Origin of the sequence: Mesorhizobium sp. YC-39 (assembly GCF_025753795.1) — a bacterium.
GTDB lineage: Bacteria > Pseudomonadota > Alphaproteobacteria > Rhizobiales > Rhizobiaceae > Mesorhizobium.
In genome coordinates this window covers 448,567-675,757 of sequence record NZ_JAOWPS010000004.1, presented here as the reverse complement: position 1 = coordinate 675,757, position 227,191 = coordinate 448,567, and the positions used below count along the sequence as shown (strand labels likewise).

The window sequence follows — 227,191 nt, the reverse complement described above, 5'->3', positions numbered from 1 at the left end:
CGTGTCGATGCCAACCTGGTCCACGGCCTCGACGAACGGCATGGCACTGCCGTCAAGGATCGGAACCTCGTGGCCGTCGATTTCGATGACGATGTTGTCTATGCCAAGACCGAAGACCGTGGCCATCAGATGTTCGACGGTGGCGATGTGCTCGCCTTCGGGATCACCGAGCATGGTGCACAGGTCAGTGGCGCCGACTTCGGAGACAAGCGCGCGGAATTCGCGGCCTTCGCTTCCATTTGAAAGCTGGAACACCACACCCGTGTCGGCGTCCGCCGGCAGGAAATGAACGGTAACCGGCTTGCCGCTGTGAACGCCAGTACCCGTCAGCGTCGCACGCGATTTAAGTGTCGTCTGGTAGTCCTGCAAGACAAACCCCATAGCCCATGCTGCCCAAGTCCGCTTTGTCGGCCCCAAGGGCGCGGCGCTTGATTGATCGGCAGGCAGGGCCACTTCCCCGAATCCCGGCAAACCGATGTTGGTCGCGGGAAGATAGTGATCCGGCAGGGAGACTCCAAATCACGGTTTCTTACTCTCTGTAACCGCCACCCGAAGTGAGCACGGCACCGTAACGCTCTGTTTTGCAAAGGTTTTATAAGTTAACAGGCAAACAATCTCTTGCTTGCCTGTTAACAATTGTTACAGGCTGTTAACAGGTCAGTTGGCCTGGCGCCGCAGGAATGCCGGAATCTCCAACTGATCGTCTTCCTGCATGGCCCTGGTCTGCGGCGTCAGCCGGCCCTGATCGTCCAACTGGCCGCGCCGCGGCGCGTAAAGCTGCGGATCCTGGCTGGCGAGGCGGCGCACTTCGGGTGCCGCCTGGCGCAGTTTCGGTTCACGCGGCTGCGCCGGCTGCAACCGTGCGGGCTCCTCTTCGCGACGGGTCAGGCCGCTTGTCAGGCGCTTGATCAGTCCCATCGGGCCGCTGTTCTCATGATGATCGGACGGACGGCTTTTGGCTTCCACCTCAGCCTTCACCACAGGCGGAAAATCCTCCACGCGCGGCATGCGCTGGGGTGCCGCGGCCACCGGCTGAAGCACTTCACGCTGCGGCATCGCCTGCTGGACCACTGGCTGCAGCATCGGCTGCGGCTGGGGGGGCGGCGCCTGGAAGATCTTGTTCTGCGGGCGGAAGTCATCCGCCTGGGCAACCGGCGCGGGACGCGCCATCGCTGCTGCATTCGCCTCGGCGAGCTGGATCGCCTCGGCAACAGGATCGGCCGCGCGTGGCTCATAGACGGCCTGGACGGGGGCCGGACGGCTTTCCGTGACCGGAGCCGCCGGGCGGTTGACCGGCTTTGGCGGCGCCGCGCGGATGGCGATCGGCGCTGCGGCGATTTCAGCCGCCGACTTGTCGATGCCGGTGGCGACCACCGAGACACGGATGACGCCTTCGAGATCCTCGTCGAACGTCGCGCCCAGGATGATGTTGGCGTCCTGGTCGACCTCCTCGCGAATGCGGGTTGCCGCCTCGTCGACCTCGAACAGGGTGAGGTCGCGGCCGCCGGTGATCGAGATCAGCAGGCCCTTGGCGCCCTTCATCGAGGTCTCGTCGAGCAGCGGGTTGGCGATCGCGGCTTCGGCGGCGGCCATGGCGCGCCCCTCACCGGAGGCCTCGCCCGTGCCCATCATCGCCTTGCCCATTTCGCGCATGACCGAGCGGACGTCGGCGAAGTCGAGATTGATCAGGCCTTCCTTGACCATCAGGTCGGTGATGCAGGCGACACCGGAATAGAGCACCTGGTCGGCCATGGCGAAGGCATCGGCGAAGGTCGTCTTGTCATTGGCCAGCCGAAACAGGTTCTGGTTGGGGATGACGATGAGGGTGTCGACGCATTTCTGCAATTCCTCGATGCCGAAATCCGCCGTCTTCATGCGGCGCTGGCCTTCGAAATGGAACGGCTTGGTGACGACGCCGACTGTGAGGATGCCCTTTTCGCGAGCAGCACGCGCAACCACCGGGGCCGCTCCCGTGCCGGTGCCGCCACCCATGCCGGCGGTGACGAAGCACATATGGGTGTTCGACAGATGATCGATGATCTCGTCGATGCATTCTTCCGCCGCCGCGCGCCCGACTTCCGGCTGCGATCCCGCGCCCAGCCCCTCGGTGACATGCGCGCCGAGCTGGATCAACCGCTCCGCCTTGGACATGGTCAGCGCCTGTGCGTCGGTGTTGGCCACGACGAACTCGACACCGCGCAAGCCCGCGGTGATCATGTTGTTAACGGCATTGCCGCCGCCGCCGCCGACACCGAACACGGTGATACGCGGCTTGAGCTCGGTGATGTCCGGCTTTTGCAGATTGATGGTCATTGTCTCCGTCCTTTGCCTTTCACGCCGCTTCGCCGCCGCGGCCGCCTATGGGGCTGCCCCCGTCAATTAGAAACTGTCTCTCAACCACTGACTCATTCGATGCAGTTTTCCGCCCGTTCCGGTCATTCTCAGACCGGAAATTCCTTTCGCCGGATGGCTCTCGAAACTCGCCATCTGCGGGTAGATCAAAAGCCCGACCGGCGTCGAGAAAGCCGGTCCCTTGGCCGCCTCCGGCAGGCCTGCCACGCCAAGCGGCCGGCCGATGCGCACATTGCGTCCCAGAATGCGGCGCGCCGCCTCCGGCAGCCCAGAAAGCTGGCTGGCGCCACCGGTCAACACCACGCGCTTGCCGACGGCATTGCCGTAGCCGGATTTGTTCAGCCGGTCGCGCAACAGTTCGAGCGTCTCGTCGATGCGCGCGCGGATGATGCGCGTCATCACCGAACGCGGTACCTGCAACGGCACCTCGCCTTCCTCGCCGATCGGCTGGATCGACACCAGGTCGCGGTCGTCGGCGCTGCCTGGCAGTGCCGAGCCATGCATCACCTTCAGCCTCTCGGCGGCGTCGAGCGAGGTCGACAGGCCCTTGGCCATGTCCAGCGTGACGTGGTTGCCGCCGATGGCGATGGCGTCGCCATGCACGAACTTGCCTTCCGAAAACACCGAGATCGTCGTGGTGCCGCCGCCCATGTCGATGCAGGCCGCGCCCATTTCGAGCTCGTCGTCGACCAGTGCTGCCAGCCCGCTGGCATAGGGCGTCGCAACCATGCGCTCGACCGACAGATGCGAGCGGTTGATACAGAGCTCCAGGTTGCGCAACGGGGCGGCATCGCCCGTCAGCACATGCATGTCGACGCCGAGCTGATCGCCGACCATGCCGCGCGGATCGCGCACGCCGCGCTCGGCGTCGAGCGAAAAGCCGACGGGAAGCGAATGGATCACCTCGCGCTCGGCCCGAAGCGCCTGCTTGGCGCCGGCGGCAAGCACGCGCTTGATGTCGGCCTCGTCGGCCTCATGGCCGCCAAGGTTGATGGTGGCCGAGAAGGTCTCGCTCTTCAGCCGGCCGGCCGTCATGTTGACGATCAGCGAATCCACCGTCAGGCCGGCCATGCGCTCGGCCGCGTCGACGGCAAGGCGGATGGCATGCTCGGCCCTGTCCAGATCGATGACGACGCCCGACTTGACGCCTTGCGACTTCTGATGGCCTATGCCGATCACCTGGATGCGATGCGAGCGCCCGCGCAAAAGCTTGCCGTCGTCGCGCGGCTTCAGCTTCGCCACCACGCAGCAAACCTTGCTCGAGCCGACATCCAGCACCGTCAGGGTGCCGGACCGGCGCGACGAGGCATCGCTGTTGCCGCCAAGCCAGCTCATATCTTCGTCTCCGGCTTGCGCTTCAGTATTTTGGGTTTCTCGTTGAGCGCGGCCTCGCGCTGGGTCGCTGCTTCCGGCGTCAGCTGGACGACGAGACGATCGGAAAGGCGCATGTCGACGGCGGCGATGTCGCGCGTCAAAAGCCCGTTCTCATGGTCCATCCTGACCAGATCGGCGATCGCCTGATCTTCGCCATCCTCGGGCAGCTTGACGGTGATGCCGTTTTCCAGCTTCAGGTCCCAGCGCCGTTCGCCGATCCGGATATAGCCTTTGACCCGCGCGGCAAGCTCCGGATATTCCTTGATCCTGGCCAAGAAATCCGGCGCCTTGGCGGGCGCGCCGGTACCGATGATCAGCGGCAGCAATGCCTGCTTGCCGCCGGAGAACGGCGCGATCACATTGCCGGACTTTTCGATGACGGAAAGCTCGCTGCCTTGCTGCCAGAGCGCGAAGGGCTCGCGCTCTTCGACGCGCACCTCCAGCGTGTGCGGATAGACCTTGCGCACCGCCGCAACCTCGATCCAGGGCAGCGTGGCGATGCGTTCGCGCGCGGCCTCGGCATCGAAGCCGATCAGCGAGGTCCAGCCGTCGAGCTCCAGCCTGTCCAATATATCGATCTCGGAGGTTTCGCGATTGCCGACCACCTTGACCTGGTCGACGGCAAAGCCGGTGCGGGCGGTGATGCTCTGGACGATGCTGTCGACATGTCCGCCGAGAAAAGCGCCATAGGCGCCAGCCGACGCCAGCAGCACCGCCGACAGGATTGCGGCGGAGAAAGGAGGGGCTTCGAAGTCGCCCTCGCCCAGGCGCGCCAAAACGCGCACCGGTCGGCGAAGCAGGCGCGGCAATACGAAATGGTCGAACGACAACGGCACGCCGAACAGCGTCGGCCCGGCCGCGCCCTTCTCCTTGCCCTGTCCCCACCTCAACGCAAACACGAAGCGTCCTCCACCATCCAACTCAACAAATCACCGAACGAGTGTCCCGCTTGCGCGGCGATTTCAGGCACCAAGGATGTCGGCGTCATGCCCGGCTGAGTGTTGATCTCGAGCCAGACAATTTCGCCGTTTTCGGAGTGACGATCGTCATAGCGGAAGTCCGACCGGGAAACGCCTCGGCAACCGACAGCTTGGTGAGCCTTGAGTGCCAGTGTCTGTATTTTTTGGTAAATATTCGGTGAAATTTTTGCGGGGCATTCGTGTTTTGATCCGCCCGCGACGTATTTTGAATCATAGTCGTAGAAGGAATGGCCGGTCGGGATGATCTCGCAGACGCCGAGCGCCACATCGCCCATCACCGCGCAGGTCAGCTCCCGCCCGTGAATGTAGCGCTCCACCATGACGGTATCGCCATATTTCCAGTCGGACGAACCGATGACCTGTGGCGGATGCGACTGACCCTCATGCACGATGACGACACCGAAGCTCGACCCTTCGCTGACCGGCTTGACCACATAGGGCGGCCTCATCGGATGCTTGTTCTGGATGGCGAAGCGGTTCGTCACCTTCGATTCCGCCACCGGAACGCCGGCCGCCTTGGCGATCTTCTTGGCCTGCTCCTTGTTCATGGCCAGCGCCGAGGCGAGCACGCCGGAATGGGTATAAGCAATCTCCAGATATTCGAGGATACCCTGAATGGTGCCGTCCTCGCCGAAAGGGCCATGCAGCGCATTGAAGGCAACGTCGGGCTTGAGCTCGGCCAGCACCGATCCGACATCGCGCGAGACGTCGACGCGAGTGACCCGGTAGCCTTCATTCTCGAGCGCATCGGCACACGCTTTCCCCGAAGACAGAGACACGGGCCGCTCGGACGAGAATCCCCCTAGCAGAACGGCCACATGCTTACTTTTCATTTCCCGTCATCCCCTCTCACGGCGGGCCGGCATCTCTCGATCAGAGCAGTCTTTGCTCACGATTTCCGCAACCTTGAGTCCGAGTCTCCCGGCAGGTTGCCCCCCAGACGGAAAACGCGGGAAACGCGTCGAACGACTCAAATCAGGAAACGCTTTCAGGCAGAGAATCAGAGAGTTGATTCACTGGCAAGTGCTTACGATTCCGAGAGATTCACTTTCCGTAAAAACGGCCATAAAAACTGCGTTGTGAGTCTTTGGCGCAACGGTCGCGCGGCGATTTCAGGCCGTTTGAAGTTCAAGCATCACATGAACTGCGTGAAGCGCTAGAGCAATTGCCCCAGAAACTCCTGCACCGCGTGCCCCGGTCGGAACTCGCCGATGCGCTTGATTTCCCATTGCAGCCGGATGCCTGATTTTTCGAGCACGCGCGTGCGCACCGTCTCGCCGAGATATTCGAGGTCGTAGCCGGTCGCGGTTCCGGTGTTGATCATGAAGTTGCAATGCATCGGCGACATCTGCGCGCCGCCGATCATCAGCCCCCGGCACCCCGCCTTGTCGATCTCCTTCCAGGCCGAGGTGCCTTCCGGATTCTTGAAGGTCGAGCCACCGGTCTTTTCGCGGATCGGCTGCACGGTCTCACGATGATGCTGGACGGCATCCATCGCCGCCTTGATCGTGGCCTTGTCTTCCAGGCTGCCTTCGAACACAGCCGAAGTGAAGATCAGCCCGGAAGGTGCCGCCGAATGGCGATAGGCATAGCCCATATCGACATTGCTCAGCGTATGCGCATTGCCCTTGCGATCGAGCGCCCGCACCTCGACGACGCGCTCGCGCGTCTCGACGCCATTGGCGCCGGCATTCATCCTTAGCGCGCCGCCGATAGCGCCCGGAATGCCGTGGTAGAAATGGAAGCCGCCAATACCGGCCTCGTAGGCGACGGAGGCAAGGCGCTTGTCGGGCGTGGCGGCACCCGCCTTGATCGTCGTCGGGCCGATCGCCTCGGCCTCGCCAAAACCCTTGGCCGAAAGCCGGATGACGAAGCCCGCAACGCCGCCATCGCGCACCAGGAGGTTCGAGCCGACGCCGACGATGGTCAGCGGGATCTCTTCTGGAACCGCGCTCAGGAACGCGGCGAGATCGTCCTCGTCCGCTGGCTGGAACAACGCGTCGGCCAGTCCGCCGGCGCGGAACCAGGTGATCTTGTCCATCTCGGCATTGGGCGTGATGCGGCCGCGCAGGCCGGCAAGCCGGTCGCCAAGCTTATCGATCAACGCCTGGCCGCGCATCATGACACGCTTCCGCCGAGTTCCCTGGGCAGCGCATAGGCCCATTGGGTGATGTTGCCTGCGCCGAGAAAGACGACGAAATCGCCTGGTTTGGCCAGATCGCGGATAACCGGCGCGATTGCCGCGGGGCCTTCGATGTAGCGGGCGTCGCGATGGCCGCCGGCGCGAATGCGCGACACCAGCGCATCCGATGTCACCCCCTCGATCGGCTCTTCGCCTGCCGCGTAGACCGGCGCCACCATCACAGTGTCGGCGTCGTTGAAGCAGGCGGAAAACTCGTTGAACAGATCATGCAGCCGAGTGAAGCGATGCGGCTGGGCAATGGCGATGACGCGGCCCTTGGTGGCGCTGCGCGCCGCCTTCAGCACCGCCGAGATCTCGACCGGATGGTGGCCGTAATCGTCAAACACATCGACGCCGTTCCACGAGCCCGTATGGGTGAAGCGGCGCTTGACGCCGGCGAAGGACGACAGGCCCTTCTTGATCGCCTCGGCGGACAGGCCGAGCTCATGCGCCACGGCGATCGCCGCCGTCGCGTTGGAGACGTTGTGACGACCGGGCATCGGCAGGCGCAGATCCGATATCGTCGTCTGACCTCGCCCCTTGCGGTCGCGGATCACCACGTCGAACTCCGAAGTCGTACCCGCCATGCGGTGGTTGGTGAAGCGCACATCGGCCTGCGCATTCTCGCCGTAAGTGATGACGCGCCGGTCCTCGATGCTGCCGACCAGCGCCTGCACTTCCGGATGGTCTGTACACATGACGCCGAAGCCGTAGAACGGCACGTTCTCGACGAACTGGCGGAACGCCTCGCGCACTTTGTCGAATGAGCCGTAATGATCGAGATGCTCGGGGTCGATGTTGGTGACGACGGCGATATCGGCCGGCAACTTCAGGAACGTGCCGTCGCTCTCGTCGGCCTCGACCACCATCCACTCGCCGTCGCCCATGCGGGCGTTGGTGCCATAGGCGTTGATGATGCCGCCGTTGATGACGGTCGGGTCGAGCCCGCCGGCTTCGAGCAGCGTCGCCACCATCGAGGTCGTGGTCGTCTTGCCATGCGTGCCGCCAATGGCCACCGCCTGGCGGAAGCGCATCAATTCGGCCAGCATTTCCGCGCGCCGCACGATGGGCAACAGCTTTTCGCGCGCGGCCTTGAGTTCCGGATTGGATTTCTTGATCGCGGTCGAAACGACGACCACCTCGGCGTCGCCGAGATTTTCTTGCCTGTGGCCGACGAAGCACTCGATGCCCTTGTCGCGCAGGCGCTGCACATTGGCGCTGTCGGCCTGGTCGGATCCTTGCACCTTGTAGCCGAGATTATGCAGCACCTCGGCGATGCCGCTCATGCCGATACCGCCAATGCCGATGAAATGCACAAGGCCGATCGTCTGCGGCATCTTCATCAATGCGTCTCCTTCCTGAATTCCGAAACGGTTTTCTTCGACGCAATAGCCTCTGTCAGGTCGGCGAGCAACCGCGCCGCATCCGGTTTTCCGGCCGATTTCGCGGCCGCTGCCATGGCGGCGAGCCTTTCCGGATCGTCCATCAGCCCACCGACAAGTTGCGCGACGCGTTCGGGCGAGAGCGAGGATTGCGGATGCACCTCCGCACCCCCAGCCGCGGCCAGGGCCGCCGCATTGGCCGCCTGGTCGTGGTCGAGCGCGTGCGGATAGGGCACCAGCAGCGCTGGGCGGCCGACCACGGCGATTTCCGACACGGTCGATGCGCCGGATCGCGACATCACCAGATGCGCCGCGGCCAGGCGTGCCGCCATGTCGGTGAAGAAGGGCGACACCTCGGCCTCGATGCCAAGAGCGGCATAGGCCGCCTTCACCCTCTCCACATCCTCGGCGCGCGCCTGCTGCGTGATCACGAGCCGCTTGCGTTGTGCGTCGGAAAGCAGCGCTATCGCCGCCGGCACCGCATCGGAAAAGAACTGTGCGCCCTGGCTGCCGCCGAACACCAGGAACCGGAACGGCTGCTTGCCGATCGAGGTCCCGTAGGGCGTCTTTGCCGCCTCCAGCACTTGCGGCCTGACTGGATTGCCCGTCGTCACCGTCTTGGCGCCCGCGGCACTTGCATCCTGCGGCAGGAATCCGCCGGCAATGGCATCGACGCGTCCGGCCAGCGCCCGGTTGGCGCGCCCCATCACCGCGTTCTGCTCGTGGATCAGCGTCGGCACGCTGCGCCGCGTCGCCGCATAGAGCGGCGGCAGCGTCGGATAACCACCGAAGCCGACGACTACGGCCGGCTTGATCCGGCCGATCACTGCGGAGGCCTGGCGCACCCCACCCCAGATCTTCCAGAAGGCCGCAAGCACGGCGAAAGGATTTTTCGAACCCATCGTCGCCGACTGGATCGGATGGATGCCGGCTGCCGGGAATTGGCCGGCAAAACGCTCGGCACGGTCATCGGTGGCCAGATGCACCGTCCAGCCGCGCCGGTTCAGTTCATGCGCCAGCGCCTCGGCCGGGAACAGATGCCCGCCGGTGCCTCCCGCCGCCAGAAGAATGACCCCCTTCGCCATTTCATTCCGCCGGCATGGCGCGCGCCGGCGGCGCAAAGCCCATCTGCTTGCGCCGTTCCGGCCGCTTGCGCGTCAGCGCCAGCACCATGCCCATCGAGATGGCGATGGCGATCTGCGAGGAGCCGCCATAGGAGATGAACGGCAAGGTCATGCCCTTGGCCGGCATCAGCTGCAGATTGACGGCCATGTTGATGACCGACTGCAGGCCGAAGACGGTGACGAGGCCGCCAACCGCATAGCGCGTGAAATCATCCTGCTCCTTGAGCGCCGTGTTGAGGCCGCGCAGCACGATGAAGGCGAAAATGGACATGATGAAGAAGCACATGATCAGCCCGAATTCCTCGCCGGCGACAGAGAAGACGAAGTCGGCATGGCTGTCCGGTATGACCCGCTTGACGGTGCCCTCGCCTGGCCCAACGCCGAACCATCCGCCATTGATCAACGCCTCGCGGCCCATGTCGACCTGGAACGTGTCGCCCTCGCCGGTCATGAAGCGGTCGATGCGGCCGGCGACGTGCGGGAACACCGTATAGGCGGCGAACACCCCGCCTATGCCGGCGGCGCCCAGCGCGATGATCCACAGCCATGGCAAACCGGCCATGAAGAACATCACGCCCCAGGTGCCTAGCACCAGCATGGTCTGGCCGAAATCCGGCTGCGCCACCAACAGCGAGATGACCAGGGCCAGCAGCAGCATGGCGAACAGATTGCCTGGAATGTCGGGCTGGCGCTTGTGCTCGGCAAACAGCCAGGCGCAGATGATGACAAAGGCCGGCTTCAGGAATTCCGATGGCTGGATCGACAGGCCGGCAAGCGACACCCAGCGCCGCGCGCCCTTCACCTCGACACCGATGTAGAGCACCGCCACCATCAGGAACAGCGTGATGCCGAGCATCACCAGCGCCATGCGTCTGATCTGTCGCGATTCCATGAAGGAGACGGCCAGCATCACGCCAAGTGCTGGAATGGTGAAGATGATCTGCCGTGTCGCGAAATGGAAGCTGTCGAGGCCGATGCGCTGAGCCACCGCCGGGCTGGCCGCGAAGGACAGCACGATGCCGAGCCCCATCAGCGACAGGAACGCTGCCAGGAACCAGCGATCGACCGTCCACCACCAGGTGGCGACCGGGCTTTTGTCGAGACGGCTTTGCATTATCGTGTCCCTCCGATGGGCTTCACGCCATCAATAGCGTTCGCGGCCTGCCTGAACGCGTCGCCGCGAACTTCGAAATTCTTGAACTGGTCGAAACTGGCGCAGGCCGGTGAAAGCAGCACCACGGCCTCGCCGCCGTCATCCCTGGCCGCGTCCCTTGCGGCATGCTCGACCGCCGCGGCAAGCGTGCCCGATATCTCGTAAGGCACCGCCTCGCCCAGCGTCGCCGAAAAGGCCGGCGCGGCCTCTCCGATCAGATAGGCCTTGGCGATGCGCGGGAAGAAGCCGCGCAACGGCTCGATGCCGCCTTCCTTGGGCAAACCGCCGGCAATCCAGTAGATGCGGTTGAAGCTCGACAGGGCCGGTGCTGCCGCATCGGCATTGGTCGCCTTGGAATCGTTGATGAACAGCACATGGCCCTTGCGGCCGACCTGCTCCATGCGATGCGCCAGGCCGGGAAAGCTCTCCAGGCCCGACTGGATCTCGCCGAGCTCCAGCCCAACCTTGAGGCAGGCGGCAACGGCAGCCAGCGCATTCTGCGCATTGTGCTGGCCGCGCAACGAGCCGATGCCTTCGAGAAAGGCAACGCGGCTGAAACGTCCGTGCACGGCCTCCATCAGATCGGTACCGTTGGCGAAATAGCCGTCGGTTAGCGGCAGGCGCTTGGAAATGCGGATGACGTGCCGGCCCGCACGCTCCAGCCGGTCGGCGATCTGGGCGCACCAGGAATCGTCGATGCCGACGATTGCCGTTTCGCTGCCCGCCACCAGCCGCTCCTTGATCGCGGCGTAGTGCTGCATGGTGCCGTGACGGTCGAGATGATCCGGCGTCAGATTGAGCAGGATGCCGGCGGTCGGATTGATCGAGGGCGCCAGGTCGATCTGATAGGACGAGCATTCCACGACATAATGCCGCGCGGGCTCCGGCGGATCGAGCGTCATTACCGCACGGCCGATATTGCCGCCCATCTGCGTGTCGCGTCCGGCCGATTTCAGGATATGCGCCGTCAGCGCCGTGGTCGTCGATTTGCCGTTGGTGCCGGTGATGGCGATGAAGGGCGCTGCTGGCGACAGCAAGGTCCGCTCCCGACAGAAAAGCTCGACATCGCCGATGATCTCGACACCCGAGCCGCGCGCCAGCTCCACGCTCCAGTGCGGCTTCGGATGCGTCAGCGGCACGCCGGGTGACAGCACGAAAGCCGAGAATTTCGTCCAGTCGGCACCGCGCAGGTCGCCGGTCGTAATGCCGACGGCGCCTGCCTTGGCGACGCTATCGGGATTGTCGTCCCAGCCCAGCACATCCGCCCCGCCCTCGATCAGCGCGCGCGCCGTGGCGATCCCCGAGCCGCCAAGCCCGAAGAGGCAAACGCGTTTGCCGGCGAAGGATGCTGCGGGGATCAAGCGGCCTCCTACCTGAGCTTCAGGGTCGACAGGCCGACCAATGCCAGGATGACGGCGATGATCCAGAAGCGGATCACCACCTGGCTTTCGGTCCAGCCGAGCTTTTCGAAATGATGATGGATCGGCGCCATCAGGAACACGCGCTTGCCGGTCATCTTGAAATAGCCGACCTGGATGATGACCGACAGGATCTCCACCACAAACAACCCGCCAACGATGACCAGCACGATCTCGTGCTTGGTGGCGACCGCGACCGTGCCGATCAGGCCGCCGAGCGCCAGCGAGCCGGTGTCGCCCATGAAGATCGCCGCCGGCGGTGCGTTGAACCACAGAAAGCCGAGGCCGGCGCCGATCACCGCGCCAAGAACCACCGCCAGTTCGCCGGTGCCGGGCACGAAATGGATCTGCAGATATTCGGCGAACACCGCGTTGCCGGAGAGGTAGGCAATGACGCCGAAGGACGCCGCCGCGATCATGATCGGCACGATCGCCAGCCCGTCGAGACCGTCGGTCAGGTTCACCGCATTGCCGGCGCCGACGATGACGAAGCAGGAGAACGGGATGAAGAACCAGCCGAGATTGATGAGGAATTCCTTGGCGAAGGGGAAGGTCAGTGACGATGAGAACGGCGCCTGGCCATTATGCATGATCACCCAGGCGGCGATGCCGGCAATGACGAATTCGAGCCCGAGCCGCGCCTTGCCGGAAAAGCCGAGATGCGATTGTTTCGTCACCTTGAGATAGTCATCGTAGAAGCCGATCGAGCCGAAACCCAGCGTCACCAGCAGCACGACCCAGACATAGATGCTGGAAAGGTTGGCCCACAAAAGCGACGAGCCGACGATGCCGCACAGGATCATCAATCCGCCCATGGTCGGCGTGCCGGCCTTCTTGAAATGGGTCTGCGGCCCATCGGCGCGGATCGGTTGGCCCTTGCCTTGCCGCAGCCTCAGCGAATTGATGATGGCCGGCCCGAAGATGAAGACGATCAGGGCCGCGGTGATCAGCGCCCCCCCGGTACGAAAGGTTATGTAACGGAAGACGTTGAAGACCGAGATCTTGTCCGCGAATTCGACGAGCAGTGTTAACATGCGATTCGGTCCCCCGGGACTGACCCCTAGGTCTGTTTACTGGTTGTGGCTTGCGCCGGAAATTTGCCGAGCAACGCCTCGACCAGTTTTGAAAACCCGATACCCTTCGACGATTTGATCATCACCACATCGCCGGGCCTCAATGTCGACAGCAACACCGGCTTCAGCTCCTCGGCGCCGGTGCGATATTCCGTCTCGATCTCGCCTGGCAGGATGTCGGCCAGCGCCCGCATCTCCGGGCCGCCGAGAAACACGTTTCGCGTCTCGGTGCCGACGATGAGCTCGGCGAGCGCGGCATGCAGCTTCGCCGAGTGATCGCCAAGTTCCAGCATGTCGCCAAGCACGGCGATGCGCCTGCCTTCGCCCGAAACCGGCGTCGCATTGAGCAGCGCCATTGCAGCGCCCATCGATGCCGGATTGGCGTTGTAGCTCTCATCGATCAGCGTGATCGATCCCTTGGGGTGGCGCAGCAGATGGCGCTTGCCACGTCCACGTTCGGCCGAAATATCGGCCAGCGCCAGCGCCACTCTGGTGATGTCAGCACCAACCAGATGCGCGGCGCCGAGCACCGCTAGCACATTCTGCACCATATGCCGGCCGGGCGCGCCGATACGTGCCGTGACCTCCTGCCCGCCGATCTTGGCGGTGATGACCGAATGGTCGGCATGCAGCACGCATTTGACCAGCTTGAAGGTCGCGCGGGCATTCTCTCCGAAGCCGTAGACCTGCTCGACGCCCGCGTCTTTCGCCATCTTGCCCAGGAGTTTCGAGCGCGGATCGTCGCGGTTGAGCAGCGCCGCGCCGCCCGGCTCCAGTCCTTCGAAGATCTCGGCCTTGGCCTTGGCGATCTCATCGAGGCTGCGGAAGAAGCCGAGATGCGCCGCCGCGATCAAGGTGATGATGGCGACATGCGGCCGGACCATCTTGACCAGCGGCCGGATCTCGTCCGGATGGTTCATGCCGATCTCGAAGACGGCATAGTCACAGTCTGCGGGCATCCGCGCCAGCGTCAGCGGCACACCCCAGTGGTTGTTGAACGACTGCGCCGAGGCATGCACCTTGCCGACAGCCGACAGCCCATGGCGCAGCGCCTCCTTGGTGGTGGTCTTGCCCGCCGAACCGGTCACCGCGATGATCCTGGCGCTGGAACGCGCGCGGGCGGCCAGCCCTAGCTTTTCAAGTGCGGCCAGCACGTCCTCCACGACGATCATCGGCGCCGTCAGCCGGCCGAGCGCCGGCAGCTTGCCCTCGGCGACGACCAGGACGCCGGCGCCAGCCTTGATGGCGGCGGTCGCGAAGTCATGCCCATCCATCGTTTCGCCCTTGATGGCGAAGAAGGCCTCGCCCGCCGCAAGGCTGCGACTGTCGATCGAGATGCCGGTAACACCCTCCGGCATCGGGCCGAGCGGCCGTCCGTCCATGGCGGCGACCATATCCTCGGAGGTCCACAGGAAACTCATGCGGCGCGTTCCCTGAGCGCGGCGCGGACTTCCTCATGGTCGGAAAAATGCAACGTCTCGGTGCCGATGGTCTGGCCTTCCTCATGGCCCTTGCCGGCCACGATCAGCGTGTCGCCGGCATGGAGCATGGCGACTGCCTCGTGGATCGCCTTGCGCCGGTCGCCGATCTCGATGGCGCCGGGCGCGGCCGCAAGGATAGCGGCGCGGATCGTTTCGGGCACTTCCGAGCGCGGATTGTCGTCGGTGACGATGACGACGTCGGCGAGCCGCGTCGCGATCTCGCCCATGATCGGCCGCTTGCCCCGGTCGCGGTCGCCACCACAGCCGAACACGACGATGACGCGGCCCGTCGTGAAGGGCCGTACCGAAGCCAGCACGTTTTCCAGCGCATCCGGCTTGTGCGCATAGTCGACATAGACCGGCGCGCCATTGGACGTTGTTCCAACGAGGTCGAGCCGGCCCGGCGCGCCTTTCAATTTCTCCAGCGCCATCAAGGCTTTGGCGGCAGTTGTTCCGGTGGAAATGGCGAGACCCGCCGAGACCAGCGCGTTGGCGATCTGGAAATCGCCAGCCAGCGGCAGGTCGACCTCGTGGAGAACGCCATCGACTTCCACCTCGGCGCGCTGGCGGTGGCGCTCGTGCTCGACCCGCTTCAGCCGCAGGAACTCGCCATGGCGGCCGACCGTCAGCACGTTCAGCCCCGCCGCCCGTGCCGCCTTAACCGTTGGCTCCGACCACGGATCGTCGGCAAAGATGACGGCAGGCGCGCCCTTCGGCAGCAGCGCGTCGAACAGGCGCAGCTTGGCGTGATGATAGTCCTCGACCGACGGATGGTAGTCCATATGGTCGCGGCCAAGATTGGTGAAGCCGCCGGCGGCAAGCTTCACCCCGTCGAGCCGGCGCTGGTCGAGCCCATGGCTGGAGGCTTCCATCGAGGCATGGGTGACGCCGGCATCCGCCAATTCCTTGAGAAGCCGGTGCAGAGCGACCGGGTCGGGCGTGGTCAGTGAGCCATACTCGTTGCGGCCCGGCGCCACCACGCCGGTGGTGCCGATCGAAGCGGCGGCAAAGCCCGATTGCTCCCACACCTGCCTGGTGAAGGCGGCGACCGATGTCTTGCCGCTGGTTCCGGTCACCGCGACCATGGTCTGCGGCTGCTTGCCGAAATAACGGGCAGCACTCAGCGCCAGCGCCAGGCGCGGATCGTCGACGATAAGAACCGGCACCGGCAGTCCGGCAATGGCGCTGCCCTTGCCCGCCACGATCGCGGTGGCGCCGCGCCTGGCGGCATCGGCGGCATAGGCTGCCCCGTCCGCCTTGGTGCCGGCGAGCGCGAAAAAGACGACGCCGGTTTTGACCTCGCGGGAATCCGACGAAATCCCGGTAACTTCCATATCGGGGGAAGCTCTCCCCTCGACAGGCAGAATACCGGCTAGATCTCTGAGCTTCATCGAACCCCGTTCATCTCAACAAAATAGCGCGCAGTTGCCGGCGCGCCCTAAGAATCACTGATAGGAAACCAGCGTTGCACCATTTTCATGGCTGAAATCTGGCTTCACGCCAAGCATGGAAGCCGAACGTCGGATGATGTTTGCGGCCATGACGCCCGCATTCGAGGCGGCCGTGGCACCCATGCCGGGCTTTTCGGCCTTCGGTTCGTCGGCGATCGTGAGCACGATGTATTGCGGATCGTCCATCGGGAAAGCCGCGACGAAGGCGTTGAAATTCTTGTCCTTGGAGTAACGGCCATTGACGACCTTCTCGGCCGTTCCGGTCTTGCCGCCGACGCGGTAGCCTGGAACCCTGGCATTCCTGCCCGACCCCTTCTCGGCATTGAGCGCGTAGAGATAGCGCATGCCCTCGGAAGTCTTGTCGCTGACCACCTTCTTGGCGACCGACATCGCCTGCTCCTGCGTGCGTGTCAGGAAGGTCGGCTCCATCAGATAGCCGCCATTCATCAGCGCCGCGCAACCGACCGCGGTCTGCAGCGGCGTCGTCGACACGCCGTGCCCGAAGGCGATGGTGATCGAATTGACCTGCTTCCAGACCTTGGGCTCGGTCGGGCGGGCGACTTCCGGCAATTCGGTCTGCATCTTTTCGAGAATGCCCAGGCGATGCAGGAATTCGCGGTGCCCGTCGATGCCCACCGCTTCGGCCTCCTTGGCCGAACCGATGTTGGAGGAATAGATGAACACTTCCGGCACCGACAGCACTCGGCCCTTGCCGTGGAAATCATGGATGGTCTGATGGCCGATCCTGATCGGACGCGAAGCGTCGAAACGGCTTTGCAGCGTTACCTTGCCGGAATCGAGCGCCATCGCGGTGGTGAAGCTCTTGAAGGTCGAGCCCATCTCGTAAAGACCGGCCGACATGCGGTTCAGCCGATCCTTCTCCTGCGCGTTATAGGGATTGTTCGGATCGAAATCCGGCACCGAGGCCATCGCCACCACCTCGCCGGTCTTGACGTTGAGCACGACGGCGCCGGCCGCGATCGCATGGTACTTCTCCATGCCGGTGGCGATCTCGTCGCGCACGATATGCTGGACGCGCAGGTCGATCGAGAGCTGTACCGGCTTCAGGTCCTTGGCAATCGCCAGGCCGGATGCCTGAAGGTCGCTAAGCCCCTGTTCGTCAATGTACTTCTCCATGCCGGAGATGCCTTGATTGTCGATATTGGTGAGGCCGACAATGTAGGACGAGGTTTCGCCGGCCGGATAGAAGCGGCGCTTTTCGGTGCGGAAGCCGAAGCCGGGGATGCCGAGTTGCATGATGTCGGCCTGCTGCTTGGGCGTCAGCTGCCGCTGCAGCCAGACGAAGCCGGCGCCGCTCTTCAGCTTGTGATAGGTCTGCTCATAGTCGATTTCGGGAAGCACCGTCGACAGTTTTTCGATCGCCTCGTCGGCGTCGACGATGCGGCGCGGCTCGGCAAACAGCGATGCCGTCTTGATGTCTGTCGCCAGAACCTCGCCATTGCGGTCGACGATGTCGGGCCGCGACGCCGTCACCCGGCTCTGCGGACCGCCGGACAGATCGGGATTCTGGAAACCAAGATAGACCAGCCGCCCGGCAATCGTCGCATAGATACCGAAGAACACCGCCATCGTCATGACAACGCGGGTCCTGCCCTTGCCGCCGGTTGCCTTGCGGGCGCCTTCGACAACGATCGAGCCGCCTTCGCCGGATTTCGCGCGGCGCCCCAGCAGTCTCCCGATCACCGGAAGTCTTGCGATCGCCACAGGTCTGGCGATCGTTGCCAGTCTGGAAATCATTGGCAGTCTGGCGATCATTGCACGATGCCTCCGGTGACGACGGGATCCTTGCCGTCTAATGATCCTTTGCCAGAATTATCAGCCATACCGCCCAGGCGCTGGGACGAAAGGTCCAGGATGTTGACCGGCTTTGCCGGCAGATCGTCCAGGCCGACGATCTGGCGCGCATTGACCGGCTCGAGGTCGAGCTGCGATTTGTAGATCTCGGTCAGCTTCTGCAGGCGCGACGGTTGGGTGAGCAGGCTCCAGTCCGCCTTCAGGAGGTCGATCGTGTCCTCCTCGTAGCGGATCTGCGCCTGGACCTTCTGCACCGCCGCCAATTGTTCCTCGGCCTCGCGCTTGGTCTTGTAGGTCAGGGCCGCGGCCGAGACCATGACGGCGATCAGGACTATGTCGCTGGTACGAAACACGTGCTCACCTCTCTCCCGGCCGGTTGGCGCCGGGAAGTTTTGGGCCAGGAAGTTTTGGCAGACCGAAAATCGCAAAGTCGCCGGCGCGCGCCGGCGCCTCGGTACGGATGGCAGCGCGCAGCCTTGCCGAACGCGCCCGCGGATTACCCGATATCTCGGCATCGCCAGGCGTCACGCCGCCGCCCGCCTTGCGGAAGGTGGCCAGGCGCGTCCGCGCCTCGGGCATATGCCGCGATCCGGTCATCTGATCGGCGCGGTCGGCAATGAAGCGCTTGACGATGCGATCTTCCAGCGAATGAAACGTCACCACGGCCAGCCGCCCGCCCGGCTTCAGCGCGCGCTCGGCCGCAAACAGCGCCTTGGCCAGTTCGCCGAGCTCGTCGTTGACGAAGATGCGCAGTGCCTGGAAGACGCGGGTCGCCGGATGGATCTTGTCCTTCGGGGCGCGGCCGATATGCGTTTCGATGGCGTCGGCAAGATCGAGCGTCCGCTCGAACGGCCGTTTTTCGCGGCGGCTCTCGATCATGCGGGCGATGCGGCCGGCATGGCGCTCCTCGCCGAGGAAACCGAAGATGCGGGCAAGATCGCCCGCCTTGAAGGAATTGACGACGTCGGCGGCACTCAGGCCCGCCTGCGCCATGCGCATGTCGAGTGGCCCATCGGCGCGAAACGAAAAGCCGCGCTCCGCCTGGTCGATCTGCATGGAGGAGACACCGATATCGAGCACCACGCCGTCGGCGCGTTCGACATGCTCATCCAGCGTCGAGAATGGCGCGTGGACAAGCCGGAGCTTGCCGTCCGACTGTGCCTCGAGATCTCGCCCCGCCGCGATCGCATCCGGATCGCGATCAATGGCCACAACCGAGGCGCCGCTCGCCAGAATGGCCCTGGTGTAACCGCCGGCGCCGAACGTGCCATCGACGATCACTTCGCCGGCCTTGGGCGAAAGCGCCTCCAGCACTTCGGCAAGGAGGACCGGAATGTGGCGGGCCGGTCCGCCAACGGCGTGAAGGTCATCGCCGTGGCCCGCCATCATTCCGGTCTCTCCCCGGGCTTCGTCCCCTGCCGAAGCTGCAAAAGCCGGGCGCGCGCTTCCGCCCCGTAGGTGGCAAGCCGTCCAGGCTCCCAGATCTGAAAGAAATTGCCGCGACCGACAAAGGCCACTTCCGCTGAAATGCCGGTGTGCTCGCGGATGAAATCGCTCATCGTGATGCGCCCGTCCTGATCGAGCTTCAGGAATGTCCCATCGCCATGGCAGAAGAACGACATGTCGTCCGCCGTCTGCAGGAATGGGTCTTCCTGCGCGATGCGCTGCTCGTAGCGGTCGAGCAGGTCGAGCCCGCCGACATCCATCGCCGGACGGTCCAGGCAACGCAGCGCATAGAGCTCCGAATAGCCCCGCTTCTGCACGACCGAACGGAAATGCGCCGGAACGGACACCCGCCCCTTCGCATCGATCCTGTTCACCGCGTTCGAGAGAAACCGGTCCATTACGCGTTACAGCCGCTTGCGCCGCCGCACCCCTCTGCATTTTGCCCCCCGCGCCGCCACAGCGCGGTCCCTGCCCGAAATCCATGTCGTTCCAGGGGGCGAAAACAGGCAAACGCGCAGCCGCCGCGACTGCCCGATTGGCGTACGCTTCACCCTGACGCGGAACGAAGGCTTGAATATCGATATGGGATACCATGGGGTGTTATGGGCGTCAACGGGAACAGGCTTCACAAACGCGCGCGCCACAACCGGTGAGAGCGACTTTGACGGCACACCCGTCTTTATCCTCTATTAAGCCTAACGAAGCGTTTAGAGCCGCTTGGCCCAACCGGACGCCGCTTGCTGCAGGCCGTGGCCTGACGGTAGGGTCCGCTGCAGAAACAAGGTTTGAATCGATGTCTGAAACAGCCAGGTCACGCGCTGCGGCACTTCCCCACCTGCGTCGTGGCAGGCTTGCCAAGGGCGATCCAATTCCCTTGCCCCTAACCATGGCCGCGATTTTTCATACACCGGGCGATGCTGCGGGCTCCGACGAATACGGCCGATACGACAATCCAACATGGAGGGCCGTCGAGCACATGCTGGCGCATCTGGAAGACGCCCCATGCGTCGGCTTCCCCTCCGGAATGGCTGCGATCTCGGCGGTGTTTTTCGCGCTGCTGAAATCCGGCGACCGGATCCTGCTGCCTGCGGACGGCTATCACGCCACGAGAGCGCTGGCCGATCGCTTCCTCAAGCCTTTCGGCATCACCTACGATGTCCGCCCGACTTCGAGCTTCCTCGACGGCGGCTTCGACGGCTATCGCCTCGCCTTCGTCGAGACCCCGGCCAATCCGGGGCTGGACATCTGCGACATTACGGCCGTCGCCGAAGCCGTGCACAAAGCAGGCGCGATCCTCGCCGTCGACAACACCACGATGACGCCTTTCGGCCAGCGCCCGCTCGATTTCGGCGCCGATATCGTCATTGCCGCCGACACCAAGGCGCCCAACGGCCATTCCGATGTGCTGTTCGGCCATGTCGCCAGCCGTAACGCCGACATAATCACAAAGGTGACCGACTGGCGCGAGACGGCGGGCGCCATTCCCGGCCCATTCGAGGCATGGCTGGTGCATCGCGGTTTGGAAACACTGGACGTGCGCTTCGACCGCATGTGTTCTTCCGCCGAAGTGCTGGCGCGGCGGCTGCAAGACCACCCCGTGATCTCCGGCCTGCGCTTTCCGGGGCTGGAAGGCGATCCGTCCCACAATCTTGCCCGCGCCCAGATGGAGCGCTTCGGCTTTCTCATCTCCTTCGTGCTGGATTCAGAGAACAAGGCCGAGGATTTCATCAACAATTGCAGCCTGATGCAGGCGGCGACCTCCTTCGGCGGCGTCCACACCTCCGCCGAGCGACGGGCGAAAAGAGGGGATGCGGTTCCGCCCGGCTTCGTTCGCCTGTCAGTTGGTTGTGAGCCGGTGGAAGAGCTCTGGCAGGCAATCGAAGCATCGCTCGACAATTTGGGCGCGTGAACGGGTCGATCACGATTTCAGGTCACTTTCGGGATCATGCTCCAGATGCAGGCACCAACGATGGCTTGAGGCCGCTTCGGCGCCTTTTGTTTGTCTTTCGCCATGATTTCTCCGCAAGTTGCATCGACAAGGATTCCGGTTGCCGGTCCTCGCGGCGAAAGGATTGTCCCATGGCCGCAGCGGCACGTTCTTCGCGTGAAAAGTCGTTCGACGAAATGGGCCGCTATCAGCGGCGCCGACGCGTCCTGCTGGCGCTGCTGATCGGCGCTTTTTGCGTTTTGCTGGTCTTCGGCGGCTCTCCGCACGACGAACTAACCCACGAACGCATAGAGGCGCACGGGATCGCCGTGATACTGATCGGGATCGGCGGCCGGCTCTGGTCGATCCTCTATATCGGCGATCGCAAATCGGCCGAAGTGGTCGCTACCGGCCCATATTCGGTGATGCGCAATCCGCTGTATTTTTTCTCCACTGTAGCGGCGGCCGGGATCGGCGCCCAGACCGGCAGCGTGATCGTCGCGGTGGCGTCGGCGGTTTTGTGCGCGGCCGCGTTCCACATCGTCACACTGCGCGAGGAACGGCATTTGATGACCGTGCTCGGGTCGCCGTACAAGGACTACGTCGCACGGGTGCCACGGTTTTTTCCCAATCCCCGGCTTTTTCGCGATCAGGCCGTGGTCACCTTCACACCACGCAGTTTCAATCACACGCTGCGCGACGGCTTGATGTTCTTGGTCTCCATACCGTTTTTCGAATTCATCGAATCCGGACAGGAAAATGGCGTGATTCCTGTTCTCTTCTGGCTGTACTGAGCTGCGGCGCCGCCATTCTTGAAAACGGTTGAATGAACAGGCGCGCCCGAAGGCGCAACCCGCTGATATTAGGGGGTTTCTTGCTATAGTGGGAAGAAATTGCCAGCTGGCCTGTAAGCCGGGTTCTGTATGGCCCTCGCCCCTTGCGGCACGAGAACGTGGCGGCCATTCATCTTGGGCGCATGTTGCCATGCGCCTCACGCAACCTACCCGGACGGTGAGCCGGAAACAGCCCCCGAGGGTTTCCCCTCGCACCGTCCCTATTCGGTCTTGCTCCCGGTGGGGTTTACCGTGCCGCTCCTGTTGCCAGTCGCGCGGTGGGCTCTTACCCCACCCTTTCACCCTTGCCCCGAATCCGGCAAAGCCGGATCGTGGCGGTTTGCTTTCTGTGGCACTTTCCCTGGGGTCGCCCCCGCCGGCCATTAACCGGCACCGTGTCTCCATGGAGCCCGGACTTTCCTCACCCGCAGCCTTTCGGCTTCGCGAGTGCGGCCGCCCGGCCAGCTGGCAAGCGTATAAAGGGGTTCACGCCAAAAAACGCAAACGAAAAAGCGACTTATGACCAGTTCATGCAGGCGACCCAAGCGCTGCCATCTGCACCTTGACCTTGCCGCAATAGGCCGCCGACACCGGGTTCATCCGCTTGGCCGCGTGACCTGCATTGTATTTCAGGATCGTGCCGCAGGTGGTGCCGCCACCGAGCCCGCGCGCCATGGCAAGGTATTTCATGCCGTATCTGATATTGGTGTCGGGATTGAACAGGCCCTTGACCGAGCCGGTGTAGCCCATCATCCGCGCCGTCGCCGGCTTGATCTGCATCAGGCCGATCTCGCCGGCGCCGCCGACGATGTTCGGCTGGTAGTTGCTCTCGATCTTGACGACGGCGTTGGCGAGCGACACCGGCACGCCGTAGGTGGCGGCATAACGGGCGATGATTGCCGAATACTGGCCAGTGCCGCCGGACACTGCCGTCGGCACCGCCTTGCTCTTGCGATCGATCGACGCCGTCGTCGTCCGGTCGACGTGTTTCCTGTTGCGCTTCACATGCCGCTTGGAGACTGCCTTCTTCGCCGAGGTCGCCCTTTTCGCCGAAGTCGCCTTTTTGGCCTTTACCCCAGTCGCTTTTTCCACCTTCGGGCTGGCTGTCCTTTTTGCCTTTGCGCCCTGGGCGGTTTTCGGCATGGCGGTCTTGCCGGCTGCGACAGTGAAACCCTGGTCTGCTCGCTGGCTCAGTGGCGCGCCATTCGCCGCGCTGAAGGCAAAAGTCATTACGCCGGCAGCAACAGCTGCCGTTACAACGGTCAATTTCTGCATGTGATCCTGTTCTGTCTGGACCGCGCGAAGAACTTCACGCAGATACGCTAAATCAACATCGGAAAATCTGGGGGACTAGAGATCCGACAACTTGCACGGATCGCCTTTGACGGCCGATTTGGCGCCAAACAAGGCGAGGCAAGTCACTTTGAGTGACAGGCTGTAACTTTAGGACGGTAAAAAGACTACTTGGAAGAAACTGTCCTTGCGGAAGCGAGCAACCTTTCGAGCGTACGGATCGTCGATCCGTCGGCGAGGCCGTCCACCTTGCGCTGCCGGAAATGCCGCTGGAAAGCGTCGACCACGATTTCGGTCTGCCGGTCGAAAGCCCCCGATATCTCCACGCCATAACCGTAGAGCGCCAGCATCGATTGCAACGCCTCCACCTCGGCGCCCGCATCGCCGGTCTTCAGCGCCGCGCCGCGCCTGATGGATGCAGCTTCGACGAGATGACCGACACCAGCCTCGAACAGCGCCTTCCACGGGAATTTCTCGCCCGGATCGATCTTGCGGCCCGGCGCCACGTCGGAATGGGCGAGCACCCGTTGAGCTGGAATGGAATGGCGCTGGACAATCCCCTTGCACAGGCCGATCACGGCATCGATCTGCCGTTTGGGAAAGTTGCGATAGCCCAGCGAATGCCCCGGATTGACGATCTCGATGCCGATCGAACAGGAATTTATATCGGTGCGTCCGAACCACGAACTCTTGCCGGCATGCCAGGCACGGTCGCTTTCCCTCACCATCTGGACGATGTGGCCGTCCTCATGGACGAGATAATGCGACGAGACCTCGCTGGCCGGATCGCATAGCCATGCTTCGGCACCCGCGCCGGTCTTCATGCCGGTGTAATGCAGCACGATCATGTCGGGCCTGGTCGTTTCGCGTCGCGGGCCGAAATTCGGCGATACCCTGACCTCGGCGCTCGGCTCGTCGGGCAGGAAGCCGCTCATGCGTGCCGAAGACCTCGCTCGATCATCTCATAGGCGGCGTTGATCGCCGCGATCCGGGTCGTCGCGATCTTGATGAATTCCTGCGGCAAGCCGCGTGCGATCAGCCGGTCGGGATGATTGTCCGAGACCAGCTTGCGATACCGCTTGCGAACCTCCTCGAAAGACTTCCCGCGCTCGATGCCGAGCACGACATAGGGATCTCCGGCACCGAGATTGACGTGTCGTGCCAGAATGCTCTGGTAGTGCGCCTCCTCGATCCGGAAGATCTCGGCGATGCGATGCAGGAACAAGCCTTCGCGCTCATGGACCAGACCGTCGGCCTTGGCGATGTGGAACAGCCCGTCGAGAATGTCCTCCAGCATTACGCAGTTCGAGTGGCCGGAGCCGCAAAGCTGCGCCATGCGCTCCGCATAGGTCTCGAACCCGGCAACGTCGCGCTTGGCTAGGTCGTAGAGGCGCGCCACATTGCGCGTCTGCTCTCTCGGCACATCGAATATTTCCTGGAAGGCGCGCACCTCGTCCTGGGTGACGATGCCATCGGCCTTGGCCATCTTGGCCGACAGCGCGATCATCGCCACCGAGAAGGCGACGCGCCGGCGCAGATCGGCATCGCCCGAGAAAACCGTCCGCACGGCCTCGACGACATCGGCGACACCCGACGAGGCTGAAGACGAAACGCGGGTGATGAAGTCGCCGAAGCGGTCCCAAATCGACATGAGGGCTTAATAGGGCCAACCGGCCACCGCTATCAAGCGAAGACAGTGCCGCAGGGCATGGTCCTGCCGATTTGCTGGCATGCCCAATCGGCAGGCACCAAACAGCATCTCTAATTAGAAATAGAAAAGGCCGGCGTGGGCCGGCCTTCCCTGTTTGTGGTATGAGCTACTGCGCCGGGGCAGCAGGCGCCGCCGGAGCCGGAGCTGGTTCAGCAGGCTTCGTGGCGTCAGGTGCCGGCTGCATCGGCTGTTCGGCGGCCGGCGGATTGGTGCTCTGCGTGGTGGTGGTATCGGTGCCGCTGTCGCTGCAGGCCGCAACGCCGAGCAGTGCAAGCGCCGAAACCGACGCAAGAATGAGCTTTTTCATAACTTTTTCTCCTCTGATCACGCCGCCGTTACCGGTGGCGGTCGAGGACAAAATGCATGAGGCGGATATGAGTTTCGTAACGTTGCATTTCCACCTGTAACATCTTCATATCCTTTGGCGATTGCCGGCCGGGGCATCTCGAACTAACAGATCGGACAGTGAAAATGCCGGGAGGCGTGTCGTGACCGCAAAATGGGATTTCTGGATCGACCGCGGCGGCACCTTCACCGATGTCATTGGCCGGGATCCGGAAGGTGCGCTGCATCCGCGCAAGCTGCTGTCCGAAAACCCGGAAGCCTATGCCGATGCCGCCATCCAGGGCATTCGCGATCTGCTCGGGCTGGAATCAGGCGCTGCCATCCCTTCCGGCCTGATCGGCGACATCAAGATGGGCACCACCGTTGCCACCAACGCGCTTCTGGAGCGCAAGGGCGACCGTGTGCTGTTGCTCATCACCAAGGGCTTTCACGATGCCCTGAGGATTGCCTATCAGGCACGGCCCGACATCTTCGCCAAGGAGATCATTCTTCCCGAACAACTCTATGAGCGCGTCATCGAGATCGACGAACGCGTACGCGCCGACGGCAGCGTCGAAAGACTGCTCGACATCGCCGCGTGCCGGCCGGCCATCGAGCGGGCTAAGGCCGATGGTATCGATGCGGTGGCTATCGTCTTCATGCATGCGTGGAAATATCCCGACCATGAGAAAGCAGTCGCCAAAGTCTGCCGCAAGCTCGGGTTTTCGCAGGTCTCGGTCAGCCATGAAGTGTCGCCGCTGATCAAATTGGTCGGCCGTGGCGACACCACCGTGGTCGACGCCTATCTCTCGCCGATTCTGTCGCGGTATGTGCAAAGGGTTGGCCAAGAGCTCGGCGTCCTCTCTCCCCTCGAGGGGGAGATGTCGGCGAAGCCGACAGAGGGGGGCCTCTCAGAAGGCACCGCCAGATCGTCGAACCCAGTCGATCCGACCCCACCCGGCGGCTTCGCCGCCACCCTCCCCTCGAGGGGGAGGGAATCCCCCCATCTCATGTTCATGATGTCCTCGGGCGGCCTCACCGCCGCCGACATGTTCCAAGGCAAGGACGCGCTGTTGTCCGGCCCGGCAGGCGGCGTCGTTGGCATGGTCGAGACGGCGAAGCTCGCCGGCTTTGACAAGGTCATCGGCTTCGACATGGGCGGCACCTCGACCGACGTCGCCCACTATGACGGCGACTACGAGCGCGCCTTCGACACCGAGGTCGCCGGCGTACGCATCCGCGCGCCGATGATGCGCATCCACACCGTCGCCGCCGGCGGCGGCTCGGTCCTGCATTACGAGGCAGGCCGCTTCCGCGCCGGCCCCGACTCCGCCGGCGCCAATCCCGGCCCGGCCGCCTACCGGCGCGGCGGGCCACTGGCCGTCACCGACGCCAATGTCATGTTGGGCAAGCTGCAGCCCGATTTCTTCCCGGCGATTTTCGGTCCCGGCCAGGATGAGCCGCTCGATGTGGGGGTCGTGCGTAGCAAATTCGCCGCACTTGCCGCCGAAATCGGCGATGGGCGCGCGCCCGAGGCGGTCGCGGAAGGCTTCGTCACCATCGCCGTGGAGAACATGGCCAACGCCATCAAGAAGATTTCCGTGCAGCGCGGCTACGACGTCACCGAATATCTGCTGAACTGCTTCGGCGGCGCCGGCGGCCAGCACGCTTGCCTCGTCGCCGATGCGCTCGGTATGGGGGCGGTGCTGATCCATCCGTTCTCCGGCCTGCTCTCGGCCTATGGCATCGGCCTGTCCTCCGTCTTTGCCTCGCGCCAGCAGGCGCTGCTCAAGCCTCTTGCCGAAGAATCCCGAACCGAGATCGGCAACCTTATTGCCAGCTTGAGAAAGGCCGTCGCCGCCGAGCTCGCGGCGCAAGGCATCGCTGAGGACGCGGTTGCCGCGAAGCCAGTGTTGCACATTCGCTACGACGGCACCGACACGACACTGCCGGTGAATTTCGAGGAAGACTCGATTTTCCAAGCCAGGCGCGATTTCGAAATCGCCCACAAGGCGCAGTTCGGTTTCGTTTATGACGACAAGCCGATGATCGTCGAAACGGTCGGCGTCGAAGGCACCGACACCGGCGGCGCCGGCCGCGACGAAAGTGATTCAGAAACCGAAGATCTCACGCTAACCCCCTCGCAAACCCGCGAAATCTTCACCGAAGGAGAGTGGCGCAGTGCCGGCGTCTTTCGCCGCGAGACACTCGGACCAGGGCACCAAATTGCCGGCCCTGCCCTGATCATCGAGCCGAACCAGACCATCGTCGTCGAACCGGGCTGGCAGGCCGAAATCACCGCCAAGAACCACGTTCTGCTGCGCCGCGTCGAAAAAAAGCGCCGACAGGCAGCGCTTGGCACCGCCGCCGATCCGGTCATGCTGGAGGTCTTCAACAACCTCTTCATGTCGATCGCCGAGCAGATGGGCGTGACGCTGCAAAACACCGCCTATTCCGTCAACATCAAGGAACGGCTGGATTTCTCCTGCGCGGTCTTCGACCGCCACGGCGCGCTGGTTGCCAACGCGCCGCACATGCCGGTGCATCTCGGCTCCATGGACCGATCGGTCGAGACGATCATCCGGCTGAACTCCGGCGACATCCATCCCGGCGACGTCTTTGCCCTAAACGCGCCCTACAATGGCGGCACGCACCTGCCTGACATCACGGTGGTGACACCGGTGTTTGCAAGCGCAGATCTTATCTCCCCCCTTGAGGGGGAGATGGCCGCAAAGCGGCCAGAGGGGGTCCTCGCAGGAGGCACTACAAGAACGTCGAGCACTGCCGCAACGACCCCCTCCGGCGGCTTCGCCGCCACCTCCCCCTCAAGGGGAGAGGAAATCCTCTTCTACGTCGCCTCACGCGGCCATCATGCCGATATCGGCGGCACGGCGCCCGGCTCGATGACGCCGCTCGCCACCACGGTCGACGAGGAAGGCGTGTTGTTCGACAATTTCCGCATCGTCGATCGCGGCCGCTTCCGCGAGAAGGAGCTGGAGACGCTGCTCACCGACCATCGCTATCCCGCGCGCAACCCGCACCAGAACATCGCCGACCTCAAGGCGCAGATCGCCGCCAACGAAAAGGGCGTCGCCGAGCTGCGCAAGATGGTCGCGCATTTCGGCCTCGATGTCGTCGAGGCCTATATGGGCCATGTCCAGGACAATGCGGCCGAGAGCGTACGCCGCGTGCTGGAGCGCTTGCCCGACAGTTCCGTATACGAATATCCAACCGACACCGGCCAGGTGATCAAGGTCAAGATATCGGTCGACCGGCACAAGCGCGAGGCGACGGTCGACTTCACTGGCACGTCACCGGTGATGAAGAACAATTTCAACGCGCCCGAGCCGGTCGCCCGCGCCGCCGTGCTCTATGTCTTCCGCGTCATGGTGGAGGACATGATCCCGATGAACTCCGGTTGTCTGCGCCCCATCAACATCGTCATCCCCGAAGGCTCGATGCTGAAACCCGCCTACCCCGCCGCCGTCGTCGCCGGCAATGTCGAGACCTCACAGCATGTCACCAACGCGCTGTTCGGCGCCATGGGCGCGATGGCCAATGCACAAGGCACGATGAACAACCTCACCTTCGGCAACAAGCGCTACCAGTATTACGAGACGATCTGCTCCGGCTCGCCGGCCGGCCGGATGAACTCAGGCCGCGGCTTTGCCGGCACTTCGGGTGTCCACACCCACATGACCAATTCGCGCCTCACCGACCCGGAAGTGCTGGAACTGCGTTTCCCCGTCCTGCTCGAGGATTTCCACATCCGCGAAGGTTCCGGCGGCAAAGGCAGATGGAGCGCCGGCGACGGCACCAAGCGCACCATCCGTTTCCTCGAAAAGATGGAGTGCGCGATCCTGTCCTCGCATCGCAATCGCCCGCCGCAAGGGCTGGACGGCGGTGGCGACGGCGAGGCCGGCTCGACCAAAATCCGCCGCAACGATGGTACGATTGAAGTGCTAAAAGCCTGCGACCAGACCGTGCTCGATGCCGGCGAGGCCGTCATCCTCACGACACCGACGCCGGGTGGCTTCGGCAAAGCCTGAGCTGGGCGTCAACAAGACTGTCACCGGCTTGTCATGACCCTGCGCTACCCGCTTGCGCCAACGCAAATGGGGAATCACCTTGCTATGACGGATCTTTCCGGGGAACTCGTTTTTCGTCGCGGCAAGGAAGTTGGAAAAGCCGTCTACCAGAACCGTCCCCTGTCAAAGGCCGGTGTTTCCGAACGGCTGTTTGCCTTGCTGTTTTCCGGCCTTGTCTATCCGCAGATCTGGGAAGACCCCGATGTCGACATGGAGGCGATGCAGCTTGGCCAGGGCCATCGCATCGTCACCATTGCGTCCGGCGGCTGCAACATTCTGGCCTATCTCACCCGCTCGCCCGAAAGGATCGACGCCGTCGATCTCAACGCCGCCCACATCGCGCTGAACCGCATGAAGCTGGAGGCGGTGCGCCATCTGCCCTCGCAGGGCGATCTGTTCCGCTTCTTCGGCGCCGCCGACACCAGCCACAATTCGGAAGCCTACGACCGCTTCATCGCCCCGCGTCTCGACCCGGTCAGCCGCCACTATTGGGAGCGGCGCAACTGGCGTGGCCGTCGCCGCATCGCCGTCTTCGACCGCAATTTCTACCAGACCGGCCTGCTCGGCCTGTTCATCGCCATGGGTCATCGCGTTGGCAAATTCTTCGGCGTCGATCCCGCCGGCATCATGAAAGCGAAAACCATCGCCGACCAGCGCCGCTTCTTCAACGAGGAACTGGCGCCCGTCTTCGAAAAACCCTTGCTGAAATGGGCAACGTCGCGAAAAGCCTCGCTGTTCGGTCTCGGCATTCCGCCGGCCCAGTACGATTCGCTGATCACCTCGGGCGACGGCACAATGGCCAGCGTCCTGAAGGCGCGGCTGGAAAAGCTCGCCTGCGATTTTCCGTTGCAGACCAATTATTTCGCCTGGCAGGCTTTTGCGCGCCGCTATCCCAACCCCGGCGAGGCCGCGCTGCCTGCCTATCTCGAAAAGCGCAACTACAAGACAATCCGCAACAATGTCGATCGCGTCGCCATCCACCACGCCAATCTGATCGAATTCCTCGCCGCCAAGGATGCCGGCTCGGTCGACCGCTTCGTGCTGCTCGATGCGCAGGACTGGATGACCGACGACCAGCTCAACGCTTTGTGGGCAGAGATTACCCGCACCGCATCCGCTGGCGCCCGCGTCATCTTCCGCACCGCGGCCGAACCCAGCCTCCTGCCCGGCCGGGTCTCGAACTCGCTGCTCGACCAGTGGCACTATGAGGATGACGCCTCGCGCGAATTCTCGGCCCGCGACCGTTCGGCCATCTATGGCGGCTTCCACCTCTATGTGAAGCGGGCCGCATGAGCACGAGTGAGCTGCCGGCCAGCCATGCCGAACTGATGGACGGCGTCTATCGCTGGCAGCGCCATTTCTACGACCTGACCCGCAAATACTATCTGCTTGGCCGCGACCGGCTGATCTCAGGGCTGGACGTGCCGGCTGGCGGAACCGTGCTCGAACTCGGCTGCGGCACCGGCCGCAACATCGTGCTTGCCGCCCGGCGCTATCCCGGCGCCCGTTTCTTCGGCCTCGATATTTCCGCCGAAATGCTGGAGACGGCGAGCGCCGCCATGGTCCGCGAAGGCCTGTCCAGCCGTGTTGCGCTGGCGCGCGGCGACGCCACCGATTTCGATGCGAAGGCGCTGTTCGGCCTCGAGAGTTTCGACCGCATATTCGTGTCCTATTCGCTCTCGATGATCCCCGGTTGGGAAAAGACCGTATCGGCGGCACTAGCCGCCCTTTCGCCTGATGGCTCTCTGCATGTCGTCGATTTCGGCCAGCAGGAGGCCCTGCCAGGCTGGTTCCGCACACTGCTGCGCGGCTGGCTGAGAAAATTCCATGTCGAGCCACGTGAATCCCTGCGCGATGTCCTGGAATCGGAATCTGCAAGAGTCGGCGCAAGCCTTCGATTCAGAACACTTTATCGCGGCTATGCATGGCTCGCCGTGGTCGGACAGCGTAGCTAGTCAGGGTGTGTTGGAATTCCGGTCAGGCCGAGCCGGAGTCGAAGACGGGCAACTTCGCGCGTCAGGAGCGGACATTGCCGTCCACCTCGCCGCGCTCTTCACAAGAACGAACTCTGAATCGGATTAGACTAGACCGGGCGAACGCCGCTTGCGTCTTCCGGCGCCAAAGGCCAACGCTCAACCGAGTATCCTCTTGACCCGTCTGGGCTTCGCGGTGCGGTCGCGCCGTTTGCAAACATTGGCTCTCCAACAGCGACGGGATTTTTGACGATCGCAATGCAACTCAACCAGATATTGCGACTTGCCAGACGGAACAGCTGGAAATTTATCCTGACCTCCTTCTACAAAACGCGAGAGCAAGCCATGATGGGCTGGTCGTATTCATCGCGAAGCCACTATCCTGGGAGAAGCGAAGCGGCCAAATGCGCAACTGGGTGGCAAAGTTCTGGCGCTCGCTTTCTGCTGGCGGCCTCGTCGTGGGTACGCTGTTCTTCGTAGCTTCTCTTACGCCGACCCTTGTTCCTCGAACCTACCTGACCCAGGGCGTGCTCTCCGGGGCATGTTTCGCCGCCGGATACGGCATCGGAGTCGCGTGGCGCTGGCTGTGGGCCTATATGGAGCTTCCGGAACCGCGTGAGCGGTTCCTGCTTGCTCTCAAGATCGCCGTCGCGGCCATTTGCGCGGCAATCGCCATCTTGTTTTTATGGTGGGCGGCGGAATGGCAAAACTCAATCCGTCAACTGATGCACCTCGAACCTGTGACGAGCGCGCATCCGCTTGAAGTCTGCGTCATCGCGATCGTCATGTTCCTGATGATCATCGCGTTGGTCCGGCTCTTCAAACGCATCTCCCGTTTGATTTCAGAAAGGTCGGGCCGCTTCGTCCCCCGCAGGGTTTCGAATGTGATCGGTTTCACTGTCGCGATATTGCTGTTCTGGGCGGTCGCAAATGGCGTGCTCTTCCGCTACGCGCTCTACCTCGCCGATTCGTCCTTCGCAACGTTTGATGCCCTCGTCGAACCGGATCGAGCGCAGCCGACAGCTCCGCTCAAGACCGGCAGCGCCGCTTCCCTCGTCAGTTGGAAAGAACTTGGACGGGCAGGACGGGAGTTCATCGCGACGGGACCTACCGCTAGCGAGATAAGCACGTTCACGCAAAAGGATGCGCGCGAACCCATCCGGGTCTATGTGGGGCTTCGCACGGCCGACACGGCCGAAGAGAGGGCGCAACTTGCCCTTGAGGAATCAAAGCGCGTCGGGGCCTTCGAACGCTCCGTACTGGTCGTCATCACGCCTACCGGAAGTGGCTGGATCGATCCCGCCGCGATGGATACGGTTGAATACCTCCACAATGGCGACGTGGCGAGTGTTGCCCAGCAGTACTCCTATCTGTCGAGCCCGCTATCGTTGCTGGTCGAGCCGGAATACGGCTCTGAAGCAGCAAGGGCTTTGTTTGCCGCAATCTATGAATATTGGACGACGCTTCCCCACGACAGGCGACCCAAACTCTATCTGCATGGTCTGAGCCTCGGAGCGATGAACTCCGAGAGATCCGTGCAGCTTTTCGAGATACTTGGTGACCCTGTCCAAGGGGCGCTGTGGAGCGGTCCGCCCTTTGAGAGCAGAATCTGGCGCAGCATAACGGAGCATCGCAATGCCGGTACGCCTGCTTGGTTGCCGCGGTTCCGGAACGGTTCCTTCGTCCGCTTCATGAACCAGAATGGCGAGTCCGGTCCGGCGGACGCGCCGTGGGGTCCCATGCGCATTGTCTACCTCCAATATGCCAGCGATGCGATTACGTTTTTCGATTATCGCGACTTCTATCGTCGTCCCGAGTGGATGGACGCTCCACGCGGCCCGGACGTCTCGCCGGAACTGCGGTGGTATCCGGTGGTATCGATGCTACAGTTGGCCTTTGACATGGCCGTCGCGACCAATACGCCGATGGGCTATGGTCATGTCTTTGCGCCCGAACACTACGTCGACGCGTGGCTCGGGGTGACTGATCCGCAGGGCTGGTCTGCCGACCAGATCGCGCGATTGAAGCAGTATCTTGCCGCTCGCGGCAGGATGTGATCGCTGCCTGCGACGAGCGCGTTATGCGAGCGATTTGCTTGCGAAAGTCTACACTTTTGGCATTCGACTTTGGCTTTCCACACGACATAAGGAGATCCTCATCATGTCGGACAACCCTAAAAAAGGCCTCGATCGCCGCGATCTATTAGTTGCCTCCATTGCCACGTTCGGAGCGGCGGCCGCCCTTACGGCCAACGGTGGCGCCGCGAACGCCCAGGACACAGCGGCTTCCCCTGCCGACCCGGCATCGGGTGCGCCATCAGGGACGGTCTATACCGGCGATGTGATCCAGGGGAAGAAAGTCGTCAGCGCGCTCGACGTCGAGGACCTGGAGCCCGGCAAGAAGCACCTTCTGTATTTTCAGGGCGTGCAGATGCCCACCGGTCAGCACTGGTATGTGTCCGTGACGGTCGCCAAGGGGGCAAAGCCGGGCAAGCGCGCCGTCCTGGTCAGTGGTGTGCATGGCGACGAGATGAGTTCTGTGCATACGGTCCAGACCGTGATGAGCCAGCTCGACCCGGCGCAGATGTCGGGCACGGTGATGGCGGTCACGGACGTGTCCCGCCCGGCCCTCGAAAGCATGCAGCGCCGATGGCCCAATTCGGGCAGGGGCGCCGACCTGATCGACATGAACCGGGAATGGCCCGGCAACGAGAACGGCTTCACCGCGGCAAGCCGGCATGCCGGGCTGGTGTTCAACCGGCTGCTGCGGCCCAACGCCGACTTCGCGATCGACTTCCATACCGGAACGACCGGATTCGAGGTCACCGCATTCAATATTGCCGAGATGGACGTGCCCGAGATCAAGGCGATGGCGGAGCTCTATCCCATCGGCCAGATCTTCGACAATCCTACATATCCCAATGTCCTCCATAACGCGTTTAACGCCGCGGGCATCCCGTCCTTTTGCCCGGAGATCGGGGCTGCCCGCCACCTGGACCTCGAGATGATCGGGCTATTCGTGGAAGGCACGATGAACGTGCTCAAGCATCACGGCATCGTCGCCGGGCCGATGGGACGCACAGGCAAGGACGTGACCGTCTTTGTCGGCAACAGCGCATTCCCGATCCTGGCAACCCAAGGCGGGTTGGTCGAGTATCTGGTCAAGCTCAACGACAAGGTCGAACCCGGGCAGAAGGTGGCCGTCCAGCGCAATAGCTTCGGCGACGTGGTTGCGGAATATACAAGCAGCGTGGCTGGAGAGATGACTGGCAAGCGCAGCGATGCAATGGCCGAGCCCGGCAACCCCTTGGCATTTATCCTTTTCCACAAGGCGACGACGGAGGGCGTTGAGACCTATCCCGAGTGAGTTCACAGCCTTCCGAGGCGGCTTAGGTGAACTGATGAGCGATCTTGCTTCCCACCCAACCTGCGTCGTCCCGGCTCTTGGCGTCAAATGTCCGAGAAGGGTCGTTCAGGTGATTGGGTTTTGACCCTAATGCAGCGCCTTTACCAGCGCCGTCACCATCGTCTGCGGACGGTAGCCAAGCTTGGCCGGCGTCAGGCCGAGCCTTACCACCACCAACTGCTCCGACGGAATGATAGCTACCGTCTGCCCGTCATGCCCCTCCATCCAGTACGTATCCTGAGGCAGGCCAGCAGCGACGCCGGCGCCGGGGCTCTCCTCGTCGCCCGGGCCTTCGATCCACAACTGGCCCTTGCCGTAGACTTTCGTGGCGGGCGCTGCTTCCCGCATCCAGCCGACGAAACCGGCCGGCAAGATGTCCTCGCCGTTCCAGACGCCGTCCTGCAGCAGGAACTGGCCGAAGCGCGCCCAGTCGCGCGCTGTGGCGTAGAGATAGGACGAACCGACGAAGGTGCCATGCTCGTCGGCCTCGAGCACCGCGCTCTGCATGCCGAGGGGATTGAACAGGGCGACCCTTGGCCATGCCAGCGCCTTGTCCTTGTCGCCGATCGCATCCTGCCACAGCCGGGACAGCATCACCGCCGTGCCGCTCGAATAGGAGAACACCTTGCCGACGTCGCCGGTCAGCGGCTTGGATTCGGCAAAGCCCGCCATGTCAGGCTCGAGATAGAGCATGCGCGTCACGTCGGCGACGTCGCCATAATCCTCGTTGAATTCGAGTCCGCTCGACATCGCCATCATGTCGGCCAGGCTGATGGCGGCGCGGCCATCGGCTTTCCAGGGGCCGAACAGGCCCTGGTTGGTCATCGCCAGCTTGCCGTCCTTCACCACCGTGCCGACGATCGCGGCGTTCACCGTCTTGGTCATCGACCAGCCGAGCAGCGGCGTCTTCTGCGAAAAGCCGTCGCCATAGCGCTCGGCGACGATGCGGCCGTTCTTGACCACCACCACGGCGCGCATGCCGGTGCCGGTCAGCGCCGCATCGTCGAGGATATCAGCGATTTCGGGGTTCTGCGAGGCATCGACCCTGTCGCCTTCCGGCCAGAGCGCGTCAGGCGGCGGCGCCGGTGTCAGTGCCGCGCCGGTGACGGTCTTGGCGGCAGCAATATTGCCGTCCGGAACCGCAGCGCAGCCGAGACCGTCGCGGGCCACCGCGACGCTCTTGCCAAACACGCCGAACAGCCCCGCCGAAACCGTGCCCTTCTCCTTGTCCACTGCGACCCGCATCAGCCTCAATAGCGGATGGCCTGGCGCCTGCACGTCGACGGCAAGTACGTCATTCGCATCGCGTCCGGCGATGAAGACATTCGAGCAGACGATCTTGGCCGAATAGCCCGAGCCGACGCGGATCAGTTCCGGCGGCGCGAAATAGAGCCAGGCAGCGAGTGCAACGGCCGCCAGCACGACCAGCCCCAGCAGCCACTTGACGATCTTCGCAACGATCCGCATTTTCCGCCTTCTGGGGTCCGGCACAAGACTTATGTCATCGATTTGCCGCCATTGCTTCCGCAAATCGTGCTTATTGTCGAGCGTCGTCAACCTGATATCAACCATGATCGGCGATCACGGGAAAGACCGGGCGATCCTATGGGGTGAGCGTCCGGCGGGGCCAGAACGAGGGGGTACCTGCAGCAACAACCCATCAGCGGCCGGCTGAAACCGGCTCAGGAGTAGCGATGCGCCGTTTCGCGGTCCTCATCATGCTTGCGTTGCTTGGCGCCTGCTCGACCATCGACGATCTGACGCCGTTGGCGCCGTCTGGCTCCAGTCCGACGGTTGCCGTACGCGCCCCGCGTTTCGACGACTCCAAGCCGCATGAATGGGAAAGCGGCGCGCCATGGAACTATGCGGTTCACGGCACCGACGTCTCCAAATATCAGACCTCGGTCGACTGGCCGGCGGCCAGGGCCAGCGGCATCTCCTTCGTTTTCATCAAGGCGACCGAAGGTGGCGATCGCTTCGATAACTTTTTTGACGAGCATTGGAGTCGCACGAAAGCAGCCGGAATTCCGCGCGCGGCCTATCATTTCTATTATTTTTGCACGCCCGCCGCCACGCAAGCGCGCTGGTTCATCCGAAACGTGCCCAAAGACCGGTCGGCGATGCCCCCTGTTCTCGACATGGAATGGAACCCCCAGTCGCCAACCTGCAAGCTGCGCCCGGACTCCGCAACGGTGCGCAGCGAGATGAGCGTTTTCCTGGACATCGTCGAGAAGCATTACGGCAAGAAGCCGATCATCTACACTTCGATCGATTTCTTCGACGACAACAATTTGTCGACCTTCCGCGGCTATCCCTATTGGCTGCGTTCAGTGGCTGGCCACCCGCGCGAGAGATATGGCAGCCACCCCTTCACCTTCTGGCAGTATACAGGAACCGGCATCGTGCCGGGCATCCCGGGCAAGGCCGACATCAATGTCTTCAACGGCTCGGAAGCCGCCTGGAACAAATGGCTGCGGCAGAACACCCGTTGACACCGGGCCTGCCGCCTGCTTTCGACACAGCCGGTAGCGGATTTCCGTCTTGGAAGACCGCCTTTGTCTCGAAAGGATCGCGATGCGATTGCGCTTTGAAATTCTCGCGGCGCTGTTGCTGACCGCTTCGGCCTTGCCGGCGGCGGCACAGCAATGCGGCGGCGATTTCGAGGCGTGGAAGCAAAGCGTGGCGGTGGAAGCCAGGGCGGCAGGAGTCGGCAGCGCTGGCCTCGATGCGTTGGAGAAAGCCACCATCGACGACAAGGTGCTGGCGCGCGACCGCTCCCAGGGCGTGTTCACCCAGACCTTCCTCGAATTCTCGAACCGCATGATCTCGTCCCACCGGCTGAAGCAGGGCGCGATCAATCTGAAGAAATATGCCGATGTCTTTGCCCGCGCCGACCGCGAATTCGGCGTCCAGGCGCCGGTCATCGCCGCCTTCTGGGCACTGGAGACGGATTTTGGCGCCGTGCAAGGCGATTTCCACACGCTGAATGCGCTGGTGACGCTCTCGCATGATTGCCGCCGCCCGCAACTGTTCCGGCCGCAGATCGTGCCGCTGCTGACGCTGATCGACCGCGGCGTCCTGCCGGCCGATGTCACCGGCGCCTGGGCCGGCGAGATCGGCCAGACGCAAATGCTGCCTTCCGACTATCTGACCCGCGGCGTCGATGGCGACGGCGACGAAGTGGTCGACCTGCGCGGCAGCGCACCTGATGTGATCATGACCACGGCCAGCAAGATCATGTCGCGCGGCTGGAAGCGCGACCAGCCCTGGATCCAGGAAGTGCGCGTGCCCGACGACATGCCGTGGGACCAGACGGGGCGCACCAACAAGCTGCCGCTGACGCAGTGGGCTCAGTGGGGCGTCACCAATCCCGACGGCACGCCGCTGGTCGACAATGGCCTGAGAGCGGGTCTGGCGCTGCCGATGGGCCGCAAGGGACCGGCCTTCCTCGCCTACGACAATTTCGACGTCTACCTCGAGTGGAACCAGTCCTTCACCTACGCACTGACCGCGGCCAATCTCGCCGCGAGGCTGGCGGGCGCCCCGCAAATCGATCCGCGCAATCCCGAACCCGGCCTCATTGGCGACCAGATGAAAGAACTGCAGACCAAGCTCGAGGCCAAAGGCTATGACGTGGGCACGGTCGACGGCATTCTGGGCACCAACACCCGCGAAGCGATCCGCAAGGAACAGAAGCGGCTCGGCCTTCCCGTCGATGGCTGGCCGACACCGGAGCTTTTGGCGAAGCTGTGAAGAAAGTGAGTAGTCAGTGGGAAAATCCCGGAGCTGCATTCCGCTACCTACTAACGACTACTTCCTACTCACTATTCCCTAATCCGCCATCGTCTCCAAACTCGCAAACCCTTGCGGCGCGTCGCCCTCGTCGAATGGCGTCGTCACCTCGACGAATGTGTCGGGATAGAACCCGTTGAAGCGGGTCCTCAGCGACAGCGAATAGGCGCCGATATGGCCGATTTCGATCCAGTCGCCGGTGTCGACGGTTTCCGGCAACCAGAATGGCCGCGACAGGATATCGACGGAATCGCAGGTCGCGCCGCAGACCTTGAACGGCACGATGGTCTTCTCCACGCCATTGCGCGAGCGGATCGCGGGATCGGGGATGAAGCGTGCCGGCAGCGTGATCTTGCCGGTCCATGAATCCGACAGCGACGCCCAGATGCCGTCATTGATGTAGAGCCGCTTGCCCTTGCGCAGCAGCACCCGCACGATCAGCGACAGGCAGCGTGCCACGATCACCCTGCCCGGCTCCGCCACCAGCGGCATCTGGTCGAACTGGTATTCCTTCAGGTCGCCCGCCAGCCGCGACATGATCTGGCCGAGCGACGGCATCTCGATCTGCTTGCGGTTGGGATCATGGCCGTATTCGGCCGGAAAGCCGCCGCCGACATCGAGCCCCGCCACATCGAAGGTCAGCCGGTTGCGCACCCAGTCGGCCGAGGCCAGCGCCCGCTCGTAAGTGTCGGGATCCTCGATCTGGCTGCCGACATGGAAGCACAGGCCGACCTTGTAGCCGGTCCGGTTGAGCCGCTCGGCGAGTTCCACCGCATAGGCCGGCCCGGCGCCGAATTTCTTCGACAACTCATAAGCCGCCGATCCTTTGGTCTGGATGCGCACGAAGACAGTGATGGCGCCGGGGTCGATGTCGAGCGCCCGCACCACGCGGGTCAGCTTGGTGATCTCGTCCTCATGGTCGAGCGAGATGACGCGGATGGCATATTTCTCCAACGCCAGCTTGATGTCCGACTGTGCCTTGACCGGATGCATGTAGAGCATTTCGGCATCGGGCGAGACCGCGCGCACGGCGGCGAACTCACCTGGCGAGGCGACATCGAAGGCAGTAACGCCGGCTTCGACCAGCGCCTTCAGCACGATCTGCTCGCCATTGGTCTTGACCGCATAGGCGGTCTTGCCGGGAAACATCCCCATGAATTGCCTGGCGTCGGCCTTCAGCACCTGCGGGCGAAAGCAATAGACGGGATCGTCCGGGCGAAGCGCCAGCGCCGCTTCGCGGGCATTTTCGAATCGCTGCATGGACGAATCCCTTGACTGAGGCTGCGCACAATTAATCCAAGCTATGCGCGAATGAAAACAATTCTATGTCTCGCCCCCCTGACGCTACGGCGCTACGCCAGACATAGGAGAGCTAGCCTACCGATCTGGTTTCGGGTGGCACTTGTCATCGCAACCGTTATGGCTTCCACAGGTGACTGACCGGTCCGGAGAACCGTCTGGGAGGACGATCACATGGCGATAGCTGCCAACGCCACCACGATGCGTGGACCGATGGTGCTGAAGGACTGGGGGCAGCTTCTACTGCTCGGCGCCATCTGGGGCGGCTCGTTCTTCTTTGCCCGTATTGCGGTTGCCGAGCTTCCTCCGCTGGTGCTGGTGCTGTTTCGCGTCGCCATCGCGGCAACAGCGCTTCAGCTTTATCTCGCCCTGCGCGGTCCTTCCTTCCGTCTCGCCTTGCCGCATGCCGGCCTGTTCTTCCTGCTGGCGCTTGCCAACAATGTCATCCCCTTCTCGCTGATCTTCGCCGGCCAGACCGAACTTGGCGCCGGCGTCGCCTCCGTGCTCAATTCGACGACGCCGTTCTGGACGCTGATCCTTGCCAACGCGCTGACATCGGACGAAAAACTATCCTGGAACAAGCTTGCCGGCGTCGGGCTCGGTATCGCCGGCACCGCGGTGATGATTGGCCCCGGCTTGCTTGCCGGGCTGGGCGGCCCGGTCTGGGCGAAATTCGCGCTGATCGGCGCATCGATATCCTATGCGGTCGCCCTGATGATCGCCCGCCGCTTCAAGGGCGTGCCCTCGCCGGTCATCGCCACCGGACAATTGACCGCCTCGACTATCATCATGATCCCGGTCGTGCTCATCACCTACGGCCCAACCGGCCTGTTCGCCGTCTCGCCGCCGATCTGGGCGGCGGTGCTGGCGCTAGCATTGCTGTCCACGGCCTTCGCCTATATCCTCTATTTCAATCTCGTCGCCTCGGCCGGCGCCACCAACGCCTCGCTGGTCACGCTGATCGTGCCGGCCAGCGCCATCCTGCTCGGCTTCCTGTTCCTCGGCGAACGGCTCGAATTGTTCGAACTCGGCGGCATGGCGCTGATCGCATTCGGCCTGGTCACCATCGACGGGCGCCTGTTCGCCCCGCGTCGAATTGGAGCTGCTCCAACACCTTGAATCGTCGCCCCGGCCCGAAAATCGATTCTGATTTCGGGCCGATCCAGGCCTGTCATCCTCAATATGGCCTAGTCTTCGCCACATTTTATTCACAGGTCCGAAGCGGGTTTTTGCCGAAGAGTTTCAAGGCTTAAGGGCAAAGAGCGGGTCGCAATTTCCATAATCTCGTCGCATTGCAGCACATTTTCCGCTTGCCTGTGGCACAAATGAACCTAGACTCTCGGACATAGCTCTTTAAGAGGAGGCTATGGAATGGGACTCACGAGGCCAATCAACGCACTGATGATTTGTGCTGCGTTTGCCTTCATCGGAGCCCTCATTATGGGCTTTCTTCCGTAGACCCGCCAAAGCGGGAGAGACCAGCACTTAATAGTCTAAGCCATTGAAAAGGCCGGGTTTTTACCCGGCCTTTTTGCATTCTCCTCAGAGATTGGCAGGCTTATGCCGCCGCTGAGCCCGCCGCCTCCACCTCATGCGAGCGGATGCCGATCATGTGGCAGATGGCAAAGACGAGATCGGCGCGATTCATCGTGTAGAAATGGAAATCACCCACGCCGCGCTCGACAAGGTCAAGCACCTGTTCAGCCGCCACGGCTGACGCCACCAGCGCATGCGTCTGCGGATCGTTCTGCAGCCCGTCGAAGCGTTCGGCCAGCCATGCCGGCACCAGCGCGCCGCAGCGCGACGAGAAATTGGCGACCTGGGTGAAATTGTGCACCGGCAATATGCCTGGCACGATCGGTATGTAGATGCCGGCCCGCCGCGCCTTCTCGACATAGCGCTCATAGAGATCATTGTCGAAGAAGAACTGGGTGATCGCCCGTGTCGCGCCATTGTCGGCCTTGCGCTTCAGCATGTCGAAGTCGGTGGCGAAATCCGGGCTTTCCGGATGCTTTTCCGGATAAGCGGAGACCGATATGTCGAAATCGCCGATCCCCTTCAGCGCCCCGACCAGCTCAGCGCCATTGGCATAGCCGTCCGGATGCGGCCGGTAGGCAGCGCCGACTCCCTCGGCCGGGTCGCCGCGCAGGGCGACGAAGCGCTTGACGCCCATATCGGCGAATTCCTGGACCACCGCGTCGACCTCGTGACGCGCGGCGTTGACGCAAGTCATGTGCGCGGCCGGCGTCAGCGCCGTTTCGGTGAGAATGCGCTTGACCGTGCGGGCCGTACGCTCGCGGGTCGAGCCGCCGGCGCCATAGGTGACGGAGACGAATTTCGGCCTGAGCGGCTCCAGCCGGGTGACGGTGTCCCACAGCCTTGCTTCCATCTCGTCGTTCTTCGGCGGGAAGAATTCGAACGAAACCCGGATCTTGTCGCCAATGTCGGGACGGCGGGAAAAGCGGAACTGGTTCATCAGGCGGTTTCCCCTATTGGATATGCGTTGACCGCTTGTCGGTCGTTGGAAGGATCGGCAATCAGCATGCGGCGGTCTCGGCCCAGCCACAGCTTCACCGTGAGCCTGGCCTCATTGCCGCCGCGCGGTTCGAATTCCTGGCTGTCCTCGAGGTCGATGCCGGCCTCGGAAAACCAGTCGGCGATCTGCCGGTCGGAAAAGCCAAGCCGCACGTGCGCATGCACGTCGCGCAGGAATTCCAGCGTGTGCGGCGCGAAATCGACGATCAGCAGCCGGCCGGCCGGGCGCAGCAATCGTGCCGCCTCGCGGATGGCGCGGGCGGGATCGTCGAGATAGTGCAGCACCTGGTGGATGGTGACGAGATCGAAGGCATCGCGCTCGACCGGCGGCGCAAAAATGTCGCCCTGCCGCACCTGCGCGTTCGAAATGCCAGCCTTGTCGAGATTGGCGCGCGCCACCGTCAGCATCTCGCGCGACATGTCGATGCCGACGCCACGCCGGTAAAGCGGCGAGAAGATTTCGAGCAGGCGCCCGGTGCCGGTGCCGAGATCCAGCATCGACTGGAACGGCCGCTTGCCGACGAGCTTCAGCAGGGCTGTCTCAACGGCACGGTCCGGCACATGCAGTGAGCGGATATGGTCCCAGCTTGCGGCGTTTTCGGAAAAATATTCAGCGGCGCGGTCCTGTCGCTTGCGCTTGACCGAAGCCAGCCGTTCGAGATCGCGCTCGACCTGCGGATCGGCGCCACGGATGCCGGAGACCAGCCTGAGCACGAAATCGCGCGCCGCATCCGAATCCGACAGCCGGAAGAAGGCCCACGAGCCCTCCTGATAACGGCCGATCAATCCGGCCTCCAGCAAGAGCTTCAAGTGGCGCGACACGCGTGGCTGCGACTGGCCGAGGATTTGAGTGAGATCGGAAACGGTAAGGTCGCCGCGCGACAGCAGCGCCAGGATGCGCAACCGGCTGGATTCGGCCGCCGCCTTCAACGTATCCACCATCGTGTCGAGTGCGACATGCATCGGCGTATTCTCTTTGAAAAAGATATAAACATATGTTTATGTCGATTTTCATCGCCTTGCAAGCACTATGTCGCTTTCGGACAAAAAAATGGCGCATGCGTGATCCTGCAAGCCTGGACCGGTTTCCAGGCGGGGAACCGGTTTTCGGTCACGCCAGGCGGGAAACGTGATAGAGGCGAAAACCATGTTCGAGACGCGCAGCGGTGAAAGGCTTCTGGAAACCGACCCGGCTGATATGCCGCCGGACGGTCATGTCGTCTTCATCGGCCGCATCGCCTCACCGTGGCAGACACGTGAGACCTGTCCGAAGAACATGAGGGCGGCACGGGAGGCTGGCCAGCCGGCGATCCTCACCGTCGACCAGCCCTACCGTGACGGCCTGCTCGGGCTGGAGCGCGCCAGCCACGTCGTCATCCTGTCCTGGCTGCACCACGCGCCGCGGCGACTGATTGTGCAGAAACCGCGCCATGCCGCTGAACCGAAAGGCGTTTTTTCGCTGCGCTCCCCTGCCCGGCCGAACCCTATTGGGCTGCATATCGCCAGGCTCGTCGCCGTCGATATCGACACCGGCCGCATCGATCTCGACGCCATCGATGTGCTCGACGGCACGCCGGTCATCGACATCAAGCCCTATTTCGCCTCGACCGATGCCTTTGCCGAGGCGACCATTGCCGGGCGCGAAGAGTCCCCCGGGCGAGATGTACAATGAGCGCGCCGACCGGCCGCCGCCGCGCCATCGCCAAGGCGCTGACCGCGCTTTTGCCGCTGGCGCCCTATGCCGACATGGAAAGGATCCGCGCGGATGCCGGCGCGGTGCATATGAAGACCTTGCCGCCGACGATTGCCGTGTGGCTGGCGACCATTGCCCATATCCGCCATGCCCACACCGATTACGAAAAGCTGCTCGCCGAAGGCTATGACCGCGACTCGGCGCGGTTCTTCGTCATCGAACAGACCAACATTGTACTGACCCGCTGGCGCGCCACCCGCCTGCTCGACGACGACGATGAGGGCGAGTGAGGCGCCTTGGAGGCCTGCCCCGGCCCTGCCTTACGCCCGGTAGATCCACTGTTCGGGCACCCGCACCGAAATCTCCTCGCCGACCGTGATGCGGCCTGGCTTTTCGACCCAGGCGACGAGGCCGCGCAACCGCTTCGCCGCTTTCGGAAATGCCAGCGCGCCGGCCTCCTGGTCGGCCATGTCAGCATGTTCGGCGACCGATCGTCCGGCGATGCGACAAGGCCCGTTCTGCGCGTCGACCTTGACGGTAACGCCGCCCCTAAAGAACAGCATCGTGCCCGACGGCAGCATGGAGAGATGCGGCAGGCCCTCGATCAGGAGATTGGCGCCGATCCACTCCGGCTTGATCTCCTTGAGCCCCATCCGCCCTGCCACGATCGCCAGCTCGTCGGCCGCCACGATCGACAACTGCCGCTCGTTGCGCATCTCGGTGCCGCGCGGATACCAGGGTTCGCGGCCGCCCGAGCGCCGCGTGGCGCCGGCATGGAAATCACCGTCGATGCCGTCGAAACCGAGCCGCAGTTCATCCACCGCACGCGTCTCGAAATGGTCTGATGGCGCGACATAGAGCGACGTCACCTTCGCGGCTAGTTTTCGCGCCGGGATGATTTCGACAGGCGTCTCCGCTTCGGGAAAAAGATCCGGTGTGGTTGTCATCTGTTGCATGCCTTGGCATCTAGCCGACGTCGCCGGACGGGGTCCAGTCGAAAGCGCTGATGATCCAATCAACCGGGTTGATGGGCGTCGTCGTCGATCACGATCTTCTTACCCGAAATCCGGTGTCTTTTCGCGCCACGCCGCATTGCCGCCGTGCAGCGGCGATCTGGTGACAGCACTACGAGGAGGTTCCGATGCAGCCCGCACCCGCAATCGCAGCACTCTGGCTGATATGGCTCGTGTCCTGGCTGGCGGCCGCGGCCTGGGCCGATCCGGCAGCGAAGCGCGCCGGCTTCCAGGCGGAATTTCGTTATCGCGCCCTGTGGATGGCCGGCACCATCATGCTGTTCGTGCCGGCGCATAATTATGTCGGCCGGCTGCGGCTGTGGATGCCGACCCTCGCCGAGGCGTGGATCTGTGTCGCCCTAATCGCGATCGGCCTCGTCTTCTCCTGGTGGGCGCGGCTGCATCTTGGCCGGCTGTGGTCGGGTACGGTCACCGCGAAGGCCGGGCACCATGTTGTCGATACCGGTCCTTACCGGCTGGTCCGGCACCCGATCTATACCGGGCTGCTTTTGGCGGTCCTTGCCACCATGGCGGCGAAAGGCACGGTCTGGGGCATCGTCGGCGCTGCCCTCCTCACCATTGGCATCGTCATCAAAGCAAGGCTGGAGGAAGAGTTCCTGCGCGGCGAATTGGGCGCCGCCTATGACGAATATGCCGGCCGCGTGCCGATGCTGGTGCCGTTCGCGCCGAGCTAGACTAGCTGGCTCTACCTGCCGTGCAAAATAGCTCCGCCTGGAGACCTTACTAACGGCCCAAAGAAGCCGATGATACGTGTTATGCGCTTCTGGCCTGGGTCGAGAAAGGCTATGTCCAAACCCTCGGGAAAAGATGATCCATCCGGCATCACAAACTTCCACGCGAAGCGTGCGACCCCATGATGCACATCCACGTCACTTGTCCGCAAAATGCGGGCACCTGGCTGCTTGGCCAGAAGTCTTGTGATGTGCGCGAGCAGTTCTTCCGCGCCAATGGCATGGACTGTCGGATCTGTGTATGTTGCGCCATCGCTCCAGATCGGTAACAACAACGCCCGCCGCTGCTGGGCGTTCTCCTCCGACCAAGCAGCACAATACGAATCGATGAGTTGCGTCAAAGGCATTCTATTAGCCTCCATGGATCAAGTCTGACTCGGGATCATGCTTGGACAACAAAGCCAGAGCGCACCCTTCTTCTTTTGCCGCAAACAGCTCATCGTTATGCGGCCGACGGCAAGACGATCTCTTATCCGGCCTTACCCAGAAATTGCGATAGCACTGCGAAATCATCATGCAGGTGGCCAGCTGCAATCGCCCGTTGGAAGATCGCGTCGTAACCGTCGACCACAGAGCGGTCGATCTTACGCGCTTCCATCAGTTCCAAGAGATGCTGGAATGAGCTGTAGTGCGGCGAGATTGACGAGAGCGTCTCGTCGTCGCTGGCAAAACGGCCAGCATTCGTCCGCTTGATGAGGTCGGCGACAAGTCCGTCGACAACGGATGCGCTCGCGGTCCACTGCCGCGCCAGTTCGTCAAGGTCGATTTTCTCGGCTCGACATACGGCTACCGAATGAAGTGCGCCGAACAGCGCTCCCCACATGAGAGCGAGCAATGCGCTGTCAAGCGCGTTCGCGAGACCCAGATCCTCGCCGATATGCTGGACATTACCCCCGAGCGCACCAAGCATATCCTTGCCTGAATCGAAGGCCTGCCGTGGGCCTGAGGCCAGTATCGTGCCGTGGTCGGTACCGATGAAGTCCGGAGTGGCCATGATCGCGCCATCGAGATACGTCGCGCCGTGCTCGACTGCCCATCGACCTGCTTCGCGCGCACCATGGGGCGTTCCCGAAGTCAGTTCCACGACCAGTTTGCCCCGAATCGCCGAGGCGACGTCATCGCTGTGCAGCAGCGCGGCTGTTGCCGAATAGTCAGTCACGTTCACGACGATTATCTCAGCCGCGTCAACGGCTTCCCGCGCGGATGCCGCGACGGTGGCGCCTGCGGCAGCCAACGGCCTGGTCTTTTCCGCGGACCGGTTCCAGACCGTCGTGCGGTATCCCGCCTGAAGCAGCGCGCGGGCGAGTGCCGATCCCATACGTCCGGTCCCCAAAACACTGATTGCAGGCTTCATTCCGACACTCCATATCGATTGACGCAACACTCGGCACGCTTGCCGTTGAGGGAGAGCTATGATGTGGACGGCGTGGCGCCAATACGCACGGAGGCGTAAGTGGTTACCCGCAGGTAAGGAGAATGAGATGAACACGCCTACGGACAATGGTTTTTCGACAGCGATGAAGATGGTCGCAGGCAAATGGAAGATAAATATCCTTTGCGAGCTCGGCGCAGCGCCCCGCAGGTTCGGTCGGTTGAAGCAGTCGATTCCGGCGATCAGTGAAAAGATGCTGACGCAGCAATTGCGCGACCTGGAAGCTGGCGGCCTTGTGAACCGAAAAGTCTATCCAGGATCTCCGACAAAGGTCGTCTATTCCTTGACGGAGAGCGGAGCGGCGCTCAATGCCGGAGCAGAGGGATTATGCCTTTGGGGTGAGAAATTCCCTTCCCGTGCCGATGCTCAAGAGGGCACCCGTACTAAGAAGTCGCTGCCCAACTTCCTCTAAAGTTGATAGCGTATCGAGCGCGGGAGTGAAGCGAATGCCCACAGTTCGCCCGCTAGACTAGCGTCGGGATGGATCAGGCTCTGGATCACAGCATCCGCAACAAGGCGCCGCCGATCGAATAGCCGGCACCGAAAGCGCAGAGCAGGCCGTAGTCGCCGGCCTTCATGTCGGCATGGTTCTCCGACAGAGCGACGATAGCGCCGGCGCCCGCGGTGTTGCCGAGCCGCTCCAGCACCATCGGCGCACGGTCATGGTCGACCTCATGGCCGAACGACAGCTTCAGGATCATGGCGTTCATGCGCGCATTGGCTTGATGCAGCCAGAAGCGGCGGATCCCTTCCGGGGTCAATCCGTGCTCGGCCAGGAATTCGACGATGAATTTGTGACCGGCGACGGTGACTTCCTTGAACACCTTGTTGCCGACCTGCTTGATCAGATTGCCTTCCAGGTCGATCATATAGGGATCGTCCTGCGCGGTGCGGGTGTGGTAGCCGAGATTGGTGCGGATGTTGTTGGACATCTGCGTCCAGATACGCGTGTCGAGCACCTCGAAACGTCCCGGCCGCTTCTCGCCCTTGGCCAGCCCCTCGACCACCATCGAAACTGACGCATCGCCAAAGATGAAATGCGTCTGCCGGTCGCGGAAATTGAGATGTCCGGTGATGATCTCTGGCGTCGTCACCAGGATGCGCTTGTGCGCGCCCGCCCGCACCAGATTGACCGCGATGTGTAGCGCGGCGGCGGCCGAGGAGCAGCCAAGCCCCATATCGAAACCCGCACCCTTGGTGCCCAGCGCCTGCTGCATCTCGATGGCGATCGCCGGATAGGGCCGCTGTTGGTGCGAGGCCGAGCAGATCACCAGATCGATATCAGATGGCTGCAACCCGGCATGGTCGAGCGCTTTCCTCGCCGACGCAATGCCGAATTCGGCCTGCAGCGACAGCGCATCGTCCGGACGCGCCGGAATGCGCGGCGCCATGCGGGTCGGATCGAGAATGCCTTCCCGCTCGATCACATGGCGGGTCTGCACGCCCGAGGCATGAACGATGAAGGCGCTGTCCGATTTCGCCAGCAGCGCCTCGCCCGAAGCCTCGCGACGCACATTTTCCGTATCGACCCAGGCGTTGAAGCTTGCGACCAGCTCTTCATTGGTGATCGAAGGCTCGGGGATTTCAACGCCGAGGCCGCTAATGATGACGCGATGCATTTCCAGTCCGTCCCCGTGCGCAGGCGTTGCGGCTCTCATTTGGGCGCCGCGAAGGCTCGACGCAACAGTTTTCGTATCTGGTAGGTGTACGCCGGCATAAATCGAGTGTCTGAAGCGGCCGTTACCAGGCGCAGAGCTTGGTGTTGGTCTGCGGATTGTTCCAGCACGCGCCGTCGTCGCGGCTGCGCACGAATTGACCCGGCAGCGAGATATTGCGGCGCCCGAGATTGATAAAGCCGGCGGCAAAATCCGGCCCATCGATCTCCAGGACGTAGGTCGGATATCCCGGCGCCGAAATGCGGAAGCTGCCGTCGCTGTCCAGAGCCCGGTAGTTACAGGAGAAATAGCCGTCATCGGTGGTGAAGCAGCGCGCCCGTTTGGCCTCCGCCGCTATCGAGAAGGCAAGTATGGCGGCCATGCAAACGCTGCCGCCGAAAACCATCTTTTTCAGTGTCATCAACCACCCCATGGGCCCCATTACGGCCAAAAAAGACCTCGCGCCGCTGAAATGCGCATGGTGGCGAAACCGGGTCAAGCACCGGCCGGTACGGCCTTTCGGCGTGGCTAAAAGTTTCTAAGCAGCCCGCTTGGCAACGATGAAGATCCTGGGAAAGCGCAGCAATACCTTGCCGTTCGCCGTCTTCGGATAAGCCTCCGCAATCCTTGCCGTGTAGCGCTGCAGGAAAAGCTGCCGTTCATCCTCTTCAAGCGGATCGAGGAACGGCTTCAGCCCGGTCGACTTCACCCATTCTACGATGGCCTCGGCATCGGCCAGTGGATGATTGTAGATGGTGTGCCAGATATCGAGCCGGTCGGAAAATGGCGACAGAAGATCGTAGTAGAACGAGACCGGCGGCAGCGGCGCGCGGGCCGCATCCCTGAGCTTTTCAGCAAACGGTTTCTCCGCCGCCGTCTCCCGCATCAGTCGATGCGAATCCTCGGCCATATTGTCGGGCATCTGAACGGCAAGCGCGCCGCGGGGCGCCAGCAAGCCCATCAGCCGCTGAAAGATCGCCGGGTGCTCCGGCAGCCACTGGAACACCGCATTGGCGAAGATCACGTCGACCGGCTTCTCAGGCTGCCACGCCGCCGCATCCGCCAGGGCGAAGGTGACGCCGGGCAGGCGTGCCCTCGCCTTCTCGATCATGTCAGGCGAGGTGTCGAAGCCGCTGACCTCGGCATCCGGCCAGCGCTCGACGAGAAGCTCGGTCGAATTGCCCGGCCCGCAGCCGATGTCGACGACCCGGCGCGGGAAATCCACCGGCACCTGCGCCACGAGATCACGCGCCGGGCGCGTGCGCTCGTCCTCGAACTTCAGATATTGGGCGGCGGACCAGTCAGCCATTTTTTCCTCAACCTTCTCGAGAGATCGAGTTACCCAGCTTGGCGCACCTTTGCATCTCACTTCTGGTTGAGAACCGTCTGATGAGATGTTGGTCCGCAGGAAACTACCTTGTCAGCCGCTTGTACGTCATCCTGTGCGGGTTGACTGCGTCCGGCCCGAGGCGGCGGATCTTGTCCTGCTCGTAATCCTCGAAATTGCCCTCGAACCATTCGACATGGCTGTCGCCCTCGAAGGCGAGGATGTGCGTCGCCAGACGGTCGAGGAACATGCGATCGTGCGAGATGATGACGGCGCAGCCGGCGAAGTTTTCCAGCGCGTCTTCGAGCGCCGCCAACGTTTCCGTATCAAGATCGTTGGTCGGTTCGTCGAGCAGCAGCACATTGCCGCCGGTCTTCAGCATCTTGGCCAGATGCACGCGGTTGCGCTGGCCGCCGGAGAGATTACCGACCTTCTGCTGCTGGTCCTGGCCGCGGAAGTTGAACGACGAGCAATAGGCCCGCGTGTTGGCCTCGTATTTGCCGAGCTTGACCACTTCGGCGCCGCCCGAGATTTCTTCCCACACGGTCTTTGACGGATCGAGCTGGTCGCGGCTCTGGTCGACATAGCCGAGCTTGACCGTCTCGCCAACGCGGACCGTGCCGGCATCCGGCTTTTCCTGGCCGGTGATCATGCGAAACAGCGTCGTCTTGCCGGCGCCGTTCGGGCCGATGACGCCGACGATGCCGCCGGGCGGCAGCTTGAATTCCAGCCCTTCGATCAGGAGCGTATCGCCAAAACCCTTCGACAGGCCGTCGACCTCTATCACCACATTGCCGAGCCGCTCGCCATGCGGAATGACGATCTGGGTGTCTGTCGGACGCCGCTTGTCGGCTGCATCCAGCAGATCCTGGAACGCCTGGATACGCGCTTTCGACTTGGTCTGCCGGGCCTTCGGGCTGGACTGGATCCACTCGCGCTCGCGGCCGATGGCGCGCTGGCGGGCGTCGTCCTCGCGGCCCTCCTGCTTGAGGCGCTTAGCCTTGGCTTCGAGATATTTGGTGTAGTTGCCCTCATAGGGAATGCCGCGGCCGCGGTCGAGCTCGAGAATCCAGCCGGTTACATTGTCGAGGAAGTAGCGATCGTGGGTGATGATCATCACCGCGCCGGGATAGGCGCGCAGGTGCTTTTCCAGCCAAGCCGTGGTCTCGGCGTCGAGATGGTTGGTCGGCTCGTCGAGCAGCAGAAGGTCGGGCTGGCGCAGCAGGAGCTGGCAGAGCGCGACGCGGCGGCGCTCGCCGCCCGACAGCTTGGTGACGTCGGCATCCTTGGGCGGGCAGCCCAGCGCCTCCATCGCCATCTCGACCTGCTGTTCGAGATCCCAGAGATTGAGCCGGTCCATCTCGTCCTGCAGCTTGGCCGACTCGTCCGCCGTCTCGTCGGAATAGTTCATCATCAATTCATTGTAGCGCTCGATGATGGCGGTCTTGGCGGCGACGCCTTCCATGATGTTTTCGAACACAGTCTTTTTCGGATCGAGCGCCGGCTCCTGCGCCAGGTAGCCGACGGTAGCACCCTCGGCCAGCCACGCCTCGCCGTTCCACTCCTTGTCGATGCCGGCCATGATCTTGAGGATCGTCGACTTGCCGGCGCCGTTGGGGCCGAGGATGCCGATCTTGGCGTCGGGGTAGAAGGACAGATGGATGTTCTCGAGCACCTTCTTGGTGCCATAGGCCTTGTTGAGGCCGGCCATGTGATAGATGAACTGGCGTGCCACGCGCGCTTTCCCTGAAAAGTCGACTGGAATGTCGGATTGAGTGGAAGTTGGGCGCTATGTAGGCGATGCGGCGCCGAACGGCAAACGGTTTTGGCGCATCAGTCCTGCCTTCGGCCGTCAAGCATCCACCGAAGTGGCGACGTTTTCGGTCCGTCCTACAGCCCGGCGCAAGCACTGGTTAACCATTCCGCGTCAAAACGGTGTTGGGTGGGAAATCGTCGGCGAGCCGCGATTTCCGCAGAGGGATCGGGTCGAAGGCATTGCTGAACAGTCTCCTGCTCCTTGCCGAAGCGGCGCTTTATTTCGGCGCCATGACCACGCTTTTCCGGTTCAGGCACCGCATCGGCCTCGGCGTGTTCATATGCGCGCTTGGCGTCATGCATTTTCTGGAAACCTACCTCGCCAGCGTGTTTTATGTCGCGCTGCCCTTCGGCATGGTTTCGCCGGGTTCCGCGGTGCTGTTCTCCGGCAAGCTGGTGATGCTTCTCCTGCTCTACATCAAGGAGGACGCGGCCACTGTCCGTCAGCCGATCTACGGCCTGTTGCTCGGCAACGCCCTGATGATCGGACTTGTGCTGATCCTGCGCATGCATGCGATTTCGCCGCTTCCCAGCGGCAAGCTTCCCGACATCGGCTTCATCGACCAGATGGGCTGGCTGATGGTGTGGGGTACGACACTGCTGTTCATCGACGCCATCCTGATCATCCTGCTTTATGAAAAGCTTGGGCGTTATCTGCGCAAGGCGCTGTTTACCCGTATCCTGATCTCGGTTGCTTGCGTGCTGACCTTCGACCAGGCGGGATTTTTCACCGCGCTGCATTTCGTCACCGGCGCGCCGATCGGGGTCTTCTTCGGTGGCTGGTTCGCCAAGATGGTGGCCGCCCTTGCTTACGCCACCATGCTTGTCGCCTATCTCAAATGGTTCGAGGCGCGGCAGATCCCAGCGCCGCGTGGACTTTCCGACATTTTCGACACATTGACCTATCGCGAGCGCTATGAGGCGCTGGTCGAGCATGTCGGCCGCGACGGCCTCACCGGCCTGCTGCACAGGGGCCGTTTCGACAGCGATGGCGAAGCCGGCGTTGCCGCCAGCCTGCGGACGGCAAAGCCGCTCAGTCTCCTGATCATCGATGTCGACCATTTCAAATCGATCAACGACCGTTTCGGCCACGCCGAGGGCGACAAGGTGCTGAAATCGATCGCTGCCCTGCTCGGCGAGATCGCCAGCCCCGAGGACGAGGTGTTCAGGATCGGCGGCGAGGAGTTCGCCATCCTCTGCTCGCGTCCGCATTCGCTCGCCAGGCTGCTTGGCGAAAGCATCCGCCATGCGGTCAAGGCATCCCCGGCCACCAGCCGGTTCGATATCACCGTCAGCGCCGGCATCTCCACCGTCAGCGAGTCGACCCGTTGCCTTGCCGACCTTTTCGCGCTGGCCGACCAGCGTCTCTACAAGGCCAAATCGACCGGACGCGACCGCACCATTGGCGAACCGGGCGGTCACGAGGCCGACAGCCTCAAGGCGTGGACCAGATCAGGGCGCGGCGCCGGGGCATAGCTTGCGGCCTGCCTGCTGGCTTGCCTGTTATTGGAACCCTACGGAATCGATGACGCCCTTCGGACAACCGGCTTTGCTTGTCGGCGCGGACGCCTGCATCAGGTCGCCGAGCTTGCTGTTCAGACCAATAGGACCGGTCAGGCCAAGCGTCAGCTCACCAATGAGCCGCCTGCCGTCCGACGGATCGACCAGGCAGGAGACGCGGACCCGCTCGCCTGCCCCGGCGCCAAAGGCGCTGTCGAAGGCACTTCGAATCTGATTTGACGTCAGCTGCTTGCCGACATTCTTTGCGAACAGATCGCGCACCGGCGAAGCATTCACCGCGCGCATCAGCCTCAGCGCATCGGAGAAATACTCTTGCTGGCTCTTGCCGTAGCAAGTGCCGTGCTTGATCCATTCATGCCTTTCCAGGTCGGATGCGGTGCCCGGCATCACCTGGTCGAGTTCCGACCGTGTATTCGCATCGAGCTCGACTGGCGGCAGATCCTGCCAATGGGCCGGATTGTCGTTGGCCTTGTCGGCCGCTGCCACCTGGCAATAGAAATTCCCATTCGGCTGCGGCCACAACCCATGCAAGGTGAAATGCGTCGCGTCAAAGCCGCGAGTGGTCTGGGCCTTGCACTCGGTCTTGCCGGGCTTGGTCTCGCAAAACGCCGGCTGCCAGCTCAACGCGAAGACATATTCGGGCTTTCCCGAGGCCGCGGCCTTGCTTTGATCGGCCGGCGCGGGTGCAGCCGGCGATGCGCTGCCGCCCGAAACATGGCCACAACTTACCTTCACCCAGCGGCGCTCCGGATCCGCTCCCGGCACGCGGATCAGATAGTGCGTCGGCGCATCCTTGTTGCCGGCCAGCAGCTCGTAGCTCTGTCCGGCACTGGTCGAGATATCGCCGGGGTTCTTGCCGCTCTTGACGGCCTGCGTCGCCGGACAGGCGGCGTCGGCCACGAAGGCGCCGCTCATCTTCACCTCGGCGCGCGCCGTACCCGTCAGCAACATGGCCAAAAGCGCCAATCCGAAAGCAAGACCTGACCGCATAAGAATTCCTCGATTGAAAAACTGCGGCAGCAGACTGCCGCCCTCTTCTGGATATCAGGATTTTCCTTGTCAGAATTGCGATACTGCGAAGCAAGAACGGTGCGGAAAACGCCGCCGTCGGATTGACGCAGGATAGGCGCCGGCACACAACGCTTTAAAGGCGTGGAAAACGCGTTGGGGACGAAGCGAGAAATGTCATTCAGCCAACAGCGCATACTGCGTTCGCCGACCGGGGCCGAGCTCACCCTCTATGTCAAACGCGCCGAAGGCCGCCCGCGCGCCGTGGTCCAGATCAATCACGGCCTGGCCGAGCACGCCGCGCGCTATGTCCGCTTCGCCACCTTTCTGGGTCAGCGCGGCTTCCATGTCTACGCCCATGACCATCGCGGCCATGGCGCAACCAGGGCGCCCGATGCCCCCCTCGGCAGGTTCGCTCAAACAGACGGCGGCATCAAGGTCATCGCCGATGTGGCGGCCGTGCACGATCTGATCGCCAGCGAACATCCCGGTCTTCCGGTCATCCTTTTCGGCCATTCGATGGGCGGCCTCGTTGCGCTGAATTTCATGCTTGCCCTTTCGGGCCGGCTGCACGCCGCCGCCATCTGGAACGCCAATTTTTCCACTGGGCTCGCCGGCCATGCCGCCCTGGCCATCCTGGCCTGGGAAAAATTCCGGCTGGGCTCCGACGTGCCGTCGCGCCTGCTGCCGAGGCTGACATTCCAGACCTGGGGCAAGGCTGTCCCCGGTCACCGCACGCCATTCGACTGGCTGTCGCGTGATGCGGCCGAAGTCGATAAATATGTCGCCGATCCGCTCTGCGGCTGGGATGCCTCGGTGTCGATGTGGCGCGACGTGTTCGGCTTCATCTTCCACGGCGCCGTCGATGCCAATTTTTCCGATATCCGCAAGACCCTGCCGATCTATCTGGTCGGCGGCGAAAAGGACCCGGCTACCGACGGCGGCAAGGCGGTCAGCCACCTTGCCGGGCGCATGCACAGGATGGGCTTTTCGAATCTCGTTTCAAAGGTTTACGCCGAGACCCGCCACGAAAGCCTGAACGAGGTGAACAGAGACATCATCATGAACGATTTCGCCACATGGGCTGGAGGCACGCTGAAAGCCTGATGGGTTGGCCCATCGCAAGGACCGTGACAGCGGCACGCGGGATTGATAGAGGCTGCGCTTTCGATCAATCTGTGGTGATCCATGACTGAGCCTCCACTGAAAGGCGTGCGCGTCATCGAACTCGCCCGCATCCTGGCCGGGCCTTGGGCCGGGCAGTTGCTGGCCGATCTCGGAGCCGACGTCATCAAGGTCGAGAGCCCCGACGGCGGCGACGATACCCGCAAATGGGGACCGCCCTTCGTCATGAGCCATGACGGCGAGAACCTCTCGGCCGCCTATTACCATTCCTGCAATCGCGGCAAGCGCTCCATATCAGTCGACTTCTCGACACCGGAAGGTGCCGAGACGATACGCCGGCTGGTCGCGACAGCGGATGTGCTGATCGAGAACTTCAAGCTCGGTGGCCTCAGGAAATACGGGCTCGACCATGATAGCCTGCGCAAGATCAACCCGCGCCTGATCTATTGCTCGATCACCGGCTTCGGCCAGGACGGACCCTATGCGCCTCGCGCCGGCTACGATTTCATCATCCAGGCCATGGCCGGCATGATGTCGATCACAGGTGAGGCCGGCCGCGAGCCGCAAAAGGCCGGCGTCGCCATCTCCGATATCTTCACCGGCCTCTATTCGGTCATCGCCATCCAGGCCGCCCTTCGCCATGCCGAGAAGACCGGCGAAGGCCAGCATATCGATATGGCGCTCTACGACAGCCAGATCTCGGCACTCGGCAACCAGAACCTCAATTATCTGGTGTCGGGAAAATCGCCGGTGCAGATGGGCAACGCGCATATGAACATCGCGCCCTACGAGGTGCTGCCGGTGAAGGATGGTCACATCATCCTGGCCGTCGGCAATGACGGCCAGTTCGCCAAATTCTGTGCTGCCGTCGGTCTCGACGAATTGCCTGCGAACCCCGATTTCGCTACCAATCCCGCCCGTGTCGCCAACCGGGTGAAGCTGCGCGAACGCGTGATCGAGACGCTGAAGGCTTTCGATCGCGATCCGTTGCTGACCAGGCTCGAAGCAGCTGGCGTGCCGGCGAGCCCGATCAACAATATCGGCCAGATGTTTGCCGATCCGCAGACGATTGCGCGCGGGATGCGGCTCGACCTCGACGACGGCCACGGCAATCTTCTGCCTTCGGTGCGCGCGCCGATGGTCATGTCGGGCACGCCGCTCGTCTATGAGCGGCCTTCGCCGCGTCTGGGCGAACACACCGAAGAAATCCTTGCCGAGCTGGAGAGATCAGGAAAATGAAGACCGGCGGACAATTGATTGTCGATGCGCTCGAAGCCAACGGCACCGACCGCATCTATTGCGTGCCGGGAGAATCCTATCTCGCGGTGCTCGACGCGCTGCACGATTCGCCGATCCGCACCATCGTCTGCCGCCAGGAAGGCGGTGCGGCGATGATGGCCGACTGCCATGGCCGCCTGACCGGCAGGCCCGGCATCTGCTTCGTCACCCGCGGCCCCGGCGCCACAAACGCTTCGGCCGGCATCCACATCGCCATGCAGGATTCGGTTCCCGTCATCCTGTTCATCGGCCAGGTCGCCAGCCACGCCAAGCAGCGCGAGGCCTTCCAGGAAGTGGATTACGTCAGGTTTTTCGGCGACATCGCCAAATGGGTCGTCGAAATCGATGACGCCTCGCGCATTCCCGAATTCGTCACCCGCGCCTTCGCGGTGGCGACATCCGGCCGTCCCGGCCCGGTGGTGGTCTCGCTGCCCGAAGACATGCTGACCAGCCTGGCCGAGGCACCGGAAGCGCTTCCGCACACGCCGGTGGAGACGCGTCCCGGCGAGGCTGAGCTAGACTCGCTGGAAATGCTGCTTACCGGCGCAAAGCACCCCTTCGTTATTCTCGGCGGCACGCGCTGGGACGAGCAGGCAGTGGCGCGGATGCGGACGATCGCCGAGACGTGGTCGCTGCCCGTGGGATGTTCCTTCCGCCGTCAGATGCTGTTCGACCATCTTCATCCGAGTTATGCCGGCGACGTCGGCATCGGCATCAACCCGAAGCTGGCGGCGGCGATCAAGCAGGCCGATGTCGTGCTGCTGATCGGCGGCCGCATGGGCGAGATGCCGTCATCCGACTACACGTTGCTGAAGAGCCCCTTTCCCGACCAGGCGCTGGTGCATGTCCATGCCGACGCCGGCGAATTGGGCCGCGTCTACCGGCCGACCCTGGCGATCAATGCTTCGCCTTCGGCCTTTGTTGAAGCCTTCGCGAAACGAAAGCCAACCGGCACGCCCGCCTGGGCACCGGAGACGGCGAAGCATCATGCCGCCTATCTCGACTGGTCGACACCGCCGGAAACCGGCCCGGGTCCGGTACAGATGGGGCCGATCATGAACTATCTCGAAACGGTGCTGCCCGACGATGCGATCCTTACCAATGGCGCCGGCAATTACGCGACCTGGGTGCATCGCTTCCACCGATCCCGCCGCTTTGGCACCCAGGCGGCCCCCACCTCCGGCTCGATGGGCTATGGCACGCCGGCGGCGGTCGCCGCCAAGGAATTGTTCCCGGATCGCGACGTCATCGCCTTTGCCGGCGACGGTTGCTTCCTGATGAACGGGCAGGAATTCGCCACCGCCGTGCAATACAATCTCCCGATCGTCGTCATCGTCGTCAACAACGGCATTTACGGCACCATCCGCATGCATCAGGAGCGAGAATATCCCGGCCGCGTCGTCGCCACGGACTTGAAAAATCCTGATTTCGCAGCTCTCGCCCGCGCCTATGGCGGCCATGGCGAGACGGTGGAGAAGACCGCCGATTTCGCGTCCGCCTTCGAGCGCGCGCGCAGCAGCGGCAAACCCTCGATCGTCGAGATCAGGCTCGATCCAGAGGCCATCACGCCGACCCGCACGATGACCCAGATTCGCGACAAGGCCTGATAAACAGGGCGGTTGCCCTGTTTGCTGTCGTCGTCTGCCTATTCGGCCTTCTCGATCTGCCCGCGGATCTCGCCGTCCTTGTTAGCGGCGGTGTGGATGTTGATGTAATATTTGCCGGCCATCAGGTCGGCAGCCTGCGCGTCGGTCAGGGTCGCCGAACCCTTGAACGGGCTTTTCGGGGTCCCCTTGAACGGGATGACGACCCCGGCATTTTCACCCTTTGCGGCCGGACCGTGAATATGCTCCGCCGTCGCCGGCCCGCTGAGGCCGGCATATTTTACCGCCCAGCTGAGCCGTTTGGTGGCGGTGTCGAAGACGAGCGCGGCCGTGCCCTCGCCCTTCGTGGTAACAGGCGGGTTCTGCTGCGCGCCATCGAGCGTCGCCTTCATCTTCACCATGTCGGCCAGGGCCGGTGAAGCACACAGGATGGAAGCAGACATGGCCAGCGCCGAAAGCATCGGCGAAAGGGATTGAATGCGCATGGAAATCTCCGTTGTCCGGTAGCATCCGCCGAACCGGATACTACCGCCAAAACGCCTGTGCGAAACGGATGTTTCCGTGGTAACGCCTATTTTACATGCGAAAAGGGGCGGTTGCCCGCCCCTTTCCTCGATCTGCGGCCAAGCAGGCCTGCCTGATCGCCCTATTTGATCGCCCCTATTTAATGGCCTTGTCGGTGATGGCGGTCGTGTAGGCGCCAGTCGGCTGCTTGGCGATGATCTTCTGGTCGAGCAGCGCCTTGGCGGTGCGCTCGTAGGTCTCCGGATCGAGCTTGCCGTCGGCATTGTCGATCAGCTTGGCGACTTCGCCCATCATCCGCTTCTGGTGGTTCTCGTCCTGGCCGCCATTGTCCATGACGATGCCGGCCGCCTCATCGGAATTGTCGACGGCGTATTTCCAGCCCTTCATCGAGGCGCGCACGAAGCGCACCATCTTGTCCTCGAAGGCCGGATCCTTGAGCTTGTCTTCGGAAGCATAAAGCCCGTCCTCAAGCAGGTCGTTGCCCATCGCCGAATAGTTGAACACCGTCAGCTCTTCCGGCTTGTAGCCGGCGTCGATGAGCTGCCAGTATTCATTGTAGGTCATCACCGAGATGCAATCCGCCTGCTTCTGGATCAGCGGCTGCACGTCGAAGCTCTGCTTCAGCACGGTGACACCGTCCGGGCCGCCCTCGGTCTTCAGACCAAGCTTGTTCATCCAGGCGTAGAACGGATACTCATTGCCGAAGAACCAGACGCCGAGCGTATGGCCCTTGAAATCGGCTTCGGTCTTGATCGGGCCGTCCTTCGGGCAGACCAATTCCATGCCGGCCTTCTTGAACGGCTGGGCGATGTTGACCAGCGGCACGCCCTTTTCGCGGGCAGCCAGCGCGCCGCCCATCCAGTCGACGATGACGTCGGCGCCGCCGCCGGCGATCACCTGCTCCGGCGCAATGTCGGGACCGCCCGGCTTGATGTCGACGTCGAGGCCCTCGGCTTCGTAGAAGCCCTTGGCCTTGGCGACATAGTAGCCGGCGAACTGGGCCTGCGTGACCCATTTCAGCTGCAGCGTCACCTTGTCGGCCGCCATCGCCTGGAAAGCGGCCAGCGACATCGCGCCGGCCAGTACAGGAATAACAAGTCTTTTCATGTTTTTACCCTCTGAAGTTAGTGCCCTTAAACCCACCGCCCTATCCACCACGGACAGAGGGGTGCCAAAACGTGACGGCTCTCTCGAAAAGAGCGACCACGCCATAAAAGACCGAACCCGCAAGTGCTGCAACTGCGATTTCGGCCCAGACCATGTCGATGTTCATCCGCCCGACCTCCGTCGAAATCCGGAATCCCATGCCGACGACAGGCGTGCCGAAGAACTCGGCGACGATGGCGCCGATCAGCGCCAGTGTCGAATTGATCTTCAGCGCGTTGAAGATGAAGGGCGCCGCGGCCGGCAACCGGAGCTTGAACAGCGTCTGCCAGTAGCCCGACGCATAGGTGCGCATCAGGTCGCGCTCCATATGCCCGGAAGCAGCAAGCCCGGCGACGGTATTCACCAGCATCGGGAAGAAGGTCATGATGATGACGACGGCTGCCTTGGACTGCCAGTCGAAGCCGAACCACATGACCATGATGGGCGCCACACCGATGATGGGCAGCGCCGAGACCATGTTGCCGATCGGCAGCAGGCCACGGCGCAGAAAGGGAACGCGGTCTGCCAGGATGGCGGCGACGAAGCCAGCGGCATTGCCCACGACATAGCCAAAGATCACCGCCTTGAAGATGGTCTGCCTGACATCGGCGCCGAGCACTGGCAGCGAATTGGCGATACGGGCGCCGATGGCGCTTGGCGGCGGCAGCAGGATGAAGGGAATGCCCGCGCCTCTGGTGACCGCTTCCCAGATGATCAGGATCCAGGCGCCGAAGATAGCGGGGATGATCAGGCGCAAACCCGTCCGCGCCCATTTGGCGAGAGGACGCAATGAGGACAGCACGGCCACACAGCGCCAGCCAAGCAGCCAGCCAGCCGCCAACAACAGGAAATACGGCGCCAGTGCCGTGCCTTCGAAGCCGTTTATGCCCGTGATCAACAGCCAGGCGACCAGATGGGCGCCGACAAACAACACCACGGCCTCGGTGATTGGCGGTATCCTCACCATCGAGACCAGTGCCGCCAGCATGGCCAGGCCGAACGTCAGGGCCTTGGTTCCGAGATAGGGATAGGTGAAGCTTCCCGTCGGGTCCGCCAGCGCCGTCGCTTCCGGCTTCGTCATCGCGCCGAGCGCGATGGCGATCAGGCAAAGCAGGATCGCCAACACCGCCTGCCAGGAGGGTTTCAGCCAGTTCATGCCGGCCTCCCGCCCATGGCGCGGTCGACGAGGCGCCCGGCAATGCCGACCACCATGACGAGCAGCGCGGCCACCACGGAGCCGGCGACCAGCGCCGACCAGATGTCGATGGTCTGGCTGTAATAGGCGCCGGCAAGCAGCTTGGCGCCGATGCCGGCGACGGCACCCGTCGGCAGTTCACCGACGATGGCGCCGACCAGGCTCGCCGCCACCGCCACCTTCATCGAGGTGAACAGGAACGGCACCGAAGCCGGCACGCGCAATTTCCAGAAGGTCTGTGCGCGGCTGGCATTATAGGTGTGCATCAAGTCGAGATGCGTGATTTCCGGTGAGCGCAGCCCTTTCACCATGCCGACCGCCACCGGGAAGAATGACAGATAGGTCGAAATCAGCGCCTTGGGGATCAGCCCGGTGATGCCGATCGCCGCCAGCACGACGATGATCATCGGCGCCACCGCCAGGATCGGAATGGTCTGCGAGGCGATGATCCACGGCATCAGGCTGCGGTCGAGCGTCGCCACATGCACGATGCCGACGGCAATGACGATGCCGAGCGTCGTGCCGAAGGCGAAGCCTAGCAGCGTCGACGACAGCGTCACCCAGGCATTGTAGACGAGACTGCGGCTCGAGGTGACGCTGCGCAGGAAGGTGTTTTCGAAAAAATTCACCGCCACCTGATGCGGCGCCGGCAGCGTTGGCTTGGGCTGCGCCAGCGTCTTGCCAATGAATTCGACGACGCCGGGCGTCTCATTGGCGCGCCGGTCGAGATCGCGCTGGAACGGCGTGTTAAGGATGACGGCGAAGACATACCAGACCACCACGATGCCCACGAGGATCGAGGTCACGGGGATGATCTTGTCGCGGAAGGAGTCTATCACGAGTACTCCCCTTCTTTCCCCAGCGGGAGAGAGCGGCGATACCCGTTCTTCGTCATCCTAGGGCGAAGCAAGGAGCGAAGCGACGCGGCGCAGACCCTAGGATCCATGCCGTTACCTCGCGGCTCCGCAACGGTGCGGAATATGGCTTGCCTCGCAGACATTCCAAACCGTTTGCGCCATTCGATTAGTGTCACGGCATGGATCCTAGGGTCTGCGCAGGTCGCTTCGCGCCTGCTTCGCCCTAGGATGACGAAGGCATAGTCAGCCGCTCGCTGGTGAGGGCGCTCAATCCTCATAGCTGTGCCCGGCGTGGAGGCCGTCGCGCACGCGCGCCGCGATTGCCAGGAACTCCGGCGTTTCGCGGATATGGAGCGGTCGCTCTTTCGGCAGCGTCGATTCGATGACGTCGCTGACGCGGCCCGGTCGCGGCGACATGACGACGATCCGGGTCGACAGATAAACCGCCTCGGGAATCGAGTGCGTGACGAAGCAGATGGTCTTGTTGGTGCGCTCCCACAGTTCCAGAAGCTGCTTGTTGAGATGGTCGCGCACGATCTCGTCCAGCGCGCCGAACGGCTCGTCCATCAACAGCAGATCGGCGTCGAAGGCGAGCGCCCGCGCGATCGAGGCGCGCTGCTGCATGCCGCCCGAAAGCTGCCAGGGATATTTCTTCTCGAAGCCCGAGAGGTTGACGAGGTCGAGCGTGCGCTTGATGCGTTCGACCTGCTCCGCCTTGGAGAGACCGATGATCTCCAGAGGCAGCGCCACATTGCGCTCGATCGAGCGCCAGGGAAACAGCGCGGCCGCCTGGAACACATAGCCGTAAGCACGCTTTTCGCGCGCCTGCTCCGGTGTCATGCCGTTGACGGAGATACTGCCCGATGTCGGCTTCTCCAGATCGGCGATGACCCTGAGCAAGGTCGTCTTGCCGCAGCCGGACGGGCCGATGAAGGAGACGAACTCGCCTTTGCCGATGGTCAGGTCGACATCGGTCAGCGCCTGCACGGGGCCGTCGTTGGTCTGGAAGGTAAGGCCGAGCTTGCTTGCCGAAACGACGGCTGGCGACTGTCCCGTCATCGGCTGCAGCCTGCCTTGCCGTTGCCCTGCCGTGGCGACGGAAATCCTGTTGATTTTGCGATTGTGTTGCTTTCCACTCGCCCCGTCCTGTTGACCCTTGTCCCATTCGTCAGACGCCCGGAGTGTTCCCGATGTCGCCCAAACCCACTTGTCACCTTATCCGCCCTGAAAGCACTTATGAAGGCAAGCAGGGGCTGACTTATTTCGCCGGCATTGCCACGGAGTCGGTCGGCTCCTCCGGCATATGCATGCATGTGCTCACCATGCCGCCTGGCGCGCGCGCCAAGGCGCACATGCACGAAAACCACGAAACGGCGATCTATGTGCTCTCCGGCGAAGTCCATACCTGGTACGGCGACCGGCTCGAGCATCATATCGTCGTCAAGGCTGGCGACCTGTTCTACATCCCCGCCGGCGTGCCGCATCTGCCCGCCAATCTGAGCGGGGCACCCTCTTCCGCGGTCATTGCCCGCACCGATCCTAACGAGCAGGAAAGCGTCGTCCTGCTGCCGGAACTGGATGCGCTGGTCGCCTGAGGCGAAAACCAAGCAGCTCAAACCCCGGTCGCCGGAATACCTGTGCGTTCCACCTTGCGCGGCGCGGAAATCTCCTTCCACGTCGACAGTGCCCGGTTGATCGCCGCGTTCGGCTCGCGGCCGACGAACTCGCCATGGCCAGGCTTGGCCTTGACCTCGGCCTCCTCGATCGACAATTCGCCGCGCGAGAAGACGAAGCGCGGCAGGCCGGTCACCTCAAAACCCTCGAAGACGTTGTAGTCGATCACCGATTGCTGCTTCTTGGCCGTGATCTTCTTCTTGCGCTTTGGGTCCCAGACGAGGATGTCGGCATCCGCGCCTTCGACAATGGCGCCCTTCTTCGGATACATGTTGAGGATCTTGGCGATGTTGGTCGAGGTTACCGCGACGAACTCGTTCATCGTCAGCCGGCCGGTGTTGACGCCGGTGGTCCACAGCATCGGCAAGCGGTCCTCGAGCCCGCCCGTGCCGTTCGGGATCTTGGTGAAATCGCCGACGCCGTTGCGCTTTTGGCTGGTGGTGAAGGCGCAATGGTCGGTCGCCACCACTTGCAGCGATCCGGCCTGCAGGCCGGCCCACAGCGAGTCCTGATGCAGCTTGTTGCGGAAGGGCGGGCTCATCACGCGGCGCGCCGCATGGTCCCAGTCCTTGTTGAAATACTCGCTCTCGTCGAGCGTCAGATGCTGGATCAGCGGCTCGCCGAACACGCGCATGCCTTTCTGGCGTGCGCGACGAATGGCTTCGTGGCTCTGCTCGCAGGAGACATGCACGACATAGAGCGGCACACCGGCCATGTCGGCGATCATGATGGCGCGGTTGGTCGCCTCGCCTTCCACATCCGGCGGTCGCGAATAAGCATGCCCCTCCGGGCCATTGTTGCCGGCGGCCAGCAGCTTCTGCGAGAGGGCCGCGACGACGTCACCGTTCTCGGCATGGACCAGCGGCAGCGCGCCAAGATCGGCGCAGCGCTGGAACGATGCATACATTTCGTCGTCGTCGACCATCAGCGCGCCCTTGTAGGCCATGAAATGCTTGAACGAGGTGATGCCCTTGTCGACGACGGTCGCCATCTCGTCGAACACCTGCTTGCCCCACCAGGTGATCGCCATATGGAAGGAATAGTCGCAGGCAGCCTTCGACGTCTTGTTGTCCCACATCTGCAACGCCTCGAGCAGCGACTGCTGCGGCGAAGGCAGGCAGAAATCGACCACCATCGTCGTGCCGCCCGACAAGGCCGCGCGCGTGCCGCTCTCGAAATCGTCGGCCGAATAGGTGCCCATGAACGGCATTTCGAGATGGGTGTGCGGATCGATCCCGCCCGGCATCACATAACAGCCAGTGGCGTCGAACTCATGATCGCCATGCAGGTTGGAACCAATGGCGACGATCTTGCCGTGCTGCATCAGCACGTCGGCCTTCCATGTGCGGTCGGCGGTGACGATGGTGCCGTTCCGGATGACTTTGGTCATTTTCTTGTTCCCTTGTTCTCCTCGCGCTTCTTGTGAGCGGCGTTTGAAATCCGAATTTCTAGTTCACTCCACGATAACAGCCGTCTCAACCACCGCATGGAACAGCACGTCGGCGCCGGCGGCCGCCCATTCCTTGGTGATCTCCTCGGCCTCGTTGTGGCTGAGCCCATCGACGCAAGGGCACATCACCATCGCCGTCGGCGCGACACGGTTGATCCAGCAGGCATCGTGGCCGGCGCCGGAGACGATGTTGCGATGCGTATAACCCAGGCGCTCTGCCGCATCCCGCACCGCCTTGACGCAGTTCTTGTCGAAGGTGACGGGATCGAAATGGCCAACCTGCTCGATCGCATACTTGATGTCGAGCGCATCGCAGATCGTGTCGATGCCTTCGCGGATACGCCCGTCCATCGCGTCGAGCACTTCCTTTTCCGGCGAGCGGATGTCGATGGTGAAGACGGTGCGGCCGGCAATGATGTTGCGCGAATTGGGATAGACCTCCATATGGCCGACCGCGCCGACGGCGTCGGGCTGGTAGTCCATGGCGATCTCGTGCACCAGCTCGATGACCCGCGCCATGCCGAGCCCGGCATTGCGGCGCTTGGGCATCGGCGTCGAGCCGGTATGCGCCTCCTTGCCGGTCAGCGTCACTTGCAGCCACTTCAATCCCTGGCCATGAGTAACGACGCCGATATCGATGCCTTCGTCCTCGAGGATCGGCCCCTGCTCGATATGCAGTTCGAAGAAAGCGTGGATCTTGCGCTCGCCGACCTTCTCGGTGCCCTTCCAGCCAATGCGTTCGAGCTCCTCGCCGAATTTCTTGCCGTCCTTGTCGACATGCTCGTAGACGTCAGCCTGGTCGAGCACGCCGGCGAAGACGCCTGACGCCATCATGGCCGGCGCAAAGCGCGCGCCCTCTTCGTTGGTCCAGTTGGTGACGACGATCGGATGCTTGGTCCTGATGTCGAGATCGTTGAGCGAGCGGATGATCTCCAGCCCGCCGAGCACGCCGAGCACGCCGTCATACTTGCCGCCGGTCGGCTGCGTGTCGAGATGGCTGCCGACATAGACCGGCGGCAATTCAGGGTCGGTGCCTTCGCGGCGGGCAAACATCGTACCCATCTCGTCGAGGCCCATCTCAAGCCCGGCCGCCTCGCACCAGCGCTTGAACAGGTGCCGCCCCTCGCCGTCTTCGTCGGTCACCGTCTGGCGATTGTTGCCGCCGGCAATGCCGGGGCCAATCTTCGCCATCTCCATGATCGAATCCCACAAACGGTCTGAATTCACTCGCAGATTCTCGCCGGGGGCGGCCATTTAAAACCTCTTCGATTGCGCGGCCACCCTCCCCTCGAGGGGGAGGGATATCCGCGCCCAGTTTCTCAATCGATCGACCTCAGCACATCCCGCACATGGTCGATCAATTCGTTGATCTGGCCCTTGGTGATGATCAGCGGCGGCGACAGCGCGATGATGTCGCCGGTGGTGCGGATCAGCGCGCCGCGCTCGAACGCCTTGACGAAGGCCGAGAAGGCCCGCTTGGTCGGCTGACCGGCGATCGGCGCCAACTCGATCGCGCCGATCAGGCCGATGTTCCTGATATCGATGACGTTTGGCTCGCCCTTCAGCGAATGCAGCGCGTCTTCCCAGTAAGGCGCCAGTTCCTCGCCGCGGGTCAACAGCCCCTCTTCCTTGTAGGTGTCGAGCGTGCCGAGTGCGGCAGCACACGCGATCGGATTGCCCGAATAGGTGTAGCCGTGGAAGAACTCGATCATATGCTCGGGGCCGGTCATGAAGGCGTCGTGGATCTCCTTCTTGACGAACACCGCGCCCATCGGGATGACGCCATTGGAGACGCCCTTGGCCGTCGTCATGATGTCGGGCGTGACTCCGAAATAGTCGGCGGCGAATGGCGCGCCGAGGCGGCCGAAACCGGTAATGACCTCATCGAAGATCAACAGGATGCCGTGCTTGGTGCAGATCTCGCGCAGCTTTTGCAAATAGCCCTTGGGCGGCAGGATGACGCCGGTGGAACCGGCTACCGGCTCGACGATGACGGCCGCGATGGTCGAGGCATCGTGCAGGGCAACGATGCGCTCCAGCTCGTTGGCCAGTTCCGCGCCGTGTTCGGGAACGCCCTTCGAGAAGGCGTTTTTCTCCGGCAGATGCGTGTGTGGCATGTGGTCGACGCCGCCGAGCAGCGTGCCGAACATCTTGCGGTTGGTGACGATGCCGCCGACCGAAATGCCACCGAAATTGACGCCGTGGTAGCCGCGCTCGCGGCCGATCAGGCGGGTGCGCGAACCCTCGCCTTTGGCACGGTGATAGGCGATCGCCATCTTCAGCGCGGTGTCGACCGATTCCGAACCGGAATTGGTGAAGAACACATGGTCCATGCCCTTCGGCGCGATGTCGACCAGCCGGTTCGCCAGTTCGAAGACGATCGGGTGGCCCATCTGGAAGGCCGGCGCATAGTCGAGCTCGGCCGCCTGGTGCTGGATCGCCTCGGTGATCTTCGGCCGGCAATGGCCGGCATTGACGCACCAGAGTCCAGCGGTGCCATCCAGCACCTTGCGGCCGTCGCTCGTCGTGTAATGCATGTCCTTGGCGGACACGAACATGCGCGGCGCCTGCTTGAACTGCCGGTTTGCCGTGAACGGCATCCAGAATGCGCTGAGATCGTTCGGCGTGACTTTCAGCCGGTTGGACATGACCAAGACTTCCCCTTGTAACCTGTTTCGGTGCGGCTAACGCTTGGTCTTCCCAACACTTGGTCTCAGCAGCGTTTTCGTGCTACGCAAATTTTGACCGATTGGACAAACGTTAGCACCGCCGTGTCGGCGGTCAAGGGACTACTAGCGGAAATGCGGCATCGGAAGCGCGCTCCACAGGCCGGGGAAAAACTGGTCCAGAGAATTGGTCCAGATGGGCCTCGGCGCGGCGGCGCGCAAGGGTGACGGACGCCATGGAAGGCTCAGCTCCCCGCCGCACCCGCATCCAGCAGGAAAAGCGCGAACTCATCCTGGAAGCCGCGCTCGAAGTCTTCTCCACCAACGGCTTTCGCGGCTCGACCATCGACCAGATCGCTGAAGCCGCAGGAATGTCGAAGCCGAACCTGCTCTACTATTTCCGCCGCAAGGAAGACATTCACGAGACGCTGATGGAGCGGCTGCTCCAGACCTGGCTAGCGCCGCTGCGCGAACTCGACGACATCGGCGATCCCCTCACCGAATTGCGCAGCTATATCAGGCGCAAGCTCGAAATGGCGCGCGATTTCCCCAGGGAAAGCCGGCTGTTCGCCAACGAGATCCTGCAGGGCGCGCCGCGCATCATGCCGCTGCTGGAAGGCGAGCTGAAGACGCTGGTCGATGAGAAGGCCGCCGTCATCAAGGGCTGGATGCGGGCCGGCAAGATTGCGCGCACCGACCCGTGGCACCTGATCTTCTCGATCTGGGCGACGACGCAGCACTATGCCGATTTCGACGTCCAGGTTCGCGCCGTGCTCGGCGCCGACCGCGGCGGCGACGGCCGCTTCGAGGATGCCGCGCGGTTCCTGGAGCAATTGTTCATCGACGGGCTGAAGCCGAAGAGCTAGCTCTCGGCGGAAGTCACGCGCTGCGCCGCTCGGCCGGGAGCGCGTCGAGCAGCCCCTGCAATTTTGCGATCGAGTTCTGCTCGGCGAGCGGCGTGTAGACGATCAGCCGCATGTCGGAGCCATCGTCGATCGAAAGGCTCATATGCTCGAAGGTCATGCCGCCTGCCGTCGGATGCCTGACATGCTTCACACCCGACAGTTTACGAGCCACATCGCGCAGCGGCCACCAGGCACGAAACTCCGGACTTGAGCGCGTCATCAGCGCGATCAGCCGTTCGAAATCAGCATCGCCGACATATCTGGCGCTTTCCGCCCGGAACGACGCGATCACGGCGCGCGCCAGTTCTTCCCAATCGACAAGCAGGCGGCGATGGTGCGGACTGGCGAACACCATGTGGACGATGTTGCGGGCGTCACCTTCCAGCAGGCCATAGTCGCCGAAAACGGCTACGGCCGCCGGGTTCCAGGCCAGCACGTCCCAGCGGCGGCCGACGACATAGGCCGGCTGCAGGACGAGGCTCTGCAGCATGTGCAGCAAGGGACCATCGACTTTTTCCGGCGCCGCCATGCGATGCTCCGGCTGCTGACGGCCGGCGAGAATGAACAGATGCCGGCTCTCAGCCGCGTCGAGGCGCAGCGCCTCGCAGAGCGCCGTCAGCACTTCCACCGAGGGCCTGACGTCCCTGCCCTGTTCCAGCCAGGTGTACCAGGTGGTGCCGACGCCGGCGATCATCGCCACCTCCTCGCGCCGCAGCCCCGGCGTGCGCCGCCTTTGGCCGGCCGCGATGCCGGTGGCCTGCGGCGAAAGCCGTTCGCGGCGCGAGCGCAGAAACGCGCCAAGCTCGCGCCGGCGGCTGTCTTCGGGGGTGGAAGCATCCATCACGTCATTATAGCAGTATTGATACCAGGATAAAGTTTGAACTGTTTGTGCCGCGCCCGACGGGCCTATCTTGCGTTCAGAGCGAAATATGGAGGCTCTGAACATGGAACTGAAAGACAAGACTGTCCTCATCACCGGATCGACGGACGGCGTCGGCCGCGTCGTCGCGGAGTGGCTCGGCGCCGGCGGCGCGCATGTCCTGGTGCATGGCCGCGATGCAACAAGAGGCAAGGCGACCGTCGCCGCGATCGAAACCGCGGGCGGCAAAGCCGAGCTGCTCGTCGCCGATATCTCGTCGCTGGCCGAGGTCCGCCGCCTGGCCACGGCCGTGCGCGCAAAAACCAGCCGGCTCGACATCCTCATCAACAATGCCGGCATCGGCACCGCTGGCACCAAACGGCAGGTCAGCGCCGATGGCTACGAGTTGCGCTTCGCCGTCAACTACCTCGCCGGTTTCCTGCTGACATCGGAGCTTTTGCCGCTGCTCGAGGCAAGTGCACCGGCGCGCATCCTCAACGTGGCTTCGGCCGGGCAGCAAGCGATCGATTTCGACGACGTCATGCTGACCCATGGCTATAGCGGGGTTCGCGCCTACTGCCAGAGCAAACTGGCGCAGATCCTTTTCACCATCGACCTGGCGCAACAGCTCAAAGGAACCGGCGTCACCGTCAATGCCCTGCACCCCGCGAGCTACATGAACACCACCATGGTCCGGCAGGCAGGCGTCACGCCATGGAGCTCGGTCGAAACCGGCGCCGAAGCCATCCTCAACCTTGCTGTATCGCCTGACCTCGAAGGGCGGACCGGTCTCTATTTCGACGGCCTGCGGGAATCGCGCGCCGACGCCCAGGCCTATGACGAAACGGCCAGGCAGCAACTGCGAAAGCTGAGCCTCGACCTGATCGAATCCCTCACACCGAAGGAACAGCATCCATGAGCGAGAAAATCCAGCATACCGTCATCATCGGCGGCTCTTCCGGCATCGGCCTTGCCACGGCGCGCAAATTGCTTGGCCCGGGCATGAAGGTGACCATTACCGGTCGCAACCCGGAGAAGCTCAAGGGCGCTTGGCACAGCCTTGGCGGCGCTGTCGAAAAGGTGGCCTTCGATGCCGCAAAGCCTGACGAGGTCCGCCAGTTCTTTGATGCAATCGGCCCGTTCGATCATCTTGTGCTGGCCGCCAGCGGCGGCAAGGGACTTGGCCCGTTCGAAACGCTTGACCTGGCCGACATCGGCGGCGGCGTCGACGAGAAAGTCCTGCCGCAATTGTCCTGCTTGCAAGCCGCCTTGCCGACGCTGAACAAGAGCGGCTCGGCCACCTTCATCTCGGCGGTATCAGCGCAACTGTCGGCACCGGGCGTCGCGGGCATCGCCGCCGTCAACGGCATGCTTTTGACAGTGGTGCCGATCCTGGCGATGGAGTTGAAGCCGTTGCGCGTCAACGTCGTGGCGCCCGGCGTCATCGACACGCCGTGGTGGGACTTTTTGGCCGAAGAGCAGCGCCAGGCGATCTTCGCCGACTATGCCGGCAAGACCCCGGTCGGCCGCATCGGCCGCGCCGAGGACGTCGCCAGCGCGATCGCATTCCTCGTTTCCAATGGCTTCATGACCGGCCAGGTGCTGACCTGTGACGGCGGTCTGCGCTTTGCGGCGTGACTCGTCAAAGCGCCTGTCCCATCAGCGAAAGGAACCCACCGGCCAGCGCGACATTGGCCACAAAGCCGTTGATGCGGGCGGCGCGCTCCGGGCCCTGATGATCCCAGAAATTGTCGAACATCAGCGTTGCCACGATAAGGAACAGGATGAGCGCCGCCGCGGCGACGGCAATCCACAAACCTGCCAGCACCAGTACCCCAGCGACGACCTGCACGACGATGCCGGCCCACAGCGCCAACCGCGCCAGCGGGACGCCGCGCGCTGCCATCAACTGGGTCAGGAAGGCCTGGTTCTGGATGTTGCGCAGGCCGGCAAAGACAAAGGCGCCGCCGAGCAACAGGCGGGCTGCAAACAGAATCTCATTCTCAAAATTTGCAAACATGTTCTTGATCTCCAAATGAAAACGGGCGCGCGGGTCGCGCGCCCGTTTCGGCTGATCAGGCAGCCTTGGCCGCCGGCATCGGGTGAAGGGCGTGGAATGGGACGCAAAGCCGGTTCCAGGTGTTGATCATGCCGATCGCCACCGACAGCTTGACCAGTTCCTCTTCCGAGAAATGCTCGAGCGTCCTGGCATAGAGTTCGTCCGAAACACCGTTGTCGGCGATCTTGGTCACCGCTTCGGTCCAGGCGAAGGCAGCGCGTTCGCGCTCGGAAAACAGCGGCGATTCCTTCCAGGCTGAAACGAGGTAAAGTCGTTGCTCGGTCTCACCGTCGCGCCTGGCCTCGCGGCTGTGCATCTCGACGCAGTAGGAACAGCCATTGATCTGCGATGCCCTGAGCTTGATCAGATGCAACAGGCTTTGCTCCAGCCCGCATTCGTCGACCGCCTTGCTGAGCGCCGACACCGCCTTCATGATCTCCGGCGCCTTGGCGAAGAATTGCAGCCTCTGTTTCATCGTCTTTCCTTTCACATCTGTTTTGGGTGTTGAGGGTTGGAACTGGATTTCTGCGGCCGCTGGTGGCGCGCCACGAACGCGCAGCTTGCGGCAAGCGATCTCGGATCGCCTTCTGCCGCGTAGCTCGCCACGATGTCGGACAGACTGGTTTCGGCAAGTGCTGCGCGATAGGCGCGCTCGGCCTTCAGCATCGCGGCGTTGATGCCGCAGAGTTTGACATAGGCCGACGCATCGAGCTTGACCGGACCGTTGCGGCGGATCTCGCCACAGCGAAACGCCGGTTCGCGCCCTTCGACGGCGAGCACAATATCGAGCAGCGTGATGCGTTCCGCCGCCCGCGCCAGGCGGTAGCCACCCGCGGGACCCGGCACCGATTCCAGGATGCGCGCCGCCGTCAGCATGTTGAGATGCTTCAGGAGATAGCTCGGCGATAGGCCGAAGGCTTCGGCCAGGGCCGCGCCGGGCATGGTGCTATTGCCCTCGACGCTGGCCAGCGTGGCCGCGCAGTGGATGGCTGCTTCAACGCCCTCGCCCAGCTTCATGGTGTTGATCTCCAATTCATGGATATCTTTTATCGTGGATAATTCTTATCTGCAATAGGAAAAATGGAGAGGTTCTGGACTTTCGCGACGGTGATGTCGGTATCGTTGGTGCTGCGGGAAGCTGAGGAACTCGTCGCGCATTTCCTGGAAAGGTGGCGCTGCCCCTCATTGCCCTGCCGGGCATTTCTCCCCGTATAGAGACGGGGAGAAAGATGCCGTCGCGGATGGTTTCGCCATCGCCAGCCTTGCAAGAAAGGGCGCCTAGGGCGCCGCAGCTTGCCTTCTCCCCGTTTACGGGGAGAAGGTGCCCGAAGGGCGGATGAGGGGCGGCGCTGACCTCTGAAATCCAAGCGTTGCGCACATGCAAAATCGCCCGATGCGGATGCACAGGGCGATTTAAGCTAAACCGCGAAGAAGAACCCTACTCCGCCGCCACCTTGGCCATCGGGTTGTTCGGATGCGTCGTCCAGTTGGCGTAGACCGGCGATACCGGCTTGCCGGTGCGCTGGTCCATCACACCGACCGCCAGCGGCTCCATGGTGATGCAATTCTCGACCGGGCAGACATTGACGCACAGATTGCAGCCGACGCACTCGGCCTCGATCACCTCGAAATGCCGGACACCGTCGACCATGTTGGTGATCGCCTGGTGCGACGTGTCCTCGCAGGCGATGTGGCAGCGGCCGCATTTGATGCAGGCTTCCTGGTCGATATGCGCCTTGGCGACGTAATTGAGGTTGAGATACTGCCAGTCGGTGACGTTGGGCGTGGCGCGGCCGACGATGTCTTCGAGCGAGGCGTGGCCCTTCTCGTCCATCCAGTTTTCCAGGCCGGCGATCATCTCTTGCACGATCTTGAAACCATAGGTCATCGCCGCCGTGCAGACCTGCACATTGCCGGCGCCGAGCGCCATGAATTCGGCCGCATCGCGCCATGTGGTGATGCCGCCGATGCCTGAGATCGGCAGCCCATGCGTTTCCGGATCGCGCGCGATCTCGGCCACCATGTTCATGGCGATCGGCTTCACCGCCGGGCCGCAATAGCCGCCATGCGAACCCTTGCCGTCGATCGTCGGCTCCGGCGCGAAACTGTCGAGATTGACGCCGGTGATCGAATTGATGGTGTTGATCAACGACACCGCGTCGGTGCCGCCGGCGTGTGCCGCCCGCGCCGGCTTGCGGATATCGGTGATGTTGGGTGTCAGCTTGGTGATGACCGGCATGCGGGTGTTGGCCTTGCACCAGCGCACCACCATTTCGATATATTCCGGCACCTGGCCGACCGCGGCGCCCATGCCGCGCTCCGACATGCCGTGCGGACAGCCGAAATTGAGCTCGATGCCGTCGGCGCCGGTCTCCTCGACCACAGGCAGGATCGCCTTCCAGCTTTCCTCCACGCAGGGAACCATCAGCGAGACGACGATGGCACGGTCGGGCCAATCCTTCTTGACCTGCTTGATCTCGCGCAGATTGACCTGCAGGTCGCGGTCGGTGATCAGCTCGATGTTGTTGAGGCCGAGCAGGCGGCGGTCGGCGCCCCAGATCGCGCCGTAACGCGGACCGTTGACGTTGACCACCGGCGGCCCTTCTTCACCGAGCGTCTTCCACACCACGCCACCCCAGCCCGCCTTGAAGGCGCGGACGACGTTATAGGCCTTGTCGGTCGGCGGCGCCGAAGCCAGCCAGAACGGATTTGGCGATTTGATGCCGACGAAATTGTTTCTGATATCTGCCATGCTCATGCCCTCCCGTTTGAGGTCAGTGCCCGGTGGATCGATTCCGCCGCGTCGCGGCCTTGCGCCACGGCCGAGACGGTCAGGTCGTTGCCGCCAAAGATGCAGTCGCCGCCAGCCCAGACATTGGCAAGCGAAGTGCGGCCCTCAGTGTCGACCTTGATGCGGCCGCCTTCCAGTTCGAGCGCCGCACCGCTGCCGTTGAGCGCGGCCGAAACAAAGCTCTGGCCGATCGCCTTGAACACCTGGTCGGCGGTAAGCATCAGCCGCTCGCCGGTGCCGACGAGTTTCTCACCCTTCAAGGCCGTGTATTCGAGCTCGATGGCGCTGACCTTGCCACCTTCGGCAATGACCCGCTTCGGCTGCAGCCAGTGCCGGATGGTGACGCCGTTGGCGGCGGCAAGATCCTGCTCGAATTCGGAAGCGTTCATATGCTCCTGGCCGCGCCGGTAGCAGATCGTCACCTCTTCGGCGCCGAGCAGTTTCGACTGCACCGCCGCGTCGATCGCCGTCATGCCACCGCCGATGACGACGACACGCCGGCCAACCGGCAGGCCGGAGAGATCACTCGCCTGGCGAAGCTCCGCGATGAATTCGACGGCGTTGGTGACGCCGTCCGCATCCTCGCCATCGGCGCGCAGCGCGTTGACGCCGCCAAGCCCCATGCCGAGAAACACCGCGTCGTAATTGCGGATCAGGTCCGAGAGCTGATAGTCGCGGCCGAGCGCCTTGCCGTTCTGGATGTCGATGCCGCCGATCGAGGTGACATAGTCGACCTCGGCCTGGGCGAAATTGTCGACACTTTTATAGGCGGCAATACCATATTCATTGAGTCCACCGGCCTTCGGCCGCGCTTCCAGTATGGTCACATCGTGACCGTGGCGGGCGAGTCTGTGGGCTGCCGCCAGCCCCGCCGGCCCGGCGCCGACCACTGCAATCGTCCTTCCGGTGGCTTCGGCGCGTGGATAAAACTGCTTGTTCTCGGACATCGCGACATCGGTAGCGTAGCGCTGCAGACGGCCGATCTGCACCGGCTTGCCTTCGGCGACCTCGCGCACGCAGACCTCTTCGCACAGCGTTTCGGTCGGGCAGACGCGGGCGCACATGCCGCCCAAAATATTCTGATCGAAGATCGTCTTGGCCGAACCGATCGGATTGCCGGTCGCGATCTGGCGGATGAACAGCGGGATGTCGATCGAGGTCGGGCACGCATTCATGCATGGCGCGTCGTAGCAGAAATAGCAGCGGTCGGATTCGACCAGCGCTTCGTGATGATCAAGCGGCGGATGCAGATCGGAAAAATTGTCGGCGTATTGCTCGGGCAGCAGCCGGCCGCCGGCAATACCTTCCTTGAAATGACCAGTCGCCATTCCTCTTCCCCTTGTTTTCGTTTTGGGGAAGGCTAGCACGTTTTGTTTTTTTATCAATTGGTCAATTTTCAGCGCAAGTTACTGGAATGCCTCGATAAAAACATGATATTTTCACTCATGTTATAAGAGCCGCGTGCCTGTCTCAGGGGTGTTGCCATGGATCGACCGGATCTCGTTGGCGACCAATTCCTGCAGCCGCCACAAATTGCGGTCGCGAATGCCGAACGCTTCGAGGTGACTGACGGTGTTGTAGAGATATTCCGCACCCGACCCGACATGCCCGCACGCCCGCGCCAGTACGTGCGCCACCCTCTCCAGCGGCTGCCTGAGTGAGGTGCCCCTGCCGGTCACGCCGACCCAGAAGCCCAGCGCCCTGAGCGCGCCCTGATCCGTATGCACCGGAACCCAGCGAACCGAGCTGACGCTTTCCTGATCGTCGATCTCGCGCCGCAACAGCCTTTCGATCTGGGCCGGCTTTTCGCCGTCGGGCAAGCGGTAGATCACCCCGTTGCACCGCCCGCCTCGCTCCAGCGCCATCATCAGGCCCGGCTGCGCGGCGCTGCCGCGCCAGCGGGCGATGTCGAGACAGAAGGAGCGGTGCCAGCCGAAAGCGGTGGCGCGCTGCTGGTCGACGGATTCGAAAGCCGGCTTCCAGATCAGCGAGCCATAGGCGAACACCCACAGCGGTCCCTCGTCCGCCTCGCCTGACAGGCGGAGCGCAAGCGCCCGGAAATCCTCGTCGGTCAGTTGCGTCCAGCTGCCATCTGGACCGGGATCGGTCTCCTCGCGATGGCACAGTGCGACAAGCTCCGGCGTGAGCGACATCAGGCGCATGGATCGACACCCCCTTACACAAGCAAAGTCGAAAACCGCGACCCGCGCAAGATTTCGAATGAGGTGTGCCTTGCCGCCATCTATTTCTGGTCCAGATGTCGGATTCCCGTCGCCAAGGTCGTCCTAGTATGGATCGAGCCACAATCCACAATTGGAACGCCCACAACTGGAAACACAAGGAGCACGACAATGCCAAAGTCCCCGATGCCCTTCTTCTGGTACGAGTTGATGACTACTGACCTCGACGCCGCCGAGGCTTTCTATACAGCTGTGATCGGCTGGACAGCCCAGCCCTTCGACGCCGGGCCAGGCATGCCGCGCTACATCGTCATGAATGTCGGCGAGCGCGGCGTCGGCGGGCTGATGACGCTGCCTGAGGACGCCGCCAAGATGGGCATGCCGCCAGCTTGGCTCGGCTATATCCACACCAAAGACGTCGATGCGTCGACAAAGTCGCTGAAGGCAGCCGGCGGCACGGTTCACCGCGAGCCCGACGACATTCCGAGCGTCGGCCGCTTCGCCGTCGTCGCCGATCCGCAAGGTGCGACATTCATGTTCCTGCAGCCGAGCGGCCCCGATCAGCCAACGGTGCCGGCCACCACGCCAGGCCATATCGGCTGGCACGAACTCTACACGTCGGACTGGAAGGCAGCGGTTGATTTCTATGCCGGCCAGTTCGGTTGGACCAAGGGCGACGCGATGGATATGGGGCCGATAGGCATCTACCAGCTCTTTGCCGTCGACGGCGAACTTGTTGGCGGCATAATGAACAAGCCCGAGCAGATTCCGGTGCCGGTCTGGCAGTTCTATTTCAATGTTGCGGCCATCGACGCGGCAGCCAGGCGCGTGACCGACAATGGCGGCAAGATCCTGATGGGCCCGATGGAAGTGCCCGGCGGCAGCTGGATCGTGCAGTGCACGGATCCGCAAGGCGCCCATTTCGCGCTGATGGCGCCGGGGCGGTAAGGACGGCACATCGCTGTTGGCGAAACCGGCAGCAACAGCGGATCTCCCCCTCGTGGCAGGGCATCGCATATGGCGCTCCCCTCTCCGTCTCGGCTTCGCCGAGCCACCTCTCCCCCACTTTGTGGGGGCGAGGAACCCAAGCCTATCAAGGCCGCGACCTCGGCGGTTGGCGTTTCCTCGCCCCCGTGAAATGGGGGAGAGGTGGCCGCGCAGCGGCCGGAGAAGGGCCGGCGCAGCCATGTGCGATTGCACTGCCTCGTGGGGGTTGAGGAGCAGTCCGCGCAGCGGACGGGAAGCCAATTGCTTGGCTTTCCGAACGACGAAAGCCGGCAGGACAGAGGAGGGGCGCTGTCCCTCCGACCTTACGCTCCTTGAGAACTACTCTGGCGTCAGCACGGAAACTTTGAGATCGGGCTTCTTTGCGCCGCTGAGCTGGATGGTGGCCGCACCGGCGGGCAGCTTGAAACGCACGCTCTTGCGGATGCCCGGGCAGGTTTTCACGCCGCTGAAACCCGCCAACTTCACGGCATGGCCATCCTGAACGACATCGATCCAGGCTTCGTCCGACAGGCTGATCTGGAGCTCTCCTTCCGGCGGCACGACGATGCTTGCCGTCGCGCCGAATGTACCGGCTGCCGGCGCGCGTTCCGGCGGAACAGTGAAGCTGATCGTGTCGACTGGCGCCAACGCCACATCTGCAGCCTCGCCGACCGAAAGGTCAGCGCCGGACTGTGCGGCGGGCGCTGCCTGAAACAGTGCCTGCTCGCGTGTCACCGGCCATTTGAAGGCATCACAGCCGGCGTCGGCGGCCATGGCGAAGCTGGTGCCTGCAAGGATTGCGAATAGGCTGATGACGACTTTTCTCATGGCAAGGGAACCCACATGGTTTGGTGTATCCACACATCAATACAACCATAGAGATATAAATGCAACCATAGAGAGAATAAATATGAAAGGCCAGACTTGGGGCCTATCACCGATTGTTGATGGCAAGCCATGGGAAGTGAATGGTCCATTGCCAGTCGATAATTTATCTCCGGGTGGAGTGCAAAACTGAGTTCTAGATGAAGCTTTTTGACGGTCTTGGCAGATATCAGCCGCAGGCACTGGCCGCATTGCGCATCATGACGGCGCTGCAATTCATCGAGCATGGCACCCAGAAACTGTTCAATTTCCCAGTCAGCGATCATGCCGGCACCCTGACCGGACTGACGCTGACCGCAGGCATCTTGGAATTCGCCGGCGGTATCTTGCTGGCGCTAGGGCTCTTCACCAGGCCGGTCGCCTTCCTTCTGGCTGGCGAAATGGCGATCGCCTATTTCATGGCGCACATGCCGCGCGACTTTTTCCCCATCAACAATGGCGGCGATTCGGCGATCTCGTTCTGCTTCATTTTCCTCTATCTGGCGTTTGCCGGCGCCGGCGCCCTGGCACTGGACAACCGCCGCAACGCTTGAGGCGTCAGCGCGCCTTACCCACGCATCCGCTCGAAATTGGCATCGAACAGCGGCGCCGTTTGCATGCGCGCTGCGTGACGTTTGCCCAGGAGCTCGATCTCGAAACCGTCGGTCTCCTCGGCGATCTCCTTCGGCACATAGCCCATCGCGACGGATTTCTTCGAATGATGCGCATAGCCGCCTGACGTGATCCAGCCGCGCACGGCGCCGTCATGCCAGATCGGCTCGTCACCGATGACATCGGCGTCAGCGGCATCGACGACAAAGGTGCGCAGCCTGAGCTTGCCGCCCTGCTTGCGCTCGGCAAGCGCACTGGCCTTGCCGATGAAATCGGCGTCCTTGCCATAGGCGACGAAACGGTCGAGCCCGGCCTCCAGCGGCCCATAGATCGGCCGGTATTCGCGCGCCCAGGAGCCGTAGTTCTTTTCCAGCCGCAATGCGTTGAGCGCGCGCGAACCGAACAGGCCGATCGAAAATTCCTCGCCGGCCGCCATCAGGGCCTGGAACGCGGCGCGCTGATATTCCGGCGCTACCCACATTTCATAGCCGAGATCGCCGGTATAGCTGACGCGCCCGACCAGGCACGGCGCCATGCCGATATCCATCCTGGCAATCGCCATGAACGGAAATGCCGCATTGGCGACATCCGCCCGCGTGACCTTTGCCAGGAGTTCCCGTGCTTTCGGTCCCGCGATCGACAGGCCTGTCAGTTTCGGCCCGAGCGCCTCGATACGGACCGAGCCATCGTCAGGCAGATGCGCCTCGAACCAGCGCATATGGTATTGTTCGGCGACGCCGGAGCCGGCGAGGAACCAGCCTTCCCCGTTGGGATTGGAGCCGCCGAGATTGGCCAGCGTGAAATCGCCGATCAGTCTGCCATCGTCCTTCAGCATCGGCGCCAGCGTCATGCGGCCCGGCTTCGGCAATTTGCAGGCCATCAGACGATCGAGCCATGCGGCAGCCCCCTCGCCCGTCACCTTGTATTTGGCGAAGCTCGAAATCTCCGCCAGGCCGACGCCTGAGCGAACCGTCTTCACTTCCCTTGCGACATGCGTGAAATCGCTCGAGCGCCGCCACGAGAACTCGTCCCTGACGCCTTCCGGCGCGTACCACAGCGGCACTTCCAGCCCGTAGGCCACGCCCCACTGCGCTCCCTTGGCTGACAACAAATCATAGACCGGCGTTGTCTTAAGCGGCCGGCCGGCAGGCAACTCTTCGTTGGGGAAGCGGATCGAAAACCGCCGCGAATAATTCTCGCGCACCTTGGCGTTGGTAAAGGCCATCGTCGCCCAGTCGCCATAGCGCGAGACGTCCATCGCCCAGATGTCGGCGCCGGGATCGCCCTCGATCATCCAGTTCGACAGTGCCAGACCAACGCCGCCGCCTTGCGAAAAGCCGGCCATGACACCGCACGCGACCCAGAAGCCCGGCAGGCCGCGCACCGGCCCGACCAGCGGATTGCCGTCGGGCGCGAAGGTGAAGGGCCCGTTGATGATCTGCTTGATGCCGGTCTTCTGGAAGGCCGGGAAATGCCGGAAGCCGACCTCCAGCGACGGCGCGATGCGGTCGATATCCGGCTCCAGCAATTCATGGCCGAAATTCCATGGTGTGGAGAATTCGGACCATGGCTTGTTGGCCTTCTCGTAGGTACCCATCAGCATGCCGCCGCGTTCCTGGCGCAGATAGAGTTCGCCGTCGAAATCGACCGCGTGGATGATCTCCGTGCCGGTCTTCTGGTTCCACGCGGCGACCTCCGGCATATCCTCGGTGATCAGGTACATGTGCTCCATTGCCAGCACCGGCAGCTCCAGCCCGACCATGCGGCCGACCTCGCGCGCCCACAGCCCGCCGGCGTTGACGATATGCTCGGCCACCACCTCGCCCTTGTTGGTGATGACGCGCCACAACCCGTCGGGACGACGCACGATGTTCTCGACCTTGGTGAAGCGCTCGACCTCGGCGCCGAGCTTGCGCGCGGCCTTGGCATAGGCGTGGGTGACGCCTGATGGATCGAGATGGCCGTCCTCCTTGTTGCGCACCGCGCCGACGAACTGTTTGGGATCGATGAGCGGCATCAATTCGGCCGCCTCATCAGGCGAGATCTCCTCCAGGTCGATACCGAGATAGCGGCCCTTGGCGACGACGCCGCGCAGCCAGTCGAGCCGCGCCTCGGTGGCGGCCAGCAGCACGCCACCGGTGAGATGCACGCCGGTCGCCTGACCGGACAGTTCCTCGATCTCCTTGTAGAGCGAGATCGTGTATTTCTGCAGCTTGGCGACGTTGGGATCGCCATTGATCGTATGCATGCCGCCGGCCGCGTGCCAGGTCGATCCGGAAGTCAGCTCGTCGCGCTCCAATAGAACGACATCGGTCCAGCCGTGGCGGGCGAGATGGAACAGCACGGAGCATCCGACAACACCGCCGCCAATGACCACGACCTTTGCATGCGATTTCATGATTTCTCTCGTTATTTCAGTGAGTTGGATGGATAAGTGGATTCAATATGGGAGGGGTTGGCAAGAGCAGCATCACGGCTCGCCCTGCCCGATCGCTTCCTTGCGCTTGGCAACATAGGCCTCCAGCGCTTCGCGCGCGGCAATATCCATCACCGGCTGGACATAATCTTCCAGCGCCTTCTTCCACAGCCGCGTCGCGCGCGCTGTGGCATCGAGACCGCCGGCCTCCTGCCACGCCTCATAATTCTGCCAGTTGGACAGCATCGGCTGGTAGAAAGCGGTGGCGTAGCGCTCCAGCGTGTGCGGCTCGCCGAAGAAATGGCCGCCGGTCGGCACCGCCCCCAGCGCCTCGACGGCAAGCTCGGCCTCGTTGACCTCGATCGGGCGCAGGAACTCCATCATGTGCTGGATCATCTCGACATCGATGATGAACTTCTCGAACGACGCGGTCAGCCCGCCCTCCTGCCAGCCGGCGGCGTGGTAGACCAGATTGCCATGGCCGAGCACCGCGCCCCAGAGCGCCATCAGCGTCTCATAGGCACCTTGCGCGTCGGCGGCGTTGGAGGCCGAGCCCGGCGTCGTCCGGTAGGGCAGATTGTACCGGCGCGCCAATTGCCCGGAGGCGATATTGGCCTTGGTATTTTCAGGCGTGCCGAAGGCCGGGGCACCCGACTTCATGTCGACATTGGAGGTAAAGGCGCCATACATCACCGGCGCGCCGGAACGCACGAGCTGCGTCAGCACCACGCCGAACAGCGCCTCGGCGTTCTGCTGCGCCAAAGCGCCGGCAAGTGTCACCGGGCTCATCGCCCCCATCAGCGTGAATGGCGTTACCGCCACCGACTGGCCGAACTCGGCCATGGTCATCAGTCCCTCGGCCATCATCTCGTCGAAGCGGCGCGGCGAGTTGACCGAAATGATGGTGGTGATGCCAGGATCGTCGCGCATCTGGTCTAGGCTGAGCCCGCGCGAGATCGCCATCATCTCGATACCATCGAGCGCCCTGCCCCGCCCGATGGCCGAGACGTGAAAGCTTTTGTCGGTCAGCGTCAGATTGGTGAAATAAGTGTCGAGATGGCGCGAATTGGCCGGCAGTTCGACCGGTGCGCAGACCTGGTTGCCGAGCATATGAATGCAGTTGAAATGCTGCGCCAGCCGGGTGAGGTCTGAATAGTCGCGCAAGTTTCCAGCACGGCGGCCGCGTTCCATGTCGTGCACATTGGGCGGCCCGGCGACCAAAGTGAAGTTGACCGTGTTGCCGCCGAGATGGACGGTGTGGGCCGGATTGCGCGGTGTCAGCGTGTAGTTCGACCGCGTCGTCTTCAGCGCCGCATCGACCATGCCCCGATCGATCCGGACATTCGCCGACGCATGATCGACCTTGGCGCCTGCGCTCTCGAACAGCGACAGCGCCCGCGGGCTCATCACCTCGATGCCGAAATTCTCCAGAATGTGCATCGACGCCTGGTGGATCGCCTCGATCTGGTCGGCCGAAAGCATCGCCATCGGCGGATAGGGATTGGTGACGCGGCGCAACGGCAGTTGCGGAATGGCGGCCGGTCCCCTGTTGCTGGTTCGCTCGGCGCCGCGCTTGCGTCTTGGTTCGGTCATGCGCGGCATCAAAGCGCCGTGGCTCAAACCAGGCTGTCAGAAATCCGCCGTCAGCAGGCGTGATTTTAGCCAAGGCGGCACATTGGCAATTTCCACCCGACAAAAGCGACAGGAACGGTCGCAATATTCGCCCTCATTTGCCTGGGCCGAGGCAGCCGACGAGCGATTAAGAAACGCAGCAAGATTCCTTTTATGATTTCGGCCTATTCGTCTTCCAATGCGTAGGTCGAGTTTTAGTAAAATTGTAGCTGTCGCCGTGTTGCTGGCACTATCGGCCTGCGCGACGCCACCAAGCCATATCAACGATGTCTGCGCAGTGTTCGACCAGAATGACGGCTGGTTCGACAATTGGCAGGCGGCGGCTGAACGCGCCGAGCAGAAATACGGCGTACCGGTTCCCGTGCTGATGGCGACGGTGCGCAAGGAATCCGGCTTCAAGAGCAATGCCAGGCCACCGCGCAAAAAGCTGCTGGGCTTCATCCCCTGGAAACGCGCCTCCAGCGCCACTGGCTTCTCGCAGGCGCTCGACGGCACTTGGTCGCAATATCAGAGCGAAACCGGCAATTGGGCGGCGCGGCGCACCAAGTTTGCCGACGCTGTCGATTTCGTCGGCTGGTATCATTCGAAGACATCGGATACCTACGGCGTTGCCCGCAACGATACCTACAATCTCTATCTCGCCTACTATCTCGGCTGGACCGCTTATGGCCGTGGCAACCGTGGCGATGCCGGCGTTCAGAACTATGCGCGGGCGACCGAGAAGATGGCTCGCGACTATGCCGCTCAGTTGCAGCAATGCGGCAATTGAACCGGCGATCCCAGGCGTGCGGCCCACCGGGATCGATCAGGCTATGACGCCTCCGGGATGCTTTTTCATCATCTCCGCATAGACATCCGCTGCCCTCTCGGTCTCCTCGAGATAGGGAGTTGCGCTGGGACGAGATCGAACCAGCTCGTACAGCCTGGCAATTAACGGAAAACGCTCGCACGCCGCTCGGCGGTCGAGATAGGCGGTCCAAAAAACCAGATAGAAATCCGCAAGCGAAAAGCGAGACCCCAGGACATATGGACCCCTTGCCGCGAGTCTCGTGTTCATGACGTTCAGGCGGCTGAGAACCAGCGATTTGGCCAGATCCTGTATCCCGTCGTCATCGTCTCGTCTTAGCGAGAAGCGGTGCGGAAAATGGAAACGTTTCATCTCGGACTGTATGTCTCCGGCGATATGGAAAACCGTCGAGAGAAAGAGACCCCGGTCCGGATCGATCGACGAAGGCGCAAGTTCAGTAAGCTGGTGCCGGTCAGCCAGATACAGCATCAGTGCGGCCACTTCGTAGAGTGCCTCGCCCTCAGGTGTAATCAGCACCGGCAGCAGTCCGGCCGGGTTTATGGCCAGGAATTCCGTGGTGCGGTGCTCGCCGTTCAAAATGTCTATTTTCCTGAGTTCGTACTCTATTTTGCCTTCCTCAAGCACCCATTGGACGAGGGGGGCGCGGGTGAAGTCACCCCCATAGAGAATGTACATCGGGCTCTCCGTAGTGAGCTGCACCTCTGCAAGGTCTTGGGCATCTCTGAGCGCCGATGAGGCCGCACTGCAAAACGAACCGCGACCATACGTTGGTCGCGGATCAGGTCGCCTCGTCGGCCAGGACCGGGTACCTCACGGCCTGGACGCCGGCGACCAGTCAGCTCGGCTTCTTGCCGCTTGGACGCTTCGGCGGAGCACCAGCGAAGCCCGGACCGCTGCCATGCGGCGCATCTTCCGGCACGCCTTCATGCGCTGCGTGTTCCTTGTCGAATTTGATCACCGGCTCCATTTTCGCCAGCACGTCGTCGGCAAGCCAGCACAGGCTCATATGGCCATCGCCGAGATGCTTCACCGGTGGCACTTTGGTCTCGCACAGATTGTCCGGCACCAATTTCTTGTAGCCGCAGCGCGTCTGGAACGGACATCCGGTTGGCGGGTTCATTGCCGACGGGATATCGCCTTCCAGCACGATGTGTTTTTTCACCACGCTGGTGTCGGCGATCGGGATCGCCGAAAGCAACGCCTCGGTATAGGGATGATAGGGCGGCGCGAAGATCTGGTCCGTCGTGCCCTGTTCAACGATATAGCCGAGATACATGACGACGACGCGATCGGCGATGTAACGCACGACGGACAGATCGTGGCTGATGAACAGCATCGTCGTCTTGTTCTTGCGCTGGATGTCCATCAGGAGTTCGGTCACGGCCGCCTGCACCGACACGTCGAGCGCCGAGACCGGCTCGTCGGCCACCACCACCTTGGCGTCGCCGGCAAAGGCTCGCGCCACGCCGATGCGCTGTTTCTGGCCGCCTGAAAGCTGGCGCGGCTTGCGGGTTTCGAATGCTCTCGGCAGCTTCACCAGGTCGAGCAGCTCAAGCATGCGCTTGCGCCGATCGGCCACCGTGTTGCCGACATTGAATTTCTCCAGCGTGCGGATGATCTGCGAGCCAACGGAGTGGCTCGGGTTGAGCGTGTCGAACGGATTTTGGAACACCATCTGGATCGACGACACCGTCTCGACGCTGCGCTTCTCGACGCCGGTCGACTGGATTTCCTTGTTGCCGAGCGTCACGCTCCCTGAACTTGCCGTCTCCAGCCCGAGCAGCACCTTTGCTAATGTCGACTTGCCGCAACCGGACTCGCCGACGATGGCCACGGTCTCGGACTCGCGCGCCATGAACGAAATCGTTTCATTGGCCTTGACGACGCGGCCTTCGCTCGAACCGAACACCTCGCTGCCGCCGACCTTGTAATATTTCCTGAGGTCCTCGATCTTGAGCACCGGCGCGCCGGGCACGACGCGCTCGTTGACCTTCTTGGCCCCAGGCGGCAGCGCTTCCCAGTCGATCTCGTTGAAGCGCACGCACCGCGAAAAATGACCTTCGTGGCCTTCGACCGCGATCATCGGTATTTCGGCGGCATTGCAGACGCCTTCGACGAAGTGGTGGCAGCGCGGACCGAAATTGCAGCCTTTCGGCCGCTCGTGCGGCAGCGGCAATTGTCCCGGGATGGAGATCAGCGGCCGCGAATTCTTGTCGGCGCCGGGCAGCGGGATCGACCGGAACAGGCCTTGCGTGTAGGGATGGCGCATCCGGTCGAACACATCCTTGATCTTGCCGGTCTCCACCGCTTCGCCCGAATACATCACCGTGATGCGGTCGCAGGTCTCCAGGATCAGGCCGAGATTGTGTGACACGAAGATCATCGAGGTGCCGAACTTCTCGCCGAGGCCCTTCACCAGATCGACGATGCCCGCTTCCACTGTCACGTCGAGCGCCGTTGTCGGCTCGTCGAGCAGAAGCAGCGCCGGCTTCGACAGCAGCGCCATGGCAATGACGATGCGCTGCTGCTGGCCGCCGGAAAGCTGGTGCGGATAGGAGCGCATCATGCGCTCGGGATCGGGAAGCCTCACCGAGCGCACCATTTCAAGCGCGCGTTTATAGGCCTCTTCCTTCGACACCTTGTCGTGGATCAGCGGCACTTCCATCAATTGCTGGCCGACCTTCATCGCCGGGTTGAGGCTCGCCATCGGCTCCTGGTAGATCATCGCGATCTTGTTGCCGCGGATGGCGCGCAGTTCCTCGTCGGACAGCTCGCCCATGTCCTTGCCCTGGAACTTGATCCGGCCACCGACAATCTTTCCGATGTTGGAGAGGTCGCGCATGATGCCGAGCGACACGGTCGACTTGCCGCAGCCGGATTCGCCGACAATGCCCATCGCCTCGCCGGGCATGACGGTGCAGGAAAAGTCCATGACGGCAGGTATCTCGCCCTTGCGGGTGAAGAAGGAGATCGACAGGTTCTCGATCTCGATGATCGGCCCATCGGTCGGCTTGCCGGGATTTCGAACTGCCTCATTCATGGGTCGCTCCAATCCTTGTGCTTCAAAGTAGGGTCGATGACCCGTCCATCAATCTTTCATCGATTGTTCGCGCAGCGAGTCGGCCAAAAGGTTCAGCCCCAGCACGAACGACATCAGCGCGATTGTCGGCGGCAGCGCCGGATGGATGAAGGAACGCAGCAGCCGGCTGGCGTCCTTGATCGCGGTGCCCCAGTCCGGGCTTTCGGGCGCCAGTCCCAGCCCGAAATAACCGAGCGTGCCGAGCAGGATCGTGGTGTAGCCGATGCGCAGGCAGGCATCGACGATCAGCGGCCCGCGCGCATTGGGCAGGATCTCCCACAGCATAATGTACCAGGGCGATTCACCGCGTGTCTGTGCCGCCGCCACATAGTCACGCGTCTTGATGTCCATGACCAGGCCACGCACGATGCGGAACACGCCGGGGCTGGATGCGAACACCACCGCCACGAAGATGTTGAGCTGGTTGGGATCGATGTGGATGATCTTCAGCGGGTCCTTGTCGAAGACGAGGCCGGCATAGATCCAGCCGCCAAGAATGAGTGTCAGCCCGAGCAGGATGTAGAGCCGGTCCGGCCGGTTCTTGTAGCGGGTCCAGAACAGCACGCTGAAGAAGATGATTGGAAACAGGAAGAAGATGCCTGCGAGCCCATAGGGGATCGGGGTGTCCATGATGCCTGGCGTTACCAGGAGGTAGAACAGCAAGATCACCGGGAAAGCCAGAACAAGGTTGGCGAGGAAGGACAGCACCGTGTCGATCTTGCCGCCATAATAGCCGGCAGGCAGGCCGAGCGTGATGCCGACCATCAGCGCAAATCCGGTCGCCGCCGGCGCGATGATCAGCACGATCTGGCTGCCATAGACCATGCGGGAAAACACATCGCGGGCGAGCTTGTCGCCGCCGAAGTAATAGACAAGCTTCGATGCCGGTTCGATTGCGCCGGGCAGCGCGTCCTTCATGATCGGCACCTGGGCGAGCGGATCGAAGGGCGCGACGGTCGATGCGAAGATCGCCGTGAACAGCCAGAACAGGCAGATGCCGACACCGACGATGCCGACGCCGCTGTCGAAGAGCTGGCCGTAGAGAGCAAGCTTCTTCTTGTAGAGGAAGCTCGCTCCCATGACGATGACAAGACCGACCCACACCGGCCAGAAGCGCGCTAGCACGCCGAGGACAATATTGAAGGCGCTGATATATTCGACCTGCATCCGCCCGATCCCCTACTGCACTCTGATACGCGGATTGAGAAACGCGTAGCCAACATCGGAAATGAGCTGCGTGATCAGCACGATGAACACCGAGACCAGCGAACAGCCGAGCAACAGGTCGATATCGTTGTTGCCGGCCGCTTCGACGAGCGTGTAGCCAAATCCCTGATAGCGGAACATCACCTCGACGATGACGACGCCGGTGAGCAGCCAGGGAAATTGCAGCATGATGACGGTGAACGGCGCAATCAGCGCGTTGCGCAGCGCGTGCTTGATCACCACGCTGCCGAAGGACAGGCCCTTCAGCCGGGCGGTGCGGATATATTGCTGTGTCATCACCTCGACCATCGAGGCGCGGGTCATGCGGGCGATGTAGCCGATGCCATAGATCGCCAGCGTCATGACAGGCAGCGTGAAATTATAGAAGGTGATGCCCTGGCTGGCCGAAGCCGCCGAACCGTTCAGTATACCCAGCCATGAAGCGAAGATGACGGTAAAAATGACGCCCGACACATATTCAGGCGTCGCCGTCGAGGCTATCGAGGCCACCGACAAAGTCCGGTCGGTTCGCGAACCTTCCCGCATGCCGGCAAGGATGCCGATCAAAAGCGATATCGGCACCATCACCGCCAGCACCCAGAACATCAGGATGCCGGTGGCGCCGAGCGCCGGGAAAAGCTTTGACGCCACGGTGGTCTTGAACTTGGTCGAGCAGCCGAAATCGCCTTGCAGGACGCCGGAGAATGTCGGCACGACCGGATCGTTGCAGAAGGAAAAGCGTTGCGCTGGCTTGCCCGTTGCCGGGTCGGTCACCGGCTGTTTGGGCATGATGCCCAGCCATTGACCGTAACGGACGAAGAAGTTCTGGCGATAGCCATGGTTGACCAGCCAGTCCTCAAGCTGCTCGGCCGAGGTGTGCATTTCGGTCTGACTGATCGCCAGCTTCTTCAGATTGGGTTCGAGATTGATCAGAAAGAAGACGATCATCGTCAGACACAGCATCGTCAATGCCATCGTGCCGAGACGTCGAAGGATAAAAGAAAGCATGGCGGCCCCCTGCCGGTGGGGTTGGGGTCAGGTGCTGTCAACCCTTGATTTGTCGCATGAGCCGGCTTGGAAAGTCAGCAGCCTTTTTGCGCTGACCCCCATTTGCCGATCATGTTCGAAACAGGAGGGAGGGACGAACGCCCTCCCTCCCCTTTGGCCTCTATCGATCAGGCCTGCTCGAGCCAGACCTTGCCGTAATCGCGCTCGTATGTCGGATGCATGGCGTAGTTCTTAACCGCCGCAACCGAGTGACTGTAGAGCTTGCGCCAGTAAGGCTGGATGATGATGCCGGAATCCTGCAGGGTCTGCTCGATGTCCTTCATCATCTCCTTGCGCTTGGCCGCGTCGGCGACGGCGAGCGCGGCATTGAGCTTGGCGTCCCACTCCTTGTTGGACCAGGCAGTCTCGTTCCAGGCTTCACCGGTACGATAGCCGATTGCAAGCACCTGGACGCCGAGCGGCCGCATGTTCCAGTTGGTCATGGACAGCGGATACTTGGTCCAGTCGTTCCAGAACGTCGAGCCGGGCAGCACCGTGCGCTTCACCTTGATGCCGGCGTCACGCAGCTGGGCGGCGATCGCATCGCCGGTGTTCTTGTGCCAGTCCTCGTCGACCGTGATCAGCTCATGCTCGAAATCGGCTTGGCCGGCTTCGGCCATCAGGGCCTTGGCCTTGGCGGGGTCGCGAGCAATTTTCGGCAGCTCGTAATATTCCGGATGAATCGCGCAGACATGGTGGTTCTCGGCAACGGTGCCGGCATTGCCGTAACCGAGCTGGAGGACGACGGCGTTGTCGACGCCGAGCTGCAGCGCCTGACGCACCTTCTGGTCATCGTAAGGCTTGTTGGCGACGTTGGTGCGGCAGACGATGGTCGCTGCGGTGACCACCTCGGACTTCACCAGATCCATGCCATCGAGGATCGACACATAGTCGGCCGACGTCTCGAAATTGGTGTGGACTTCGCCCGCTTCGAAAGCGCTGACCATGGCCGCCGGATCGGTGCCGTAGTCGATGAATTCGATGCCGTCGAGGAAGACCTCGCCGTCCCACCACTTGTTGTCCTCGCGACGCTTGTAGACCACCTTCTGGCCGACATCGTAGGACACGAGCTCAAACGGGCCGGTACCGATCGGGCAAGCCTTGAAGTCGCCGCCCTTCTCGTCGAATGTCTTGTGGACGATAAGGCCGGGATAGTCGCACATGTTCGGGATGAGCGCGATGTCAGGCGTGCCGAGCTTCAGTTTGACCGTCATGTCGTCGACCTTGGTCACCGCGCTTTCGTCCAGCTTGTCGTCCTTGACCAGCGTGCCGAGACGGCCGGGCATGGAATTGCCTTCGGCTTTCTTGTCGGCCCAACGCTTGAGGTTGAAGATGACGTCATCGGCGTTGAATGCATCGCCGTTCGACCAGGTCACACCCTTGCGCACATGCAGCGTGTATTCGGTCGCGTCGTCGTTGACGTCCCAGCTCTCGAGCAGATAGGGGCGGAATGTGTATTCGGTCGTGTACTTGACCAGCGGCTCGAGCGCCTGACGCTCGGCGTTGGCGATTTCCGACCAGTCGGATTTGCGCGGATCCTTCGGATCCTTGATCCACTGCGCGACCTTCAGCGTGCCGCCTTTCTTGCCCTGGACTTCCTCCGCCTTCGCGGGCGTGGGATCGGCGAGGCCGATCAGGCCATAGGCCATCGCCGTGGACGCACCAAAGACGCTGGCGAGCGCCAGGAACTCGCGGCGATCCATTTTTCCTGCCTTGGCTTCTTCGGCCATTGCCAGGATGTGATCCGGAACGCGATCCCCATTACTTTTGTAGATTGCCATGACTGACTCCCATTGTTGGCTTTCTGCCTTTTAACATTCCGCATCCGCGCCGTGTTGTCAAAGACGGCAGGGATTGGGAACATGCAGGGAATGTGCAACTTTGAAAGGCAGGCAGTTCGCGTGATAACGACAGTCTTGGCGCAAAATTGCTACTGCCCGGCAGATTTCGTTCGAATCTCCGGCACCGATTAAATTGAGACATTCAAGAGCGATAGAACAGCGCCAGCCGAGCCTGGACATGATGCCAAATTCGACGCTGTCGGGCCTCAATATTCGCGTTCGTAGAAAATGCCGCCCTTGGCTTCGCCGGCATCGGTGGCCTCGCCACGCAATTTGACGCCGCGTCCGACATTGAGATCGATCGTCGCCTTGCCCGACCCCGGCTTGTCGCCTTTCTGGATCGTCACATAGGTGCGGTCGTTGAGATATTTGCCCGCCGATACCGCGGTGCCGCCCTTGTCGTCGGTCGTCACGTCGAGATCGTCGACGCCGATCGCGCTGCGCAGGTTTTCGAGCAGCGAGGTCGAGCCGCCGATGCCGGCCAGTTGCCCGGCGGCCTCGGCAAGCTGAGCGATCTGCAGCGGCGACAGGTTCGACATCGAGCGGCCGAAGATCAGTTGCGCCAGAACCTCGTCCTCCGGCAGCGCCGGCACCGAGGAGAAGGTGAATTTCGGATTGGTCGCCTCGCCCGAAACGACGATGGTGACGGTGGCGCTGGTCGTCGTGGTGGTCGCGGTGAGGTTGAGGTAGGGCACCAGCGAGCCCGAAAAGCCGACCGTGCCTTCGGTGAAGGTCAGCCGCTTGCCGAGGATCGTCAGCCGCCCACGCTGCAAGGTGAAGGTGCCGACCGCTTGCGGCGACGAGGCCGGACCGGTCAGCTTGAGCGACCCGCCAAGCTCGGCATCGACGCCCCTGCCCTGGATGAAGATCTGGTTCGGCGCATTGACCGTGACGTCGAGGTTGAGGCCGCTGCCGCCACTGCTGCCGCTCGCGGTCGCCGGACGCAGCGCCTTGTCCTGCGCGCGCACGGCGCCTGGTGCGTTCTTGTGCTTGACATCAAGCGCCGCCAGCGAGCCCGGCAGTTTTTCGGGAACGGTGATGACGGTCTTGGCCAGATTGATGGTGCCCGAGATTACCGGCGCCGAAGCAAGTGGCCCCTTGATCGTCAGGTCGCCGCCGAGATTGGCCGTGACCACTCGCCCGTCGGTGTAGCGGCCGTCGACGAGCTTGACCGACAAGTCGGCCGGAAAACCTCGTGCCGGATCGATACCGACCGTGCCGCTGGCCGACAGGCTGCCGCGCGTCGACAGTGTGCCCGTCAGGCGGTTGATCCTGGCGACGCCGCCGCCGATCGCGACATCGGCAGTGATGTCGTTGACGGCAAGGCCGGAGCGCGCGTCGATCAGACGGGCACCCGATGTGCTGACCGTGCCTGATATCACCGGTGACGTCGCCGGTCCGCGCACCTGCACATTGACATTGGCCGTGCCGCTCAACGACAGGCCTTGCGCGGCAAGTGTCCGGGTCAGGAAGGCGAACGGCACCTTGCCGGAAAAGTCGAGTGCCAGCGTGGGCGTGCCTGCGGTCGTCACCGTGCCGCCGCCCTTGAGGCCCAGGCCGGCGCCGTCGCTTATGTTGGCGTCGAAGGTCAGCCTGTTGCTGGCGAAACTGCCGGAGCACGACACGCTCATGCCGCCGAAGCCCGCGCCACGGGTCTGCGACGTCTGGACACCTGCGGCATCCATCTTGAAGGCCACCGCCGGATTGGCCGGCGCGCCTGTCACCTTGACCGTGCCCGAGATCGAGCCGGCGGCATCGAGACCCGGCGAAAAACTGTTGGCGAGCGAGACCGGCACCTGCGCCAGCGTCGCATTGAGATCGAGCGCCTGCCCGGCCTTGCCTGAAACCGTCGCCGTGCCGCCGCCGAGGTTGAGGACGAGCCTGTCCAGGCTGGTCGTGCCGTTGGCGATGGTGATGGTCGAAGCCTGAGCGATCGCCGCCTTGATGCCCTGAACCGTCGCCTGACCGGAATTGAGCTCGACCGTCGTCGTGCCATTGGCGACCCTGACGCGGCCGGCGGCCTTGGCGGGAATGTCCTTGACGGTGGCCCCGCCGGAAAAGCCGGTCCAGTCGCCATCACGCTTGAGGTCGACATCGATGCCGCGGATAACGGTGCCGCCGGAGGTGACGCTGTCGGCACGCACCTTTCCGGAGATGACCGGAGCCGCCAGGTAGTTGGCGATCAGCGCGTCGACCGAAACAGCTTTCGCCTGGAGGTCGCCGCGCGAAATTGACGCCGTCGTCGCCTTGACGGTGACTTCAGGCGCCTTGCCGTTCCTGGCGAATCTGATCGTGCCGCGCACATCGCCTTCCGCCTTTTCCAGAGCAAGCGCGGCAAGCGGTCCGATGTCGGGCAGATCGAGCGCCACGGTGCCTTCAGGCACAAAGGCATCGTCGAGTGCAAGATCGCCGGAAATCCGGTTCTTGCCGAGCGACAGCAACAGCCCGTTGATGGCACGCTTGCCGTCGGACGTCGCCAGCACGGCACTGCCCTGCAGGGCCTGGCCGGCGACATTTCCCGTCAGTTGCACATTGGCCGCGGGATTGGCGGCATCGGCCTTGCCGGTGGCGGTGAGATGCAGCCCGGTGATCTCGCGTTCGGCCACCGAAAGCCGGTCGCTGTTCACCGTCAGTGACAGGTCGGGCGCGGTGCTTGGCCCTTGCGCGTTGAGCGCGAAAGCGATGGCGCCCCTGGCATCCCTGGACAGAAGCGAGATGTCGGCCAGCGCGCCCTTGATGTCGGCGACGAGTTTGTTGTCGGCAAGGCTGGCTTTTCCATCGGCGGTCAGCGCACCGGACACCAGCTTGATCGCGTCGGCGGTGACATTGCCATTGGCGTCACGCTTCAGCACGGCGCTGATTTCGGTACGCTCGGCGAGCACGCCACGCGCCGCCGCCGGCAGCGCCGCGGAAGCGGCATCCGCCTTGAGGTTGAGGTCGATGGCGCCGTCAGCCAGCGAGACCTTGCCGTTGAAGGCACTGTTCAGCGAGTCGCCGACCACCGATCCGCTGTCGATGACGATCGTGTCGGCGGCGAGGCTGCCGGCGACCTTGGCCGTGATCTTGCCGGCGATCAGCGGCGCGATGGTTGGATTGTCCAGGCCGATCTTGTTCGCCGTCACCGTGCCAGAAATCGGCCCGGTTCTGCTTTTCACGTCGAAGGCATCGGAGTGCAATGCCACGGTGAGCCCCTCGACCTTGGTAAAATTCGTCGCAACCGAAGTCAAAGCGGCGGAAATATCGAGCTTCGGCTGCGTGCCTTGCCCCGCCGCCTTGACCGACAGTGCCTGCAGCTCGAGCTTGATCGGACTCTCGGTGCTGCCCAGCGCCAGCGGCAGGCTCGGACCGGTCGAGGCAAGGTCGAGCGAGAAATCGCTGATGCCGTTCGGATTGATCGTACCGGCGGCCTTGCCGGAGATCTTCTCGCCGGCGAGCGTCGCCTGGTCGATGGCGACGCCACCGGCGGACGAGAAACTGCCCGCCGCATCGAGGTTGAGCGGGCCAAGCCCCGCCTGGCGGGTCTGGCTGGTCTCAGCGCCGCCAAGCTGCACATTGAAACGGATGTCTGGGTTGGCCGAGGGGCCTGTCACTTGCGCCGTGCCGCCCAACGTGCCGACCGCGTCGAGGCCAGGCGAGAAATCATTGGCAAGGGCTGCCGGCAGCGCGGAAAATTCGGCTGCGAGGTCGAGCGTCTGGCCGGCGGTGCCGGAGACAGTCACCGACCCGCCGCCGACATCGAGCGCCAGCTTCCCGATGCTGGCTGCGCCATTGGCGACGCTGAGAGTCGACGGCTGAGCGATCGCCGCCTTGATGCCGCGAATGGTCGCTTCACCCGAGGCGATCTCGACGCTGGTCGTGCCCTCCGCGATCTTCACACGCCCGGCGGCCGTGGCCGGAATGTCCGCAATGGTGGCGCCGCCCGTGAAATTGGTCCACTCGCCGTCGCGCTTCAGATCGACGCCGATGCCGCTTATCACGGTTGTTCCCGAGGTGATCGTATCGGCCTTGATCGTGCCTGATATGGCCGGACCCTTGAGATAGTTGGCGACCAGCGCATTGACGGCGATGGTCTTCGCCGCCAGGTCGCCGCGCGAAATCGAGGCGCTCGTCATGTCGATCGCGACCGTCGGCGCGCCACCATCATCGGAGAAGCGGATGCTGCCCTGTACGTCGCCCGCCGCGGTTTGCCCGCCAAGCGCGGCCAGCGGGCCGATATCGGGCGCATCGAGGGTCAGCGTGCCGAGCGGCAGCAAGCTGTCGTCGAGCGCAAGGTCGCCGGAGACCTTGTTGTCGCCGAGCGCCAGGCTCAGCCCGTTGATGGACCGCTTGCCATCACTCGTGACCAACGACGCCTTGAGGTCGAGCGGCTGGTCGTCGACCGATCCGGTCAGTGAGACATCGGCCGCCGGGCTGGCAATATCGGCCTTGCCCTTCGCACTCAACTTGACGGTCTTCACCGTGCGGCCGGACGCCGTCAGGCTGTCACTGTCGGCCGACACCGAGAAATCCGGCGCCGTGCGCGCGCCGCTCGCCGTCAGCGCGAAATTGACGGCCCCGGCAACCGGTACCCCGACCATGGGCGACAGCACCGAGACATCGCCGAGCGTGCCCTTGACGTCGGCCTGGATGTCGGTGCCTGTCGCATTGGCGGTGCCGCTGGCGCTGAGCGCACCGGAAGTGAATTGCAGTGAATTGGCGGCGAACGAGCCTTGCGGATCGCGGGTTGCGGTGGCGGAGAATGTCACGCGTTCGCCGAGAACCGGGCGGATCTGCGGCGGCAGTGCCGTCGAGACGGCATCGGCATTCATCTTGAGCGTCATCGCCAGGTCGGCCAGCGTCACCTTGGCGGTGAGCGAAGCGTTGAGCGCGTCGCTGCGCAACGTGCCCTGATCGACGGAAATCTCTTCCTTGCTGACCGAACCGGCGAGATCGGCGGTGACCTTGCCGGTCACCAGCGGCGCCAGCGTCGCGACATTTGTGTTGAGGCCGCCGGCCGCAAGCTTGATGATGACCGGCCCGCTGCGCTCCTGGATGTCGAAACCGTCGGAATGGATCTCGGCGGTGAGATTGTCCAGCCGCGTGCCGCCCGCCACCACCGAAACCAGAGACGCGCCGATATCGACGATCGGCGCCTTGCCGCCGCCGAACGCGCGGGCCGTGGCACCTTTGATCGCGACGGTTATCGGCTGCGCCGTGCTGCCGAGGCTGAGCACGATGGGCGGCCCCTTGGCGGCGAGTTCCACCGCAAGGTCACTGGCGCCGTTCGGATCGACGATGCCGGCGGCGGTGCCATGCACGGCATCGCTGTCAACGTTGGCGCGCTCGACATCGACGCCGCCTGCGACCATGGCGGTCCCGGCAAGATCGAAACTGGTCTTGCCGTCAAACAGGGGTTTCAGATTTTCCGGCACAAAGCGCGCGAAGTCGCCGTCGCCCTTGGCCTCGACATGGCTGCCCTTGTCGGTGAGCTGATGCCGGCCGGTGAGTTGGGTGACGATCTGGCCGTTGACGACGAAGGTGCCGATGCCGCTCCAGTTGGCGATCGGCCCCGTACCCGAAACGACGATGTCGACGGGCGGCGCATCCGGCAGGTTGAGCAGATTGGCGATAATGCCGCCAGCCGGCTCGGATGCCTTCAGATCGAGGTCGAGCTTGTTGTCGGCGGGCGCGAAATTGATTTTTGCATCGACCGTGCCTTGCTTGCCGTCATGGCGGGTGATGTTGAGGTTCGTTTCGACCGCCAGTGGCGCTGCATCGGCCTTGAGCGCGCCCTTGGCCGCGAGTTCGGCTATGCCGCTGCCGGCCAGTGCCTGCCCGAGCGCGATCTCGGGAAGCTCGATCTGCTTGATGTCGACGGAAACCGGCAGCGCGGTCGCACCACCCTGGCTCGGCTGCGTGCTGGCCACCGGCAATCGCGCCAATTCGATGCGCCCGGCGGCGATGCGGTCGGCGCTGAAATTTTTCGACAAAAGCGCTAGCGGCGACCAATCGACGGCCAGTTTGCGGGCCACCAGCCAGGCGCCTTCGCGGTCTTCGAGCACGACATGGTCGACGGTCAGCGCCCCGGACCAGATGCCGTCGATGCCGCTGACCGTGACCTTGCGATCATCGGTCGAGGCCATGGTCGAGATCATACCGGCGAGATTCGCACGGCCGCGCTCGGTTTTGGTGAGTACAATCAGCGCACCCACGACCGCCGCTACCACGATGAGCAGCGTGTAAAGGACAATGCGAAGGATGCGCTTGAACATCTTCATCGTCAGAATGCCTGGCCGATGCCGGCATAGATGCCGAAATGGGGGTCGCCGCGATCACGGTTGAGCGGCACGGCGGCGTCGACGCGCAATGGACCGAATGGCGTGATGTAGCGCAGGCCGACGCCGGCGCCGACCTTCATGTCGGAAAAGTCAGGAAATTCCCTGGTCGAGACGGTGCCGGCATCGACGAATGGCACGACGCCGATCGTGTCGGTGACGGCGATGCGCATCTCGACCGAGGTCTCGAAGAGGGAAAGCCCGCCGATCGGCTGTCCGTCGATATCCTTCGGACCGATGCCCTGATAGGCGTAGCCGCGCACCGAACCACCGCCGCCGGAATAGAAGCGCCGGTCGGCCGGAACATCCTGAAGGGTCGCGCCGACGATCGAGCCGATGGCGACGCGTTCGGCAAGCACGAATTTCGAGGCCGTATCGAGCGACTGGTAGGCCGACCCCTCGCCCTTCAGCTTGAGGAAGGCGGCACCGTTCAGAATGTCGTAGCTCGGCTCGGCATAGGCCAACACCCGGAATCCCCTGGTCGGATTGAGCCGATTGTCCCTGTTGTCATAGACATATTGCAGCGGAATGCTGGCGATCAGGTATTTGTGCTTGCCGAAAGCGTCATGGATCTTCGAATAGTCGAGCGCCACTTCCGCCGACACCCTCTGCTTCTTGTCGATGTCGTAGGACAGCCCAGTGCTGCCCTTGACCGAGAAATGATCATAGGCATCGGGATGCTCCAACACGGTCTTGACGCTGGCGAAGAATTTCGACGCCGGCCCGACCACGCCCGGTTTCTCGAACATGATGCCGGCATTGTAGTTGAGCTCGGTCAGGCTGTTGCTGCCGATGCCGCTGATGGCGCCATCGATGCGCAGCTTCTCGGCCCGGCCGAACAGGTTGCGGTGACCCCAATAGCCTTCCAGACCGAGTCCCTCGGTGTTGGAGAGCGTGCCGCCTACACCGAAATAGCGAGGCTTGCGCTCGCTGACCTGAACACCGATCGGGATGTTGCCGTCGCCATCGAGGCTGTCGGCTTCCTTCAGCGTCACGCTGTTGAACACTTCCAGCCCGAGCAGCCGGTCGCGCGCGTCGTCGATTTCATCGGGCGAATATTGGCGGCCGCGCTTCAGGCCGGTCATGTATTCGGTGAAGTCGCGGTCGACCTTCTCGGTGCCTTCGACCGTGGTGTCGCCATAGCCGGCGACCGGCCCGGCCGCCACGGTGAGCGTCACATCGAGTGTTGAGGTGTCGTGGTCGGCGACGATCTCCTGGCCTGTCACCTTGGCCAGCGGCCTGCCCTCCGCCTTCAGCGCCCGCACGATCGACGCCTCGGCCTTGAGCACGGCGCCGGACCCGGCGTCGCCACCGGCGATCAGGCCGAAATCGGCGCTCGCCAGCCCCGCCGCATCGCCCTCCAGCCTGATATTGCCAAGCGTAAATTTCGGCCCGGTCGCGATATTGATCACCACTGGGATCGGCTGCGGACCCGTAAATTCGGCGTCGGGTGGCAGTTCATCAAGCGACTTGCCCTCAATGGTAATGGTAACGACGCCCTCGTAGCGGGCGTCAGCGTAAAGTGCGGCGACAAGTTGTTCGCGATCGCTGCGCGCCTTGGCCAACAGCCCGAGCGAACCGGAAACCGGACGTTCTTCGTCGTTTTTCAGGGTCGAGGCGTTTTCGAGCTTCTTGAGGAGATCCTTGTCGGCGTCGGGTGCATCGATCGTGACGGCATAGCGCAGCGGGTCGACAATATCGGCGTCCTCGTCACTGGAAGAACCCCACAATTTGATGCCGAATATCTCGAAAGCCGCGGCATTTCTGCCTTCGGCAGCCAGTGCGGCCGAGCATATCAGGGCGAAAAGCAGGGTACGCGAAAGCCCGCGCAGTGACGCTCCTCCTCCCGACATCCACCTTTTACGCACCAACATTATAACTCTAACCTAACTCGCAAAACTAAAATTGGAATGAAGTTCTGAATTGCTCGTAAAGGGGCCACAATCCAATTGTCTGAAATAGGCAGGGCTTGGAATTCACACCTTCTGCGTCGCCGCAAGAATGCGTGATCCCTTGTCCTATGGAGGTACTACCGGTCATCGGCCGGAAAGGAAACCGTTGGCAGGCGGACCCTGCCGCGTCCTCGTGTTGACAAGCTTCATCGAAGCCTGAACATGCCGGACGTAAGCACTGTCTGGAGGGAATTATGGCAATGCGCGCGGCTCGTGGTCTGTCTATCCTTGTCCTTCTCTTTTTTGCCTGGGGCAGCGTCGCGCAAGCGGCCGAAGCGCGCCGAATCGCAACGACCGACAATTCCGATTATTTCGGTTTCGACCTCCGGTCCGACCAGAATGTCAGCCTCGACCAGTGCAAGACCACATGTCTCGGCGACCCCGCCTGCCGCGCCTTCACCTACAATCTCAAGGCCAAATGGTGCTTCCTCAAATCCGACTATAACCAGCTGAAGCCGTTCAATGGCGCTGTCGCCGGCAAGGTCGTCAACGTCGATGGCGACCCCGATATCGGCGCTCCGCCGGAACTGGCCTTCTTCCCCGCCTGGATGGCCGACCAGGCCCAGCAGTACCGCAACAGGCTCACCGGCCCGGCCTACACCAAGCCGACCGAAGGGCTGACGGCGCTGCGGGCGGCGGCCGAACAGGCGCAGCTTACCGGCGACCATCGCTCGGCCATGCAGAAATACGAGGCGGCGGTTTCGGTATTGCCCGACGACGGCCGTCTCTGGCTGGAGCTGGCACGCGAAACGCTTGCCGTACAGCCGGTCGCCAGCTCGGAGCCGTCGACCTTGCCGGCAAATGCCACCTCGGCCGGCTTCAACGCCTACAAGCTGTTGCGCACCACGAAGACACGCGCCGATGCGCTGGCATTGCTCGGCGACGGGCTCGATCGTCGTGACCTCTACCGGCCGGCGCTGCAGTCCTACGAAGCGAGCCTCGCGCTGGTCAGCTCGCCAGGGGTCAGGGCCGCCTATCAGGATCTCAAGGCCCGCAAGGGCTTCCGCGTCATCGACCATACCGTCGATGCCGACACCAGCGCGCCGCGCATCTGCGCGCAGTTTTCCGAGGATCTGGTCAAGACCGGCGTCGACTATGCGCAGTTCGTCACCGTTGACAACGCCGCCCCCAGGGGTGTCGAGGCCAAGGACAAGCAGATCTGCGTCGAAGGGCTCGAGCACGGCCAGCACTACGAGGTGACCTTCCGCGCCGGCCTGCCGGCCGCCATCGGCGAGACGATCGCAGCACCTGTGGTGCTGTCGATCTATGTCCAGGACCGCGCCCCGTCCGCCCGCTTCACCGGCGACAGCTTCGTGCTGCCGGCCGGCGCGCGCCGCGGCATTCCGGTCGTCACCGTCAACATGAACGTCGCCAAGATGAAGCTCTACCGCGTCGGTGACCGTTCGCTGGCCCAGCTTCTGTCCGGCTATCAGTTCCTGCGCCAGCTCGACGGCTACGACATCTCCAACATTTCCGACCAGATGGGCTCGCCGGTCTGGGAAGGCCAGTTGGAAATCGCCAACGACCTCAACATGGAAGTCACCACCTCCTTCCCGGTCGACGAGGCTCTGCCGCAGCGCAAGCCCGGCGTCTATGTGCTGACCGCGCAGGCGGTGGACGACAAAGGCGACGACTATGATTCGCGGGCCACGCAATGGTTCGTGGTCTCGGACATCGGCCTGTCGACCTATACCGGTCAGGACGGGCTCAACGTCTTTGCCCGTTCGCTCGGAAGCGCCAACCCGATCGCCGGCGCCGAACTGACCCTGCTGGCCCGGAACAACGAAATCCTCGGCACCGCGACCACGGACGCGGAAGGCCGTGCCGTCTTCAACCCCGGTCTGACGCGCGGCGACGGCGGCATGGTGCCGGCCGTGCTGATGGCCAAGCAGGGCGACAACGACTTCGTCTTCCTCGACATGGGCCGCGCCGGCTTCGACCTGTCCGACCGCGGTGTCACCGGGCGCGCGGCACCTGGCGCGCTCGACGTCTATGCCTGGACCGAACGCGGCATCTACCGCGCCGGCGAGGACGTCCATGTTGCAGCCCTTGCCCGCGACGGCGCTGCCAAGGCGGTCGAGAACCTGCCGCTGACCTTCATCTTCTCGCGCCCCGACGGCGTCGAGGACCGCCGCATCGTCAGCGACGGCGCATCCGCCGGCGGCCATGCCGTCGACCTGCCGCTCGAACCCAACGCCATGCGCGGCACCTGGACGGTGGCGATCCACACCGACCCCAAGCAGCCGGCGGTCGCCAGCCAGATGTTCCTGGTCGAGGACTTCGTGCCGGATCGCATCGAATTCGACCTCACCTCCGACAAGCAGGAAATCGCGCAGGGCGAAACCGCCAACGTCACCGTCGACGGCCGCTTCCTCTATGGGGCGCCGGCCGCGGGGCTGGCGCTCGAAGGCGAGCTGACGCTGTCGACCGCTCGCGACTGGGACCGCTTCAAGGGTTACTCCTTCGGCCTCGCCGACGAGCAGTCGGCCGAACCCTCGGTCACCCCGTTCACCGGGCTGCCGGTGGTCGGCGAGGACGGCAAGGCGACCTTCCCGGTTTCCGTCGACCAGTTGCCCTCAACCACCAAGCTCGTCGACGCCAAGGTCACGGTCAGGATGCGTGAGACAGGCGGCCGCGCCATCGAGCGCTCGCTTAATATCGGCATCCGTCCGCAAGGCCACATGATTGGCATCCGTCCGGATTTCGATGGCGACGAGGTGCCGCAAGGGGGCACGGCGAAATTCAGCCTGATCGCCGTCGATCCCGACGGCAAGCGCGAGGCGCTGAAGGGCGCGCAATGGTCGCTGGTCAAGGTCGAACGCAATTATCAGTGGTACCGCTCGAACAATTCCTGGAACTACGAGCCGGTCACCTTCACCAAGTCGGTGGCCAACGGCCAGGTCGACCTGAGCGCCGACGGCGAGGCCACCGTCTCGATGCCCGTCGACTGGGGCCGCTACCGTCTGGAGATCGAGACATCGGATCCGGAAGGCCCGGCGACCAGCTACGAATTCGATGCCGGCTGGTATGTCTCTTCCACCACCACCGAAACACCTGACGGCCTCGAGATCGCGCTCGACAAGGACAACTACGCGGCAGGCGAAGTTGCCAGGCTCAAGGTCTCACCGCATTTCGCCGGCGAGCTGCTCGTCACCATCGGCGCCGACAAGCTTTTGAAGACCGTCACCGCCAGCGTGCCGGCCGGCGGCAGTACCGTCGACATCCCGGTCGGCGACGACTGGGGCGCCGGCGCATATGTGACGGCAACCCTGTTCAGGCCGGGCGATGCGCAGGAGACGCGCATGCCGGCGCGCGCCATCGGCGTCAAATGGCTGAAGGTCGATCCGGGCTCGAAGCAGCTCGCCGTCACTTTGACGCCGCCGGACAAGACCATGCCACGCCAGCAGCTGTCGATCCCGGTCTCCGTGACCGGCGTCCAGCCGGGCACCAACGCCTATGTTATGGTCGCCGCCGTCGATGTCGGCATCTTGAACCTCACCAACTACAAGGTGCCGGATCCGGAGAACTGGTTCTTCGGCCAGCGCATGCTGGGGCTTGAAGTGCGCGACCTCTATGGCCGCCTGATCGACGGCTCGCTAGGTACCACCGGCAAGCTGCGTACCGGTGGCGACGGCGCCAACATGCAGGCGCAAGGCAGTCCGCCGACTGAAAAGCTGGTCGCCTTCTTCTCCGGCCCGGTCGAGCTCGACGCCGACGGCAAGGCGAGGATCGACTTCGACATCCCGCAGTTCAACGGCACCGTGCGCGTCATGGCCGTCGCCTGGACCAAGGATGGGGTCGGCCACGCCCAGTCGGACGTCATCGTGCGTGATCCCGTGGTGATCACCGCCGGCCTGCCGCGCTTCCTGGCCCCCGGCGATTCGGCCGTGATGCGGCTCGACGTCGCCGACACGGACGGTCCGGAAGGCGACTATGCGCTGACCATCGACACAACAGGCGATCTGTCGACCGGCAGCGCGCCCCTGCCCGAGAAGCTGACGCTCGCCAAGGGCAAGCGGCAGACGCTGACGGTGCCGCTCATCGCCCAGACGGCGGGCAACGCCTCGATCACGGTCAAGCTCGCCCATGCCGACGGCACCAAGGTCGAGCAGACGCTCTATGTTCCCGTGCGCCCGGCGCAATTGCCGGTGACCACCCGCCTGGTCGTCGACCTCAAGGGCAATGGCGGATCGCTGCGCGTCGACAAGGAGCTCCTGGTGGCAAGCCTGCTCGACGGCGCTTCCGTCAGCGTCGGCGTTTCGCAGGCGGCTGCCTTTGACGTGCCGTCGCTCCTGATGACGCTCGACCGCTACCCCTATGGCTGCGCCGAGCAGACGACCAGCCGCGCCATGCCGCTTCTCTATGTCAACGAGATGGCGTCGGGCATCGGCATGGCCAGCGACCCGGATCTGCACGGCCGCATCCAGGACGCCATCTACAAGGTGTTGAGCTACCAGGCCTCGGCCGGCAGCTTCGGCCTGTGGGGGCCGGGCTCCGGCGATTTGTGGCTCGACGCCTATGTCACCGACTTCCTGACCAGGGCGCGCGAGCAGAAATACGATGTTCCAACCCTGGCGATGAGCCAGGCGCTGAGCAATCTGCAGAACTCGGTCGGCTACGACCAGGACGTCCAGGACCGCGGCAGCGAGATTGCCTATGCGCTCTATGTCCTGGCCCGCAACAAGAAGGCCTCGATCGGCGATCTGCGCTACTATGCCGACACCCAGCTCGAAGCCTTCACCAGCCCGATGGCCGTCGCCCAGTTGGCGGCGAGCCTGGCGCTCTATGGCGACACGCAGCGTTCGGAGGCGACATTCCAGACGGCGCTGCAACTCGCCAAGTCGGCCACGGAGTACGATTACTACAGGTCGGACTACGGCTCGCCGCTGCGTGACGGCGCGGCGATGCTGGCGCTTGCCGCCGAATCGAAACCGGTACCGGCGATCGTGCCGGAGCTGATCAAGCTGGTGACCAGGGAGCGCGCCGAAGCCCGCTGGACGAGCACACAGGACGAATCCTGGATGCTGCTGGCGGCGCGGGCGCTGAAGACCGGCAATGATGCCATCGCGCTGACCATCAACGGCGCGCCGCACAACGGCGCCTATTCGGATCAGTTCGCCGGCAGCGACTTGGCCGACAGCCCGCTGACCGTCGCCAACACCGGCAGCAACCCGCTGCAGGCGGTCGTCACCACCGTGGCCTCACCGATCCAGCCGCTGCCGGCCAGCGGCAACGGCTTCACCATCGGGCGCACCTACTACAAGCTCGACGGCACCGAGGCCAATGTCACCGAGGTCAAGCAGAACGAACGCTACGTCGTCGTGCTCAAGATCTACGAGCAGAACACCTGGCCCTCGCGACTCTTGATCACCGACCTGTTGCCGGCCGGCTTCGAGATCGACAATCCGGGCCTGGTCTCCAGCGCCCAGCTGACGAATTTCTCCTGGCTGGCGCAGACCGATGCAGCGCATCTCGAATTCCGCGACGACCGTTTCGTCGCGGCCTTCAACCCGAACGATGGCGACGGCGACCGCAACATCACGCTCGCCTATGTCGTGCGCGCAGTGACGCCGGGCACCTACGCCCACCCTGCGGCAACGGTGGAAGACATGTACCGGCCGCAATATTCGGCCCGTACCGCCACCGGCATGATGGAGGTCAAGGTGCCGTAGCGATGTGTGGATCGGTCGTCATGGCGAAGGGCCGCGCATGAGAGATATATCAGCCAGGGCATTGCGGAGATTGGGGATCGGCGCGGCATCCGTCGCCGGTTTCCTGGCCCTCTCCGCTGTCGCCCTTTGGCAGCTCGACCGCGCCTTCCCGCCGCCGCTGCCCGAAAAACTCGCGGTCTCCACCGAGGTGCTCGACCGTGACGGCCAGCTTCTGCGGGCCTTCGCCACGCCCGACGGCTACTGGCGGCTCGAAACCCGGCTCGACCAGGTCGACAAGCAGTTCGTCGACATGCTGGTGACCTATGAGGACAAGCGCTTCTGGGACCATGACGGCGTCGATATGCTGGCGCTGGCCCGGGCTGCCGGCCAGTTCGCGACCAGCGGCCACATCGTCTCCGGCGGCTCGACGCTGTCGATGCAGCTTGCGCGGCTGATCGAACCGCGCGACAGCCGCAGCCTCGGCTCCAAGCTCAAGCAGATGCTGCGCGCCATCCAGATCGAGCGGCGGCTGTCCAAGCGCGATATCCTCGAACGCTATCTGACTCTGGCGCCCTATGGCGGCAATCTCGAAGGCGTGCGCACCGCCTCGCTCGCCTATTTCGGCAAGGAGCCAAAGCGGCTGACGGTTTCGGAGGCGGCACTCCTCGTTGCGCTGCCGCAACTGCCGGAAAAACGGCGGCCCGACCGTAACCTCAAAATCGCTCACGCCGCCCGCGATCGGGTGCTGACCCGCATGGTTTCATCGGGCCTGCTCGGCGAACGCGAGGCCGCGCGCGCCGCGCTCGACGATGTTTCAGAGCTGCGGCGCACCTTGCCAGCGCTCGCCGCCCATGCCGCCTACGCGATGCTCCCAAAGGCCATTCCCGGGCAACCTTTGCGCCTGACGATCCGCAAAAGCGTCCAGGAAGGACTGGAGCAGGTGGCCAGGGATGCCGCCACCAGGCTCGGCCCTCGCCTGTCCGTCGCCATGGTGCTGGCCGATTCCCGCACCGGCGACATCCTCGGCGAGGTCGGCTCGGCCAATTATTTCGACGCCAGCCGGTCCGGCTGGATCGATATGACCAGGACTGTCCGCTCGCCCGGCTCAACACTGAAGCCGTTCATCTATGGGCTTGCCTTCGAGCAGGGGCTGGTGGCGCAGGAAACCCTGATCGAGGACAGTCCGGCGGATTTCGGCGGCTACCGGCCGAAGAACTTCGACATGGGCTACCAGGGAGACGTCAGTATCCGGCAGGCACTGCAATTGTCGCTGAACGTGCCGGCGATCCGGGTGCTCGACGCGGTTGGGCCGGCGCGGCTGATGGCGCGCTTTCGCCAGGCCGGCGTGACGCCTGTCCTGCCCGTCAACGAGGCGCCGGGCCTGGCCATCGGCCTTGGCGGCGTCGGCGTGACGCTGCGCGACCTGGTCCAGCTCTATACCGGGCTCGCCAATGGCGGCAAGGCGAACACGCTGCATGATGGCACCGAGCCCGCCAATGCCGACCGCTCGACCACCACCATCCTCGACGACCAGGCAAACTGGCAGATCACCGACATCTTGTCGGGGGTCAAGCCGCCCGAAGGGGCCATGCAGCGTGGCATCGCCTACAAGACCGGCACCTCCTATGGCTACCGGGACGCCTGGTCGGTCGGCTTCGACGGGCGCTATGTGCTGGGCGTCTGGGTCGGCCGTCCCGACGCCGGCGCGGTTCCGGGCCTGTCGGGCTATGTCTCGGCCGCACCGATCCTGTTCGAGGGCTTCGTCCGCTCGGGCCTTGCCATTGTCCCGTTGCCCAGCCAGCCGGCCGGCGTCACCAGGCCGAAGCGCGACGACTTGCCGGTGACGCTGGCCCGCTTCGGCGCCGGCGCCGACGGGTTGGCGCAGGCCACAGTGACCGAACCCGCGCCGACGATCATCTTTCCGCCTGACGGCGCCCGCGTCGATCTCGGCACGGCCTCGGCCGAGGCCTCACCGCTGGTACTGAAGCTGCAAGGCGGCCGCGCGCCGTTCCGCTGGCTGGCCAACGGCAAACCGCTTGTCGGCATCGACCGTCGCCGCACCGCGACCTGGCAGCCGGACGGCGCCGGCTATTCCACCCTGACTGTGATCGATGCGGCCGGCCGCGCCGCGAGCGTGAAAGTCTTCGTTGAATAGAATGCGCCAAGCGATTCAGCGCACTGCGTTTTACGCTTTGCTCTCGGCAGCGGGTCTTGTCCCCGCCTCCGCCGCCGACCTCCCCGCTGGCTTCGTCCGCCTCAGGGACATCGACCCGACGATCCGCCAGGACATCCGCTATGCCGGCCGCGAAAATTTCCTGCACCGCAAGGTGAGCGGCTACGAGGCACCGGTCTGCATCCTGACCAGACAGGCGGCGGAAGCGCTTTCCGGCGTGCAGAAGGCGATTGCCGCCGAAGGACTGACGCTGGTCGTCTTCGACTGCTACCGCCCTGCCCGCGCTGTCGCCGACATGGGCGAATGGACAAGAGAAGGCGGGCCGGCCGACCCGCAATGGTATCCGGCGGTCAAGCGCAAGGATCTCATCGCCAAGGGTTATGTCGGCGAACTGTCCACCCATTCACGTGGCTCGACCGTTGACCTCGCCATCGCGCGAGCCGGTCAAAAGACTGCCCCGAAACCTGCCTGTGGCGCACCGGATGCCGACACGCTCGATTTCGGCACCGGCTTTGATTGCTTCGATCCAACGAGCGAAACGGCCCACCGCCCGCTCGCTGCGGAAGCGATAGCGAACCGCAAGACGCTTCTCGAGGCGATGCGTGCCGGCGGCTTCAAGAACTATGCCCGCGAATGGTGGCACTACACGCTGGAAAGCGAACCGTTTCCAAAACAGCGCTTCGATTTTCCAATCGTCGCCGAATAGCCCACCGACTCGCACCCCTCCCGCACTCCATGTGCCTTGCCGAAGCGTTGGCTGTTTCTAGATAGATCGTCTGGGCATGGGAGCCTGCGCGCCGCCGCTGGAGGAAAATGTTTCCTCACGATGCGCAATATCGGCGAAAAATTGCTTCAGGAGGGCAAAAAAGGCAACGTTGAATGCATCTAATTTCTATCGTTTCGGTAGAGTTCGGCCATTGTCAACGGAGGCGGAAATGACCAAACCTCATTTCAGGAAACTGCTCGGCGCGCTGGTCGCCACATCTGTCCAGTTCGGCACGCTCGGTTTCGCGTTTGCCGATACCACAATTCTCAACGTGTCCTACGATCCGACACGCGAACTCTACAAGCAATTCGACGAGGCCTTCACCGCCCACTGGAAGGCCGAGACCGGCGAGACCGTGACCATCCAGCAGTCGCATGGCGGATCGGGCGCCCAAGCTCGCGCCGTGATCGACGGCCTCGATGCCGACGTGGTCACGCTGGCGCTTGAGGGCGACATCAACGCCATCGTCTCGAAATCGCAGAAGATCAATCCTGATTGGCGCACGAAATTCGAGAACAATTCGGCACCCTACACCTCGACCATCATCTTCCTTGTCCGCAAGGGCAACCCGAAGGGCATCCATGACTGGGGCGATCTGGTCAAGGATGGCGTCCAGGTGATCACACCCAATCCGAAAACCTCGGGCGGCGCGCGCTGGAACTATCTGGCGGCCTGGGCCTATGCCAACGCCAAGGATGGCGGCGACGAGGCCAAGACCAAGGAATTCGTCGGCAATCTCTATGCTCACGTTCCGGTTCTCGACACAGGTGCGCGCGGCTCGACCGTGACCTTCGCGCAAAAGGGCCTGGGAGACGTGCTGCTGGCCTGGGAAAACGAGGCCTATCTGGCGCTCGACGAGTTCGGCGCCGACAATTTCGACATCGTCTACCCGCCGACCTCGATCCTGGCCGAGCCGCCGGTGGCAGTGGTCGACGCCAATGTCGACGCCAAGGGCACAAGGAAAGTCGCCGAAGCCTATCTGAGCCACCTCTATTCCAAGGAAGGCCAGACGCTGATCGCCAAGAACCATTATCGCCCGTCGAAGCCTGATCTGGTGCCTCCGGAGGATCTTGCCAAGCTGCCTGAGATCAAGCTGATCACCATCGACGATCCGCTTTTCGGCGGCTGGAAGAAAGCACAGCCTTACCATTTCGGCGACGGTGGTATATTCGACCAGATCTACAAGCCGGCCCAGTAAGCTAAACTCTAGATCAGGACGACATGACCACAGCACCCGCCAAGGCGGGGTGGCGGTTCAGACAGCCGAGCGTCATTCCGGGTTTCGGATTGACGCTCGGCTTCTCGCTTGCCTACCTCACGCTCATCATCCTCATTCCCCTGTCGGGGCTGATCTGGCGATCGGCCGCGCTCGGCTGGGCCGATTTCTGGGCGATCGCCACCGACCGCCGCACCATCAATGCGCTCGAAATCAGCTTCGGCACCGCCTTCATCGCCGCAGCCGTCAATGTCGTCTTCGGCACGATCGTTGCCTGGGTGCTGGTGCGTTACAATTTCCCGGGCCGCCGCATCGTCGATGCCATGGTCGACCTGCCCTTCGCCCTGCCGACCGCTGTGGCCGGCATTGCGCTGACCACGCTCTACGCGCCGAATGGCTGGGTCGGTAGCCTGCTGACGCCGCTTGGCATCAAGGTCGCCTATACGCCACTCGGCATCATCATTGCGCTGATCTTCATCGGCCTGCCCTTCGTCGTGCGCACGGTCCAGCCGATCATGGAGGAGATCGACAAGGAAGTGGAGGAAGTGGCCGCCACCCTTGGCGCCAACCGCTTCCAGATCATCTCCCGGGTGCTGCTTCCGGGCCTCGCGCCGGCTATTGTCACCGGCTTCGCGCTGGCCTTCGCCCGTGGCGTCGGCGAATACGGCTCCGTCATCTTCATCGCCGGCAATCTGCCTTACAAGTCCGAGATCGCGCCGCTGCTGATCGTCATCCGGCTGGAGGAATACAACTACCCGGCGGCGACCGCGATTGCGGCGATCATGCTCGGCCTGTCGTTCGCGATGCTGCTGGTCATCAATCTGGTGCAGACGTGGAGCCGCAAGCGCTATGGCTGACCCCGAGATCAAATCCTACGCGCCGCATCACGAAAGCCAGTCGGCGGCGGTGACAGAAAGCCGCTCGGCAAGAGCCGTGCTGATGATCGTGGCTTTTGCCTTCCTCGGCATTTTCCTGCTGCTGCCGCTGATCATCGTCTTCAACGAGGCCTTTTCGAAGGGCCTCAGTGCCTATACGGAGGCGCTGTCCAGCCCCGACACGCGCTCGGCGATCCGCCTGACGCTGCTGGTGGCGGCGATCTCGGTGCCGCTCAATGTCGTGTTCGGCATTTCGGCCGCCTGGGCGATCGCCAAGTTCGAGTTCAAGGGTAAGGCCTTCCTCACCACGCTCATCGACCTGCCCTTTTCGGTCTCGCCGGTCATTTCCGGCCTGGTCTATGTGCTTTTGTTCGGCGCCCAAGGCCTGCTCGGCGGCTGGCTGAAAGCGCATGGCATCGTCATCCTGTTTGCCGTGCCCGGGATCGTGCTGGCCACCATCTTCGTCACCTTCCCCTTCGTCGCCCGCGAGCTCATCCCGCTGATGCAGGAGCAAGGCAATGGCGACGAGGAAGCCGCGCTGTCGCTTGGCGCCAATGGCTGGCAGACCTTCTGGTATGTGACGCTGCCCAACGTCAAATGGGGATTGCTCTACGGCGTGCTCCTGTGCAATGCCCGCGCCATGGGCGAGTTCGGCGCGGTGTCGGTCGTGTCGGGCCACATACGCGGGTTGACCAACACCATGCCTCTGCATGTCGAAATCCTCTATAACGAGTACAACGCCGTCGGCGCCTTTGCCGTCGCTTCGCTGCTTGCCGGCCTGGCGCTGGTGACGCTGGTCTTGAAAACACTTCTCGAGATGCGCTACGGCGCCGAGATCGCCGCGACGCGCGGACACTGACAGAGGAATTTGTATGGAAGTTCGCGTTGCCAACGTGCGCAAGGAGTTTGACCGCTTTCCGGCCCTCCGCGACGTATCGCTCGACATCAAGTCCGGCGAGCTGATCGCGCTGCTCGGGCCTTCCGGCTCCGGCAAGACGACGCTGCTCAGGCTGATCGCCGGGCTGGAGCGGCCGACAAGGGGAAAGATCTTCTTCGGCGAGGAGGATGCCTCGCAGAAGTCGATCCAGGAGCGCAATGTCGGCTTCGTCTTCCAGCATTATGCGCTGTTTCGCCATATGACGGTCGCCGACAATATCGGCTTCGGCCTCAAGGTCCGGCATGGGCCGACACGCCCATCGGCGCAGGAAATCCGCCGCCGCGCCTCCGAGCTTCTCGACCTCGTCCAGCTATCAGGTCTCGAAAAACGTTATCCGGCACAGCTTTCGGGCGGCCAACGCCAGCGCGTCGCACTGGCGCGCGCCATGGCGATCGAACCACGCGTACTTTTGCTCGACGAGCCGTTCGGCGCGCTCGATGCTCAGGTGCGCCGCGAGTTGCGCCGCTGGCTGCGCGAAATCCATGATGCGACCGGCCACACCACCGTCTTCGTTACCCACGATCAGGAGGAAGCACTGGAGCTTGCCGACCGCGTCGTGGTGATGAGCCAGGGCCGCATCGAACAGGTCGGCACCGCCGACGAAATTTACGACACGCCGAACTCGCCCTTTGTCTATGGCTTCATCGGCGAATCGAGCTCGGTCCCGGTCAAGGTCGAGGATGGCCAGGTCTGGATCGCCGATCGCCCGATCGGGCTGTCGGCGCCGCAGGCGCCGGAAGGGCAAGCGATGCTGTTCTTCCGCCCGCACGATGTCGAATTGGTGGATGGGTGCAGCGGCTGCATCGCCGGCACGGTTGCCGCCAGCCGCCGCGTCGCCGGCACAAGGCGTGTGGAACTCGAAATCGGCGGCGAGCGCCAGCGCGTCGAGATCGAACTGCCCGTCGACCACCCGGCGGCGCAGAAAAGTCGCGTGGCGTTCAGGCCGCGGCGCTGGAAGCTTTTTCCGGCTGCGTAGAGGATTTGCAGCCGGCAGAATTTGTCCCGGCGTGCCGGCTGAAAGACCCGGCTTGGAAGAAAATCCTAACAACCGGCTGTTTCGGCAACGCTTTTTCTAACGACGTCGACATGGCTCCGGTTTGCATGCCTCGTCCAGCCGGGCACTGCCCGATTATCCTGGGGCATTCGATACGGCATTTTTCAAGGAGCCTGTTTTCATGAAGCGATTTCTGCTTGGCGTCGCCACCGCGGCCGGTCTGTTCCTCGCATCCTCCCAAGCCTGGTCGGCCGACAAACTGCTGAACGCTTCTTATGATGTCGGCCGCGAACTCTTCGCGCAGGTCAATAAGGCTTTCATCGCCGGCCACCCCGGCGTGAGCGTTGATCAATCCCACGCCGGTACATCGGCGCAGGCGCGCGCCATCGCCGAGGGTCTTGGCGCCGATGTCGTCACCTTCAACCAGGTCACCGACATCGACTTCCTGGTCAAGAAGGGCCTCGTCTCCGCCGATTGGCAGAAGGATTTCCCCGACAACGCCTCGCCCTTCTATTCGCTGCCGTCCTTCCTGGTGCGCACCGGCAATCCCAAGCACATCAAGGACTGGAACGACCTCGTACGCGACGACGTCCAGGTGATCTTCCCCAATCCGAAGACCTCGGGCAATGCGCGCTACACCTATCTCGCCGCCACCGCCTATGCCAAGGAAGCCTTCAAGGGCGACGACGCCAAGGTGAAGGAGTTTGTCACCAAGCTGTTCAACAACGTGCCGATCTTCGACACCGGCGGGCGCGCAGCAACCACCACCTTCGTGCAGCGCGAGATCGGAGACGTGCTGATCACTTTCGAGTCGGAAACGCGCGGCATCCGCAAGGAGTATGGCGATGACAAGTTCGAGCAGGTGACGCCCTCGGTCAGCCTGTTGGCCGAATTTCCGGTGGCGATCGTCGACACGGTCGCCGACGAGCACGGCACGCGCGAACTCGCCAAAACCTATCTCGATTTCCTCTACACGCCGGAGGGCCAGGATATCGCCGCCCTCAACGGCCTGCGAACCCGCGACGCGGCGGTCGCCGCCAAATACAAGGCCGAGTTTCCCGATGTCCGGCTGCTGACGGTGGAGGATGTCTTCGGCGGTTGGGACAAGGTGCAGGCCGAGCATTTTGCGGCAGGCGGGCTGCTCGACCAGACCTATGGCAGCCGCTAAGGTTTTCTATCTCCAGGCGAAGCACGGCTTCTGCCTAAGCCAAGCAAAGAAAGCCGGCCATTTGCCGGCTTTCTTTGTTTTTATGCCTTGAAATGCAATTTCCAGGCCGCCTGCCGTCCAAAACGTTACAAAGAATCAACGCGTTTGTGTTTAACCTGCCATCCGACGGCTTGTTTTGCGCGAAACGGCACCGCGCGATCAAAATGTCATGATTTGCACACAAACAACCGCCAGATGCGGGCGGTTGGGGTTTTCATGAACTGAATCGGGCATGCTTACCAAAAAAGGCAAATACGGGCTCAAGGCCCTCGTGCACCTGTCCGGTCTGCCGGTCGGCCAGCTTGCATTCGTCAATGACATCGCGGTCGCCAACAACATCCCGAAGAAATTCCTGGATGCCATCTTGGGCGAGTTGCGCAATGCCGGCTTCGTCCAGAGCCGCAAGGGCAAGGAAGGCGGCTATCGCCTCGCCCGGCCGGCCTCCGAGATCAAGATCGGCCATGTCGTGCGCGTCCTCGATGGACCGCTGGCGCCAATCCCTTGCGCCAGCCGCACCCAGTATCAGCGCTGCGAAGACTGCGATGAGGCGACCTGCCAGGTTCGGCACATGATGCTGGAAGTGCGCCAGGCCATCGCCGAGGTGCTCGACAATCGCAGCCTCGCCGCCATGCGCGACGCCGACAATGACGATTTTCCGGTCGAGCTGACGTCGCAGATCTAGACTCGGCAGTTTCGTATTGCTCCCCGCGGGATTTATCCGTGCGGCATTCGCTCGAATTTCTGCAACGAGGAATCAATCGTGTCCCACGCATGGCCGCGGACGGTGTATGTGATCACCCGCGGATTGAATTGCCCTGGATCGTCAAGGCTGGTCGCATGGATCGTAATCAGGTCCGGCTTGGCGACGGATGTCAGATAGACCGGCGCTCCACAGGTCGGGCAGAAGGCGTGAATCTTCTGATTGCCGTTGGCACCCGCTACCCGCCAGGTTTTCGCCTCGCCAGTAATTGTCACATCGGCGCGCCGCGGGAAGGTCAGATAGGACGCATGCCCGGTACCGCTGCGTTTCTGGCAATCGAGGCATTGGCAATGGTTCTCGAAGATGGGTTCGCTGTTCGTTTCATAACGGATCGCGCCGCATGCGCAGCCGCCACTATAGGTCTTGGCCATTGTTATTCTCCCACTGGGGTCAAGCCGATTTCGGCTTGGCGAAAAGGTCGATGCCGCTGCCGGTTTCGAGGAAGGATTTCATGCTGGACAGCACCGCCGGCCACCCTTGGCTGATGCCTTTCGCCATGCCGCTGCCGGCTTCGAGCTCGTCATGGGTGACGGTGAGCCGGACCATGGTGTCGTATTCCTCGATGCCGAACGTCACCCGGCTGTATTTCGATGGGTCGTCGGCTTGCGAGGCGTTCGCCCAGGTCATCACGAGACGGGTCGGCGGCGAGATTTCGACGACCTTGCCAACCAGTTCGACGGTGCGCTCATCGTTGGCGCGGATGTGTTCCCATTTCGATCCCGCCTTCCAGTCGGAGACGTTCTCGTGGCCCCAATAGCGCCTTGCGACATCCGGTTTCGTTATGGCCTCGAACACCTTTTGCGGCGTCGAGCGAATATAGGTCACGTAGACAAAGCTGGTCGTCTCTCTGGTCATTGTTCGTCTCCTTCGAGTTCTTTCTTCAGATCGTGCAGCAGGCTGAGCCGCTGACGTTCGAATTTCCGCACCCACCGTTCGTAGACCTCATGGAGCGGCACGGGGTTGATGAAATGCAGCTTTTCGCGGCCACGCTTGACCGTGCTCACCAGATTGGCCGCCTCCAATATCTCGAGGTGCTGGGTGGCGGATTGCCGGGCCATCTCAAGGTTTTCGCAAAGCTGGCCGAGCGTCTGCCCGTTCTTTTCACAAAGAAGGTCAAGCAGCTTTCTGCGTGTCGGGTCGCCCAGCGCTTTGAAAACCTTGTCTGCGTCCATTGATCTCGCTCGTGTTGAGGTCATAATACGCAGGTAAATACCTGCATGTCAAATGCCAGCTAAGCCCATCCCGCAATCCGGTCATTCATCACCATCGCAATCGCAGCAACCATCATCTTCTGGCTGTAAGTCGTGAGCCCCGCGCTCGCACTCCGGTGCCATGCTCCCGTCGGCGCCCGATTGCGTGCCCGTGATAGACGCAGTAAAGCGACTTTCGGACGTGCACAGGAACAGGCTGGACACCAATCGGATGAGGCTGCCGTGGTTCGCAAAATCAGGGGAGGCCGATCGGAAAAGACCGTCCGCCGCCAGCTACCGCACTGAAATCATCGCCGATGTCATCGTGCCGGATCGCGCCGAGCCTGTCCGGTTCTTCAGCCGCAAGCTGGTCAGCCCGGCAAAGCTGCGCCGTTTCTCCAACAGGGATTTTCGCGAAAGCCTGTTGTTCGGCTTCTATCTCGGTGTTGCGGCAATACTGCCGGTCGCCTGGTGGGCGCCGATCTGCCGCTCCGTGTCCGGGTTTCGGCTGAAGCGCCACATGCGCAAGGACTTTTCGCGCTACGCCGCCGCGACGCAAGCGGTGCTTGGCAAAGGCATCGATGCAAGAAAACTGTTCAGGGCCATGCTCGCCGCCAACCACCGCCGGCGCCTGCTGCTTGCGGTGCATGTGGTCCGCACGCGCTGGGCGCCGACGATCCGGCTGGAAGGCCTGGAAGGTCTGCAAGCGGCGCTGAAGCGCGGCAAGGGGGCCATCATCTGGTGTGATCAATTCACTGCCCAGACCATCATCGGCAAGCGGGCACTGCATGAGGCCGGCGTCGAAACCCATCAGGTGAGCGTCAACTTCCACGGCATCTCCGACACGACATTCGGCCTGCGTTTCCTCAACCCGCCACTGGTCGCTGTCGAAAACCGCTTCCTGAAAAGCCGGGTCGTTTTCGAACGCAGCGACGCCTATCAGGTGACGATCCGCATGCAGAAGATCCTGAAAGACAATGGCGTCGTCCTGATGACCAACAACATCCATGCCGGTTCGACCTTCGCCGAAGCCGGCATGGGCGAAAGCGGCTGGACCCATCTCGCCTCGGCGCCCGCGAATTTCGCCGCCAGGGGCGGGACGGCGCTGTTTGCCATGTCGACCCTCGAGACGGTCCCGTTCCGCGAATACCGGGCCGTCATCAGCCCTGAACTGAGGCCGGTTTCAGCGCAGTCGACGCCATTGGCGCCGGCGACACGGGACTTGGGCCCCAAGAACATGGAATTGCAGGCGCACTACATCCTGCTCAAGCGCGACCGCCTGCTGGAGGCTCTGAAAGATCATCCCGAGCAGATGATGGTGTGGGCCGGCCACCAAAGGTTCACCGACCGATCGGGCGTTGCCTCGACCGACGATGACACTGGCTCATAAATCCGCCTCGCCCAGCAGCCTAACGGCGGAGGCGACAATGTCGGCGACCGGGCGCGTCGCGTCGAGCGTCAATGCCCGCTCGTCCGCTGCCGGCGCCTCGAGCGTGGCGAACTGGCTGTTGACCAGGCTTGCCGGCATGAAATGGCCCTGGCGGGAGGCGACACGCTGTTTGGCGGTCGCGGGATCGATTTCCAGATAGAGGAAAACGATATCCTTGTGAAAACCGCGCAGGCGGTCACGGTAGCTGCGCTTCAGCGCCGAGCAGGCAGCGACCACACCTTGTCCATCGCCGGCCAACGCCGCGATGCGCTGGCCGATCGCGTCGAGCCAGCCTTCGCGCAGCGCGTCGGTGAGTGGCTCGCCGCTTGCCATGCGCGCGACGTTTTCGGGGGGATGTAACCGGTCGCCCTCGACGAAGGCGGCGCCAAGTGCCACCGCCAGCGCTTCGCCAACGGCCGACTTGCCACAGCCAGCGACGCCCATCACCACAATGGCCGGTGCAGGCCGAACGGGGCCTCTCTGCATTTGTGCTGCCTCGTCCACGATGCGGATCAGCGACTTGCCGGCGCGCGGCCGTAAAGCAGCAGCATGGCGACGATGACAACGCCATAGATGATCTGCCGCCCCGCCTCCGGCATCTGCATGACCGAAAGGATGGATTGCAGCAGTGTGATCAGGATGACGCCGGCGACCGTGCCGAGATAGGAGCCGCGCCCGCCGAGGATCGAGGTGCCGCCGAGCACCACCGCTGCGATCGACGGCAGGAGATAGGCGTCGCCCATCGACTGTGCCGCCTTGGAAGCATAGCCGGCCAGAAGCACGCCGCCAAAGGCCGAGAGCCCACCCGACACGGCGAAGGCGATCATCACCACGCGCCGCGTGTCGATGCCGGAAAGGTAGGCGGCGCGCTCGCGGTTGCCGATGCCGTAGACGGCGCGGCCGAAGCCGGTGCGGGTCAGCACGAACACCATCGCGGCACCGATCAGCGCCCAGATGATGACGGCGTTGGGCACGCCCGGAATGGCAAAGCCCGTCGCCAGATAGCGCATCGCTCCGGTTGCCGAATCCTGCGGCGAGAACCCGCCCGTGTAGACCACCATCAGCCCTTGCGCTACGGCATTGGTGGCAAGCGTAATGATCATCGAGGGGATGCGCAGATAAGCGACACCGATGCCATTGACTATGCCGATCAGCACCCCACAGAAAATGCCGAACGGGATGGCAAGCGCTACACCAACCGGCCCGAAGGCAGCCATCGCACTGGCCATCATCGCGCCCACCGCCACCGACCATGGCACTGACAGGTCGATCTGGCCGAGCAAGATCACCAGCATCATGCCGGTGGCGATGACGCCGAGAAACGAGGCCACCTTGAGCTGCTGCAGCAGATATTCGGGCGACAGGAAGCTGCGTGAGTAGAGACTGCCCACAAACAGCAGCAGCACGATGCAGGCAAAGGCGGTCAACACCGCCGGATCGGCGCGGCGGATGAATTTCGGCATGCGGCCGGCAATACCGCCAATCGTCGTTTCGCTCACAGGAACCACTCCAGCCGGTTGCGGACCCGGAACAGGACGAAGGCGCCGAGGCTGACCGCGATCAGCAGGATGACACCTTGGAACAGCGGTTGCCAGAGCGGGTCGAAATCGAAGACGAACAGCAGGTCGCCGATGGTGCGGAAGGCGAGCGCCCCGAAGATCGCGCCGATGGCGCTGCCCTTGCCGCCGAACAGCGAAACGCCGCCGAGCACCACGGCGGCTATGGAAAAAAGCGTGTAGGCATTGCCGCTGGCATAGGCCGCATCGCCGGTATAGGTGAAGAAGGTCAGGAACAGCCCGCCGATCGCGGCAAGCAGCCCTCCGAGCGCGTAGGCAGCGAACTTGCCGCGCCGGATCGGCACGCCGGACATGTAGGCCGCCATCTCCGACGATCCCGCCGCATAGGCCGCGCGACCGAGCACGGAGCGGCTGAACGGCACCCAGACCAAAAGCACGACGGCCAAAAGCACGACCAGGCTCGCCGGGACCACACCGAACAGGCGCCCGGTCAGGGCGTCGGCGAGATCCTCGTTGACCGAACCGCCCGGAAAGGGTCTCAGCAGCAGCGCTATGCCGAAATAGACCGCGCCGGTGGCGATGGTGGCGACGATCGGCTGCAGCCGTCCATAGATGACGATGGCGCCATTGATGGCGCCGCACAGCAGCCCGGTGCCAAGCACGGCGACGACCCCGAAGGCGGTCTCGATGCCGGTGCCGATGACCAGCCACGAGGCCAGACAATTGGTCAGTGTGAAGATCATGCCGACGGAAAGGTCGATGCCGGCGGTGATCACCACCAGCGTCTGCGCCATGGCGACGAAGGCGAGCAGCACGCCCTTGTTCGAGGCCGTCTGCACGACGTTGGCAGTGAAACCCGCCGGATGGTTCGAGGTATAGATGACGAACATGGCGATGAAGATGCCGAAGGCCAGCAGCGTTCCACGCTGTTCGGCAAGCCAGTAGCGCCAGTCTTTCACGCGTTTTCTCCCTGCTTCAAGCTGGCGTCCTCGCCATGCTTCAGGCCGGCGTCATCGCCATGGATGTTGAGCGCGCTGGCGATCAGCGCCCGCTCGGTGATCTCGGCGCCCACCAGTTCGCGCTTGACCGCGCCGTCATAGAGCACCAGCACCCGGTCGCAGCAGCCGATCAGTTCGTCATAGTCGGTCGAATAGAACAGGATCGCCGCGCCGGCGTCGGCGAGTTTGCGCATCAGTTGGTAGAGTTCCTGCTTAGTGCCGACATCGATGCCGCGCGTCGGATCGTTGAGCAGGATGATGCGCGGCTGCCGCATCAGCCATTTGGCGATGACGACCTTCTGCTGGTTGCCGCCGGACAGCGCGCCGACCGGAATGTCGAGGCCCGCTGTCTTGATTGCCAGAAGGGCCACCATGTCGTCGATCAGCCGCTGCTCGGTGGCACGGTCGATAATGCCGGCCCTGGACAGCCGGTCGAGTGCGGCGAAAGAAAGGTTTTCGCGCACCGTCATCGGCAGCATGAGGCCTTCCGTCTTGCGGTCCTCCGGGATCAGCGCCATGCCGATCCGGTCACCGCGCGCGGCTGAAGGACTGGCGATGGCGACCGGCTTGCCGTCGATCAATATCTGGCCGGACAGGCCGCGCAGCACACCGAAGAAGGCGAGCAGCAATTCGCGCTGGCCCTGGCCGTCGAGACCGCCAAGGCCGACGACCTCGCCTGCCCCGACCGTCAGCGAGACATTGTCCAGCCGGTCGGTCCAGGAAAGCTTGCGCGCCTCCAGCACGGGAGCGGCGGTGGTCGGTGCACGCACCGGCTTCGGCGGGAAGATGTGGCTGTATTCGCGCCCGATCATCAGTTCGACGACTTCGTTGTCGGTCTTCGAGCCTGCCTTGTAGCTGGCGACATTGCGGCCGTTGCGAAACACCGTGCACTGGTCGGCAAGCTCGGCGATCTCGTTCATCCGGTGCGAGATGTAGAGCAGCGCCAGCCCTTCCGAGCGCAGCCGTTTCAGCACGCCGAAGATCTTGGCGACGTCGGCCGCGGTCAGCGCCGAGGTCGCCTCGTCGAGGATCAGGATGCGCGGCTTCCTTGCGAGCGCCTTGGCGATCTCGACCATCTGCCGGCGTGACAGCGGCAGATCCCTGACCAGCGCCAGCGGATGGATGTCGGCGGCGCCGGCGCGCACCAGGGCTTCTTCCGCGATGCGGCGCTGCGCCTTGCGGTCGATCATGCCGAAGCGCTTGGGCGGATCTGAAATGACGATGTTGTCGGCGACGCTGAGTTCGGGGACGAGCGACAGTTCCTGGAAGATGCAAACGATGCCGGCCTGGTTGGCAGCAGCCGGCGACGCGAAGTTCACCTCGCTTCCGTCCATCGTCATGCGGCCTTCGTCGGGCGCGATGACGCCCGCCATGACCTTGATCAGCGTCGATTTTCCAGCGCCGTTTTCACCGAGAATGGCATGGATGCTGCCTGATGTGACCGAAATCTCGGCCTTTTCCAGCGCCCTGACGCCGCCATAGCGCTTGGATATGCCTTCCATGCGGAAGAGCGGAACCGCACCGTCCATCGGCCCCTCCCAAGGCGCTTGTTCTGCGGAACCGGCGCCGAGGGATTTCCCCGCGGCGCCGAGCGATCAGTCTACTGGTTTTCCTTGGTCTGGCCCATGATTTCCTGCGCGGTGAAATTGATGCCACAGGTCGGGAAGGAGTTGCCGACGAAGAAATTGTCGGATTGGTCGGGGAAGTAGTCCTGGCCTGCCTTGAAGTTCGGATCCTCGACGATCGCCAGCGGCAGCTTGACCGACTGCGGGACGACCTGGCCTTCGAGTGCTGCAATCGCCGTCTTGATAGCAACCGCCACCTGCGCCGGACCAGTACCGGCTGACGAGCATTTCAGCCCTTCGGCTGCATGGGCCGCGCAGAACTTGCGGAAGCCATTCTCCGTTTCGCCGCCGAACGGTACGAACGGATGCTTGGCGTCGATCATCGCCTGCACGATGCCGGTGTCACCACCCTGGCCGGTGATGCCGACGAACGGACCATTGGTCGCGATCGCGTCAGCCGTGACCTTCTGCGCTGTCGGATCATCCCACTTGCCGGCGACTTCGGTGACGTCCCATTTCTTGCCCGAAGCCGCCAGAACCTCATGGATGCCATTGTGGCGGTCGGTATCGACCGACGTGCCGGCAACGCCGCGCACTTCAAGAATCTTGCCGCCATCGGGTATATGGCTGATCAGCCAGTTGCCCCAAAGTTCGCCAAGGCCCTTCTGGTCGACATTGACGTTGATGGCATCCTTGGTGTCGAGAATGTTGTCGAAGGCCACCAGCACGACGCCGGCTTCCTTGGCGCGCTTGATGACCGGGCCGAAGGCGGTCGGGTTCTGTGCGTTGACGACGATGGCGTCATAGCCGGAATCGATGAAGTTGTTGATCGCCGAAATCTGCGCCGGCACATCCTCGCCGGTCGACACCACCTTGAATTCCTTAAGCTTGGCGGCGACGTCTTTTTGCGCTGCGTAAGCTTTGGCGGTCTGGATCATCTGGATGCGCCAGGTGTTGGCGATGTAGCCGTTGGCGAGCGCGATGCGGTAAGGGCCTTCCTTCTTGGGGAACTTGAAGAACTGTGTGTCGGCGGCCCATGGCGCGAAGCAGTCCGGCTCTGCCGCCGGCCCCTTGACGATTTCAGGATCGGCGATCGCCGACGAGCTCAACATGACGAATGCAGTGGCGGCAACGATGCCACCAACGAGTGACTTGATCATCGATATTCCTCCCAGTTGCAATTCTAGTTATTGTTAGCAGCCATGACAGTTCACGCGTCTGACCAGGCACCTCCCGCCTTGCCGTCGTGCTCTTGAGCCGGGCCGTTCGCCTGCCCGATATCCTCTCCTTGTGATCCCGCAAGCAGCAACAAAAACTATCATATTATACATAATAAACAAGTATTATCTGTCGCTTATGTATAATAAACAGCCTTTAGGTCCCTGTCTCGGCTTTGCATTGACGACAGATGGTAGCGCTACCATGGCAGTGTGTAAAGGATCATTGTGCGATGTCTGGAAAGCCTTCAGCGTGCCGTACTCTCGCGGCGTATGAGCTCGAAGCCGAGGTCGACCACCCGCTGCTCGGGCCGTTTCCCCGCGATCGCCGCCAACGCCATGGCGACCGAGCGCCGGCCGATTTCGTAGCGGTAGGTGCGGACACTGGTGATCGATGGGAAGGCCGACTGCATCATGTCGAGATCGTTGAAGCCGACGATGCCGATGCTCTTCGGTACGGCGATCGCGGCACGGTGGCACTCGAACAGCACACCGAGCGCGATATCGTCATTGTTGCAGAAGACGCCGTCGAGCGTCGGCATCTTGGCCAGCGCGTCACGGAACAATTCACGGCCAAGCGTGACACTGGACGGCACAGGCGTGGTGGTGACCAGCCGCGGGTCGAACAGCCCAGCTGCTTCCGTCGCCGCGCGATAGCCAGCCAGGCGCCGCTGCGAACGCGGATCCATGCGCGCGCCGATGAAGCCGATGCGGCGATAGCCCACTTCGATCATATGCTCGGTCGCCGCCCTGCCCCCCTCGAAATGCGAGAAGCCGACCAGCATGTCGACCGGATTCGGCCCTGTCTCCATGACCTGCACCACCGGGCAGCCGGCTGACTCCAGCAATTTTCGCGCGGTCGGCGTCTGGTCGACGCCCGCCACGATTAGGGCTGCCGGGCGCTGCGGACCAAACACCTGCAGCAGCCGCTCTTCCTCGAGGCCGGAATAGTGCGTGTTGCCGAGCTGGACGCGGAACGGGCCATCCGACAGGCTGTCATAGATGCCGCGCACCACTTCAGCGAAGACGTTGTTAGTGAGCGACGGCACCAGCACGCCAAACACCTCGGCGCGCGCCGAGGCCAGAGCACGCGCATTCGGATCGGGCACATAGCCGAGTTCGTCGACGGCAGCCTGGATCTGGCGCCGCAAATCCTCCGAGACGCGCTCCGGATCGCGCAAGGCGCGAGAGACGGTGATGGCGCCGACGCCGGCCTTGCGCGCGACATCGGCGATGGTGGGGCGGCCCCCGCCACGGCGCGAGCGCGGTTTGGTCAAGGCCTTGTTCCCGGCACTGCGCTTTTGCCAGTGCGCGGTCGCATCGTCACCCTTGTCGCCATGCTCATCCGGCTTCCTCGCCACGCCATGTCAGCCTGGCGTCGCGCAGCCTCTGCCTATTGTCAAGCCGACGGTTCGTAGCAACATGGAGGACAGGGCAACTGATCTCAACGCCTCAGGCCATCGCCATGGCGCTGCGCCGCGCCTTCCACAGTACCAGCACCATGGCGATTATGTTCAGAAAGCTCCAGGCGATACCGTTGAGAAAAGCGGCGGCATAGGAGCCGGTCAGATCGTAGATCCAGCCCGACATCCAGCCGCCGATCGCCATGCCGAAGATGGTCGCCATAATGACGATGCCGACGCGCTGGCCGGCCTCTTTGGCGGGCATGTATTCGCGCACGATGATGGCGTAGCAAGGCACGATGCCGCCTTGCGACAGGCCAAAGATCAGCGACACGACATAAAGCGAGGCAAGCCCGTCGAAGGGGATGTAGAACAACAACGACAGGCATTGCAGCACCGAACCGATTAGCAGGGTTTTCACGCCGCCGATGCGATCGGCGAGAAAACCCGACGCCAGCCGGCTGACGACACCCGCCACCATCATGATCGACAGCATGTCGGCGCCATGCGTCACGCCATAGCCAAGATCCATGCAATACGCGACGATGTGGACCTGCGGCATCGACATCGCAACGCAGCAGCCGAGCCCGGCGATGACAAGCAGCACCTGCAAGGCTGCCGGCGACAGCGCGATCGGCTGGACTGGCCGGCTGCCGGGCAAGCCGGCGACGGCCTCGCGAGGCGCCTCGCGCCTGAGCAGCAGGATCAGCGGCACCATGGTCGCGAGGCAGACGACGCCGATCGCGGCATAGGTGAAACGCCAGCCTTCGCTCTGCATGACATAGGGCATCGCGGTCGGCCAGATTGCCCCGGCAAGGTAACTGCCGGAAGCAGCCGCCGTCACCGCCACGCCGCGCCGGCGGTTGAACCAATGCGAGATGTCAGCGATCAACGGACCAAAGATCGCCGACGTGCCGACGCCGATCAGAAGCCCCTGGACGAGGGTGAACTGCAGGATCGATGTGGTCAGCGACGCGAGCAGGAAACCGGCGCCGAGCGCGATCGAAGCTGTCAACGCCGGAATCCAGTAGCCCATGCGGTCGATGGCGCGTCCGACCAGCAGATTGCCGAGAGCGAAGCCGACCATGGTCGCGGTGTAGGGCATCGATGCGGCGGCGCGGTCGACACCGAATTCGACCTGCACGGCCGGCAGCACCACGACCACCGCCCACATGCCGACACCGCCAATCGTTGCCAGAAGCATGGAGATGCCAAGCCGTATCCAGGCTTGGGCGCTGTCGATGCCGGGGCTGGTCGCCTGGCTGGAGGCGGTTGTGGTCAAGGCGTTTCCTGTCCGCGGTTCTGTGAGATCGACCGGTTCCGCATCACTATCGGCGTATTCGCGGCGCCGAGCAGCGGCCACAACGGGCAAATCCGTGGCTCCAGAGATTCGGCATTGCAGGAACCGCGACTGCCGTGCGGCGTTTTCCGACCGACAATGCACGCAAGGAGTTTGCCATGACCGCGAAAAGAAAATGGTCGGCCGAGGTGACCGAGCACAGCGACGCTATGGATCTCGAGGACCACGTCTTCGAATCCCACGACGCCAAGAAGATCGCGGCCTCGCTCAAGCGCTCGGCCGAGCACAGCGACCGGCGCAAGGCCGAGCCGTTCCAGTCCGCTATGTCGATGCTGAATTTCTACATCAACCGCGCCGGCAAGAACCTGCCGGCCGGGCGGAAGAAAGTGCTGGAGGACGCAAAGGACGAGCTGCGCGCCGCCTTCGGACGCCCGAAGGAAGATTAGAAGATCGACCTATCTCGACCTGATAACGACGTCGGTATTGGCCAACAGCTTGCGCACCGCATTGCGCGCCGCATCCGGCCGTTGCAGGCGGATGTTCTTCTCGATCGCCTCATGCAGCTTCTGCGCATGCTGCAAATCGTCCAGCTCCCGCGTCGTATAGGCGAACAGATGATCGAAAGCCGATTCGATCAGCACGCCGAGCGGCACCAGTAGATCGTTGCCCGACGCCCTCAGGATGGCCAGATGAAAGCGCGTGTCGGCACGAGTGCGCTCTTGCAGCGTCGCCGCCTCGCCCATCTCCCGGCAGGCCTGGCTGATCTCGGCCATCTGCTCGTCCGTGCGCCGCATGGCGGCGAAGGCGCTTGCCTCCGGCTCGATGATGTGGCGGAATTCCTGCACGGTTTTCAGGAAAACCTCGCGGTCGGGCGATGTCGCGTACCAGGCGAGCACGTCGCGGTCGAGCAGGTTCCAGCGTTCCCTCGGTTCGACCCAGCTGCCGATCTTGGGGCGCGATGCCAAAAGGCTTTTCGCCATCAGCATCTTGATGGCTTCCCGCACCGCCGAGCGGCTGACGTCGAAGGTCTCGGACCATTTGGCTTCATTGGGCAGGATGGTTCCCGGCGGATAGTCGCCGCGCACGATCCTCAAGCCGATCTCGTTAGCCAGCGAGGCATGCACGCTCGACCCGGGAATGCGGGCAGCGTCGGCCCGGCGGACGGCGGCCGGACGTTCGGCGGACTCCGCACCGGCCAGCGTTTTTCCCTTGTTCGGCTTTCCGTCCCGCATCTGTCCCAGAAAGTCCGGATTTCAAAGCCTGTCAAGCACAGGACCGTAAAGCCTGCTTCTGTGCACAGATCAGCCCCGGACCATCACTTGATCAGGCCTTTTTGACATATTTCCGCCAGCTATGCTCAGGACGGAAGCCGAGCACATCCCTCGCCTTGCGGTTGGAGAGCAGCGTCTCATATTCGCCGAGTTCAGCCTTGACCGGCACGTCGGGGTAAAACCGCTTCAGCAACTCGGCTGTCGGCAGATCGGACGAACAATCGTCATTGGCGGCATTGAACACCTGATAGCCAAGCCCGTCCTTTTCGATCGCCCGCAGCGTGATCTGGCCAAGGTCGCGCGCGTCGATGTAGCTCCAGGCGATGCGCTTGCGGAAACCCGGATCGGCGAACCATTTCGGAAACAGCTGGTATTCATGCGGCTCGATGACGTTGCCGATGCGCAAGGCGTAGATATCGGTGCCGTTGCGTTGCGCAAACGCCCGCGCCGTCTTCTCGTTGACCACCTTGGACAGCGCATAGCTGTCCATCGGATCGACATCGTAGTCCTCGTCGAGCGGGAAATATTTGGGGTCGCGCGGCTCATTGGCGAAGACCAGCCCGTAAGTCGTCTCGCTCGAGGCGATCACCACCTTGCGGATGCCGAGCTTCACCGCCGCCTCGATGACATTGTAGGTGCCGAGCGCATTGATGCGGAACACCTCGTTGTCGGTCGTGATCATGATGCGCGGGATGGCCGCGAAATGCACCACGGCATCGACCGGCTGCGCACGCAGTGAGGGATCGAATTCATGCAGCCCCATATAGCTCGACAGTGCGTTGAACACCTGCCCACTGTCGGTGATGTCGGTGATCAGCGTGCGCACCTTGGGATTGTCGAGCGGCTTGGCGTCGATATTGAGCACCTGGCAGCCATGCTCGACCAGATATTGCACGACATGGCGCCCGGCCTTGCCGCTGCCACCGGTGAACATGATCCGCTTCGTCATTTTGCTCTCCACATCGCTTGGGAATTATTTGTATTGTCAGACAATATTGCATTCTGCAACCGCCTGCGGCAAGAACAGCAGCGCTATTATCGATAATTTCCAGATAGGACAAAACGACATGACCACGACAGCCGCGAGCGAAAAGATCGGCTTCATCGGCCTTGGCCTGATGGGGCATGGAATCGCCAAGAACATCGTCGACAAGGGCTATGCGTTGACGTTTCTCGGCCGCAAGAACCGCAAACCAGCGGAAGATCTGCTTGGCCGGGGCGCCGAGGAAGCAACCACCTCGCGCGATGTTGCGGCGGCATCCGATATCGTCTTCATCTGTGTCACCGGCTCGCGCGAAGTGGAGGCCATTGTCCACGGACCCGGCGGCCTCAAGGAGGGCTTGAAGAAAGGCTCTGTCGTTGTCGATTGCTCGACCTCCGATCCGGTTTCGACGGTGGCCATCGCCGCCGAACTCAAGGCGCTCGGCGTGGACTATGTCGATGCCCCGCTCAGCCGCACGCCGAAGGAGGCCTGGGAAGGCACGCTCGACGCCATGGTTGGCGCCTCCGACGCGGTCTTTGCCCGCCTCAAGCCCGTGCTCGACACCTGGGCCGGACGCATCGTCCATATCGGCGGCACCGGCGACGGCCACCGCATGAAGCTGCTCAACAATTTCATTTCGCTGGGTTATGCGGCGATCTATTCCGAGGCGCTGGCGCTGGCCGAGAAGGTCGGCATCTCGCCGCCGCGCTTCGACAGCGTCATCCGCAACGGCCGCATGGATTGCGGCTTCTATCAGACCTTCATGCGCTGGACGCTGGAGGGCGACCGCGACGCCCATAAATTCACCATTGCCAATGCCTTCAAGGACCTCACCTATCTCGAATCGATGGCGGGAGCGGCCGGCATCGCCAACCCGCTTGGCAATGCCACCAAGAACGCCTTTGCCGGCGCCTTCGCCGCCGGGCCTGCCGATCAATATGTACCGATGCTGGCAACGCATGTCGCCAAGGTCAACGGCGTCGACCTGATGCCGACCAAGGACGGCAAGCGGCAGACGATCTAGGCGCGACCGGCTGACATCAGGATTCCACCTCAATCATTCCAGGAGGATCGACCTCTACCTTATTGTTCGAAGTGCGATTACTTGCGCCTAGAGGCGGTCATCGCCGCGATCGTCCGATAACGTCGTCGGTGTTGGCAAGGAGCCTGTGCACTGCATTGCGCGCCGCACCTGGCCGCCGCAGACGGATGTTCTTCTCAATCGCCTCGTGCAAGGACTGTGCCCGTCCTTGGTCGCCGTGCTCGCGTGTGACGAAGACGAACAAATGGTCGAGCGCCGATTCGATCAGCACGCCGAGCGGCACCAGCAGGTCGTTGCCGGAGGCGCGCAGGATGGCGAGGTGGAAGCGCGTATCGGCGCGCGTGCGTTCCTGCAGGTTCGTGGCCTCGCCCATCTCCCGGCAGGCCTGGCTGATCTCGGCCATCTGCTCTTCGCTGCGCCGGATAGCGGCGAAGGCACTGGCTTCCGGTTCGATGATATGGCGGAACTCCTGCACGGTGCGCAGGAACACCTCGCGATCGGGTGCGGTCGCGTACCAGGCGAGCACGTCGCGGTCGAGAAGGTTCCAGCGCTCCTTCGGCTCGACCCAGCTGCCGATCTTGGGGCGCGATGCCAAGAGGCTCTTGGCCATCAGCATCTTGATCGCCTCGCGCACCGCCGAGCGGCTGACGTTGAAGGTTTCCGACCATTTGGCTTCGTTGGGCAGGATAGCCCCAGGTGGATAGTCGCCGCGCACGATCCGAAGACCGATCTCGCTTGCCAGCGAGGCATGAACGCTCGAACCGGGAAAGTGTGCCGCGTCAGCTCGCCGAAAGGCAGCCGGGCGGCTGACCGGCGCCTCGGCCTTGGCGGATCGTTTCCTTGATTTTCCGTCGTCCGGCATCCACGTTCCAATGCGTCGGCTGTCTGTCGCGGGCATCGGGAATGTCAATTTCCTCGCCGAATAACCCTTCGCCGAAATGCAAACTATGGGCGCGTCGAAACCGGGGCATTCCGCCCCGACCGCGCTGCTTCGTCCCTTGTCAAGAACCGGGTACATTCCATGACCCGGGGTGGCGGGGCGCCGTTGGACGGCGCCCCGAAATCGCGGCCTACTTCTGGATGCAGGTGTCGACCGTGTCCTTGGTGCATTCGTCGAGGCCGGTGAACACCGGATCATCGACTTTCTTGCCTTCGATCAGGTCGATCATCACGGAAGGCGCCTTGTAGCCCATCTCGAATGGCCGCTGGCCGACGAGTGCGGTGACAAGGCCTTCACGGGCGATTGCCACTTCGTCGCCGATCGTGTCGGCGGCGCCGATGACGAACTCGTTCTTGGCGATCTTGTCGGCCATCGGCTTGAACAGGTCGCGATAGGGCTGCGGCGCGCCAAACAGTGGCCAGCCACCCATGATGCCGAAGGCGTCGAGATCGGGATTGGCGGCGAGGATATCGGTCATCGCCTGCACGCCCTTGGCACCGTCGTCATTGGTGAACACCGGGCAGCCGGCGACTTCCGTCCAGCCGCCTTCGCCGGCGAGCGCCGCGAGACCTTCCTTGCCCGAAAGCGCGTCACGCATGCCCTGAGCACGGCGCAGGATGTTGTCGGCCGCGGGGTTGCCTTCGATGGTGCAGATCTTGCCTCCATTCGGCTTGCCCTTCTTGATGTATTCGCCGATCTTGAAGCCCATCAGGTAGTTGTCGGTGCCGAGATAGGTCTTGCGCAGCGCTGCATCTTCCTTGGTCAGGTCGGCGTCGATGGTCATGATCGGGATCGACGGATTGGCGCTCTTGATCGTCTGCGCGATCAGCGGCGCGTTGGACGGCGAAATGGCCATCGCCACCGTGTCGGCCTTGCTCAGCATGTCGCCAACGATCTGCGCCTCGCCGGCCTCGTCGGAGGTCGAAGCCGGACCGGTGTAGAAGCACTCATACTCCGAGCTGGCGTTTTCCTTGTTCCATTTCTGGCAACCCTGGTTGATGGCCTCGAAGAATGGATTGTCGAGCCCCTTCACGACGATGACGAGCTGTTTCTTGGCCAAAGCCGGCCCGGCGCCCAGCGCCATGACGGCGGCAGCGGCGAGCAATAGTGATTTCCTCATGTCAGTCCTCCCTTGAAAACAGACGGACACGACGTGTCCGCCACACAGACCGACCCGGATCAAGCAATGACAGAGGATCGTTGCACGAGCGCTCGTGTCGCCAAGCCAGGCCGATAAGCATTTCCAGATGCAGCCACGAATCGGTCCAACAAACAGCTGTTGCCGGATTCTCGACCGATAATCTCCACCGATTCCCATCCGGCGGACCGGCAACAGGGATCGGCATATTCTCCTCCGACGCCTAGCTAATATCGGCTCGCCGCCAACGTCAATCTCTATTTGTCCTACAAAACTGATTTTTAAAAGGATCTCCTCGCATTTCATCGGACAATTGCCAGATCTTATTCGTCCGACAATTGACGCCAGTGCAGGCATTCGCATAATGGACTTCAAAATCGCTGTCTCCGGGAGGAGCTGGGGAGAGCGGGCCGCGGCAGAACCGCAGGCCGGGAAGCAAGGGGAGGCAAGAAGGCTGGTGGCGGTTCTCGAACTCACCAATATCTCGAAACATTTCGGCGCCATCCAGGCGGTCAACGACGTTTCGCTGTCGATCGAGCCCGGGCAGGTCGTCGGCCTGATGGGCGACAATGGCGCCGGCAAGTCGACCCTGGTCAAGATGATCGCCGGCAATTTTCGCCCGAGTCATGGCACGATGCAGATGGACGGCAAGGAGTTGATCCTGCACAAGCCGGTCGAGGCGCGCCAGCATGGCATCGAGATTGTCCATCAGGACCTGGCGCTGTGCAACAATCTGACGGCCGCCGCCAATGTCTATCTCGGCCGCGAGCTGCGCCGGGGCGTCGGGCCATTTCGCATCCTCGATTACGCGGCGATGTACAAGCGCGCCGGCCAGATCTTTGCGGTGCTTAAGTCCGAAACTCGACCCCGCGACCTCGTCAAGCAGATGTCCGGCGGCCAGCGGCAAGCGGTGGCGATCGCCCGCACCATGCTTTCCCAGGCCAAGATCGTGCTGATGGACGAGCCGACGGCGGCGATCTCGGTGCGGCAGGTCGCGGAAGTGCTGAACCTGATCCGCCATTTGCGCGACCAGGGTATCGCCGTTGTGCTGATCAGTCACCGCATGCCTGACGTCTTTGACGTTGCCGATCGCGTCATCGTTATGCGGCGCGGCCGCAAGGTCGCCGACAAGACCATTGCCTCGAGTTCGCCCGAGGAGGTCACGGGCCTGATCACCGGCGCCATCGAGCAGGTGTCATGAGAGTGGCGGGTCCGGAATTTCGAAGCTTTGAATTCGCCGTGCTGGCGCATTTGGCCACCGGCATGAAAGGTCGATAATGGCAGTCACTCTTGACCAGACGATCGCGCACAAACAGCACAGCTTTATGTCGCGGCTCCTTGCCACCCAGACCTTCTGGGTAGTGGTTGCGGTCATCCTCGCCTGCCTGTTCCTGTCGTTTGCCACCGATTCCTTCGCCACCCCGAAGAACCTCTACAACATCACCCGCAACGTCACCTTCGTGGCCATCGTCGCGCTCGGCATGACCTTCGTCATCATCACCGGCGGTATCGACCTGTCGGTCGGCTCGGTGCTTTGCCTGTGTTCGATGATATTGGCGGTCACCATGCATGCTGGCTACGGCATCGAGATCGGCATTGCCGCCGCGATCGCGACGGCGCTGATCATCGGCGCCTTCAACGGGATTTTGATCGCCTATCTCGGCTTTCCGCCCTTCGTCGTGACGCTCGGCATGCTGTCGATCGCGCGCAGCCTCGCCATGGTCGCCTCCAACAACACCGTCGTCTTCCAGTTCGGGCCAGACCACGACAAGCTTCTGGCACTCGGCGGCGGCGCCTGGGTGTTCGGCATCGCCAATCCGGTGTTCTACACGATCGTGCTGGCGCTGATCACCGGCTTCGTCCTGCGCTGGACGAAATTCGGCCGGCACATCTTCGCCATCGGTGGCAATGAGCATGCGGCGACGCTGACCGGCGTTCCGGTGCGCCAGATCAAGGTCGCGGTCTATATGATCTCGGCGCTGGCCGCCGGCATTGCCGGCATCATCCAGACCGGCTGGCTCGGCGCCGTCACCACGAACCTCGGCAACGGCATGGAGCTTCAGGTGATCGCCGCCACCGTCATCGGCGGCGCCAACCTGGCCGGCGGCGTCGGCACCGCCTTCGGCGCCATTGTCGGCGCGGCGCTGATCGAGGTGATCCGCAATAGCCTCGGCCTGCTCGGCATCAATGCCTTCTGGCAAGGCGTGTTCATCGGCGGCGCGATTCTGCTGGCGGTCCTGTTCGACCGGATACGCAACTTCCGGCGCAGCGACTAATGCATGTCGCGCAAAAGTGTGCAGCGGTTTTGCGATAACGACATGCATGAAACAACAATCTAAAGCGCGTCGCATAAGGCCGGCCAAACGCGACGCGCTTTAGGACCGAGCCCGTTATTCGTTCTCGTTCCTATCGATCAGTCTGAAAAACAGCGGCACGGGGTCCATGGCGGGCACGGCGCGAGCGCATGCGCCTTGACGCAGACCCGAACTGGGCAGCAATATCCCCACTGCAGGCGAAGGGAGGCCAGTCGTCTGCGGGAGGATATACCCATGACGGAAGCGATCAGGCTCTACTGGGGCCGGTTCGGACATGTTTCTGTCCTGAACGTCGCCAGCGACTTCGTCACCCATGCCCATGTCGAGGCGCATATCATCATCTGGCTGGAAGGCACGGCCGGCGAGATGACCATCGGCCGCGAGACGGTGCGGCTCGGACCTGGTACAGCCGCCGGCATCAATTCCTTCCAGCCGCACAGTCACGCTCTGTCGCGCGACGGCACGCCAGGCCTGTTCCTGGCCTTCTACATCGATCCGGACTGGGCCCGCCGGCGTCGCGACCTGCCATCGTCGGCGCCGCTGTTTTCGACCCCGGCGATCACGCTCGAGCCCTGGCTGCACAAGGCGGCAGCCAACCTGCTCGACCATTTGAGCGACAATGAGAGCATCGACGACATCGCCAATTACGAGATAGAGCGCTTCATCGACAGCGTGCTCGATGCCGCCGACGCTTCAGCACCGCAAGCTGTGCGCGCCCGCGTCAACACCATGCAGGACTTCCGTGTCCGCAAGGCGATCCAACTGATGAAGGCCAATGTCTGCGAGCGCATCTGCTTCGACGACGTGGCGCGCAGCGTCGGCCTGTCGCGGCCGCACTTCTTCGCCCTGTTCAAGGAGCAAACCAATCTGACGCCCAACGTCTACTGGAACACGCTGCGCATGGAGGAAGCGGTGCGGCAGTTGCAGTGGTCCGAGGCGCCGCTGATCTCGGTTGCCTGCAATCTCGGCTTCACCACGCAGGGCAATTTCTCGCGCTTCTTCCGCGACCATGTCGGCGTCCCGCCGACGCTTTATCGGGAGGCGGCGCGGGCGATAGCCTGAGCCGCGTGGCTCATTTTCAGACTCCTTGATAGGTGCTCAAGACGCATTGATAAGCACTGCCGGGCACACCGCCCTACCCTCCCGAGCAGCTAACTCGCAAGGGAACGATCATATGGCAAAAATCACCATCTCCAGCGTCATCGACGCACCAGTCGAAAAGGTCTGGGCGCGCATACGCGACTTCAACGGCCTACCGGGCTGGCATCCGCGCATGGTCGAAAGCCATATCGAGGATGGCAAAGACGCCGGCACGATCGGCTGCGTGCGCAACTTCCAGCTCGCCAGCGGCGCCCGCATTAGGGAAAAGCTGCTCGACTTCTCCGACGACAATTTCCTGGTCAGCTACTCCATCCTGGAGACGCCCCAGCCGCTCACCAACCACAAGGCGACGCTGCAATTGCGGCGGGTGACCGATGGCGACCGCACCTATGCCGAATGGACTGCCAGCTTCGACGCAGCACCCGAAGAAGCCGACAAGCTGGCCGAAGGCATGGGCGCCAATGTCTTCCAGGGCGGCTTCAATGCCTTGAAGAGCCATTTTGGCGGCCAGAGCTGATAAACAGGAGCGTGCCATGGCGCTTGCCCTCCAGACTTTCTCGACGGTGAAGGATGCCAATACGGCGCTGAAGGCGGCCGGTACGCGCTATCTCGGCGGCGGCACGCTGGTCGTTCGCGCCACCAATGAAGGCGATGTGTCGCTCTCCAGCTTCGTGCGCTCGACCGAACCGTCCCTGTCGACCATCGCCGTCTCCGGAGGCAAGGTCCGTCTTGGCGCCTCGGTGACCATGGCAGCGATCGCCCGTCATCCAGATTTGGCTCCACTGGCCAATGCCGCGCGCGCCGTCGGCGGCCCCGCGATCCGCAACATGGCGACCGTCGGCGGCAATTTGTTCGCGCCCGCGCCCTATGGCGATTTCACGGTCGCGCTGCTGGCGCTAGACGCAACCGTCAGCACCGATGACAGCGAGATGCCGATCGAGGAGTTCTTGACCAATCGGGATGGCAGCCGCGCCGTCGTAACATCGGTCGCTTTCGCGCTTCCACCGCACAACGGCTTTCGCTTCCTGAAAGTGTCGCGGGTCAAACCCAAGGGCATCTCTGTGCTGAGCATTGCCGCAGTGCTCGAACAGGCGGCGGACGGCACCGTGTCCTTGGCACGGATCGCGCTCGGCTGCATGGCCGACCGGCCGATGCGGGCCAGGGCAGCCGAGAAGGCCCTACTCGGCAGCACGCTCACCAAGGATGGCATCGCACCCGCGCTGGCCGCCGTGGGCGAAGGCACCTCGCCCATCACCGATCCGATCGCCAGTGCGTGGTATCGCAATGAAGTCCTGCAGGTCCATCTTGGCCGGCTGCTGCTTGGCCAGATCGCGGGCATGGAAACAAAGGCTTAAGCCCGTTGGGGGCGCGCGTCTGTCCGACAAGTTCGGGCAGGCGCGCAAGGAGGAACAATGGCAAAGGTCCCGGTTCAGTTCACGCTCAACGGCACGGAAAAGGCCGAATTCATCGACAGCGGCACGACGCTGCTTCACGCCTTGCGCGACAAGATCGGTGATACCTCGCCGAAAGGCGGATGCCACCAAGGCACCTGCGGCGCCTGCTCGGTCATCATCGACGGCGAACTCCGGCTCTCCTGCCTGACGCTGGCCGAGACCTGCAACGGCACTGCCATCACCACGACTTCAGGGCTTTCGGAAGGCGGCGTACTGCATCCGCTGCAGCGGGCCTTTCTCGATGCCTTCGCCACCCAATGCGGCTTCTGCACGCCGGGCATGATCATGGCGGCCAAGGTGCTGCTTGACCACACGCCCACTCCCAGCCGCGACGAGGTGGTCGAGGCGCTGTCGGGCAACATCTGCCGCTGCACCGGCTACGAGCCGATCATCCAGGCGGTGCTGACCGCCGCGCGATCGAACTCACAGCACGCGGCTTGAGGGAAACAAAGATGGAACTGCGCAAGAATTATTTCGCCGACCAGCGCAAGGACGATCTGCACGAGATCGGCCAGCCCCGGCCGCGCTCCGATTCGCCAGGCCACGTCACCGGCAAGACCGCCTATTTCGCCGACCGCAATTTTCCCGGCATGCTGCATCTGAAGATGGTGCGCAGCCCGCACCATCACGCCCGCATCCGCTCGATCAACACTTCGGAGGCCGAAAAACATCCGGGCGTGGTGAAAATCCTGACGGCCAAGGACGTGCCGCACAATGTCTACACCATCCTGATCCTAATCCAGATCGGGCCGGAGGACGAGACGGTGCTGGCCGACGGCAAGGTGCGCTGGAAAGGCGAGGCCGTGGTGGCGGTGCTGGCCGAGACCGAGCGCGCCGCGCAGGAAGCCGCCGCCAAGGTCAAGGTCGACTACGAGGTGCTGCCGGCCGTTTTCGATATGGAGGAGGCGCTGAAGCCCGGCGCGCCTGTCGTCAACGAGTATCACGGCCAGAACTATTATCTCTATGACAGCGGCGAATGCCGCAAGGTCCGCTTCGGCGATGTCGAGGCCGGCTTCGCCGGCGCCGATCACATACTGGAACAGACCTACCAGTCCTCGCCGATCGAGCATGCGCCGACCGAGACCACCGGCTGCGTCGTCGTCCCCGAGGGCAATGACCGCTTTACCTGCTACACCAACACGCAGGCGATGTTCTTCACCCTCGACAATGCCTCGATCATCCTGCAGATGCCGGGCAGCAAGCTGCACTTCGTCGGCGGCACGGTCGGCGGCGGTTTTGGCGGCAAGGTCGACGTCATCGTCGAGCCGATCGCCATCCTAGGGGCGAAACTAACCGGACGACCGGTCTCTTTCATTTACAGCCGCGAAGAGGAGATGCAGATTTCGTCACCCCGCGCGGCCGAAAAGGTCGTCATCAAGGACGGCGTCATGAAGGATGGCCGCATCGTCGCCCGCAAGGTCACCGGCTACACCGATGCCGGCGCCTATTCGCGCCACTCGCCCTACGGCGCGCAGAAGGGCGCGGGCCACTATCCCGGCCCCTACACTATCCCCAATGTCTGGATCGACACCTACTGCGTCTACACCAACCGCACGCCGTCTTCCGCCATGCGCGGCTTCGGCGTCACCATCGGCGATTTCGCGCTGGAGGTGCAGATGGACAAGCTCGCCCGGCTGATCGGCATGGACCCGCTCGAATTCCGCTTCATCAACGCTTATCGCGACGGCGACATGAAGGCCCATCGCCAACCCACCGAGGGCGCGGCGCTGATCGAGTGCATGCAGGAAGCCTCGCGCGCCGCCAACTGGCCGGTGGCGGAAAAATATCTGGCCATGTCCTCCTACACGAAGGGAGCTTGAGATGGCGATCAGGCGCGGACGCGGCGTCGCCGCGATCAACTATCCGACCGGCATGAATCTCGGCGGCGACCCGACCCAGGCGCTGGTGCATTCGACGCCGACCGGCAATTTCATGGTCACGCTCTCCAGCGTCGATCTCGGCCAGGGCATGAAGCAGATCATGGCGCAGATCTGCGCAGAGACGATCGGCGTGCCGACCGACCGTGTCGTCGTCGACACCGCCGACACCGACACCGGCCCGCACTGCATGGGCACCTTCGCCTCGCGCGGCACACACCGGGCCGGCAACGCTGTCATCCAGGCGGCCAGGGAAGCGCGTCAAGTGATGCTCGAGGTGGCGGCCGAGGAGTTGGAGGTGAACGCGTCCGATCTCGAGACCGATGGCCAGGGCAATATTCTGGTCAAGGGCGCGCCGCAGAAATCGATCTCGATTTTCGATGTCGCGCTGTCGGCGCACTTCAAGCGCGGCCGCTCGATCTCCGGCCGCGGCATGTTCCTGATCCCGCGCTCCTATCCGGAGAAGGAGACCGGCGCGATGAAGCCGTCGACCTGCTACGCCCATGCCTGCACGGTGGCCGAGGTCGAGGTCGACGACGAGACCGGCGAGGTCACCGTACTGACGGTCAGGAACGTCTTCGAGATCGGCCGCGCGCTGAACCCGAAAATGGTCGAGCAGCAGCTCGTCGGCGGTTCCTGGATGGGCATCAGCCACGCGCTCTACGAGACGACCGAGCCCTATTATCCCAACCGCGACCATGGCGGCACCGACTTCAACCAGTATCTGATGCCAGGTCCCGGCGATCTTGCGCAAACCGAGATCATCGTGCTGGAGCGGCCGTCGGCCGACGGACCTTACGGCGCCAAGGGACCGGGAGAAATGTGCGCCAACCCGCAGATCCCTGCCATGGCGAACGCTGTCTTCGACGCCGTCGGCGTGCGCATCGACACGCTGCCGATCACGCCGGAACGAATCCTGCGGGCGTTGAAGGCGCAGGCGCCGAACTGAGTGCCGGAGATGCCGAAGCCAAGCGCCGCGATATCAGCAGCCTCGCCGGAGGCGGTGGCAGCGTGCCTCGCCGCTTCGCGCTATTTGGCCGACGAAAGCCTGGCGACCGCGATCTTCCTGGCGATAAGGTTGGGCAAGCCGCTGCTGCTCGAAGGCGCGCCCGGCGTCGGCAAGACCGAGGCGGCGAAGGCGATTGCCGAAGTACTCGGACGCGACTTGGTGCGGCTGCAATGCTATGAGGGCATCGACGCCGCGCATGCGCTTTACGAATGGAATTACCAGCGCCAGTTGCTCGCCATCCGTCATGCCGGCGAGCACGAGATCGATATCTATGATGACCGCTTCTTGATTGCGCGGCCGCTGCTGCAGGTGCTGAAGGCACCGGAGAAGCGCGTGCTGCTGGTCGACGAGATCGACCGTTCGGACCACGAGTTCGAGGCGCTGCTGCTGGAATTCCTGTCCGATTTCCAGATCAGTATCCCCGAGCGCGGCACCATCCGCGCCACGTCCCAGCCGATCGTCATCCTGACCTCCAACCGCACACGCGAACTGGCGGAAGCATTGCGGCGGCGCTGCGTCTACCACTGGATCACCTACCCCGACGCCGCGCGCGAGGCTGAGATCATCATGCTGCGCGCCGGCAATGTGGCGCAAGCCACCGCACGCGCCGTGGCCGCAGCCGTTCAGACCATCCGCGCCCGTCCGCTCGCCAAGCCACCCGGCATCGCCGAAGCAGTCGAATGGGCCAATGCCGCCACCATCCTCGAAAAAGGCGGCAGCCCATGGCCAGAAGCCTTCCGCCGCGCCATCGGCGTGCTGATCAAGGACGAGGAGGACCTGTCTTATATCGCGCCCGAACTCGGCCGCATCGTCGAGGAGGCGCTGGCGTGAGCGCCCTGCCCCGCGCGGCGGCGCCCTTGCTCGGTTTCGGCCGGCTGCTGCGCCGCTTCGGCTTCCCCGTCGCGCCCGAGCAGGTATTCGGCTTCATGCAGGCGGTGACGCTGCTTGGTCCCCGTTCGATAGCCGACATCCGCGAAGCAGCGCTCGCCACTCTGGCGCCGACGCCCGACCGCCGCGACGAATTCGAGGCGCATTTCCAGAGCTATTTCTACGGCAACACATCTGCCGTGGTCGAAGGCGATACGGATGAAGAAACCCGCATCAAGGATGATGGCGGCGCCAACGACGAACAGATCGAAGCTGAGCAGCAGGACGAAGGCGGTGAGCTGTCCTCGGCCATCGAGCAGTTGAGCACGCGCGATTTCCAGCGCGACGACGTCAGGCTGACCGCCTTTCGCCGCAAGCTGGCGTCCGCCTTGCCCGCCCGCCGCTCCTTCCGCACTGTGCGCACCCATTCGCGCGGCAAGCTCGACCTGCGCCGGTCCCTGCGGGAAATCGTCAGCGCCGACGGCGATGTCCCCTCGCCGCTGCTGCGCCGGCGGCAGACCGTGCCGCGCAAGCTGCTGATGCTGATCGACATCTCCGGCTCGATGAAGCTGCACACCTCGGATTATCTCAAACTGGCGCATGCGGCCGTGCAAGGCGCCGATCGGGCGGAAATCTTCACCTTCGGCACGCGGCTGACCCGCATCACCGGAGCGTTGCGCATACGCGACCGCGACCAGGCGCTGGCTCGCGCGGCCGCACAGGTCGACGACTGGGATGGCGGCACCCGCATGGGACCGGCGCTGCTCGCCTTCCTCTCGGTACCGCGCTTTTCCGCTTTCGCGCGCGGCGCTGCGGTCGTCATCCTGTCCGATGCGCTGGAGCGCGGCGACCATGCCGAGTTGGAAATGGCGATGCGCCGGCTGAGCGCCCGCGCCTTCCGGTTGTCGCTGGCGACGCCGCTGGCCGGTGACCCGCGCTTCCGGCCGGCTACGGCGGCCCTGCGTGCCATCCTGCCGGTGCTCGACGATCTCGTCGATGGCTCATCCATCGCCGGCCTCAGCGATTTCATCCTGTCGCTCGCGCGCCCTGCCCCGGCGGCAGCGGCAATATGGAAAAGGGTCTCGTGATGCAGAAAGCCATCGACGCGCATTTCCACATCTGGCGCCGGCAGGACCAACCCTGGCTGGTCGGCCCGATGGTGCCGCGCATCTTCGGCCCCTACGAGCCGATCCGCCGCGACTATCCGATCGAGGAATTCCTCGCCGACCAGAAGGGCTCGGGCGTCGAAAAGGCGGTCTATGTCCAGACCAACTGGGCCAAGGAGGATTTCGAGCAGGAAGTCGCCTTCCTGCAGAAGACCGCCGACGAAACCGGCTGGCCGCATGCCATCGTCGGCTATGCCGACATGACGGTGGACGATGTGCGCCCCCAGATCAACCGGTTGAAAAAGTATCCGCTGCTGCGCGGCGTGCGCATGCAGCTGCACTGGCACGAAACGCCGGCCTTCCGCTTCGCCACCTCAGCCGATCAGGTCATCGACCCGAAAGTGCGCGCCAATGTCGCCCGGCTCAAGGATTACGGCCTCTCCTTCGACCTGCAACTCTTCCCCACCCAGATGAAGGACGGATTGACGCTGGTCGGCGAGAACCCTGACACCAATTTCATTCTCACCCATGCCGGCATGCTGACCGGCATGGAGCCTGAGACCACCGAAGCCTGGAAGGCCGGACTGCGCACGCTGTCAGCGGCGCCAAACTTCTACGCCAAACTGTCCGGACTCGGCACCTTCGTCCACCGCAACGACCCGGCGCTGATCGCCTATATCGTCGACAATGCGATCGATATTTTGGGCAGCGACCATCTGATGTTCGGCTCGAACTTCCCGATCGAGAAACTGTGGACCAGCCACGCCGAGCTAATCAAGGCGCACCGGGAGGCGGTGGGCAAGCATGGCGCGGCCGCCGAAGCGGATATCTTTTGGAACACGGCGGAGAAGGTGTATCGGCCGGTATGATTACCTCCCCTTCTCCCTTGTAGGAGAAGGAAGAACGCCTCACATCACCTTGAACTCCGGGTCCACCGGGATCTGCATCGCGGTAACCATCTGGTTGGTCTGCCCGGCCAGCCCGATGATCGAGACCAGCTCGCCATGCTGCGCGTCGGTCATGCCTTTGGCACGGGCGGCGGCGGTGTGCGAGTGGACGCAATAGGAGCAGCCATTGGCGGTCGAGACGGCGATGTAGATCATCTCCTTGGTCAGCGGGTCGATGGCGCTCTCGGCGACCATCACCGCCTTGAGCTGTTCCCAGACCTGCTTCAGCGCAACCGGATCATTGGCCAGCCCGCGCCAGAAATTGTTGACGAAGTCAGATTTGCGCGTCGCACGGATGTCGTCAAATACGGCCTTCACCGCGGGAATCTTTTCCACCTCGGCATCGCTGAGAAGTCTTGTAGTGGCCATGGCGGACTCCTTTTCGTTTTGATTCTGCGTGCGAGGAAACGCAGCTAATGCACGGCCGCGTACATGATTTTTTCCTCCGTCGCTTCCGCCGGCGAGAACTCCTCGACGATGCGGCCCTGCCGGCAGACCAGGATGCGGTCGGACAGGTTCATGATCTCGGGCAAATAGGACGAGATGACGACGACGGCGAGGCCCTCGTCGGCCAGCCGGTTGATGATCTGGTGGATTTCGGCGATCGCGCCGACATCGACGCCGCGCGTCGGCTCGTCAAAAATGACGATGCGCGGCTGCTGCACTAGCCCCTTGCCGATCACCACCTTCTGCTGGTTGCCGCCGGAGAGCTCGACCACGCGGGCATTATCGTTGATCGCCTTGATGTTCAGCGTCCTGGTCCATTCGGCCGAGAGCGTGCGCATCTCCTGCGCGTTGATCACCCACGCCTTTTCGCGCCCCGCCGCCAGCGCCCCGCCAAACAGGTTCTCGGCGATGCCCATCGTCTCGAAAATGCCCTCGCTCTTGCGATCCTCGGTGACATAGACGATGCCGTCCTCCACCGCCTCGCTGGGCACGAGGTAGCGCACCGGTCTATCGTCCAGCTCTATCGTGCCGCCGCGCAGGAAGTCGCGCTTGTAGATGCCGGAGACGATCTTGAAGGTCTCAGTGCGGCCCGAGCCGATCAACCCGAAGACGCCGGTAATCTGGCCCTCGAAGATCGAGAAGGAGGTGTTGCGCACGACATTGCTCATCGAGATGTCCTGCACCGACAGCACCTTCTTGCCGGCCTTGCGCAGCCTGGCCTCGTCGCGCTGCTGGTAGAGCTGCCCCGACAGCGTGCGCCCGACCATCGCCGCAACGATCCTGTCGCGATCGAAGGCTGATGTGTCGTCGGTGATCACCAGTTCGCCGTCCCGCAGGATGGTGATGCGATCGGCGATCAATAGCGCCTCTTCCAGCGCGTGGCTGATGAAAACGATCGACACGCCGCTGGCCTTCAGCCGGCGGATCAGCGCGAAGAAATGCCGCTTCTCCTCCGGCGTCAGCGACGCCGTCGGCTCGTCGAAGATGATGATCTCGGCATTGTGGTGGACGGCGCGCGCGATCTCGACCATCTGCCGCTTGGCCGCGCCCAGCGTCGCCACCATGGCGTTCGGATCGACAGGAAAGTTCAGCGACTGCAGGAACTGCTGCGCCGAAATGTATGTCCCCCGAAGCCGGTTGAGGAATTTTTCCGTGCCGAGATAGAGGTTCTGCGCCACCGTCATCGACGGCACCAGGCTGGTCTCCTGGAACACCATGGCGATACCGGCTTCGAGTGCTGCATGCGGCGACGCGTAGGCGATCTCCTGCCCCTTGTGGATCATCTTGCCCGAGCTTGCGTCAACGACGCCGGCGATGATCTTGGTCAGCGTCGACTTTCCCGCACCGTTCTCGCCGAGCAGCGCATGGATCTCGCCCTTGCGCAGCTCGAAGCTGACGTTCTTGACCGCGGGCACGCCGCGATAGGTCTTGGTCACGTTTTCAAGGCGGACGATCGGTTCCATCAGAACCCTCCGGACGCAAGATCGATGGCGAGCAGACAGTCGCCGCCCTTCGAGGCAATGAACAGCCGGCCATCTCTCTCCGTGACACTGCAAATGCCATGGCGCGTGCCGTTGGCGCGGCTGTGCAGGCTGAATTGCGGCTGCATGCCGCGATCGAGCTTGACCACCAGCCCGTAGGAGCGGCTCGGCGACCACGGCTTGTGGATGCCCATGGTGCGGATGCCGCCGCATTGCAGCGGTTCGAGGAAGCTGCGGTTGGAGGAAAGCGCCGGCGAGATCCAGTAGGCTGGTGGCACCTGCGCGATCATATCCTGCCGATAATGCGTTTCCTGCAGCACGAATTCGATCAGCCGGTTGCGCGGCGCAAACAGCGTCAGCCAGGCGCCGCCATCGCCAGCCGCCGACAGCCGCGAGGGATAGCCAGGCAGATGCGCCAGCACCGTCGAGCGGCTGCCGGTCGTGCCATCGAAACGGATGAGCTGATGGCGCCAGCTTTCGCTGACCAAAACATCCTTGCCGACCGGGTGCAGCCCGTAGGGAAAGGCGATGTCGCCGGCGATCTTGCGGAAGTCGCCGCCTGCCGGTTCGCGCTTCCACAGCGAGCCGGACGCGCCCTTCTTCATCAGGTCGGTCGCCCATTGCGACGGCGCATGCTCGGCCGAACCATTGGCGAGCCACAGCGTTCCGTCCGCCGCATAGGCGAGCGCCGTGATGCAGCGAATTTTGGCGGGAAGCACCACCTCCTTGCCGGCAATGACCAACTTGCCGCTTTCAAGGCCGACCGCCAGCTCGCCAGAAGGCGAAACGGCGAGCGCCGTCACCGGAGCTGGAAAAGTTTCGATCACAGTGGGCCCCTTGCCTTCGGCAATCGCGAAGACAACGTTGCCGCTCGAGGCCAGCAGGCGGTCGCCGGTGGCGACCAGATTGTCGGGCTCGATCAGCGCGGAAAAGACCGGCGCATCATCCAGCACCGTGTTCGGTCGAAAAGCGCCGTCGAGCGGCGGGAGGGTCATCGCCTTGCCGCGAAAGATGTCGAGGATCGGATCGAGTATCATGGCTTTGCCCCCCAGTAGGAGGCGGAGCTGGTCCAGTTCGGGTCGGCGCCGGGGATTTTGTAGCGGCCGATACGGTTGTTCAGGATGCCGCCGACGAAGAGATAACCCTTGTGCTCGCGCATCGAGGTGACCATCGGGTGCGCGGCGCTCGAAAGATCGCCCATCGCCTCGACGATGCCGCCCTTTTCGTTGAACTTGACCACGCCGCCGGTGTTGATGTTGGGGAACAGCCATTCGTCCTGCGGCAGGCGGCGCGTCATGCGCTTGCGCATGTCGGGATGGCGCAGCGACAGGTCGAAGCTCGGCGTGCGCATGCCGAGCCATGCCATCCAGTAATTGCCGTCGGAGGCGCGGTTGATGTTGTCGGGATAGCCCGGCATGTCGCGGATGACGCATTCGGCGGTGCCTGCTTTCGGCCCTTCAAGCCAATAGCGATGCACCCGGCAGGCCCAGCTTTCGGCGAAGAACAACGACTTGCCGTCATGCGCCATGCACACGCCGTTGGTGTAGCGGTAGCCGTCAAGCAATGTCCTGGTCGAACCGTCCTTCGGATCGTAGACGAGCAGCCGCCCGGTGGCGCGGTTTTCGATCGAATCGAGCGCCCAGTCATGGGCATCGTAGCGCTTGGTCGAGTCGGTGAAGTAGATGCGCCCGTCCGGCGCGATGTCGATATCGTTGGGGTCGCGCAGCCGCGCATCATCGACGATCGAGGTCCACGAGCGCGACGTCTCGGCCGATAGCCGCTTCACCTCGCGTTGCGGCGACACCGAGTAAAGTCCCATGGCGCCGACGCAGCTGATCAGATTGCCTGATTTGTCGAAGGCCAAGCCCAGCGGAAAGCCGCCAATATGGGCAAAGACCTCAGAGCTGACATAGTCCGGCGCGAAGAAGCGGACGATCTCGCCATGGCGGGTGCCGCAGTAGAGATGACCGTCGCGGTCGAGAATGACATCTTCCGGCCCTTCCAACTCGCCGAGCCCGATATGGTCCGCGGCCGACAGCCGGTTGTCGAGTTCGTAAGGCGTGCCCGAGCCAGCCGCGGCCGATTGCGTTGCACCCATCTTTAGGTAGACCGGCGCGACATAGACCTCGTTCAGCACCTTGTCGCGGTTCTTCAGCCAGCGGATGTCGATGGTGACGGCAACGGCCAGCATGATGCCCAGCACCATCTGGTTGGTGCCGGTGCCGTAGCCCATCCGGATCAGCCCGTTGGTCATCGTCAGTACGATGATCGCGCCCATCAGCCCCTTGACCACCGAGCCGCGCCCCCCGCCCAGGCTGACGCCGCCGACCACCGCCGCTGTCAGCGCCATGATCTCGAGGTTGAGGCCGGTCCCCGGCCCTGCCCCGCTCAGCCGGCAAGCGATGAGAAAGCCGCCGAGCGACGCGCAGAAGCCGGAGAACACATAGGTCATGAACACGGTGCGGCGCACACGGATGCCGGCATTGTGGGCCGAGCGCCGCGAGCCGCCGACCGCCAGCACATGCCAGCCGGGCCGTGAACGCGTCAGCGCGATATGAGTGACGACAGCCAGGATGATCGCCGCCCACACCGCGGCGGAAAGACCCCAGAAAGTACCGTCGCCGATGAAATCCAGCACATCCGATGTGGCGCTGGAAAGCTGGACGTCGGCGGCATAGCTGGTGACCAGTATATCGAACAGCGCCCGCCCGAAGATGAAGGTGACCAGCGTCGTCAGGAAGGCACGTAGCCTGAAATAGCCGATGAGGTAGCCGTTGATCGCCCCGAACAGCAGCCCGGTGGCGATTGACGCGGCAAGCGCCAGCCATACCGACTGTTCGAGGATGAAGAAGACATAGACGGCGGAAAAGCAGGAGAGCGCGAAGATCGAGCCGACCGAAAGGTCGATGCCGCCGCCTAGCATGACCACGGTCATGCCGGTGACAAGCAGCGAGAATTCGCCGAGCTGGCGGGTCGAATCCTGCAGTGCCGTCAGCTTGAAGAAGCCCGGAATGAGCGAACCGAACACGCCAAGCGTCGCCACCAGCGCCAGGAATGGAATGGCGTTGTCGGTCCAGCGCTTGGTCAGGATCTCGCCGACGACATGGTCGGGCACGAGATTGTAGCGCCAAGACTGAAGGCGTTCGCGAAAGGACATCGGGCTACTGCTGTGATTGCATGAGGAGACGAGGTGGCTGGATTTGTTCCCGCCACCTCGTTGAGGCTTGTCTTGAACCTGTGTTTTACTTCGCCGCTTCGGCCTGCAGCGCCTTCAGGTCCCAGCAACTGTCGGGCTTGAGGTCGGCTTTGGTCGTCGCCTTCTCCAGCGTGTAGATGTAGGTCTTCGACGTGCCGGCCGGCTGCCCGCTCTGCAGCAGGAACTTGATGAGGGCATTCATGTCGCCCGACTGGCGGGCGAGGTCGGTCATCACCACCGCGCCATAGGTGCCATCCTGCAGCTTGTCGCAGTCGGCGGTCTTCTCGCCGCCGCCGGTGGTGACCAAAAACACCTTGCCCTCGAGCTTGGCGTCGCGGATCGCGGCAGCCGCGCCGGTGGCGTCGCCGTCCCAGAAATCGATGATGGCGCAGATGTCGGGGTTCTGCTGCAGCATCGTCGTCGTCACGTTGCGCGAGGTCGTGGCATCCCAATTGGAATCCGGCTTGGCCACGACTTTGAAGTCGGGGTTCTTTTCCAGCACCTTCATGATGCCGGCATACTGGTAGAGGCTCGACGAATTGGCCTGGTCACCCTGCACCAGCCCAAGCTTCTTGGAGGAATTCGGGCCGCAGCCCTTGATCGCAGCTTCGGCCTCGAGCTGGCCGAGCCGGTCCCAATCACTGCCGACAAAGGCGTCGGCTGGAAAGTTCGCGGGATTGTCGACCAGCAGCACATAGGTGCCGGCGGCCTGTGCCTTCTTCATCAGCTTGGCATAGGAGTTGAGGTCCGGCGAGTGGATGATCAGCACGTCCGGCCTGGTGTCAGAAGAGATCGCGTCGGTGATCGCCTGCGCGCCCGCATCGACGACCCAGTTCGGATCGCGCGTCTCGAAGGTGCCGCCCCAGGCATCGACCTCCTTCTTCAGGAAATGCGCCCAGCCCTGTGCCAGGTCGAATCCCATCGCCATCGGAATCAGCATCACACGCTTGCCCTTGAGCGCCTGCGAATAGGCGGCGGGACCCGGATCCTCGGCGGCGAAGGAAGGTGCCGAGAAGACAGAGACAGCGAGTACTGCCGCTGCAGCCATAAATGTCCTGATGATTTTCATGTCACATCCTCTGGTTTGGTCGTGGTTGTCAGCGGCCGGCCCCAACCGTCCGCCATGGTCTAATTGGTCTAAATGTCGCCCTGCTGGGCGGTCTGCTCGTCGCGCGGATTGATGAAACCGTCGACGATGATCGCCCCCAGCAGGATCGCTGCCTTGATCAGGTTCTGGTAGAGCAGCGGAATGTCGATGATGGTCATGGCGTTCAGCAGGATGCCGATCAGCGCAGCGCCCACCAGCACGTTGCGCACCCCTCCCCGCCCGCCCGAAAGCCCGATGCCGCCGATCACCGCCACCAGCACGATGTCATAGAGCAGCGTCGAGTTGACGATGCGGGTGTTGATCGAATGCAGGCTGGCCGCTGTCAGTAGGCCGGCGACCAGGGCGACGAAGGCCGACAGCACGTAGCGCAGCACCAGCATCGGCCGCACCGGAATGCCGATATTGCGCGCGGCGACCGGGTTGTCGCCGGCGAAGTAGACGTAGCGGCCCCATTTGGTGAAGCGCAGGAACAGGAAGAAGACGAAGGCCAAGCCGGCGAAGATGAAGACCTCGACCGGGATGTCGAGGAAGCGCAGGCCACCCAGCAGCTCGACCCAATGTCCCTGGGGCACCGGCACGGCGTCCTGCGAGATCAGCTGCGAACGCACATAGCCGAAGACGAAAGAACCTGTCGCCAGCGTCACGAAGATCGCCGGCACATCGGCGTAGGCAACCAGAAAGCCGTTGAGCAGGCCAATAGCGATAACGCCGGCCAGCACATAGGCGAAGGCCAGCCCGTCAGGCGTTCCCGAATTCAGCAATTGCAGGTACCAGGCGACCGACATCGCCATGATCGCCACAGCCGACAGGTCGATGCCCCTGCCGATGATGACGACCGCCATGCCGAGCGCCAGGATGCCCAGCACTGACACCGAACGCACGATGGCGACAAGGTTGTTCGGGTCGATGAAGCCCGGCAGGCCGATGGCGGCGGCGGCGAACAGTACGACCGCAATGGCAAAGACAATGCCTTCCTGGTTCAGGCTCCTCCAGTTCGGCCAGCCGATCGCATTCATTGCCCGGTGTCGCTTTCGCCCACGATGGCTACGCCCTGCTCCCTCTGCGGCCATCCGAAACGAAAGCTAATCGGCTCAAGACCAATTCGTCAAATGAATCCGCGTTCAGAAGCGCGGCGCGCGGCGATATCCGCCACGTGGATGCATCGATTGCCCAAGCTGGCGCAATGGCCGGAAACTCCAACACTTTCGGCAATTGACTATGAGGATCGGACCGTGCGTGAAACGCCCGCCCCACGACGAAAGGAGCATGCGAAATTTATATCCGCGATTGGCGGAGAATTTCGATTTCAGTTCCGCAAAAGATGACCCGAAACCTCGGCACCCGCAGTTGCCGGCAATGCCAGGAAACGCAAGGCGGCCACCAGCCCGATCGCGCCGATCGCGAGGAAGGCGAGACGGAAATCGACGAGGTCGAGCGCCGGCCCGCCCCTTGCGATCTGCGACAGGTTGAGCAGCGCCGCCGCCACCGCGACGCCGAACAGCATCGCCACCTGCTGCAGCATGCTGGACAATGTCGACGCTGAGCTGCGCTGCGCTGCGGTCACGTCGGCGAAGGCCAATGTGTTGAGCGCGGTGAACTGCATCGAACGCGTCAGCCCGGCGATCAGCATCAGCGCTACCACCAGCGCTTGCGGCGTCTGCGGCGAGATCGCGGCGCAAGCCATGATCGACAGCGATGCGATCACGCCATTGATGATCAGCACCGAACGGAAGCCGAAGCGTCTAAGCGCCGGCGTCGTCACCGCCTTCATGCCGAGATTGCCGAGGAAATAGGCCAGGATCATCATGCCGGCATCGACCGGGCTCAGCCCGAAGCCGACCTGGAACAGCAGTGGCAAGAGGAACGGCGTGGCGTTGATGGCGACCCGGAAAATCGTGCCGGCTGTCAGCGTCGATATGGCGAAAGTCTGCACCTTGAACGCGGTTAGATCGAGCAGCGGATGTTTTGCGCGCGCAAGATGCCGCACCGCCAGCCAGCCAACGAGCATGCCTGCGGCAAGCAGCGCCACGGTCGGTAAGGCGCCGTCCTCCGGATGCGCGATGCGCTCGAGGCCGTATAGCAGGCAAGCAAGCCCGACCGAGGTCAAAAAGAAGCCCGGCCAGTCCAGCGGCTTGCTTTCGGTATCTCGATCGCCGGGGATGAAGCGGGCGACCAGCACCAGCCCAGCCAGCCCAAGCGGAATGTTGATGAAGAAATTCCAGTGCCAGGAGAGATAGGTGGTGATGAAACCGCCAAGCACCGGCCCGACCACCGGCGCGAACAGCGCCGGCCAGGTGATCAGCGCGGTGGCGTTGAGGAGTTCAGATTTCGGCGCATTGCGCAGCACCAGGATACGGCCGACCGGCGTCATCAGTGCGCTGCCAAGGCCCTGCACGGCACGCGCGGCGACGAACTGGGTCAGATCCTGCGAGACGCCGCAGGCAAATGAGGCCAGCGTGAACAGGGCGATGGCGATGAGGAAGATATTGCGCGCGCCAAAACGGTCGGCGAGCCAGCCGGACAGCGGCACGAACACCGCCATGGTCAGCATGTAGACGGTGATGCCGATGCTCATCGCCACTGCCGGCACGCCGAAGGACTGGCCCATCTGCGGCAGCGATGTCGAGATGATCGTCGAATCCAGGAGCTGCATGAAGAAGGCGACGGCGACGATCAGCGCCACGCGGCGCGCTTGTGTCGTGCTTTCAGGCAAGGCATCGTTATCGGGAATGGCGGTCATGAACGGAACTATACGAAATCTTTCCCGCGCCACTGGGAACCAACAAATTGTCCGGCAAATCGATGTCGCAGCGGTTTGACAGCATTTAGGCGGCTTCGTCCAGAGATGGACCAACAAACTTTCGTGTCGCGTCACGGCCTGTTATGGGATGGCTGGGGCCTCCTTGGAAACCGCGCACGCATGAAGCCAATCTACATCGACTATCTCAACGCCCTCGACATCGAAGCCCTTGCAATGACCGATGCCGAGATCATCGATGCGGTCGAGGCCGGCCTGGTGGCGCAGGGCAACGGCCAGACGGTGATCGAGCCGCGTGTCCATCTCGAGCCGGACCCGTCTTTCCACGGCCATTTCAATGTGCTGCGCGGCTACGTCGCGCCGCTCGACGCCGCCGGCGTCAAGATCGTCGGCGACTATGTCGACAATTACCTGCACGGCCTGCCGTCGGAGTTCGGTATCCTCAATCTGTTCGATCCGCGCACCGGCACGCCGCGCGCCATACTCGACGCCACGGTCATCACCGACATGCGCACCGGCGCCGTCACCGCCATCGGCGCCAAGCACTTGGCGAAAAAGACATCGAAGGTGCTTGGCCATGTCGGCGCGCGTGGCACCGCCTACTGGAATGTGCGCCTGCTCGACCATCTCTTCGATTTCGACGAGATCCGCGTCCATTCGCGCCGGCCGGAAAGCCGCGACGGTTTTGCCGCGAAGCTTGCCGCCGATCTCGGCAAGAAGGTCACGGCGGTAGCCGACTGGAAAAGCTGCGTCGAAGGCGCTGACATCGTCGTCGAGGCCTCGCGGCTGCCGGAGCCGCAGCCGCTGCTCAAGACCGAATGGATCAAGCCCGGCGCGCTGGTGGTGCCCTATGGCACGATGAGCGCGGTGGAGCTGTCCTTGACCGACATCATGCAAAAGATGGTCGTCGACGACTGGGGCCAGTGCAAGGGTGGCAAATTCGGCTCGCTGCGCGCTCATGTCGAGACCGGGCGGCTGAGCGAACAGACGCTGCATGCCGAACTTGGCCAGATCGCTGCCGGCCTCAAGAGCGGGCGCGAAAGCGACGACGAGACGATCCTGTTCTGGCATCGCGGCCTGTCGCTGTCCGACATTGCGCTCGGCAAGGCAATGCTGGCCAAGGCGCAGGCGCAAGGCATCGGCCAGAGGCTGCGCTTCGCATGAGCGCGCTCGTTCTGACTGGCGCCGGCGTCAGCATCGAGGATGTCGCGTCGGTCGCCCGCGAAGCGCGGAAGGTGGAGGTAGCACCCGATGTCATGGAGCGGCTCGATAGAGCGCGAAAAGTACTCGACCAGGCCGCTGCGTCCGGCCAGCAGATCTATGGTCTCAACACCGGGCTAGGCGCCAATCTCGGCACCTCGGTGGAGGGCGACGCCAGCGCCTTTCAGCGCCAGCTCCTGGAGGGACGCAGCGGCGCGGTCGGCGAGGCGCTGCCGGTGGAGACCGTGCGGGCAACGATGTTGGCTCGCGCAGCGATGCTGTCGGCCGGCGGCTCCGGCCTATCGCCTGCCGTGTTTGTCGCACTGGTCCATGCGCTCAATGCCGGCGTTCATCCCGTGATGCCATCACTTGGCTCGATCGGTGCCGGCGACCTGGTGTTGATGACCGCGATCGCCCGCATGTTGATCGGCGAAGGCGAAGCCGAATACCAGGGCCGGCGCATGCCGGCCGCCAAGGCGCTAGTGATGGCGCGCCTGGAGCACGTAAGCCTCGCGCCCAAGGACGGGCTGTCGCTGATCAACGCCTCGGCGGTCTCAACGGGCAGCGGGGCGCTGGCGCTTGTCGATACGCTCTCCGCCTTCGCACAACAACAGCAGGCCGGTGCGCTGACCATGGAGGCCATCGGCGCCAACCGCACCATCCTAGATCCTCGCCTGCAAACGGCGAGACCAGCCGCTGGCCAGGAACAGGCCGCCAGGGAACTGCGCGACCTGCTTGCCCGCGACGAGGCGTCGACGCCAACCACCTTGCAGGATCCGCTATCGATCCGCTGCATGCCGTCCATCCACGGCGCGCTGATCCAGGCGATCGACCAGGCGCGGCAGGCGGTCGAGATCGAGCTCAATGCCGCCGCCGACAATCCGCTGGTGCTCGGCGACGACGGCACGGTGCTGTCGACCGGCAATTTCCACACCGCATCGCTGGCGCTCGCCTTCGAGACGCTCGGCCTCGCCATCGCTCAATGTGCGGCCGCCTGCGCCGCCCGCTTCATCCAGCTCACCGGCTCGGGCCGCAACGGCCTGCCCAAATATCTATCGCCGGTCGGCGGCGCCTCAGCCGGCTTCGTGCCGCTGCAAAAGACGGTGGTGGCGATCCTGGCCAACATCCGCCACAAGGCCAATCCGGTTATGCTCGACTTCCTGCCGGTCTCGGAAGGCGTCGAGGACCATGCGACGCAAACACCGCTGGCTGTCTCGAAATGCGCCGGGATGATCGTGCTTTGGCGGCGGCTGATCGCCTTCGAACTGATGGCCGCCGCACAGGCCGTCGACCTGCGTGAAGGCCTGACGCTGGCGCCGGCGACAGGCGCGATCCATGCGGCGGTGCGCGCACACGTATCGAGCCTTAAGGAGGACAGGCCGCTGGGAGTGGATGCCGAGCCGCTTTACGACTCGCTCGCCAGCGGCGCCTGGCGGGCGTAGCAGCAGCCGACGGGGCAAACCAGCGCAGCGGCGCGCTCAGCCCGCGCTGTCGACCTTCTTCATGAACAGGCTGAGTTCGTTGGGATCCATGTACACGATGTGCCTGTCTTCCGGGTACGCCCCGCTGTTGACGTCGGCGACATACTCCGAGAACGCGGCGACACGTTCCGCCTGCAGGCGGTCATATTCGGCGGCGAAATTGCGATAGACCTTGGAATGGCGGGGCATGTGGCCGCGGTTCTGGCCAAGTATGTCGTCGGCGAACAGATATTGCGCGTCGCAGCCGGTGCCGGCCCCCATCGACAGCATGATCAGCGAGGTGCGTTCCGAGATCGCCTTGGCCACTTCAACCGGCACCACCTCGATTTCGGCGCCGACAGCACCTGCGGCCTCCAGCTGCTTGACCGCCTCGAAGACCTGAATGGCGGTGTCGGCGGTCTTGCCAACCGCCTTGAAGCCGCCGGTCCAGGTGGCGCGCGAGGGGATCAGGCCGACATGGCCGATCACCGGAATGGCATCGTCCGCCATCCGCTTGATGGTGGCATAGCCGGCGCTGCAATAGACGGCGTCGGCGCTGGCCTTGTAGAGCCGGAACGCCCAGCGCACGAAGTCATCGGCGGTGCCGATCTCGTAGAAATTGTCGCCCGGCATGGTGAACAGGCTGGGTGCGGCATCACGATATTGTGGGTTGAGCACCAGTTCCGGCGGCACCGAGACGATATCGACACCGGCCCGCTCGGCCGCCTCGGCCTCGTCCATCGTCAGCACACGCAGCATCGTCAGTTGCCGCTTGCCCTTCATGGCGCGCAGATCAGCGATCGTGGGTCTTTTCCGGCTCATCGATTTTGTCCCCTTGTGATTGCTGTGAAGTGGTGCGGATCAGCACCTTACCGGCCTCGACCTTGACCGGGTAGGTCACGAGATTGACGCAGACGGGAGCCCCCTTGGCCTGGCCGGTCTTGTAGTTGAAGCGGCCGTTGTGCTTCGGGCATTCGATAATGTCGCCCATGACAAGCCCGTCGGCCAGATGCGCCTTCTCATGGGTGCAAAACCCGTCCGTGGCGAAGAACTCATCATCCGGCGAACGATAGATCGCGAAGGTGCGGCCGCCGTGATCGAAGCGGATGACGTCCTCTTCCTCGACATCGTCCACGGTGCATGCCTCCACCCAATCGGCCATCTCTATCTCCTGAAATCCCTGCTCCACGCAACCGGCAAGCTGCTGCGCACTTTTGGGCGACATACATTATTCCGCAGCCGCCGACATGTTCACCTCGTGGAACTCGCCGCGATAGGGCCGCGCCGTCGGCGGCAGCTCACGCTTGAGGAAATAGTCTTCATACCTGAGCTGCTTGAGCAGGACCGGCCAGACCTCGCGATAGGCATGCCAGATCGACGGGTTCGGCACGGGCAAATCGTGCTTGATCAGCTCGTGCAGCCTGGGCAGCGCGTGATAGGGCACCATCGGGAACATGTGATGCTCAACATGGTAGTTCATGTTCCAGTAGATGAACCGGCTGATCGGATTCATGTATACGGTGCGGGTGTTGAGCCGGTGGTCGACGACGTTGTCGGCGAGACCGATATGCTGCAGCAGCCCGGTCATCACCATGTGCCAGGTGCCGTAGAGGCGCGGCAGGCCGATCAGCACCAGCGGCAAAAACGACCACATGTATAGGGCGAGTGCTATCGTCGCGATGTAGATGGCGACATGCCAGCGCGCGGCGATGACGGCCTTGTGCTGTTCCATCTCGGGAACGTAGCTTTTTTCGTCGGGCGTGAGCGTGCCGAACGCCTGGCGTACCAACGCCGGAAGCGAATAACGGAAATCCAGAATTCCGGTGAAGGCGAGAGCGGCGCGCAGCAGGTCCGGCGGGCGCATCACGGCGATTTCGGCGTCGCGCCCGACGATGATCGTGTCGGTGTGATGGCGGGCATGGCTCCAGCGCCAGGTTACCGGATTACGCATCAGCATGAAGCTGGCAATCTGGTAGACCACGTCGTTCATCCAGCGCGTGCGGAACGCGGTGCCATGGCCGCATTCATGCCAGCGCGAGTCGCTGGAGGAGCCGTAGAGCACGCCATAGACGAAGAAGAACGGCACGCACCACCAGGTGCCCCAGAAATAAATGCCACCGGCAGCCGAGCCCAGGATGGCGACGATCCAGATGACCGTGTCGCGGATCGCCGGACCGTCGGAGCGCTGCATCAACTCCTTCATCGCCTTGCGCGAGACGTCGGTGTGGTACCATTCGGCCGAGGCCAGCCCGGTTTCGATTGCCCTGCGCGTGCTTTCGCCGACCAGGCTGTAGTCGCGCTTCATTGTGTCAGCCATTGTGACCTCCAAATCCTGATGGCCGCGAGCCCTCCCTGCTCCGGCCAACCTCGCAACTGGTGTTTTGCATCGTCCGCGTCACCATCACGACCTGCCTTCCAGAACCGGAAAATTGCCTGACGGCTGCGGATAGTCCTGCTGCGGCTGCCTGGCGATGCCGGCGATCCGGCGTTCCGCTGCGGCAATCTCGTCGGCGCCGTCGAGAACGCGGAACACCGCATCGTAGGAGCGGCTCTCACCATGCTCCAGCCAGATCATTTCGCCGCGTTCGCGCGCGGCCAGATTGCCAAGCACATGATGCGTCGACGGCTCGATGCCCAGCGCATATTGCCCAGCCTGGAAATTCTGCCACTCATAGGCACAAGGCAACTGGTCCTTGCGGGTGACGACTTCAAGGCCGAGGCCAAGACGGTCGTTGACCACCGCCACTGGCACTTCGCCTCTGGCGTCGGCGCCGAGTTCATGCTGCCAGACCTGCTCTTGGAAACCCAATTGCGGCGCCGGCATCGTGCGATAGCCGACCTTCTGCGCCTCATAGCGCTCGCCGGCATGCCCGGCCCACACCACATCCCTTATCGGCGCCAGATAGCGCGAGCCTTCGTCGAGCACGGGATGGCTGACATTGATGTGGTAGAAATACATATGTGGAGTGCGGTTGAAGCCGTGATTGACGACACGGTCCGACAGCCGGATCTCATTGCCGCCGACATCGGCCTCGATCCGCCGCAAGAGATGCAGATCCTCTCCGAACACCGTTGATTGCTGGACGATGGCCTCGGCCCACAGCACACAGCGGTCGCCATCCCAGGCTTCGCCATAGCCGGTCAGCCGTGCCGGAATAGTGCTGATGCGGCCATGCAGCGAATGGCGCACCGTCTGCTTCGGCAGGTAATTGTAGGTGTCGGCCGGCACCTCGTTCATGAACAGTATGTGGTCGAGGCCACAAGTGAGCAGCAGACCGGAGAACGACCGCGCCCAGGCCAGACCCTCCTCGCCTTCATACTCGTGCAGGCCGGGATGGCGAAAGCCGCTCGGCGAATGCCAGCCGATCGCCTGTCCCCTGAAATCGCAATCGGCAATATCAAGCGCCCGGTCAACGAGTGCCGTGAAGCGCAGGCCGGAGCCGGTGCGGAATTCCAGCATGCGGATGCCGCGCTCCACGCCGTCGCCAAGCGTCATCAGCCGTACGCCGGCGAATTGCGACAGCATGCCTGACCGCTCCGAAACCTGCCGTCGCGACAGCGTCTTGCCGTAAAGCTCTACCATGTGACGGCCTTCACTTCGCTCCCGCCTTCATTTCGCCCGAGCCTCTTTCAGCAGGGCCGACATGTCGGCGCCGGTGATGATGCTTTCCACGGTCAGGAGGTCGGTGTCGGCGACGGTCTGCTCAGCAACGATCTCTCCGCGGCGCATGACGATGATGCGATCGGCGACCTGGAAGACATGGTGGATGTTGTGGGTGATCAGGAGTACCGAATGACCGGCGTCGCGCACCTCCTTGACGAAGCGCAGCACGCCATGCGTTTCCTCGACGCCGAGATTGTTGGTCGGTTCGTCGAGGATGATCACCTTGGCGGCGAACTGCATGGCGCGCGAGATGGCGATCGACTGGCGCTCGCCGCCCGACAGCGTGCTGACCAGCGCATCCGCGTCGAGTTTTTTCGAAATGCCGACGCGCTTCAGAAGCGCCGAAGCGGCATCGCGCAATTTGGCGAGGTCGAGCGGCGCGAACACGCCCAGCCATTTCAGATTGACCGGTTCGCGGCCGAGGAAAAGATTGCGCGCGATGCTGAGATCCGGCGCCAGCGAGGTGTCCTGGTGGATGGTCTCGATGCCGAGATCCATCGCGTCGCGCGTCGAGCGGATGGAGACCTTCTGGCCACGCACATAGATGTCGCCGCGGTCGATGGGAAACACGCCGGAGATCGCCTTGATCAGCGTGGATTTGCCGGCACCGTTGTCGCCGAGCAAGGCCACGACCTCGCCCTCATTGAGCGTGAAGGACGCGCTCTTCAGGGCACGGACGCTGCCGAAGGACTTTTGCAAATTCTGTAGCCTGAGCACTTCCTGGACCATCGGTCAGCTCCTTGCTGCGTTCTTCTGCAGCAGAGCGTGCAGGATGAGCATGGCGAGGATGATGACGCCGACGAAGATGTTGTAGGCGAGCCCTGGCACGCCGATCAGCACGATGCCGTTGCGGATGGCACGCAGCATCAGCGCGCCGACGATCGTGCCCAGGATGGTGCCGCGCCCGCCGGTCAGCGCCGTGCCGCCGACCACCACCATGGCGATCACTTCGAGCTCGTAGCCGGTGCCTGCCACCGGCGAGGCAGCCGAGATGCGGAAGGCGCTGATCATGCCGGCCAGACCCGCCAGCACTGAAGTCAGGATGAACAGCCAGATCTTGACCGCATCGGCCGGCACGCCGCGCGCCACCGCCGCGTTGCGATTGGAGCCGATGGCGCTGATCCAGTTGCCGAGCTTGGCGTAGCGCAGGACGTAGACCGCCAGCAGCGACAGGCCGACGAACCACCACAGCGAGGTGTAGAAGCGGAAGGAGCCGATGTTGAAACTGCCGGCCAAAAGCGTCACGAAGAAGCCAGGCTGGTCCCAGGATTTCAGCGGAAAGCCTTGCGTGATGTAGAGCGCGGCACCCCGCACCACGAGCAGCATCGACAGCGTGACCAGGAAGGAAGAAATGCCGATCTTGGTGACGATCAGCCCGTTGATGGCTCCAATCGCGATGCAAAGCAGGAGCCCGGCGAGCAGCGCCACGCCGATATCCACTCCACCGTTCTGTACCAGCAGCATGACCACCACCGGCGCCAGGCCGAACACGGCGCCGACCGAAAGGTCGAATTCGCCCGCCGTGAGAAGCAGCGTCATGCCGAGCGCGATGATGCCAAGTTCCGGCAGGAACGCCATCATGTTGGAGATGTTGAGCGGCGACAGGAAATTGGCGTCGGCGATGGCGAACACCGCCAGCAGCACGATGAGGATGACGAGCGAGGAAAATTGCGGCGAGCGGATCAGGCTCGACCTGCGTTTCCCCACTGGCATTTCCTCTTCCGCGGCAATTGTCATGACTGCTTGAACCATACTTCACAGCGACGCCCGCCGCCTGCGCGGCGGGCGTCAGTTTCCATCACTTGTTGTAGAGTTTCAGGATCGGTTCGACGCTTGTCGCGTCGTAGAGGCTAAAAGTGTGGATGTCGTAGCCGATCGGCTCACCCGAGGCGGCAAGCCCGAGCAGCGCGACCGGCATGAAGCCTTGCGCCGACGGGAACTGCCAAGCGGCCGCGTTGACGAAGCCGGCTTTGACGGCCTCCGCGGTTTCCTTGGAATTGCCCCAGCCGACCACAGGGATCTTGCCGGCCGGCACGCCGGCGCCGTCGAAGACGCGCTTGACACTGGCCGCCACGGAATCGCCAAGCGCGATGATCGCCGGCGGGTTGTTGGCCACCATATAGTCCGTCATCTTGGCGATGATACCGGCCGGATCGGTGCCGCAATCGACCACGTCGTATTTGATGCCGAGCGGGTCGAACACGCTGGCGATGCCTTCGGTCTCGAGCTGCTGGTAGCTGGCTCCCGGCACTTCGACCGGCAGGAACACCTTGTCGCCCTGCTTCACCATCTTGTGGTCGACCAGATATTTGGCCCAGATGGTGCCGGCCTCTTTGAGATCGGCGCCGACATAGGCTTGCCGTCCGGTTGCCGGGTCGTCGGTGTTGAAGAACACGATCGGGATGCCGGCAGCCTTGGCCGCCTTGACCTCCTCCGTCCACAGACCGGGCTGCGCCGAGGTGGTGGCGATGCCGTCGGGCTTGGCTGCAAGGGCCGAGTTGAAGGCCTCCTTCTGCGCCGCCATGTCGCCGCCGCTGAAGGAGATCTTGCAGGTTACCTTGAGCTGGTCGCAGGCCTTGGTGGCGCCGGCATTCCAGTCGAGCCAGAACGCATCCGACGGGCCGCCATGCGACAGCAGGTAGAATGTCTTCTGGCCGTCCTGTGCGAATGCCGGCGAGCCCAACCCTATCCCTGCAAACAAAGTCGCGGCCGCCGCCAGTTTCAATCCGAATTTCAACATTTCGCTTCCTCCATTGTTGTTTCCTCCCGGCCGAAAGCGTCGCCGCGGAGCGGCGACGCGGAACTTCCGTCAGAGGCCGTTGGCGCGGAACTTGCCGTCGAGGAATTTCTTGGCGCGCGGCACGTCGTCTTCCGAGAGATGCTCGATGATGACGGGGATGTTCGGGTGCTTCTCGGCGAGCCGCTGGAGATAAAGGTCGTAATTCAGCGAACCGAGGCCGGGCGCCGGCAATTCGATCTCGCCGACGCCACGGAATGTGTGGCTCTCCAGCGCATCCTCGTCGCCGATGTCGGCGTGCTTCTCCGACTTGTCGCCGCCCGAACGCTTGACGTCCTTGGCGTGAGCTATTCTGATCTTGTCTGTCAGCGTGTCGAACACCTGGTTCAGGATCTGGTCCATCCTGTCGATGTTGTGGGTCTCGAAATAATTGGTCGGGTCCATCAACAGGCCGAGACCAGGATGGTCGACCTGCGCGAACATCTTCACCGTCTCCTCGACCGAACCAACGACATTGTTGACATAGGTTTCGAGCAGGAAGACCGCGCCGTGGTCATAGGCCGTCTGGGCAAGGTCGGCGATGACCTTGCGGCATTCCTCAAACCCTTCCTCGGTCTTGTTCTTGGGATGGTGCACCCAGTCGGACTCGGTGTTGTAGGTGCCGGTTTCCGAGATCACGTAAGGCGAGCCGAAATGGCGGGCGTTGCGGATGATCTCCTTGAGATAGCCGACGCGCTTCTCGCGCTCGCCCTTGTCCGGATGGATGATGTTGGTGTAGCCCGACACGCAGCACACCGGCAGATTGTGGTCGCGGAAGACATCGCGAACCTTCTTCGCCTTGTCCTTGGTGATCTGCCCGGCCGACAGGTCGACGTCCTTGAAGTGCAGGTCGAGCTGCACCGTGTTGAAATCGAGCCCGCGGATCTTTTCCGCGGTTTCCTTGAGGCCGTACGGGAAATAGCCCGTGAAGATACCTGCCTGCATCATGGTGTGAATTCCTCCCTGTAAGCGATTCGAGTTGCTGGTGATTCAGTTGGTCGAGATTTCGGAAAGCTTGACCGTGCGGCCTGTTTCGATCGAGCGGTAACCCGCTTCGATCAGCGCCATGGTCTTGACGTTATCGGCAACGGAGAGCGCCGGCGGCTCACCCGTCTTCACCGCGTGCTGGAGCTGCTCCATGACGCCGATGAAGGCATGCGGGAACCACATCGTGTCCCAACTCGGCGTCACCCACTTGCCGTCCGTGGTCTCGGTCGAGGCATAAGTCAGCGTCGAGGCGGAGCCTGTCGGCCAGCCGATCGTGCCCTTGGCGACGCCCTTGGTCCCGTCGACGCGCCAGTTGATGTGCTGGTCGTCCTTGTAGCCGTCCTGGCGCGGGCCGGACCAGACGTCCTCCAGCGATACGGCGAGCACGCCGGACGGGAAGCGCAGCGTCGACACGGTGATGCCGTCGGAATGGTCGAACTTGGTGCGCGGATCCTTACGGGTCAGCGTGGTGATCTCCAGGGGATCGCCGAACAGGAAGCGCAGCACGTCGAGATGGTGCACACTCATATTGGCGAGCGTCAGCCGGTCGTATTCCTCCAGGAAGGTCTGCCAGTGCGGGATCGCATGCATGTCGATCTGCGCGAAGACGATATCGCCCAGCGCGCCGCTGTCCATAATCTGCTTCAGCACGCGCATCGACTGGTCGTAGCGCATATTCTGGTTGACCGAGAGGATCTTGCCGGCCTTGGCCGCTTCGTCGCGCAGCTCGATCGCGTCCTTCAGCGACAGCGCCAGCGGCTTCTGCGCCAGGATCGCCTTGATATGCTTCTGCTTCAGCGCATGGCGGATCAGGGCCGGCTGCTGGTCCGGCGGGAAGGCCAGGTCGATGATCTCGACATTTTTGTCCTCGATGAGCTGTTCCGGCGTGTCGTGGACGGTCGGAATGCCCCAGCGCTTCGCCACCTTTTCTGCGCTGGTTTTGGTACGCGAGGCGATCGCCACCACCGGAAAGCCGGCCTCCTTGTAGGCAGCCAGATGACACTCGGCCATGATCATGCCGGCGCCGACGCAGCCGATCCTGTATTCCTTCGTACGGACCTTCACATCCGGCTCGAAGACTTTGCCTGCCATCTCTTCCTCCCGAAGCTCGTTTCTTGCGGCCGCTGTCATCGTGCCAGCGCTCCCCCGCCTTGACCGAAATAATGCACTCTGGCTGGCTCGCAGGATATCGCCACCATGGCGTCCGGCCTGATGTCGGGCTGGCCGCGCAGCAGCGCCCTCAGGCGCGCCTGCCCGGCAGCGAGCGTCACCACGGTGTAGCCGCCAAGCGGCTCGACCTCGAACACCCGCGCCGGGCGGCCCGCACCCTCAACCGCGCGTCCATCATCCGACCAGGGCCGGACCTTGAGATCCTCGGGCCTCAGCCCAATCTCGACGGCATCGGCCGGAGCAGCCTTGTCGGCGATGCGGATCGTGCCGTCCGCCGCCTCGACGCCCCCCTCGCCGCGCACCGACTTCAATATGTTCATCATTGGCGAGCCGAGCATGCGCGCCACATAGGTGCTGGCAGGCCGGTCATAGATCTCGGCCGGCGCGCCGATTTGCCTGATCTTGCCGTTCTCCAGTATCGCGATACGGTCGGCGACCGACATCGCCTCTTCCTGGTCGTGCGTGACATAGATCAGCGTCTTGCCGAGGTCGCGCTGGATGCGTTTGAGCTCGACGCGCGTCTCCTCGCGAAGCCGCGCATCAAGCGCCGAAATCGGATCGTCCATCAGATAGGCGGCGGGATCACGCACCAGCGCACGGGCGATCGCCACGCGCTGCCGCTCGCCGCCCGAAAGCTGCGCCGGCGGCTTGTGCAGGATATGGCCGATATGCAGCTTTGCCGCGACATCGGCGACGCGCTTTTCGATCTCAGCCTCGGCGACCCTGCGTTCGGCCAAGGGAAAGCGCACATTCTCCAGCGCGCTCATATGCGGGAACAGCGCCAGGTTCTGGAACACCATGGCGACGTTGCGCTCGGCCGGCGACACGGCGTTCACAGGCTTGCCGCCGATCAGGATCTCGCCCGTATCAGGAGCCTCCAGCCCGAGTATCAGGCGCAGCAGCGTCGACTTGCCCGACAGCGGCGGCCCGAAGAAGCAGAAGAACTCATTGTCGTTGACGGTAAACGAGGCGTCGTCGACGGCGAGCGTGCCGCCATAGCGTTTCGTCACATTGCGGAAGACGATATCGGCCATGGCTCAGTCCGCCTTGATCGCTTGGCCGGTGGCGGCGTCGAAGACGCGCACCGAGGGGGCGGCCGGAGCGACGATCGCGGTCTGGCCGATCGCCAGTCCGACATCGTTCTCGAACACAGCTTTGACCGCGCTCTCACCGTCACCGAGATGAACAATGGTGCGCGCGCCGATCCGCTCGACGAAGCTCACCGGCATCGTCAGGCCGCGGTCGGAGAGAGCCACCTGTTCCGGCCGGAAGCCGTAAAACACATCTCCGCGCGTGGCCCTCACCGCCGGGGCGAGCGCATCCGGCAAGGGTGGCGTGACACCCAGTGGTCCGAGGTCGACGACCAGGCCACGGTCGCTTTCGGCCGGCTTGCCCTTCAGCAGGTTCATGCCCGGTGACCCGATGAAGCGGGCGACGAAGACATTGGCCGGATTGTTGTAGACCTCGAGCGGAGTGCCGACCTGCTGCAAAACACCATGGTCCATCACCGCGATGCGGTCGGCCATGGTCATGGCTTCGAGCTGGTCGTGGGTGACATAGACCATGGTCTGCTTGAACTGGCGCTGCAACTGCTTCAGCTCGGTGCGCATGACCGCCCGGAAGGCGGCATCGACATTCGACAGCGGCTCGTCGAGCAGGAAGATCGCCGGCTCCATGATCGCCGAGCGGCCGATCGCCACCCTCTGCAATATGTTGACCGACAGCCGGTCGGCCTTGCGCTCGAGCAGCGGCGTCAATTGCAGCATCTCGGCAATGGCGCCAACGCGGCGGTCGATCTCGGCTCTTGGCGCGCCTCGCATCCGCGGCCCGTAGGCGAGGTTCTGGCGCACCGTCATATGGGTGAAGATCGCATAGTTCTGGAAGACGAAGCCGACGCCGCGCCGCCCCATCGGCACCCCGGCCATGTCTTTTTCGCCGAACAGGATCTTGCCGCTGGTCGGCTCTTCCATGCCGGCAATCATGTTCATCGTCGTCGACTTGCCGCAGCCGGATGGTCCCAGCAGCGCCATGAACTCGCCGTCGGCGATGGCGAGATCCATCGTCTTCAGCGCGGTGAAGTCGCCGAATTTCTTGACCAGGTTCTGCAGGTGGATGGCGCTCATGCCGGCACCTCCCGTGCCCGGGCCATGCGCTTCATCGCAAAGACCGCGGCGATGGACAGCACGATCAATATGGCCAGTGCGATCGCCGCGACATAGCCCCAGATCAGGTCCTGGGTGGTGAGCTTGTAGATGTAGACCGAGATCGTCTCGGTGGCGACGCCGGGACCGCCGCCGGTCATGATATAGAGCGTATCGAAAATCTTGAAGTTCTCGATCACCCGGATCGCCAGCGCGATGATGATGATCGTCTTCATCTTCGGCAGCACGATGGTGATGAAGCGCTGCCAAGGATTGGCGCCGAGCAGTGTCGCTGCCTTGATCTGGTCCTCGGGCACCCCGACCAGGCCAGCAAGCAGGATGAGGAACATCAGCGGCGTCCACTGCCAGATGTCGGCGACCATCACCGCGATCAGCGCCAGCGTCGGGTCGGACAGCCATGCGATGGTGACCGGCATGCCCGATATCGCCGACAGGAGATCGTTCACCGGGCCGCCCGACTGGAACAGCATGAAGAACATGTAGCCGGCCACCGCCGGCACCACCATCATCGGCATCAAGAGGATCGAGTAGAAGATGCGCTTGCCCGGAAACTCGTCGGCAAACAGCGTCGCCAGCGCCAGCCCGAGCAGGAACTCGATCGGCACGCAAACGATCATGACGATGGCCGTGCGCTTCAGCGCGCTCCAGAAACGCGCGTCGACGGCAAGGTCGGTGTAGTTGGCGAAATTGTTCCACATCGACCATGCGTTCCACCAGCCGGTGCCCGACAGCGGCGACCAGTCGGTCAGGCTGATGTAGAGCTGCATGAGCAGCGGGAAGACGGCAATGAACAGCACCAGGATCTGCGCCGGCAGTGTCAGCCGGAAGCCAAGCTTTGCGCCTTCGTCCCGCAAGGCCGGCTTTGCCTGGACGGTCTTCATCGCGTCCTCCGAAATCGTCGCGGTCACCGCGCTCATTGCTTGAGCGCCCCGAAGGTCAGCCCGCGCACCAGATGGCGCTGGATGGCGATGCCCATGATGACCGGCGGCACTGCGGCAATGAGGCCAAGCGCTGCCTTGGCGCCATAGAGCTGCCCGGTCATCGAGGACGACAGCGACGCCATGTAGACCGGTATCGTCACCCATTCGCGCGTCGTCAAAAGCAGCGCGATCAGATAGTCCGACCAGTTGAGGATGAAGACGAAGAGCGCCGCACTTGCCAGCGGCGCGCGCATCATTGGCAGCGTGATGCGGGTAAAGACGCGCCACCGCGAGCAACCCTCGACCAGTGCCGCCTCCTCGATCTCGCGTGGCATGTCGTCGAAGAAGGTCTTCATCAGCCAGAAGGCGAAGGGCAGCGTAACGATGCCGTAGATCAGCGACAGGCCCCACCAGCTGTCGGTGAAATTGAGGAAGGCCCACATGATCATCACCGGCGTCATGACCGCCATCGGCGGAAACAGGCGCAACTGGATCAGCGCCAGCGGCAGGTTCTGGCCAGAGCCGAAGCGCGACAACCCGTAGGCGGCTGCCGTGCCGGCCGACATGGCGATTCCCGTGCCGAATGTGGCCGACAGCAGCGACGACAGGATCGGCTTCAGCGCCGTGCGGTCGAGCGCGACGATGAGACTGTTGGTCGATTCACCGAAGACGAACTGGAAATTGCTGAGCGTCGGGTTCTTCGGCCACCAGGTCAGCTCGGCGCCGGTCGCCGACCATTCGGCGATCGGCTTGAACGCCATCGACACCATCCACAGGATCGGCACCAGCGTCACCGCCATGGCCGCTGATATCGCGGCATAGCGGAATATCTCGAACGGGACGGAACGCTTCATCTTGCAGCTTTGCTGGAGTCATCATTGCGGAGGGGAAGAGCAATCACTCCTCCCCTCCATGAGATCCTGGGAGGAGGATCAGCTGATCGGATCGAGAACGGTGGGCCATGCCTCCTTGTTGGTCTTGATGGCTTCGAGGAGCTTCTCCTCGCCGGTGCGCCGGGCGATCTTCTTCCACTCGGCTTCGGTGTCGGCCATCGCCTGCTCGGCCGTCTTGGCCTTGGTCAGCGCTGCAACGAGGTTCTCGTCCAGCGCATTGTGGAAGGCGGTGGCGCCGGGATAATTGATGGTCGGCACGGTGCGGGCGACCGTCTCGCGCACCACATCCATGTGGTAGGCGTGGTAGGTCTGGCGGACCAGCGGATCGGAGAAATCCGACAGCCGGAACGGATCGAAATAGCCGCCCGGATTGGCGGTCATCCAGGCATAGATGCGGCTCGATCCCAGCCACTGCAGGAAGAGATAGCAGGCCTCCGGATGCTTGGCCTGCGAGGACACCGAAGCCGACAAATTGAGCCACAGCACCGAACGGCTGATCAGCTTGCCGTCAATCTCGCGGCCGGGCGGCAGCATCGAGCCGATCTTGCCGGTGACCTGGGAGTCCTTGTTGCCGGCATTGTCGAGGAATTTCGGCAGGTTGGAGAAGGCGCAGGTCATGGCCGCACCGCCCTTGGCGAAATTGCCATACTGCTCCGGCCAGCCCCAGGAGATCGCATCCGGCGAATGATGCGAGAGTGAATCGACATATTCCGTCGTCGCCGCGATGCCCTGCTCAGAATTGATCACCGGCTTGCCGGTATCGTCGAACAGGAACTGGTTGGGCGAAGCCATTGAGACATAGCGCTGATACCAGTTGGTGTAGCCCCAGCCCTGGTTGCGCAGATCGGTCGAGCCGAACAGGCCCTTGTCCGGCCGCTGGAAGAATGCCGCGATGTCGCCATGCTGTTTCCAGGTCTTTGGCGGCGCAAGGTCGTATCCGTATTTGTCCTTGAAGGCCTTCTGTTCTGCGGCGTCGCCAAACAGGTCGGTTCGGTAGACCCAGGTCTGGAAATCGCCGTCCAGCGACACGCCATAGGTCGAGCCGCGATACTGGTTGAGCAGCGACACACCCTTGGCGCCGTTGACATAGCCGCGCTCGGGATCGTCCCATTCCGGCTTGTGCTGGGCGACGAAGTCGTCAAGTTTCAGAATGCCGCCGGTTTCGGCAAGATCGCCGAGGCGGTTCCACTCGACCGCATAGATGTCATAGGCCCCACCCTTGGTGGAGATGTCCTGCATCGTCTTGGTGAATTCCTGCCCGTTCGGCACGCCGACGATTTCGAGCGGAATGCCGCTTTCCTTTTCCCACAGATCCTTGATCGACGGCGCGCCGGCCGGGAAGGGCTGCGTCAGCTGGCCGATCGAGCCGTCGGACAGGCCGAGCACGATTTTGGCCGGCGCCTTGCCGGCGCCCTTCATCGCCTTGACCGCCTCGATAGCACGGCCTTCCGGCGTGTCTGGGCCATACTGATAGCGCTCCGAGCCGTCGAAGCCCGTCGGGCCGCCGATCATGCCGGGCGCCAGCGCATCGGCTGCATAGGCGCGGCCTGGACGGATGAATTGCGGCGCAATACCTGCCGCGGCCACGAACACGGCCGCCTTTCCACCGGACGCCAGCAACCGGCGCCGCGACATGCGGATCAAATTTGACATTGGAAGTCCTCCCTCAGGGCCCTGTTCCTCCACGGCCCTTATGATGGATATTGACGGCAGGATATGAAGCCTGTCAACATCATAAATAATCAAAACGCGTCACAACATCGCAAATGAGGGAGAGAATGCAGTCCACCGAGCTTGCCGCATCGCACCCATTGCTTGGATTTGAGGGAATTCAACGCCGATTGCGCCCTTTCCCACGCTGCCCGGCGATTTGGTTTAGCCCGGCGGCTTGCGCATCGGCCAAGGCCGGTTACATCATTTCCCATCAGAATCGCTGCCGGGGATGAGCCGTTCTCCGGGTTCGATCGAGATTTGCGTGATTTTGATGCTGGCAATGAGGTAGTCGACTGTGCGGTCCACCCTGACAGATATAGCCCGCGAAGCTGGCGTTTCGGCCGCCACGGTCGACCGTGTGCTGAACAACCGCCCCGGCGTCCGGGCGCGCACGCGCGAAATCGTGCTCGAGATGGCGCAGCGGCTTGGCTATATCGCCGAAAATTCGAACAGTCCGACCCAGCGCGCTACCTTGTCCGGCGCTGTCATACGGCTCGACTTCGCCCTGCCCGCCGGCACCAATTCCTTCATCAAGATGCTGCACCGGCATATCGAGGCGCAGGCGCAGGCGCGACCCGATCTCGACGTCCGCGTCGCCACCATCGAAGGCTTCAATCCGGACCGGCTTGCCCGCCTGCTGCAGGATTTGCACGGCCAGACGCAGGGCGTCGGCGTCATCGCTCTCGACCATCCGACGGTCCGCGAGGCGATCCGCTCGCTATCTGCCAGCGGCGTCAAGGTCGTCACCATCGCCTCCGACATCCTGCACGTGCCAAGGGTCGCCTATATCGGCATCGACAACCGCGCCGCCGGCAGGCTCGCCGGCTACCTGCTCAATCGCTTCATGGGCGCTGGGCACCCTGGCAAGGTCGCGCTATTCGCGGGCTCGCTGTCCTATCGCGGCCATGAGGAGCGCGAGATGGGCTTCCGCCATATCCTGACGGAGGAATCGCCCAATCTGGAGATCGTCGAGATGCGCGAAATGCTCGACGATCGGGAAAAGGCCTATTCCGAGGCCTCCGCTTTGCTGGACCGGCATCCAGATCTGGCCGCGATCTACAATGTCGGCGCCGGCAACACCGGCATCGCCAGGGCGCTGAAGGAGCGCGGCCGCGCGCTGTCGACGGTCTTCCTCGGCCATGAGGTGACGGAAGGCACCAAGGACCTTCTGCTCGACGGCACGCTCGACGCCGTGATCGACCAGAACCCGCGCGTCGAGGCCCGCGAAGCGCTCAACATCCTGGCCCACGCCGTCAGGGGCTTGCCCTACGAACTGCACCAGCCGAGGCTGCAAGTGATCTTCAGGGAAAGCATCCCTGAGATCTGATGCGTTCTCGCAATCTTAATCCTCGTCCGCCAGTTCCGGATACAGCGCCTGCGCCAGATCGCGGATCGCATCGGCGGTGCGCGGGCCAAAGCCGATCATATAGGCGCCGTCGAGCACGATCAGCGCTTTGTTCTGCGCAGCCGGCGTGGCGCTCAACGCGCGCGTTCCGAACACCTGCTCGGCGGTCGGCCCGCCCTTGCCGTCGCTCATCATCAGGATGACATCGGGCGCCATCTCGATCAGTTTCTCCTCCGACGCGGGCCTGTAGCCCCTCACGACATCCATCGGATTGATGCCGCCGGCGTAGCGGATGATCGCATCGGCCGCCGTGCCGGCGCCGGCCGCGCTCAGCCGCACCAGACCGTGGAAGAACACCACCTTCTTGCGGCGCTCCGGCGCAACTTTCGATGCGAGATCGGCAGCGGCTTGAAAGGCGCCGAGCACCTCGGCGGAGACCGCCCTGCCCTTGTCCTCGCGTCCGAGCGACGCGGCGATCAGCGTGATCTTGCGTTCGATGCCTTGCGGGCTGTTGTCCTCGGGGATGAAGACGATCGGAATCGCCAGCGACTTCAGCACCTCGACCGCTTCGGGTGGCCCGCTGTCCTGCGCCGCCAGGATCAAATCGGGGCGCAGCCCGGCCAACCCTTCGACAGAGAGCTGGCGGCGGTAGCCGACATTGGGCTTTTGCGCGATGGAGGCGGGATATTTGCTGCCGCGATCGACAGCAATGATCCGCTCGCCGGCGCCAAGCGCATGCACGATCTCGGTGACGTCGGAGCCAAGTGTCAGGATTCTCGTCGCCGGTCCCGGCGCGACGGTGCGCCCCAGCGCGTCCACCACCGTCTCGGCCGCCAGCGCCTTGAAGCCGCAGGAAGGCGCCAGCACGGACAGCGCCAGAATGAGCACCATCGCGATCCTGCCCCGTGGTCGGAGCCAGTGCGTCCACCTGTCCTCAGTGCCGACCATGCTGTTCACTCCTGTCAGGATTTCGCTGATGGTGTTGGCCTATAAATTTAAAGTTGACTTGTGTCATCATGTTTTAATATGTGACCCATGCCCTGACCCGGTTGGTCGAGGGATTTCCATCATGCCAGCCAAGGCCGCTCAGCCACCGCCAGCAGTTTGCTTTGCCTGGGGGCTGGGATCACATGAGAACGACAACCAACACGACCTTGATGGCGAGCACCGCGCTCGCCTTCGCGCTGGGCCTATGCGTCGCGCCGCAGGCCAGCGCGCAGGAACAGGAAAAGAAGGGCGCCTCTGCCAAGACCGGCCGGCTCGCACCGGCCAACGCCGCGCAGGACCAGCCGGCCACCATGCTCGATGTCATCACCATCTCGGCGACGATGATCAAGACGGCGGTCATCGAATCCATGGCCGCCATCAGTGCCATCGATCAGGAAGAGCTGGACCGCATCCAGCCTGATACCGCCGCCGATATCTTCCGCACCACGCCGGGCGTCGCCGCCTCGATGAACGGCGACGATCCGGCGACCGCCATCAACATTCGCGGACTGGAACAATATGGCCGCGTCGTCGTCACCCTCGACGGCGCCCGCCAGGACTACTGGCGCGTCGGCCACGGTTCGGGATCGTTTTATGTCGAGCCTGACCTGATCAAGGAAGCCACCGTCATTCGCGGCCCGGTGTCCAACGCCTATGGCTCGGGCGGCATCGGCGGCGTCGTCTCCTTCGAGACCAAGGACGCCGGCGACTTCCTCAAGCCGGAAGAGCGCTGGGCGCTCAGCGAGAAGCTCGGCTATGAAGACAATGGCGACGGCTTCACCACCAGCACCACAGGCGCCTACCGCTTCAGCGAAGACGCCGACATTATCGGCAACCTCATCTACCGCAACCGCGACAGCTACACCGACGGCAATGGCGACACCGTGCCATGGACCGGCGAGCGGGTGACCAGCGGCTACATGAAGACGACCCTGCGGCCGGCTGACGGCCACGAGCTGAAGCTCGGCGTCATCCTGCAGCGCTACAACGACCAGATCACCGGCTCGAGCGGCTCGATCTCGCCGATGCTCAGCCGCTACGACACCAACACGACCAACCAGACCTACACGGCTGCCTACACCTGGAAGCCTGACGACAACGCGCTGATCGACTTCAGCGCCAACGCCTACCACAACCGCACGCGTGCCGAGCAGACGCAGGTCTGGCCGATCTCCGCGATCGGCAACTTCCGCTACTACGACGTCGCCACCACCGGCTTCAACATGAAGAACTCCTCGCGCTTCGACGCCTGGGAGATGGCCCACACGCTCACCTACGGACTCGATTACTACTATCTTGAGGCCTCATCGGAAGCCGCGCATTTCGGCGCCGGCGAGCAGCAGGGTTATGGTGGCTTCCTGCAATGGCAGGGCGATTATGAGAACTGGCTGCAGCTCATCGCCGCCATGCGCTATGACGGCTACCAGCTCGACGGCGAAACGAAGACCGTACCGCCAGAGAAGGCCTCGATGTCGGGCGATCGCTGGTCGCCGCGCCTCACCGTCGGTGTGACCCCACTCGAAGGTTTCCAGATTTATGGCACCTATTCCGAAGGCTACCGGGCTCCAGGCCTGCAGGACGTTTATCGCGGTGGCGGTGCGCATGGCTCCGGCGACACCTACGTGCCCAATCTGCTTCTCCAGCCCGAAACGGCCAGGAACTGGGAGGCCGGCGTCAATCTGAAATATGACGACGTCCTGACCGCCGGCGACCTGTTTCGTGCCAAGGTCAATGTCTTCCACACCGATATCGAGGACTATATCGATGTCGACCTGACCGTCCTCCCGCGCACGGCAATCAACATCGGTGACGCACGGCTCAAGGGCATAGAAGCCGAGGCTGTCTATGACTATGGCTGGGGCTTCGTGAACCTTGCCGGCGCCCTCGTCAACGCCAAGATCGTCAGCGGCGTCTATTCCGGTCAGGCGCTCAACAACACGCCGCTCGACCGCTTCTCAGCGACCGTCGGCTTCCGTATGCTGGAAGACCAGCTCACCGTCGGCGCGCAATATCTCAGCGTCGGCAAGATCGCCCGGACAAGCCGCACCAATCCGAACGCCGTGCCGGTGGTCAATGACGGCTTCGACCTGGTCAACGTCTTCGCCAACTGGCGCGTCAACGACCATACCAGGCTCGATTTCGCCGTCGATAACCTCTTCAACACCGCCTACACAGATCCGCAAAGCGCATGGTCGACGTCGGCGGCAACGGAACAGGGCAAGGGCCGTACCTTCAAGGTGGCGCTGACCGGCAGGATCGGAGGCTGAAAGTGAGCGAAGCATCGGCAAGCGAACTGGCCTGCGAGGCGCGCCTGAACCTGCGGCATCTGCCGCATTACATGGATCGTATCAGCGACAGGCTGCAGAGTTTCGAAGCCGATGCTTCGCAAGAGGGGCAGCGGATCGATTTCCGCTTCGCCTTCGGCGGCGCCTCCTTCGACATGGAACGGCTGGTGATGCGGGCCAATGCCGCCGATCGCGACGGTCTCGCCCGCATCAAGGATCTGCTGGCCACCGCGGTCCGGGTCTATGCCAGGGAAGAAAACCCCGAGATCGTCTGGACCGGCGACCTCGCTGACGAGACCCGCCTCGCCCAGCTTCGCGAGATGATCGTGACTGACGTTCGCGACCTCACCCCGCATATGCGCCGCATCCGCTTTGCCGGTGAGGATCTCTCTCGCTTCGCGAAATTCGGAGGCATGCATATACGCATGCTGTTTCCGACCAGGGAGATCCCCGATCCGCTCTGGCCCATGCCCGGCAGCAATGGCCTGCCGGCCTGGCCTTCGGACGACCGGCGCCCGGTAGCCCGCGTCTACACCATCCGCGCGCTCGACGTGGCCAACGGCATCATCGATGTCGACTTCCTCGTCCATCCCGGCGAGAGCGTCGGCGCCGCCTGGGCAATGCAGGCGGCACCCGGCATGAAGGTCGGCATCATGGGTCCGGTCGGCCGTCCGGTGCGGCCGGCGGCATGGTATGTCCTGGGTGCCGACGAAACCGGCCTGCCGGCGTTGGCGCGGCTTCTGGAGACGCTGCCGGCCGAAACCAAAGGCGTGGCCTTCGTCGAGATTGCCGAGGATGGCGAACGACAGGAGATCGCCAATGCCACCGGCATCGAACTGCACTGGCTGGCCAGAAATGGCGTGCCAGCCGGCGAGGACAGACGGCTGGCGGACGCCGTCTGCGCGGTGGCGTGGCCACAAAACGGTTCGGCATTCGGCTGGTTCGCGGCGGAAGCGGCGGCGGCGAAAATCGTTCGCGAACACTGGCGCGGCACGCTCGGGTTCGGCCGCGACCAGACTTTGGCCGCAGCCTATTGGCGGCGCGGTGCTGCCGGGCTGATGGCCGGCTAGGTCAGGCTGACCATCGCTTGCGCATCCTCATTAATGCCGATGGCGATCCGGTCGCCGGAAACAATGCCTGACGTGTCGCAGACGACCAGCGGCATGCTTATGTCGTAGAGGAATTCGGCGACGATGGCGCCGACGGCGAGGATTGGGTCCGGCCGCTCCAGGATGATGCCGGCTGGCGCTGTGCCCCTGCGGATCGCCTCGGCAAGAACCGACGAGGACGACGACGAGCCTCGGCCGCTCGCCATGACCAGGATCCGGCCGGCGACATTGCCGCCCAGAGCTGGATGCGAATGGTCGATGATATCGCCCGTCTCGGCATCGACGCCGCCCCAGAAACTGAGCGCTTGCGAAAGCACCAGCGCAGAGCCTTGCGCTTCGCCGGCCAGCTGGAAAACTCCAGTTCTGTCCAGCGCTTGCCTGTCCTGCTTGCTCATCGCGTACCCCGCACGACATGCCCGGCCGCGGCGGAGCGGATGCAGTCCGCCATGTCGCCGAAGGCCACCGAGACGCCGATGTTGCCGGGTGCGTAATGCGCCCATTTGCCGGAATTGGTCATCACCACACCGTCGAGACGCTCGAGGATGGTGGTGACATAGGTACAAGTGTCGGCAACTGGAATAAGTCCGAACGCCTCCATGCCGGCCAGCGCCCCCTCATCCTGCAATCGTGTCAGCGTTGCGCGTCCGGTGTTGACATAGATCGGAATGCCCCTGCCCGGCGCAACCTCGCGCAGCAGCGGCAGCAGCCGCATCCATTCCTCATGCGAGAAATGCGGCGTCCCCAGTGACACGGCCGCCAAAGGCGCGCCATCGGGTACGCTTGATAGCCTGGCCAGCGCATCGTCGAGGTCGGCACGCGTGATGCGGATTGTCTCCTCTGGCACCATGCCATGAAACGCCTCTTCGAGCGTGTTCGCTTCCGGCGTGATATCAACCGCATGGAACAGCGCCACGGCGCCGGTCGTTGCCGCCGCCGCACCCAGCGCTTTCAGCTGATCCTCATCGCGCGGTCTTGGCAGGCCCGAAATCACCGGGATGCGGTCGCCGCTCGCTTGCCCGATGATCAGCCCGACGCCGACGAACAGGGCGTCGCTCGGTTCCAGGTCAGGATCGGTTAGCTCGAACAAGACCTGGCCGCGCCGGTTTTCGCTCAAGTGCAGCCCCCAGGCCGGCGCCCGCCCCGTCATGGCGCAGCACAAATCGATGAAATCGCCATAGCGGTTGGTCCGCGCGCCGATCACCGAATTGGCGAAGACGATGGCGTTGGATTCACCCCAGGCGATCTGCTCGCCGAAGCCCGGCCGGAACCGCGTCTGATACGGCGCACAAGTGAAGGTCGCCTGGCAGCCGAGTTCCAGATGCGCCGTCATCAGCCGTCGCGCCGGCGCCTCTTGCGCGGCCGGCATCTTCACCATTCCGGGATGGATGAGATCGAAGGAGCCGACGTTCAGCGTCGTCGGCACAAGGACGCGACCGCCACCTTCGACCAGCCTCTCGACAAAATCGAGACCGGCCTTGCCGTGATACAGGCAGCCATCGATATGGGCGCCAGCAATGTCGAGCAGCTTGGCCGCACCGACCGCTTTGGAAAACGCGATCAGGATCTTCATGGCGGCGGCCGCGGCCGGCCCCTGCTCGCCCCCTAGCATCGACTGGTCGCCCGCACTCAGTTCAAGCGTCATCGGGTGTTCCGCTTTCCGCACTCTGCCCGATCATGCTCTCCCCGATTGCGGGCCGGCTGGCAAGTCCGGCGCCTCGATCTAGCTCGCAGCGATCAGCACTGTGCTCTCCGGCGACCAGCGCAACACCACCTGCTGGCCCTCGGCCAGCCGGTCGATGCCGGTGTTCTGCACGATGACCTTGAGCGTCTGGCCGTCGCGTTCAACGAAATAGGTACTGTTGTTGCCGGCGAAGATGCGCTTGGAGACCTGGCCCCGGAGCACATTGCCATTGGCCTGGTCCGGGCTTCCGGCATCGGCGGCGATGCGGATGCGTTCGGGCCGCACTGCGCAACTGGCCTTGGCGCCGGCGGCAAGCGTTGCGCCTGCCTCGGCGGCTATCGCCGTGCCGTCCGCCAGCCGGATGCCGGTGCCTGTCGTGTCGCCGCGCAAGATATTGGCATCGCCGAGGAAGGTGGCGGCGAATTCGCTCTTCGGCCTGTCGTAGATCTCTTCAGGCGGTCCTTCTTGCACCAGCCTGCCGTCACGCAATATGCCGATGCGGTCGCTCATCGTCAGCGCCTCTTCCTGGTCGTGGGTGACGAAGATGGTGGTGATGCCGATCTCGCGCTGGATGCGTTTCAACTCGATCTGCATGTCGACGCGCAGCGCCTTGTCGAGCGCGCCCAATGGTTCGTCGAGCAACAGCACGCGCGGCTTGGTGACGATAGCTCGCGCCAGCGCGACGCGCTGGCGCTGACCGCCGGAGAGCTGGTGCGGTCGGCGACCGCCGAGCTTGCCGAGCTGCACGAGGTCGAGCGCACGCTGCACCTCGCTGGCAATCACCGCCTTGGCCTCGCCGCGCACCGACAGGCCGAAGGCGACATTGTCGGCAACGCTCATATTGGGAAACAGCGCATAGTTCTGGAACACCATGCCGATGCGCCGCTTTTCGACCGGCACACGCTCGACACCCTCGCCGCCGATGGCAATGCGTCCGCTGTCGGGGAAATCGAAACCGGCGATCTGCCTGAGCAGCGTGGTCTTGCCGCTGCCCGACGGCCCGAGCAACGCATAAAAGCCGCCATCGGCGAAATCGATCGACACGTCATCCAGCGCCTTGTGCGCCCCAAAGCTGCGCGACACGTTCGATACCTGCACGCCGGCCATTATTTCTCTCCGCCGAATTTGAAGAACCGTGCCGTAAGCAGCATCAGCGCCATGGAGACGACAATGATGATGGTCGAGACCGCGTTGATCTCGGGCGTGAAACCCTTGCGGATCGCGGCGTAGATTTCCACCGGCAGCGTCGTCTGGCCAGGCGTCGACAGGAAATAGGACACCACGAATTGGTCGAACGACACGGCAAAGGCGAACAGCCCGCCGGCAATGACGCCCGGCATGATCCACGGCAAGGTCACACGCCACGTTACCTGCCACTGATTGGCGCCAAGCGAACGCGCCGCTTCTTCCAGTTCCGGTGCGAAGGTCTGCAGCCGGGCCGAGACGACGACGATGACATAGGGCAGCGCCAAGGCGACATGGCCGAGCAGGATGGCAAACAGGCCACGCCCGATACCGACGCCGAAGAAGAAGATCAGCATTGCCGTGCCGGTGATCAGCCACGGAATGGCGATCGGCGGAAACAGCAGCGCCTGCAGGAATTTCTTGCCTGGGAAGTCGTAGCGGTAGAGCGCCAGCGATGCCGCCGAACCGAGCACAACGCTAATGATTGTGGTGATGATCGCGATTTCGAGGCTGTTCCATGTGGCCGAGATCAGCTGGTCGTTCTGCCACAGCGAGGCATACCACTCGGTCGTCCACTCGAACGGCAATTGGTAGAAAGGCGAGACGTTGAACGACATCAGCGCCATGATGATGATCGGCAGATAGAGAAAGGCGAGCAGCAGCCAGATGTAGAGCCGGCCAATCCATTCGAGGATACGCGTCGTCGCCATCAGGCAGCCCTCCGCAGCATCGGCGCCGCCAGCGCCAGGATGACCAGCACGACGGCCAGCAGGATGAAGGAGAGAGCCGCGCCGAGCGGCCAGTTGAAGACTGCAACGAACTGATCCTCGATAACCGTGCCGTAGAAGGTGCCGGTGCGGCCACCAAGGATGCGCGGCTCCATGAACGAGCCGACGACCGGCACGAAGATCAGTACGGCGCCCGCGACCAGCCCCGGCATCGACAGCGGGATGATCACCCGTTTCAGCATTTGCAACCGCGAAGCACCGAGCGAGCGCCCTGCCTCGATCAGTGAATCGTCGATCGCCTGCAGCGTGAGGTAGCAGGTCAGCACCATATAGGGCACGTAGGAGTGCACCAGTCCGATGATCACCGCCGGATAGGAATACATCAGGTCGATGTTGATCTTGAACGGCAGCACGGCATTAAGGGCCGTATCGAGAATGCCACCTTCGCGCAGCACCATCGCCCAGGAGAAGATGCGCACCAGCCCGTTCGACCAGAACGGCAGGATGACGAGCAGGAAGATGGCCTCGCGGCTGCGTCCCTTCAGCACCTTGGCCAGAACATAGGCCGCGGGATAGCCGATGACGATGCACCACAACGTCACCTCGAGCCCAAGGCGCAGCGAGGCCCAAAGCAGCGTCAGATAAAGGCTCTGCGAGAAGAACGCGGCATAATTGCCGAATGTGAACGCCCACGGCTTTCCCGACAGCGGCAGTTCGGTCATGAACGAGAAGAAGACCATGGCCGACAGCGGCAGGAAGATCGCCACCGTCAGCCAGAGATAGGCAGGGAGAAGCAGCGGCAAGGCCGACTTCAGCCCGCTGCGCGACGCGGTCGCACCCTGTGCCGCCATGATACCTTCCTCCCCAGGATCGGAAGACCAGCCGGCGGGAACCGCCGGCTGGTCGGGACGTCAGCCTATTTCACGTCGACTTTGAGCTGCTGCCACAGCGCCAGATAGGCCTCGCGCTGGGCGTCGGTGATCGGCGCCTGGAACTGTATGCGTTTGGCGACATCAGGATCGCCCATCACCTTGCGGTTGAAGGCGTCTTCGGGAAGGGCTTCCACCGCCTTGGTGTTGGCCGACACCGGGGCGCCGACCTTGGTGACCCATTCGACATAGAATTTCGGATCGATCATGTAGTTGATGAAGGCTTCGGCCCCAGTGACATTCTTGGATCCGACCGGAATGGAAAAAGCGTCGAGCCAGGCGACGGCGCCTTCCTGCGGGATGACCAGCGAGACCGGCAGCTTGAAATGCGTCTTGGCGCGGTCGGCCGAGCCGCTCCAATAGGTGCCGATGTCGATCTGGTTGGAAGCGACCATCTGGTTCCAGTCGTTCTCCGAGCTCCAGAATGTCTTGATCTGCGGCATCAGCGAAGTCAGCTTTGTCTTGACCGCTTCCATATCCTTGATGTCGTTGATGTTCTGGCCCGTTGCGATGGCGCCGAACTGGACTGCTTCGACAGCGTCGTCACGAATGACCACGCGACCTTTGTGGGCCTCGTTCCACATTTCGGTGATGCTGGTCGGCGGCTTGTCGAAAGACTTCTCGTTGATGGCGAGCGCGGTCAGGCCCCACACCCATGGCACGCCATAGACCTTGCCATCATGATCGAGCATTGGCGATCCCGCCTTGTCCTTGCTGATGTCGGTATAGTTCGACAGCTTGGACGTATCGATCGGCTGGATCAGCTTTTCCGCCATCGCCTGATCGTTGAAGGCAGCGTTGATCATGACGACGTCGTAGAGGCCGGGATTGGTCCTGAGCTTGGTCAGCATTTCCTGTTCGGAATTGAAGAAGTCGTTGACGACCTTGCTGCCGGTCGCCTTTTCGAAGGCAGCGATCGCCCACGGCTCGTCGGCGCCGTAGCCCTTCCAGTTGAGCACATGCACTTCGGCGGCGTTGGCGGCCAGCGTAAGGACGGAGGTGAAGACGGCAGTCGCCGTCAGGAATGCAGTCAGTTTGGGCATGCACATGTTCGTTCCTCTCTTTTGCTTGCCCGGTTCCCGGGCTTGTCAGGTTTTCAGGCAGTCAGGCATGGGCCTTCCGGTTCCGGCCATTGGCTCCGGTCGACGGACCGGCGATGTGGCTCAGGAATATCTTGATTTCTGCATCCGTCGGCGCCGAGGACCCACCATGGCGAGTGACCGACAGCGCCGCAGCCGCATTGGCGTAACGTGCTGCCTCGAAAGCCTCCACGCCCCGCGACAGCGCGCTGACGAAGGCGCCAATATGCGTGTCGCCGGCGCCATTGGTGTCGATGGGGTCAACCTTGAAGCCAGAAATTGTTCGCGCGTCGCCGCCGGCCAGCCGCACGAAGCAGCCCTTTGCGCCGGCGCGGATGACCACGCCCTCCGCTTTCGGGCAATGGTCGGCCAGAAGCCGCGCCGCGATGACCTCGATGTCACCGGGGCCGGCAACCTCGACCGCTTCCGTCGTGTTGCAGCTCAGCCAGGTCGCACGGGCAAGCACCCGATCGAGAATGGCACGCGGAATGTCCGCGATGATCGGCGTTGGATCAAAGACGAAAGGAATGTTCTCCGGCAGCGCCTCTATCCAGTCGGCCAGCGCATCGCGGCTGCCGGGATAGCTAAGCGTATAGCCGGAGGCAAACGCCCAGTCCCCCAGCGCAACCGTCACTGGTTCCATCAGCTTGGCGTTCAGCACGCCCTCGGCACCGGGCCATGACACGAAGGTGCGTTCCGCGTCGCTGCTGATGAGCGCAACACAATTGCCGCTGTCCATCAGGGGTGACGGCGGCGTCAGCGTTTCGATGCCTTCGGCAGCGAAAGCAGCGCGCAGGAAGTCGCCGTTGGGACCACTGCCGAGCTGGCCGCCGAAGACGACTTTCATGCCGGTTCGGCTGGCGGCCACCATCATGTTGAAGCCGCCACCGGCAACCTGGGCAAAGCTCGATGCGGTCTTCTCCGTGCCGGGCGCCGGCAAGGCGTCGATACGATAGACATAATCCACCACCGCGCTGCCGATATGGACCAGACGCCCGCTCATGTCAGGCTGAGCTCTGCTCATGCCGCGGCATCCTTGCCAGAACCGGCTTTGCTGATCCGCGCCGCGACAAGATCGGCAGCCAGCGAGCGCACTTGCGCTAAATCGATACCGACCAACCTGGCGATGTGCTGTTGCGGCAGCCGGGAAAAGCCGGTGCAGCCGCCGGCCATGCCGGCGGCGATGGCGCCGATCGTGTCGGTGTCGCCGCCAAGATTGGCGCTGATGATGGCGGCCTGCCAGGGATCACCACCGGCGATTTCGAACACGGCGAAGGCCGCCGGAACCGATTCCTGGCTGGCAACGCCGGTGCCGACCAGATCGGTGATCAGCCGGATGCCGTCGGCGATAGGCTTGCCGCGAACGAGACCCCTCGCCCAGTCGATGCGCGCGGCGATGTCGCCGCCGGTGACCCAATGGCCGAGTGCCGCTCCACGCCTGGCTGCCGCGACGGCGCGGTCCGAAGCGGCGCGCCAGTCACCGCCGGCAACACCGCTGCTGACGGCGGCGGCAACGGCTGCGGCCGAGGCGATCGCAATCGAGGTGTTGTGCGTGGCACGGCAGGTTTCCGCAACCTTGGCGACCAGCGCGTCGAGCGGCTCCAGCGGCATCATGATGCCGACTGGGGCGATACGCATGGCCGCGCCATTGGTATCGCCCCCGCTTCCCGCTTCTTCGGGGGGCACGCCGTCATTGATGGCGTCGATGGCGCGCTTGGTCGACGGACCGAGCAGATCGTAGCTGCCGCGCGCCTTGACCTCGCGCTCCCAGTCGAGCAGCGTGTTAACCCAGCGCGTGTGATCGAAGCGATCGCCTGAAACAATCAGGATACGGCCGAGCAGCAGCGCCTGTTCAGTGTCGTCGGTGATCGTGCCAGCCAGCAGGCCCTTCGACACCGGATGATCGGCGACAGGCGCGACGAAATCCTCAACGTGGCCGTAGAATTCAGCGATGCGGGCCGGCGACAAAAGCTGCGTCGGCATGCCGAGCGCATCGCCCAGCGCGCCACCAATGAGTGCGCCCATCGCCCGGTCGATCATCTCGGTCCTATCCATCATCTCAGAACTCCAGATGAAGGGCGAAATGCGCCGGATTGAGAAGGCTGGTGACGAACTCGATGGCGCGGCCGTCGGCGGCGCGCGTCAGCCGTCGCGTGCGCAGGAACGGCGTTCCTGGCGCACAGTCGAGGATCGCCGCGTCCTGGGCGCTCAGCATCTCGATATCGACCCATTCCTCGCCGTGATCGGGAACAAGCCCCGCACCGCGCAGCGTTTGGTGCAGCGAGCCCTCGCGCAACCCGCGCAACGGCACGTCCTCCAGCTCCGGCGACAACGGCAGACGGCTGCGCTCGATCGAGATGGCATGGCCGTCATCGGCGTTGCTGCGCACCCGGTCGACGGCGATGAAGAAGGGACTGTCAACGCCGAGCCTAGCGGCGAGTTCGGCATCCTGCATGACTTCGAGCCTGAGTGTGCGCGTCTCGGCGTTGGCGCCGGCATTGGCGAGCGCGCGCGACCAGCCGACCGCATCGTCGACCGGCATGCCGTCGAAGGTCACGAACGAGCCAATGCCGACCTTGGTGGTGATCAGCCCGCGGCTCGACAGTTCCTCGAGACCCTTGCGGATGGTGTTGCGGCTGACGGAGAAGCGCTGGACCAACTCGTTCTCGCTCTGCAGGCGGTCGCCAAAGCCGAGCACACCGGAACGGATCTCGTGTTCGAGAACAGTCGCGATCTGTTCGGGCTTGCCTGTGCCGGGAGATGACAGAGCCGCGCGGCGCGCCATGAAAATACCTGTTCAGTAAACCTGTATAGTCCTGTTCAATATCTCGCGGGAGTAGTCGTGTCAATGCCAGGACCGATGCACTTGTCGCCAAAACAGAAGTGCACCAAAACACAAAAAAGCCCGCCACATGCGTGGCGGGCTTACCGACGAACCGGAGGCCAATTCATGTCGCGCAAAAGTGCGCAGCGATTTTGCGACAACGACATGCACAAAAACAAGAATATAAAGCGCGTCGCATGAATCCGCTCAAACGCGACGCGCTCTAGGAACGTGTGGAAGAAGCCTCGCGGCTGGTTCGGCACTTCTTTCGGATGGCATTTTTGAAGACGATCTCCACGCAGCTTCAGAAGATCCGCGGAAACAGCCTGTAGCGAACACGCTGCATGTAATCCTGGTATTCCGGCGTCGTCGCAAGGATTGCCTCCTCGCGCAAGATTCGGTGGAGTTGGAGGGCCGTGATCAAGGCGTAAGCGGTGAAATTATAAAGCGAGAAGCTCGACAGCAGGAAAAGAATGTGGCCCATCAGATAGCCGGAATAGATAGGGTGCCGCACCCATCGATAAGCACCCCCGGTGACCACGCCGCGATTTGCCGGCAGGATGGCGAAAGACCGCCCCAGCGACATCTTTCCCCAGATGACAAACCATAGCGCCAGGAACTGCAGCGGCGCTGCGACATAGAGTGGGATGATGGGCACGCCTTGTTCCAGCATGATGAAACCGGAACCGAAACTGGCGACCAGCGCCACGACCACGGTCAGCGGATTCCAGTCGCGAACCAACGGCCGGCGCGACAAAAGCAGCCAGATGAAGGTCAGCGTCTCGGAAATCGTCAGCAACAGCACGTTGAGGCGGGTCGGGTCGAGCACGAGATGATGGATGCCGCGATAGACAAAGAAGCCCGCGACAAGCAAGGCAATGCTACGAAACAGCGCTTCGCGCACATCCATCAGGATTTCGCGCTTGCGCGCCTCCAAGATCGCATTCTGTCTTGCCGGCGGCAGAACGTCACTGCTTGACATGAGCAAAGCCTATACCCCTGGTCCCTCGGGGTGACCGTGGCACGCAAGAATTGCCGACGGGTTAATCATTGCCCCAACAGGTGCTAAGTCGCGGAAAATTCTGAAAACCGGACGACTTCCGCAAGCTGCAAGGCGATACGGCCCCCAGGAATCAAGGAACCGACCTGCCGACAGCAGCCATCAGAGCGAGCCGGCTTCATCCTTCAACCGGCGGCAATGTCGGCGAGAGACATTTCGACAGACCGCAACGGCGCTTCGAGCGTCCAGATGACGCCCTGCTTGTCGAACTCCAGCCGTCCGGTGCCGCTGAGTGCCTGGGGTGCGACCCGCTTGAGGACGACGGTTCCGAAACCGCGCCGCGCGATCGCATCCACGACCGGCCCATCCAGTTCGCGCCAGATCAGGCGAAAAGTGCGGGCGCCGTCGGCGGCAATTGTCACATCCCACTCGATTTCGACCCGGCCGCCGTGATGGGAGAGCGCTCCGTACTTGGTCGAATTGGTGGCCAGTTCGTGGAAGGCAATGCCCAGATATTGCACGGCGTTGGGCTGGAGTATGACCGCCGGCCCAGTCATCGAAACGCGAGATTGCACTGCGAACGCCTTGAGCTGCGCCTGGACGAGTTCGCCGACCGTCGCGCCGCGCCATTCGGCGTTGACCAGAAGATCGTGGGATTCCGAAAGTGCCGTGATGCGTTCTCGCACCTGTCCCAGGAATGCCTCCGGGGTGCTCGTCAGCTTGCTGGTCTCGCGGATCATCGAAATGATGACCGAGTACTGATTCTTGACGCGATGATTGACTTCGCGCATGAGCAAGCGGATACGCCGCTCGCTCTCCTTGGAAGAACTGATATCGCGCGCGATCTTGGAAGCGCCGATGATCCGCCCGATGCCGTCACGGATCGGCGAAATGGTGAGCGATACCGGAATGAGCGTGCCGTCCTTGCGTAGGCGGACCGTTTCATAAGATGGGACGCGCTCGCCGGCGCGGATGCGGCTGATGATCGAGACTTCCTCGTCGAGATGGCCGGGCGGAATGAGAATGGTCACTGGCCGACCGATCGCCTCGGCCGGCGTATAGCCGAACAGGTGTTCTGCCGCATCGTTCCAACTGGTGATGATGCCATTGATGTCCTTCGAAACGACGGCGTCCATCGATGACTCGACAATGGCGGCTAGTCGCATGCGGGCTTCGTCGGCCATTGTCTGTGTGCGCAGATCGAGCAGCGTGTTGATGGCACCGACCACCGCGCCCACTTCGTCGCGAAGCAAAACCGGGTGCGCGCTGAATGGGATGAGCTGGCCATCCGGCCGCTCGGCGATCGCCTGGCCCCAGCGAACATCCCGTTCTTCAAGCAGGGCAATGGCCATCGGGCATTCGTCATGCGCCATTGCCCTTCCATCAAGATGGCGAAGTTTCCATGAACCGCACCATTGATCCTGGCCGATGATGGGACGGTGCCCCCACAGATCTGCCGCGGCTTCATTGAAGAAGGTGATCCGGCCCTGTTTGTCGGTGGTGTAGACGGCGACAGGCAGCGCCTGCATCAAATCGATGGAGGGTACCTCTGGAATCCCAGTCCTCGCTTGTTGGATGACGTTCACATCCTCCCCCGCCCGCTCGATTTCCAACAGATTGCTACGACTGCTGAAATGCACGGAAGTGGTTTCAGTTCCCGGCTGGGATGCCATCGATGTTTCTTCTGATGCCTTTGTCACAGGCGCACTGGGAGGTTCCTGACCGGAATTTTACGGGAACCTTCATTATCCCGAGCGGTTTCCACCACAGTCGCAATGCGGCGACAATCGAAAAATGGAGACAAACCATGTTTACGAAAATCCTCGCAGCGTCTGTGTTAGCCGCCGGCTTGGCCACTTCGGCCATGGCCCAGAACGCCGACGGACAGGGCGGCAACACTGCTGGGACTGGCAGCGACAAAAGCGTCGTAGTCGACCCGGCCGATCCCAATCCTGGGAATTCGAACGCTGTCGACTTTGGGATCACCAACAGCATCATCGGAGCGCCTGACGGCTGGAATTCGAATGCTGATCAAAACTGTCCGGTGAACCCGCAAGGCGCGCAGCCGGACGCGTCGAACACGGTTGCCGGCTCGGTCTCACCGACCGTCAACGACAACCATTGCGGCAAGTAGCCGAAGTCAACACGGATTCCCGCAATTCACGCTTCTGCCGCGCCACGGACCGAACTCAGTCCGCGGGCAGAAGCGTCATATGTCTCAACGTTCCGACAGCCAGATTTCCATACTGGCGTGCCCAACGCAGTAATGGCTGCCGGATATCGGATGGCTCCCAAACAGCCGGATGCTAGCTTGGTGTTGAGGCCTTCTTCGGCTTGCTGTCCTTGGGCTTGCTGCCCTTGGCGGCAGCAGGCTTCTTGGGCGCCGCTTTCGCTTTCGGCTTGCTGTCCTCGCTGTCGATCTCGGCGGCCGCCTGGTCCCAGTGCTGCTGATGCGCGCCATCGGGTCGGCCGGCTTGTTCCCAGATTGCGTGTGCCCGCCTGCGAATGCGTTCCTGCCTCTCGTCCGTCACTGTTGTCTCCATCGGTTCCATTCAAATCCGTGAGCAACAACTGTTTTAGCTGAAATTTCGATCGGCGTCTTGGGGGCGGCCTCAGCCTTTGTCTGACAGAACCGCGACACCAAGCAGCGCCGCCTTCTTCTTGATCAGCCCTGCCAGATCCGCGTCCGAGCGCTCCGTTCCGGTTCGCTCACGCACGACCTCAATCACCTCTTTCATCGACAAGAGGCCAGTTCCCCGTTCTACAAGCAATTTGTCGACGACCGCGACCACATTGGGCGAATCGACATGCGGCAACATGGAAGTAGCTCCTTCATTCCCGAGACAAAGTTCCTGCGGCCAGAGGCAGCCCGCCGCTCTCTCTTTCAACTTACGGAGAGAACGGCGGGTAAAGTCAGTCTATGACCTGCACAATTCTGCGGGTGCCGGGGTCGACCAGCACGGTATGATTGTCAACGACCACGTATCTGTACTGCACGTCGGGGATCTCCTGAAGCTCGACCGTGTCGGGCAAAGCGGAACCGACATTGAGTTCCACGCCCAGCAGGCTAACCGACGCCAGCGGGTGCTTGTGCACATGTTCGCGAATGATGGTCTGCTGTTCGGGTGTGACAATCACCTGATCTGCAGCAGCCACGCCTATGCCGGCCAGCAGAACAAACCCTGCAGCGGCAGGGACAAGGTGGATTTTCATCATCTTCTCCTGTTGCTGTTGGCAGGCTCGCCATCAGTGGCTTTAAGCGCATCACTACCGAGAAGGGCGAGCCTGTGAGCAAACGCCGGGAAATCCCTCTTGTTCCGTAAGTCGACACTAATTGATCATCGGATTTGCCGGCCGCCGCTATCGGCTGTCGCGCCGTCACGACCTATCGATAGCATCCCGCGGGAACCGTATCGGCCAGATCTGCATTGAAGGCGCGCTGCGATCCTGTCTGGGAGGTCCATATGGAAGACATGAAGTTCGACGCCCCTGTGGCGATTGCCGTCGGTGCCGGCTTCAAACGCGAAATCGCATCACTCGCTGAAATGCAGAATTTTCTGAAGGAATGGTCTCCAGCCCGGCGCGGTCCCATCTACGAGACGGCCGTCCGGGCTTGCAATGCGGCGCGCGCCGGGCACTTGACCGTCGACCAGGCGCGGCGGGCATTCATCAGCTTCGCCGAGGTGACCGGCATGATGTGGACCGGCGTTGATCCGGTCACGGCGTTGCGTGAGGCCAAGAGCGCAAGGAGCATTCGCCCCGGGACCACGCGACACCCGCATTGAGGCCGGCGATTTCAGGCGCGAACGGTGCCTACTGCTTGGGCGGCTGGGCCGGCACCTCGCCGGGCTTGATCACCGGGGTCTTGCCTTCGTCCGGCGGTGGCGCGGCCAGACCTTGATCGCCCGTCGGTGGTGGCTGCAGCACGCCGTCGCAAAGATCGAGCGTGTCGGACAGGCTGCTCTTGTTGCTGCCATCGTTATCGACGGGCGGCTTCTGCTGGCCATTCTGCGGATCGGCCTGGCAACGCCCGGACTGGAACGGGGTCTGGTCGTCTGTCTGATCGGGGGTCTGGGCAACAGCTGGTGTCGCCAGGGGCAAGGCCAGTGCGCCCGCCACAAGCAATCTGTGGAGAGGTTTCATGTCCAGCTCCTTTCTTTGCGAGCTACTTGCCAAAGCAAATGGGCGGCGATTGGTTCCGGCGTGCGGCAACGCACCCCAAGTCCGGCGCACTCATAGGTGCGTTGCTCCTGTTCGACCGAGACGATAGTTTCCGGCTATGATGAGGGAATGACATGCGCTTGAAACGACTGCTGCTGATCGCAGCCATATTCTGCGCACATGATGCGAATGCGAAGCCCGCATGTGAGCGCGGTTCGCCTGAAGTTCTCGAAATGCTGGAATGGACGACCACGCACGGCGACCAGGGCGCCGACATTACCTTGAAGGTCTTCAATCCGAACGATCGCGAGATCAACAGGATCGACGCCACGGCATGGTTCAAGGATGCTGCGGGCACGGTCATCGGCCAAATCAAGATCGATCCGGACCTGCACCTGGAAGCAAGCCAGTTCATCTACGACGTGAGCGATCTGCCATGGGCTGGCGGCCTGGAGGCGGTCGCCCGCGAAGACGTCAGCGGCGTCATCTGCACGATTTCGGTGCTCTTCGCCGACGGCACGGCGCAAGAATTCAAATAGCCCGCTCAAGAAGAAAAAACGCTCGGCTTACGGGCGGCGGGCGTGGCCCGTTGGGGAATCGTTAATCAGCGATTGCTACTATACCGGACTATGACCAAGAATCTCGGAAATGCGCAGACGAACATTCCTAGGGAAACGGTGAACCGCTCTCTCGTGAGCCGGGTGGCGCCGGCCATGTTTCCGTTGGCGGTCGTTGCGCTTGGATATCTGGTCGGCCGGCAATTCTTCGGGTTCTAGTGCATGTCGCGCAAAAGTGCGCAGCGGTTTTGCGATGACGACATGCATAAAAACAAGAATTTAGAGCGCGTCGAGTGAAGCTTGCATCTCAATCCGGGAAATCGAAGACCGGCTCCTGGCAGCGATGGACCAGGCATTGTCCGTCACGTGTCCTGACATAGGAGGCGATTGGCACCTCTGGCCAATCGCACTCGTTGCCAAATTGGCGGACATATCGATCGTAGGTGTTCGGGCCGGTGGTCAGCACGGCCGCGTGACGGCTCTGGATCAAAAGCTGCGTCTGCTCGCACGTCATGGTGCGCGTGTCCGGCCGGGCGTAGGCCATGCTTGTGGCGGCAAACAAGATCGCTCCGGCCGTTGAGGCGATTGGGCGAATTGGCATGTCGGCATCCTCTCGAGATTCGCCGTGCCTAACTCGCACCATCGCTTGTGGTTCCGCGCGTTTGGCACTGTAGCGGCAAGTCCTAACCTTGGTCACCGGAGCTGGCTGGCCGAAGAGCGAGGCGGACCGAGCTCTTAAAAGCAAAAAAGCCCGCCACACCTTTCGGCGTGGCGGGCTCTCAAAGAATTGGCGTCACTGCGGTGTCGGCTCCGGCTCATTCGACACCACCGCGGCAGCGATCGCCGCAAGCTTGCCCTTCTTGATGAGCATCGGCTTTTCGTAGATTTTCTTCATAAACCCTCTCCTCGTTACACCGAAAAATTGGCTTGTCGATCCCGTTCTGTCAATAGGCGGCGGCAATTGCCATGAGATTTACTCAAGCAGGGGATCTTAATGCTGTCGCGCAAAGTGCGCAGCAGGTTTGTTACGACGACATGCGTAAAACAAACGCGCCGCGCTTAGACTTCCGCAAGGCGCGATTTCACTCCTCCTTCATCAGTTTGAATCGCCGTACCATCACCTCGAATACGATGTCTGATATCCACATAGCCGAGACGCCAATGAGGAACGCCGCGGCCAGCGTCGTGGTGTCGTCGTCCGGGACCGGCAGGCCGGTCGCCCGGAAATAGTGCACCACGGGAAGCGTGAGGTAGGCCGCCGCCAGCGCGCCACAGATCGGCGACGCCACCATCTCGCGGACCTTGTAGCGGTGGCGCGACAAGGCTCGCAAAATGCCGCCGGAAAGGCCGGCGACCACCACCGGCGCCTTGATGCCGAGCGTATCGAGAAGCTCGTGTATCATGGCACCCACCCGCACCATCTGGCGCCCTTCCCGTTGTAGGCGTTCATCTCGTCGAGTTCGGGCCGCGTCATCGCCGCGACGACGGAAGCTGACGAGCGGCGCGGCTGGTTGTGATCGCACCAGACCTGGCGCGGATTATCGACCAAAGCCGGTGTCGTGCATCCGGCGAGCAACAAGCCCCCCGGCAGCATCGCGATCATCAGCGCCTTGCCCATCGCATCGCCTCCCGCCGCGCCGCCTCGTCCGGCAGGTCGCGCGCCGCGCGCTCGGCATCGGTCGCCTCGCGGTCCATTTCGAGGCGGTCCTCGGCGGCGGCGAGTTTTCCCGCCGCTTGCCTAGCCGCATCCTTTTTCGCCCGGTTGACCCCGCTGGCAACGTAGAGCCCGATGCCGCCGACGAGCGCGGCGAAGATCGCCATGATCGTCTTGTTGCCCGCGAGCGCCGACAGGATTGCGAGGAGCGCGCTCATAGCAACAGCCCAAGGATCAAGCCAGCGACCGCGCCGACGACGAACGGCGGCCAGGATTGGCGGAGGTAGGCGGTGATGAGTTCGACCCGGCCTTCCATGTCACGCGCCCTGGTTCGGGATGCGATAAACGCCGCCGGCCACAAGCGCACCCACGATCAGGTCTCGCACCACACCACCGAGGCCGGGGATCTCGACCTGAAACTGCTGAAGGCCGATCAGGACGCCGATGCCGGCGACTGCGACGATGAATTTCGAATAGCGAGCCATGGTTCATTTCCTTCCGAACAGTTTGAGAATGAGGTTGAGGAGCGCGGTCCAGGAGCCTTGCTTTGCCACCGGCGTGGGCACAGGAGCCGCTACGGGCGGCGCGGCGGGCCTTGACGATTGCGGGGTCGGGACAGGTGCTGGCCGGGGAACCACGGAAGCGGCCGCCGGCGGCCACGGCGTATCCTTGATGCGCGACCATTTGCGATAGGCGTCGGCAAGGCGGGTGTCGTAGGCGTTCTTCCTGTAGGACGCACCGTTGTAGCCCTTGGCGAAGCCGGCCCAGTCGTGATTGCGCAGTTTGTCGCCGAGCCGATTCTTGGCAATGAAGTTGACCGCCGCGGCGAGCTGGTGCTCCTCGTCCTCCATCATCGCCTCGACCATGGCCTGCACGGTGCGGAAGCCGGCCGCCTCGAAATTTTCGCCGAGAACCTGGCCGAGGCCCCAGGACGCCGATTTCAGCGCCGCCGTCTCGTCGATCGCGATAGCCGCCTTCAGCCTGGGATAGCTGTCCTTCGGATAGGGTTTTTCGCCCCACTTCGGATAGGCAAGGCTGGCCGCGACGGCTTGCGCCCGCGCCGCCCCCGACAGATTGCGGAAAAAGACATGCGGCTCGAACAGGATGATCGGCCGGCCCTGCGCATCGAAGCCGTGACCGCTGGTCTCGACATCGAGAAAGGCGTGGATCTCGTCCTCGCCGACACCGATCAGGGCGCCAAGCCGGGGCAGATCGAGGTCGTCCAGACGCTTCGCAGCGCCCTTGAAGGCTGTGTCCATGGCAGTTCCTTTCCGCCCGGGCCACGGGCAGTTGATGTTTGCAAGCGATCGTGTGAAATGAGCCCAAAGGGGAGGACAGGCGGATCTGCACATGTCGGAAGACGAAGAAACGGCAACGGCCGCGGCGCGCTGGACGATGAAAGCCGAACTAGCCGCGCTCGGCCGCGACAAGCCGCTGCTTTTGGTGCTGGCGGCGATCCTCTGCCTCTATTGCGGGCTGGTCGCCGGGCCGATCCTCTATGCGTTCCTGGCCATCCAGGGCATGGCGGATTTCTTCAAATGACGGTGCTGGCTGTTTGAGAACCGCTCCATCCGTGCCCTCGCGTCGATCGAAATCGCTTAGCCGGGATGAAACTGCTCCGGTGAACCGTTCGTACCTTGTGGGACACAAGGTGCGGGAGGGCACGTGACGATAAGGATCAGGCTCCCGGGGGGAACTCTGAAGATCAAGAAAAAGGACGAACTGCGTCGCCGTGAGCAGAAACGCGAAGTTCCGGTCTGGCAGATCGGAGATCACTTCATCATCTGGTGGCCGAGCAGCATGTCGGATGGCCCATCGAAACGCCCGCCAAAACAATGATCCTGCGCCGGTCTTGAAGAATCCCGAGCGGACAAGGACAGAACGGCGATGCCTCGATCTGCGGCACCGCGCGTCCTTCGCACGCGCCGGCACGTGTTTCGGAAACAGTCCCAGAAATAGTCAACACCCAGCGGTTGACTCTTCCGTGGCGGAAGCCCTTTGTTGCTGCATTGCACAATGGGATTTGGGCCGATGGCGGTACGGATCAAGTTGCCGGGCGGCACCTTGAAGATGAAGGTGTATCGGGAGTTGCGGGATCGCGAACGCGAACGTCGCGTGCCGGTCCTGAAGCTGGGCTCTCTATATTTTATCTGGTGGTCGAACCGCCAGCGTCCTTCGAAGGACCAACGGCCGGGCTGACGCGCGTCGGACGATCCCGGCAGGGCAATGTGCTGCGGCCCTGATCATAAAACCGTTATCCGACGTCTGTATCATGGATCGTCCAGAAATAGTCGATGACCAGATGTTGACTCTTCCGCGACGGAAGGTCTCTAATTGCTGCAATTGCACATCATCGCTGCGTTGCACAACGGGAGTTGAACCGATGGCAGTGCGTATCAAATTGCCGGGTGGCACGCTGAAGATGAAGACCTACCGCGAGTTACGCGGTCGCGAGCGCGACCGCCGCGTGCCGGTCATGAAAATGGGCTCGCTGTATTTCGTCTGGTGGTCGAACAGCCAGCAGGGCACTCACAACAAGCCGCAGGACAGCCATCGCTAGGCTGTGGCGCCTGCGCTCAGAGCGTGTCCCTCGGACGCGCAGGTGAGATACCACCTGCACGAGCTCTCTGTAATTGCTCCTATCCGAGCCAATCACGTGAACATCCCTCACCATCGCACTTGCAAAGTGCAGCCGCTTGCCGCAAGTGATGGCGGGCAAAAGCGAGGGACTTAGTGATGGCAGACTTACCGATAGCGCTAGCATGCTTCCGATATTCAGCCCAGTGATAGAGCGTATGACCACTTTTGTGGTCATCGACACCGACAACCAGGTAAAGCTCCGAAAGCATACGAAGAAATCTGCGGCCACCAATTGGTGGCATTTCATGTTCGTCTGCAGTCAGACGTTGTCGAAGAACGGCCGCCCCTAGCGCCATTTGAACAAGGTTGACCGATGCCGTTCGTGCCGTCATTTCTGCAGCGTATCGCTGGCATTAAAGCTGGCACTGGTACCAAGATGAGCGTCCGGAGCATCCGCACCGCCCGCAATGGCCGTCACAGGATCGGCGAGAACTCCAATCTAAGTTGTTATTTTTCATATGACCGGGCTGAGGCACAGATCACGATCGGCGACCGCACCTACATTGGCAAAAGCCATTTGGTCGCCGCTAGTCACATAGCCATCGGAAATGACGTGATGATCTCGTGGGGCACGACGATCGTTGATCACAACTCCCATCCGCTGGATTGGAAGCAGCGAGCCAACGATGTTGCGAACTGGAACCAAGGCAAAAAAGATTGGACCGGCATCGGCATCGCACCGGTCTTCATTGAGGATCATGCTTTTATAGGTCTCGGCGTCATCATCCTCAAAGGGGTCACGATCGGTAAGGGTGCAGTGGTCGGCGCCGGGTCTGTCGTGACAAAGGATGTAGAACCGTTCACCATAGTTGCGGGCAATCCGGCGAGAGTGATCGCCGATCACTCGGCGCGCCAGCAGGCTACTTAGTACCGCATAGAGCGCCGGCCATGTAGGTCATGTTCCGCACCGCTGTCTTCGGTGCGAACCTCAGAAACTCAGTGCGCAGCTTGTATTTCACCCAGCCTTTGGACTTACCCGCCAGATGCTGTTCGTAGGCGAGATCGTGTGCGAACGTCATTAGCCTTTCGACCTTCAGTCCGGACGTCTTCAGCAAATTGTCAAAAGTCAGCGGCGTGTAGAAGTTGATGTGCCCGTAGGGACCGGACATGCGGATCGCCTTGCTGAGATTTCTCGTATGCTCCAGAGGCACCTCGATATACAACTTTTTGCAGACCCTGGCCGCCTCCATCAAGAACATCCGCTCATGCTCGACATGTTCGACCACATGAATGGCAAGCCCGAGATCGAAGGATTTGTCGGGGTGCGGGATGTGGTAGCCGTCGAAGATGTCGAGGCTGTCCAGGTTGGCGATCTTTCTTGCCTTGATCGCTTCAATCCCACTGGTCGAAATCTCGACCGCTCCAAGGGTTTTCCGAGACCCTTCTTGTTCAGCTTGTCCAACACGGCACCCTCGCCAGCACCTATGTCGAGGACCTTTTCGAACCTCTCGCCATCGATGATCGCATCGATGTGACCGACCGACTGTTTTGAGGCGATCTCGCGTTTCGTAGCGACCTTGCCGTCTGTGTAATAGTCGTCATAAATATCGATGATACTACCGGCATTGGACATTGTGTTGGACTCCTCTTTGGGAACCGTGCCATAGCGAGCGAACCGCGTCCAGTGCGGACTAGGCGCCGCCCCGCCAGACCTCAACGAGACCTTCAATATCGCCCTCTGGCACCGTGATTTCTTGGCTGAGCGCCGGGTCGATTGACTTGGCAATAATGATCTTGTCGCCGACCACTACCCAATCCTCGCCATCCGAAAGCTCGGTGATGATCTCGCCTTTGTATGAGATTGCGCGCGGCATTCCTGTCTCCTTAATCCAGCGTTTCTATGCCGATTTGCGCCATGGTGTCGTTGCCATTGACGCTAAGGTGAAGGCCATCTTGCAACAGCCCCAAATTAGTCCAGTCGAGCTTGTCGGAGCCGAACATTTTGATGTTGTTTTGCCTGTACAGTTTCCTTAGCGCACCGGCCGCGGGGTCGAAGGTGCGCCCATTCGAGTAAGACCCATCCCACGAAGATGTGATCCGCCAGATCGGAACGGCGAACATGGCGGGTGCCCCAGCCGCAACGAAGTCGTTGATTGCGGCCGTGGCATTGGCGACGATGGTGGTTGGGGCCAGTCCGAACTGGTCGTTAATCCCCAGTGCGAAAATCGGGACAGGCTTACCGCCGAAGGCAGAAGCCTGCTTGATGATCGAAGCGCGCCTCGCGGCATTGAACGACTGGAACTGGTAGCTGCCGTGCGCCGCTCGCATGGTGAGCAATCTCGGGCGCGAGCCAGCCGCCTTGGGACCAAGCCTGACTAGTCCGGTGATCTCCACAGGGCTGCCGGCTGCGGTGATTGTATAGGTGCCGCTCGCGGCCTGCCCAGTCGCAGTCGGACCACTATAGACGTCATGGGTAGACGCACCCGCCGCGTTTACCGTTTTGAACGCCGCCCCACCATTGTACTGAAAGGACAGGCTGCCAGCACTGGCTGCCTGCTCATAGAACACGTCCACCTGTTCATAGGCCCCGGTAAACGACATCGCCGCACCGGAAGCCAGGATCAGGCTTTCCCCAAGGGGTCCGGTCGAGCCGGTCGATACAGTCCCCGTAGTCGTCAGCCCATAGAAGCTCGGAACATAGGCGGAAGACGGCCGTAGCGCGGTCATGATCGGTTCGTCGGCTGCTATGTTTAGATTGGCGAACCGGATGAGCATGTTGAACCAGTGCTGACTTCCGGAAGTCAAACCGGTCGAGCCAAAGTGCGAAATACTATCTCCGACCAGAACCAACACGTCGTTCTCGGTGATGAACTCGGCCAAGGCTGAGCGCAGACCATCGTATAGGTTGGTGAGTTGCGGGCGCGGCGGGATGAAGAACCGCTCACCATTGACGACAGGCTTGCCCGGTCCCCATAAGCCGTTTCCGGTTGCCGGGATGGCAGTCAGCGCGAACGTACCGGGCGGCACGTATGGCTGCGGATGCGCAGCAGCGGCTGCGGCAAAAATTGCGGTCGCGTCAACGATGCCATTCGGATCAGCACCCGCCAGCAGGTTCATGCCGGTGTTCTGCGCACCACCACCCTTCGCCACCGCTACGTCTGCGACCAGCCCCGTCTTGATCGTGAATGACACCTCGAAACGGTGGGACGCCTGATCAATGACGGCAGCGCCGTTCGACAGGGCGCCCGATCTCACCCAGGCGCGGATACCGAGCGGGTTGCTGTTCGCCTGATACTTATAGCCGCCACCGCTGATAGCGGGATACTGACCGGCTCCAAGTGCAATCGCGACAGGAATGGAGGCCACACCATTGGACAGCACGATGGCCGTTGTGCTGATCACGTTGACTGTCGGTCCTGCTGCGATCTCCACAACATGGATGTTGGCCGCGCCACTAGCGGCAGCACCAACCCCGACCTCGGTGATGTAGCCGTCTGCCAAGGCAGGGGTCTGTAGAATCACGCTGTAGTTTGCAGGGGTGTCGGTCCCTGTGTTGACCAGGGACGGCCATCCAATATCAACGGCGGAACCTACCGTCTCGACAATAGCAGCCACAGAGCCATCGGCCCGGCGTGCCTTGGCCGTGATCTCACCTACGAGAACAGCCTGCCATTGGACGCCATTGTTCGTAGTGATGGTCTTCGCCGTATGGCTGGTAGGGATAGTCGAAGTGTGCCAGCGGGCTTCGCCATTGGGGATCGTGCCCGTAGTAAAATAAAGTGAGCCGCCCGCCGCCGGCTGAACACCGACCACGCATCCTGCTGGCTTGTAGATGTCCAGCCCTGAAATGGTGGACACGCCAGCGGGCGCACTAACCAGCTGTGTCGGAACACCGGCATCAGAGAGAGAGCCGTCGCCCTCCACCTTCGAAACCACGACGCGCAGCGTGCCAAGAGCAGACATCGCCACCGGCAACGCTGACACGTACTCATCTACTGCGGCCAGCGAGCCCGGCCAGTAATATACGTTCCCGCTCGCAACGCCGCCGGCACCGGTCAGGGGCGTCGGGCCAACCGTCCGCGAGTCGATCAGGGCTATGAGGGCCGCCGTCGCCGCCCTAATCCCCGTATCAACCGCCGCCGGTCCCACCGTCACATTGTGCAGCCCAAGCACGCCGGCTGACACCTCAGTCCAGAAGTACTCGCCGACATCGACATTCCGGCCCAAGACCACGGCCGCGCTTGCGCCGGTCAAACCCGCCGACGCCGCGAAGCTGAAGCTCGGCGCTACCGTGTAGGAACCGGGTGCGGTGATCAGGATCTGGGTTAGCGCGCCGCCCGCCACCACGAAGCGGCCGGCGGCGCCCGAACCGGTGCCGCCGGCAAACGCCAGGTCGAATGTGCCGTTGGTGCCACTGGCGCCCGCCGTTATCGCGCCGCTGCCGACCACCCCAAGACCGATCGCGGTCGCAACCGTCGGAAAGATGCCCTTGCCGTGTAAGGATGCGTCCCGCGCCGCCTGGGCGCTGGCCAGATTGGCCGCCGTGGTGATGACGTCAGCGGCGGTTTGTCCGGCATTGGCGGCAGAGGCGGACGCGCTGGCCGCTGCCTGGCCGGCGCTGGCCTCGACGGCATCCTTCAGCACCTGCGTTTCATCGCGCAGCGCTTCCACCTCATCGACCACGTGCAAGATGTCGGGCGGCAAGAATGCTGTAACGGCGATGGCGTCGGTGCCCACAACCGGCTCATTGACAGTGAATTCAAACACCCGGTCGGCATTTGCCGACCCGACCTGGACGTGAACCGTCGTTCCCTTCTGCAGCGTGCGGGCGGTGCGGGCGTCGGCGGCGCGGAACCATTCGCCCTCGCTTGCCGTATAGATGCCGTTTTGCGTCGGGTCGTCCTGGTCCTTGACCAGCACCCGGTCGCCGATTTCGGCCGGCACGCCATCGATGGTCTGCAGGCCATTGAGAATGATGTCGGCAGTGGTCGCCAGACGCACGGGTTCGCGTTCGCCGGTCAGAAGTCGAACGGCGGCAGTTGCGGGTCGGGCCATGAGGGCTTGCTCCATAAAAAAGCCTCGCGCGAGCGAGGCTGGAAGAATGTGGTTCTACTTCAAAGCGGACATGCGGCGTTGTCGGCTACCATCGACCGATCGAGGCAGGCGAAAGCGCGCAGATGTCGCATTCGGCATCGGCTTGACGCATCCGGACACGGTTCTGCGATGTAAGTCGATGCAATTATCTTCTGGATGGACGGTTTCGCCGACGCCGATCATATTGCGCAGGCACGCTGGCCGCGCAACGCCAAACCTTGACCGCTGCGACCTACCGCAATCCGCCAGCGAGCCTTTTTGTCCAATTTGCGGCTGTCAGCCCACATGCAATCCCGGCACAATCGGCAACCCAGTCAAATACACTCATATCGCGCCCTATCAGTTGCATGCCCTGAACAAGTTCGATCGCGGCGCCGGTAAGGACGAGAAGGACAATCAGCCTTGCCTTATGCTCCGGCCAGCCGAGGCTTCCGAGAGCCGTCAGCACGGCAAAGGCGGTGGCGTGGTTGAGCTTGTCGTGATCGAATGTGAACGCCATGCCGAACTCCTGCAAGAACCGCACTGGTGAAAGGGCGAGCAGGAGGACAAAGGCCAACGCGACCAGGAAAATGATCCTGGCCATGGTCGGAAAAGAGTCTGTGTGCAACAAGATACCGTCAATCCTTCATCTGAAAGGTCCGGCCTTCATGTGAAGGCCCGGATTGGCCAATGTATGGCGGATTCGCATCGCTTTGAAGCAGCGCGGCGGGCGAACTTCGGACCGGCCGCGCCAAGTTCCACGTCAAGCTACGCAATCCGCGCCTCCAGCGCTAGCCGCCACCTTGTTTGCTTTCGATGGACGGCAAGCACCGCGAAGCGGCAACGCTTCCAGTCAATGCCTTGGAATGTCGGCCGCGTAGCCTTGACTGGCTGCCAGCGGCAACGCCAGCTACGGAACGTAAGCTGCCGCTATCCCTTCCCTCGTTTCTATCGCCGGCAATAGCTGCGAAGCTGCCGGCCACGGACCCATCGGATGTCTCATAGTTGTGCGTATTCAGGATTTCGGCCGCGCCTCTTTCGAAGCAACCAACCTCGTCGTCACTCGTTGACCCATGCTGGCTCACTCCAGCTACTCCAGAACCTGCCCGTCCCGGTGGGCGCCGGGTCGGGCCTTTTTTGCTTTGGGCAAATGCTGCATAATTGCGGGCGAAGGGAACACAACCGCGGCGAGCGCGTTCGGTGTGTTGGTGGAACCCCTGCGGAGCCCTGCAATGAAGCGCATCTATAAGAAGCCGACGCTGGTGAAGCGCGAAAAACTCACCAGGCTGACCGCTCAGATCGTTGCGTCCGGGGTCGTATTGGGCGAGTGATTTTCCAGACTTTGCCAATCGGTCGCGCCAGACCCACATGTCTTGCGCCATGGTTCGATGCTGATCTCCGAGGGGGAGAAATGAGACACAGCGTGAAGGACGCGCAGCAGGACCAGACCGGGCAGCAGCCTCGTGATGCCTATCTCAATGCATTGGTGAAGTTTGCCGAGGGCAATCTTGAACTCGGCATGACGCTGTTCATACGCGGCACGGTCATCACCGGCACCATGATCAGCGGCAGGAAGTATTTTGAGGAGCTGAGCCGGCAGATGCGCAGTGCCTCTATACAAGGCTCCAGCGACCCTGCCGACCTGCAGGACGTTCTGGGCCGCGCCATGATGGACTTCGCCGACATGTATCCCAGGGCCGGTGAGGAGCCGGAGCCCGGGCGCCCGCCACCGAAGTTTCTGCACCTTCGCAACGCCAGGATTTTCCAGGCCGCGAACCACCTGCCATCAAATGGTCAGCTCATGCGGCTGCGGCTCGATGCGGTCGATGGCTATTTCATGGGAAATATTGAATAGGGCTGCGTACGCAACGGCTCTACTGGAATGGGCTCTCGCAAAGTTCAACGCTGCTCTTGCCGAACGTCGAACGGTTTGATGGTAGCGGACGGAAGACCTCGCTCATCAAACACATCGAAGACGCGCTCCGATAGGACGAGGTTCAGGTTCTTGGCGATGCCGAAGTCATCGTGACCCGCCTTCCCGTTCACCTTCAGCCACACGAAAGATGGAAGCTCTACGTCGGGCTGCTGTTCGCGAAAATCTTCGGACGTTGTGACTTCCACAGGGGCAAATGTCGCTCCGGTGAAGCCGATTTTTGACAATGCGTGCGCGGCTTCCTCCGTTACAAGGAAACATGGAAAGCTTGTGATAAGAACGTCACCGATCCATCCCTCCATCTGGTAAACAAGCTTGCTTACGATAGGAGGGTGGACGCTGGTATCCATGACAGTGCCGCGGGCCAATCCACCTGCCACATCGGGTAGAATGTCATAGTATCTCATCATTCACCTATTGGAGGATCGAACAAATGTCCGTACTTCTTGTCAATTTCGGCAACATAGTCAAGGACTTGCTGACGGGTAGCATGAGGGTGTCCCTTGTAAAAACTGTCCCATTCGTTCCGACCTTCTGATGCAGATTTATATCAAACTCTTTTCGGATTCCACGAAGATTCTCGATTGAATGCAGCTCTTCCTCTTTAAAAAGCCCGGGGTACCTGTCAAACACCCATTGCTCAACGGCATGATGCACCACATAGTCGCTTTTGTTGAGGCTAGAGTGCGTGTCGAAGAAGGTTTTTCGATAGTCCTTTGATTTCGCCCATCCAACCTTCGCTCCAGCATGTTTAATGGTGGATGAATCCCTGGCAAGCATCGCACCTAGTAGCGCGGTATCAAAGGCACTATCGGATATTTCACCGGCCCGCGTCCTCTGGCGAGGAGCTCGTGGCGAGACCGACCGGGCTAAGTCTTGTTGGAACCGAAAGGTTTCGGCGTCGACTCCGCGAATAAGCGCCTCGCCACCTTCGACAAACTCAGCCGGCCGCCTCGAAAATATTGAGAGTTTCTCTACCCAGGGCTTGGCAATCTTCCCGGCGGCGCGTTGCAGGGGCATGGCCGCCAACTTGCCGCTAGGAATTGCCCCTGCGACATTGAGCAGTGCTTCGCCGTAATTGCCTTCCAGCGCTGCGTTTCCAGCCTTTTCCAGTGCAAACGACGTCCCCAACGGTGTGAAGTCAGCCACCGAGACGCTGTCTTCGCCGAGCCCGTCGGAGCCCACGAGCTTTTGCGCGAGAAGACGCCACAGGCTCCCCCGCTCACTGTCGCCGGCTATCAACCTCCCGAGCCACTCTTGATTCGTCGGGATGTAGTTGGTGAGTTCCGCGTTTGCTCCCGATCGTCCTCGCTCGACAGTGTTGGCTAAATCGAGCAGCATCATCGGGTCGGCTACCGCTGCCCGGAGCGACCTGTTCGCGATGCTGTTGTCCATCTGGGACGCGCTGGTCTGAAGCAGGTGGCCGAGTACCGCTTCGCGTGCGGCTCTAGTGGGAAGCGCCGCCAACACATTGCGTAGCTCAGCGTCCTGGTCTTGCTGCGGCTGGGTCTTGTCTTTGAGTTTCCCGACAACGTGTTCTGCAACGGAGTTCGGCAGCGGCTGGATGGTCTCGAAGCCCAACTGCTGCTGGGCGGCGATAGAGCCGATGATTGCCACCTGATAGTCTTCCGGTTTCGACAGATTGTTCCAGGCGGCATCCAGGTTCGCGAATGCTTTGCGGACATAGCCGCCCGGATCGGTCTGCCTGGCCTTGAACGTCAGGTCCGCCGCGGTGGCGACGGCGTCGTGCCGCGCCTTGTCCTCTTCGGACGTTGAACTGTCTGCCGTGGGGTCGGCGTCCTTGACCATGGCTCGCACGGCGTTGTTCGACAGGTCGCGCATGCCGTGGAATTGACGACTAACGTCGATGGTCCTGTTGAACCCCTCGAAACGCCTCGCACCTTCGGTGGCGCCATAGAGAGCGGCGAACTGTTCCGGCGTTGGGATCGGGCCGGAATAGATTCCAGTATCCCTGATGGCGGCCGGCGCATTCTGCTCGGCCAGGCCAATGCTAGTGCGTGTTTCGACTTGCCGTGTCGCGTCGGCGGCTCGAGCCTGCTGAGCCAACGCTGGCCGGTCTTCGGGTGCAATGTCATCCCGGAACGCCTGCGCCACCATTTCATCCGGCGTGAGCTTGCCGACGCGATCGCCTTTCGTGACCGCCCCGGTTTCCTTCGCCGGCAAAGCGGTGTCCATTGCTGCGCGAACGGTTTCGCCCATGCCGTCGGCTGCGACCGGCGCCGCGCCCAGCATCTCGGCGGCGCGCTTCGGGTCCTGGGCAATCATTGCCTGGACAAGCGCCTTGGCCGTGTTGCTGCGCCAGGCCATCTCGGCCGCTTGCCGGGCAAGCGGGTTGCTGATCTTGCCGATGAAGTCGAAGCCGTTTTGCCGGATCGCTTCGAAGGTCTTGGTATCGTTCGGGTCGCTTTTCGCGATGGAGCCAGTGTAGAAGTTATCGACCTTGGTCCATTCGGCCTGCTCATACTCGTCGCGGCGCGCCTGCTGCCTGGCGGCCATGCGCTCCGAGCCGGCCGCACGCAGGACTTCCTTCTGCCGGGTGAAATTGGCGCGCTGGCTCTCGGGGACTTTCGGCAGAGTGCTGTCGAAGAGCTCATCGAACAGGCCTGATTTAATCACCCGGCCCGTGCGCGGATCGACCTGGCCATACATGGCGTCGTGCAAGCCGCTGCCGTCGGCCGGCGCATTCTGCACCGCCTCGTCTTCGGCTTGCGCGATCTGTCCTTTCAAGCGCCGTCGGACGATCTCGGCGTCGAACGCCTCCTGCTGTTCCTTCCGCTGCTTGTAGCGCTCGGCGACGGCGGAAAGCTCGTCGCCAAAGTTCTGCATGGCTTCACCCACCGGAGAGCCGGCTGGGTATTGCACCACGGCGCCGCCATCGAGCCGGCGCTGCGCAAGCTGGAGAGGGATAGTCGCCATTTAGGTGTTTCCTGCCCAAGAAGCTCTGATGGCCGAGCTGCCGAAAATCACGGCCCGGCTCGGCACCGCACTGGCTGTTGCGCTTGGGTCCGTCGCCTTCGTCGGGTCGTAGATTTTGGAGAAGCCGCCAACCAGGGCATTGCCTGCGTTGAAGATCGAGGCGGTTACCTTTTGCCTACCGGAAAAGCGCGAGTTCGCGGCTTGCGTGCTGAGGCTGTTCTGGCGAAGTTGCGAGCCGTACTGGATCGCCTTGAGGTCGAGCTGGCCCTGCCTGGCATTGGCCGCCAACACCTCGGTCGGCGAGCCGGCAATGCCGACACCCGAGGCGCCGGCCTGGGCGCGCGCCTGCGCCTGCAGAAGATCTTGCTTGTGGCGCTCCTGGCTCTGCTCGAAGGCGGCACTTTGCCTGTCGGCCTGCGCCTGCTGCTCATAGGCCTTGGCCTGATAGTCGGCCATTTGCTTCGACTGCTGGCCCTCAACCAGCGCGCCGCCGACCGAAAGAGCAGTGCCGAGAAGGGCAAGTGTGCACATGGTCAGCCTCGCTCGCCGGCGGGAATGAATTTGCTCTTGACGCCCTCGACCGGCGCGCCGAGCGCCGGGCGCGGGTCGAGCGCGCCGCCGGGGCTGAGGAAGGAGAGCAAAAGCCTGTCGGCCTGGATCGCTGGGCGGCTGAGGCGAGCGGGTGCGGCAGCCCGCCCGCCGCCCATGGCGGCGCGGCGGGTGGCGGTCAGGTTGACCTTCAGGTCGGCAACGCCGGCGGCGTCGAACAGGCCATTGGCGGTGGTGACGGCGCGATTGAGCGCATCCGCCTCGAACAGTTCCTGGCGCAGTTGCTCGATCAGCCGGTGGACATTCTTCCAACGCTCGCCGAGCGCAGCGGCCTTGGTCGTGATCTCCTCGCCAAGTGCCGCAACGCTGGCGCGGGCTTCGCGCTCGGCAGCGGCGGCGCGGCGCTTGTCGGCGCCCGCGATGGTCTTTTCGATGAGCGCGATCGTTTCGTTGCAATCATCGTGCATGGCCCGCACGGCCGCCAGATCGCCGTCTCCGAAGATCGCGCGGTCCTCGGCCTGTTGCAGTTCCTGCCTGCGGGCAATGGCGTTGATGAGGTCGGTGTCGAGCAAGGCGATGACAGCGGCGAAATCGGCAGCCGTCCGCGCCCTGCCGAGGTCTTCGGCATGGGTGTGGGTCACGGGGAGGTTTCCTTGGTGGGGTGAAGAGCTAATCTCCCCCCTCGAGGGGGAGATGGCCGGCAGGCCAGAGGGGGTCGTCTCGCGTAAAGCGCCGGCATCCTCTGTCCGCGATAAGGGGCCGCGTCAGGACGTGCCGACCCCCTCTGTCGCCTTCGGCGACATCTCCCCCTCGAGGGGGGAGATTAGCGACGCCTCGCCCTAAGGCTCGGCATCGAACACCGGCGTGAACGCGCGGATCGTGCAGGGCGTCGGATTGATGTGGCGAATGCGCACCCTGCCCTGCCCTTCCCAGCTATCGTCGATCGGCACCTCGACATTGCCGGTGAAGAGATCGGCCTTGCCATCGGGTGCGACGATGCTGGGCATGCGCACCTTCTCCCAGCGGCCACGCACAAGCGACTGCACTTCGAGCCCGGTGGTGTCGGTTTCCAGCAACGACATCATCACCTTGGCGACCTTCTTGCGGCGGCCGATGATGGACCCGTCGCGGCCGCCGACATCGAGCTCCAGCGTGTCGGCTTGCGCCTGATAGGCAAGTCCGACCTGCCATCTGGCGGCGGTGGCGCCGCCGGGCAACGTCACCTGGCCGGAGGTCACGACAAGACCCTTGTACACCTTGCCGCCGGCCAGCACGTCGACGCTCTCGCCGTCGAGATGATCGAGCCCGGAGACGACGTTGACGGCGGCGCCCGAATAGGAGAGCCCGCAATCGACCTGAAAGGCGTCGTCGAGCCCGCCATATTCGAAGGGCGGCGTCATGATCTCGATGGTGCGTTTCGTCACGCCCGCGATGCTGCGTTTGACGAACAGCCAGATGTCGTCGACACCGTTGCGGCCGGGCGTCACCACGACGCTTTCGACGATCGCCCAATTTGTGTCAGCAGGGGCCGAGCCCGCGAAGCCGCCGCCGAGGCGATGCCGGTGCATGCCGCGCACCTCCTGGCTTGGCTGATGCGTGTAGCCGCCGAGTTCACCGTTCTCGAGCGGAAACCACAACACCGGATCGGGATCGGTCTGGAAGGCCAGTTCGACCACGCCCTGCTTGGGGATGTGCTCCGAAATCTGGCCGATGTCGTCGGACGAGAACTTGCCGGCCGAGGTCTGCGTCAGTTCGGCGATCGAGCGGCGCGAGCGTGTGACATAGAGGAACGATTGCCCGGCATCGACCGGGCGGATGCGGGCGCAGCCGAAGGTGCGCGAGCGCCGGTTCTTGAACGAGGACGGCGTCAGCGCCTCGTCGATGCCCGAACCGGACAGCGCCCTGATGCCGCCCGAGGTGCCGATCAAAAGCGCGCCGTCGGAATCGGCGATCCAGACGATGTCGTTGGCCTGGCCGCCGCCGGCCTGGACGAACTCCAGCGCATCGTCGTCCTTCTCGCCCAGCGCAAAATTGTCGAAGTCGCCGGTCGCCGAGGCATAGACCGAGAATTTGCGGCTGAAGGCCAGCCGTTCCTCGTAGAGCGAGCCCGTCTCGACATACTTGCCGGGCACGAAAGTGCCGAGCCGCCAGCGCGTGATCGGGCTCAGATCGGGCAGAGCAAAACCATAGAGCTGGATTGTCACGACCGTTGGGCTGACACGGGAGATGATCTTTGCCCAGCGCCAACGTCCGTCCGAACCGAGAAGGCGCACCGCCCGGCCGACATCGCTGGTTTGGAAGCCGGTATCGTCGTTGATGCCGACGATCGAAGAAGCCGTGAGATTGAACGGCGCCTGACTGGCCGCCGCCTTGTTCATCGTCACTTCGGCGAATTGGGACGAAGTATTTCCGTTGACGCTAAGCCAGCGAAAGCGATGGTATTCGTAGGGCGTCTTGTTGAAGAAATCATAGAACCGCGCTTCGCCACCGGTCCAACCGCTCTCCCCCTGACGGCTGTCGATGGTCGTCCATGTCGAGCCATCGTTCGAGCCTTCAATCTTCCATGCGACCGGCTGGCGGTCTACGCGCGTTCCGTCGGTCGTGGTGACGGTATAGCGATCCACGATGGCCTGGGCGCCGCCGGGCAGTTGATATCCGATAAAACCAGCCGTGATGTTGTCGAAGAAAACGTCAGTGCCGCTATTCTTGTCAAAAGCCTGCCATGCGCTGGACGACCCGCCGGTCGATGTAACAGTGCCGGATGGCGAGGTCAGCCCAGCCATGTCCGGTGTCAGTGAACCGTAGTCGGCTGGCGTTAGTGTCGTCGAGGTATCGTTGATGTCATCATAGGGGCCGTCCTCAAAGGGATAGTCGTTCAGCGTCCATGTCGTATGCGCGCTACGCGTCAGCACCTTCGGCGGGTAGTTCCTGTGGGTGATCCACATTTGGTCGGCCGACTGCACATAGGCGAGGTCGAACAGGTCCGCCTCCAGATAGGGTGATGCCACCTCCACCGTGCCAACGCGGGCGCCATAGGCATAGACGCGGATGTACTGGTCGCCGAACTCCAGGCAATAGGCCTGCTCGGACGAGAAGATGAACGGGATGCCGCGTGTTGTCTTCGCCGCGTTCTTGACTTCGCCGACGAAGACCGTGCCGCCGCGTTTCCTGATGCCGCCATGCGGCAGCGTGACGAAGTTCTCGCATTTGGCGAGCGCCGCCCGATAAAGATCGAGCGAGGCGCGCGCGTGCAGGCGCGGCGAGATCTCGCCGCGGGTGAAGACATCCTGGACCGGATAGAGCGTCGTCATCAGCGAAAGTCCCTCAAAGCATGTCTCCCCGTGCGCAGTGGTTTCGGGTCAAAGACATGCGCAATCAAAAACGAAAGTCGCCACGCTGCTGCGACCATGAGGCGGTGTAGAACCGGCCGCCGCGCTGGATGGCGTTTGCCGTGAAGGCGGCGTCCAGCGCCCGGTCATAGGCTGAGCGGGCGATATCGATCATGCCGGACTTGTGGGTCAGCGGATGCGCGATCTTGATGGCGAGTGCCGCGACCAGCACCTCGCTGAACAGCGCGTCCCAGTCGTTGGGATCGGTGAGGTTGGCGACGTAGCGGATAAGGCGTGGGCCGGGCTGGTCGCAGTAGATCAGCCCGGCCTCCTGCCGCCAGGAGATCGGCACGCCGTCCGGCTCGCCATTGTGTGTCAAAGGCAAAGGCCGCAGGCAGTCCACGGGCAGTTCATAGGCAAAGTTCAGGGTACCCGCACCGCCGCCGGTGTCGGCGCCGGCGACGGACGCCGACAGGATGGCAAACACCCAGGCGTGCTTGGTCAGTTCCGCTTCGCGCGTCAGGTCGAAATGCAGATTGAGCAGCCGCGCTGGTTTGACATCCTGGTCGAGGCTGTCGATCGGCGCCTCGTCGAGGACGGCGAGCGCCATGTTGGCGATGTCGAGCGGGATAATGGCCATGGCGTCAGGCCTCCGTCGGCGCGGTTGATCGGGCAAAGCAGGGCATGGTGCCTCCACGGCAAAAAGCCGCTTCGAAGCGGCTGGAAGTCTGGTGATTTATGTTTGGCGAAAGGTTCGCACATCACGTGCGCGACCTGTTACGGTGCCGGCCACGACCGGGAAACGGGTGGTGGCGCGCTGCTATCCATTCGAGAAGGGAAGACGATAACGCTCTGATTTATTGCAGTTTCATCACATCGCCACGCGACGCCGCGACAGCTGGTGCCTGGAACCCAGCGGTGTCAGTCGGTGCGTGCGCCCGTCGAGTTCCGCCGCTTTTCCCTGGATTTGGCAGGGGGGCTTGATTGCGGCCCTTCGGCACGTTTGGCCATCGCCAAACCCTTGTCCAGCGCCTCCTGCAGGCTTGTCGTGTAATAGGCGGTATGTTCCGCACCGTTGAGGAAGTTTATGCGGTGGATTTCCCCCTTCTTGCGTATGGAAATGCCCGCCTTTCGAAGCCTTGCCTGAACGGTCTTGTACGTCAAATTCATGGTTAACCCCTGCCGAGACAAGGCAGCATCGCCGTTCTTTGTAACTGGCCGGTGCCGGCAATTGATCAACGTGCAACAGGAATAATGTGGCAAGCTCCAAACTTCGTTTCACGCCGGCGCAGCCCAGGGCGTGCGTTTGGGATTCGCCACATCGGCGGGGCCTAGCTCCATCGAGCTAATTGAATGGAGAGCCAAACATGTCCACACTCGCACTTACCGAAAGCCCAGCGAACGCCTGCTGATATTGCTTTCGGCCTGTTTGCCGGCATCAGTCCTAACCCCGACGCCGGTCGGTAAACACAGGCGGACCCACTTGTCCCTCGGGTCCGCCTTTTTTTTGAAAGGCATTGCAACTGCCTCATGCGCAGGGCGGAACGCCGACAGTTCCCCCTCGCTTTCGCCCGCTCAGGCCTCGGTCGTCTTCAGCGCGATGAACGTCATGTTCTTGACGCTGGAGGCCGTGCGGTCCCAGTTCGCCGCCAGCGCCAGTTCCGCATCGGTGGCGAATTCACCGGCCGAGGAGGCGTCGAGGAAGCGGGTGCCCGGCACATGCGGTACGAAGTGCCGGCGGCCGACCATTTCGGTGACGCCGCCGCCATGGCCCTGGCGTGGCTTGCGGTCGAACTCCAGCGGGCCGCCTTCGGTGTTGACCGGCAGCTCGTTCCACAGGATCGCCTTGTCCTTGAACATGAAGGCGATATAGACGCCCGCGGCCACCGGGATGTCGTCGTCGACGACAGCCCTGAGCCCCATATAATAGGGGATCAGCGGCCCGCCCTGCTCCGACGACGGCACGTAATCGATGAGGTCGGCGAGCTTCAGCGCCTTCATCTGCTTGGAGTGCATCCAGATCGTCTTGAACTTGTCGGCGCGGTCGCCCATCAGATAAGCGGCCTCGATGATGTCGGTGTCGACGATGGAGGCGCCGGTGGTGCGCACCAGATCGCCGCCATCGTTGGCGATGTTGTCCGCGACGATGCCTTTCAGGATGCCGAGCAGGGTCAGCTTGTTGGCGCGCTGCCAATATTCGGTCTGGCGGCGCACAATCAGCTTCTGCGGATCGTCGCCGGCCAGGATCGAGGTCAGGTCCGGAACGCCCCACGCCTGGGCGCGGACATTGCGGGCGGCGACCTCGCGGCGCGAGCCGATCTTCTTCATTTCAATGGAGTCTGCCGGGTCGTCATTGACCGGTTCGGAAGGGTCGTTGCCGAGATCCTTCCAGCCGGGCATGTCGACGGAGCGGCCGCCCATCGAGAGTTTCGAGGCGATGGACGGGTCGGAAAACAGGATTCCGGCCTGGTAAATCTCGAGCGACTGGACATGTTCCTCGAACGAGTACTGTGCATAAACGGACGGAACGATCGCGTCCGCGATACGGGTATAGGCGTCTGCCATTTTGTCTTTCCTTCAGGGTTGATTGGCGGCGAACTGTTGGAGTCAGAGAGGATTATTCGGCATCCACAGGTCCGGGTTCTCACCGGCCTCGCGTGCCAGCCGCCGGGCGCGGGCGGGGTCGCTTTTGACGAGGGCTGAAATCGCCGAAATGTTGCGTTCGCCGGCGGCGTTGCGCTTGAAGGGATTCTGCCCCCTTGGCACACTGTCGGCGTCGATCGTGTCTTCCCGGAACATCGCCTCGCCGATGGCGTGGAACGCCTTGGCGATCTGCGGATCGGTCAAGGCCCCGTCAGGCAGAAGGATGCCCTTCGCCTTGTAGGCATCGACCAGGCCGAGCTTCTTCATCGCCCGGTTGGCGACTTCGAGCTTCTGGCGAAAGCCATCGCTGTCGGTCGGTCCCCAGTCCCTCACGAGATCGTCGTGAGTGGCCTCGACCGAGCGGGCAAGCGCGATCTCCTGGCGTGCGGCCTGCTCGGCCATGTAGCCGACGAAACGGTCGTGATAGGCCTGCGCCACCTTCGGCGTGGCGCCGGCTTCGACCGCCCAGGCCTTGGACGCATTGGCGAGTTCGTCCGAATAGGCAAAGTTCTCGGGCAACCCTTCCGGGCGCCTGTACTCGACCTTGTCGGGCGATGTCAGCGGACGCATCGCCTCGGGCAGCCGGGCATGGAATCTGTCCCAGTCTTCCCGAGATGCGTCCGCAGCGGGAACGCGCAGGCTCTCGCCCTGCTGCCGCTCCAGCTCGGCATAGGATGTGAAAACCCGATCGAGGTTTTCCGGCTTGGTCCAGCCCTTGGCTTCAGCGAGCTTGCGGTTGCCTTCGGAAAGACCGTCAAACCAACTTTGGCCGGCCGGCGGGGCGGACCCATTGTCCCCGTTGGCCGGTGGCCGTACTGGGTTGCCCGCAGGCGGCAAATGCGTCGCCACGGACCCGGTGTCTGCCAGATCTGTCATGAGATGTTTCCTTTGTGTTGAGGTTCTAAAGGCCGATGCTGGGAGCCGGCGGCGAGGCTTGGTATCTCCCCCTTGAGGGGGAGATGGCCGGCAGGCCAGAGGGGGTACCAGCGCGTGGAGCGCCGGCCTCATCTGTCGCCGGAGGAGGGTTGCGCCCGGTCGAACCGCCCCCCTCTGTCGCCTTCGGCGACATCTCCCCCTCGAGGGGGGAGATTAGCGCCTAGACATTATCCCCCCAGTTCTCCCACAGCAGCGTGATCGTGCCCGTCACGGCAATCGTGCCGTCGGCGTCGATATCGGTGCCGGTGGCGAAGGCGAGGTTGAGATAGAGGTCCACCGGCGTCGTCGTGCCGTCGAGCGTCGCCGCCGCGGCGACATCTGCGGTCGAGGCGCTGGACAATGCAGCACCGGCGCCGTCCAGCGTGCGGCCGGTGGCCGCCAGCACATTGACCATGGTGGAGGGCGAGCGTCGCGCTCGACGCCGCCGCCGAACCGAGCGACCAGGTCAGTGCCGCATTGTCGTTGATGGTCGAGGCACGCGTGGTCAGCACCGCGAACTGCAATCTGGCGGTGCCGCCCTTGATGCGCACCTTGCCGTCGAGGAAGTCGAAAATCTTCTGGCTGGCATAGGCCTGCGCATCGGCAACCGGAACCTGCATGGCATTGAACGAAAACACTGTGCGGAAGGCGCCGCCCTGCCCGCTCGTCCTGGCGGAAAGCCCGGCCTTGGGCGGGGCAAGGCCCGCCTCGCGGGCGGCGGCGCGCGACAGCATCCGGGGAAGACCTCGGGTCATGGCATTTCTCCATTCTTGGGGGGAATTTGGGTGTTATCGGCTCAGCCGGCCGTCGCCGGCGGCTGGTTGTTGAGCCATCAAGGCTGAATCATTTTGACAGCAAGCAGCTCTATCGCCTTGTTCGAAGGCGTCTTTCGGCGCGACACCCCATCAACGCACGAGAAACCATGTCTCATTTCGTGAGGCCGGACGCCGCCGTTCCGCCGCAATGCGACCGCACTTGGCAAAATCAGCCAGTGTATTAGTTCATTGACTTCAAAGGAGTACCGCAAATGACCATATACAAAGCCATTGCCGCCGTGCTGGTGACTGCCGCGCTGGCAGGGTGCGCGCAGACCGAGGGGCAGCAGCGAGCCGGAACCGGCGCACTGATCGGCGGCGCCGGCGGCGCTCTCGTCGGCCAGGCCATCGGCGGCAACACCAAGAGCACCGTCATCGGCGCGGCCAGCGGCGCCCTTTTGGGCGCGGTCGTCGGCTCGGCCACCACGCCGCAGCGCCGTGGCGAACAGCTCTGCCGCTACCAGGACCGCTACGGCCGCATCTACACCGCGCCCTGCGACGACCGTTATTACAACGGCGATTATTAATCGTTAGCCCCTTCTCCCCGTCATTAGACGGGGAGAAGGTCCCGGCAGGGGGATGAGGGGCAGCGCCAGGTTTCAGAATACTGACACGACCCCTTACCCTCGGAGCAGTTCCGCGCTATCGTGGGGCAAATTATAACTGTCCCGCGGCCTGCTGCGCGTATAGAGATCCTGCCCGCCCGAGGTCAGGCCCGCTTTGGCTGCCTCCGCTGGCACCAATGCCCTCTCCGGCTGAGGCGCAACCATTGCAGTGCTCCTTGCACCCTATTCCCCGTTTCGTCCCGCCTTTTCCAGTGCCGCCTTACGCTGAATTTCGATAGTTCGATTCCAGTAGCGCACAGCTTCAAAATGCTCTTGTCTGGTCAGCCAGGTCTTGTTCTCCATACTGACTGGATCGCCGCCAACCGCAATCGGTGTGAGCTCGAACAGTTCCATGCCCTTGGAGCGCGAATTTGTATCTTGGTCGCTCATTTCCAGTCCTCCAGCCGAGCAAATAGATCGGCGAGGTCTCGCGCTATCGGCTCTGCGGATTGCCGTTCCATAAATATAAACGGGATGCGCACGATTGGCATTTCCACATCGTCGGTGTCGAAGCCATAGGCTTCACCTCCTCCGTTCGATGCGAACAAGATGATGCCTGGCGCATATTTTTCAACCTCATATTCTCGATTGAAGTCTACCAACTCTTCGGCTTTGAAAAGAATTATATAGCTGTCGCCGATGAAGCCTTCACCTCCATTATGCTCCCTAAGGAAGTTGGTGTAATCCTTGGGCAGCGTCACTCCCAAGTTTGCGGACAGGTCATCGACAACTGCGGCTTCAGCCGGAGCGTCGAGCTGTCCCTCAGTTAAACTATATCCCACTGCTATTCTCCCAGGTCTTCAGCAACTGGTTCCGCCAGGGCGTAACCTGCTGCTGATGAACATCGCGAGGCAGAACGACTTTGTTGGAGGATTCGATCGGACTGCCGCCAAACTTCACTGGATTGATTTCATGCATATCCACGGACCGGCCGACAAGCCCTTGGACAGCGGCACGGACTGGGGGTCTCAGTACCCCAAGTGTTCCTGCGCGGCGACAGACATGGCTATTGCCTGGTCATAGGCGTCTTGTCATAGCCATTGGATCATTCGAAAGGCCCAATTCAGTTGTTATTCGCCGTCGTAAGGCTCGACTATCGCAAACGGAATGTCCAACGTTTCAAGCAGGTCAAGAATGCGTTCCGAAATGACCAGCCGATAGGGTACTGCGATCCCGAAGTCGTCGCGCCCGGCCTTCCCATCCACTTTCAGCCAGACAAACGGCGGAACTTCCTGCCCAGGTTGACCCTCGTGAAACTCTTCGGAGGTTGTCACTTCGACGTCGGCGAATGTCGCACCTGAGAAGTCCATCTTCCGCAGCGCGCGCTGGGTTTCTTCGGTGACGAGGAAACAAGGAAACGTCGTAACGATTACGTCACCAAACCAGCCATCCACCTCGTAGTGAAGCTTGGTGACGATCGGCGGATGGACGCTCGAGTCGAGAACAGTGTTTTCGCCAAGCCCGCCAGCCACGTTCGGCCGTATTCTAAAATATTGCATCACTCACCTATTGGAGGATTGGACAGATAAAATTAATTCCATTCGTATCGGAAAACAGTCTTGTGCAAAAGATTATCCAATCCTTTAGGAATCCCTCGGAGGTTCTGAAGTGAGTGCATCTCACCTTCGGTAACAAGATCAGCATATCCGTTCAAAATCTGCCGGTCTGTAGCGTGATGGAAGAAAACGTCACCTTCCAGTTTCAGGTTCGCATCCAGAAATGTTTTGCGGTAATTTTTCGACGCAGCCTTGCCAACGGTACTCCCGCCTCTACTTGTTTAGTTCGACGTCTTCACCGCAGTTCCAGTTTGCCGCGATCTCCGAATTACCTTTTAAGCTCTGGCAGGATCTTCTCGTCGAGGAATTTGAGACGACTAGCCAGAATTTCAGCATTGGCGGGATTGGCGTCAACGTTGACTGGGATCAACTTCGCCACCGACTTCCCCTGACGCGCCGCCTCGACCCACTCCTCAAGGGCACCGATATAACCATCAACGGCCTCGAAGGGGGTCCTCGCGTCGTCAGCAGCAATATATGCTGGCGGCACGTCACCGACGATCACCCATATCCATTGACTCACGTCCGGTCGTCCGGGCTCTATCTCGAAGAGGAAGATGTAGATTATTCCTTCGGCGCCGTATCCGAGATACTCGCCTTTGATAGCCGACACCCAGTTGTAGAATTCGAGATACTGCCGTGCCTCGATCCGGGCAGAATCAAGGTCATCTTCTCCCGTGCTAATGTTGGCCGGAGGCAGACGCGTGACGCTGCTTAAGTCTGGTTTGGCATTGTGTTCCATGGCTAGCTCCCTTGCCATCTTAGTTTACCCCAGCGCACGAAATCTCCCGCATCTTGATGCCGTTTTATATGTTCGAGCCTGGTACGAGGTCGAATGTTTAATACGTGATCTGGTCCACCGTCAGCCAGTGGAATTTCATGGGAAACATCCATGTTCCTGCCCGTGGCTGGGTCCTTAGGCCAAGACTGACCGTGCATCTGTTCCCATTCCTTCCGCAGAGCTTTATTGGTCTTGTAACGTCCCCGATGAATCCAGCTAAAGGCACCCGTCTCAATATTCTCAGCGGCCAGACCATCAACGGCGGGAGTATCGCCTGTCGATTCCGTAATTTGCCTCGTCGAATCGCGGGCGCTTTCGCTCGTCGCTCTGGAAGCCTCGGATGTGAGCGAACCCTCAGACGCGCTTGAACTAGCGGGATGAGATCCCTCAGCAATTGTCGCCGTTACCTTCCGGCCAATCGCGCCGAGCCCCTCCGCAAGAGCATTGCCGCCTGCACCGAAAAGCGCGCCGGCGCCCATCTCGCGAACAATGTCCCGGCCATTAAGCGCAGCATCGACGCCGCCGAACACCGCGCCGTCGGCAGCCATTCCAGCGCTTCGTGCGAAGAGACCCGGCAGGCCCTTCAGACCCTCCGCTCCGAGCTTTCCCGTGAAAGTAACGCCCGCACTCTGAAGGCCATGACCGGTGACGAAGGCGCCGAGTAACTTCGCGGCTGTGGCAGCCGACCCGGCACGATCCTCCGCGTCCTCGCTTTCGGCTTGCTCGGCTGCGAGCAACTCGTTGTAACTCTTGTCGGAGAAAAGCCAGTTCATCCCGGCGGCGAACTTGTCGGCCTGATCGAATGTTGCGCCGTTGGCAATGAGCCTGACGTCGTCGTTCAAAGCGGCTAATGGCTTTTGCCACCATGAGCCGGCATCGAACCGCACCCGGGCGGGATGCTGAGCCATCTCGATCAATTCGGCCTGGAGAGCTTTTCCCTGGGCTTCAAGCTCCGCCGGCGTGATCTTCGGGTTGTTTGCCGTGTTTTGGCGCAGTTGAACCAAGGCGAACTGGAAAACCTGTCCGGCCAAGGCGAAGCGCGCCTCCGGGTCGCGCACTGCCTTTAGGATGTCACTCAGTTCGATGATGCGCTGCTGCAGCGGCACGCGCTCATCGACGTATCTTGCGCCAAGGCTGCCCGAGAGCGCCTGCGGGACGGCCAAAACCTTGCTGAAACCCATCTGCTGTTGGGCAGCCCTGGCCCAGGTGATGGCGGCCTGGAAATCCTGAGGCGTTGAGACCTTGCTCCAGTCCGGAGCCTTGCCGGGAAACAGTTGGCTGACGTAAGCGACTGGATCGGCGTCGCGGGCGCCCATGACCAACTGGGCAGCGCCGGCCCTTACTTCATACCGTTCACGCTCTTCCGGCGAGCCGTTGGGTCCAGGTTCGAAATCCCGGAGCTCGGCATGTATCGCCTGGTTCGATGCCGGATACATGTCGAAGAACGACTTGGCGACGCCGGCCGTTATCCTGAACTGATCGAAATGCTTCGCGCCGTCGGCACCATAGATATTGACGAAATCCTGGGCTGTCGGCTCCTCCTCGGGATATTTGCCCGTAGAGGCGATGACAGCCGGCGCGTTCTGCTCAGCAAGCAAGACCCTCGCACGCGCACCGATTAGTTGGGCTGCGGTAGCGTTGTTGGCCTGGTCCTTCAGCGCCGCGATATCGCTGGGCTTCAGGTAGGTGATGGCATCGAGTGGAATTGCTTTTTCGCTATCCGGCGAAGTGATCTCCCCGGACGCCTGCGCCTCCATTGGATCCGGCGTTTTTTGGCCTTTCGCCTCCGGCTTATCCTTCGCGCCGGCGGCGAGCTGCGAGCGCACCGTCTCACCCATGCCGTCGCTGGCCACCGGTCCGGCGCTCAGCATCTCGGCCGCACGACGCGGGTCCTGCGCGATCAGCGCTTCCATCCGCGTCTTTGCAGTGCTGGCACGCCAGGCGGCTTCGGCTTGCAGCCTGATCTGCGGATCGAGGTCCATCTTGGCCAGCAGATCGAGGCCGGTCTGGCGGGTGGCATCGAATGCGGCAGTGTCGTTGGGGTCGCTCTTGGCGATGGCGCTCAGCCCTTCGGCCTGAACCTCCGACAACTGGTCCTGCTCATATTGTTTGCGGCGCAGATACTGCTGCAGCGCCATGCGCTCGGAGCCTGCCGCGCGCAGCGCTTCCTTGCGCCTGGCAAGACCGGGGCGCAGCTCGGCCGGCGCCTGTTTCAGGAAGGTGTCGAACAGCGTGTCGAACTGGCCAGGCTGCAACACGCGGCCGGTGCGCGGGTCGACCTGACCGTACATGGTGTCGTGCAGCCCGGCGCCGTCGGCCGGCGTGTTGGCCACCGCGTCGGTCTCGGCCTTTGCCAACTCGTCGTTCAGCCTGCGCGCGACGATCTCGGTGTCGAAGGCCTGCCGCTGCGCCATGCGCTGCTCGTAGCGCTCCGCAACAGCCTGCCACGTGTCGCCAGGCTGCTGGACCGCCTCACCCACCGGCGAGGAGTCGGGATGTTGCACCCCATTGCCAGTATCGGGCCGGCGCTGGGCAACAGAGAAAGGGATGATGCTTACCATTGGTGAATTCCTGCCGCTGGAGCGCTTCGCCGGAGATCACGGCATGCCGGCCGCAGCGCACGCCGACCGCCGCGCTCACGGGCTTTTTCGAATTGGCGGTTTGGAGAGGCCGTGGAGTCAGATGCTGCGGGTGCACGGGACCTGGCCGCTGTCGGGACCGCTACGGCCGCTCTGGATCGAAGGCGCGACGGCCGCGACGGCTGATCTCCCCCCTCGTGGGGGAGATGTCCGGCAGGACAGAGGGGAGCGCCGTAGAGCGCCTGCTTCGACCAGCCTAGACAATGCTCCACCCATCGCGTGGAGCAGGAGGACTCGATCCCCGAGAGAGCATCTCAAGACAACACGGATAGGCAGGCGGGACAGCGCCCCCCTCTGCCCTGCCGGGCATCTCCCCCACTTGGGGGGAGATTTGCGCTTCGGCGCCGGCCCCCTACCCCTCAGCCCTCGCCGCCTTCTCCAGCGCCGCCAGCTGCGCCTCGTCCAGCGTCAAAAACCCCATAATGTGCTGCACCACTTCGGCACGCGCATTGCTCAAGGCGCTGTGCAGTTCGAAGCCGTTCGGAGTCCTGGTCCTGGCCATCCATTCGCCATAGGACGGGCGGCGGTAATAGCCGGTTGTGGCCGCGAGATCGGCCAGCACCATCTCGCCATCCTGGCCGGAAAATACCCGCAGATACGCCTTGGCAAGCGCTTCCCGAGCCTTGGCCGGACCGCCGGCCTGCGCGGAATGAGCGAAGCGTTTGCGGCTCATGCGCCGGCACCCGGTACTACCGGGCCGCCCGGCATGTCAGGCCCGGCCTGCCCACCCTGCAGCATGCCTTGCAGGCCATCCAGCAATCCGCTGTCGCGCGCCTGCACCACCGCCGGCACCGCATCCTTGGCAGCCTTCCCCGCGGTGGCGATCGCCGCCATGCCGGCCTGCGTTTGTTGGGCCTGGGCTCTCGCGCCGCGCAGACCGTCGACTTCCTCCTTGCGCCTAAAAATGCGCTGCGGGCTGCGGCCGGCGCTCTGCACGATCTTGATCGCCTCGTCGCTGTCGATATTGTCCATGACGCCGGGATCGAACTGCGCCATCTGCATGGCCGTCGTCACCACCTGGATGGTGTCGCGCGCTTCGGCCGAGCGGCGCAGCACGTCGAGCGGGCCGGTGAAAGTCGGCCGCACCGCCTTGCCGGCCAGGCTCGCCGGCGGCAGGAAGCGGCTGTCCTCGTCGTAAAGCCCCTTGTCTTCGAGAATGCCGAGCTCGCGGTCGAGATTCGCTGCAAACCCCGCCTGGATGATCGAGCCGGACGGACCGAGCAAAGCGCCCTTTTCCTCCTGCCGGATCAAGGCTTCGGTCGCCGTCATCTGCGGATTCTGCACCAGCGTCTGGAACAGGTTGACGAACATCATGTCCCGGATCTCCTCGGCCCGGCTCTCGGCGTAGTTGAACGCATAGGTCGGGTTCTGCCCGGTGGCGATCGGCGCGATCAGCGGCCGGCCATTGTCGTCGATCAGGCCGGGATAATTCTCGCCGGGATTGAGCACCGGCACATAGTCGAGCCTGGCCTTCGAGGCAGTCGCCGGATCGGTGACCTGCTGCAGCGCCCTCAGCCCCGAGCGGCGCACGGCGTTTTCCTCGCGCACCGTGGTCAGCGCCTCGATGGTCGGCGAGATGCCGTAGGGGTCGCCCTCGTAACGGCGCCAGTTGAAGGTCGACACCGGGAAGGAGCGGAAGCCGCTTTCCCTGACAATAACCTCCTCGTCCTCGATGACGTGATAGGAAGCGAAGGCCGTGTCGAGATATTGATAGCTGCCACCCAACCGATACATCCTGCGCTCGTCGCGCGGCTGGATGCACTGGATCAGCGAGATTTTCGTCTCGCATTTGGCGGGATCATCGACCAGCATCTTGATCCGCGCCGGCAACTTGTCATAGCCGAGCAATTGCGCCGCCTGCCGCGCGGTCCGCTCATAGCGGCGGTGGAAAATATCGACCTGGCCCCAGCGGTTGCGCGACAGATAGCCCTCTACCACCGGGATCGAGGCATAGCGGATCAGCGTGCCGCCGAACCCCTCCTCGGCATAGAGATAGGCCGGCCCGTAGCGCACGACATTGCGCAGGCAGGCCTGCGTCGCCGGCACGAAGTTGGAATTGGCGGAATAGCGCAGCGCAAACAGGAAATCGCGCAGGCTTTCCGCCCATTCTTTCTCCTCGTCGCTCTCCTCGTCGTTCATTTCGGCGGTCGTCAGCCCGTGCCATTTTTCCGACTGCGGGATGATCAGGCTTTCGAGCCCCGCGGCCAGCCGATTGGCGGCCGAGTTGATGGTGTTGGCGTAGACCCGGGCGCCGCGCCGCTCCTGCCGCTCGGCCTGCGAGTCCGGGCCGGATTGCCGGCGCCCGCTCCAGACATCGGGCGCGTCGGGATCGCAGAATTCGGACACGGCCTCCCAGACATGCTCGTACTGGCTGCGCTCGCTCTCCAGTTCGGCCTGTCGTGACAGGATATCGCGGGCACGGGAATCGCTCATGGTTCTGCCTCGTTGAAACTGCCAATCTCCCCCCTCGTGGGGGAGATGTCCGGCAGGACAGAGGGGGGCACTGTCCCTCCAGCCTGCAATCAATTCAGGTTGCGCCCTCGGGCATGTCCCGGTTCGACAGAGCAATGGCTGGCGTTCCTTCACGCCCCCCTCTGCCCTGCCGGGCATCTCCCCCACATGGGGGGAGATCGGACGTCGCGTCGGCCTTCGCCAATCTCAAACGTTGGCAAAGCGCTATGTCATCTTTTGCGCATTTGTCGGTGCTAGAGCGCTCATAGGCGGGGCCTTTGCAGGAGGCCAATGTGGCAATGACGGCAAGCCTACCCGGTGCCCTCAAGCGGCGCGGCAAACAGGTTGCAAAGCGGCTGATCGGCTATGATTCCCGCAACTGGCTGCGCATAAAACAGATCGAGGCGTTCACCGCGTTTCTTGAGGCGGACAATCGGAAGTCGTCTGCGGTGATCGAGGTCTCACCCGGCTGGAACCGCTACTGGAAGACGATGTGCACCAACTACACCTCGGTCGACTTCCCCGACTTCGATATCTGCAAGGACCGCACCGACCGGCAATATCAAATCGTCATCGCCGACCAGGTGCTGGAGCACGTCCAGCGTCCGCTTGCGGCGGCGCGGAATATCCACGCCATGACCCAGCCGGGCGGCTGGGCGATGGTGGCGACGCCATTCCTGTTTAGGGTGCACGCCAGACCGCACGACTATAACAGATGGACGCCAGCCGGCCTGAAGCAGGTGCTGGTGGAAGGCGGCTTCACGGAGGCCGACATTGAAGTGTTCGGCTGGGGCAACAAAGCCTGCGCCAGGGCGCATATCGGCGGCCCGGTGCGGGCTTATGGCCTGTGGCGCGATCTGAGCAACGACGAGGAATACCCGCTGATGGTCTGGGCGTTTGCGCGCAAGGCGTAATCTCCCCCCTCGAGGGGGAGATGTCGCCGAAGGCGACAGAGGGGGTCGCCGCGCGTAAAGCGCCAACCCTAGTCTGCCGCAGGAGGCCGCGCCCGGTCGCGCCGACCCCCTCTGGCCTGCCGGCCATCTCCCCCTCAAGGGGGGAGATTACGCAGCTTCACCCTCGCCGCTTCACCAATCTCGCCAGCCGCCGCCAAGTCAACCAGGGCCAGCCGCCCCGGTTGCGAAACACCCGTTTCATCGCGCCCATCTCACACCCCCAGCAACACGCGGCGCCGGCCGGCAAGATCGCCGGGCGCAAGATCGGTCTTCACCGTGCCGGCTGTGCCCTGGCGCTGCTCGAGCTCTGCCCGAAGTGCGGCCTCGCGCGCCTGCACGTCCTTGTCCTCAGCGGTCGGTGTCGGTGGCAACGGCTTCAAGGCGGGTGGTTTTTGAAACAGGCACATGGTTCCAGCTTTCTCTTGTCCAGTCGAAAAGGATGAAGGTTTCGCCGTTCCTGCCATATCCAGGCAGACGGCAGCGTTCGGCGGCGCCCAGCCGGCCAAGCCAGCGCAGCGCCAATTCATTGGCGGCCAGCGCCCGCGCCTCGACCCGCCAGGCGCCACGCGCCGCTACCTGAGGCCCGAGCACGGCGTGGAAGAAACGCGTAATCCCCGGCACGCAGCGCGTCATGCGGCGCGTGCCCCAGCTCCAGGCGATCCAGAGCCCGCCGCGCTGCTCGGCGGCGCCAAACCCGGCTTCCGGATTGCCGTCGAGCTCAGCGACATAGGCCAGCCCCTGCAGCGCCGTCAGCGCCAGCACAGCTGGCGACCAGTGGTCGAGCTGGCAGTCGATCTCGGCCCGGTCCTCGGGGCGCAGATTGGCGGCGATGTAGCTAAGGTCGCGCAAAGTGGCGGGGATGATGCGGAGGGTCATAGGGGTGGCCATGACGTGCGAATGCTAGCATAACTGGCAATCGGCGCACGTGAGCACGGGACAGCGTCCGGCAAGCTCATCTGCTACCGTCCGAAAGCAAGACAGCGCGGAGTAATTGCGCAGAAAGAGCAAAGCAGCGAATCAAGCATTGGTTCGCGACGTTACATACGCTCTCGCATCAAGCTCTAGCGATAACTTTCTAAGACATTCGCTAGCCTATCAAAAGACTTATCTTTTAACGGGATTAAGTCTTTGTGATCTTGGAACACAATCCCTAGCGGTACAAATGGGTCTGTTTTGCAGCGAGCCGCGAGATTTGATCGAAGCCACATCTCATTACGGCGAGACAGACTTTGCCAACTGTCAGCCTTTGTAACAGCTGCAAAATTGTCCACATGTGTTCCTACAGCTTTCTGAGCGTTTCTAGCTGGCGTTATACACATGGTTTCCAGATTGCCCTGTTCGTCAGTCCAAGGCACCATGACAATTTGTAAAGAAAGACTATTGGTTACCGCTTGCCTGACAAGCGGCCCCTTTGGCACATTGGCTACCCCAAGCACTGCCGCCAGCTGATTTCTTACATAGTTAAAGCTATCAGCCGGATCTTCATCGTTATCTGCAACCACTAGAAGGTGCCTAACTCTCGGCCAACCACGATCCGTTCGCAAAGCCTTAAGTTTGTCTCCAAATTTCGAATTCCCGCCGGCCGAGCCACGTTTGGGTGACGTGTCTCTAATCGAAAATATCGGCAAATTACGGATCGCTATAAGATTTCGAAAAAAGGAAATATCGCTCGGCCCCTCACATAAAAGTAGATTAGGGAGTGTAATCTCACTCACTAACGAATCTCCGTCCCATACTCGATACTAGCCTTGAGTTCGTCGCCATTGAACTGTCGGATTATACGTCGACCCGCCTCATTCTCAAGCCGCCAAATCGCGACATCGTTCAATCGATCTTGATCAGCCACAACTAAAGCCTCAAGCCATTCTTCATCATGCGTAGAAAGAAACATCTGCGAATCATTTCGGCGAGCAAGATCAAGTATTGAACTCCAAATCGGAACTTTGTGTTTATAGTATATTCCATTCTCAATTTCATCAACCAAAACTACTGATCGCTTCTCCGTTGCCATCGTCAGCATAATGGCGAGCGTTCGATTTATACCGCCAGAAATCGCATTGATTGGGCGCTTCTTACGAGTATTGGCGATGGTGCCATGCACCACTGGAAGTCCACCAATCACTTCAATGCTCAACCCACTTAAAAATGGGAACTCTTTTACAAACAGAGATACAAAATCTTCCTCAAGGCCTTCGCGGCTCAAACTAGAAAACATTTCAGCAGTTTGAGTTGCAGGGACAACCTGGTTTGCCGGAAAAAGGTGGAAATCGGGCAAGACCTCGTCACTAGCATTTAGCTGAATTCCCTGTAGCGTAATAAGGGGGAAATGTTCATGTGCCTTACCAGTAAAGTCGGTCCAGATAAAGCGTAATGGCGATCTTGTTTCTTGTTGCGACGCCGATTCCCCAGTCGGGATAAGTATCTTTCTTTCTCCACGCTCGATTGTCAGTGATCGTGATTCTGGGCCGGATCCTTCAAGGTCAATTGATATAGTTTTGGACCAATCTCCATCGAGGAAATAATCTTTCCAAATAGCCTCCTCAATCACTCTTGGGGTTCCACCAAAGTTTTGATCAAAACCACGCTGTGCCCTTAGACGAAGGCTGACTTCAAGATTGCCTGACAGAGTCAGAAATAGCGCCTCGAGAAGCGCCGTCTTACCAGCGCCATTGTCTCCGACTATCACGTTGACGCGCGCGCAATTATCTACGTGAAGGTGATCGTAGCAACGAAAGTTGCGGACATCAATTGAACGGATCATCAGTTGTCCCGATTTGGGGAAGTCTAGACTCATACCTTACCCCTATGCGCGCGTCGAGCGGGTACGCTAATCAAAGCATCTGGCCGCATCCTGATGGCAATTCGCACCCGCGCATAACATCTGCATTTTCATCAAGAGCTGAGGATCGTCCACTTCGGTCTCCAGCCCTCACCTGAAAGCCCCCAGCGGATCACTCTGCCCCGCCGACCGTCTGCGCTCTGCCTTGAACTCCGCCGGATCCACCACCGCCTCCCTCAGCATCATCACGCCATAGCGCGTCGCCGCCATCAGATCGTCGCGCAGCTTCACCACCTGCCCGTCCCTGCGGTGATAGAGCCGGAACTCCTCGAACCAGGGCAAAAGCGTCGAGAACACCTTGAAGCGGCCGGACTGCATGCGGTCGAGCATCTCCATCAGCCCGGCCTCGACCGAGACCGAGCCGTCCGGGAATTGCGCATGGCGGCTCAGCATGTTCAGCCCATGCGCTGCATATTGTTTGGCCAGCGCCACACCGGCGCCTTCCAGCGTCTCGCGGCGGCCGTCGCGCGGCCAGGCCCAGGGCAGCCATTCGCCCCACGGTTTCAAGGTCAGCGCCTGCATGGCCGGCGTCTGCTGCGATGCGCGGCAGGCTTTCGAGACATAGACGACATCGGCCTCCGTATCCCAGGCGAGCTCGACGGCGGCCGACGGATGATCCCAGCCAAAATCGAGCGCGCCGAGCCGTGGCCAGTAGCGCGGCAGCCGGAACGGCTCGCAGGCGATCAGCTCCTCGGCAATCGGAAAGATGCGGCCGGAGCCCAGCACCGGAATGCCCTTGGCGCGCGCCTCGCGCTCATGCGCGGGATAGGCGGCGACGATCGCCGCGCGTTGCTCGGGCGAATAATGCCCGGCATCGTCGATGGTCATGAAGGTGACGTGACGGGTCATTGACGGGGCTTTTCGGCTTGAATCAATTTAGCAGGTGCACGGCGCAACGTGTTGTTTGGGCGAGAGCTTTGAAAGCCTGGGGTCCTCGCTCCCACGAAAGTGGGAGAGGTGGCTCGGCGAAACCGAGACGGAGAGGGGGACGCGCGGTCGTACAGAATGCGTGGTTGAAGGCGGCATGTTTATTGGCCGGCGCCCTACGAAGGCCCCCTTTCCGACCACTGCGCGGCCACCTCTCCCCCGCTTCGCGCGGGGCGAGGAACCCAAGTCCTGCAAGGTCACCCCTTCCCCATCCGCTCCACCTCTTCTGCCGTCAGGAACAACAGCACCACATCCGACATGCCGAGCAGCGGCGTAAACGTGACCATGGTGATGCCGCCCGTCGCGTTGGTGCGGGTCAGGCCTTCGGAATAGATGTCGAGCGGCGGTTCCTCGTCGAACCAGACGCCGTGCAGCGTCTCGCCCTGCCATTTCTCACGGCCCTTTTCAAAACTCTTGAACGACAGCACGGATTCGCCGGCCTGCACATCGCCGCCACCGCCATGGCGCACCACGACGCTGTCGAGCGCACCGGGAGCATTGCGCCCCATGATGGTGTGGACAATGGCGTCGGCGGGGATCATGCCGGTGCCCCATTCCGCCGGCTGCTGTGGCGGGCCAACCAGGATACGCTGCGGGTTGTCGCGCGTGCCCTCGCCGGTGACGCCGGCCGCCCACAGCCGCACCGGCGTGTCGAACACCTTGCCTTGCCACCACTTGGGATAGCGGCCGGTGAGATGCATGGCCCATTCGGCGCCACCGGCCCTGGTCTTGCCGAGTTGGTTGCCGGCCATGAACAGGCGCTCGCGATGGGTCGCGCCTGCCGCATGGAACGCGGCCTGCCTGGGATAGGGCTGGTAGGCGGCAAGCTGGTTAGTGCGGCGCCTGCGGTCCAACTCCTTGAGCAGGCTGAGATATTCCTTCTTCGCCACGGCCGGGCTCTTCGAGGCCAAGCTTTTCAAGGCCCGGTCTTTCCCGGAGGAATGGCCGCAGGACGGCTTCGAGGCCGCGGATGCGCTGCCTGATTTCGTCATCGCTCAATGCATCCAGACTGTTGGTGTCGACATGCAGATCCCCTGGGGACCCCTTGGGCAGCACCGACAGCACGATCTTCAGATACTGGTCGGGCTTTTCGGTGCGAACCTTGGCGATAACCCCGGCGCCATGCGCGCGGAAATCGGCGCGCACGGCGACCAGGAAATCATCGCCCAGCGTCTTCTTCGCCCGCTTCGGGCGGCCGGAGGATTTGGCCCCCGGCGCGGCCAGCGGATCGTCGGTGACCTCCGCCATATCCTACTCCGCAGCCTCGGCGAGCCCCGGCATCTCGGGCTTCCTCGCCGTATTGGCCCTCGCCGTTGTCTTGCGTACAGGCTTCTTGCGCGTCCTCTTGCTGCCGCGCGGCTTCGCCTTTGCCTTGGCCCGTGCTGCATCGGACGTCACAGCCTCGGGCAAGGCTTTCAACTTCGCCCGGACCAGGCCCACCGCACTGCCACTGACACCCGCCTGCGGAAACCCGAAGCCGCCAACCGCATCAACCGGACCGCCCCGCACCATGCCGATCAGCACGCCGGCCGGCACCGCTTCGAAATGGCCGACGCGCCCTTTCGGCACGGCGCCTTCGAACTGGCCAATGGCGCTGACGACCTCGCGGCCGTCATCGTCGGTGATGATGGTGGCGTAGCGGCTGGACATGGGAATCTCTTGGAGGTGTCGTGTTCGTTACGGAAACGCCGCGATCCTTCGCGCCCCCCTCTGTCCTGCCGGACATCTCCCCCACTTGGGGGGAGATTGGCAGCTTCGCCGATGGCACACCCTTTGCAAGGTTGGCGATTGGCGAAATCAGGGATGACGGCCGATCTCCCTCCTTGTGGGGGAGATGTCCGGCAGGACAGAGGGGGGCGCTGTCCCGCCCGCGTTTCAGGTCAGCTGCAATGGCGCTTTCGTCGGATGGGATCGGCCAGAAAACAAAAAACCCGCCTCGGTGGCGGGTCGCTGGCGCAAATCAGCACCATGCCCAAATCAATAGCATAGCTGCCCTCACGAGGTCAAGGAAAAAAATCCTAGATCGAGGGGCAGTTCGGCGCGAACGTCCTCGAAGCGTCCGATCCACGCGCCGCCATCCCGGATCGGAACCGACGCTCGCGCGTTTGATGCTTGAAGCAAGTCGCCAAAGCGCGGAACGTCACGCGTTTGGCCAATGGGAGCAACAGCCATGAACGTCGCCAATCTGCAGCTCGAGGGCCTCCTGATGGCCGTCGCATCGATCAACCAGGTGCTGGTCCGCAAGGGCGTGCTGACGGTCGAGGAGATCGACATAGCGCTACGCAAGGCCGAAGCCAGCGAGACCGGCGAGGAACGGTCCAACGGCATGTCGGCGTCGAGCCGCGACGCCGTCAATTTCCCGATCCGGCTGCTGGAGCTGGCCAACCAGTGCCAGCCGGAGACCGACATGCCGTCCTTCTCGAAGCTGGCGCGCATGGTCGGCCAGATCAAGGAACCCTATAACGACCAGATGTGACGCGGCGAGCACCGCATCGGGGACGATGGCTTGCCCAGCCCCGCGCCTTCGAAGATCGAGAAGCGACGGCCGCTCATGCTGTGGCTGATCGACGAATGGCCGGCAGGACTACGGCGTGAAACCAAGCACGGCCATGAACGACAATCCCGCAACCAGGCCAACGGCGACAACGACTCCGAAATGCCGTTCCAGGAACCTGGAGGCCCTTGGCCGATTGTGCCGCATTTTTTTGAAAACTCCCGCTAGCAGTCAAACTGGGGCGGAATGTCCTGATGTCAAGGAGCTGCGATCCAACTCCCTGATCGGGGAATCACCCCCTGCCGAGTTTCGAAGCCAGCACATTGCCCGGCCCGTGCACGGCGGCAAATAACAGCCCGGCCAGGAACGTGAAATGGTCGACGAAGAAGCCGAACTCGGCCTGGTTGCCGGCCCAGTGCGACGGCCCGTGAAAAGCAAAGCCGAGGAAGATGACGTAGACGCCGGCGACGAGCGCGGCCGGTGTGAAGAAAGCGCCGGTCAGGAAGCATATGACCAGCACGGCCTCGAGCAGCGCCGCGCACCAGGCCAGGAACAGCGGGAACGGAAAGCCGGCCGAGGCGATGTAGCCAGCGGTCGCCCCCATATCCATGACCTTGAAGGCCACCGCCATCAGGAAGACGGCGGCGAAGATCAGCCGGGCGATGAGTATGGCTGCGGTCTGCCACGGCGATTGAACTGATACCATGATGTCCCTCCAGGGTTGGCTGCGGTTTCGCCCCAAGGACGGGCAAAGCGCGGCGGTTCCGACATCGGATTGGAAATAGTTTTGGCTGGCGAAGTGGCAAGCCTACCCCGCCTTCGCCTCAGGATGGCTGATCGGCTGCCTTACCGTTCCATACTCGGCGCCCCAGCGGTCGGTCATGGCGCAGCGTATGTCCCACAGTTCCGGGAAGAAACGGTGGCGGGCGCCGGCCTCAAGCAGTTCGACCGGGCGACCTTTCAGCGATTTCGAGCCGAGCCCGATCGAGCGGTGGATGAGCTGGAGATGGTTGGCGCGGAATTTCTGGAACAGCTCATCGAATTCGATCAGCGCCTCGGCCACGACATAGCTGTCGCCGTGGTCGTAGCTGGAATCATAGACGTCCTCGACGCTCAGCCCGCGGCCGTCGAGATAGGATGCCTTGAAGGCTCGCCACAGATCCGGCGGCATGCGCAGCAACAGCTTGAAGCCCGGCGATTCCTGGCCACTGCCATTGCCGAGCTGCAGCCGGATCTCTTGATACTCCTTGGGCGACATGGTCTCTAACAGGTCGAGCTGCGCCGTCATCATGCGCATCAGCCGGTGCACGCGCCCCATCAGCGTGACGATGCGATGGGTGTTCTGCCGCTCGAGGAAATCGACGACATCGACCAGCGTGTAGGTGATGAGCTTCATCCACAGCTCCTCGACCTGGTGCACGATCTGGAACTGCAACTCATCCGCGTTGACCATCTCGGCCAGAGGCTTCTGGCAGGCCAGCAGCCTGTCGCATTTGAGATAGACGCCGTAGTCGCGCATCTCGGGCGCTTCGATGCGGGCATAATAGTCCGGCTTGTGCATGATTTTTCTCCCTGCCCGGCCTAGGGGCTCATCTGTTCGATCCGAACCGACAGGATAGAAGTTTTCGGCTTGAACATTGTTCCTTTCTGTTATCCAAATATCTCAAAGTGAAGGACGAAAGTCAGCTTTTACATCAGATATGGAGAACGATTGGTGCTGGATGCCTTCGACCTCAGGATTGTCGCGGTGCTACGGGCGTGCGAGGGCGCCTCGTCCGATCCCGCCCGTCGATCCTGCCCGGCCATTGCGCAACCACCTTGCGACATGCGAGTTTAGCAAAGACTCATCATGGGAGTCTCGACATGTCCCTTCGTCCGATTGCGTTGACCTCGGCAGCGATCATGCTTGCCTTCACAACCTATGCCCAGGCCCGGCCGGACACCCGCGCCATGACCTGCCAGCAGACGCAGGCGCTAATCCAGAGCCGTGGCTCGGTGGTGCTGACCACAGGTCCGAACACCTATGCCCTCTACGTCCGGCAATACAGCAGTGCGTGTAACTATTCGGAAATCCCGGCGATCGCATATGTGCCGACCCTCGATGGCCAGTGCCAGGTTCATGGATGCAGGGAGCCGCTCTACACTCCTCCCGGCTGACGGCCTCACGCCGGGCGACGAACCGCGCTGCCGATTGACGGCGCGCTTGCCGGGCGCACCACAACAGGAAAGCACATGGCTCGCCGACCGTCTTTCAAGACGCGCCGCTTTGCCTTGAATTTTTGTTGTTGTTCAGGAACAGAAAAGGCAGGACGATTAGCGGGTTTGAGGCGGCCATGGGAGAACGATCGGTGCTGGATGCCCTCGACCTCAGGATTGTGGAAGCGCTCGAACGCGACGCGCGAATCTCCTTCGCCGCTCTCGCCGACGAGGTCGGCCTGAGCAAGACGCCGTGCTGGAAGCGGGTCAAGGCGCTGGAGGATGCCGGCATCATCAGGGGCTACTCGACGCTCATCGATCCGGCCAAACTCGGCTTCGGCATCGAGGCCTTCATCCAGGTGTCGATCGATTTCGAGGTGTCGGATGCCTTCGAGGCGGCGGTCAAGAAACATCCGCTGATTCGCCGCTGCCACGCCACCACAGGCGAAGCCGATTATCTCCTGCAGATCGTCACCGTCGACATGATGGCGCTGGACCGCATGCTGCGCGTCGAGCTCAGCCGCCTGCCCGGCGTCCGCCGGACCATCACGTCGATGGCGATGCGCGAGAT

General features: G+C 62.7%; 216 protein-coding genes and 1 other RNA gene (2 of these 217 running past the window's edge). 69 read left to right on the top strand and 148 right to left on the bottom strand.

The genetic code is table 11. The features are described from left to right. From lpxC to mraZ, 17 genes are all read right to left on the bottom strand, one after another. Positions 1–381: the start of a UDP-3-O-acyl-N-acetylglucosamine deacetylase gene (lpxC, locus tag OHD62_RS24700; RefSeq protein ID WP_263788105.1), read on the bottom strand. It extends 567 nt beyond the left edge of the window; only the first 381 of its 948 coding nucleotides appear in the window; the start codon lies at positions 379–381; the stop codon falls past the left edge of the window. Between the two features lie 276 nt (positions 382–657). Next, entirely contained in the window at positions 658–2,313 is a 1,656-nt protein-coding gene (ftsZ, locus tag OHD62_RS24695) for a cell division protein FtsZ (protein ID WP_263788102.1), read from the bottom strand. 66 nt (positions 2,314–2,379) lie between these two features. Further along, on the bottom strand, positions 2,380–3,687 hold the full coding sequence (gene ftsA, locus OHD62_RS24690; protein WP_263788100.1) for a cell division protein FtsA: 1,308 nt from the start codon (positions 3,685–3,687) through the stop codon (positions 2,380–2,382). After that, positions 3,684–4,625 carry a cell division protein FtsQ/DivIB gene (locus OHD62_RS24685; protein ID WP_263788099.1) on the bottom strand — a complete coding sequence of 314 codons (942 nt, stop codon included), beginning with the start codon at positions 4,623–4,625 and terminating at the stop codon, positions 3,684–3,686. The genes ftsA and OHD62_RS24685 overlap by 4 nt, the downstream gene beginning before the upstream one ends. Then, positions 4,613–5,539, bottom strand: coding sequence for a D-alanine--D-alanine ligase (locus OHD62_RS24680; protein WP_263788097.1), 927 nt, complete (start codon positions 5,537–5,539; stop codon positions 4,613–4,615). The genes OHD62_RS24685 and OHD62_RS24680 overlap by 13 nt, the downstream gene beginning before the upstream one ends. A 323-nt stretch (positions 5,540–5,862) precedes the next feature. After that, entirely contained in the window at positions 5,863–6,828 is a 966-nt protein-coding gene (murB, locus tag OHD62_RS24675; protein ID WP_263788095.1) for a UDP-N-acetylmuramate dehydrogenase, read from the bottom strand. Continuing rightward, the gene (gene murC / locus OHD62_RS24670) at positions 6,825–8,231 is read right to left on the bottom strand and encodes a UDP-N-acetylmuramate--L-alanine ligase (protein WP_263788092.1); all 1,407 of its coding nucleotides are present in this window, start codon (positions 8,229–8,231) and stop codon (positions 6,825–6,827) included. The genes murB and murC overlap by 4 nt, the downstream gene beginning before the upstream one ends. Continuing rightward, complete coding sequence (murG, locus tag OHD62_RS24665) at positions 8,231–9,355, bottom strand: undecaprenyldiphospho-muramoylpentapeptide beta-N-acetylglucosaminyltransferase (protein WP_263788091.1); 1,125 nt, start codon at positions 9,353–9,355, stop codon at positions 8,231–8,233. Before murG ends, murC begins: the two co-directional genes overlap by 1 nt. Before the next feature lies 1 nt (position 9,356). Beyond that, entirely contained in the window at positions 9,357–10,508 is a 1,152-nt protein-coding gene (gene ftsW, locus OHD62_RS24660) for a putative lipid II flippase FtsW (RefSeq protein ID WP_263788090.1), read from the bottom strand. Further along, positions 10,508–11,908 (bottom strand): UDP-N-acetylmuramoyl-L-alanine--D-glutamate ligase, encoded by a 1,401-nt coding sequence (gene murD, locus OHD62_RS24655; RefSeq protein ID WP_263788087.1) that lies wholly within the window; start codon positions 11,906–11,908, stop codon positions 10,508–10,510. The genes ftsW and murD overlap by 1 nt, the downstream gene beginning before the upstream one ends. Before the next feature lie 8 nt (positions 11,909–11,916). Next, on the bottom strand, positions 11,917–12,999 hold the full coding sequence (gene mraY / locus OHD62_RS24650; protein ID WP_263788085.1) for a phospho-N-acetylmuramoyl-pentapeptide-transferase: 1,083 nt from the start codon (positions 12,997–12,999) through the stop codon (positions 11,917–11,919). A 26-nt stretch (positions 13,000–13,025) separates the two neighbouring features. Beyond that, positions 13,026–14,459: a UDP-N-acetylmuramoylalanyl-D-glutamyl-2,6-diaminopimelate--D-alanyl-D-alanine ligase gene (locus OHD62_RS24645; protein WP_263788083.1), complete on the bottom strand. Its 1,434-nt coding sequence runs from the start codon at positions 14,457–14,459 to the stop codon at positions 13,026–13,028. Continuing rightward, positions 14,456–15,910 carry a UDP-N-acetylmuramoyl-L-alanyl-D-glutamate--2,6-diaminopimelate ligase gene (locus OHD62_RS24640; protein WP_263788081.1) on the bottom strand — a complete coding sequence of 485 codons (1,455 nt, stop codon included), beginning with the start codon at positions 15,908–15,910 and terminating at the stop codon, positions 14,456–14,458. Before OHD62_RS24640 ends, OHD62_RS24645 begins: the two co-directional genes overlap by 4 nt. Positions 15,911–15,964: 54 nt before the next feature. Next, positions 15,965–17,674, bottom strand: a complete 1,710-nt coding sequence (locus OHD62_RS24635; RefSeq protein WP_263788554.1) for a peptidoglycan D,D-transpeptidase FtsI family protein — start codon at positions 17,672–17,674, stop codon at positions 15,965–15,967. 68 nt (positions 17,675–17,742) lie between these two features. Continuing rightward, on the bottom strand, positions 17,743–18,138 hold the full coding sequence (locus OHD62_RS24630) for a hypothetical protein (protein WP_263788080.1): 396 nt from the start codon (positions 18,136–18,138) through the stop codon (positions 17,743–17,745). A gap of 4 nt (positions 18,139–18,142) precedes the next feature. After that, the gene (rsmH, locus tag OHD62_RS24625) at positions 18,143–19,174 is read right to left on the bottom strand and encodes a 16S rRNA (cytosine(1402)-N(4))-methyltransferase RsmH (RefSeq protein ID WP_263788078.1); all 1,032 of its coding nucleotides are present in this window, start codon (positions 19,172–19,174) and stop codon (positions 18,143–18,145) included. Then, entirely contained in the window at positions 19,171–19,629 is a 459-nt protein-coding gene (gene mraZ, locus OHD62_RS24620) for a division/cell wall cluster transcriptional repressor MraZ (RefSeq protein WP_263788076.1), read from the bottom strand. The genes rsmH and mraZ overlap by 4 nt, the downstream gene beginning before the upstream one ends. Before the next feature lie 395 nt (positions 19,630–20,024). Here mraZ and OHD62_RS24615 point away from each other — a divergent pair, with 395 nt between their 5' ends. Then, complete coding sequence (locus tag OHD62_RS24615) at positions 20,025–21,140, top strand: cystathionine gamma-lyase (protein WP_263788074.1); 1,116 nt, start codon at positions 20,025–20,027, stop codon at positions 21,138–21,140. A 170-nt stretch (positions 21,141–21,310) separates the two neighbouring features. Beyond that, on the top strand, positions 21,311–21,952 hold the full coding sequence (locus OHD62_RS24610) for a methyltransferase family protein (protein WP_263788072.1): 642 nt from the start codon (positions 21,311–21,313) through the stop codon (positions 21,950–21,952). A 98-nt stretch (positions 21,953–22,050) separates the two neighbouring features. Here the strand turns inward: OHD62_RS24610 and rnpB are convergent. From rnpB to OHD62_RS24585, 5 genes are all read right to left on the bottom strand, one after another. Further along, positions 22,051–22,460: RNase P RNA component class A (gene rnpB, locus OHD62_RS24605), an RNA gene on the bottom strand. Between the two features lie 59 nt (positions 22,461–22,519). Then, positions 22,520–23,266 (bottom strand): lytic transglycosylase domain-containing protein, encoded by a 747-nt coding sequence (locus OHD62_RS24600; protein ID WP_263788071.1) that lies wholly within the window; start codon positions 23,264–23,266, stop codon positions 22,520–22,522. Between the two features lie 185 nt (positions 23,267–23,451). Beyond that, the gene (locus tag OHD62_RS24595; protein ID WP_263788068.1) at positions 23,452–24,219 is read right to left on the bottom strand and encodes an N-acetylmuramoyl-L-alanine amidase; all 768 of its coding nucleotides are present in this window, start codon (positions 24,217–24,219) and stop codon (positions 23,452–23,454) included. Continuing rightward, positions 24,216–24,935 carry a J domain-containing protein gene (locus OHD62_RS24590; RefSeq protein ID WP_263788064.1) on the bottom strand — a complete coding sequence of 240 codons (720 nt, stop codon included), beginning with the start codon at positions 24,933–24,935 and terminating at the stop codon, positions 24,216–24,218. The genes OHD62_RS24595 and OHD62_RS24590 overlap by 4 nt, the downstream gene beginning before the upstream one ends. Before the next feature lie 166 nt (positions 24,936–25,101). Then, positions 25,102–25,302, bottom strand: coding sequence for a hypothetical protein (locus OHD62_RS24585; RefSeq protein ID WP_263788062.1), 201 nt, complete (start codon positions 25,300–25,302; stop codon positions 25,102–25,104). Positions 25,303–25,483: 181 nt separating this feature from the next. Between OHD62_RS24585 and OHD62_RS24580 the strand changes: the two genes are divergently transcribed. From OHD62_RS24580 to OHD62_RS24560, 5 genes are all read left to right on the top strand, one after another. Beyond that, complete coding sequence (locus OHD62_RS24580; RefSeq protein WP_263788060.1) at positions 25,484–29,368, top strand: hydantoinase B/oxoprolinase family protein; 3,885 nt, start codon at positions 25,484–25,486, stop codon at positions 29,366–29,368. 33 nt (positions 29,369–29,401) lie between these two features. Continuing rightward, positions 29,402–30,700: a DUF3419 family protein gene (locus OHD62_RS24575; protein ID WP_263788057.1), complete on the top strand. Its 1,299-nt coding sequence runs from the start codon at positions 29,402–29,404 to the stop codon at positions 30,698–30,700. Beyond that, entirely contained in the window at positions 30,697–31,362 is a 666-nt protein-coding gene (locus OHD62_RS24570; RefSeq protein ID WP_263788056.1) for a class I SAM-dependent methyltransferase, read from the top strand. The genes OHD62_RS24575 and OHD62_RS24570 overlap by 4 nt, the downstream gene beginning before the upstream one ends. Before the next feature lie 422 nt (positions 31,363–31,784). Then, a complete protein-coding gene (locus OHD62_RS24565) occupies positions 31,785–33,437 on the top strand; it encodes an alpha/beta hydrolase (protein WP_263788053.1) in 1,653 nt (550 codons plus the stop codon). Positions 33,438–33,540: 103 nt separating this feature from the next. Then, positions 33,541–34,746 carry a succinylglutamate desuccinylase/aspartoacylase family protein gene (locus tag OHD62_RS24560; RefSeq protein ID WP_263788050.1) on the top strand — a complete coding sequence of 402 codons (1,206 nt, stop codon included), beginning with the start codon at positions 33,541–33,543 and terminating at the stop codon, positions 34,744–34,746. A gap of 126 nt (positions 34,747–34,872) precedes the next feature. Here the strand turns inward: OHD62_RS24560 and OHD62_RS24555 are convergent, their stop codons facing one another. Further along, on the bottom strand, positions 34,873–36,252 hold the full coding sequence (locus OHD62_RS24555; protein WP_263788049.1) for a serine hydrolase domain-containing protein: 1,380 nt from the start codon (positions 36,250–36,252) through the stop codon (positions 34,873–34,875). Between the two features lie 227 nt (positions 36,253–36,479). Between OHD62_RS24555 and OHD62_RS24550 the strand changes: the two genes are divergently transcribed. Both OHD62_RS24550 and OHD62_RS24545 read left to right on the top strand, forming a co-directional pair. Beyond that, entirely contained in the window at positions 36,480–37,277 is a 798-nt protein-coding gene (locus tag OHD62_RS24550) for a glycoside hydrolase family 25 protein (RefSeq protein WP_263788048.1), read from the top strand. Positions 37,278–37,359: 82 nt separating this feature from the next. After that, positions 37,360–38,538, top strand: coding sequence for a lytic murein transglycosylase (locus tag OHD62_RS24545; protein ID WP_263788046.1), 1,179 nt, complete (start codon positions 37,360–37,362; stop codon positions 38,536–38,538). A 78-nt stretch (positions 38,539–38,616) separates the two neighbouring features. Here OHD62_RS24545 and OHD62_RS24540 read toward each other — a convergent pair whose 3' ends face one another. Then, on the bottom strand, positions 38,617–39,837 hold the full coding sequence (locus OHD62_RS24540; protein WP_263788045.1) for an alanine racemase: 1,221 nt from the start codon (positions 39,835–39,837) through the stop codon (positions 38,617–38,619). 213 nt (positions 39,838–40,050) lie between these two features. On the opposite strand from OHD62_RS24540, the gene OHD62_RS24535 reads away from it, so the two are divergent. Then, positions 40,051–40,995 carry a DMT family transporter gene (locus OHD62_RS24535; protein WP_263788043.1) on the top strand — a complete coding sequence of 315 codons (945 nt, stop codon included), beginning with the start codon at positions 40,051–40,053 and terminating at the stop codon, positions 40,993–40,995. 439 nt (positions 40,996–41,434) lie between these two features. Here the strand turns inward: OHD62_RS24535 and metF are convergent, their stop codons facing one another. Together metF and OHD62_RS24525 are read right to left on the bottom strand one after the other, a co-directional pair. Next, entirely contained in the window at positions 41,435–42,352 is a 918-nt protein-coding gene (gene metF / locus OHD62_RS24530; RefSeq protein ID WP_263788041.1) for a methylenetetrahydrofolate reductase [NAD(P)H], read from the bottom strand. Further along, positions 42,352–43,374: an ArsR/SmtB family transcription factor gene (locus tag OHD62_RS24525; RefSeq protein WP_263788039.1), complete on the bottom strand. Its 1,023-nt coding sequence runs from the start codon at positions 43,372–43,374 to the stop codon at positions 42,352–42,354. The genes metF and OHD62_RS24525 overlap by 1 nt, the downstream gene beginning before the upstream one ends. 184 nt (positions 43,375–43,558) lie before the next feature. Between OHD62_RS24525 and tsaA the strand changes: the two genes are divergently transcribed. Continuing rightward, positions 43,559–44,083 (top strand): tRNA (N6-threonylcarbamoyladenosine(37)-N6)-methyltransferase TrmO, encoded by a 525-nt coding sequence (tsaA, locus tag OHD62_RS24520; RefSeq protein WP_263788037.1) that lies wholly within the window; start codon positions 43,559–43,561, stop codon positions 44,081–44,083. Then, positions 44,080–44,394, top strand: coding sequence for a DUF2293 domain-containing protein (locus OHD62_RS24515; protein ID WP_263788035.1), 315 nt, complete (start codon positions 44,080–44,082; stop codon positions 44,392–44,394). Before tsaA ends, OHD62_RS24515 begins: the two co-directional genes overlap by 4 nt. Before the next feature lie 30 nt (positions 44,395–44,424). Here the strand turns inward: OHD62_RS24515 and OHD62_RS24510 are convergent, their stop codons facing one another. Continuing rightward, positions 44,425–45,060, bottom strand: a complete 636-nt coding sequence (locus OHD62_RS24510) for an MOSC domain-containing protein (protein ID WP_263788033.1) — start codon at positions 45,058–45,060, stop codon at positions 44,425–44,427. 185 nt (positions 45,061–45,245) lie between these two features. Here OHD62_RS24510 and OHD62_RS24505 point away from each other — a divergent pair, with 185 nt between their 5' ends. After that, positions 45,246–45,812: a methyltransferase family protein gene (locus OHD62_RS24505; protein WP_263788032.1), complete on the top strand. Its 567-nt coding sequence runs from the start codon at positions 45,246–45,248 to the stop codon at positions 45,810–45,812. A gap of 11 nt (positions 45,813–45,823) precedes the next feature. On the opposite strand, the gene OHD62_RS24500 is transcribed toward OHD62_RS24505, so the two are convergent. Both OHD62_RS24500 and OHD62_RS24495 read right to left on the bottom strand, forming a co-directional pair. Further along, a complete protein-coding gene (locus OHD62_RS24500; RefSeq protein ID WP_263788030.1) occupies positions 45,824–46,216 on the bottom strand; it encodes a hypothetical protein in 393 nt (130 codons plus the stop codon). A 122-nt stretch (positions 46,217–46,338) separates the two neighbouring features. Then, positions 46,339–47,223, bottom strand: coding sequence for an NAD(P)-dependent oxidoreductase (locus tag OHD62_RS24495; RefSeq protein ID WP_263788028.1), 885 nt, complete (start codon positions 47,221–47,223; stop codon positions 46,339–46,341). Between the two features lie 127 nt (positions 47,224–47,350). Between OHD62_RS24495 and OHD62_RS24490 the strand changes: the two genes are divergently transcribed. Next, positions 47,351–47,713 carry a winged helix-turn-helix transcriptional regulator gene (locus OHD62_RS24490; RefSeq protein WP_263788026.1) on the top strand — a complete coding sequence of 121 codons (363 nt, stop codon included), beginning with the start codon at positions 47,351–47,353 and terminating at the stop codon, positions 47,711–47,713. A gap of 85 nt (positions 47,714–47,798) precedes the next feature. Here the strand turns inward: OHD62_RS24490 and OHD62_RS24485 are convergent, their stop codons facing one another. From OHD62_RS24485 to ettA, 4 genes are all read right to left on the bottom strand, one after another. Further along, positions 47,799–48,920, bottom strand: coding sequence for a beta-ketoacyl-ACP synthase III (locus tag OHD62_RS24485; RefSeq protein WP_263788024.1), 1,122 nt, complete (start codon positions 48,918–48,920; stop codon positions 47,799–47,801). A 121-nt stretch (positions 48,921–49,041) separates the two neighbouring features. After that, a complete protein-coding gene (locus OHD62_RS24480) occupies positions 49,042–49,377 on the bottom strand; it encodes a hypothetical protein (protein ID WP_263788022.1) in 336 nt (111 codons plus the stop codon). A gap of 117 nt (positions 49,378–49,494) precedes the next feature. Continuing rightward, positions 49,495–50,265, bottom strand: coding sequence for a trans-aconitate 2-methyltransferase (gene tam / locus OHD62_RS24475; protein WP_263788021.1), 771 nt, complete (start codon positions 50,263–50,265; stop codon positions 49,495–49,497). Positions 50,266–50,368: 103 nt separating this feature from the next. Continuing rightward, a complete protein-coding gene (gene ettA / locus OHD62_RS24470; RefSeq protein WP_263788018.1) occupies positions 50,369–52,018 on the bottom strand; it encodes an energy-dependent translational throttle protein EttA in 1,650 nt (549 codons plus the stop codon). Positions 52,019–52,278: 260 nt separating this feature from the next. Between ettA and OHD62_RS24465 the strand changes: the two genes are divergently transcribed. After that, entirely contained in the window at positions 52,279–53,574 is a 1,296-nt protein-coding gene (locus tag OHD62_RS24465) for a GGDEF domain-containing protein (RefSeq protein WP_263788016.1), read from the top strand. Between the two features lie 27 nt (positions 53,575–53,601). On the opposite strand, the gene OHD62_RS24460 is transcribed toward OHD62_RS24465, so the two are convergent. Continuing rightward, positions 53,602–54,609 (bottom strand): ribonuclease T2 family protein, encoded by a 1,008-nt coding sequence (locus tag OHD62_RS24460; protein WP_263788013.1) that lies wholly within the window; start codon positions 54,607–54,609, stop codon positions 53,602–53,604. Positions 54,610–54,801: 192 nt separating this feature from the next. Here OHD62_RS24460 and OHD62_RS24455 point away from each other — a divergent pair, with 192 nt between their 5' ends. The 3 genes from OHD62_RS24455 (at position 54,802) to OHD62_RS24445 (ending at position 58,637) form a co-directional block, all read left to right on the top strand. Next, entirely contained in the window at positions 54,802–55,734 is a 933-nt protein-coding gene (locus OHD62_RS24455) for an alpha/beta fold hydrolase (RefSeq protein WP_263788011.1), read from the top strand. Between the two features lie 81 nt (positions 55,735–55,815). Then, positions 55,816–56,991 (top strand): CaiB/BaiF CoA transferase family protein, encoded by a 1,176-nt coding sequence (locus OHD62_RS24450; protein ID WP_263788009.1) that lies wholly within the window; start codon positions 55,816–55,818, stop codon positions 56,989–56,991. Further along, on the top strand, positions 56,988–58,637 hold the full coding sequence (locus OHD62_RS24445) for a thiamine pyrophosphate-binding protein (RefSeq protein WP_263788007.1): 1,650 nt from the start codon (positions 56,988–56,990) through the stop codon (positions 58,635–58,637). The genes OHD62_RS24450 and OHD62_RS24445 overlap by 4 nt, the downstream gene beginning before the upstream one ends. A gap of 38 nt (positions 58,638–58,675) precedes the next feature. Here OHD62_RS24445 and OHD62_RS24440 read toward each other — a convergent pair whose 3' ends face one another. The 5 genes from OHD62_RS24440 to OHD62_RS24420 form a co-directional block, all read right to left on the bottom strand. Beyond that, a complete protein-coding gene (locus tag OHD62_RS24440) occupies positions 58,676–59,119 on the bottom strand; it encodes a CHRD domain-containing protein (protein WP_263788005.1) in 444 nt (147 codons plus the stop codon). Positions 59,120–59,294: 175 nt separating this feature from the next. Continuing rightward, the gene (locus tag OHD62_RS24435; protein WP_263788004.1) at positions 59,295–60,266 is read right to left on the bottom strand and encodes an ABC transporter substrate-binding protein; all 972 of its coding nucleotides are present in this window, start codon (positions 60,264–60,266) and stop codon (positions 59,295–59,297) included. Between the two features lie 40 nt (positions 60,267–60,306). Further along, positions 60,307–61,461, bottom strand: a complete 1,155-nt coding sequence (locus OHD62_RS24430; RefSeq protein WP_263788002.1) for an ABC transporter permease — start codon at positions 61,459–61,461, stop codon at positions 60,307–60,309. Beyond that, entirely contained in the window at positions 61,458–62,336 is an 879-nt protein-coding gene (locus tag OHD62_RS24425) for an ABC transporter permease (protein WP_263788552.1), read from the bottom strand. The genes OHD62_RS24430 and OHD62_RS24425 overlap by 4 nt, the downstream gene beginning before the upstream one ends. 288 nt (positions 62,337–62,624) lie before the next feature. Beyond that, the gene (locus tag OHD62_RS24420) at positions 62,625–63,416 is read right to left on the bottom strand and encodes an ABC transporter ATP-binding protein (RefSeq protein WP_263788000.1); all 792 of its coding nucleotides are present in this window, start codon (positions 63,414–63,416) and stop codon (positions 62,625–62,627) included. Between the two features lie 131 nt (positions 63,417–63,547). Between OHD62_RS24420 and OHD62_RS24415 the strand changes: the two genes are divergently transcribed. Continuing rightward, on the top strand, positions 63,548–63,952 hold the full coding sequence (locus tag OHD62_RS24415) for a cupin domain-containing protein (protein WP_263787998.1): 405 nt from the start codon (positions 63,548–63,550) through the stop codon (positions 63,950–63,952). A 17-nt stretch (positions 63,953–63,969) separates the two neighbouring features. Here the strand turns inward: OHD62_RS24415 and hydA are convergent, their stop codons facing one another. The 3 genes from hydA to OHD62_RS24400 form a co-directional block, all read right to left on the bottom strand. After that, the gene (gene hydA, locus OHD62_RS24410) at positions 63,970–65,421 is read right to left on the bottom strand and encodes a dihydropyrimidinase (protein ID WP_263787995.1); all 1,452 of its coding nucleotides are present in this window, start codon (positions 65,419–65,421) and stop codon (positions 63,970–63,972) included. Between the two features lie 63 nt (positions 65,422–65,484). Continuing rightward, complete coding sequence (locus OHD62_RS24405; protein ID WP_263787994.1) at positions 65,485–66,735, bottom strand: Zn-dependent hydrolase; 1,251 nt, start codon at positions 66,733–66,735, stop codon at positions 65,485–65,487. A 65-nt stretch (positions 66,736–66,800) separates the two neighbouring features. Next, positions 66,801–68,129: an aspartate aminotransferase family protein gene (locus OHD62_RS24400; RefSeq protein ID WP_263787992.1), complete on the bottom strand. Its 1,329-nt coding sequence runs from the start codon at positions 68,127–68,129 to the stop codon at positions 66,801–66,803. Between the two features lie 254 nt (positions 68,130–68,383). Between OHD62_RS24400 and OHD62_RS24395 the strand changes: the two genes are divergently transcribed. Next, positions 68,384–69,013, top strand: coding sequence for a TetR family transcriptional regulator C-terminal domain-containing protein (locus OHD62_RS24395; RefSeq protein ID WP_263787990.1), 630 nt, complete (start codon positions 68,384–68,386; stop codon positions 69,011–69,013). Positions 69,014–69,026: 13 nt separating this feature from the next. Here OHD62_RS24395 and OHD62_RS24390 read toward each other — a convergent pair whose 3' ends face one another. Further along, a complete protein-coding gene (locus OHD62_RS24390; protein ID WP_263787988.1) occupies positions 69,027–69,893 on the bottom strand; it encodes a helix-turn-helix transcriptional regulator in 867 nt (288 codons plus the stop codon). Positions 69,894–69,996: 103 nt separating this feature from the next. On the opposite strand from OHD62_RS24390, the gene OHD62_RS24385 reads away from it, so the two are divergent. Both OHD62_RS24385 and OHD62_RS24380 read left to right on the top strand, forming a co-directional pair. Further along, complete coding sequence (locus OHD62_RS24385) at positions 69,997–70,830, top strand: SDR family NAD(P)-dependent oxidoreductase (protein ID WP_263787986.1); 834 nt, start codon at positions 69,997–69,999, stop codon at positions 70,828–70,830. Next, positions 70,827–71,549, top strand: a complete 723-nt coding sequence (locus OHD62_RS24380) for an SDR family oxidoreductase (RefSeq protein WP_263787984.1) — start codon at positions 70,827–70,829, stop codon at positions 71,547–71,549. The genes OHD62_RS24385 and OHD62_RS24380 overlap by 4 nt, the downstream gene beginning before the upstream one ends. 4 nt (positions 71,550–71,553) lie before the next feature. Here the strand turns inward: OHD62_RS24380 and OHD62_RS24375 are convergent, their stop codons facing one another. From OHD62_RS24375 to OHD62_RS24350, 6 genes are all read right to left on the bottom strand, one after another. Further along, positions 71,554–71,931 (bottom strand): DoxX family membrane protein, encoded by a 378-nt coding sequence (locus OHD62_RS24375; RefSeq protein ID WP_263787982.1) that lies wholly within the window; start codon positions 71,929–71,931, stop codon positions 71,554–71,556. A 55-nt stretch (positions 71,932–71,986) separates the two neighbouring features. Next, entirely contained in the window at positions 71,987–72,445 is a 459-nt protein-coding gene (locus OHD62_RS24370) for a carboxymuconolactone decarboxylase family protein (protein WP_263787980.1), read from the bottom strand. An 11-nt stretch (positions 72,446–72,456) separates the two neighbouring features. Further along, positions 72,457–72,987 (bottom strand): RrF2 family transcriptional regulator, encoded by a 531-nt coding sequence (locus tag OHD62_RS24365; protein WP_263787978.1) that lies wholly within the window; start codon positions 72,985–72,987, stop codon positions 72,457–72,459. Positions 72,988–73,408: 421 nt separating this feature from the next. After that, a complete protein-coding gene (gene preA, locus OHD62_RS24360; protein WP_263787976.1) occupies positions 73,409–74,722 on the bottom strand; it encodes an NAD-dependent dihydropyrimidine dehydrogenase subunit PreA in 1,314 nt (437 codons plus the stop codon). A 2-nt stretch (positions 74,723–74,724) separates the two neighbouring features. Continuing rightward, entirely contained in the window at positions 74,725–76,089 is a 1,365-nt protein-coding gene (locus OHD62_RS24355) for an NAD(P)-dependent oxidoreductase (protein ID WP_263787973.1), read from the bottom strand. A 120-nt stretch (positions 76,090–76,209) separates the two neighbouring features. Continuing rightward, positions 76,210–76,923, bottom strand: a complete 714-nt coding sequence (locus tag OHD62_RS24350) for a gamma-glutamylcyclotransferase (protein ID WP_263787972.1) — start codon at positions 76,921–76,923, stop codon at positions 76,210–76,212. A 189-nt stretch (positions 76,924–77,112) separates the two neighbouring features. Between OHD62_RS24350 and OHD62_RS24345 the strand changes: the two genes are divergently transcribed. After that, positions 77,113–77,889 carry a VOC family protein gene (locus OHD62_RS24345; RefSeq protein ID WP_263787970.1) on the top strand — a complete coding sequence of 259 codons (777 nt, stop codon included), beginning with the start codon at positions 77,113–77,115 and terminating at the stop codon, positions 77,887–77,889. A 378-nt stretch (positions 77,890–78,267) separates the two neighbouring features. On the opposite strand, the gene OHD62_RS24340 is transcribed toward OHD62_RS24345, so the two are convergent. Then, a complete protein-coding gene (locus OHD62_RS24340) occupies positions 78,268–78,756 on the bottom strand; it encodes a hypothetical protein (protein ID WP_263787968.1) in 489 nt (162 codons plus the stop codon). Between the two features lie 197 nt (positions 78,757–78,953). Here OHD62_RS24340 and OHD62_RS24335 point away from each other — a divergent pair, with 197 nt between their 5' ends. Beyond that, positions 78,954–79,346 (top strand): DoxX family protein, encoded by a 393-nt coding sequence (locus OHD62_RS24335; RefSeq protein ID WP_263787966.1) that lies wholly within the window; start codon positions 78,954–78,956, stop codon positions 79,344–79,346. 14 nt (positions 79,347–79,360) lie between these two features. On the opposite strand, the gene OHD62_RS24330 is transcribed toward OHD62_RS24335, so the two are convergent. Together OHD62_RS24330 and OHD62_RS24325 are read right to left on the bottom strand one after the other, a co-directional pair. Then, positions 79,361–81,802, bottom strand: a complete 2,442-nt coding sequence (locus tag OHD62_RS24330) for a GcvT family protein (RefSeq protein WP_263787964.1) — start codon at positions 81,800–81,802, stop codon at positions 79,361–79,363. Between the two features lie 72 nt (positions 81,803–81,874). Next, positions 81,875–83,413 carry a trimethylamine methyltransferase family protein gene (locus OHD62_RS24325; RefSeq protein ID WP_263787962.1) on the bottom strand — a complete coding sequence of 513 codons (1,539 nt, stop codon included), beginning with the start codon at positions 83,411–83,413 and terminating at the stop codon, positions 81,875–81,877. A gap of 217 nt (positions 83,414–83,630) precedes the next feature. Here OHD62_RS24325 and OHD62_RS24320 point away from each other — a divergent pair, with 217 nt between their 5' ends. After that, positions 83,631–84,221 (top strand): transglycosylase SLT domain-containing protein, encoded by a 591-nt coding sequence (locus OHD62_RS24320; RefSeq protein WP_263787960.1) that lies wholly within the window; start codon positions 83,631–83,633, stop codon positions 84,219–84,221. Positions 84,222–84,257: 36 nt separating this feature from the next. On the opposite strand, the gene OHD62_RS24315 is transcribed toward OHD62_RS24320, so the two are convergent. From OHD62_RS24315 to OHD62_RS24285, 7 genes are all read right to left on the bottom strand, one after another. Continuing rightward, positions 84,258–84,935, bottom strand: a complete 678-nt coding sequence (locus OHD62_RS24315; protein ID WP_263787959.1) for a glutathione S-transferase family protein — start codon at positions 84,933–84,935, stop codon at positions 84,258–84,260. A gap of 160 nt (positions 84,936–85,095) precedes the next feature. After that, on the bottom strand, positions 85,096–87,300 hold the full coding sequence (locus OHD62_RS24310) for an ABC transporter ATP-binding protein (protein ID WP_263787957.1): 2,205 nt from the start codon (positions 87,298–87,300) through the stop codon (positions 85,096–85,098). A 48-nt stretch (positions 87,301–87,348) separates the two neighbouring features. Next, positions 87,349–88,506, bottom strand: coding sequence for an ABC transporter permease (locus OHD62_RS24305; RefSeq protein ID WP_263787955.1), 1,158 nt, complete (start codon positions 88,504–88,506; stop codon positions 87,349–87,351). Between the two features lie 12 nt (positions 88,507–88,518). Continuing rightward, positions 88,519–89,553, bottom strand: a complete 1,035-nt coding sequence (locus OHD62_RS24300; RefSeq protein ID WP_263787954.1) for an ABC transporter permease — start codon at positions 89,551–89,553, stop codon at positions 88,519–88,521. 167 nt (positions 89,554–89,720) lie between these two features. Beyond that, the gene (locus tag OHD62_RS24295) at positions 89,721–91,373 is read right to left on the bottom strand and encodes an ABC transporter substrate-binding protein (RefSeq protein ID WP_263787953.1); all 1,653 of its coding nucleotides are present in this window, start codon (positions 91,371–91,373) and stop codon (positions 89,721–89,723) included. A gap of 266 nt (positions 91,374–91,639) precedes the next feature. Next, on the bottom strand, positions 91,640–97,690 hold the full coding sequence (locus tag OHD62_RS24290; protein WP_263787952.1) for a translocation/assembly module TamB domain-containing protein: 6,051 nt from the start codon (positions 97,688–97,690) through the stop codon (positions 91,640–91,642). Between the two features lie 2 nt (positions 97,691–97,692). Then, positions 97,693–99,621, bottom strand: coding sequence for an autotransporter assembly complex protein TamA (locus OHD62_RS24285; RefSeq protein WP_263787950.1), 1,929 nt, complete (start codon positions 99,619–99,621; stop codon positions 97,693–97,695). Positions 99,622–99,893: 272 nt separating this feature from the next. Here OHD62_RS24285 and OHD62_RS24280 point away from each other — a divergent pair, with 272 nt between their 5' ends. The 9 genes from OHD62_RS24280 (at position 99,894) to OHD62_RS24240 (ending at position 114,200) form a co-directional block, all read left to right on the top strand. Then, entirely contained in the window at positions 99,894–105,371 is a 5,478-nt protein-coding gene (locus OHD62_RS24280) for an alpha-2-macroglobulin family protein (protein WP_263787948.1), read from the top strand. Between the two features lie 37 nt (positions 105,372–105,408). After that, positions 105,409–107,505 (top strand): penicillin-binding protein 1C, encoded by a 2,097-nt coding sequence (pbpC, locus tag OHD62_RS24275; RefSeq protein ID WP_263787946.1) that lies wholly within the window; start codon positions 105,409–105,411, stop codon positions 107,503–107,505. A gap of 1 nt (position 107,506) precedes the next feature. Next, positions 107,507–108,229: a M15 family metallopeptidase gene (locus OHD62_RS24270; RefSeq protein WP_263787944.1), complete on the top strand. Its 723-nt coding sequence runs from the start codon at positions 107,507–107,509 to the stop codon at positions 108,227–108,229. Between the two features lie 229 nt (positions 108,230–108,458). Beyond that, positions 108,459–109,487, top strand: coding sequence for a sulfate ABC transporter substrate-binding protein (locus OHD62_RS24265; RefSeq protein ID WP_263787941.1), 1,029 nt, complete (start codon positions 108,459–108,461; stop codon positions 109,485–109,487). A gap of 23 nt (positions 109,488–109,510) precedes the next feature. Next, positions 109,511–110,362 (top strand): sulfate ABC transporter permease subunit CysT, encoded by an 852-nt coding sequence (gene cysT, locus OHD62_RS24260; protein ID WP_263787939.1) that lies wholly within the window; start codon positions 109,511–109,513, stop codon positions 110,360–110,362. After that, positions 110,355–111,239, top strand: a complete 885-nt coding sequence (gene cysW / locus OHD62_RS24255) for a sulfate ABC transporter permease subunit CysW (protein ID WP_263787936.1) — start codon at positions 110,355–110,357, stop codon at positions 111,237–111,239. Before cysT ends, cysW begins: the two co-directional genes overlap by 8 nt. A gap of 13 nt (positions 111,240–111,252) precedes the next feature. After that, a complete protein-coding gene (locus OHD62_RS24250; RefSeq protein WP_263787935.1) occupies positions 111,253–112,293 on the top strand; it encodes a sulfate/molybdate ABC transporter ATP-binding protein in 1,041 nt (346 codons plus the stop codon). A 199-nt stretch (positions 112,294–112,492) separates the two neighbouring features. After that, positions 112,493–113,479: a sulfate ABC transporter substrate-binding protein gene (locus OHD62_RS24245; RefSeq protein ID WP_263787933.1), complete on the top strand. Its 987-nt coding sequence runs from the start codon at positions 112,493–112,495 to the stop codon at positions 113,477–113,479. A gap of 271 nt (positions 113,480–113,750) precedes the next feature. Continuing rightward, on the top strand, positions 113,751–114,200 hold the full coding sequence (locus OHD62_RS24240; protein ID WP_006202816.1) for an RrF2 family transcriptional regulator: 450 nt from the start codon (positions 113,751–113,753) through the stop codon (positions 114,198–114,200). A 32-nt stretch (positions 114,201–114,232) separates the two neighbouring features. On the opposite strand, the gene OHD62_RS24235 is transcribed toward OHD62_RS24240, so the two are convergent. The 3 genes from OHD62_RS24235 to OHD62_RS24225 are packed head-to-tail and all read right to left on the bottom strand — an operon-like array spanning position 114,233 to position 115,450. Beyond that, entirely contained in the window at positions 114,233–114,649 is a 417-nt protein-coding gene (locus tag OHD62_RS24235) for a GFA family protein (RefSeq protein WP_263787897.1), read from the bottom strand. Between the two features lie 19 nt (positions 114,650–114,668). After that, positions 114,669–115,133, bottom strand: a complete 465-nt coding sequence (locus OHD62_RS24230; protein ID WP_263787895.1) for an SRPBCC family protein — start codon at positions 115,131–115,133, stop codon at positions 114,669–114,671. After that, entirely contained in the window at positions 115,130–115,450 is a 321-nt protein-coding gene (locus OHD62_RS24225; RefSeq protein WP_263787893.1) for an ArsR/SmtB family transcription factor, read from the bottom strand. Before OHD62_RS24225 ends, OHD62_RS24230 begins: the two co-directional genes overlap by 4 nt. 250 nt (positions 115,451–115,700) lie before the next feature. Between OHD62_RS24225 and OHD62_RS24220 the strand changes: the two genes are divergently transcribed. Beyond that, entirely contained in the window at positions 115,701–116,858 is a 1,158-nt protein-coding gene (locus OHD62_RS24220) for a hypothetical protein (RefSeq protein WP_263787891.1), read from the top strand. Here OHD62_RS24220 and OHD62_RS24215 read toward each other — a convergent pair. From OHD62_RS24215 to OHD62_RS24185, 7 genes are all read right to left on the bottom strand, one after another. Continuing rightward, the gene (locus OHD62_RS24215) at positions 116,853–117,383 is read right to left on the bottom strand and encodes a gluconokinase (protein WP_263787889.1); all 531 of its coding nucleotides are present in this window, start codon (positions 117,381–117,383) and stop codon (positions 116,853–116,855) included. The two genes, OHD62_RS24220 and OHD62_RS24215, sit on opposite strands and share 6 nt — an antisense overlap. A 26-nt stretch (positions 117,384–117,409) precedes the next feature. Beyond that, a complete protein-coding gene (locus OHD62_RS24210) occupies positions 117,410–118,396 on the bottom strand; it encodes an ABC transporter permease (protein WP_263787887.1) in 987 nt (328 codons plus the stop codon). Further along, positions 118,393–119,373, bottom strand: a complete 981-nt coding sequence (locus tag OHD62_RS24205; protein WP_263787886.1) for an ABC transporter permease — start codon at positions 119,371–119,373, stop codon at positions 118,393–118,395. Before OHD62_RS24205 ends, OHD62_RS24210 begins: the two co-directional genes overlap by 4 nt. Next, entirely contained in the window at positions 119,370–120,941 is a 1,572-nt protein-coding gene (locus OHD62_RS24200; protein WP_263787884.1) for a sugar ABC transporter ATP-binding protein, read from the bottom strand. Before OHD62_RS24200 ends, OHD62_RS24205 begins: the two co-directional genes overlap by 4 nt. Positions 120,942–121,012: 71 nt before the next feature. Beyond that, positions 121,013–122,137, bottom strand: coding sequence for a sugar ABC transporter substrate-binding protein (locus OHD62_RS24195; protein WP_263787882.1), 1,125 nt, complete (start codon positions 122,135–122,137; stop codon positions 121,013–121,015). 305 nt (positions 122,138–122,442) lie between these two features. Further along, positions 122,443–123,471, bottom strand: coding sequence for a LacI family DNA-binding transcriptional regulator (locus OHD62_RS24190; RefSeq protein ID WP_263788550.1), 1,029 nt, complete (start codon positions 123,469–123,471; stop codon positions 122,443–122,445). A 175-nt stretch (positions 123,472–123,646) separates the two neighbouring features. Continuing rightward, entirely contained in the window at positions 123,647–124,879 is a 1,233-nt protein-coding gene (locus OHD62_RS24185) for an MFS transporter (RefSeq protein ID WP_263787880.1), read from the bottom strand. A gap of 176 nt (positions 124,880–125,055) precedes the next feature. Here OHD62_RS24185 and OHD62_RS24180 point away from each other — a divergent pair, with 176 nt between their 5' ends. Further along, positions 125,056–125,343 carry a DUF3175 domain-containing protein gene (locus OHD62_RS24180; protein ID WP_263787878.1) on the top strand — a complete coding sequence of 96 codons (288 nt, stop codon included), beginning with the start codon at positions 125,056–125,058 and terminating at the stop codon, positions 125,341–125,343. A 9-nt stretch (positions 125,344–125,352) separates the two neighbouring features. Here OHD62_RS24180 and OHD62_RS24175 read toward each other — a convergent pair whose 3' ends face one another. Together OHD62_RS24175 and OHD62_RS24170 are read right to left on the bottom strand one after the other, a co-directional pair. Then, positions 125,353–126,129: a FadR/GntR family transcriptional regulator gene (locus OHD62_RS24175; protein ID WP_263787876.1), complete on the bottom strand. Its 777-nt coding sequence runs from the start codon at positions 126,127–126,129 to the stop codon at positions 125,353–125,355. Between the two features lie 91 nt (positions 126,130–126,220). Further along, on the bottom strand, positions 126,221–127,117 hold the full coding sequence (locus OHD62_RS24170; RefSeq protein ID WP_263787874.1) for an NAD-dependent epimerase/dehydratase family protein: 897 nt from the start codon (positions 127,115–127,117) through the stop codon (positions 126,221–126,223). 118 nt (positions 127,118–127,235) lie between these two features. Here OHD62_RS24170 and OHD62_RS24165 point away from each other — a divergent pair, with 118 nt between their 5' ends. Then, positions 127,236–128,174, top strand: a complete 939-nt coding sequence (locus tag OHD62_RS24165; RefSeq protein WP_263787872.1) for an NAD(P)-dependent oxidoreductase — start codon at positions 127,236–127,238, stop codon at positions 128,172–128,174. A 97-nt stretch (positions 128,175–128,271) separates the two neighbouring features. Here the strand turns inward: OHD62_RS24165 and OHD62_RS24160 are convergent, their stop codons facing one another. Further along, on the bottom strand, positions 128,272–129,054 hold the full coding sequence (locus tag OHD62_RS24160; protein WP_263787870.1) for a FadR/GntR family transcriptional regulator: 783 nt from the start codon (positions 129,052–129,054) through the stop codon (positions 128,272–128,274). Positions 129,055–129,262: 208 nt separating this feature from the next. Further along, positions 129,263–130,252, bottom strand: coding sequence for a sugar-binding protein (locus OHD62_RS24155; protein WP_263787867.1), 990 nt, complete (start codon positions 130,250–130,252; stop codon positions 129,263–129,265). Positions 130,253–130,727: 475 nt separating this feature from the next. On the opposite strand from OHD62_RS24155, the gene OHD62_RS24150 reads away from it, so the two are divergent. From OHD62_RS24150 to OHD62_RS24100, 11 genes are all read left to right on the top strand, one after another. Then, positions 130,728–131,471, top strand: a complete 744-nt coding sequence (locus OHD62_RS24150) for an ATP-binding cassette domain-containing protein (RefSeq protein WP_318528630.1) — start codon at positions 130,728–130,730, stop codon at positions 131,469–131,471. Between the two features lie 76 nt (positions 131,472–131,547). Next, on the top strand, positions 131,548–132,546 hold the full coding sequence (locus OHD62_RS24145) for an ABC transporter permease (protein WP_263787866.1): 999 nt from the start codon (positions 131,548–131,550) through the stop codon (positions 132,544–132,546). A gap of 273 nt (positions 132,547–132,819) precedes the next feature. Continuing rightward, entirely contained in the window at positions 132,820–133,647 is an 828-nt protein-coding gene (locus OHD62_RS24140) for an AraC family transcriptional regulator (protein WP_263787863.1), read from the top strand. 112 nt (positions 133,648–133,759) lie between these two features. Next, the gene (locus OHD62_RS24135) at positions 133,760–134,203 is read left to right on the top strand and encodes an SRPBCC family protein (protein WP_263787861.1); all 444 of its coding nucleotides are present in this window, start codon (positions 133,760–133,762) and stop codon (positions 134,201–134,203) included. 16 nt (positions 134,204–134,219) lie between these two features. Beyond that, the gene (locus tag OHD62_RS24130; RefSeq protein WP_263787860.1) at positions 134,220–135,041 is read left to right on the top strand and encodes an FAD binding domain-containing protein; all 822 of its coding nucleotides are present in this window, start codon (positions 134,220–134,222) and stop codon (positions 135,039–135,041) included. A gap of 57 nt (positions 135,042–135,098) precedes the next feature. Next, on the top strand, positions 135,099–135,581 hold the full coding sequence (locus OHD62_RS24125) for a (2Fe-2S)-binding protein (protein WP_263787858.1): 483 nt from the start codon (positions 135,099–135,101) through the stop codon (positions 135,579–135,581). Between the two features lie 11 nt (positions 135,582–135,592). Beyond that, positions 135,593–136,960 carry a xanthine dehydrogenase family protein molybdopterin-binding subunit gene (locus OHD62_RS24120; RefSeq protein WP_263787856.1) on the top strand — a complete coding sequence of 456 codons (1,368 nt, stop codon included), beginning with the start codon at positions 135,593–135,595 and terminating at the stop codon, positions 136,958–136,960. 1 nt (position 136,961) lies between these two features. Then, on the top strand, positions 136,962–137,966 hold the full coding sequence (locus tag OHD62_RS24115) for a xanthine dehydrogenase family protein molybdopterin-binding subunit (protein WP_263787854.1): 1,005 nt from the start codon (positions 136,962–136,964) through the stop codon (positions 137,964–137,966). Between the two features lie 9 nt (positions 137,967–137,975). Beyond that, entirely contained in the window at positions 137,976–138,857 is an 882-nt protein-coding gene (locus OHD62_RS24110; RefSeq protein WP_263787852.1) for an AAA family ATPase, read from the top strand. Positions 138,858–138,862: 5 nt separating this feature from the next. Further along, positions 138,863–139,981 carry a VWA domain-containing protein gene (locus tag OHD62_RS24105; protein ID WP_318528631.1) on the top strand — a complete coding sequence of 373 codons (1,119 nt, stop codon included), beginning with the start codon at positions 138,863–138,865 and terminating at the stop codon, positions 139,979–139,981. Beyond that, positions 139,981–140,868 (top strand): amidohydrolase family protein, encoded by an 888-nt coding sequence (locus OHD62_RS24100; RefSeq protein ID WP_263788546.1) that lies wholly within the window; start codon positions 139,981–139,983, stop codon positions 140,866–140,868. Before OHD62_RS24105 ends, OHD62_RS24100 begins: the two co-directional genes overlap by 1 nt. 39 nt (positions 140,869–140,907) lie before the next feature. Here the strand turns inward: OHD62_RS24100 and OHD62_RS24095 are convergent, their stop codons facing one another. The 7 genes from OHD62_RS24095 to OHD62_RS24065 form a co-directional block, all read right to left on the bottom strand. Further along, the gene (locus tag OHD62_RS24095) at positions 140,908–141,315 is read right to left on the bottom strand and encodes a carboxymuconolactone decarboxylase family protein (RefSeq protein ID WP_263787849.1); all 408 of its coding nucleotides are present in this window, start codon (positions 141,313–141,315) and stop codon (positions 140,908–140,910) included. A 44-nt stretch (positions 141,316–141,359) separates the two neighbouring features. Then, the gene (locus OHD62_RS24090) at positions 141,360–142,856 is read right to left on the bottom strand and encodes a sugar ABC transporter ATP-binding protein (RefSeq protein WP_263787847.1); all 1,497 of its coding nucleotides are present in this window, start codon (positions 142,854–142,856) and stop codon (positions 141,360–141,362) included. Continuing rightward, positions 142,856–143,911: a hypothetical protein gene (locus tag OHD62_RS24085; protein WP_263787845.1), complete on the bottom strand. Its 1,056-nt coding sequence runs from the start codon at positions 143,909–143,911 to the stop codon at positions 142,856–142,858. The genes OHD62_RS24090 and OHD62_RS24085 overlap by 1 nt, the downstream gene beginning before the upstream one ends. Then, a complete protein-coding gene (locus OHD62_RS24080; RefSeq protein WP_263787842.1) occupies positions 143,908–146,031 on the bottom strand; it encodes an ABC transporter permease in 2,124 nt (707 codons plus the stop codon). Before OHD62_RS24080 ends, OHD62_RS24085 begins: the two co-directional genes overlap by 4 nt. An 85-nt stretch (positions 146,032–146,116) precedes the next feature. After that, the gene (locus tag OHD62_RS24075) at positions 146,117–147,139 is read right to left on the bottom strand and encodes a sugar ABC transporter substrate-binding protein (RefSeq protein ID WP_263787839.1); all 1,023 of its coding nucleotides are present in this window, start codon (positions 147,137–147,139) and stop codon (positions 146,117–146,119) included. A 68-nt stretch (positions 147,140–147,207) separates the two neighbouring features. Beyond that, positions 147,208–148,194, bottom strand: a complete 987-nt coding sequence (locus tag OHD62_RS24070) for an ABC transporter permease (protein WP_263787837.1) — start codon at positions 148,192–148,194, stop codon at positions 147,208–147,210. A gap of 290 nt (positions 148,195–148,484) precedes the next feature. Then, positions 148,485–149,918 (bottom strand): DHA2 family efflux MFS transporter permease subunit, encoded by a 1,434-nt coding sequence (locus OHD62_RS24065; protein ID WP_263787834.1) that lies wholly within the window; start codon positions 149,916–149,918, stop codon positions 148,485–148,487. Positions 149,919–150,098: 180 nt separating this feature from the next. Between OHD62_RS24065 and OHD62_RS24060 the strand changes: the two genes are divergently transcribed. Together OHD62_RS24060 and OHD62_RS24055 are read left to right on the top strand one after the other, a co-directional pair. Beyond that, complete coding sequence (locus OHD62_RS24060) at positions 150,099–151,100, top strand: ornithine cyclodeaminase family protein (protein ID WP_263787832.1); 1,002 nt, start codon at positions 150,099–150,101, stop codon at positions 151,098–151,100. Next, positions 151,097–152,578, top strand: a complete 1,482-nt coding sequence (locus OHD62_RS24055) for an HAL/PAL/TAL family ammonia-lyase (RefSeq protein ID WP_263787831.1) — start codon at positions 151,097–151,099, stop codon at positions 152,576–152,578. The genes OHD62_RS24060 and OHD62_RS24055 overlap by 4 nt, the downstream gene beginning before the upstream one ends. 36 nt (positions 152,579–152,614) lie before the next feature. Here OHD62_RS24055 and OHD62_RS24050 read toward each other — a convergent pair whose 3' ends face one another. From OHD62_RS24050 to OHD62_RS23985, 14 genes are all read right to left on the bottom strand, one after another. Further along, positions 152,615–153,418, bottom strand: coding sequence for a 3-methyl-2-oxobutanoate hydroxymethyltransferase (locus OHD62_RS24050; protein ID WP_263787829.1), 804 nt, complete (start codon positions 153,416–153,418; stop codon positions 152,615–152,617). Beyond that, a complete protein-coding gene (locus tag OHD62_RS24045) occupies positions 153,390–153,758 on the bottom strand; it encodes a MocE family 2Fe-2S type ferredoxin (RefSeq protein ID WP_263787828.1) in 369 nt (122 codons plus the stop codon). The genes OHD62_RS24050 and OHD62_RS24045 overlap by 29 nt, the downstream gene beginning before the upstream one ends. Positions 153,759–153,824: 66 nt before the next feature. Then, a complete protein-coding gene (locus tag OHD62_RS24040; protein WP_263787826.1) occupies positions 153,825–154,913 on the bottom strand; it encodes a fatty acid desaturase family protein in 1,089 nt (362 codons plus the stop codon). A gap of 84 nt (positions 154,914–154,997) precedes the next feature. Further along, a complete protein-coding gene (locus OHD62_RS24035) occupies positions 154,998–156,179 on the bottom strand; it encodes an aldose 1-epimerase family protein (protein ID WP_263787823.1) in 1,182 nt (393 codons plus the stop codon). A gap of 27 nt (positions 156,180–156,206) precedes the next feature. Beyond that, positions 156,207–156,989 (bottom strand): ATP-binding cassette domain-containing protein, encoded by a 783-nt coding sequence (locus OHD62_RS24030; protein ID WP_263787821.1) that lies wholly within the window; start codon positions 156,987–156,989, stop codon positions 156,207–156,209. A gap of 3 nt (positions 156,990–156,992) precedes the next feature. Further along, a complete protein-coding gene (locus OHD62_RS24025) occupies positions 156,993–157,973 on the bottom strand; it encodes an ABC transporter permease (protein ID WP_263787819.1) in 981 nt (326 codons plus the stop codon). Positions 157,974–158,058: 85 nt separating this feature from the next. Next, complete coding sequence (locus OHD62_RS24020) at positions 158,059–159,000, bottom strand: substrate-binding domain-containing protein (protein ID WP_263787817.1); 942 nt, start codon at positions 158,998–159,000, stop codon at positions 158,059–158,061. A 69-nt stretch (positions 159,001–159,069) separates the two neighbouring features. Beyond that, entirely contained in the window at positions 159,070–159,984 is a 915-nt protein-coding gene (locus OHD62_RS24015) for a sugar phosphate isomerase/epimerase family protein (RefSeq protein ID WP_263787815.1), read from the bottom strand. 42 nt (positions 159,985–160,026) lie between these two features. Continuing rightward, the gene (locus OHD62_RS24010; protein WP_263787813.1) at positions 160,027–161,115 is read right to left on the bottom strand and encodes a Gfo/Idh/MocA family protein; all 1,089 of its coding nucleotides are present in this window, start codon (positions 161,113–161,115) and stop codon (positions 160,027–160,029) included. A gap of 35 nt (positions 161,116–161,150) precedes the next feature. Then, complete coding sequence (locus tag OHD62_RS24005; RefSeq protein WP_263787811.1) at positions 161,151–162,227, bottom strand: ABC transporter ATP-binding protein; 1,077 nt, start codon at positions 162,225–162,227, stop codon at positions 161,151–161,153. 3 nt (positions 162,228–162,230) lie between these two features. Further along, positions 162,231–163,316, bottom strand: coding sequence for an ABC transporter ATP-binding protein (locus OHD62_RS24000; RefSeq protein WP_263787810.1), 1,086 nt, complete (start codon positions 163,314–163,316; stop codon positions 162,231–162,233). Further along, a complete protein-coding gene (locus OHD62_RS23995) occupies positions 163,313–164,272 on the bottom strand; it encodes a carbohydrate ABC transporter permease (RefSeq protein ID WP_263787808.1) in 960 nt (319 codons plus the stop codon). Before OHD62_RS23995 ends, OHD62_RS24000 begins: the two co-directional genes overlap by 4 nt. Then, positions 164,269–165,129, bottom strand: a complete 861-nt coding sequence (locus OHD62_RS23990) for a carbohydrate ABC transporter permease (RefSeq protein WP_263787807.1) — start codon at positions 165,127–165,129, stop codon at positions 164,269–164,271. The genes OHD62_RS23995 and OHD62_RS23990 overlap by 4 nt, the downstream gene beginning before the upstream one ends. Before the next feature lie 78 nt (positions 165,130–165,207). Further along, a complete protein-coding gene (locus OHD62_RS23985) occupies positions 165,208–166,821 on the bottom strand; it encodes an extracellular solute-binding protein (RefSeq protein ID WP_263787805.1) in 1,614 nt (537 codons plus the stop codon). 355 nt (positions 166,822–167,176) lie between these two features. Between OHD62_RS23985 and OHD62_RS23980 the strand changes: the two genes are divergently transcribed. Continuing rightward, on the top strand, positions 167,177–168,208 hold the full coding sequence (locus OHD62_RS23980) for a LacI family DNA-binding transcriptional regulator (RefSeq protein WP_263787803.1): 1,032 nt from the start codon (positions 167,177–167,179) through the stop codon (positions 168,206–168,208). A gap of 15 nt (positions 168,209–168,223) precedes the next feature. On the opposite strand, the gene OHD62_RS23975 is transcribed toward OHD62_RS23980, so the two are convergent. Continuing rightward, positions 168,224–169,174: a heme/hemin ABC transporter substrate-binding protein gene (locus OHD62_RS23975; protein WP_263787801.1), complete on the bottom strand. Its 951-nt coding sequence runs from the start codon at positions 169,172–169,174 to the stop codon at positions 168,224–168,226. Between the two features lie 182 nt (positions 169,175–169,356). On the opposite strand from OHD62_RS23975, the gene OHD62_RS23970 reads away from it, so the two are divergent. Together OHD62_RS23970 and OHD62_RS23965 are read left to right on the top strand one after the other, a co-directional pair. Then, the gene (locus tag OHD62_RS23970) at positions 169,357–171,480 is read left to right on the top strand and encodes a TonB-dependent hemoglobin/transferrin/lactoferrin family receptor (RefSeq protein WP_263787798.1); all 2,124 of its coding nucleotides are present in this window, start codon (positions 169,357–169,359) and stop codon (positions 171,478–171,480) included. 2 nt (positions 171,481–171,482) lie between these two features. Next, positions 171,483–172,568, top strand: a complete 1,086-nt coding sequence (locus tag OHD62_RS23965) for a siderophore-interacting protein (RefSeq protein WP_263787796.1) — start codon at positions 171,483–171,485, stop codon at positions 172,566–172,568. Here the strand turns inward: OHD62_RS23965 and OHD62_RS23960 are convergent. The 11 genes from OHD62_RS23960 to OHD62_RS23910 all read right to left on the bottom strand — a co-directional run bounded on the left by OHD62_RS23960 (position 172,565) and on the right by OHD62_RS23910 (position 183,706). Then, positions 172,565–173,002, bottom strand: coding sequence for an aconitase X swivel domain-containing protein (locus OHD62_RS23960; RefSeq protein WP_263787794.1), 438 nt, complete (start codon positions 173,000–173,002; stop codon positions 172,565–172,567). The two genes, OHD62_RS23965 and OHD62_RS23960, sit on opposite strands and share 4 nt — an antisense overlap. After that, positions 172,999–174,249 (bottom strand): aconitase X, encoded by a 1,251-nt coding sequence (locus OHD62_RS23955; protein WP_263787792.1) that lies wholly within the window; start codon positions 174,247–174,249, stop codon positions 172,999–173,001. Before OHD62_RS23955 ends, OHD62_RS23960 begins: the two co-directional genes overlap by 4 nt. 78 nt (positions 174,250–174,327) lie before the next feature. Beyond that, positions 174,328–175,395, bottom strand: coding sequence for an ABC transporter ATP-binding protein (locus tag OHD62_RS23950; protein ID WP_263787790.1), 1,068 nt, complete (start codon positions 175,393–175,395; stop codon positions 174,328–174,330). Then, complete coding sequence (locus OHD62_RS23945; RefSeq protein WP_263787787.1) at positions 175,395–176,183, bottom strand: ABC transporter permease; 789 nt, start codon at positions 176,181–176,183, stop codon at positions 175,395–175,397. The genes OHD62_RS23950 and OHD62_RS23945 overlap by 1 nt, the downstream gene beginning before the upstream one ends. Beyond that, positions 176,183–177,052 (bottom strand): ABC transporter permease, encoded by an 870-nt coding sequence (locus tag OHD62_RS23940; RefSeq protein ID WP_263787786.1) that lies wholly within the window; start codon positions 177,050–177,052, stop codon positions 176,183–176,185. Before OHD62_RS23940 ends, OHD62_RS23945 begins: the two co-directional genes overlap by 1 nt. 65 nt (positions 177,053–177,117) lie before the next feature. Beyond that, entirely contained in the window at positions 177,118–178,179 is a 1,062-nt protein-coding gene (locus tag OHD62_RS23935; RefSeq protein ID WP_318528626.1) for an ABC transporter substrate-binding protein, read from the bottom strand. Positions 178,180–178,234: 55 nt separating this feature from the next. Then, positions 178,235–179,212 (bottom strand): PfkB family carbohydrate kinase, encoded by a 978-nt coding sequence (locus OHD62_RS23930; protein ID WP_263788544.1) that lies wholly within the window; start codon positions 179,210–179,212, stop codon positions 178,235–178,237. Between the two features lie 17 nt (positions 179,213–179,229). Then, positions 179,230–180,267 (bottom strand): ADP-ribosylglycohydrolase family protein, encoded by a 1,038-nt coding sequence (locus OHD62_RS23925; RefSeq protein WP_263787782.1) that lies wholly within the window; start codon positions 180,265–180,267, stop codon positions 179,230–179,232. A gap of 1 nt (position 180,268) precedes the next feature. Beyond that, positions 180,269–180,994, bottom strand: a complete 726-nt coding sequence (locus OHD62_RS23920; RefSeq protein ID WP_263787780.1) for a GntR family transcriptional regulator — start codon at positions 180,992–180,994, stop codon at positions 180,269–180,271. A 343-nt stretch (positions 180,995–181,337) separates the two neighbouring features. Beyond that, positions 181,338–182,015 (bottom strand): methyltransferase family protein, encoded by a 678-nt coding sequence (locus OHD62_RS23915; protein WP_263787778.1) that lies wholly within the window; start codon positions 182,013–182,015, stop codon positions 181,338–181,340. A 203-nt stretch (positions 182,016–182,218) separates the two neighbouring features. Continuing rightward, on the bottom strand, positions 182,219–183,706 hold the full coding sequence (locus tag OHD62_RS23910; protein ID WP_263787776.1) for a PAS domain S-box protein: 1,488 nt from the start codon (positions 183,704–183,706) through the stop codon (positions 182,219–182,221). A 2-nt stretch (positions 183,707–183,708) separates the two neighbouring features. Here OHD62_RS23910 and OHD62_RS23905 point away from each other — a divergent pair, with 2 nt between their 5' ends. Beyond that, a complete protein-coding gene (locus OHD62_RS23905) occupies positions 183,709–184,167 on the top strand; it encodes a hypothetical protein (RefSeq protein ID WP_263787775.1) in 459 nt (152 codons plus the stop codon). 172 nt (positions 184,168–184,339) lie between these two features. Here OHD62_RS23905 and OHD62_RS23900 read toward each other — a convergent pair whose 3' ends face one another. The 3 genes from OHD62_RS23900 to OHD62_RS23890 form a co-directional block, all read right to left on the bottom strand. Further along, positions 184,340–184,564, bottom strand: a complete 225-nt coding sequence (locus OHD62_RS23900; RefSeq protein ID WP_263787774.1) for a DUF2934 domain-containing protein — start codon at positions 184,562–184,564, stop codon at positions 184,340–184,342. 81 nt (positions 184,565–184,645) lie between these two features. Next, positions 184,646–184,852, bottom strand: a complete 207-nt coding sequence (locus OHD62_RS23895) for a hypothetical protein (RefSeq protein ID WP_008876831.1) — start codon at positions 184,850–184,852, stop codon at positions 184,646–184,648. Positions 184,853–184,946: 94 nt separating this feature from the next. Continuing rightward, positions 184,947–185,246, bottom strand: coding sequence for a DUF1236 domain-containing protein (locus OHD62_RS23890; RefSeq protein WP_263787771.1), 300 nt, complete (start codon positions 185,244–185,246; stop codon positions 184,947–184,949). Positions 185,247–185,497: 251 nt separating this feature from the next. On the opposite strand from OHD62_RS23890, the gene OHD62_RS23885 reads away from it, so the two are divergent. After that, entirely contained in the window at positions 185,498–185,818 is a 321-nt protein-coding gene (locus OHD62_RS23885; RefSeq protein WP_263787770.1) for a DUF982 domain-containing protein, read from the top strand. A gap of 28 nt (positions 185,819–185,846) precedes the next feature. Here the strand turns inward: OHD62_RS23885 and OHD62_RS23880 are convergent, their stop codons facing one another. After that, positions 185,847–186,176: a hypothetical protein gene (locus OHD62_RS23880; RefSeq protein ID WP_263787767.1), complete on the bottom strand. Its 330-nt coding sequence runs from the start codon at positions 186,174–186,176 to the stop codon at positions 185,847–185,849. Positions 186,177–186,328: 152 nt separating this feature from the next. Here OHD62_RS23880 and OHD62_RS23875 point away from each other — a divergent pair, with 152 nt between their 5' ends. Beyond that, positions 186,329–186,733 carry a hypothetical protein gene (locus OHD62_RS23875; protein ID WP_263787765.1) on the top strand — a complete coding sequence of 135 codons (405 nt, stop codon included), beginning with the start codon at positions 186,329–186,331 and terminating at the stop codon, positions 186,731–186,733. Positions 186,734–187,058: 325 nt separating this feature from the next. On the opposite strand, the gene OHD62_RS23870 is transcribed toward OHD62_RS23875, so the two are convergent. The 7 genes from OHD62_RS23870 to OHD62_RS23840 all read right to left on the bottom strand — a co-directional run bounded on the left by OHD62_RS23870 (position 187,059) and on the right by OHD62_RS23840 (position 189,664). Beyond that, positions 187,059–187,352 (bottom strand): hypothetical protein, encoded by a 294-nt coding sequence (locus OHD62_RS23870; RefSeq protein WP_263787763.1) that lies wholly within the window; start codon positions 187,350–187,352, stop codon positions 187,059–187,061. Positions 187,353–187,544: 192 nt separating this feature from the next. Continuing rightward, positions 187,545–187,646 carry a putative RiPP precursor gene (locus OHD62_RS23865; protein ID WP_263787761.1) on the bottom strand — a complete coding sequence of 34 codons (102 nt, stop codon included), beginning with the start codon at positions 187,644–187,646 and terminating at the stop codon, positions 187,545–187,547. A gap of 187 nt (positions 187,647–187,833) precedes the next feature. After that, positions 187,834–188,154 (bottom strand): hypothetical protein, encoded by a 321-nt coding sequence (locus OHD62_RS23860; RefSeq protein WP_412177415.1) that lies wholly within the window; start codon positions 188,152–188,154, stop codon positions 187,834–187,836. Beyond that, the gene (locus tag OHD62_RS23855) at positions 188,151–188,369 is read right to left on the bottom strand and encodes a hypothetical protein (protein WP_263787758.1); all 219 of its coding nucleotides are present in this window, start codon (positions 188,367–188,369) and stop codon (positions 188,151–188,153) included. Before OHD62_RS23855 ends, OHD62_RS23860 begins: the two co-directional genes overlap by 4 nt. Further along, positions 188,354–188,623 (bottom strand): hypothetical protein, encoded by a 270-nt coding sequence (locus OHD62_RS23850; protein WP_263787756.1) that lies wholly within the window; start codon positions 188,621–188,623, stop codon positions 188,354–188,356. Before OHD62_RS23850 ends, OHD62_RS23855 begins: the two co-directional genes overlap by 16 nt. Positions 188,624–188,722: 99 nt before the next feature. Then, on the bottom strand, positions 188,723–188,890 hold the full coding sequence (locus tag OHD62_RS23845) for a hypothetical protein (RefSeq protein WP_263787754.1): 168 nt from the start codon (positions 188,888–188,890) through the stop codon (positions 188,723–188,725). Positions 188,891–188,893: 3 nt separating this feature from the next. Beyond that, positions 188,894–189,664 carry an N-acetylmuramidase family protein gene (locus OHD62_RS23840; protein ID WP_263787752.1) on the bottom strand — a complete coding sequence of 257 codons (771 nt, stop codon included), beginning with the start codon at positions 189,662–189,664 and terminating at the stop codon, positions 188,894–188,896. 91 nt (positions 189,665–189,755) lie between these two features. On the opposite strand from OHD62_RS23840, the gene OHD62_RS23835 reads away from it, so the two are divergent. From OHD62_RS23835 to OHD62_RS23820, 4 genes are all read left to right on the top strand, one after another. Then, positions 189,756–189,947, top strand: coding sequence for a hypothetical protein (locus OHD62_RS23835; protein WP_263787751.1), 192 nt, complete (start codon positions 189,756–189,758; stop codon positions 189,945–189,947). Between the two features lie 489 nt (positions 189,948–190,436). Beyond that, a complete protein-coding gene (locus OHD62_RS23830; protein WP_263787750.1) occupies positions 190,437–190,604 on the top strand; it encodes a hypothetical protein in 168 nt (55 codons plus the stop codon). Between the two features lie 184 nt (positions 190,605–190,788). Next, positions 190,789–190,965: a hypothetical protein gene (locus OHD62_RS23825; RefSeq protein ID WP_263787748.1), complete on the top strand. Its 177-nt coding sequence runs from the start codon at positions 190,789–190,791 to the stop codon at positions 190,963–190,965. A gap of 393 nt (positions 190,966–191,358) precedes the next feature. Then, complete coding sequence (locus OHD62_RS23820; protein ID WP_263787746.1) at positions 191,359–191,913, top strand: acyltransferase; 555 nt, start codon at positions 191,359–191,361, stop codon at positions 191,911–191,913. Here OHD62_RS23820 and OHD62_RS23815 read toward each other — a convergent pair. From OHD62_RS23815 to OHD62_RS23795, 4 genes are all read right to left on the bottom strand, one after another. Further along, the gene (locus tag OHD62_RS23815) at positions 191,906–192,373 is read right to left on the bottom strand and encodes a methyltransferase domain-containing protein (RefSeq protein WP_412177422.1); all 468 of its coding nucleotides are present in this window, start codon (positions 192,371–192,373) and stop codon (positions 191,906–191,908) included. The genes OHD62_RS23820 and OHD62_RS23815 overlap by 8 nt on opposite strands. A gap of 303 nt (positions 192,374–192,676) precedes the next feature. Further along, the gene (locus OHD62_RS23805) at positions 192,677–192,859 is read right to left on the bottom strand and encodes a hypothetical protein (protein WP_263787741.1); all 183 of its coding nucleotides are present in this window, start codon (positions 192,857–192,859) and stop codon (positions 192,677–192,679) included. Between the two features lie 10 nt (positions 192,860–192,869). Beyond that, a complete protein-coding gene (locus tag OHD62_RS23800; RefSeq protein WP_263787739.1) occupies positions 192,870–196,040 on the bottom strand; it encodes a hypothetical protein in 3,171 nt (1,056 codons plus the stop codon). A gap of 271 nt (positions 196,041–196,311) precedes the next feature. Next, positions 196,312–196,578: a hypothetical protein gene (locus tag OHD62_RS23795; RefSeq protein ID WP_263787737.1), complete on the bottom strand. Its 267-nt coding sequence runs from the start codon at positions 196,576–196,578 to the stop codon at positions 196,312–196,314. A gap of 712 nt (positions 196,579–197,290) precedes the next feature. On the opposite strand from OHD62_RS23795, the gene OHD62_RS23790 reads away from it, so the two are divergent. After that, on the top strand, positions 197,291–197,389 hold the full coding sequence (locus tag OHD62_RS23790) for a putative RiPP precursor (RefSeq protein ID WP_263787735.1): 99 nt from the start codon (positions 197,291–197,293) through the stop codon (positions 197,387–197,389). A gap of 92 nt (positions 197,390–197,481) precedes the next feature. Then, the gene (locus OHD62_RS23785) at positions 197,482–197,913 is read left to right on the top strand and encodes a hypothetical protein (RefSeq protein WP_263787733.1); all 432 of its coding nucleotides are present in this window, start codon (positions 197,482–197,484) and stop codon (positions 197,911–197,913) included. Between the two features lie 44 nt (positions 197,914–197,957). Here OHD62_RS23785 and OHD62_RS23780 read toward each other — a convergent pair whose 3' ends face one another. The 10 genes from OHD62_RS23780 to OHD62_RS23735 all read right to left on the bottom strand — a co-directional run bounded on the left by OHD62_RS23780 (position 197,958) and on the right by OHD62_RS23735 (position 208,779). Then, complete coding sequence (locus OHD62_RS23780; RefSeq protein WP_263787731.1) at positions 197,958–198,398, bottom strand: hypothetical protein; 441 nt, start codon at positions 198,396–198,398, stop codon at positions 197,958–197,960. Between the two features lie 7 nt (positions 198,399–198,405). Next, positions 198,406–200,928: a hypothetical protein gene (locus OHD62_RS23775; RefSeq protein ID WP_263787729.1), complete on the bottom strand. Its 2,523-nt coding sequence runs from the start codon at positions 200,926–200,928 to the stop codon at positions 198,406–198,408. Continuing rightward, entirely contained in the window at positions 200,929–201,459 is a 531-nt protein-coding gene (locus tag OHD62_RS23770; protein WP_263787727.1) for a hypothetical protein, read from the bottom strand. A 2-nt stretch (positions 201,460–201,461) separates the two neighbouring features. Continuing rightward, positions 201,462–202,118: a hypothetical protein gene (locus OHD62_RS23765; RefSeq protein WP_263787726.1), complete on the bottom strand. Its 657-nt coding sequence runs from the start codon at positions 202,116–202,118 to the stop codon at positions 201,462–201,464. A gap of 198 nt (positions 202,119–202,316) precedes the next feature. Further along, positions 202,317–204,788 carry a hypothetical protein gene (locus tag OHD62_RS23760; protein ID WP_263787724.1) on the bottom strand — a complete coding sequence of 824 codons (2,472 nt, stop codon included), beginning with the start codon at positions 204,786–204,788 and terminating at the stop codon, positions 202,317–202,319. 64 nt (positions 204,789–204,852) lie between these two features. After that, complete coding sequence (locus OHD62_RS23755) at positions 204,853–205,446, bottom strand: hypothetical protein (RefSeq protein WP_263787722.1); 594 nt, start codon at positions 205,444–205,446, stop codon at positions 204,853–204,855. A gap of 281 nt (positions 205,447–205,727) precedes the next feature. After that, complete coding sequence (locus tag OHD62_RS23750; protein WP_263787721.1) at positions 205,728–205,976, bottom strand: hypothetical protein; 249 nt, start codon at positions 205,974–205,976, stop codon at positions 205,728–205,730. A gap of 405 nt (positions 205,977–206,381) precedes the next feature. Next, positions 206,382–207,371 (bottom strand): Coat protein, encoded by a 990-nt coding sequence (locus OHD62_RS23745; RefSeq protein ID WP_263787718.1) that lies wholly within the window; start codon positions 207,369–207,371, stop codon positions 206,382–206,384. A 42-nt stretch (positions 207,372–207,413) separates the two neighbouring features. After that, positions 207,414–208,325: a hypothetical protein gene (locus OHD62_RS23740; protein WP_263787716.1), complete on the bottom strand. Its 912-nt coding sequence runs from the start codon at positions 208,323–208,325 to the stop codon at positions 207,414–207,416. A 220-nt stretch (positions 208,326–208,545) separates the two neighbouring features. Then, complete coding sequence (locus tag OHD62_RS23735) at positions 208,546–208,779, bottom strand: hypothetical protein (protein WP_263787714.1); 234 nt, start codon at positions 208,777–208,779, stop codon at positions 208,546–208,548. On the opposite strand from OHD62_RS23735, the gene OHD62_RS23730 reads away from it, so the two are divergent. Both OHD62_RS23730 and OHD62_RS23725 read left to right on the top strand, forming a co-directional pair. Beyond that, complete coding sequence (locus OHD62_RS23730; RefSeq protein WP_263787713.1) at positions 208,778–209,206, top strand: hypothetical protein; 429 nt, start codon at positions 208,778–208,780, stop codon at positions 209,204–209,206. The two genes, OHD62_RS23735 and OHD62_RS23730, sit on opposite strands and share 2 nt — an antisense overlap. A gap of 185 nt (positions 209,207–209,391) precedes the next feature. Then, positions 209,392–209,706, top strand: coding sequence for a YMGG-like glycine zipper-containing protein (locus OHD62_RS23725; protein ID WP_263787711.1), 315 nt, complete (start codon positions 209,392–209,394; stop codon positions 209,704–209,706). Positions 209,707–209,967: 261 nt separating this feature from the next. Here the strand turns inward: OHD62_RS23725 and OHD62_RS23720 are convergent, their stop codons facing one another. The 7 genes from OHD62_RS23720 to OHD62_RS23690 all read right to left on the bottom strand — a co-directional run bounded on the left by OHD62_RS23720 (position 209,968) and on the right by OHD62_RS23690 (position 217,193). Continuing rightward, positions 209,968–210,174, bottom strand: a complete 207-nt coding sequence (locus OHD62_RS23720; protein ID WP_263787710.1) for a hypothetical protein — start codon at positions 210,172–210,174, stop codon at positions 209,968–209,970. Beyond that, entirely contained in the window at positions 210,171–210,566 is a 396-nt protein-coding gene (locus OHD62_RS23715) for an SMI1/KNR4 family protein (RefSeq protein WP_263787708.1), read from the bottom strand. Before OHD62_RS23715 ends, OHD62_RS23720 begins: the two co-directional genes overlap by 4 nt. Before the next feature lie 288 nt (positions 210,567–210,854). Further along, on the bottom strand, positions 210,855–211,256 hold the full coding sequence (locus tag OHD62_RS23710; protein ID WP_263787706.1) for a hypothetical protein: 402 nt from the start codon (positions 211,254–211,256) through the stop codon (positions 210,855–210,857). 352 nt (positions 211,257–211,608) lie between these two features. Continuing rightward, positions 211,609–212,082 carry a hypothetical protein gene (locus OHD62_RS23705; RefSeq protein ID WP_263787704.1) on the bottom strand — a complete coding sequence of 158 codons (474 nt, stop codon included), beginning with the start codon at positions 212,080–212,082 and terminating at the stop codon, positions 211,609–211,611. Between the two features lie 2 nt (positions 212,083–212,084). After that, a complete protein-coding gene (locus OHD62_RS23700; RefSeq protein WP_263787703.1) occupies positions 212,085–214,682 on the bottom strand; it encodes an HNH endonuclease signature motif containing protein in 2,598 nt (865 codons plus the stop codon). Between the two features lie 430 nt (positions 214,683–215,112). Further along, a complete protein-coding gene (locus OHD62_RS23695) occupies positions 215,113–215,433 on the bottom strand; it encodes a hypothetical protein (RefSeq protein ID WP_263787701.1) in 321 nt (106 codons plus the stop codon). Continuing rightward, positions 215,430–217,193, bottom strand: a complete 1,764-nt coding sequence (locus tag OHD62_RS23690; protein ID WP_263787699.1) for a portal protein — start codon at positions 217,191–217,193, stop codon at positions 215,430–215,432. Before OHD62_RS23690 ends, OHD62_RS23695 begins: the two co-directional genes overlap by 4 nt. A gap of 317 nt (positions 217,194–217,510) precedes the next feature. Between OHD62_RS23690 and OHD62_RS23685 the strand changes: the two genes are divergently transcribed. Then, positions 217,511–218,125 carry a class I SAM-dependent methyltransferase gene (locus OHD62_RS23685; protein WP_263788540.1) on the top strand — a complete coding sequence of 205 codons (615 nt, stop codon included), beginning with the start codon at positions 217,511–217,513 and terminating at the stop codon, positions 218,123–218,125. 251 nt (positions 218,126–218,376) lie between these two features. Here the strand turns inward: OHD62_RS23685 and OHD62_RS23680 are convergent, their stop codons facing one another. The 8 genes from OHD62_RS23680 to OHD62_RS23645 form a co-directional block, all read right to left on the bottom strand. Then, complete coding sequence (locus OHD62_RS23680; protein ID WP_263787697.1) at positions 218,377–218,535, bottom strand: hypothetical protein; 159 nt, start codon at positions 218,533–218,535, stop codon at positions 218,377–218,379. Further along, positions 218,513–219,040 (bottom strand): hypothetical protein, encoded by a 528-nt coding sequence (locus tag OHD62_RS23675; protein ID WP_263787695.1) that lies wholly within the window; start codon positions 219,038–219,040, stop codon positions 218,513–218,515. Before OHD62_RS23675 ends, OHD62_RS23680 begins: the two co-directional genes overlap by 23 nt. A 185-nt stretch (positions 219,041–219,225) precedes the next feature. Next, a complete protein-coding gene (locus OHD62_RS23670) occupies positions 219,226–219,879 on the bottom strand; it encodes a DUF3226 domain-containing protein (protein WP_318528627.1) in 654 nt (217 codons plus the stop codon). Beyond that, on the bottom strand, positions 219,879–220,925 hold the full coding sequence (locus OHD62_RS23665) for an AAA family ATPase (RefSeq protein ID WP_263787691.1): 1,047 nt from the start codon (positions 220,923–220,925) through the stop codon (positions 219,879–219,881). Before OHD62_RS23665 ends, OHD62_RS23670 begins: the two co-directional genes overlap by 1 nt. A 168-nt stretch (positions 220,926–221,093) precedes the next feature. Then, positions 221,094–221,852: a terminase large subunit gene (locus OHD62_RS23660; protein WP_263787688.1), complete on the bottom strand. Its 759-nt coding sequence runs from the start codon at positions 221,850–221,852 to the stop codon at positions 221,094–221,096. A gap of 275 nt (positions 221,853–222,127) precedes the next feature. Further along, entirely contained in the window at positions 222,128–222,820 is a 693-nt protein-coding gene (locus OHD62_RS23655; protein WP_263787686.1) for a terminase large subunit domain-containing protein, read from the bottom strand. Further along, positions 222,762–223,178, bottom strand: a complete 417-nt coding sequence (locus OHD62_RS23650; RefSeq protein ID WP_263787684.1) for a hypothetical protein — start codon at positions 223,176–223,178, stop codon at positions 222,762–222,764. The genes OHD62_RS23655 and OHD62_RS23650 overlap by 59 nt, the downstream gene beginning before the upstream one ends. 3 nt (positions 223,179–223,181) lie before the next feature. After that, positions 223,182–223,580, bottom strand: a complete 399-nt coding sequence (locus OHD62_RS23645; protein WP_263787682.1) for a hypothetical protein — start codon at positions 223,578–223,580, stop codon at positions 223,182–223,184. Positions 223,581–224,100: 520 nt separating this feature from the next. On the opposite strand from OHD62_RS23645, the gene OHD62_RS23640 reads away from it, so the two are divergent. Together OHD62_RS23640 and OHD62_RS23635 are read left to right on the top strand one after the other, a co-directional pair. Then, complete coding sequence (locus OHD62_RS23640; protein WP_263787680.1) at positions 224,101–224,406, top strand: hypothetical protein; 306 nt, start codon at positions 224,101–224,103, stop codon at positions 224,404–224,406. A gap of 75 nt (positions 224,407–224,481) precedes the next feature. Next, complete coding sequence (locus tag OHD62_RS23635) at positions 224,482–224,652, top strand: hypothetical protein (protein WP_263787678.1); 171 nt, start codon at positions 224,482–224,484, stop codon at positions 224,650–224,652. A 64-nt stretch (positions 224,653–224,716) separates the two neighbouring features. Here the strand turns inward: OHD62_RS23635 and OHD62_RS23630 are convergent, their stop codons facing one another. Both OHD62_RS23630 and OHD62_RS23625 read right to left on the bottom strand, forming a co-directional pair. Beyond that, complete coding sequence (locus OHD62_RS23630; protein WP_263787676.1) at positions 224,717–225,130, bottom strand: DoxX family protein; 414 nt, start codon at positions 225,128–225,130, stop codon at positions 224,717–224,719. A gap of 102 nt (positions 225,131–225,232) precedes the next feature. Continuing rightward, a complete protein-coding gene (locus tag OHD62_RS23625) occupies positions 225,233–225,985 on the bottom strand; it encodes a tryptophan 2,3-dioxygenase family protein (protein WP_263787674.1) in 753 nt (250 codons plus the stop codon). A 302-nt stretch (positions 225,986–226,287) separates the two neighbouring features. Here OHD62_RS23625 and OHD62_RS23620 point away from each other — a divergent pair, with 302 nt between their 5' ends. Both OHD62_RS23620 and OHD62_RS23615 read left to right on the top strand, forming a co-directional pair. After that, positions 226,288–226,581, top strand: coding sequence for a hypothetical protein (locus OHD62_RS23620; RefSeq protein ID WP_263787673.1), 294 nt, complete (start codon positions 226,288–226,290; stop codon positions 226,579–226,581). Positions 226,582–226,757: 176 nt separating this feature from the next. Continuing rightward, positions 226,758–227,191, top strand: the 5' portion of a protein-coding gene (locus OHD62_RS23615; RefSeq protein WP_263787671.1) for an Lrp/AsnC family transcriptional regulator. The gene runs 52 nt beyond the window's last position; 434 of the gene's 486 nt are visible here — the first part of the coding sequence; it begins with the start codon at positions 226,758–226,760; its stop codon lies beyond the right edge, outside the window.

Bases quoted from the DNA above. Each gene is read 5' to 3' on its own strand.
- mraY (WP_263788085.1), bottom strand. From the start codon at position 12,999: ATGTTAACACTGCTCGTCGAATTCGCGGACAAGATCTCGGTCTTCAAC.
- ftsZ (WP_263788102.1), bottom strand. From the start codon at position 2,313: ATGACCATCAATCTGCAAAAGCCGGACATCACCGAGCTCAAGCCGCGT.
- OHD62_RS24250 (WP_263787935.1), top strand. From the start codon at position 111,253: ATGGAAGTTCGCGTTGCCAACGTGCGCAAGGAGTTTGACCGCTTTCCG.
- OHD62_RS24335 (WP_263787966.1), top strand. From the start codon at position 78,954: ATGAAGCTTTTTGACGGTCTTGGCAGATATCAGCCGCAGGCACTGGCC.
- OHD62_RS24220 (WP_263787891.1), top strand. From the start codon at position 115,701: ATGAGGCTGCCGTGGTTCGCAAAATCAGGGGAGGCCGATCGGAAAAGA.
- OHD62_RS23840 (WP_263787752.1), bottom strand. From the start codon at position 189,664: ATGGACACAGCCTTCAAGGGCGCTGCGAAGCGTCTGGACGACCTCGAT.
- OHD62_RS24485 (WP_263788024.1), bottom strand. From the start codon at position 48,920: ATGCATCGCGTCATCATTAGCGGCCTCGGCGTTGAAATCCCCGAGCCT.
- OHD62_RS24330 (WP_263787964.1), bottom strand. From the start codon at position 81,802: ATGAAATCGCATGCAAAGGTCGTGGTCATTGGCGGCGGTGTTGTCGGA.
- OHD62_RS24325 (WP_263787962.1), bottom strand. From the start codon at position 83,413: ATGACCGAACCAAGACGCAAGCGCGGCGCCGAGCGAACCAGCAACAGG.
- OHD62_RS23995 (WP_263787808.1), bottom strand. From the start codon at position 164,272: ATGAGCGCGGTGACCGCGACGATTTCGGAGGACGCGATGAAGACCGTC.
- OHD62_RS24640 (WP_263788081.1), bottom strand. From the start codon at position 15,910: ATGAAGCTCAGAGATCTAGCCGGTATTCTGCCTGTCGAGGGGAGAGCT.
- OHD62_RS23870 (WP_263787763.1), bottom strand. From the start codon at position 187,352: ATGCCAATTCGCCCAATCGCCTCAACGGCCGGAGCGATCTTGTTTGCC.
- OHD62_RS24135 (WP_263787861.1), top strand. From the start codon at position 133,760: ATGGCAAAAATCACCATCTCCAGCGTCATCGACGCACCAGTCGAAAAG.
- OHD62_RS23660 (WP_263787688.1), bottom strand. From the start codon at position 221,852: ATGACCCGTCACGTCACCTTCATGACCATCGACGATGCCGGGCATTAT.
- OHD62_RS24115 (WP_263787854.1), top strand. From the start codon at position 136,962: ATGGCGATCAGGCGCGGACGCGGCGTCGCCGCGATCAACTATCCGACC.
- OHD62_RS24195 (WP_263787882.1), bottom strand. From the start codon at position 122,137: ATGATCAAGTCACTCGTTGGTGGCATCGTTGCCGCCACTGCATTCGTC.
- OHD62_RS23790 (WP_263787735.1), top strand. From the start codon at position 197,291: ATGAAGCGCATCTATAAGAAGCCGACGCTGGTGAAGCGCGAAAAACTC.
- OHD62_RS24320 (WP_263787960.1), top strand. From the start codon at position 83,631: ATGCGTAGGTCGAGTTTTAGTAAAATTGTAGCTGTCGCCGTGTTGCTG.
- OHD62_RS23875 (WP_263787765.1), top strand. From the start codon at position 186,329: ATGCGCTTGAAACGACTGCTGCTGATCGCAGCCATATTCTGCGCACAT.
- OHD62_RS24160 (WP_263787870.1), bottom strand. From the start codon at position 129,054: ATGCCGGACGACGGAAAATCAAGGAAACGATCCGCCAAGGCCGAGGCG.
- OHD62_RS24025 (WP_263787819.1), bottom strand. From the start codon at position 157,973: ATGCCAGTGGGGAAACGCAGGTCGAGCCTGATCCGCTCGCCGCAATTT.
- OHD62_RS24365 (WP_263787978.1), bottom strand. From the start codon at position 72,987: ATGAAGCTGGGCGAGGGCGTTGAAGCAGCCATCCACTGCGCGGCCACG.
- OHD62_RS24200 (WP_263787884.1), bottom strand. From the start codon at position 120,941: ATGGACGGTGCGGTTCCGCTCTTCCGCATGGAAGGCATATCCAAGCGC.
- OHD62_RS24295 (WP_263787953.1), bottom strand. From the start codon at position 91,373: ATGGCAATCTACAAAAGTAATGGGGATCGCGTTCCGGATCACATCCTG.
- OHD62_RS23705 (WP_263787704.1), bottom strand. From the start codon at position 212,082: ATGGAACACAATGCCAAACCAGACTTAAGCAGCGTCACGCGTCTGCCT.
- OHD62_RS24050 (WP_263787829.1), bottom strand. From the start codon at position 153,418: ATGAGCCGGAAAAGACCCACGATCGCTGATCTGCGCGCCATGAAGGGC.
- OHD62_RS23700 (WP_263787703.1), bottom strand. From the start codon at position 214,682: ATGGTAAGCATCATCCCTTTCTCTGTTGCCCAGCGCCGGCCCGATACT.
- OHD62_RS24075 (WP_263787839.1), bottom strand. From the start codon at position 147,139: ATGAAAATCATCAGGACATTTATGGCTGCAGCGGCAGTACTCGCTGTC.
- OHD62_RS24055 (WP_263787831.1), top strand. From the start codon at position 151,097: ATGAGCGCGCTCGTTCTGACTGGCGCCGGCGTCAGCATCGAGGATGTC.
- OHD62_RS24140 (WP_263787863.1), top strand. From the start codon at position 132,820: ATGACGGAAGCGATCAGGCTCTACTGGGGCCGGTTCGGACATGTTTCT.
- OHD62_RS23695 (WP_263787701.1), bottom strand. From the start codon at position 215,433: ATGAGCCGCAAACGCTTCGCTCATTCCGCGCAGGCCGGCGGTCCGGCC.
- OHD62_RS24020 (WP_263787817.1), bottom strand. From the start codon at position 159,000: ATGTTGAAATTCGGATTGAAACTGGCGGCGGCCGCGACTTTGTTTGCA.
- OHD62_RS23630 (WP_263787676.1), bottom strand. From the start codon at position 225,130: ATGGTATCAGTTCAATCGCCGTGGCAGACCGCAGCCATACTCATCGCC.
- OHD62_RS24180 (WP_263787878.1), top strand. From the start codon at position 125,056: ATGACCGCGAAAAGAAAATGGTCGGCCGAGGTGACCGAGCACAGCGAC.
- OHD62_RS24515 (WP_263788035.1), top strand. From the start codon at position 44,080: ATGAGCGCGCCGACCGGCCGCCGCCGCGCCATCGCCAAGGCGCTGACC.
- OHD62_RS24280 (WP_263787948.1), top strand. From the start codon at position 99,894: ATGGCAATGCGCGCGGCTCGTGGTCTGTCTATCCTTGTCCTTCTCTTT.
- OHD62_RS23805 (WP_263787741.1), bottom strand. From the start codon at position 192,859: ATGCCGCGCGCAATCTCATACAAAGGCGAGATCATCACCGAGCTTTCG.
- OHD62_RS23880 (WP_263787767.1), bottom strand. From the start codon at position 186,176: ATGAAACCTCTCCACAGATTGCTTGTGGCGGGCGCACTGGCCTTGCCC.
- OHD62_RS23835 (WP_263787751.1), top strand. From the start codon at position 189,756: ATGTCGGAAGACGAAGAAACGGCAACGGCCGCGGCGCGCTGGACGATG.
- OHD62_RS24510 (WP_263788033.1), bottom strand. From the start codon at position 45,060: ATGCAACAGATGACAACCACACCGGATCTTTTTCCCGAAGCGGAGACG.
- OHD62_RS24540 (WP_263788045.1), bottom strand. From the start codon at position 39,837: ATGCAGCGATTCGAAAATGCCCGCGAAGCGGCGCTGGCGCTTCGCCCG.
- OHD62_RS23665 (WP_263787691.1), bottom strand. From the start codon at position 220,925: ATGATCCGTTCAATTGATGTCCGCAACTTTCGTTGCTACGATCACCTT.
- OHD62_RS24565 (WP_263788053.1), top strand. From the start codon at position 31,785: ATGCGCAACTGGGTGGCAAAGTTCTGGCGCTCGCTTTCTGCTGGCGGC.
- OHD62_RS24490 (WP_263788026.1), top strand. From the start codon at position 47,351: ATGAACACGCCTACGGACAATGGTTTTTCGACAGCGATGAAGATGGTC.
- OHD62_RS23730 (WP_263787713.1), top strand. From the start codon at position 208,778: ATGGTGGAGGGCGAGCGTCGCGCTCGACGCCGCCGCCGAACCGAGCGA.
- OHD62_RS24345 (WP_263787970.1), top strand. From the start codon at position 77,113: ATGCCAAAGTCCCCGATGCCCTTCTTCTGGTACGAGTTGATGACTACT.
- OHD62_RS23860 (WP_412177415.1), bottom strand. From the start codon at position 188,154: ATGATACACGAGCTTCTCGATACGCTCGGCATCAAGGCGCCGGTGGTG.
- OHD62_RS23640 (WP_263787680.1), top strand. From the start codon at position 224,101: ATGAACGTCGCCAATCTGCAGCTCGAGGGCCTCCTGATGGCCGTCGCA.
- ftsA (WP_263788100.1), bottom strand. From the start codon at position 3,687: ATGAGCTGGCTTGGCGGCAACAGCGATGCCTCGTCGCGCCGGTCCGGC.
- OHD62_RS24270 (WP_263787944.1), top strand. From the start codon at position 107,507: ATGCGCCAAGCGATTCAGCGCACTGCGTTTTACGCTTTGCTCTCGGCA.
- OHD62_RS23970 (WP_263787798.1), top strand. From the start codon at position 169,357: ATGAGAACGACAACCAACACGACCTTGATGGCGAGCACCGCGCTCGCC.
- rsmH (WP_263788078.1), bottom strand. From the start codon at position 19,174: ATGATGGCGGGCCACGGCGATGACCTTCACGCCGTTGGCGGACCGGCC.
- OHD62_RS23950 (WP_263787790.1), bottom strand. From the start codon at position 175,395: ATGGCCGGCGTGCAGGTATCGAACGTGTCGCGCAGCTTTGGGGCGCAC.
- cysW (WP_263787936.1), top strand. From the start codon at position 110,355: ATGGCTGACCCCGAGATCAAATCCTACGCGCCGCATCACGAAAGCCAG.
- OHD62_RS24085 (WP_263787845.1), bottom strand. From the start codon at position 143,911: ATGATACTCGATCCGATCCTCGACATCTTTCGCGGCAAGGCGATGACC.
- OHD62_RS24400 (WP_263787992.1), bottom strand. From the start codon at position 68,129: ATGTCCAACCGGCTGAAAGTCACGCCGAACGATCTCAGCGCATTCTGG.
- OHD62_RS24550 (WP_263788048.1), top strand. From the start codon at position 36,480: ATGCGCCGTTTCGCGGTCCTCATCATGCTTGCGTTGCTTGGCGCCTGC.
- OHD62_RS23820 (WP_263787746.1), top strand. From the start codon at position 191,359: ATGCCGTTCGTGCCGTCATTTCTGCAGCGTATCGCTGGCATTAAAGCT.
- OHD62_RS23945 (WP_263787787.1), bottom strand. From the start codon at position 176,183: ATGGCGACGACGCGTATCCTCGAATGGATTGGCCGGCTCTACATCTGG.
- OHD62_RS23955 (WP_263787792.1), bottom strand. From the start codon at position 174,249: ATGACGCTTGAACTGAGTGCGGGCGACCAGTCGATGCTAGGGGGCGAG.
- OHD62_RS24480 (WP_263788022.1), bottom strand. From the start codon at position 49,377: ATGACACTGAAAAAGATGGTTTTCGGCGGCAGCGTTTGCATGGCCGCC.
- OHD62_RS24440 (WP_263788005.1), bottom strand. From the start codon at position 59,119: ATGCGCATTCAATCCCTTTCGCCGATGCTTTCGGCGCTGGCCATGTCT.
- OHD62_RS24545 (WP_263788046.1), top strand. From the start codon at position 37,360: ATGCGATTGCGCTTTGAAATTCTCGCGGCGCTGTTGCTGACCGCTTCG.
- OHD62_RS24235 (WP_263787897.1), bottom strand. From the start codon at position 114,649: ATGGCCAAGACCTATAGTGGCGGCTGCGCATGCGGCGCGATCCGTTAT.
- OHD62_RS24000 (WP_263787810.1), bottom strand. From the start codon at position 163,316: ATGAGCGCCATCCACCTGCAGAACCTGGTCAAGAAATTCGGCGACTTC.
- OHD62_RS24375 (WP_263787982.1), bottom strand. From the start codon at position 71,931: ATGTTTGCAAATTTTGAGAATGAGATTCTGTTTGCAGCCCGCCTGTTG.
- OHD62_RS24420 (WP_263788000.1), bottom strand. From the start codon at position 63,416: ATGACGGGACAGTCGCCAGCCGTCGTTTCGGCAAGCAAGCTCGGCCTT.
- OHD62_RS23845 (WP_263787754.1), bottom strand. From the start codon at position 188,890: ATGGCTCGCTATTCGAAATTCATCGTCGCAGTCGCCGGCATCGGCGTC.
- OHD62_RS24645 (WP_263788083.1), bottom strand. From the start codon at position 14,459: ATGAGTTTCCTGTGGACCTCCGAGGATATGGTCGCCGCCATGGACGGA.
- OHD62_RS24170 (WP_263787874.1), bottom strand. From the start codon at position 127,117: ATGACGAAGCGGATCATGTTCACCGGTGGCAGCGGCAAGGCCGGGCGC.
- hydA (WP_263787995.1), bottom strand. From the start codon at position 65,421: ATGACCAAAGTCATCCGGAACGGCACCATCGTCACCGCCGACCGCACA.
- OHD62_RS23855 (WP_263787758.1), bottom strand. From the start codon at position 188,369: ATGGGCAAGGCGCTGATGATCGCGATGCTGCCGGGGGGCTTGTTGCTC.
- OHD62_RS23675 (WP_263787695.1), bottom strand. From the start codon at position 219,040: ATGACCCTCCGCATCATCCCCGCCACTTTGCGCGACCTTAGCTACATC.
- OHD62_RS23960 (WP_263787794.1), bottom strand. From the start codon at position 173,002: ATGAGCAAGCAGGACAGGCAAGCGCTGGACAGAACTGGAGTTTTCCAG.
- OHD62_RS24405 (WP_263787994.1), bottom strand. From the start codon at position 66,735: ATGGCCGCCCCCGGCGAGAATCTGCGAGTGAATTCAGACCGTTTGTGG.
- OHD62_RS24505 (WP_263788032.1), top strand. From the start codon at position 45,246: ATGCAGCCCGCACCCGCAATCGCAGCACTCTGGCTGATATGGCTCGTG.
- OHD62_RS23650 (WP_263787684.1), bottom strand. From the start codon at position 223,178: ATGGCGGAGGTCACCGACGATCCGCTGGCCGCGCCGGGGGCCAAATCC.
- OHD62_RS24060 (WP_263787832.1), top strand. From the start codon at position 150,099: ATGAAGCCAATCTACATCGACTATCTCAACGCCCTCGACATCGAAGCC.
- OHD62_RS23830 (WP_263787750.1), top strand. From the start codon at position 190,437: ATGGCGGTACGGATCAAGTTGCCGGGCGGCACCTTGAAGATGAAGGTG.
- OHD62_RS24010 (WP_263787813.1), bottom strand. From the start codon at position 161,115: ATGGCAGGCAAAGTCTTCGAGCCGGATGTGAAGGTCCGTACGAAGGAA.
- OHD62_RS24380 (WP_263787984.1), top strand. From the start codon at position 70,827: ATGAGCGAGAAAATCCAGCATACCGTCATCATCGGCGGCTCTTCCGGC.
- OHD62_RS24500 (WP_263788030.1), bottom strand. From the start codon at position 46,216: ATGCCTTTGACGCAACTCATCGATTCGTATTGTGCTGCTTGGTCGGAG.
- OHD62_RS23940 (WP_263787786.1), bottom strand. From the start codon at position 177,052: ATGGCGGCACAGGGTGCGACCGCGTCGCGCAGCGGGCTGAAGTCGGCC.
- OHD62_RS24315 (WP_263787959.1), bottom strand. From the start codon at position 84,935: ATGTACATTCTCTATGGGGGTGACTTCACCCGCGCCCCCCTCGTCCAA.
- tam (WP_263788021.1), bottom strand. From the start codon at position 50,265: ATGGCTGACTGGTCCGCCGCCCAATATCTGAAGTTCGAGGACGAGCGC.
- OHD62_RS24300 (WP_263787954.1), bottom strand. From the start codon at position 89,553: ATGCTTTCTTTTATCCTTCGACGTCTCGGCACGATGGCATTGACGATG.
- OHD62_RS24525 (WP_263788039.1), bottom strand. From the start codon at position 43,374: ATGCATGTCGCACTCGACACGATGGTGGATACGTTGAAGGCGGCGGCC.
- OHD62_RS23690 (WP_263787699.1), bottom strand. From the start codon at position 217,193: ATGAGCGATTCCCGTGCCCGCGATATCCTGTCACGACAGGCCGAACTG.
- pbpC (WP_263787946.1), top strand. From the start codon at position 105,409: ATGAGAGATATATCAGCCAGGGCATTGCGGAGATTGGGGATCGGCGCG.
- mraZ (WP_263788076.1), bottom strand. From the start codon at position 19,629: ATGGACCGGTTTCTCTCGAACGCGGTGAACAGGATCGATGCGAAGGGG.
- OHD62_RS24040 (WP_263787826.1), bottom strand. From the start codon at position 154,913: ATGGCTGACACAATGAAGCGCGACTACAGCCTGGTCGGCGAAAGCACG.
- OHD62_RS24385 (WP_263787986.1), top strand. From the start codon at position 69,997: ATGGAACTGAAAGACAAGACTGTCCTCATCACCGGATCGACGGACGGC.
- OHD62_RS24560 (WP_263788050.1), top strand. From the start codon at position 33,541: ATGTCGGACAACCCTAAAAAAGGCCTCGATCGCCGCGATCTATTAGTT.
- OHD62_RS24555 (WP_263788049.1), bottom strand. From the start codon at position 36,252: ATGCGGATCGTTGCGAAGATCGTCAAGTGGCTGCTGGGGCTGGTCGTG.
- OHD62_RS24495 (WP_263788028.1), bottom strand. From the start codon at position 47,223: ATGAAGCCTGCAATCAGTGTTTTGGGGACCGGACGTATGGGATCGGCA.
- ftsW (WP_263788090.1), bottom strand. From the start codon at position 10,508: ATGCAAAGCCGTCTCGACAAAAGCCCGGTCGCCACCTGGTGGTGGACG.
- OHD62_RS23825 (WP_263787748.1), top strand. From the start codon at position 190,789: ATGGCAGTGCGTATCAAATTGCCGGGTGGCACGCTGAAGATGAAGACC.
- OHD62_RS24435 (WP_263788004.1), bottom strand. From the start codon at position 60,266: ATGAAAAGACTTGTTATTCCTGTACTGGCCGGCGCGATGTCGCTGGCC.
- OHD62_RS23725 (WP_263787711.1), top strand. From the start codon at position 209,392: ATGACCATATACAAAGCCATTGCCGCCGTGCTGGTGACTGCCGCGCTG.
- OHD62_RS24355 (WP_263787973.1), bottom strand. From the start codon at position 76,089: ATGGCGACTGGTCATTTCAAGGAAGGTATTGCCGGCGGCCGGCTGCTG.
- cysT (WP_263787939.1), top strand. From the start codon at position 109,511: ATGACCACAGCACCCGCCAAGGCGGGGTGGCGGTTCAGACAGCCGAGC.
- murB (WP_263788095.1), bottom strand. From the start codon at position 6,828: ATGATGCGCGGCCAGGCGTTGATCGATAAGCTTGGCGACCGGCTTGCC.
- OHD62_RS24310 (WP_263787957.1), bottom strand. From the start codon at position 87,300: ATGAATGAGGCAGTTCGAAATCCCGGCAAGCCGACCGATGGGCCGATC.
- OHD62_RS24130 (WP_263787860.1), top strand. From the start codon at position 134,220: ATGGCGCTTGCCCTCCAGACTTTCTCGACGGTGAAGGATGCCAATACG.
- OHD62_RS24570 (WP_263788056.1), top strand. From the start codon at position 30,697: ATGAGCACGAGTGAGCTGCCGGCCAGCCATGCCGAACTGATGGACGGC.
- OHD62_RS24215 (WP_263787889.1), bottom strand. From the start codon at position 117,383: ATGCAGAGAGGCCCCGTTCGGCCTGCACCGGCCATTGTGGTGATGGGC.
- OHD62_RS23865 (WP_263787761.1), bottom strand. From the start codon at position 187,646: ATGAAGAAAATCTACGAAAAGCCGATGCTCATCAAGAAGGGCAAGCTT.
- OHD62_RS23745 (WP_263787718.1), bottom strand. From the start codon at position 207,371: ATGGCAGACGCCTATACCCGTATCGCGGACGCGATCGTTCCGTCCGTT.
- OHD62_RS23850 (WP_263787756.1), bottom strand. From the start codon at position 188,623: ATGAGCGCGCTCCTCGCAATCCTGTCGGCGCTCGCGGGCAACAAGACG.
- OHD62_RS24680 (WP_263788097.1), bottom strand. From the start codon at position 5,539: ATGAAAAGTAAGCATGTGGCCGTTCTGCTAGGGGGATTCTCGTCCGAG.
- OHD62_RS24600 (WP_263788071.1), bottom strand. From the start codon at position 23,266: ATGCAGAAATTGACCGTTGTAACGGCAGCTGTTGCTGCCGGCGTAATG.
- OHD62_RS24305 (WP_263787955.1), bottom strand. From the start codon at position 88,506: ATGCAGGTCGAATATATCAGCGCCTTCAATATTGTCCTCGGCGTGCTA.
- OHD62_RS24455 (WP_263788011.1), top strand. From the start codon at position 54,802: ATGTCATTCAGCCAACAGCGCATACTGCGTTCGCCGACCGGGGCCGAG.
- OHD62_RS23625 (WP_263787674.1), bottom strand. From the start codon at position 225,985: ATGCACAAGCCGGACTATTATGCCCGCATCGAAGCGCCCGAGATGCGC.
- OHD62_RS23760 (WP_263787724.1), bottom strand. From the start codon at position 204,788: ATGACGACGCTCTATCCGGTCCAGGATGTCTTCACCCGCGGCGAGATC.
- OHD62_RS24030 (WP_263787821.1), bottom strand. From the start codon at position 156,989: ATGGTCCAGGAAGTGCTCAGGCTACAGAATTTGCAAAAGTCCTTCGGC.
- OHD62_RS24155 (WP_263787867.1), bottom strand. From the start codon at position 130,252: ATGAGGAAATCACTATTGCTCGCCGCTGCCGCCGTCATGGCGCTGGGC.
- OHD62_RS24175 (WP_263787876.1), bottom strand. From the start codon at position 126,129: ATGCGGGACGGAAAGCCGAACAAGGGAAAAACGCTGGCCGGTGCGGAG.
- OHD62_RS24445 (WP_263788007.1), top strand. From the start codon at position 56,988: ATGAAGACCGGCGGACAATTGATTGTCGATGCGCTCGAAGCCAACGGC.
- OHD62_RS24340 (WP_263787968.1), bottom strand. From the start codon at position 78,756: ATGAGAAAAGTCGTCATCAGCCTATTCGCAATCCTTGCAGGCACCAGC.
- OHD62_RS24285 (WP_263787950.1), bottom strand. From the start codon at position 99,621: ATGTTGGTGCGTAAAAGGTGGATGTCGGGAGGAGGAGCGTCACTGCGC.
- OHD62_RS24100 (WP_263788546.1), top strand. From the start codon at position 139,981: ATGCAGAAAGCCATCGACGCGCATTTCCACATCTGGCGCCGGCAGGAC.
- OHD62_RS23925 (WP_263787782.1), bottom strand. From the start codon at position 180,267: ATGATGGATAGGACCGAGATGATCGACCGGGCGATGGGCGCACTCATT.
- OHD62_RS23915 (WP_263787778.1), bottom strand. From the start codon at position 182,015: ATGTCAAGCAGTGACGTTCTGCCGCCGGCAAGACAGAATGCGATCTTG.
- OHD62_RS23800 (WP_263787739.1), bottom strand. From the start codon at position 196,040: ATGGCCCGACCCGCAACTGCCGCCGTTCGACTTCTGACCGGCGAACGC.
- OHD62_RS23975 (WP_263787801.1), bottom strand. From the start codon at position 169,174: ATGGTCGGCACTGAGGACAGGTGGACGCACTGGCTCCGACCACGGGGC.
- OHD62_RS24590 (WP_263788064.1), bottom strand. From the start codon at position 24,935: ATGTCGATTTGGGACCGCTTCGGCGACTTCATCACCCGCGTTTCGTCT.
- murG (WP_263788091.1), bottom strand. From the start codon at position 9,355: ATGGCGAAGGGGGTCATTCTTCTGGCGGCGGGAGGCACCGGCGGGCAT.
- OHD62_RS23935 (WP_318528626.1), bottom strand. From the start codon at position 178,179: ATGTGCATGCCCAAACTGACTGCATTCCTGACGGCGACTGCCGTCTTC.
- OHD62_RS24225 (WP_263787893.1), bottom strand. From the start codon at position 115,450: ATGGACGCAGACAAGGTTTTCAAAGCGCTGGGCGACCCGACACGCAGA.
- metF (WP_263788041.1), bottom strand. From the start codon at position 42,352: ATGAACCAGTTCCGCTTTTCCCGCCGTCCCGACATTGGCGACAAGATC.
- OHD62_RS24395 (WP_263787990.1), top strand. From the start codon at position 68,384: ATGGAAGGCTCAGCTCCCCGCCGCACCCGCATCCAGCAGGAAAAGCGC.
- OHD62_RS24165 (WP_263787872.1), top strand. From the start codon at position 127,236: ATGACCACGACAGCCGCGAGCGAAAAGATCGGCTTCATCGGCCTTGGC.
- preA (WP_263787976.1), bottom strand. From the start codon at position 74,722: ATGGCAGATATCAGAAACAATTTCGTCGGCATCAAATCGCCAAATCCG.
- OHD62_RS24390 (WP_263787988.1), bottom strand. From the start codon at position 69,893: ATGGATGCTTCCACCCCCGAAGACAGCCGCCGGCGCGAGCTTGGCGCG.
- OHD62_RS24035 (WP_263787823.1), bottom strand. From the start codon at position 156,179: ATGGTAGAGCTTTACGGCAAGACGCTGTCGCGACGGCAGGTTTCGGAG.
- OHD62_RS23770 (WP_263787727.1), bottom strand. From the start codon at position 201,459: ATGTGCACACTTGCCCTTCTCGGCACTGCTCTTTCGGTCGGCGGCGCG.
- OHD62_RS24450 (WP_263788009.1), top strand. From the start codon at position 55,816: ATGACTGAGCCTCCACTGAAAGGCGTGCGCGTCATCGAACTCGCCCGC.
- OHD62_RS24575 (WP_263788057.1), top strand. From the start codon at position 29,402: ATGACCCTGCGCTACCCGCTTGCGCCAACGCAAATGGGGAATCACCTT.
- OHD62_RS24145 (WP_263787866.1), top strand. From the start codon at position 131,548: ATGGCAGTCACTCTTGACCAGACGATCGCGCACAAACAGCACAGCTTT.
- OHD62_RS24595 (WP_263788068.1), bottom strand. From the start codon at position 24,219: ATGAGCGGCTTCCTGCCCGACGAGCCGAGCGCCGAGGTCAGGGTATCG.
- OHD62_RS23905 (WP_263787775.1), top strand. From the start codon at position 183,709: ATGTTTCTTCTGATGCCTTTGTCACAGGCGCACTGGGAGGTTCCTGAC.
- murC (WP_263788092.1), bottom strand. From the start codon at position 8,231: ATGAAGATGCCGCAGACGATCGGCCTTGTGCATTTCATCGGCATTGGC.
- OHD62_RS23780 (WP_263787731.1), bottom strand. From the start codon at position 198,398: ATGAGATACTATGACATTCTACCCGATGTGGCAGGTGGATTGGCCCGC.
- OHD62_RS23920 (WP_263787780.1), bottom strand. From the start codon at position 180,994: ATGGCGCGCCGCGCGGCTCTGTCATCTCCCGGCACAGGCAAGCCCGAA.
- OHD62_RS24065 (WP_263787834.1), bottom strand. From the start codon at position 149,918: ATGACCGCCATTCCCGATAACGATGCCTTGCCTGAAAGCACGACACAA.
- OHD62_RS24120 (WP_263787856.1), top strand. From the start codon at position 135,593: ATGGAACTGCGCAAGAATTATTTCGCCGACCAGCGCAAGGACGATCTG.
- OHD62_RS24585 (WP_263788062.1), bottom strand. From the start codon at position 25,302: ATGAAAAAGCTCATTCTTGCGTCGGTTTCGGCGCTTGCACTGCTCGGC.
- OHD62_RS24370 (WP_263787980.1), bottom strand. From the start codon at position 72,445: ATGAAACAGAGGCTGCAATTCTTCGCCAAGGCGCCGGAGATCATGAAG.
- OHD62_RS23990 (WP_263787807.1), bottom strand. From the start codon at position 165,129: ATGAAGCGTTCCGTCCCGTTCGAGATATTCCGCTATGCCGCGATATCA.
- OHD62_RS23795 (WP_263787737.1), bottom strand. From the start codon at position 196,578: ATGGCGTTCACATTCGATCACGACAAGCTCAACCACGCCACCGCCTTT.
- OHD62_RS23885 (WP_263787770.1), top strand. From the start codon at position 185,498: ATGGAAGACATGAAGTTCGACGCCCCTGTGGCGATTGCCGTCGGTGCC.
- OHD62_RS23755 (WP_263787722.1), bottom strand. From the start codon at position 205,446: ATGGCCATTATCCCGCTCGACATCGCCAACATGGCGCTCGCCGTCCTC.
- OHD62_RS24610 (WP_263788072.1), top strand. From the start codon at position 21,311: ATGGCCGCAGCGGCACGTTCTTCGCGTGAAAAGTCGTTCGACGAAATG.
- OHD62_RS24430 (WP_263788002.1), bottom strand. From the start codon at position 61,461: ATGAACTGGCTGAAACCCTCCTGGCAGGCGGTGTTGGCGATCCTGCTT.
- OHD62_RS23910 (WP_263787776.1), bottom strand. From the start codon at position 183,706: ATGGCATCCCAGCCGGGAACTGAAACCACTTCCGTGCATTTCAGCAGT.
- OHD62_RS24535 (WP_263788043.1), top strand. From the start codon at position 40,051: ATGGCGATAGCTGCCAACGCCACCACGATGCGTGGACCGATGGTGCTG.
- OHD62_RS24005 (WP_263787811.1), bottom strand. From the start codon at position 162,227: ATGGCCGATATCGTCTTCCGCAATGTGACGAAACGCTATGGCGGCACG.
- OHD62_RS24460 (WP_263788013.1), bottom strand. From the start codon at position 54,609: ATGCGGTCAGGTCTTGCTTTCGGATTGGCGCTTTTGGCCATGTTGCTG.
- OHD62_RS24125 (WP_263787858.1), top strand. From the start codon at position 135,099: ATGGCAAAGGTCCCGGTTCAGTTCACGCTCAACGGCACGGAAAAGGCC.
- OHD62_RS23750 (WP_263787721.1), bottom strand. From the start codon at position 205,976: ATGAATTTGACGTACAAGACCGTTCAGGCAAGGCTTCGAAAGGCGGGC.
- OHD62_RS24415 (WP_263787998.1), top strand. From the start codon at position 63,548: ATGTCGCCCAAACCCACTTGTCACCTTATCCGCCCTGAAAGCACTTAT.
- OHD62_RS24015 (WP_263787815.1), bottom strand. From the start codon at position 159,984: ATGATGCAGGCAGGTATCTTCACGGGCTATTTCCCGTACGGCCTCAAG.
- OHD62_RS23620 (WP_263787673.1), top strand. From the start codon at position 226,288: ATGTCCCTTCGTCCGATTGCGTTGACCTCGGCAGCGATCATGCTTGCC.
- OHD62_RS23775 (WP_263787729.1), bottom strand. From the start codon at position 200,928: ATGGCGACTATCCCTCTCCAGCTTGCGCAGCGCCGGCTCGATGGCGGC.
- OHD62_RS24080 (WP_263787842.1), bottom strand. From the start codon at position 146,031: ATGTCCTTTCGCGAACGCCTTCAGTCTTGGCGCTACAATCTCGTGCCC.
- OHD62_RS24045 (WP_263787828.1), bottom strand. From the start codon at position 153,758: ATGGCCGATTGGGTGGAGGCATGCACCGTGGACGATGTCGAGGAAGAG.
- OHD62_RS24350 (WP_263787972.1), bottom strand. From the start codon at position 76,923: ATGCGCCTGATGTCGCTCACGCCGGAGCTTGTCGCACTGTGCCATCGC.
- OHD62_RS24095 (WP_263787849.1), bottom strand. From the start codon at position 141,315: ATGGCCACTACAAGACTTCTCAGCGATGCCGAGGTGGAAAAGATTCCC.
- OHD62_RS23720 (WP_263787710.1), bottom strand. From the start codon at position 210,174: ATGAGCGACCAAGATACAAATTCGCGCTCCAAGGGCATGGAACTGTTC.
- OHD62_RS23685 (WP_263788540.1), top strand. From the start codon at position 217,511: ATGACGGCAAGCCTACCCGGTGCCCTCAAGCGGCGCGGCAAACAGGTT.
- OHD62_RS23735 (WP_263787714.1), bottom strand. From the start codon at position 208,779: ATGGTCAATGTGCTGGCGGCCACCGGCCGCACGCTGGACGGCGCCGGT.
- OHD62_RS24290 (WP_263787952.1), bottom strand. From the start codon at position 97,690: ATGAAGATGTTCAAGCGCATCCTTCGCATTGTCCTTTACACGCTGCTC.
- OHD62_RS23930 (WP_263788544.1), bottom strand. From the start codon at position 179,212: ATGAGCGGGCGTCTGGTCCATATCGGCAGCGCGGTGGTGGATTATGTC.
- tsaA (WP_263788037.1), top strand. From the start codon at position 43,559: ATGTTCGAGACGCGCAGCGGTGAAAGGCTTCTGGAAACCGACCCGGCT.
- OHD62_RS23895 (WP_008876831.1), bottom strand. From the start codon at position 184,852: ATGTTGCCGCATGTCGATTCGCCCAATGTGGTCGCGGTCGTCGACAAA.
- OHD62_RS23890 (WP_263787771.1), bottom strand. From the start codon at position 185,246: ATGAAAATCCACCTTGTCCCTGCCGCTGCAGGGTTTGTTCTGCTGGCC.
- OHD62_RS23635 (WP_263787678.1), top strand. From the start codon at position 224,482: ATGCTGTGGCTGATCGACGAATGGCCGGCAGGACTACGGCGTGAAACC.
- OHD62_RS23645 (WP_263787682.1), bottom strand. From the start codon at position 223,580: ATGTCCAGCCGCTACGCCACCATCATCACCGACGATGACGGCCGCGAG.
- OHD62_RS23985 (WP_263787805.1), bottom strand. From the start codon at position 166,821: ATGTCAAATTTGATCCGCATGTCGCGGCGCCGGTTGCTGGCGTCCGGT.
- OHD62_RS24240 (WP_006202816.1), top strand. From the start codon at position 113,751: ATGCTTACCAAAAAAGGCAAATACGGGCTCAAGGCCCTCGTGCACCTG.
- OHD62_RS24615 (WP_263788074.1), top strand. From the start codon at position 20,025: ATGTCTGAAACAGCCAGGTCACGCGCTGCGGCACTTCCCCACCTGCGT.
- OHD62_RS24090 (WP_263787847.1), bottom strand. From the start codon at position 142,856: ATGGAACCGATCGTCCGCCTTGAAAACGTGACCAAGACCTATCGCGGC.
- OHD62_RS24265 (WP_263787941.1), top strand. From the start codon at position 108,459: ATGACCAAACCTCATTTCAGGAAACTGCTCGGCGCGCTGGTCGCCACA.
- OHD62_RS24070 (WP_263787837.1), bottom strand. From the start codon at position 148,194: ATGAATGCGATCGGCTGGCCGAACTGGAGGAGCCTGAACCAGGAAGGC.
- OHD62_RS24230 (WP_263787895.1), bottom strand. From the start codon at position 115,133: ATGACCAGAGAGACGACCAGCTTTGTCTACGTGACCTATATTCGCTCG.
- OHD62_RS23740 (WP_263787716.1), bottom strand. From the start codon at position 208,325: ATGACAGATCTGGCAGACACCGGGTCCGTGGCGACGCATTTGCCGCCT.
- OHD62_RS24110 (WP_263787852.1), top strand. From the start codon at position 137,976: ATGCCGAAGCCAAGCGCCGCGATATCAGCAGCCTCGCCGGAGGCGGTG.
- OHD62_RS24245 (WP_263787933.1), top strand. From the start codon at position 112,493: ATGAAGCGATTTCTGCTTGGCGTCGCCACCGCGGCCGGTCTGTTCCTC.